This is a genomic window from Exiguobacterium sp. RM11, assembly GCF_059821525.1.
The window spans coordinates 2,624,744-2,817,675 of the sequence record NZ_CM187558.1; the positions used below are offsets into that span (position 1 = coordinate 2,624,744).

Annotated in this window: 192 protein-coding genes and 2 pseudogenes (1 of these 194 cut by a window edge); 66 read left to right on the top strand and 128 right to left on the bottom strand. The window is 47.0% G+C overall.

Annotated elements, in window-relative coordinates:
• Positions 1-938: the 5' portion of a helix-turn-helix domain-containing protein gene (locus AC5LIL_RS13735; RefSeq protein ID WP_499824394.1), read on the bottom strand. Its footprint begins 253 nt before the window's first position; the window shows 938 of its 1,191 coding nt (coding positions 1-938); the start codon lies at positions 936-938; its stop codon lies off the left edge, out of view.
• Positions 939-1,048: 110 nt separating this feature from the next.
• Between AC5LIL_RS13735 and AC5LIL_RS13740 the strand changes: the two genes are divergently transcribed.
• A complete protein-coding gene (locus AC5LIL_RS13740) occupies positions 1,049-2,302 on the top strand; it encodes an MFS transporter (protein ID WP_499824395.1) in 1,254 nt (417 codons plus the stop codon).
• Between the two features lie 19 nt (positions 2,303-2,321).
• On the opposite strand, the gene AC5LIL_RS13745 is transcribed toward AC5LIL_RS13740, so the two are convergent.
• The 4 genes from AC5LIL_RS13745 to AC5LIL_RS13760 all read right to left on the bottom strand — a co-directional run bounded on the left by AC5LIL_RS13745 (position 2,322) and on the right by AC5LIL_RS13760 (position 4,115).
• Positions 2,322-2,618, bottom strand: a complete 297-nt coding sequence (locus tag AC5LIL_RS13745; RefSeq protein ID WP_159563308.1) for a DUF3817 domain-containing protein — start codon at positions 2,616-2,618, stop codon at positions 2,322-2,324.
• 80 nt (positions 2,619-2,698) lie between these two features.
• Positions 2,699-3,205, bottom strand: a complete 507-nt coding sequence (locus AC5LIL_RS13750) for a DoxX family membrane protein (protein WP_074034146.1) — start codon at positions 3,203-3,205, stop codon at positions 2,699-2,701.
• Between the two features lie 178 nt (positions 3,206-3,383).
• Positions 3,384-3,797, bottom strand: coding sequence for a pyridoxamine 5'-phosphate oxidase family protein (locus AC5LIL_RS13755; protein ID WP_214695810.1), 414 nt, complete (start codon positions 3,795-3,797; stop codon positions 3,384-3,386).
• 117 nt (positions 3,798-3,914) lie between these two features.
• Entirely contained in the window at positions 3,915-4,115 is a 201-nt protein-coding gene (locus AC5LIL_RS13760) for a cold-shock protein (RefSeq protein WP_015880427.1), read from the bottom strand.
• A 261-nt stretch (positions 4,116-4,376) separates the two neighbouring features.
• On the opposite strand from AC5LIL_RS13760, the gene AC5LIL_RS13765 reads away from it, so the two are divergent.
• Positions 4,377-5,975, top strand: a complete 1,599-nt coding sequence (locus AC5LIL_RS13765) for a glycoside hydrolase family 55 protein (RefSeq protein WP_499824397.1) — start codon at positions 4,377-4,379, stop codon at positions 5,973-5,975.
• Here the strand turns inward: AC5LIL_RS13765 and AC5LIL_RS13770 are convergent.
• Together AC5LIL_RS13770 and AC5LIL_RS13775 are read right to left on the bottom strand one after the other, a co-directional pair.
• On the bottom strand, positions 5,939-6,445 hold the full coding sequence (locus AC5LIL_RS13770) for a flavodoxin domain-containing protein (RefSeq protein WP_214785564.1): 507 nt from the start codon (positions 6,443-6,445) through the stop codon (positions 5,939-5,941). The two genes, AC5LIL_RS13765 and AC5LIL_RS13770, sit on opposite strands and share 37 nt — an antisense overlap.
• 103 nt (positions 6,446-6,548) lie before the next feature.
• On the bottom strand, positions 6,549-8,198 hold the full coding sequence (locus AC5LIL_RS13775) for a glycoside hydrolase family 13 protein (protein WP_499824398.1): 1,650 nt from the start codon (positions 8,196-8,198) through the stop codon (positions 6,549-6,551).
• 123 nt (positions 8,199-8,321) lie between these two features.
• Between AC5LIL_RS13775 and AC5LIL_RS13780 the strand changes: the two genes are divergently transcribed.
• The 3 genes from AC5LIL_RS13780 (at position 8,322) to AC5LIL_RS13790 (ending at position 11,449) form a co-directional block, all read left to right on the top strand.
• Positions 8,322-9,101 (top strand): helix-turn-helix domain-containing protein, encoded by a 780-nt coding sequence (locus AC5LIL_RS13780; protein ID WP_498390971.1) that lies wholly within the window; start codon positions 8,322-8,324, stop codon positions 9,099-9,101.
• Between the two features lie 88 nt (positions 9,102-9,189).
• A complete protein-coding gene (locus AC5LIL_RS13785; protein WP_499824399.1) occupies positions 9,190-10,530 on the top strand; it encodes a copper amine oxidase in 1,341 nt (446 codons plus the stop codon).
• A gap of 19 nt (positions 10,531-10,549) precedes the next feature.
• Positions 10,550-11,449 (top strand): class F sortase, encoded by a 900-nt coding sequence (locus tag AC5LIL_RS13790; protein WP_499824400.1) that lies wholly within the window; start codon positions 10,550-10,552, stop codon positions 11,447-11,449.
• Between the two features lie 49 nt (positions 11,450-11,498).
• Here AC5LIL_RS13790 and AC5LIL_RS13795 read toward each other — a convergent pair whose 3' ends face one another.
• The 3 genes from AC5LIL_RS13795 to AC5LIL_RS13805 form a co-directional block, all read right to left on the bottom strand.
• Positions 11,499-12,206 (bottom strand): ABC transporter ATP-binding protein, encoded by a 708-nt coding sequence (locus tag AC5LIL_RS13795; protein WP_214785559.1) that lies wholly within the window; start codon positions 12,204-12,206, stop codon positions 11,499-11,501.
• On the bottom strand, positions 12,206-13,843 hold the full coding sequence (locus AC5LIL_RS13800) for an ABC transporter permease (protein WP_499824401.1): 1,638 nt from the start codon (positions 13,841-13,843) through the stop codon (positions 12,206-12,208). Before AC5LIL_RS13800 ends, AC5LIL_RS13795 begins: the two co-directional genes overlap by 1 nt.
• Before the next feature lie 133 nt (positions 13,844-13,976).
• On the bottom strand, positions 13,977-15,038 hold the full coding sequence (locus AC5LIL_RS13805) for a Fe(3+) ABC transporter substrate-binding protein (RefSeq protein ID WP_499824402.1): 1,062 nt from the start codon (positions 15,036-15,038) through the stop codon (positions 13,977-13,979).
• 226 nt (positions 15,039-15,264) lie between these two features.
• On the opposite strand from AC5LIL_RS13805, the gene AC5LIL_RS13810 reads away from it, so the two are divergent.
• Both AC5LIL_RS13810 and AC5LIL_RS13815 read left to right on the top strand, forming a co-directional pair.
• Positions 15,265-15,831 carry a TetR/AcrR family transcriptional regulator gene (locus AC5LIL_RS13810; RefSeq protein WP_499824403.1) on the top strand — a complete coding sequence of 189 codons (567 nt, stop codon included), beginning with the start codon at positions 15,265-15,267 and terminating at the stop codon, positions 15,829-15,831.
• Between the two features lie 30 nt (positions 15,832-15,861).
• Entirely contained in the window at positions 15,862-19,014 is a 3,153-nt protein-coding gene (locus AC5LIL_RS13815) for an efflux RND transporter permease subunit (protein WP_499824404.1), read from the top strand.
• Positions 19,015-19,074: 60 nt separating this feature from the next.
• Here AC5LIL_RS13815 and AC5LIL_RS13820 read toward each other — a convergent pair whose 3' ends face one another.
• The 3 genes from AC5LIL_RS13820 to AC5LIL_RS13830 form a co-directional block, all read right to left on the bottom strand.
• Positions 19,075-19,971, bottom strand: a complete 897-nt coding sequence (locus tag AC5LIL_RS13820) for an IS3 family transposase (RefSeq protein WP_499825348.1) — start codon at positions 19,969-19,971, stop codon at positions 19,075-19,077.
• A complete protein-coding gene (locus tag AC5LIL_RS13825) occupies positions 19,914-20,423 on the bottom strand; it encodes a helix-turn-helix domain-containing protein (RefSeq protein ID WP_483299210.1) in 510 nt (169 codons plus the stop codon). Before AC5LIL_RS13825 ends, AC5LIL_RS13820 begins: the two co-directional genes overlap by 58 nt.
• Positions 20,424-20,505: 82 nt before the next feature.
• On the bottom strand, positions 20,506-21,243 hold the full coding sequence (locus AC5LIL_RS13830; protein WP_214785555.1) for a YwqG family protein: 738 nt from the start codon (positions 21,241-21,243) through the stop codon (positions 20,506-20,508).
• A gap of 149 nt (positions 21,244-21,392) precedes the next feature.
• On the opposite strand from AC5LIL_RS13830, the gene AC5LIL_RS13835 reads away from it, so the two are divergent.
• The 4 genes from AC5LIL_RS13835 to AC5LIL_RS13850 all read left to right on the top strand — a co-directional run bounded on the left by AC5LIL_RS13835 (position 21,393) and on the right by AC5LIL_RS13850 (position 24,260).
• Positions 21,393-21,746, top strand: a complete 354-nt coding sequence (locus AC5LIL_RS13835; protein ID WP_214695766.1) for a CidA/LrgA family protein — start codon at positions 21,393-21,395, stop codon at positions 21,744-21,746.
• The gene (locus tag AC5LIL_RS13840) at positions 21,743-22,417 is read left to right on the top strand and encodes an LrgB family protein (RefSeq protein WP_499824406.1); all 675 of its coding nucleotides are present in this window, start codon (positions 21,743-21,745) and stop codon (positions 22,415-22,417) included. The genes AC5LIL_RS13835 and AC5LIL_RS13840 overlap by 4 nt, the downstream gene beginning before the upstream one ends.
• A 102-nt stretch (positions 22,418-22,519) precedes the next feature.
• Complete coding sequence (pepT, locus tag AC5LIL_RS13845) at positions 22,520-23,758, top strand: peptidase T (RefSeq protein ID WP_214785552.1); 1,239 nt, start codon at positions 22,520-22,522, stop codon at positions 23,756-23,758.
• 52 nt (positions 23,759-23,810) lie between these two features.
• On the top strand, positions 23,811-24,260 hold the full coding sequence (locus AC5LIL_RS13850; RefSeq protein WP_412093988.1) for an SACOL1771 family peroxiredoxin: 450 nt from the start codon (positions 23,811-23,813) through the stop codon (positions 24,258-24,260).
• A gap of 38 nt (positions 24,261-24,298) precedes the next feature.
• Here the strand turns inward: AC5LIL_RS13850 and AC5LIL_RS13855 are convergent, their stop codons facing one another.
• Positions 24,299-24,940 carry a hypothetical protein gene (locus AC5LIL_RS13855; RefSeq protein WP_499824407.1) on the bottom strand — a complete coding sequence of 214 codons (642 nt, stop codon included), beginning with the start codon at positions 24,938-24,940 and terminating at the stop codon, positions 24,299-24,301.
• A gap of 189 nt (positions 24,941-25,129) precedes the next feature.
• On the opposite strand from AC5LIL_RS13855, the gene AC5LIL_RS13860 reads away from it, so the two are divergent.
• Positions 25,130-26,755 carry an ABC-F family ATP-binding cassette domain-containing protein gene (locus AC5LIL_RS13860; protein ID WP_214695756.1) on the top strand — a complete coding sequence of 542 codons (1,626 nt, stop codon included), beginning with the start codon at positions 25,130-25,132 and terminating at the stop codon, positions 26,753-26,755.
• Positions 26,756-26,813: 58 nt separating this feature from the next.
• On the opposite strand, the gene AC5LIL_RS13865 is transcribed toward AC5LIL_RS13860, so the two are convergent.
• The 3 genes from AC5LIL_RS13865 to AC5LIL_RS13875 form a co-directional block, all read right to left on the bottom strand.
• A complete protein-coding gene (locus AC5LIL_RS13865) occupies positions 26,814-27,710 on the bottom strand; it encodes an IS3 family transposase (RefSeq protein ID WP_499825348.1) in 897 nt (298 codons plus the stop codon).
• On the bottom strand, positions 27,653-28,162 hold the full coding sequence (locus AC5LIL_RS13870; protein ID WP_483299210.1) for a helix-turn-helix domain-containing protein: 510 nt from the start codon (positions 28,160-28,162) through the stop codon (positions 27,653-27,655). Before AC5LIL_RS13870 ends, AC5LIL_RS13865 begins: the two co-directional genes overlap by 58 nt.
• A 72-nt stretch (positions 28,163-28,234) precedes the next feature.
• Positions 28,235-28,984: a FixH family protein gene (locus AC5LIL_RS13875; protein WP_499824408.1), complete on the bottom strand. Its 750-nt coding sequence runs from the start codon at positions 28,982-28,984 to the stop codon at positions 28,235-28,237.
• Positions 28,985-29,249: 265 nt separating this feature from the next.
• Here AC5LIL_RS13875 and AC5LIL_RS13880 point away from each other — a divergent pair, with 265 nt between their 5' ends.
• Complete coding sequence (locus tag AC5LIL_RS13880) at positions 29,250-30,446, top strand: LysM peptidoglycan-binding domain-containing protein (RefSeq protein ID WP_214785548.1); 1,197 nt, start codon at positions 29,250-29,252, stop codon at positions 30,444-30,446.
• Between the two features lie 65 nt (positions 30,447-30,511).
• Entirely contained in the window at positions 30,512-30,775 is a 264-nt protein-coding gene (locus tag AC5LIL_RS13885) for an LlsX family protein (RefSeq protein ID WP_214785547.1), read from the top strand.
• A gap of 32 nt (positions 30,776-30,807) precedes the next feature.
• Here the strand turns inward: AC5LIL_RS13885 and aceA are convergent, their stop codons facing one another.
• From aceA to AC5LIL_RS13900, 3 genes are all read right to left on the bottom strand, one after another.
• Complete coding sequence (aceA, locus tag AC5LIL_RS13890; RefSeq protein ID WP_214746768.1) at positions 30,808-32,076, bottom strand: isocitrate lyase; 1,269 nt, start codon at positions 32,074-32,076, stop codon at positions 30,808-30,810.
• Positions 32,077-32,151: 75 nt separating this feature from the next.
• Positions 32,152-32,448 carry a hypothetical protein gene (locus tag AC5LIL_RS13895; protein ID WP_015880380.1) on the bottom strand — a complete coding sequence of 99 codons (297 nt, stop codon included), beginning with the start codon at positions 32,446-32,448 and terminating at the stop codon, positions 32,152-32,154.
• Positions 32,445-34,628, bottom strand: coding sequence for a malate synthase G (locus tag AC5LIL_RS13900; RefSeq protein ID WP_499824409.1), 2,184 nt, complete (start codon positions 34,626-34,628; stop codon positions 32,445-32,447). The genes AC5LIL_RS13895 and AC5LIL_RS13900 overlap by 4 nt, the downstream gene beginning before the upstream one ends.
• A 181-nt stretch (positions 34,629-34,809) precedes the next feature.
• Here AC5LIL_RS13900 and AC5LIL_RS13905 point away from each other — a divergent pair, with 181 nt between their 5' ends.
• A complete protein-coding gene (locus AC5LIL_RS13905; RefSeq protein WP_078146066.1) occupies positions 34,810-35,256 on the top strand; it encodes a MarR family winged helix-turn-helix transcriptional regulator in 447 nt (148 codons plus the stop codon).
• A complete protein-coding gene (locus AC5LIL_RS13910) occupies positions 35,253-35,888 on the top strand; it encodes a nitroreductase family protein (RefSeq protein ID WP_074036693.1) in 636 nt (211 codons plus the stop codon). The genes AC5LIL_RS13905 and AC5LIL_RS13910 overlap by 4 nt, the downstream gene beginning before the upstream one ends.
• Before the next feature lie 39 nt (positions 35,889-35,927).
• Here the strand turns inward: AC5LIL_RS13910 and AC5LIL_RS13915 are convergent, their stop codons facing one another.
• The 4 genes from AC5LIL_RS13915 to AC5LIL_RS13930 are packed head-to-tail and all read right to left on the bottom strand — an operon-like array spanning position 35,928 to position 38,893.
• Positions 35,928-36,590 carry an NAD(P)H-dependent oxidoreductase gene (locus AC5LIL_RS13915; protein ID WP_499824410.1) on the bottom strand — a complete coding sequence of 221 codons (663 nt, stop codon included), beginning with the start codon at positions 36,588-36,590 and terminating at the stop codon, positions 35,928-35,930.
• A 16-nt stretch (positions 36,591-36,606) separates the two neighbouring features.
• Positions 36,607-37,218, bottom strand: a complete 612-nt coding sequence (locus AC5LIL_RS13920; RefSeq protein WP_499824411.1) for a class I SAM-dependent methyltransferase — start codon at positions 37,216-37,218, stop codon at positions 36,607-36,609.
• Complete coding sequence (locus AC5LIL_RS13925) at positions 37,215-38,222, bottom strand: ABC transporter permease (protein ID WP_499824412.1); 1,008 nt, start codon at positions 38,220-38,222, stop codon at positions 37,215-37,217. The genes AC5LIL_RS13920 and AC5LIL_RS13925 overlap by 4 nt, the downstream gene beginning before the upstream one ends.
• Positions 38,219-38,893 carry an ABC transporter ATP-binding protein gene (locus AC5LIL_RS13930; protein ID WP_499824413.1) on the bottom strand — a complete coding sequence of 225 codons (675 nt, stop codon included), beginning with the start codon at positions 38,891-38,893 and terminating at the stop codon, positions 38,219-38,221. Before AC5LIL_RS13930 ends, AC5LIL_RS13925 begins: the two co-directional genes overlap by 4 nt.
• Before the next feature lie 220 nt (positions 38,894-39,113).
• Here AC5LIL_RS13930 and AC5LIL_RS13935 point away from each other — a divergent pair, with 220 nt between their 5' ends.
• Positions 39,114-39,551, top strand: a complete 438-nt coding sequence (locus AC5LIL_RS13935; protein WP_499824414.1) for a hypothetical protein — start codon at positions 39,114-39,116, stop codon at positions 39,549-39,551.
• A 112-nt stretch (positions 39,552-39,663) separates the two neighbouring features.
• Here AC5LIL_RS13935 and AC5LIL_RS13940 read toward each other — a convergent pair whose 3' ends face one another.
• Genes AC5LIL_RS13940 through AC5LIL_RS13950 form a run of 3 tightly spaced genes read right to left on the bottom strand, consistent with a single transcriptional unit; the run spans position 39,664 to position 42,310 of the window.
• A complete protein-coding gene (locus tag AC5LIL_RS13940; protein ID WP_499825368.1) occupies positions 39,664-40,404 on the bottom strand; it encodes an AAA family ATPase in 741 nt (246 codons plus the stop codon).
• Positions 40,395-41,663, bottom strand: a complete 1,269-nt coding sequence (locus AC5LIL_RS13945) for a HAMP domain-containing sensor histidine kinase (RefSeq protein ID WP_499824415.1) — start codon at positions 41,661-41,663, stop codon at positions 40,395-40,397. Before AC5LIL_RS13945 ends, AC5LIL_RS13940 begins: the two co-directional genes overlap by 10 nt.
• Complete coding sequence (locus AC5LIL_RS13950) at positions 41,660-42,310, bottom strand: response regulator transcription factor (protein WP_499824416.1); 651 nt, start codon at positions 42,308-42,310, stop codon at positions 41,660-41,662. The genes AC5LIL_RS13945 and AC5LIL_RS13950 overlap by 4 nt, the downstream gene beginning before the upstream one ends.
• Positions 42,311-42,453: 143 nt before the next feature.
• Here AC5LIL_RS13950 and AC5LIL_RS13955 point away from each other — a divergent pair, with 143 nt between their 5' ends.
• Positions 42,454-43,020, top strand: coding sequence for a hypothetical protein (locus AC5LIL_RS13955; protein ID WP_214785531.1), 567 nt, complete (start codon positions 42,454-42,456; stop codon positions 43,018-43,020).
• Positions 43,021-43,053: 33 nt separating this feature from the next.
• Here AC5LIL_RS13955 and AC5LIL_RS13960 read toward each other — a convergent pair whose 3' ends face one another.
• Positions 43,054-43,761: a hypothetical protein gene (locus AC5LIL_RS13960; RefSeq protein WP_214785530.1), complete on the bottom strand. Its 708-nt coding sequence runs from the start codon at positions 43,759-43,761 to the stop codon at positions 43,054-43,056.
• Positions 43,762-43,824: 63 nt separating this feature from the next.
• A complete protein-coding gene (locus AC5LIL_RS13965; protein ID WP_499824417.1) occupies positions 43,825-45,741 on the bottom strand; it encodes an endonuclease MutS2 in 1,917 nt (638 codons plus the stop codon).
• Positions 45,742-46,199: 458 nt separating this feature from the next.
• Between AC5LIL_RS13965 and AC5LIL_RS13970 the strand changes: the two genes are divergently transcribed.
• The 3 genes from AC5LIL_RS13970 to nagE are packed head-to-tail and all read left to right on the top strand — an operon-like array spanning position 46,200 to position 49,044.
• Positions 46,200-46,688: a PTS sugar transporter subunit IIA gene (locus AC5LIL_RS13970; RefSeq protein WP_214785528.1), complete on the top strand. Its 489-nt coding sequence runs from the start codon at positions 46,200-46,202 to the stop codon at positions 46,686-46,688.
• 20 nt (positions 46,689-46,708) lie between these two features.
• Positions 46,709-47,557, top strand: coding sequence for a PRD domain-containing protein (locus AC5LIL_RS13975; protein ID WP_251125684.1), 849 nt, complete (start codon positions 46,709-46,711; stop codon positions 47,555-47,557).
• Positions 47,554-49,044, top strand: a complete 1,491-nt coding sequence (nagE, locus tag AC5LIL_RS13980) for an N-acetylglucosamine-specific PTS transporter subunit IIBC (RefSeq protein ID WP_499824419.1) — start codon at positions 47,554-47,556, stop codon at positions 49,042-49,044. The genes AC5LIL_RS13975 and nagE overlap by 4 nt, the downstream gene beginning before the upstream one ends.
• Before the next feature lie 15 nt (positions 49,045-49,059).
• Here the strand turns inward: nagE and AC5LIL_RS13985 are convergent, their stop codons facing one another.
• The 3 genes from AC5LIL_RS13985 to AC5LIL_RS13995 form a co-directional block, all read right to left on the bottom strand.
• Complete coding sequence (locus AC5LIL_RS13985) at positions 49,060-49,263, bottom strand: hypothetical protein (RefSeq protein WP_074036726.1); 204 nt, start codon at positions 49,261-49,263, stop codon at positions 49,060-49,062.
• A gap of 69 nt (positions 49,264-49,332) precedes the next feature.
• Positions 49,333-50,220 carry a zinc metalloprotease HtpX gene (gene htpX, locus AC5LIL_RS13990; RefSeq protein ID WP_214785526.1) on the bottom strand — a complete coding sequence of 296 codons (888 nt, stop codon included), beginning with the start codon at positions 50,218-50,220 and terminating at the stop codon, positions 49,333-49,335.
• 18 nt (positions 50,221-50,238) lie between these two features.
• Positions 50,239-50,787 carry a LemA family protein gene (locus tag AC5LIL_RS13995; protein ID WP_015880351.1) on the bottom strand — a complete coding sequence of 183 codons (549 nt, stop codon included), beginning with the start codon at positions 50,785-50,787 and terminating at the stop codon, positions 50,239-50,241.
• 128 nt (positions 50,788-50,915) lie between these two features.
• Here AC5LIL_RS13995 and AC5LIL_RS14000 point away from each other — a divergent pair, with 128 nt between their 5' ends.
• Entirely contained in the window at positions 50,916-52,100 is a 1,185-nt protein-coding gene (locus tag AC5LIL_RS14000; protein WP_499824420.1) for an amidohydrolase, read from the top strand.
• Positions 52,101-52,110: 10 nt separating this feature from the next.
• Here the strand turns inward: AC5LIL_RS14000 and AC5LIL_RS14005 are convergent, their stop codons facing one another.
• The 5 genes from AC5LIL_RS14005 to AC5LIL_RS14025 form a co-directional block, all read right to left on the bottom strand.
• The gene (locus AC5LIL_RS14005) at positions 52,111-53,439 is read right to left on the bottom strand and encodes a hemolysin family protein (RefSeq protein WP_214695701.1); all 1,329 of its coding nucleotides are present in this window, start codon (positions 53,437-53,439) and stop codon (positions 52,111-52,113) included.
• Positions 53,440-53,530: 91 nt separating this feature from the next.
• Complete coding sequence (locus AC5LIL_RS14010) at positions 53,531-54,004, bottom strand: DMT family transporter (protein WP_214785524.1); 474 nt, start codon at positions 54,002-54,004, stop codon at positions 53,531-53,533.
• Positions 54,005-54,015: 11 nt separating this feature from the next.
• Positions 54,016-54,690 (bottom strand): Crp/Fnr family transcriptional regulator, encoded by a 675-nt coding sequence (locus AC5LIL_RS14015; protein WP_214695695.1) that lies wholly within the window; start codon positions 54,688-54,690, stop codon positions 54,016-54,018.
• 14 nt (positions 54,691-54,704) lie between these two features.
• Complete coding sequence (locus AC5LIL_RS14020; protein ID WP_499824421.1) at positions 54,705-55,130, bottom strand: DMT family transporter; 426 nt, start codon at positions 55,128-55,130, stop codon at positions 54,705-54,707.
• A 109-nt stretch (positions 55,131-55,239) separates the two neighbouring features.
• Positions 55,240-55,899, bottom strand: coding sequence for a type 1 glutamine amidotransferase domain-containing protein (locus tag AC5LIL_RS14025; RefSeq protein ID WP_031424259.1), 660 nt, complete (start codon positions 55,897-55,899; stop codon positions 55,240-55,242).
• Positions 55,900-56,271: 372 nt separating this feature from the next.
• Here AC5LIL_RS14025 and AC5LIL_RS14030 point away from each other — a divergent pair, with 372 nt between their 5' ends.
• On the top strand, positions 56,272-57,375 hold the full coding sequence (locus AC5LIL_RS14030) for a glycerol dehydrogenase (RefSeq protein ID WP_214746693.1): 1,104 nt from the start codon (positions 56,272-56,274) through the stop codon (positions 57,373-57,375).
• A 17-nt stretch (positions 57,376-57,392) separates the two neighbouring features.
• Here the strand turns inward: AC5LIL_RS14030 and AC5LIL_RS14035 are convergent, their stop codons facing one another.
• On the bottom strand, positions 57,393-57,860 hold the full coding sequence (locus tag AC5LIL_RS14035) for a hypothetical protein (RefSeq protein ID WP_339962613.1): 468 nt from the start codon (positions 57,858-57,860) through the stop codon (positions 57,393-57,395).
• Between the two features lie 55 nt (positions 57,861-57,915).
• Complete coding sequence (locus tag AC5LIL_RS14040) at positions 57,916-58,134, bottom strand: hypothetical protein (protein ID WP_074036747.1); 219 nt, start codon at positions 58,132-58,134, stop codon at positions 57,916-57,918.
• Between the two features lie 174 nt (positions 58,135-58,308).
• Between AC5LIL_RS14040 and AC5LIL_RS14045 the strand changes: the two genes are divergently transcribed.
• On the top strand, positions 58,309-59,148 hold the full coding sequence (locus tag AC5LIL_RS14045) for a M15 family metallopeptidase (RefSeq protein WP_499824424.1): 840 nt from the start codon (positions 58,309-58,311) through the stop codon (positions 59,146-59,148).
• 76 nt (positions 59,149-59,224) lie between these two features.
• The gene (locus AC5LIL_RS14050; RefSeq protein ID WP_499824426.1) at positions 59,225-59,560 is read left to right on the top strand and encodes an antibiotic biosynthesis monooxygenase; all 336 of its coding nucleotides are present in this window, start codon (positions 59,225-59,227) and stop codon (positions 59,558-59,560) included.
• On the opposite strand, the gene AC5LIL_RS14055 is transcribed toward AC5LIL_RS14050, so the two are convergent.
• The gene (locus AC5LIL_RS14055) at positions 59,543-60,244 is read right to left on the bottom strand and encodes a CBS domain-containing protein (protein WP_214785518.1); all 702 of its coding nucleotides are present in this window, start codon (positions 60,242-60,244) and stop codon (positions 59,543-59,545) included. The two genes, AC5LIL_RS14050 and AC5LIL_RS14055, sit on opposite strands and share 18 nt — an antisense overlap.
• A gap of 114 nt (positions 60,245-60,358) precedes the next feature.
• Here AC5LIL_RS14055 and AC5LIL_RS14060 point away from each other — a divergent pair, with 114 nt between their 5' ends.
• A complete protein-coding gene (locus AC5LIL_RS14060) occupies positions 60,359-61,090 on the top strand; it encodes an AzlC family ABC transporter permease (RefSeq protein ID WP_214785517.1) in 732 nt (243 codons plus the stop codon).
• Positions 61,087-61,389, top strand: a complete 303-nt coding sequence (locus tag AC5LIL_RS14065) for an AzlD domain-containing protein (RefSeq protein ID WP_499824428.1) — start codon at positions 61,087-61,089, stop codon at positions 61,387-61,389. Before AC5LIL_RS14060 ends, AC5LIL_RS14065 begins: the two co-directional genes overlap by 4 nt.
• A 30-nt stretch (positions 61,390-61,419) precedes the next feature.
• Here AC5LIL_RS14065 and AC5LIL_RS14070 read toward each other — a convergent pair whose 3' ends face one another.
• Together AC5LIL_RS14070 and AC5LIL_RS14075 are read right to left on the bottom strand one after the other, a co-directional pair.
• Complete coding sequence (locus AC5LIL_RS14070) at positions 61,420-62,898, bottom strand: HD-GYP domain-containing protein (protein ID WP_499824429.1); 1,479 nt, start codon at positions 62,896-62,898, stop codon at positions 61,420-61,422.
• Between the two features lie 103 nt (positions 62,899-63,001).
• Entirely contained in the window at positions 63,002-64,753 is a 1,752-nt protein-coding gene (locus AC5LIL_RS14075; protein ID WP_214785514.1) for a mechanosensitive ion channel, read from the bottom strand.
• Between the two features lie 221 nt (positions 64,754-64,974).
• On the opposite strand from AC5LIL_RS14075, the gene AC5LIL_RS14080 reads away from it, so the two are divergent.
• The 4 genes from AC5LIL_RS14080 to AC5LIL_RS14095 all read left to right on the top strand — a co-directional run bounded on the left by AC5LIL_RS14080 (position 64,975) and on the right by AC5LIL_RS14095 (position 67,539).
• Complete coding sequence (locus tag AC5LIL_RS14080) at positions 64,975-65,388, top strand: methylglyoxal synthase (protein WP_026824646.1); 414 nt, start codon at positions 64,975-64,977, stop codon at positions 65,386-65,388.
• Between the two features lie 44 nt (positions 65,389-65,432).
• Positions 65,433-66,293: a hypothetical protein gene (locus tag AC5LIL_RS14085; RefSeq protein WP_499824430.1), complete on the top strand. Its 861-nt coding sequence runs from the start codon at positions 65,433-65,435 to the stop codon at positions 66,291-66,293.
• Positions 66,294-66,405: 112 nt separating this feature from the next.
• On the top strand, positions 66,406-66,921 hold the full coding sequence (locus AC5LIL_RS14090) for a YflT domain-containing protein (protein ID WP_214785512.1): 516 nt from the start codon (positions 66,406-66,408) through the stop codon (positions 66,919-66,921).
• A gap of 12 nt (positions 66,922-66,933) precedes the next feature.
• Positions 66,934-67,539, top strand: a complete 606-nt coding sequence (locus AC5LIL_RS14095; RefSeq protein ID WP_499824431.1) for a YflT domain-containing protein — start codon at positions 66,934-66,936, stop codon at positions 67,537-67,539.
• Between the two features lie 37 nt (positions 67,540-67,576).
• Here AC5LIL_RS14095 and AC5LIL_RS14100 read toward each other — a convergent pair whose 3' ends face one another.
• From AC5LIL_RS14100 to AC5LIL_RS14110, 3 genes are read right to left on the bottom strand one after another with little or no spacing between them, the layout of a single operon-like run.
• Positions 67,577-68,539 (bottom strand): 2-hydroxyacid dehydrogenase, encoded by a 963-nt coding sequence (locus AC5LIL_RS14100; protein ID WP_499824432.1) that lies wholly within the window; start codon positions 68,537-68,539, stop codon positions 67,577-67,579.
• Positions 68,540-68,587: 48 nt separating this feature from the next.
• Complete coding sequence (locus AC5LIL_RS14105; RefSeq protein ID WP_499824433.1) at positions 68,588-69,730, bottom strand: YcjF family protein; 1,143 nt, start codon at positions 69,728-69,730, stop codon at positions 68,588-68,590.
• Between the two features lie 14 nt (positions 69,731-69,744).
• Positions 69,745-70,863: a GTPase gene (locus AC5LIL_RS14110; RefSeq protein WP_499824434.1), complete on the bottom strand. Its 1,119-nt coding sequence runs from the start codon at positions 70,861-70,863 to the stop codon at positions 69,745-69,747.
• 80 nt (positions 70,864-70,943) lie between these two features.
• On the opposite strand from AC5LIL_RS14110, the gene AC5LIL_RS14115 reads away from it, so the two are divergent.
• Together AC5LIL_RS14115 and AC5LIL_RS14120 are read left to right on the top strand one after the other, a co-directional pair.
• Entirely contained in the window at positions 70,944-71,333 is a 390-nt protein-coding gene (locus AC5LIL_RS14115; protein WP_499824435.1) for a VOC family protein, read from the top strand.
• A 93-nt stretch (positions 71,334-71,426) separates the two neighbouring features.
• On the top strand, positions 71,427-72,227 hold the full coding sequence (locus AC5LIL_RS14120) for a formate/nitrite transporter family protein (protein ID WP_499824436.1): 801 nt from the start codon (positions 71,427-71,429) through the stop codon (positions 72,225-72,227).
• A gap of 50 nt (positions 72,228-72,277) precedes the next feature.
• Here AC5LIL_RS14120 and AC5LIL_RS14125 read toward each other — a convergent pair whose 3' ends face one another.
• Positions 72,278-73,750: an alanine/glycine:cation symporter family protein gene (locus AC5LIL_RS14125; protein WP_074036779.1), complete on the bottom strand. Its 1,473-nt coding sequence runs from the start codon at positions 73,748-73,750 to the stop codon at positions 72,278-72,280.
• 390 nt (positions 73,751-74,140) lie between these two features.
• Here AC5LIL_RS14125 and AC5LIL_RS14130 point away from each other — a divergent pair, with 390 nt between their 5' ends.
• Positions 74,141-75,127, top strand: coding sequence for a hypothetical protein (locus tag AC5LIL_RS14130; protein ID WP_499824437.1), 987 nt, complete (start codon positions 74,141-74,143; stop codon positions 75,125-75,127).
• A gap of 39 nt (positions 75,128-75,166) precedes the next feature.
• On the opposite strand, the gene AC5LIL_RS14135 is transcribed toward AC5LIL_RS14130, so the two are convergent.
• The 5 genes from AC5LIL_RS14135 to AC5LIL_RS14155 form a co-directional block, all read right to left on the bottom strand.
• Entirely contained in the window at positions 75,167-75,334 is a 168-nt protein-coding gene (locus tag AC5LIL_RS14135; RefSeq protein WP_015880321.1) for a hypothetical protein, read from the bottom strand.
• Position 75,335: 1 nt separating this feature from the next.
• Positions 75,336-75,539, bottom strand: a complete 204-nt coding sequence (locus AC5LIL_RS14140; protein WP_015880320.1) for a YwbE family protein — start codon at positions 75,537-75,539, stop codon at positions 75,336-75,338.
• A 57-nt stretch (positions 75,540-75,596) separates the two neighbouring features.
• Positions 75,597-75,935, bottom strand: coding sequence for a hypothetical protein (locus AC5LIL_RS14145; RefSeq protein ID WP_499824438.1), 339 nt, complete (start codon positions 75,933-75,935; stop codon positions 75,597-75,599).
• A 60-nt stretch (positions 75,936-75,995) separates the two neighbouring features.
• A complete protein-coding gene (locus tag AC5LIL_RS14150) occupies positions 75,996-77,651 on the bottom strand; it encodes a glycoside hydrolase family 13 protein (RefSeq protein ID WP_499825369.1) in 1,656 nt (551 codons plus the stop codon).
• Between the two features lie 129 nt (positions 77,652-77,780).
• Positions 77,781-78,542: an alpha/beta hydrolase gene (locus tag AC5LIL_RS14155; RefSeq protein WP_337874292.1), complete on the bottom strand. Its 762-nt coding sequence runs from the start codon at positions 78,540-78,542 to the stop codon at positions 77,781-77,783.
• A gap of 376 nt (positions 78,543-78,918) precedes the next feature.
• Here AC5LIL_RS14155 and AC5LIL_RS14160 point away from each other — a divergent pair, with 376 nt between their 5' ends.
• From AC5LIL_RS14160 to guaC, 7 genes are all read left to right on the top strand, one after another.
• Positions 78,919-82,425, top strand: coding sequence for a DUF8508 domain-containing protein (locus AC5LIL_RS14160; RefSeq protein ID WP_499824440.1), 3,507 nt, complete (start codon positions 78,919-78,921; stop codon positions 82,423-82,425).
• A gap of 98 nt (positions 82,426-82,523) precedes the next feature.
• Positions 82,524-83,726: an NAD(P)/FAD-dependent oxidoreductase gene (locus tag AC5LIL_RS14165; protein WP_499824441.1), complete on the top strand. Its 1,203-nt coding sequence runs from the start codon at positions 82,524-82,526 to the stop codon at positions 83,724-83,726.
• Positions 83,727-83,770: 44 nt separating this feature from the next.
• The gene (locus tag AC5LIL_RS14170; RefSeq protein WP_499824443.1) at positions 83,771-84,424 is read left to right on the top strand and encodes a hypothetical protein; all 654 of its coding nucleotides are present in this window, start codon (positions 83,771-83,773) and stop codon (positions 84,422-84,424) included.
• 133 nt (positions 84,425-84,557) lie between these two features.
• Entirely contained in the window at positions 84,558-86,567 is a 2,010-nt protein-coding gene (locus AC5LIL_RS14175; RefSeq protein WP_499824444.1) for a catalase, read from the top strand.
• A gap of 155 nt (positions 86,568-86,722) precedes the next feature.
• Entirely contained in the window at positions 86,723-87,907 is a 1,185-nt protein-coding gene (locus AC5LIL_RS14180) for an MFS transporter (RefSeq protein WP_499824445.1), read from the top strand.
• 111 nt (positions 87,908-88,018) lie between these two features.
• Positions 88,019-90,076: a PAS domain S-box protein gene (locus AC5LIL_RS14185; protein WP_499824447.1), complete on the top strand. Its 2,058-nt coding sequence runs from the start codon at positions 88,019-88,021 to the stop codon at positions 90,074-90,076.
• A 203-nt stretch (positions 90,077-90,279) separates the two neighbouring features.
• On the top strand, positions 90,280-91,263 hold the full coding sequence (guaC, locus tag AC5LIL_RS14190) for a GMP reductase (protein ID WP_074036799.1): 984 nt from the start codon (positions 90,280-90,282) through the stop codon (positions 91,261-91,263).
• Positions 91,264-91,287: 24 nt separating this feature from the next.
• Here guaC and AC5LIL_RS14195 read toward each other — a convergent pair whose 3' ends face one another.
• The 5 genes from AC5LIL_RS14195 to AC5LIL_RS14215 all read right to left on the bottom strand — a co-directional run bounded on the left by AC5LIL_RS14195 (position 91,288) and on the right by AC5LIL_RS14215 (position 97,622).
• A complete protein-coding gene (locus AC5LIL_RS14195; protein WP_499824448.1) occupies positions 91,288-91,719 on the bottom strand; it encodes a GNAT family N-acetyltransferase in 432 nt (143 codons plus the stop codon).
• On the bottom strand, positions 91,719-92,576 hold the full coding sequence (locus AC5LIL_RS14200) for an MBL fold metallo-hydrolase (protein ID WP_499824449.1): 858 nt from the start codon (positions 92,574-92,576) through the stop codon (positions 91,719-91,721). The genes AC5LIL_RS14195 and AC5LIL_RS14200 overlap by 1 nt, the downstream gene beginning before the upstream one ends.
• Positions 92,564-93,319, bottom strand: coding sequence for a P-loop NTPase family protein (locus AC5LIL_RS14205; protein WP_214696685.1), 756 nt, complete (start codon positions 93,317-93,319; stop codon positions 92,564-92,566). The genes AC5LIL_RS14200 and AC5LIL_RS14205 overlap by 13 nt, the downstream gene beginning before the upstream one ends.
• Before the next feature lie 2 nt (positions 93,320-93,321).
• Positions 93,322-96,492: an EAL domain-containing protein gene (locus tag AC5LIL_RS14210; protein ID WP_499824450.1), complete on the bottom strand. Its 3,171-nt coding sequence runs from the start codon at positions 96,490-96,492 to the stop codon at positions 93,322-93,324.
• A gap of 137 nt (positions 96,493-96,629) precedes the next feature.
• The gene (locus AC5LIL_RS14215) at positions 96,630-97,622 is read right to left on the bottom strand and encodes an LLM class flavin-dependent oxidoreductase (protein ID WP_499824451.1); all 993 of its coding nucleotides are present in this window, start codon (positions 97,620-97,622) and stop codon (positions 96,630-96,632) included.
• A gap of 260 nt (positions 97,623-97,882) precedes the next feature.
• Here AC5LIL_RS14215 and AC5LIL_RS14220 point away from each other — a divergent pair, with 260 nt between their 5' ends.
• Together AC5LIL_RS14220 and AC5LIL_RS14225 are read left to right on the top strand one after the other, a co-directional pair.
• On the top strand, positions 97,883-99,256 hold the full coding sequence (locus AC5LIL_RS14220; protein WP_214785491.1) for a YjiH family protein: 1,374 nt from the start codon (positions 97,883-97,885) through the stop codon (positions 99,254-99,256).
• 74 nt (positions 99,257-99,330) lie between these two features.
• Positions 99,331-99,981 (top strand): C39 family peptidase, encoded by a 651-nt coding sequence (locus AC5LIL_RS14225; RefSeq protein WP_214785490.1) that lies wholly within the window; start codon positions 99,331-99,333, stop codon positions 99,979-99,981.
• On the opposite strand, the gene AC5LIL_RS14230 is transcribed toward AC5LIL_RS14225, so the two are convergent.
• Positions 99,947-100,771: a hypothetical protein gene (locus AC5LIL_RS14230; RefSeq protein ID WP_499824452.1), complete on the bottom strand. Its 825-nt coding sequence runs from the start codon at positions 100,769-100,771 to the stop codon at positions 99,947-99,949. The two genes, AC5LIL_RS14225 and AC5LIL_RS14230, sit on opposite strands and share 35 nt — an antisense overlap.
• Before the next feature lie 92 nt (positions 100,772-100,863).
• Between AC5LIL_RS14230 and rluF the strand changes: the two genes are divergently transcribed.
• Positions 100,864-101,574 (top strand): 23S rRNA pseudouridine(2604) synthase RluF, encoded by a 711-nt coding sequence (gene rluF / locus AC5LIL_RS14235; protein ID WP_015880301.1) that lies wholly within the window; start codon positions 100,864-100,866, stop codon positions 101,572-101,574.
• A gap of 32 nt (positions 101,575-101,606) precedes the next feature.
• On the opposite strand, the gene AC5LIL_RS14240 is transcribed toward rluF, so the two are convergent.
• Both AC5LIL_RS14240 and AC5LIL_RS14245 read right to left on the bottom strand, forming a co-directional pair.
• Complete coding sequence (locus tag AC5LIL_RS14240) at positions 101,607-102,044, bottom strand: hypothetical protein (RefSeq protein WP_499824453.1); 438 nt, start codon at positions 102,042-102,044, stop codon at positions 101,607-101,609.
• Positions 102,045-102,104: 60 nt separating this feature from the next.
• Positions 102,105-102,854 (bottom strand): SDR family NAD(P)-dependent oxidoreductase, encoded by a 750-nt coding sequence (locus tag AC5LIL_RS14245; RefSeq protein WP_499824454.1) that lies wholly within the window; start codon positions 102,852-102,854, stop codon positions 102,105-102,107.
• 120 nt (positions 102,855-102,974) lie between these two features.
• On the opposite strand from AC5LIL_RS14245, the gene AC5LIL_RS14250 reads away from it, so the two are divergent.
• Entirely contained in the window at positions 102,975-103,607 is a 633-nt protein-coding gene (locus tag AC5LIL_RS14250) for a TetR/AcrR family transcriptional regulator (protein WP_499825370.1), read from the top strand.
• Positions 103,608-103,632: 25 nt separating this feature from the next.
• Here AC5LIL_RS14250 and gloA2 read toward each other — a convergent pair whose 3' ends face one another.
• Positions 103,633-104,013 (bottom strand): SMU1112c/YaeR family gloxylase I-like metalloprotein, encoded by a 381-nt coding sequence (gloA2, locus tag AC5LIL_RS14255; RefSeq protein ID WP_214785483.1) that lies wholly within the window; start codon positions 104,011-104,013, stop codon positions 103,633-103,635.
• 278 nt (positions 104,014-104,291) lie between these two features.
• Between gloA2 and htpG the strand changes: the two genes are divergently transcribed.
• A complete protein-coding gene (gene htpG, locus AC5LIL_RS14260) occupies positions 104,292-106,160 on the top strand; it encodes a molecular chaperone HtpG (RefSeq protein ID WP_499824455.1) in 1,869 nt (622 codons plus the stop codon).
• 55 nt (positions 106,161-106,215) lie between these two features.
• Here htpG and AC5LIL_RS14265 read toward each other — a convergent pair whose 3' ends face one another.
• The 6 genes from AC5LIL_RS14265 to dcm form a co-directional block, all read right to left on the bottom strand.
• Positions 106,216-107,235, bottom strand: a complete 1,020-nt coding sequence (locus AC5LIL_RS14265) for an HNH endonuclease (protein WP_499824456.1) — start codon at positions 107,233-107,235, stop codon at positions 106,216-106,218.
• A gap of 71 nt (positions 107,236-107,306) precedes the next feature.
• Complete coding sequence (locus tag AC5LIL_RS14270; RefSeq protein ID WP_499824457.1) at positions 107,307-107,813, bottom strand: HIRAN domain-containing protein; 507 nt, start codon at positions 107,811-107,813, stop codon at positions 107,307-107,309.
• Positions 107,814-107,857: 44 nt separating this feature from the next.
• A complete protein-coding gene (locus AC5LIL_RS14275; RefSeq protein WP_499824458.1) occupies positions 107,858-109,282 on the bottom strand; it encodes a 3'-5' exonuclease in 1,425 nt (474 codons plus the stop codon).
• A 195-nt stretch (positions 109,283-109,477) separates the two neighbouring features.
• The gene (locus AC5LIL_RS14280) at positions 109,478-112,096 is read right to left on the bottom strand and encodes a PD-(D/E)XK nuclease family protein (protein WP_499824459.1); all 2,619 of its coding nucleotides are present in this window, start codon (positions 112,094-112,096) and stop codon (positions 109,478-109,480) included.
• A complete protein-coding gene (locus AC5LIL_RS14285) occupies positions 112,089-115,094 on the bottom strand; it encodes a UvrD-helicase domain-containing protein (RefSeq protein WP_499824460.1) in 3,006 nt (1,001 codons plus the stop codon). Before AC5LIL_RS14285 ends, AC5LIL_RS14280 begins: the two co-directional genes overlap by 8 nt.
• Before the next feature lie 277 nt (positions 115,095-115,371).
• The gene (dcm, locus tag AC5LIL_RS14290; protein ID WP_499824461.1) at positions 115,372-116,706 is read right to left on the bottom strand and encodes a DNA (cytosine-5-)-methyltransferase; all 1,335 of its coding nucleotides are present in this window, start codon (positions 116,704-116,706) and stop codon (positions 115,372-115,374) included.
• Between the two features lie 180 nt (positions 116,707-116,886).
• Here dcm and AC5LIL_RS14295 point away from each other — a divergent pair, with 180 nt between their 5' ends.
• Both AC5LIL_RS14295 and AC5LIL_RS14300 read left to right on the top strand, forming a co-directional pair.
• Positions 116,887-118,224, top strand: a complete 1,338-nt coding sequence (locus AC5LIL_RS14295; protein WP_499824462.1) for a MutH/Sau3AI family endonuclease — start codon at positions 116,887-116,889, stop codon at positions 118,222-118,224.
• Positions 118,225-118,293: 69 nt separating this feature from the next.
• Complete coding sequence (locus tag AC5LIL_RS14300; protein ID WP_214746560.1) at positions 118,294-118,740, top strand: very short patch repair endonuclease; 447 nt, start codon at positions 118,294-118,296, stop codon at positions 118,738-118,740.
• 13 nt (positions 118,741-118,753) lie between these two features.
• Here AC5LIL_RS14300 and AC5LIL_RS14305 read toward each other — a convergent pair whose 3' ends face one another.
• The gene (locus AC5LIL_RS14305) at positions 118,754-119,440 is read right to left on the bottom strand and encodes a BglII/BstYI family type II restriction endonuclease (RefSeq protein ID WP_499824463.1); all 687 of its coding nucleotides are present in this window, start codon (positions 119,438-119,440) and stop codon (positions 118,754-118,756) included.
• A gap of 318 nt (positions 119,441-119,758) precedes the next feature.
• Here AC5LIL_RS14305 and ahpC point away from each other — a divergent pair, with 318 nt between their 5' ends.
• A complete protein-coding gene (gene ahpC, locus AC5LIL_RS14310; protein ID WP_015880295.1) occupies positions 119,759-120,322 on the top strand; it encodes an alkyl hydroperoxide reductase subunit C in 564 nt (187 codons plus the stop codon).
• Positions 120,323-120,333: 11 nt separating this feature from the next.
• A complete protein-coding gene (gene ahpF / locus AC5LIL_RS14315) occupies positions 120,334-121,857 on the top strand; it encodes an alkyl hydroperoxide reductase subunit F (RefSeq protein WP_499824464.1) in 1,524 nt (507 codons plus the stop codon).
• A gap of 39 nt (positions 121,858-121,896) precedes the next feature.
• On the opposite strand, the gene AC5LIL_RS14320 is transcribed toward ahpF, so the two are convergent.
• On the bottom strand, positions 121,897-122,298 hold the full coding sequence (locus tag AC5LIL_RS14320) for a hypothetical protein (protein ID WP_499824465.1): 402 nt from the start codon (positions 122,296-122,298) through the stop codon (positions 121,897-121,899).
• 138 nt (positions 122,299-122,436) lie between these two features.
• Between AC5LIL_RS14320 and AC5LIL_RS14325 the strand changes: the two genes are divergently transcribed.
• From AC5LIL_RS14325 to AC5LIL_RS14335, 3 genes are all read left to right on the top strand, one after another.
• On the top strand, positions 122,437-122,784 hold the full coding sequence (locus AC5LIL_RS14325; RefSeq protein WP_499824466.1) for a PadR family transcriptional regulator: 348 nt from the start codon (positions 122,437-122,439) through the stop codon (positions 122,782-122,784).
• Complete coding sequence (locus tag AC5LIL_RS14330) at positions 122,771-123,733, top strand: HAAS signaling domain-containing protein (protein WP_499824467.1); 963 nt, start codon at positions 122,771-122,773, stop codon at positions 123,731-123,733. The genes AC5LIL_RS14325 and AC5LIL_RS14330 overlap by 14 nt, the downstream gene beginning before the upstream one ends.
• Before the next feature lie 79 nt (positions 123,734-123,812).
• On the top strand, positions 123,813-124,649 hold the full coding sequence (locus AC5LIL_RS14335; protein WP_499824468.1) for an aldo/keto reductase: 837 nt from the start codon (positions 123,813-123,815) through the stop codon (positions 124,647-124,649).
• A gap of 30 nt (positions 124,650-124,679) precedes the next feature.
• On the opposite strand, the gene AC5LIL_RS14340 is transcribed toward AC5LIL_RS14335, so the two are convergent.
• The 4 genes from AC5LIL_RS14340 to AC5LIL_RS14355 form a co-directional block, all read right to left on the bottom strand.
• Positions 124,680-125,495, bottom strand: coding sequence for a MetQ/NlpA family ABC transporter substrate-binding protein (locus AC5LIL_RS14340; protein WP_499824469.1), 816 nt, complete (start codon positions 125,493-125,495; stop codon positions 124,680-124,682).
• Positions 125,496-125,515: 20 nt separating this feature from the next.
• Positions 125,516-126,178 (bottom strand): methionine ABC transporter permease, encoded by a 663-nt coding sequence (locus AC5LIL_RS14345; RefSeq protein ID WP_499824470.1) that lies wholly within the window; start codon positions 126,176-126,178, stop codon positions 125,516-125,518.
• Positions 126,171-126,917 (bottom strand): methionine ABC transporter ATP-binding protein, encoded by a 747-nt coding sequence (locus AC5LIL_RS14350; RefSeq protein WP_499824471.1) that lies wholly within the window; start codon positions 126,915-126,917, stop codon positions 126,171-126,173. Before AC5LIL_RS14350 ends, AC5LIL_RS14345 begins: the two co-directional genes overlap by 8 nt.
• A 109-nt stretch (positions 126,918-127,026) precedes the next feature.
• Complete coding sequence (locus AC5LIL_RS14355) at positions 127,027-127,767, bottom strand: uracil-DNA glycosylase family protein (RefSeq protein WP_499824472.1); 741 nt, start codon at positions 127,765-127,767, stop codon at positions 127,027-127,029.
• A gap of 196 nt (positions 127,768-127,963) precedes the next feature.
• Here AC5LIL_RS14355 and AC5LIL_RS14360 point away from each other — a divergent pair.
• The 3 genes and pseudogenes from AC5LIL_RS14360 to AC5LIL_RS14370 form a co-directional block, all read left to right on the top strand.
• Positions 127,964-128,209: pseudogene (locus AC5LIL_RS14360) on the top strand (alcohol dehydrogenase catalytic domain-containing protein); the annotation flags it as partial.
• Positions 128,210-128,500: 291 nt separating this feature from the next.
• Entirely contained in the window at positions 128,501-128,926 is a 426-nt protein-coding gene (locus AC5LIL_RS14365; RefSeq protein WP_499824473.1) for a MarR family winged helix-turn-helix transcriptional regulator, read from the top strand.
• A gap of 107 nt (positions 128,927-129,033) precedes the next feature.
• On the top strand, positions 129,034-129,561 hold the full coding sequence (locus tag AC5LIL_RS14370) for a CarD family transcriptional regulator (protein WP_271305830.1): 528 nt from the start codon (positions 129,034-129,036) through the stop codon (positions 129,559-129,561).
• Between the two features lie 116 nt (positions 129,562-129,677).
• On the opposite strand, the gene AC5LIL_RS14375 is transcribed toward AC5LIL_RS14370, so the two are convergent.
• Positions 129,678-131,177, bottom strand: coding sequence for a malate:quinone oxidoreductase (locus AC5LIL_RS14375; protein WP_214749625.1), 1,500 nt, complete (start codon positions 131,175-131,177; stop codon positions 129,678-129,680).
• A gap of 191 nt (positions 131,178-131,368) precedes the next feature.
• Between AC5LIL_RS14375 and AC5LIL_RS14380 the strand changes: the two genes are divergently transcribed.
• Positions 131,369-131,827 (top strand): DUF2691 family protein, encoded by a 459-nt coding sequence (locus AC5LIL_RS14380; RefSeq protein ID WP_499824474.1) that lies wholly within the window; start codon positions 131,369-131,371, stop codon positions 131,825-131,827.
• A gap of 27 nt (positions 131,828-131,854) precedes the next feature.
• Entirely contained in the window at positions 131,855-132,397 is a 543-nt protein-coding gene (locus AC5LIL_RS14385) for a histidine phosphatase family protein (RefSeq protein WP_499824475.1), read from the top strand.
• Between the two features lie 26 nt (positions 132,398-132,423).
• On the opposite strand, the gene AC5LIL_RS14390 is transcribed toward AC5LIL_RS14385, so the two are convergent.
• From AC5LIL_RS14390 to AC5LIL_RS14405, 4 genes are all read right to left on the bottom strand, one after another.
• On the bottom strand, positions 132,424-133,287 hold the full coding sequence (locus AC5LIL_RS14390; protein ID WP_499824476.1) for a DegV family protein: 864 nt from the start codon (positions 133,285-133,287) through the stop codon (positions 132,424-132,426).
• Positions 133,288-133,403: 116 nt separating this feature from the next.
• Positions 133,404-133,886 (bottom strand): methylated-DNA--[protein]-cysteine S-methyltransferase, encoded by a 483-nt coding sequence (locus AC5LIL_RS14395; RefSeq protein ID WP_499824477.1) that lies wholly within the window; start codon positions 133,884-133,886, stop codon positions 133,404-133,406.
• Positions 133,873-134,766, bottom strand: coding sequence for a DNA-3-methyladenine glycosylase family protein (locus tag AC5LIL_RS14400; protein ID WP_499824478.1), 894 nt, complete (start codon positions 134,764-134,766; stop codon positions 133,873-133,875). The genes AC5LIL_RS14395 and AC5LIL_RS14400 overlap by 14 nt, the downstream gene beginning before the upstream one ends.
• A complete protein-coding gene (locus AC5LIL_RS14405; RefSeq protein ID WP_499824479.1) occupies positions 134,763-135,311 on the bottom strand; it encodes a bifunctional transcriptional activator/DNA repair enzyme AdaA in 549 nt (182 codons plus the stop codon). Before AC5LIL_RS14405 ends, AC5LIL_RS14400 begins: the two co-directional genes overlap by 4 nt.
• Before the next feature lie 172 nt (positions 135,312-135,483).
• On the opposite strand from AC5LIL_RS14405, the gene mprF reads away from it, so the two are divergent.
• The gene (mprF, locus tag AC5LIL_RS14410) at positions 135,484-137,976 is read left to right on the top strand and encodes a bifunctional lysylphosphatidylglycerol flippase/synthetase MprF (protein ID WP_499824480.1); all 2,493 of its coding nucleotides are present in this window, start codon (positions 135,484-135,486) and stop codon (positions 137,974-137,976) included.
• 47 nt (positions 137,977-138,023) lie between these two features.
• Here the strand turns inward: mprF and AC5LIL_RS14415 are convergent, their stop codons facing one another.
• From AC5LIL_RS14415 to AC5LIL_RS14450, 8 genes are all read right to left on the bottom strand, one after another.
• Positions 138,024-140,414 (bottom strand): carbohydrate binding domain-containing protein, encoded by a 2,391-nt coding sequence (locus AC5LIL_RS14415; RefSeq protein ID WP_499824481.1) that lies wholly within the window; start codon positions 140,412-140,414, stop codon positions 138,024-138,026.
• 180 nt (positions 140,415-140,594) lie between these two features.
• Positions 140,595-141,137 (bottom strand): NUDIX hydrolase, encoded by a 543-nt coding sequence (locus AC5LIL_RS14420; protein WP_499824482.1) that lies wholly within the window; start codon positions 141,135-141,137, stop codon positions 140,595-140,597.
• Positions 141,138-141,150: 13 nt separating this feature from the next.
• The gene (locus tag AC5LIL_RS14425) at positions 141,151-141,645 is read right to left on the bottom strand and encodes an LURP-one-related/scramblase family protein (RefSeq protein ID WP_499824483.1); all 495 of its coding nucleotides are present in this window, start codon (positions 141,643-141,645) and stop codon (positions 141,151-141,153) included.
• 111 nt (positions 141,646-141,756) lie between these two features.
• A complete protein-coding gene (locus AC5LIL_RS14430; protein WP_499824484.1) occupies positions 141,757-143,127 on the bottom strand; it encodes an alkaline phosphatase in 1,371 nt (456 codons plus the stop codon).
• A 130-nt stretch (positions 143,128-143,257) separates the two neighbouring features.
• Positions 143,258-143,908: a FusB/FusC family EF-G-binding protein gene (locus AC5LIL_RS14435; protein ID WP_499824485.1), complete on the bottom strand. Its 651-nt coding sequence runs from the start codon at positions 143,906-143,908 to the stop codon at positions 143,258-143,260.
• Between the two features lie 122 nt (positions 143,909-144,030).
• Positions 144,031-144,297 carry a CD3324 family protein gene (locus AC5LIL_RS14440; RefSeq protein WP_499824486.1) on the bottom strand — a complete coding sequence of 89 codons (267 nt, stop codon included), beginning with the start codon at positions 144,295-144,297 and terminating at the stop codon, positions 144,031-144,033.
• A gap of 245 nt (positions 144,298-144,542) precedes the next feature.
• Positions 144,543-147,314 carry a glycoside hydrolase family 3 protein gene (locus tag AC5LIL_RS14445; RefSeq protein WP_499824487.1) on the bottom strand — a complete coding sequence of 924 codons (2,772 nt, stop codon included), beginning with the start codon at positions 147,312-147,314 and terminating at the stop codon, positions 144,543-144,545.
• Positions 147,311-148,387 carry an alpha/beta hydrolase gene (locus AC5LIL_RS14450; protein WP_499824488.1) on the bottom strand — a complete coding sequence of 359 codons (1,077 nt, stop codon included), beginning with the start codon at positions 148,385-148,387 and terminating at the stop codon, positions 147,311-147,313. Before AC5LIL_RS14450 ends, AC5LIL_RS14445 begins: the two co-directional genes overlap by 4 nt.
• Before the next feature lie 120 nt (positions 148,388-148,507).
• Here AC5LIL_RS14450 and AC5LIL_RS14455 point away from each other — a divergent pair, with 120 nt between their 5' ends.
• Both AC5LIL_RS14455 and AC5LIL_RS14460 read left to right on the top strand, forming a co-directional pair.
• Positions 148,508-148,879, top strand: a complete 372-nt coding sequence (locus AC5LIL_RS14455; protein WP_499824490.1) for a hypothetical protein — start codon at positions 148,508-148,510, stop codon at positions 148,877-148,879.
• A 109-nt stretch (positions 148,880-148,988) separates the two neighbouring features.
• Entirely contained in the window at positions 148,989-150,434 is a 1,446-nt protein-coding gene (locus AC5LIL_RS14460; protein WP_214696591.1) for a DEAD/DEAH box helicase, read from the top strand.
• A gap of 195 nt (positions 150,435-150,629) precedes the next feature.
• Here AC5LIL_RS14460 and AC5LIL_RS14465 read toward each other — a convergent pair whose 3' ends face one another.
• Both AC5LIL_RS14465 and AC5LIL_RS14470 read right to left on the bottom strand, forming a co-directional pair.
• Positions 150,630-151,058 (bottom strand): hypothetical protein, encoded by a 429-nt coding sequence (locus AC5LIL_RS14465; protein WP_214785452.1) that lies wholly within the window; start codon positions 151,056-151,058, stop codon positions 150,630-150,632.
• 14 nt (positions 151,059-151,072) lie between these two features.
• Positions 151,073-152,266 (bottom strand): DUF4317 domain-containing protein, encoded by a 1,194-nt coding sequence (locus tag AC5LIL_RS14470; RefSeq protein WP_499824492.1) that lies wholly within the window; start codon positions 152,264-152,266, stop codon positions 151,073-151,075.
• 281 nt (positions 152,267-152,547) lie between these two features.
• Between AC5LIL_RS14470 and AC5LIL_RS14475 the strand changes: the two genes are divergently transcribed.
• Together AC5LIL_RS14475 and AC5LIL_RS14480 are read left to right on the top strand one after the other, a co-directional pair.
• Positions 152,548-153,180, top strand: coding sequence for an HNH endonuclease family protein (locus AC5LIL_RS14475; protein ID WP_214875893.1), 633 nt, complete (start codon positions 152,548-152,550; stop codon positions 153,178-153,180).
• 19 nt (positions 153,181-153,199) lie between these two features.
• Positions 153,200-153,442 (top strand): hypothetical protein, encoded by a 243-nt coding sequence (locus AC5LIL_RS14480; protein WP_499824493.1) that lies wholly within the window; start codon positions 153,200-153,202, stop codon positions 153,440-153,442.
• Positions 153,443-153,507: 65 nt separating this feature from the next.
• Here AC5LIL_RS14480 and AC5LIL_RS14485 read toward each other — a convergent pair whose 3' ends face one another.
• From AC5LIL_RS14485 to AC5LIL_RS14495, 3 genes are all read right to left on the bottom strand, one after another.
• On the bottom strand, positions 153,508-154,179 hold the full coding sequence (locus AC5LIL_RS14485; RefSeq protein ID WP_499824494.1) for a DUF3600 domain-containing protein: 672 nt from the start codon (positions 154,177-154,179) through the stop codon (positions 153,508-153,510).
• Positions 154,169-154,690 carry a sigma-70 family RNA polymerase sigma factor gene (locus tag AC5LIL_RS14490; protein ID WP_499824495.1) on the bottom strand — a complete coding sequence of 174 codons (522 nt, stop codon included), beginning with the start codon at positions 154,688-154,690 and terminating at the stop codon, positions 154,169-154,171. Before AC5LIL_RS14490 ends, AC5LIL_RS14485 begins: the two co-directional genes overlap by 11 nt.
• A 117-nt stretch (positions 154,691-154,807) precedes the next feature.
• Entirely contained in the window at positions 154,808-155,284 is a 477-nt protein-coding gene (locus AC5LIL_RS14495; protein WP_499825371.1) for a peptide-methionine (S)-S-oxide reductase, read from the bottom strand.
• Between the two features lie 72 nt (positions 155,285-155,356).
• Here AC5LIL_RS14495 and AC5LIL_RS14500 point away from each other — a divergent pair, with 72 nt between their 5' ends.
• On the top strand, positions 155,357-155,614 hold the full coding sequence (locus tag AC5LIL_RS14500) for a hypothetical protein (protein ID WP_499824496.1): 258 nt from the start codon (positions 155,357-155,359) through the stop codon (positions 155,612-155,614).
• Positions 155,615-155,648: 34 nt separating this feature from the next.
• Here AC5LIL_RS14500 and AC5LIL_RS14505 read toward each other — a convergent pair whose 3' ends face one another.
• From AC5LIL_RS14505 to AC5LIL_RS14645, 29 genes and pseudogenes are all read right to left on the bottom strand, one after another.
• On the bottom strand, positions 155,649-156,386 hold the full coding sequence (locus AC5LIL_RS14505) for an alpha/beta fold hydrolase (protein ID WP_499824497.1): 738 nt from the start codon (positions 156,384-156,386) through the stop codon (positions 155,649-155,651).
• 72 nt (positions 156,387-156,458) lie between these two features.
• The gene (locus tag AC5LIL_RS14510) at positions 156,459-157,364 is read right to left on the bottom strand and encodes a hypothetical protein (RefSeq protein ID WP_499824498.1); all 906 of its coding nucleotides are present in this window, start codon (positions 157,362-157,364) and stop codon (positions 156,459-156,461) included.
• Between the two features lie 21 nt (positions 157,365-157,385).
• A complete protein-coding gene (locus AC5LIL_RS14515; protein WP_499824499.1) occupies positions 157,386-158,837 on the bottom strand; it encodes an MBOAT family O-acyltransferase in 1,452 nt (483 codons plus the stop codon).
• A 49-nt stretch (positions 158,838-158,886) separates the two neighbouring features.
• A complete protein-coding gene (locus AC5LIL_RS14520) occupies positions 158,887-160,293 on the bottom strand; it encodes an AMP-binding protein (RefSeq protein ID WP_499824500.1) in 1,407 nt (468 codons plus the stop codon).
• The gene (locus AC5LIL_RS14525) at positions 160,290-160,535 is read right to left on the bottom strand and encodes an acyl carrier protein (protein WP_224863169.1); all 246 of its coding nucleotides are present in this window, start codon (positions 160,533-160,535) and stop codon (positions 160,290-160,292) included. Before AC5LIL_RS14525 ends, AC5LIL_RS14520 begins: the two co-directional genes overlap by 4 nt.
• A gap of 172 nt (positions 160,536-160,707) precedes the next feature.
• Positions 160,708-161,262: a GNAT family N-acetyltransferase gene (locus tag AC5LIL_RS14530; protein WP_499824501.1), complete on the bottom strand. Its 555-nt coding sequence runs from the start codon at positions 161,260-161,262 to the stop codon at positions 160,708-160,710.
• Between the two features lie 35 nt (positions 161,263-161,297).
• Positions 161,298-161,900 carry a DUF4230 domain-containing protein gene (locus tag AC5LIL_RS14535; protein WP_499824502.1) on the bottom strand — a complete coding sequence of 201 codons (603 nt, stop codon included), beginning with the start codon at positions 161,898-161,900 and terminating at the stop codon, positions 161,298-161,300.
• Positions 161,901-162,077: 177 nt separating this feature from the next.
• Positions 162,078-162,608, bottom strand: a complete 531-nt coding sequence (locus AC5LIL_RS14540; RefSeq protein ID WP_499825372.1) for a hypothetical protein — start codon at positions 162,606-162,608, stop codon at positions 162,078-162,080.
• Between the two features lie 57 nt (positions 162,609-162,665).
• Positions 162,666-163,139, bottom strand: a pseudogene (locus tag AC5LIL_RS14545) (PD-(D/E)XK nuclease family protein); the annotation flags it as partial.
• A gap of 106 nt (positions 163,140-163,245) precedes the next feature.
• Positions 163,246-164,454, bottom strand: coding sequence for a HEPN-associated N-terminal domain-containing protein (locus tag AC5LIL_RS14550; RefSeq protein WP_499824504.1), 1,209 nt, complete (start codon positions 164,452-164,454; stop codon positions 163,246-163,248).
• A 534-nt stretch (positions 164,455-164,988) separates the two neighbouring features.
• Complete coding sequence (locus tag AC5LIL_RS14555; RefSeq protein ID WP_499824506.1) at positions 164,989-165,531, bottom strand: hypothetical protein; 543 nt, start codon at positions 165,529-165,531, stop codon at positions 164,989-164,991.
• Positions 165,532-165,645: 114 nt separating this feature from the next.
• Positions 165,646-166,125, bottom strand: a complete 480-nt coding sequence (gene rlmH, locus AC5LIL_RS14560; RefSeq protein ID WP_074034007.1) for a 23S rRNA (pseudouridine(1915)-N(3))-methyltransferase RlmH — start codon at positions 166,123-166,125, stop codon at positions 165,646-165,648.
• Positions 166,126-166,208: 83 nt separating this feature from the next.
• Positions 166,209-166,370 (bottom strand): CxxH/CxxC protein, encoded by a 162-nt coding sequence (locus AC5LIL_RS14565; protein ID WP_499824508.1) that lies wholly within the window; start codon positions 166,368-166,370, stop codon positions 166,209-166,211.
• Positions 166,371-166,407: 37 nt separating this feature from the next.
• Entirely contained in the window at positions 166,408-167,667 is a 1,260-nt protein-coding gene (locus AC5LIL_RS14570; protein ID WP_499824510.1) for a S1C family serine protease, read from the bottom strand.
• Positions 167,668-167,718: 51 nt separating this feature from the next.
• A complete protein-coding gene (locus AC5LIL_RS14575; protein ID WP_214785440.1) occupies positions 167,719-168,510 on the bottom strand; it encodes an MBL fold metallo-hydrolase in 792 nt (263 codons plus the stop codon).
• A gap of 13 nt (positions 168,511-168,523) precedes the next feature.
• Positions 168,524-169,348 carry a two-component system regulatory protein YycI gene (locus AC5LIL_RS14580; protein WP_499824511.1) on the bottom strand — a complete coding sequence of 275 codons (825 nt, stop codon included), beginning with the start codon at positions 169,346-169,348 and terminating at the stop codon, positions 168,524-168,526.
• Entirely contained in the window at positions 169,335-170,717 is a 1,383-nt protein-coding gene (gene yycH, locus AC5LIL_RS14585) for a two-component system activity regulator YycH (protein ID WP_499824512.1), read from the bottom strand. Before yycH ends, AC5LIL_RS14580 begins: the two co-directional genes overlap by 14 nt.
• Positions 170,717-172,558: a cell wall metabolism sensor histidine kinase WalK gene (gene walK / locus AC5LIL_RS14590; RefSeq protein WP_074034022.1), complete on the bottom strand. Its 1,842-nt coding sequence runs from the start codon at positions 172,556-172,558 to the stop codon at positions 170,717-170,719. The genes yycH and walK overlap by 1 nt, the downstream gene beginning before the upstream one ends.
• A 3-nt stretch (positions 172,559-172,561) precedes the next feature.
• The gene (yycF, locus tag AC5LIL_RS14595) at positions 172,562-173,272 is read right to left on the bottom strand and encodes a response regulator YycF (protein ID WP_015880237.1); all 711 of its coding nucleotides are present in this window, start codon (positions 173,270-173,272) and stop codon (positions 172,562-172,564) included.
• A 121-nt stretch (positions 173,273-173,393) separates the two neighbouring features.
• Entirely contained in the window at positions 173,394-174,683 is a 1,290-nt protein-coding gene (locus AC5LIL_RS14600) for an adenylosuccinate synthase (protein WP_074034026.1), read from the bottom strand.
• Between the two features lie 158 nt (positions 174,684-174,841).
• Positions 174,842-176,194, bottom strand: a complete 1,353-nt coding sequence (dnaB, locus tag AC5LIL_RS14605) for a replicative DNA helicase (RefSeq protein WP_015880235.1) — start codon at positions 176,192-176,194, stop codon at positions 174,842-174,844.
• A gap of 17 nt (positions 176,195-176,211) precedes the next feature.
• Complete coding sequence (gene rplI, locus AC5LIL_RS14610) at positions 176,212-176,655, bottom strand: 50S ribosomal protein L9 (RefSeq protein WP_214696532.1); 444 nt, start codon at positions 176,653-176,655, stop codon at positions 176,212-176,214.
• Positions 176,652-178,643 (bottom strand): DHH family phosphoesterase, encoded by a 1,992-nt coding sequence (locus tag AC5LIL_RS14615; RefSeq protein WP_214785437.1) that lies wholly within the window; start codon positions 178,641-178,643, stop codon positions 176,652-176,654. The genes rplI and AC5LIL_RS14615 overlap by 4 nt, the downstream gene beginning before the upstream one ends.
• Positions 178,644-178,794: 151 nt before the next feature.
• Positions 178,795-179,025 (bottom strand): 30S ribosomal protein S18, encoded by a 231-nt coding sequence (gene rpsR, locus AC5LIL_RS14620; protein WP_015880232.1) that lies wholly within the window; start codon positions 179,023-179,025, stop codon positions 178,795-178,797.
• Positions 179,026-179,068: 43 nt separating this feature from the next.
• The gene (gene ssb / locus AC5LIL_RS14625; RefSeq protein WP_015880231.1) at positions 179,069-179,578 is read right to left on the bottom strand and encodes a single-stranded DNA-binding protein; all 510 of its coding nucleotides are present in this window, start codon (positions 179,576-179,578) and stop codon (positions 179,069-179,071) included.
• Positions 179,579-179,615: 37 nt separating this feature from the next.
• Positions 179,616-179,903, bottom strand: a complete 288-nt coding sequence (rpsF, locus tag AC5LIL_RS14630) for a 30S ribosomal protein S6 (protein ID WP_074034039.1) — start codon at positions 179,901-179,903, stop codon at positions 179,616-179,618.
• A gap of 131 nt (positions 179,904-180,034) precedes the next feature.
• Positions 180,035-181,135, bottom strand: coding sequence for a redox-regulated ATPase YchF (gene ychF / locus AC5LIL_RS14635; protein WP_214696529.1), 1,101 nt, complete (start codon positions 181,133-181,135; stop codon positions 180,035-180,037).
• Positions 181,136-181,288: 153 nt separating this feature from the next.
• The gene (locus AC5LIL_RS14640) at positions 181,289-181,492 is read right to left on the bottom strand and encodes a DUF951 domain-containing protein (protein ID WP_015880228.1); all 204 of its coding nucleotides are present in this window, start codon (positions 181,490-181,492) and stop codon (positions 181,289-181,291) included.
• Positions 181,482-182,423: a mechanosensitive ion channel family protein gene (locus AC5LIL_RS14645; RefSeq protein WP_271305794.1), complete on the bottom strand. Its 942-nt coding sequence runs from the start codon at positions 182,421-182,423 to the stop codon at positions 181,482-181,484. The genes AC5LIL_RS14640 and AC5LIL_RS14645 overlap by 11 nt, the downstream gene beginning before the upstream one ends.
• A 171-nt stretch (positions 182,424-182,594) precedes the next feature.
• Here AC5LIL_RS14645 and yyaC point away from each other — a divergent pair, with 171 nt between their 5' ends.
• Entirely contained in the window at positions 182,595-183,221 is a 627-nt protein-coding gene (yyaC, locus tag AC5LIL_RS14650) for a spore protease YyaC (protein WP_214696519.1), read from the top strand.
• On the opposite strand, the gene AC5LIL_RS14655 is transcribed toward yyaC, so the two are convergent.
• The 5 genes from AC5LIL_RS14655 to mnmE form a co-directional block, all read right to left on the bottom strand.
• Positions 183,194-183,976 carry a ParB/RepB/Spo0J family partition protein gene (locus AC5LIL_RS14655; protein ID WP_074034048.1) on the bottom strand — a complete coding sequence of 261 codons (783 nt, stop codon included), beginning with the start codon at positions 183,974-183,976 and terminating at the stop codon, positions 183,194-183,196. The two genes, yyaC and AC5LIL_RS14655, sit on opposite strands and share 28 nt — an antisense overlap.
• A gap of 36 nt (positions 183,977-184,012) precedes the next feature.
• Positions 184,013-184,897, bottom strand: coding sequence for a nucleoid occlusion protein (gene noc, locus AC5LIL_RS14660; RefSeq protein ID WP_074034050.1), 885 nt, complete (start codon positions 184,895-184,897; stop codon positions 184,013-184,015).
• Between the two features lie 80 nt (positions 184,898-184,977).
• On the bottom strand, positions 184,978-185,694 hold the full coding sequence (gene rsmG / locus AC5LIL_RS14665; protein ID WP_214696505.1) for a 16S rRNA (guanine(527)-N(7))-methyltransferase RsmG: 717 nt from the start codon (positions 185,692-185,694) through the stop codon (positions 184,978-184,980).
• Positions 185,695-185,698: 4 nt separating this feature from the next.
• Complete coding sequence (gene mnmG, locus AC5LIL_RS14670) at positions 185,699-187,585, bottom strand: tRNA uridine-5-carboxymethylaminomethyl(34) synthesis enzyme MnmG (RefSeq protein ID WP_214785436.1); 1,887 nt, start codon at positions 187,583-187,585, stop codon at positions 185,699-185,701.
• Positions 187,586-187,600: 15 nt separating this feature from the next.
• Positions 187,601-188,980, bottom strand: a complete 1,380-nt coding sequence (gene mnmE, locus AC5LIL_RS14675; protein ID WP_499824515.1) for a tRNA uridine-5-carboxymethylaminomethyl(34) synthesis GTPase MnmE — start codon at positions 188,978-188,980, stop codon at positions 187,601-187,603.
• Positions 188,981-189,150: 170 nt separating this feature from the next.
• Between mnmE and AC5LIL_RS14680 the strand changes: the two genes are divergently transcribed.
• On the top strand, positions 189,151-189,903 hold the full coding sequence (locus tag AC5LIL_RS14680; protein WP_499824516.1) for a nucleotidyltransferase domain-containing protein: 753 nt from the start codon (positions 189,151-189,153) through the stop codon (positions 189,901-189,903).
• Positions 189,904-189,921: 18 nt separating this feature from the next.
• On the opposite strand, the gene AC5LIL_RS14685 is transcribed toward AC5LIL_RS14680, so the two are convergent.
• The 4 genes from AC5LIL_RS14685 to rpmH form a co-directional block, all read right to left on the bottom strand.
• Positions 189,922-190,467, bottom strand: coding sequence for an HdeD family acid-resistance protein (locus tag AC5LIL_RS14685; protein ID WP_214761215.1), 546 nt, complete (start codon positions 190,465-190,467; stop codon positions 189,922-189,924).
• A gap of 101 nt (positions 190,468-190,568) precedes the next feature.
• Positions 190,569-191,429: a membrane protein insertase YidC gene (yidC, locus tag AC5LIL_RS14690; RefSeq protein WP_499824517.1), complete on the bottom strand. Its 861-nt coding sequence runs from the start codon at positions 191,427-191,429 to the stop codon at positions 190,569-190,571.
• A gap of 105 nt (positions 191,430-191,534) precedes the next feature.
• Positions 191,535-191,879, bottom strand: coding sequence for a ribonuclease P protein component (rnpA, locus tag AC5LIL_RS14695; protein ID WP_147537828.1), 345 nt, complete (start codon positions 191,877-191,879; stop codon positions 191,535-191,537).
• Positions 191,880-192,033: 154 nt separating this feature from the next.
• Positions 192,034-192,168, bottom strand: a complete 135-nt coding sequence (rpmH, locus tag AC5LIL_RS14700; protein ID WP_015880216.1) for a 50S ribosomal protein L34 — start codon at positions 192,166-192,168, stop codon at positions 192,034-192,036.
• Positions 192,169-192,932: the final 764 nt, after the last annotated feature.

Here is a 192,932-nt window from a genome sequence, read left to right on the forward strand (position 1 = left end):
TTCGCCATCGAAATCGCCGCAATGAACGGCTCAACCTCTGTCGTGAGTGATTCCATCAACTTGACGTTTTCCCCTAACAGATCAATATGTCGATATTCCATCGCATAGAGCGCTTCGGAAAGTGCCACTTTGATTTCTGCCAAGCGGTCTTCCGTGAATTGAATGTATTGCTTCGCCTTTTGTAAAGACTCACGAACTTGCATTTCATCGTTCAAATAGAGCGCACAAATCGAAATGGTGCGATACACGTCGTCCGCACGGTAGTAGATTCTTGTTCGTTTCATATACTCGAGCACGTCTTCAAGCTGTCGAATCGAATCTTCCAAATCCTCATCACAAAGAAGGTTTTTAAATACAATCAACATGACGTACTCAGTTCTCGTTTTCGTTTTCATGTATTTCGCATCAAGAAGTTCGATCGCGTCAATCCGTTCAAGCGATTCTTCAAATCGGTTCCACATCAATAAATAATAAGCCTGGCTGATTCGTCCCATTGCCAATTCCTCAGACTCACCTAGCTTCTCAAAAATTTCAATGGCACGATCGTAGTAGGTCAATACCTTCTCATTTTCTCCTTCTTGAAAGTACGTATCCCCATACAACATGTATGCTTTACCTTGCCACACGGAGTTCATTTCTTCTTTTAAGTATGGGGAAAGCATCTGTCGTATTTCTTGATCTGGCCGCGAAACGAGTGTCATTTCTTCATATTCTAACTGCTCGACCATCGTCTGTAGTTCAGCTTCTTTCGGGTCAGTCAATAACTGCTGCATCGACACATCTAACCGACTTGCGAGTTCTCGTAAGCTACGCATCGATGCCTCCGCTTTCCCATTTTCAATCATACTGAGCATCGATTTCGTGACGATCCCTTCCGCCAACTGCGTTTGGGTCATTTTCTTCTGTTTTCGTAACGTTTTAATTCGTTCACCAATCATATGCCACCTCTATAAGTTAAATTATATTGAACTTTATGTTTACATTTCACTCGCTTGCCTTTATGCTAATGTTAAATCACATTTAACTAATTTGCAAAGGAGTGTTCTCTATGAAATTCTTTTCTTCCAATTTATCGATATTATTACTCGGTAAATTCATGTCACTGTTCGCATCCAACTTATTTACGTTCGTAGCAGGATTAACGGTGTTGACGACGACTGGATCTGGATTACAATTCGCATTTGTTTTACTGGCAGGCACATTGCCACGCGTTCTTTTGTCGCCATTTGCAGGCGCTTATGCGGACAAACTTGACCGAAAACGAGTCATCATCAAAATGGAGTCTCTGAATGGAGGATTATTTTTACTCGCAGGGATCGCAAGTTTGCTTTGGACGTTCGAAGCACCTGCCTTTTATGTCATCACATTCTTCTTATCTATCGTTTCCACCTTCTTATCGGTCACGCTATCGAGTTCGATCCCCCTTCTATTCGAAGAGGAAGAGCTTCAACGTGCCAACTCTCTCATTCAGAGCATCATCTCCATCTCAAGTATCGGCACTCCGCTTCTTGCCGGAGCACTGTTTAAACTTATACCGATTCCAGCTTTTTTATTCAGCTCAGCCCTATTCTTCATGATTGCCGCCTTGCTTGCTTCTCGACTCACATTTCATCAGAAAGAGGTTGCTCCAATCGAACAATCCACCTGGGAAGATGTACGGTCTGGTCTCTCTTATTTGAAGCAGCAACGCGTTTTATGGACAGTCGCCGTTCTAGCTGCCTTCTTGAATTTCTTTTTCGTCGCGACAGAAGTGTTGTTCCCGATAGCCGCGCTACAAGAGGTCGGTGTGTCCCCGTTTCAATTCGGACTCCTTGAAAGCATGGTCGCCATTGGTTTTTTAGTCGCTTCCTTACTTCATGCCTTACCGTTATTCAAAATCAAACATCGCTTAGCAACGATGCGATCCGCGTTGACCATTCTTAGCGTTCTGTTCGTCGGACCCGCCATTCCATTATATTTTAACTTCAACGTCCTCACGTCAATTTTCTTTTTCGCGGTCTTCGCTTTATTGAGTGGTTTCTTGATCGTACGTGTCAACATCCCGATTCAATTGTTCCTCCAAACGAATACGGATCCGAACTATTTAGGGCGCGTCATCGGTGTGCTCGAATCACTCGCGATGGGGATTACGCCGATTGGATTTATCCTATTTGGGGTATTGAGTGATCTCGTCTCTGTTGCCCATCTCTACACCGCTTGTATGGTGGGTCTACTCATCTGCACGTTCGTCCTCACGTACCGAATACGTCAAGACATTCGAGCAGAACGAGATTCAGCTCAGTCAATGGATCGCGTATCATAGAAAAAAGACATCGAACGAATCAGTTCGATGTCTTCTCTGTTGACGGGAGTACCCGCTTTTCTAATAAAAATGGTCCGAATGGGATGACGGATGCCATGACGGCAAGCGTCAGCACTTTGAATCCCCAGCGCAAGCGCCACGCCATGTACATGGCCGCAAGTACGTAGGCCACAAACAAGAAACCGTGCGCTGCGCCGACAATACTGACCGCGAGTGGAATACCCGCCATATACTTCAATGGCATCGCGATAAACAGTAACAACAAGAAGGACACACCTTCTGTGTAGCCAAGCCATTTAAAATGAGTCGTAGTCATATGCGTTCTCCTTTATCTCTGTAGGCTATATCTATCGTAGCCGAAACATGAGAGGTTTGTCACAGGAGAGTGCATAAAAGTTACGAAGCTATTTGACGATTTGGTGAACGATGCAATACTTTCGTTTCGACGAAGTTGCGAAGGAACAAACCATCGACTCCGATTTTCCCTGCGTTATGTCCAGCAACCAAAATCAATACAGATACGATCAACATCGTTGGGTTCGTACTGACCGTTCCAGAGAGCAAGAAAGCCATGTTCATGACAAGACCGAAGAACGCCGCGCTACGTGTGAGTGCTCCGAGCAATAACCCCAACCCGACCAAAAATTCACCATAAGGAATCAGGACATCGAATAATCCAGCGTTCGGAATCGCAACGTTTTCTAAGAATGCAGCCCACCATCCTGCGACGGCTGGATGTTCTCCAGTCGCGAGTGTCACCGCGTTGTTTAAGAATCCTTCCGTTCCAAAGCCACCTGTGATTTTACCCCAACCTGCTGTTAACCAATGATACCCGAGCCATACACGTAACACCGTCAAGATTGCCGTAGCGATGTTATGATTTTGCCAAAATTTCGTGAACATGATGATTCCTCCCTTTCAAGAAGTTGAATAAATGAATAATGTGATTACATTCACAATATACCACCTATGTTCACTATTTCACATATGTATTTTGCTTTGTTCATGATTCGTCCATATGTACGTCACACTCTATTCACATCCAGCAAAAAGACGCCTACTCGAGGCGTCTTTGAGAAGTTTACAACGTTACTTCTTGAGGTGGCTGCCCTTTCTTGTTCATCACACGCATCGATTCTGGTTCGATTTTGAGAATGACCAATTTCGGATCGTCCGGACCATCAAACCAGCCTTCGAGTTTGTCGTTCCACACTTTTTCTTTCATCGATTCATCGTCTGACACAGTCGCTTTCCCTAAGATTTCTAAGTAGGTGTCCCCCACTCCATCTCCGTCATAACCAATCAAAATATGCGTATATGGATTCTTCTCTAATTCCTCCACCTTATCTGTATCGTTCGAGGTTGCTGTGTAGAGTGTAAAATCATCATGGAAAAATGTCATGTAACGACTATGTGGCTTCACTTTATACACGGTCGCCATCGTCCCTACATCACTTGAATCTAAGATCTTTAAAGCTGTTTCTTTTGCACTCATTCCGAATTCCTCCTTCATGATTTGTCGCTCGTATACTGTTCCCTCAAACTACACGATTAAACACAAAAAAACCTGCTCGCCGATGCGAGCAGGTATCATATTCCTTAGAAAGAAAGATTAGATTTTTTCAACGTTAGAAGCTTGTGGTCCACGAGCTCCGTCTGTGATTTCGAAAGTTACTTCTTGGCCTTCTTCAAGTGTTTTGAAGCCGTCGCCTTGGATTGCTGAGAAGTGTACGAATACGTCGTCTCCGCCTTCCATTTCGATGAAGCCGTAACCTTTTTCTGAGTTAAACCATTTTACTTTACCTGTGTTCATGAATGAACCCTCCTGAAATAAACGCTATGCGTTATAGTAGTGCCTTACTAGAAAAAACTTGACCAAAAAAAATACAAGCCTCTGGATTATCTAATGAAAAATAATCCCAAGCACTTGTGAATTATGATTCCAGCTATTCTTAATTAAGCACATATTGAATATAACACGACTAGATGCTTCTGTCTAGTAAATACTTCTGATTGCTAAAAAACGAGGTGAAACGGGTACATGCTAAAGAAGATGATGCTAGGAGGATTTATTATGAAAAATGCAAAGGACCCACAATCAATCGCATCGATGATTACCTCATATTCTGATTGGTCGGAAGAAAACCTCATCCAACGAACACTCGAATGGCATCGTGTCACTCGCGAGACATCTTACTCAGAGCAGCAACATTCCATCCCTTGCCGAATTCCAATGACTGAGCGCATTACGCCTGTTCAAATGTCACTCCCGCTCGAACAAATGGACGGAATGGTTCGTCCTGTTTGGATGCGCCGCCTCGATGCGGAATATTTGAATCTGATGCAGGTCACAAAACAACGTGTTGATGTGACAGACTATGGCGCCGTCGGGGACGGACAAACGGATTGCACGCTCGCTTTTCGTCTCGCCCTCCGCTCCAACCGCCGCGTCTTTGTCCCGGCAGGTGTGTATATCGTTCGGGGCATTCGCCTTCCTTCGAACTGCGTGTTAGAAGGTGCCGGACAGGACGTCACCATTCTAAAACTATCCGATCGTGCCCCAAAGCATCGAAGACTGTTACGAAACGCCACCCCATTTGCGGGAAACCATCATATCGAGGTATGTCACCTGACACTCGATTGGAACGTCGCACGATTAGGCGATGTGAAACGAACGACGAGCGGTGACACGACATCGAGTGCCTTGACGTTTGCGCATGTGACGTATGGTTGGGTGCATCATGTGACGGCTAAAAATGCCGGTCTTCATGCGTTCGACATCACGTCTCCACACTATCATTACTTAGGGGACGGCCTCCGTGCCGCAAACGGCAGTCGGTATATTCATCTTAATCATCTCGAGGCGACGAACTATGGGGATGACGGAATCACGACACACCATAGCGATGCCATTTATATCACTAACTGTTATTGTCATCACCCTCATGGTCGAACGCATGCCCTCGGATTCTCAAATTCGAACGGCATTGAGATTGACGATGGATCGCGGCACGTCACACTCGTGAACAATAAAAGTGAAGGATGTTTTGGCGGAATCGAAGTAAAGGCACATGGAACCTCGTCAGCGGCTCATGACGTTCATATTTTTGGACACCTTTCACTTCATGACAATCGCTCATTTAACTTCCGTCACATTGGTCATCATTTAGCAGACGATCCCGATTCGGCGACAGCACGCTTTCTGTCTGGTACGAATTTAGTATCCGTCGAACCGGTTAGAAGCTCGCTATACGCGAAATCCTCTCCACGAAGCCTGGTCGTATCGGCCTATCAAGACGTCTTGATCCATGGATTGACCGCGATTGGTGATCCGACTTACGATTATGAAAAACATCCGGCACTGGCGGTTCAATACAAGTCTCGACGCGTTCAATTACATCGCATCTCCGTTCGTGGATTTACAACCTCGAGAGCTGATCTCGAACTGTTTGGAGGGGATAATCGGACCGATGAAGTGACCATCGAAAACTTACGATGCCATGAATCTGCGCCAATCGCGTTAAGAATAGGACGTCAACTGGAGAAGATTGCACTTCATCACATCGAAGGACAGAAAAAAAGCGGAGATGTACTCATCTCCACGAAAAGTCCGATCGATGTGAAAGACATATTTGCTTACGGATTCTCAGCCCGAGTGCGTTCGGACGTTTGAGCCGCCTCGACAAGCCGATTCAATTTGTCCTCATCGAGTTCAAGCGAGCTTTCTTTCTGTTTGGCCATCATCCGGACGATCGCTTTGTCTAAAAAGCCCATTCGTTCAAAGTCATACCCACTTCCGACGACTTCGACGAAATAAGCATGTTCGCGCAACTTGTCACGATAAGCTTCTTCTAGCTCACGAATCCGCTCCGACTCTGTCGGTGTCCCGGCACACAAATATAGAGCGAGAGGATGCTCCAGCAAGTGTGCCTCATGAAGCGACAACCATTCCTTCATCTCGTCCTGGATGGTACCCATTCGAATCGAACTGCCGACGATGACGTGATCCACCGTCTCCCACATGACGTTCGGCTCTTCTACGATATTTTGGACATGAACGTCTCCCGATAACCGTTCAGCGAGTAAAGACGCCACTTTTTCACTCGTCCCATATCTGGAAGAGTACGCGATTAAAGTACCCATGCCGTTCCCTCTTTTCATGTCAGACGTTACTTACACTATTCCCGAATCATCGAGAGAAGATACGCGACCATTCAAAAAAGCTCGCCGTCTGGCGAGCTTTTCGTCACAGTTTATACACTTGTGCTTCGTAAGGACGAAGGGTGAACGGTTCAATCGGTTCCATGTTTCCGATGACGCGTTCTTTTACGTCATATGGTAAGTCACGTTGTTGTGTGTCACCTGAGAAGTTACAGAGCACGAGCCATGTCTCTCCTTCGAACGAACGTGTGAACGCATAGATTGCCTCATCTTCCGGTAACAACAGCTCATACTTTCCATAGACAACGAGCGGATTGGCTTTACGGAGCGCAATCAATTGACGGTAGTAATGGAAGAGCGAATTCGGGTCTTTCCGTGCCGCTTCCGCATTGATGTCGACATAGTTCGGGTTGACCCCAATCCATGGTGTTCCTGTCGTGAAGCCACCATGTGCTTCGTCCGACCACTGTACCGGCGTTCGTGAATTGTCACGTCCTCGCTCATGAATTCCACGGAAAATCTCATCGTGCGTCAACAACCCTTTTGATGTGTAGTCACGGTAGGCGTTTAACGTTTCGATATCTCGGTACTGATCAATCGAATCAAACGCGACGTTTGTCATCCCGAACTCTTCCCCTTGATAAATGTAAGGTGTCCCTTTCAATAGATGAAGAAGTGTCGCAAGCATCTTCCCGGAACGGACACGATACTCAGGTGAATCGTTTCCGAAGCGCGAGATGGCTCGTGGCTGGTCGTGGTTACTCCAGTACAGGCTGTTCCACCCTTCCTCTTCCAGTCCTTCTTGCCAACGCGAGAAGATTGTCTTTAACTCGGTCAATTTCCAGTCCGTCGGATTCCATTTCCCGAAGCTGCCGTTCCCGACATCTACATGCTCAAAATGAAAGACCATGTTCAGTTCGTTACGGTCTTCCCCTGTATACAATTTCGCTTCTTCCACACTGACTCCTGGCATCTCACCGACCGTGATCGTGTCGTATTTAGATAAGACTTCTTGATTCATCTCTTGCATGAATTCATGGATACGTGGTCCGTTAAAGAAGAATGGCGTGCCGTCACCGTACCCTGTTCCTTGTGTTTGACCATCTGGATAGCTCGGGTCTTTTGAGATCATATTGATCACGTCCATTCGGAACCCGTCGACCCCTTTATCGAGCCAATACGTCATGAGATCGTACACTTCACGACGAAGCGTTTCGCTTTCCCAGTTCAGATCTGGTTGTTTCTTACTGAAGAGATGGAGGTAGTACTCATCACTCGCCTCATCATACTGCCAAGCGCTGCCGCCGAAGAAAGCCCCCCAGTTCGTTGGAGGTTGACCATCTTTCCCTTTTTTCCAAATATAATAGTCACGATATGGACTATCTTTTGAAGAACGTGACTCCATGAACCATTGGTGTTCGTCGGAAGAGTGATTGACGACCAGGTCCATCATGATTTTAATCCCGTGACGATGTGCTTCTTCAAGCATCGCATCAAAGTCGTCCATCGTACCGAACTCGTTCATGATGGCACGGTAATCACGAATATCGTATCCATTGTCGTCGTTCGGTGAATCATATACCGGCGAGAGCCAGATGACGTCGATCCCGAGCTCTGCCAAATAAGACATCTTCTCCGTGATTCCTTGGATGTCACCAATCCCATCACCATTCGAATCGTTGAAGCTACGTGGATAAATTTGATACACGACTGCTTCTTTCCACCATTGTTTCATGTTACGTCCTCCTTGAAGTTCATTTCCGTTTCAACGCTTTCATCGTACTGTCTTCAAGGATTCATGACCATCCATGATATGATTAGGATATGTACAATTTTGCTATAAAATGAGGAGACTATTATGGAAATCGGCTTTTGTGGCTATTCGTATCATACAACGACCTACACTTTTCCATTCGCTAACTTACTCGATACGTATCTGATTCGCTTACAGACAGAGGGGACGGCTCGGATCGTCGTCAATGGGGAAATGATGATCACACGACCTGGTGACGTATTGATTGTCCGCCCGGGTGACTTCTATGAAATGCATGTCGATACACCTGCGAGCGGAGACTATCATATCTTCTGTACCGGACATTCGATCGATACATGGTGGCATGCGACGCCACGGGAGCGAAAGTATGCCATCACCATCGATTCCCGCCTACTTTCGCTATGGCAACACATTACAGAGGAAGTGCGCCGTCCACCATCTGAACAAAGTGCCGTACTAATTGAAACTCTCGTCAAAGCGCTTTTACTCATGCTTGATCGTTCGATTCAAGATGTGCATTCCCAGGCGCGACCGCCAGTCGTCTCTCGCATGATGCGCTTTATCGAATCGCACGTCACCAATGACTTTAAAGTGGCAGACGTTGCTATAGAGGTCGGACTCAGCGTTTCACGGACCGTTCATCTCTTTAAAGAAGAGACCGGGATGACAATCATCGAATATGCACAATCGATTCGCTTACAGCTTGCCGAAGAGCAAATGCGCTATACAAAACATTCGTTAGAAACGATTGCGGAACTGTCTGGATTTCGAAGTTATCCATATTTCCACAGAATTTTTAAACGGAAATATGGCGTAGCACCAGGGGTTTATCGCACTCTTCAACAAAAAAACGAAAAAAAATAAAAAAAGAGTGATCCATTTTTTGAACCGCTCCGTTAGATGGGTGTAAATAACGACAACAACACTCACTTACGAAAAGGAGCGATTACACATGAAGAAGAAGACGTTAAACAAAATCGTAGCACCGGCACTAGCCTTAGGACTACTCGTACCGGTCAACGCACAGGCAGCGGATCACACACCGACAGCAAGTACACCAGCAGGTGACCTTCGCGCCACACTCGATCAACTCTTATCTGAGCACTACGTATTAGCCGTCACATCGATGATGAAAGGATACGACGAGGCAGCAGATGCTGAAGTTTCGATGAAAGCACTCGATCAAAACGCGCTCGACATGACACCAGCTATCGCTTCAATCTACGGTGAAGAAGGCGCTGCACAATTTGAAGACATCTTCCGTGGTCATAACGACTACTCAGATGATTTCGTAGAAGCTGCAAAATCAGACAACCAAGAACTACGCATGGAAGCTGAAGCTGAAGTTGATGAGTTCGTAGAAGAATTCTCAACATTCCTCGATGCAGCGACAGAAGGTAACTTACCGAAAGAAGCTGCAGCAGATGCACTTGAACTTCATGAAGACCAAGTCCTCTCTGTATTCGATAACTATGTCGAAGGAGATTATGAAGAAGCTTACATGACGTTCCGTGAAGGCTACAAGCACATGTTCAACATCAGTAAAGCCCTCTCAGGTGCAATCGTCACACAAATGCCTGACAAATTCACGACTGGAGCAGACACACCAGCGGTAGAACTCCGCTCAACATTGAACAGTCTTGCAGGTGAGCACTTCGCCCTCGCTGCAATCGGTATGCAAAAAGGATATGACCAGGCAGAGGACTATGACTACGTAACATGGGCAGAAGACCAGAATACACTCGACTTCAAAGCGGCCATCGCATCTGTATATGGTGACGAAGGTGCTGCACAGTTCGAAAAAGTCTGGAACTCAGATCACATCACAGCACAAGGTGATATCGTAGCTGCTACACTTGAAGGGGACGAAGCGAAAATCGAAGAAGCACGTATGCGTCTCGACCAATTCGCTGTCGACTTCAGCACATTCCTCGATGCAGCAACAGAAGGTAACTTACCACAAGCTGCTGGTGAAGAAGCCATCAAACAGCATGAGACACTCGTACTCGACACATTCGATCAATACGTCGCAGGCGATGCAGAAGCTGCTTGGATGTCATTCCGTGAAGGATATGCGTTCATGTTCGGTGTTGGTGAAACACTCGGTAACGCAATCGTGACACAAATGCCTGACAAGTTCGCAGAAACAACGATGCCTGAAGAGATGCCTGAAACAGGTCTCGGTGGTGCACAAGAACAATCAATGAACACTCTCTACGCTGGATTAGCTGTACTTGGCGGAATCTTACTCGCCTTCGTAACGCTTCGCAAACGTAAAGTGTCTGAACAATAATCAATAAGGAGGGAGCCCCATGAACAAGCGCCATTTGTTTCTGGCGCTCTCTCTCTTTTGTTTTAGCTTCTGGACGTGGACGAGCGCCCAAGAATCGTCGTCACCACCTGTAGAAGAAAAACAAATAGAGGAGAGCCCGGATTTAACGGCTGAATTCTCACTTCTACAGGAAGAGGTGAAGAAGTTACGATTAGCAGAGGAAGAAGAAAACGCTAAGGCCGTCACCCCCGTTCAAATCCAAATTCCGAAAATCGATGTCGATACCGCCATCGAACAAGTCGGGGTACTGGAAAACGGACAGATGGGTGTACCAGAAGATGAAAATCAGGTCGGGTGGTTCGAACCCGGTGTCACACCGGGAAGTAAAGGGAATGCCGTGATCGCCGGTCACGTCGACAGCAAGACCGGTCCGGCCGTCTTTTATCAACTCGATCAACTTAAAGAAGGCGATGACGTTCTGATTCGAGACGAAGTTGGAAACACACTTCGGTTCCGCGTCACAAAAACAGAACGCTATGATACGAAAACCGCGCCAATCGAAGAGATTTTCGGTGCCACATCAAATCGCAATTTAAATTTGATCACCTGTTCGGGGACGTTCGGGGACGGGGGCTACGATGAACGATTCGTCGTGTATACAGAGCTAGTGGATACCGAACTGAACGAAACTGTCGATCTCGAGATCCCGACGGCAGTCGCGCGACAAGGAAACTTGTTAACCTGGCACGCCGTGCGTCAAGAGAGCGTGATTGGATATCGCATCTATGAAGTCGTCGACGGAAAAGCGACTCATATCAAAAGCGTCCCATCCCATGCGAGAAAGAGTATCGAAGTCGCAAGTGAGACAGGTGTTTCTTATTACGTGACTGCGATCGACCAACTTGGAAATGAGTCGAAACCTTCCGAGATGACCAAATGACAAAAGACCCCTTACTCACTTTTAATGTGTGAATAAGGGGTCTTCTTTATTATACAAAGCAAGGAATCTGCGGGTTGAACGTCTTGTTGTTCTCCGTCATGACTTGCTTTTTAATTTTGCCTTCTCCGAGGTAGACGATGCGGTCAGCAAGCGCCTCTGCATCTTCCTCGTCGTGTGTCACGAAGATTGTCGTCGTACCTGTCTGCTTCAAGAGACGGCGCAAATCGTCACGAATCCGATGTTGAAGTGACGTGTCGAGATTACTGAATGGTTCGTCTAGAATCAACAGTGCTGGTTTCGGTGCGAGCGCACGCGCGAGCGCGACACGCTGTTGCTGTCCCCCACTGAGTTCGTACGGGTAACGGTGACGGAACTCCGCCAAGTTGACGAGCGCGAGCATCTCTTCGACACGCGCATTCCGTTCCTTCCGGCTTAGTTTATGAAGACCAAACCGAATGTTCTTTTCAACGGTCATGTGTGGGAAGAGTGCGTAATCTTGGAAGACCATCCCGACGCCACGATCTTCTGGTGGCATGAACTGACAATCGTCGCAACAGACGCAGTCGTTCACGACGACGACGCCCTGATTCGGCATCTCGAGCCCTGCGATCAATCGGAGAATCGTACTTTTCCCAGAACCGCTGTCCCCAAGAAGCGAGACGATTTCGCCTTTTGTGATCGAAATCGAGAACCCTTTGATGGTCTCTTCATGTGCACCTTTATAGCTAAAATGTAAATCGTTGATTTGAACGAACATTAGTCGGCCTCCTTATCAAGCACCTTATGGGAAACGAATATCAACAGTCCACTCATGAGGACGATGACGATGGAAGCGAGTGCCGCTTCGTGAATCTTCTCATCACTCACGTATTTGAACGCCTGTGTCGCAAGCGTTGAAAAGTTAAATGGTTGTAAAAAGAGCGTCAACGGCAACTCTTTCATAATATCAATAAAGACGAGGATAAATGCGCTCATGATGGCACCTTTGATCATCGGGATATCCACGCGGAAGAACGTTTGGACCGTGTTCCATCCGAGCATGCGGGATGCTTCCGTGAACGATTTCCCGACCTTCTCGAACCCACTCTCAATCGAGTTGTATCCGATGGCGAGGAAACGGATGACATAGGCGAAGATGAGCATGATGAGCGTCGTCCGAAACACGAACGTCTGACTCAAGTCGAGCGCCTTAGCCATGTCAAGCACTTTGCCATCGAGCCATAAGAAGAGCGTGATGACCGCAATCGCGATCGCTGCCCCTGGAATCGAATATCCAAGCGTCGTCACTTTTGAAATGACGCGTGTCATGTTCGACGGGAAGAGCCGCGTGTAGTTCGCGATGATGAGTGCGAACAACAGGATGATCACTGTTGCGATAAAGGCGACACGCACCGTATTCCAAACAAGTTGCCAAAATTCTTCCGTGAAGACCGTATCGAACGTCAGGAACGTCCAGGCCGTCAACTGCGTGAACGGAATGACGAATGCGATGGCAAAGACGATCGAGACATAAGCGAATACCGCGTAGCGATGCCAGCCTTGAAGCGGTCTCGGTTTGAGCGGTTTCACTTTCGTCGAAGCGTAACTGAATTGCTTCCGTCCTCGCACGAGTCGCTCCATCGTCAAGATGGCGATGACGAGAATCATGAGGGTACCTGCCAGCTTCAGCGCCGACGACGTATCCTTCATCCCGAACCATGTGCTAAAAATAGCGGTACTGAACGTCTGGATCCCGAAATATTTCACGACGCCATAGTCGTTGAGTACTTCCATCAAGACGAGACTGACACCGCCAATGATGGCGACTCGGGAAATCGGAATGACGACGGTGAAGAAAATATCCCATGACCCACGACCGAGGATCCGTGCGTTCTCAATCATCGAGGACGATTGGTTATGCAGGAACGCTCGTGTGATCGTATAAATGTATGGATAGAGGAACAAGGTGAAAATAAACACGATTCCTTGAATCGACATGATATTGAAGTACGACTGATCGACAGTGATCCCGAACTGATTCCGTAGTGTCGTTTGGATCACTCCGGTGTAATTTAAAATGCCGTGATACGTATACGCCCCGATATAAGGCGGAATCGCCAGTGGCAAGATGAGTGCCCATTTAAAGAAGCGACGGAACGGAAAATCATAGACGGTCACGAACCAGGCGAGGCTCGTTCCGATCACAGTCGTCAGGAGTCCAGTAGCCACCATGATGAACAACGTGTTCCGCACATAACGGGGCAACAAATACTCTTGAATATGCTGCCAGTTGTCATTGACCGGTGCGAATAATTCCACGAGCACGACAATCCCCGGCAAGACGATCAATAAAATCGCAAGAAAGCTTAGGATCGCCCATCCATTCAGTTGTCGTTTTACCGCGTGCCAGTTCATGTCGTACCGCTCCCGTTCTGTAAACAATCAATTCCTGTCCCATCATATCAGTTTCTACGTGTCCCGTGTAGCGCTTAGGGTGTATGAAACGCAAAAACCTCCGGCCTGAACTCGCGTTCAAGCCGAAGTCATCTTACTTCCAACCTACTTCGTTAAAGATGCGGATTGCTTCTTGTTGGTTTTCTCCAAGTGCAGAGAGGTTGATGTCTTGCTCTTTGAACTCGCCCCATGATTGAAGAAGCTCATTCGGTTCAACCGACTCGTTGACAGGGTATTCGTAGTTCACACTCGCAAATTTCTCTTGAGCTGACGGCTCTGACATGAACTCCATCAATTTCTGAGCATTTTCTGTGTTTTTCGATGCTTTCGTCATCGCGATACCAGAAATGTTCACGTGTGTGCCAGTTGTATCTTGGTTCGGGAAGAAGACACCGAGTTGCTCAGCGACTTTCTTCTCTTCTTCGTCTTCAGAATTCAACATGAGACCCATATAGTACGTGTTCATGATGGCGACGTCCCCTTCACCGGCGACGACTGCTTTTGCTTGGTCACGGTCGTTCCCTTGTGGATCACGTGCCATGTTATTCACTAAGCCTTTCGCCCACTCTTTCGCCTCATCGACACCGTTTACTTCGATGAATGAAGCGAGAAGTGAGATGTTATACATGTTTTCAGATGGACGCACGAGCACTTTGCCGTTCCACTGTTCTTCTGTCAACGCTTCATACGTCGACAAATCTTCTGGTTTCACGCGATCTTTCGAATAAACGATGACACGTGCACGTTTCGTCAAACCGAACCATTCGTTGTCCGTGTCACGATATTTCGCAGGGATGTTTGACTCAAGCTCATCGCTATCGACCGCTTGGAGATGTCCCGCTTCTTTCGCTTGGTACAAGTTTCCGGCATCTGCCGTAATGAAGAGGTCAGCCTCTGTGCTCTCTCCTTCCGTGTTTAAACGCTCGAGAAGTTCGTCACTCTTACCTTCCACGACGTTTACCTTGATGCCCGTCTCTTCTTCAAACTGTTTATATAATTGTTGATCGACATCGTAGTGGCGACTCGAGTAAACATTGACGACGTTCGAATCGTCCGAGCCTTCATTTGAAGATGTCTCATCTGTGCTTGCGCAAGCGGCAAGGAGCGATGTCGTTAACGCTGCTGAAATTCCTAAAGCTGCATATTTTTTGTTCATCTGTCATTCCCCCACGTTCAATGATTTCTCTCTGGTAATGATAATTACTCTCAGTACCTATCATCACTGATAATCATTCTCACGTCAAGGGTTTTCTGCAATCGCTATCAGTAAGAATGCTTAATTTGTGACAGTTTTGAGGTCATCATTTCTTGACTTCAAAAGAATGCGAAAGATATAGTGAAATCAAACAAACCGTCCGGTCGGTACAGAAAGGAGTGGAGATATGACAAACCGATCGAATATCACTAAACAAAAGCTATTGGATGCGGCAACGGACATCATCATGAACCAAGGGGTGCATCAACTTACATTAGACGAAGTCGCCAAAACAGCAGGTGTTTCAAAAGGTGGACTTCTCTATCATTACGCTTCAAAAGAGGCATTGATGACAGCAATCGTCGAACGGTTACAGCAAGAGCAAAACGAGTTGTATGCCTCACTGCAACAGGAAGGTCACGGTCCAGTCGAAGCATTCGTTCGTCTGTTCGATGAAACGAATTTGCATCCCGAACGTGCTGCCATTCATATCGACGTCGAGAAAATGATCGCATTTCTCACGCTGTTTGCCGTCGACCAAGAGTATGCCGATCGATGGAAGCAAGATTTAGATACGTTCTTTGAACAGTTCCAAAAAACGTCCGACCCGGTTGAAACGATGATCATTCGTTATGCACTCGAAGGCATGATGATGTCAGAACATTTTGGGGTCGGTGTTCCCCCTGCCGAACTCAAACAAGCAATCATTACCCGCTTGATTGAACGGGCACACGCCATCGACAGCCAATCATAAAAAACAACATATAGAGGAGATTAAAAACCCATGCAGAAAATCACGTCCTTCTCCGTCAACAACAAGTTTGCGGTTTGGCTGATGACAATCATCTTGACGGCCGCCGGTCTTTTCGCCGGTCTGACGATGAAGCTCGAGACGTTACCGGACATCACGACACCGACCGTCTCGGTCACAACCATTTATCCAGGCGCATCCCCTGAGCAAGTGCTTGAAGAAGTCAGTACCGTTCTTGAAGAACGCCTGCAAAGTCTAAATGGTGTGGAACAAGTTCGTTCTTCATCGTTCCAAAACGCTTCGAACATCCAAATCGACTACGACTTCAGTACCGACATGGATGAAGCGGAACAGCAAGTCAAAGACGCGTTAAGTAACGTCGAACTACCTGAATCAGCACAAGAACCTCAAGTGTCGCGCCTCAGCTTCGACGCTTTCCCGGTCATCGGAGCTGCCATCTCGGATGAAAGCCTGGACTTGGCTGAATTGACGAAACTCGTCGAGGAAGAAGTCCAACCCGCTCTTGAAGGCGTGGAAGGCGCACAAACCGTCCAAATTGCCGGACAAGAGATTCGTCGCGTCGAACTTCAATTCGATCAAGAGGCGCTCGCTGAATACAATTTGACAGAAGACACGGTCAAACAATTGATTCAAGCGAACGATGCCCGTATCGCACTCGGACTATATGAATTGGGTGACACGGAGCAAGCGGTCGTCATCGATGGAAAATCTGAGACGCTCGAAGCGTTCCGCGACATCCAAATCCCTTACTCACCAGCACAATCAACGCCGACGACACCGTCTGCTCCGACTGAATTGCCACCTGGTCAAACACCAGACGTGCCGACAGAGGTCCCGACCGAAACACCATCGGCATTACCACCAAACGTTCCAACGACGGTGCCTACTGTCGCGTTGAGCGAGCTTGCGACAATCGAGGATAAAGGAATTGAAGAATCGATTTCTCGCTCGAACGGTGAACGCTCAATCGGCGTACAAGTGACAAAGGCACAAGATGCGAACACGGTCGATGTCGTCAATGCCGTCAAAGAAGTATTGAGCGACTTCGAAGCAGAGTATGATACGGCAAATGTATCGATCACACTCGACCAAGGACAACCGATTGAAGAGTCGGTCGAGACAATGTTATCGAAAGCATTGCTCGGTGGCTTATTCGCCATCCTCATCATCTTAGTGTTCTTACGTAACTTCCGATCGACGATCATCGCTGTCATCTCGATCCCGTTATCGCTTCTCATGGCACTTATCGTGTTGAAGCAATTGGATATCACGTTGAACATCATGACACTCGGTGCGATGACCGTTGCGATTGGACGCGTCGTCGATGACTCCATCGTCGTCATCGAGAACATTTACCGTCGACTTACACGGTCGAACGAACCACTTCGCGGTAAAGAATTGATCATCGCGGCGACAAAAGAAGTATTTATCCCGATCGCCTCGTCGACAATCGTCACGATTGCGGTATTCTTACCGCTCGGATTTGTCACAGGATTTGTCGGTGAATTGTTCTTGCCGTTCGCATTGACTGTCGTCTTCGCCCTACTCGCTTCGTTACTCGTCGCGATCACGGTCGTACCAATGATGGCCGACTCGTTCTTTAAGAACCGCGATAAGTTGAAGCCGGAAGAAGGTCCAGGCAAGCTCGCGGAATGGTATCGCGGCGTCTTGAACTGGTCACTGAACCATAAACTCGTCGTCTTCGGACTTGCGACCGCTCTATTACTCGGTAGCTTCGCGTTAGTCCCAGCAATCGGGGTCAACTTCTTGAACCAAGATTCGGAGAAAACGTTGTTCGTCACGTTCGACCCAGAACCTGGTCAAACGCTTGAAGATTCGATTGCCGCAGCAGAAGTGGCTGAAGAATACTTCATGGAAGAACAACCGAACGCAACGGATGTTCAGTTCACGGTCGGTGGAGAGAACCCGCTGAACCCAGGAAACAATAAACAAGGAATCTTTATCGTCCAGTATGACCCGGATACAGAAGATTTCGCAGATGTGAAGTTGGCTGATATTGAGAAGTTGAACGAACTCGCTTCAAACGGTGAGTGGAAAGAACAAGACTTCTCAGGTGGCGGCGCAACGAGCGGTGTGACATATAACGTCTATGCCAACTCGCTTGAAGATTTAGAAGCCATCGTGCCGACTTTCATCGAAACGATTGAAAAAGAAACCGATTACGTCCGTCAGGCAACGTCAGACTTACGTGAATCGTATGTACAATATACGTTCAACGTCGACCAACGAGCCGCAGCGGAAGCTGGTGTATCTGCAGGTCAAATCGCACAAGTCATCAGCCAATTCCAGGCACCAGAAAGCCCACTTGCGAGCGTGACAGTGGATGACAAACAGTTAGACGTCGTCATCCCGAACGAGCAAGTGACGTATGATAGTGTCGATGACCTGCAAGCACAAGAAATCACGACACCGTTCGGACCACGCCCGATTTCAGACTTCATTGAAATCGAAGAAGGCACAACGCCGGACACACTCGTCGAGCGCGACGGAAAGCTGCTCGCACAAGTAAGTGTCGAACTCAGCACGGATAAAGCGACGGAAGCGTCGGCTGCGATCGAAGAACGCGTATCAGAAATCGAGCTCCCGTCTGGCGTATCGTATGATGTCGGCGGTGTAACGGAACAGATTCAAGAATCGTTCACACAGCTCGGTCTTGCGATGCTCGCTGCAATCGCTATCGTATACTTGGTTCTCGTGATCACATTCGGAGGGGCACTCACACCATTCGTCGTGTTGTTCTCACTCCCGTATGCGATTATCGGGGGACTTGTCGCCCTCCTCATCACTGGTGAAACGATTTCGGTTTCTGCCTTGATCGGGGCACTCATGTTAATCGGGATTGTCGTCACGAACGCCATCGTCTTGATTGACCGCGTCATTCATAAAGAAGAAGCTGGTTTATCAACACGTGAAGCGTTACTTGAGGCAGCAGGCACACGCCTTCGCCCAATCTTGATGACCGCACTCGCGACAATCGGTGCACTCGCACCGCTCGCACTCGGTCTCGAGGGCGGGGCACTCATCTCGAAAGGTCTCGGAGTCACCGTGATTGGCGGACTTACAAGTTCGACGCTTCTCACGTTGCTCATCGTACCGATTGTCTATGAGTTCTTTGCACGATTCCGTAAGAAAAAACAAGCGTAAACAAAAGAGAGTTGACTTTGACTGAACTGAACCGAAAAAGTTAGACACTAAATAGTTTCTTTAGGCGACCTTTAGAACCTGCGTCCGATATTCCACCGGGCTCAGGTTTTTTAGTCGTTTCTTGATGCGACGATGATTATAGTACTCGATGTATCGCTCGAGCTCCTGTTTGAAATGGGTCATATCTTCGAACTTCCTGAGATAAAGGAGCTCGGACTTGAGCACGGCGAAGAAGCTCTCGATGGCCGCGTTGTCGAGACAGTTGCCCTTTCGGGACATACTCTGGGTGATGCCGTGTTCGCGCAGCTTCGCCGTGAATGCTCGGAACTGGTATTGCCAGCCCTGGTCAGAATGGAGGATTGGTCTCCCATCACCGTCGAGTCTTGCGATGGCTTGGTCCAACATCTCGCCGACGAACGGATATCTAGGACTGTCTGACATCGAATAGGCAATGATTTCCCGGTTGGCCAGGTCCATCATCGGTGAGAGATAGAGTTTCTCCCCGAAAAGATGGAACTCGGTGACATCGGTCACCCACTTCTGGTTTAGGCCTGTGGCCTGGAAATCCCGTTCGAGGAGGTTCGGTGCGATCGTTCCGACCTCTCCTTTGTAGGACCGATATTTCTTCATGCGGACGAGGCACTTGAGACCAAGCTCGTCCATGAGACGCAATACGGTCTTCGGGTCGTGCCTGAACCCTCGGCGCTCGAGAAGCGCATGGATGCGACGATAACCACAACGTCCTTCGTGTTCGTGGAAGAGGGTCTGAATCGCTTCCTTCACGTCCGCGTACTTGTCAACAGCCGTCAGGCGTGTCCGCCAATAGTAGTAGACGCTTCGAGCCATATCGAGCACTTGGAGGAGACCCGGTACAGGATAGGTGGCTCGCAGCTCGTCGATTACTTGGGCCTTGATCCGGTTCGTCGCGCTTCCTCTTCTTGAACCAAGGCTTTCAATTTTTTTAACGCGGCGTTCTCCATCTCGAGGTACTCGACCCGTTCCTTGAGCTTCTCGACCTCTGTCATCTCGTCAGGATTCTTTTTCTTGCGTTTCGCCATTGGGGCACGTCCTTTCGCTTTGGCTACCAGCCCCTCCACTCCTTTCCGTTCGTACGCGGACCGCCACTTGGAGATCATTCCAGGGGAGGAGATGCGGTACTTCAGGGCCGCATCCAAGCAGGACAGTCCATTGGTAGCCATATCGTTTAGTACCTCCAGTTTAAACGCCTGCGAGTGGACTGTATAGGAAGGATCGAAGATTTCCTCCCCCCAACGCTTGTAGAGATGCGCCCAGGTACGCACCTGGTTATACGAGATTCCGAACTCCTGTGACAAAACCTCAAATCCGTCCCTTCCCGTGAAGTAGCGCTGGGCGATTTGGACTTTCAATGCCTTTGAATATTTGGTCATAAAAAACACCCCATAAAAGTTGGATTTTCATGTCCAACTTTTATGGGGCAGTTCATGACAAGTCGACTCTCTTTTTTTGCACTCAATAACACTGCATGATGATTTCGGTTTCTTCAAACCGTTTGGCGCGGAGGGCATCTTCTGGAATAAGAAAATAAAGAATGCCAACATCCCCAAATATGACATCTAATTCTTCAGTAGAATCCATTTGAAAGAGCAGGAAAGGACGATCGAATCGTTCCCCATATGTTTCTTCTACTTCTTCAAACACATCATTCTGCACTTCATTCGGATGTCCACCGATTGCGTGGAGTTCTTCTTGTTCGAATTGTTCGACAAGCGTTTCGTACAGGTCGTCACCGAGCAAATCGTACAAATCATATCCATTCTCCGCATAGCTCTCTTTGAAAGAAACGGCACGCTCATTCAATGCTTCTCCAACCCGCACTCGCTCAAGTTGCGTTTCTTCCGTATACAAGACACGCCAAAGATGACGCTCGTCCTCATCTCCCCAAGGTTGTTCTTCCAAGTCATAGAAGAAAGACAACAAACCTTCTTTCGGGAGTGCATCCACGGATTCAAACTCAGCTAAATCACTTAAACGGAACTGAGCTAAAAACGTCATATTCTCCCCAGGGTGCAAGTCAGCATGTGGCAAATCAGGATGCCCACCGAATTTTGAATGGCCGATTTGAACTTCTTCTCGTGTGGTTCGTGGTACAAGCGTCAAATTGACTCGCTTCGTGAACGCACGTAAAATGTCTTCCCCGTTTTGTAATCCATGCTCTTCAATAAATTGCTCAATCGTTTTTAGTTCCATCTCGACACCCCGCTTGTTTATGATAGATGTAGTATAGCATGCCGAACGTATGTACCCATTATCTTTTTTGTTATACCCTTTTCTTGACCGATGAGGATGAATTTGAGAAGATGCATACGTTTTGAATGATGCGAAAGGAAGTCTTATAGATGAAATTATTGAAATGGATGATTGGGCTCTCACTCTTGTTTGGATTGAGCACGCTCGGCAACTGGATGGTTGAGACGTTCTCGTGGAAAGTACCAGGCAGCGTCATCGGCATGGTGCTGTTGCTCGTCCTCTTAGTAACAAAAGTCATCCGCGTGGAATGGATTGAAGACAGCGCTGGATTTTTGACGAAGCACCTCGCATTCTTCTTCATCCCGATTGCTGTCGGTCTCATGGCGTACGGTACGTTGTTAAAAGCCGCCGGCATCCCTCTTCTCGTGACGTTACTCATCAGCATGGCGGTCGGAATGGTCGTGACAGCGTTTGTTTCCGGGAAAGAAGGTGAGGCGTCATGACATACGTTTGGATCGGATTGACGATTCTCGTATATACGTTTAGTCGTCAACTTTCGAAAAAGTGGGCATCCCCGTTCACTAATGTCGTCTTCTTAAGTACAGCGATTCTGATTCTTCTGTTACTTGTGACAGGACAGTCCTATGATGCGTATAAACCGGCTACCGATCTCATCACCATCTTACTCGGTCCGGCGACTGTCGCCCTCGGGTTACCGCTCTATCGCAACTTACCCGTGTTACTCGCCCGGGCAAAACGGGCCCTGAGTGCCATCGTACTTGGGTCACTTTCCACGATTTTTGTTGCTGTCCTTTTCGGCAAATTGTTTTCGTTCACCGAAAACGTATTGATTGCGCTATCGGTCAAATCGGCCACGTCCCCGATTGCCCTTGAATTGGCTCGACAACTAGAAGGGGATGCAACGCTTGCGGCTTCGATTGCCGTCGCCTGCGGTATTTTAGGGGCGATGCTCGGTCCGGTACTATTGACATGGATTCGTATAGACGACCCGTTCACGCGTGGACTCACACTCGGCACCATCAGTCACGGGATTGGGACCGCTCAAGCAGCGACGGAACATCCGTTGTCTGGTGCAACAGGTGGAGCCGCGATGGGATTGACCGCCATCTTCACATCGTTCATCCTGCCCATTTTATACCCGTTTCTCTTTTGAACAGGTCACGCTCATTTCATCGATGGGCGTGACTTTTTTGTTTCGACTTCGAGCGCGCGTGATAAACTAATGAAGATGAAACTTTTTAGAGGAGGGCAATCCATGCAAGAGAAATTAATTGAACGCTTAATGACATACGCGAAGATCGATACACAGTCTGACTTCACGAGTACGACAACACCATCGACGGCCAAACAATGGGATTTGATTCGTCATTTGGAGAAAGAACTGAAAGAACTTGGACTGACAGACGTCGAGACGGACGAATACGGCTATCTATTCGCCACACTTCCAAGTAACGTCGATCATGATGTCCCGACGATCGGATTCCTCGCTCACGTGGATACGGCAACCGATTTCACGGGTACGAACGTTTCCCCTCAACTCGTTGAGCATTATGAAGGCGGCGACATCGTCTTGAACGAATCCTTAAATATCGTCTTATCACCAAAAGACTTCCCAGAACTTGACGGGTATGTGGGACATACGCTCATGACAACGGATGGAACGACACTCCTTGGTGCGGATGATAAAGCAGGAATCGCCGAAATCGTCACAGCCGTCGAATACTTATTGGCTCACCCTGAGATTCCGCACGGACCGGTCCGCATTGCTTTCACACCGGATGAAGAAATCGGACGTGGACCACATAAATTCGATGTCGCCCGTTTTAACGCGGACTTCGCTTACACGATGGATGGTGGCCCGCTTGGAGAGTTACAGTATGAAAGTTTCAACGCAGCCGGTGCGACCATCACCTTCCACGGGACGAACGTTCACCCGGGTAGCGCCAAGAACAAGATGGTCAACTCGATGAAGCTCGCGATGGCGTTCCAAAACCGTTTACCGGCTGATGAGGCACCGGAACGTACGAGCAACTACGAAGGATTCTTCCATTTGAACGGCTTTAATGGGGATGTGGAAAAGACGACACTTCAATACATCATCCGCGATCACGACAAACAGAAGTTCGAAGCGCGTAAAGCGTTGATGGAGAAACTTGTCCTCGAATGGAAGCAAAAATACGGGGAAGAGCGGATTGAGCTCAAAATGGAAGACCAGTATTACAACATGGCCGAGAAAATCGAACCGGTGAAACACATCGTCGATACCGTCGCTGACGTCATGCGCGGCCTTGGCATCGAACCGAAGATTGAACCGATTCGTGGTGGGACAGACGGATCGCAACTTTCTTACATGGGCCTTCCGACACCGAACATTTTCACGGGTGGCGAGAACTATCACGGGAAGTTCGAATATATTTCTGTGAACAACATGGAAAAAGCAACAACCGTCATCATCGAAACACTTCGCACATTCGCGAAGCGTGCACAAGCATAACACATGCGCCTCCAATCGTTCTCTTTTACACTAGAGACATTGGAGGCGATTTTTGATGAAACATACATTTAGCATGAACCTCGGCTGGGATGGCGGACGAAATGACGTCGGTACCCTCGAGGCTGAGCGATTAAAGACACAGATTTCGATTCCACCCGAAATGGACGGTCCCGGAGTCGGCACGAATCCGGATGAAATGTTACTCGGAGCAGCGGCCACGTGTTATATCATCACACTCGCAGCCGTACTCGGGCGAAGCGACCTGACTCACCGTGGCATCACGATTGACGCAGAAGGAATCGTCGATGTGACGAACGGCATCTTCACCTACGAGACGATTCGCTATACGACAACGATTCAAGTACCTGCAGAGATGACCGACCGAGAGATTACGCTAGTCGAGCGCATTGCGAAAAAAGCGAAAGATCAATGTATGATTTCACGCGCGCTCGCAGGAAATGTAGCGTTCGAATTGAATACGACCGTTGTACGAGTCGATTAAAGCCATCATGACGATGGCTTTTTCTGTGCATCGAAGTATCAGCTACCTTGTTGATCGACAATCTCACCGTTCACAGAAATTCCTCGTACAACCGCGTCTTCTCCAATTTGAAAATAATATCGGTACGGGCCTTTTTGAATCATCGTTGCCTCGGTGAACGTATTTTCGTGATGGGATTTCGTTTCAATCGTATCGATTTCTGGATTGTTCACTTCTCCAAATCCCACATTGAAAGAATGTTCGACGTTTCCGGCGTCATCGTATTCTCGTAAAAATGTGCTATATGAGGTGAAATTGTCGTTTTCATAGTGCGTCCACCCTCTTGGTCCAAGAAGCTCCCATCCTTCTTCATCATTCCCCTCAAAGAACTGGACGACCAATGCCTCCATCTCATTTTGAAACTCCATATCATCTTGAAACTCCATGACATCTTGAAATTCTGTAGGATCCGGAATCGTCGTGTACATGACGATGGTCACCCCATCGTGTCGTGTTATATAAATCAACTTATTCATGTCATAAGTGAGACCTTTAGCCAACGCCTCGTCAAAATCATCATATTTCCCAAACTCAAACTTCCCTACCTCAAACGTTTGAAGTTCATTCTTCAATAGCGAATTCATGATACTTAAACTGACCGCAATAAATAGGATGATCAGCCAGAGTCTAATTTGTTTCATAGTACCCCCCATTTGATTCACGTGCATTTCTGTTCTACATAATATTTCCATCTTACGTTGTATAATCCTCTATCCTGATGCACAAGTTTTTCTTTAACGTTTGTGAATCATGACGTGACACTGCGCGTTTTTCAAAAACGTGATACAATACACGTCGTAAACTAATCAGAAAAACGAGGGATACCATACATGATTACAGTAAATAACGTCAGCCTACAATTTGGCGGCCGTAAGTTGTTCGAAGACGTGAACATCAAGTTCACACCAGGCAACTGTTACGGATTGATCGGTGCGAACGGTGCCGGTAAATCGACATTCTTAAAGATTTTATCAGGTGAGCAAGATACGACGACGGGTGATGTCAGCATCACACCGGGTGAGCGTCTCGCGGTCCTCAAACAGGACCACTATGCGTATGAGGACAGTGCTGTTCTCGAGACCGTCATCATGGGTCACGAGCGTCTTTATAGCGTCATGAAAGAAAAAGACGCCATCTATATGAAAGAAGATTTCTCAGACGAAGATGGAATGCGCGCAGCTGAACTCGAAGGTGAATTCGCCGAGTTGAACGGTTGGGAAGCAGAGTCGGAAGCGTCGATGGTTCTTCAAGGTCTCGGGATCACAGAAGCGCTTCACCAGAAACAAATGAGCGAACTCACAGGTGGCGAGAAAGTCAAAGTCCTTCTTGCCCAAGCACTCTTCGGTAAGCCAGACATCTTGCTTTTGGACGAGCCGACCAACGGACTTGACCTCAAAGCAATTCAATGGCTGGAAGAGTTCTTAATCAACTTTGAAAACACAGTCATCGTCGTTTCCCACGACCGTCACTTCTTGAACAAAGTCTGTACACACATGGCAGACCTCGACTTCGGAAAAATCCAATTGTATGTCGGGAACTACGACTTCTGGTATGAGTCAAGTCAACTTGCTACACGTATGGCGGCAGATCAGAACAAGAAGAAAGAAGAGAAGATCAAAGAGCTTCAAAACTTCATCGCACGTTTCAGCTCGAACGCATCGAAAGCGCGTCAAGCGACGTCACGTAAGAAGTTGCTCGATAAGATCACACTCGACGACATTCGTCCGTCATCACGTCGTTATCCATTCGTCGGATTCACGATGGAACGCGAAATCGGGAACGATGTTCTCTATGTCGACAACGTTTCGAAAACGATTGATGGCGTAAAAGTGCTCGACAACGTCACGTTCTCACTTAACAAGACGGACAAAGTCGCATTCGTTGGTCGTTCTGACGTTGCGATCACGACACTCTTCAAAATTCTCATGGGTGAGATGGAACCAGATACAGGTTCGGTCAAATGGGGCGTGACGACGACTCAGTCGTACTTCCCGAAAGACAACTCGGAATACTTCGAGGGCTCGGAAAAGAGCATCCTCGACTGGTTGCGTCAGTTCTCACCAGCCGATGAGTCAGATACGTTCCTTCGTGGATTCCTTGGCCGCATGCTCTTCTCAGGTGAAGAAGTCATGAAGAAGGCGTCTGTCCTCTCAGGGGGAGAAAAAGTACGCTGCATGCTCTCGAAGATGATGCTCTCAAACTCGAACGTGCTCGTCCTCGACGATCCGACGAACCACTTGGACCTCGAATCAATCACAGCACTCAACAACGGTCTCGAGTCATTCAAAGGCGTACTCCTCTTTAGCTCACATGACCATCAGCTCATCTCGACGATTGCGACACGCATCATCGAAGTGACACCGAATGGCATCGTGGATAAAGAAGCAACGTACGATGAGTACTTGGAGAACGAAGCGCTTCAACAACAAGTTGAATCTCTCTATCAAAATGCATAATAAAAATGATCGGCTCGCGTTGAACTGAACCGAAAAAGTTAGACACTAAATAGTTTCTTTAGGCGACCTTTAGAACCTGCGTCCGATATTCCACCGGGCTCAGGTTTTTTAGTCGTTTCTTGATGCGACGATGATTATAGTACTCGATGTATCGCTCGAGCTCCTGTTTGAAATGGGTCATATCTTCGAACTTCCTGAGATAAAGGAGCTCGGACTTGAGCACGGCGAAGAAGCTCTCGATGGCCGCGTTGTCGAGACAGTTGCCCTTTCGGGACATACTCTGGGTGATGCCGTGTTCGCGCAGCTTCGCCGTGAATGCTCGGAACTGGTATTGCCAGCCCTGGTCAGAATGGAGGATTGGTCTCCCATCACCGTCGAGTCTTGCGATGGCTTGGTCCAACATCTCGCCGACGAACGGATATCTAGGACTGTCTGACATCGAATAGGCAATGATTTCCCGGTTGGCCAGGTCCATCATCGGTGAGAGATAGAGTTTCTCCCCGAAAAGATGGAACTCGGTGACATCGGTCACCCACTTCTGGTTTAGGCCTGTGGCCTGGAAATCCCGTTCGAGGAGGTTCGGTGCGATCGTTCCGACCTCTCCTTTGTAGGACCGATATTTCTTCATGCGGACGAGGCACTTGAGACCAAGCTCGTCCATGAGACGCAATACGGTCTTCGGGTCGTGCCTGAACCCTCGGCGCTCGAGAAGCGCATGGATGCGACGATAACCACAACGTCCTTCGTGTTCGTGGAAGAGGGTCTGAATCGCTTCCTTCACGTCCGCGTACTTGTCAACAGCCGTCAGGCGTGTCCGCCAATAGTAGTAGACGCTTCGAGCCATATCGAGCACTTGGAGGAGACCCGGTACAGGATAGGTGGCTCGCAGCTCGTCGATTACTTGGGCCTTGATCCGGTTCGTCGCGCTTCCTCTTCTTGAACCAAGGCTTTCAATTTTTTTAACGCGGCGTTCTCCATCTCGAGGTACTCGACCCGTTCCTTGAGCTTCTCGACCTCTGTCATCTCGTCAGGATTCTTTTTCTTGCGTTTCGCCATTGGGGCACGTCCTTTCGCTTTGGCTACCAGCCCCTCCACTCCTTTCCGTTCGTACGCGGACCGCCACTTGGAGATCATTCCAGGGGAGGAGATGCGGTACTTCAGGGCCGCATCCAAGCAGGACAGTCCATTGGTAGCCATATCGTTTAGTACCTCCAGTTTAAACGCCTGCGAGTGGACTGTATAGGAAGGATCGAAGATTTCCTCCCCCCAACGCTTGTAGAGATGCGCCCAGGTACGCACCTGGTTATACGAGATTCCGAACTCCTGTGACAAAACCTCAAATCCGTCCCTTCCCGTGAAGTAGCGCTGGGCGATTTGGACTTTCAATGCCTTTGAATATTTGGTCATAAAAAACACCCCATAAAAGTTGGATTTTCATGTCCAACTTTTATGGGGCAGTTCAGCGTGAGCCGATCATTTTTATTTGACGTCTACCATTTCCATCACGTGCTCATGAAGATCATGACCTTTCGTGACGTGAACTTGAACGTTGTATGCACCAGATTCAGTAAAGGTGTACATTCCTTTGTACATCCCAGCATCTGCTTCCTCTAACTTCACCCACTCATGTTTCTCCGCTCCGTCTTGGAAGATTTCGAGTTGCACGTCTGCCCCCGCTAACATCTCCTCTTCAATCATAACGTGAACCATGAACGGTTGTTCCTCACCTGCTGTCGCCTCTTTCGGGTCAAGCGTGATATCCGCTCCAGCGTGGTGGTGATGCTCACTCTCTTCTTCCGCTTCAGCAGCCGTTTCTGGATGTCCAACCGTCACATTCGTCGTCGGCATCGTGTGCATCGAACGCGCTGTCACGTGAACTTGGACCGTATAGACCGCTTCTTCCGCAAACGTCATCTCTGCTTCATAGACACCATCTTTCGTGAGTGACGCCTTGATCATGTCACTTTCTTCTTTCGCACCGTTCTTCCATACTTCGAACTTGATCTCATCCGCATCGTCTACAGGTTGACCATTTTGCGTGACTGTTACAGATAACGGTACCGCTTCTCCTTTTTCTGCCGTCGCAGCAACCGTCAACTCTGCCTCTACTGGTTCCATCGATTGTGGAACAGCTGCGCTCTCCGCTTCCTTCTCCGTACCACACGCACCGAGTACGAACAACCCGATGAGCCCCAACACGACCCCAAACCGTGTCATCACCTTTTTCATCATAAGTCCTCCTTATAAATCGCTTACATCTTTCACACATTGTTCATGATACCATCTCTTTCCAAAAAGAGTGTGAGCATTCTGTGAGATATCCCACGATACATTCTCACAAATTTCACACATATAGTTGAATCAAAATTTATTGAGTACATTTCCGAATTTTAGTCCATCATTTCTAAAAAGGGGTATATAAAATATATCAAGGTCAATCATTTGGAAAGTCTTAACATCAAGAGAGTTACATCATGAATGGAGGCGAATTCAGATGAAACGTAAGGTCATTCGTGGGGCGATGGCACTGTTCATCTTATTGGCGATGGTGATCACACAATCGATTTCCGTCAGTGCCGCCGCTTCAAAATTTGTCACGAGCGTGAACACGACGAGCAAGGTCGTCGCATTGACGTTCGATGACGGGGCAGACGGGGCGAACACGAACAAGATTTTAGACATTTTAGCAAAAAACAATGTCAAAGCCACTTTCTTTTTAACGGGGTCGGGCGCAAATAACCATCCACAGTACATTAAAAACATCGCCGCAAAAGGGCATCAGCTCGGAAATCACTCGTACACACATCCAGACTTCACCAAACTGACTGCTACACAAATGAAATCCGAGCTCGATCGCACGGAAGCTTTGATTAAATCGTTGACCGGAAAAACGACAAAACCGATTTTCAGAGCCCCGTTTGGTGCAGTGAATAGTACCGTATTGAGCGGTGTCGGGGCTGCAGGATACGGATACACGATTCAATGGAACATTGATACGATTGACTGGAAAGGGTTGACCGCGAGCCAAATCAACACGAAAGTTCAGACTAACATCAAACCGGGTTCAATCGTCTTGATGCATACAGGTGCGGGTGCACCGGGGACCCCACTCGCATTACCGACGATGATTTCGCAACTCAAAGCAAAAGGGTACCAATTCGTCACGGTCTCGCAATTACTCGCCTATCAAAACACGTCCACGAACAAAACGTATACCGTGAAGTCCGGTGACACATTGTACAGCATCGCACGGACGTATGGCGTCACCGTATCCGCTTTAGCGGCAGCTAACAATATCACCAACTATAGCTTAATCTATGTCGGACAAGTGCTCATCATTCCAGGAACAACCGTCACTCCACCACCTACAACGACCGTGAAATACACCGTGAAATCGGGCGACACGCTTTACAAGATTGCGACGATGTACAATACCACCGTCGCGAAAATTGCAGCCGCTAACAATATCACCAACGTCAACTCCATCACTGTCGGTCAGGTGCTCATCATTCCAGGAACAACCGTCACACCTCCACCTACAACAACTGTGAAATACACCGTAAAGTCGGGCGACACACTGTATAAGATTGCGACGATGTACAATACCACCGTCGCGAAAATTGCAGCCGCCAATAACATCACGAACGTTAACCTCATCAGTGTCGGGCAAGTGTTGACCATTCCGAAATGAGTGAACCGTGAATCTTTTCCTCTACTTGTGACGTATCGTATGCAAACAGGAAAAGAGGAATCGCTATGACTCGAATCGCAATCCGCGTTAGTATCGCTGCACTCATCGGACTTGGTGTCTCCATTACCACATTCTCGATTTTGATTTGGCTCGGTTATGAACAAGCACTCACATCCGGTGAGCCAATCCAATTCTTCACTCGTGACATTTATCAATTCGAAAACGAGGTCGGAGTCGCCAATCAGAATCAGATGGCCATACTTGGTGCAGGTTTTATGGGAATCGCTATTCTCGTCGGAGAAATTGGGGCACGCCTCAAACAAAAATAACCGCTGCGCGTGCAGCGGTTATTTTACATTCATTAATTTGTGAATTGCTCTGCTTCTGTCGAACCGGCGAGTGCTGTCGTTGATGATTGCCCACCTGAAATAACGAGTGAGACTTCATCGAAGTAACCCGTCCCGACTTCACGCTGATGACGTGTCGCCGTGTATCCATGTACTTCAGCCGCAAATTCTGCTTGTTGTAACTCCGAGTACGCTGCCATGCCGCGATCTTTGTACCCGCGTGCGAGCTCGAACATGCCGAAGTTGAGCGCGTGGAATCCAGCGAGTGTGACGAACTGGAACTTGTAGCCCATTGCGCCGATTTCTTGTTGGAATGTCGCAATCTCTTCGTCTGATAGCTTCTTCTTCCAGTTAAATGATGGCGAGCAGTTGTAAGCGAGTAGCTTCCCTGGATACTTCGCATGGATCGCTTCGGCAAATTGACGTGCCTCTGCCAAATCTGGTTCAGACGTCTCACACCAGACGAGGTCTGCATATGGTGCATAAGCGAGACCACGAGCGATGGCTTGCTCGATACCAGCCTCCGTACGATAGAAGCCTTCTGGTGTACGCTCTCCAATGATGAACGGGTGATCGATTGGATCGATGTCGCTCGTGATCAAGTTCGCCGCGTGCGCATCTGTCCGCGCTACGATGATTGTCGGAACGCCCATGACGTCTGCCGCGAGTCGAGCCGAAATCAAGTTTTTCACAGCCGTCTGGGTTGGGAGTAACACCTTCCCACCGAGGTGACCACATTTCTTCTCAGACGAGAGTTGGTCTTCGAGGTGAACACCGGCAGCACCTGCTTCGATCATTGCCTTCGTCAATTCGAATACGTTGAGGACACCACCGAACCCCGCTTCCATATCCGCGACAATCGGTGCGAACCAATGCGTATCGCCTTTTCCTTCTGCCGTTTGAATTTGATCGGCACGTTGAAGCGCCTGGTTGATTCGTTTGACGACACTCGGAACCGAGTTGGCCGGATATAGACTTTGGTCTGGGTACATATGACCCGATAGGTTCGCATCCGCCGCTACTTGCCAGCCGCTCAAGTAAATCGCTTCGAGTCCTGCCTTCACTTGCTGAATGGCCTGGTTCCCTGTCAACGCGCCGAGTGCATGAACATAATCACGCTCGTGCATCAATTGCCACAGGCGTTCCGCTCCTTTTGTCGCAAGCGTTTGTTCAATCACGATGGACCCTCGTAATTTCATGACGTCTTCTACAGAGTATGGACGTTCTACCCCTTCAAATCGTTCTGACTTCCAACTGTTCACCAATTCTTCGCGTTGTTTCATCAATAAACCCTCCTGTATTATATTAATTTCATTAAATGATATTTGTTATATAACAGATAGCCCAAATTAAACAATTTAGTCGAGGTAAGCACAGCACTCCAATGCCGCTTTGAACGTCGAGTGCTCCATCCCGCAGCAACGACATACGTTCTCTTCGTCCCGATCTTCCGGTTTGCGGAAGACGACGACTTCATCAATCGGCTCTTTCATGATTTGGAGCGAACCGTCGGCGCGATCCAAGACGAGGCGCATCAAGTCATTGCCGTATACGAATGCTGTATTCGCTAAAGATGCTGTCGATTCTCCAGATACGATGCGGCGGACGACCCAACGTTCAATCAACTGTTCGCTTTCCATTTTTTTCGTTGTCATGATGAGGTTCCTCCTTTTAAATTGAACTCCACAGTTTGTCGTTTCATAAATTCACGGCGGCGGCGATGCAAGATTGGTTCCGTGTACCCGTTCGGCTGTTTCAACCCATGAAACACGAGTTCGTGGGCGGCTTGATAGGCGATCGATTGATCGACGTTCGGTGTCATCGGTCGGTAATTCGGATCTGACTCGTTTTGCTCATCGACGACTTGCGCCATCCGATAAAGTGTGACCTCCACTTGATCTGCTGAACAGATGCCGTGATGCAGCCAGTTGGCCACGTGTTGGCTCGAAATCCGGAGTGTCGCTCGGTCTTCCATCAGTCCGATATGGTGAATATCCGGTACTTTCGAACAACCTACACCTTGTTCGACCCAACGAACGACGTATCCGAGCAATCCTTGTAAGTTGTTCTCGAGCTCTTCTTTGATTTCGTCTTGTGAATAGATACGCGTCGCGAGCGGAATGTCGAGGAGCTGTTGTCGCTCATGTTTCGAATGAGGCTGCTTGATCAACTCTCGCTGTACATCAAAAGCATCGAGTTGATGATAGTGCATCGCATGGAGCGTCGCCGCTGTCGGCGAAGGCACCCATGCCGTCGTTGCCCCGGAGCGTACGTGTGCCATTTTTTCACGCATCATGTCCCGCATCCGATCAGGCATCGCCCACATCCCTTTTCCGATTTGTGCTTGATGATGGAACCCGCTCTCGAGACCAGTTGATACATTCAACCGTTCATATGCAGAGAGCCAAGGTGACGTCTTCATTTCTCCCTTTCGACGCATCGGTCCGAGTGTCATCGAGGAATGAATCTCGTCCCCCGTCCGGTCGAGGAATCCCGTGTTGATGAAAACGACCCGCTCTTTTACTTGAGCGATACAATTTTTCAAGTTGAGCGACGTTCGTCTCTCTTCATCCATCACGCCGACTTTTAACGTATGGCGCGGAAGTTCTAACAGATCTTCTACAGCGTCAAACAAGTCATTGGTGAATGCTACTTCTTCAGACCCGTGCATTTTTGGTTTGACGATATAGATCGATCCTTCTCGAGAGTTGAGCCGACGATGTAGATGGCGACTCGCGATCAATGAAGTGAAGATAGCATCAACGATCCCCTCTGGTACCTCACGACCTTCTGCATCAAGGATCAAATCCGTCGTCATCAAGTGTCCGACGTTCCGAATGAATAAGAGCGCGCGTCCTGGGAGGACGACTTCCGTTCCACCTTTTCCAATCAAACGCTTGTCTTCGTTTAAACGCCGAGAGAGTCGCTTCCCATTCTTTTGGAACGAGGCTTCAAGCGTCCCATCCATAAGACCGAGCCAATTACGATACAGATGAACTTTGTCTTCCGCACAAACGGCTGCGACCGAATCCTCACAATCCACGATTGCGGATAGGGCTGATTCGAGCTCGATGTCCATCAGTCCAGCAGGATCGACCTTTCCGACCGGATGCTCGCGGTCAAATTGCAGTTCAACGTGTAAGGCATGGTGTCTGAGCATCAACGTCTTCAACTCGTTCGGTTCCCCGGTGTAACCGACGAAGGAATCATCTGCGAACGATTGCTCGACGTCCCCGATTACCGCATAGGCGATATCGTCACGAACGACGTATCGTGTCACTTCCTTGTGCGACCCTGATGGTAGCGGGAACGTGTCATCCAGAAACTGTTTCGCCAACCGAATGACCTCATTACCGCGAACGGGATTATATGCTCGCCCCTTTTCCATACCGTCTGTCTCGTCAATCATGTCCGTCCCATAAATGGCGTCGTAGAGACTTCCCCATCTGGCGTTGGCGGCATTGAGTGCATATCTCGCATTGTCTAACGGGACGACGAGTTGCGGTCCAGCTTGATGCGCGATTTCGCGATCGACATTCGACACGTCGATGTTAAAATCTTCGACGACCGGTTCGATATAGCCGATTGACGTTAAAAATGTCTCATATTCGATTGCATCGACTTCGTCTTGCCGACTGTACCACTCCTGTAACAATCGCTCATATGTCATGCGCTGCTCCAGAAGTGTCTGATTCACTGGAATGAAACGCTCTAGAAGCGATTCAACGCCTTCCCAAAAAACGTTGATTTCTTGGGGTTCAAGTACTTTTTCATTCATAAATTCAACCAGTTTCTCATGAACATGATACGTATTTAGTCGTTCATAGTGTTCCAAGCGTTAACATCCTCCTTTAATCATTGTTATATATCAGTTGATTAAAATATAGACTATTATATAACAGTTTGACAACCCATTTTTTAAAACTTTTTATTTGAAATCTCATCAGGATGGGTTTACTATACATTGTGTGACCCATCAATGATTGAGTCATCAACGATTCGAGGAGGCGATGTGCATGCGAGATTCTTGCTCGCTCCGTGATCAAATTCTCTATCACATCATCACCGTACAAAAAGAATTGGGGCAATTATTCGACTCTGAAATGGACGGGCTCAGCTTGAGTCGCTACGACATTTTAAGCAACCTGTATCACGTCGGTCCATTGCGACAACGTGAATTGCAACAGCGCGTCGATGTCGACCATGCCGCCATCACCCGACATCTGAAACAATTGGAGACACAAGGACTGATTACGCGGAGACGCTGTGAACAAGACAACCGTGTCATCTATGTCGAGTTGACAGACGATGGTCGTGAGCAAATTGCACATTGGACTGAGCAAAAAGAGTGCTTAACGGACCGACTTTTTGTCAACATGAAGGTAGAGGATCAACAACAGTTATTAGCATCCCTAACGATGTTACAAGATACAATTGACCATGAAAGGAAGACAACAATATGAACACTGCTACACAAAAAGACTTTATGGAGATTGTCAAAGGACGCCGCTCGATTCGTGTGTACGATGAGAACGTCAAAATCTCAAAAGAAGAAATGACCCAAATCCTTGAAGAAGCGACAACAGCTCCTTCATCACTTAACTTACAGCCATGGCGCTTCGTCGTCATCGATAGCGCAGAAGGAAAAGAAACGCTCCTTCCACTCGCAAGCTTCAACAAACGCCAAGTGGAAACATCTTCAGCTGTCATCGCACTCTTCGCTGACTATCAAATGGCAGATTACACAGAAGAGATTTTTGATACAGCAGTAGAGCGCGGTATGATGCCGGCTGAGGTCCGCGACCGTCAAGTCGACATGATCAAAGGCATCTTCAAAGACGCACCGAAAGAAATGGTCAAAGACAGCATCATGCTCGATTCAGGTCTTGTTGCGATGCAACTCATGCTCGTCGCACGTGCGCACGGATATGATACAAACCCGATCGGCGGATACGACAAAGCGAATATTGCTGAAGCGTTCGGTCTCGACAAAGAACGTTACCTTCCAGTCATGCTTCTCTCAATCGGGAAAGCAGCAGAAGAAGGATACCCATCAGTCCGCTTCCCGGTCGACCGCATCACAGACTGGAAATAATTCAAAAGGTTCAATCGCTGAGGCGATTGAACCTTTTTTTCATCCGATATATTTGACGACTTCGTTGAAGTCCCGGCGTGTTTTCGGTGCGAAATCACGCGCCCGATACCCAAATGCAACCATGACCGAAAGTGACCATTCGTCTCGTTCCATCACACCTTCTGAGATGAGCAACTCATCGATTTCTTCTTGATTGAACCCTTCAATCGGGCATGAATCGATTTCGATTTGTGCGGCAGCCGTCATCATATTTCCGAGCGGAATATATGTCTGACGCTTGATCCATTCCTGGAAGACACGCTCATCATCCAAGAGACGATAGTCGTTTTCCTGGAACTCCTGTACCCGTTTCACGCGTTGCGCGTATTCTTCTTCCGTCCGGCCCTGTACACCCTTCACGATATGACGAATGTAGTCCGCATCGTAACGCATGGCTTTCGGTGTTCTTGCGAGAATCAACACGAAGTGGCTCGCGGTCAAAGCCTGACCTTGCGCTCCCCATGCATGATCTTTAATTTTTTGGAGCAAATCTTCCCGACGCACCACGACAAACTGCCACGGTTCAAACCCGAATGAACTCGGTGAAAGACGTCCCGTCTCTAAAATGAACTCCATGTCCTCTTCTTTGATTTTACGATCCGCATCGAACGCTTTCGTCGCTTGACGCCAACGATACGCTTCTAAAATGTCTTTCTTTTTCATCGTGCTCACTCCTCTATTACCAAGATGACTCCATCATATCAAACCGATAAATCAAAAATCGCTCATGAAGATTCTTCAGCGGCAATCGCACCGTTTGTACGTACTGAAAAGGCGTCTCGTCGTTCAAATAATGGAGGTACTCATCCGCCGGATAATATAAAATCACATCGACCGGGCGAGGATTTATTTCAACAGATTCGATGATGTTGGCAATCACTTGGCGGAAGACGTTCACGGAGAACGGATTAAAGAAGTAGAATCGATTCGCATCCGATGGAATCGTAAATTCCTCCGCGAGTCCCTGTTCCAATTGAACACTTCCCCGATTACGATGTTTCTTCGTATAGCACACCCAATTCTGGAGTGCCTCCTCGTGAAATCCACCGTCCATCTCGACACCGATTGCCCGCACGCGAAACGTATACGCCAAATAAAACGGCAAACGTCCTTTGCCCGAACCGAAATCAACAATCGTATCTGTGGACTCTAACGGATAAGCGTCCCGAAGCAAATCGAGTGCCTCGTAAGGAGTCGGTTCATAACGGTGATATTCCGCCGAAAATGGAAATCCTTGCTGTAGTTTGGCCGTCTCGATCTGTAGAAGTTGTTCATATTGCTGTTCGTTCATGATGAACCTCTTTCTTGAATAGATTGGAAGAATGGATGCCGCTCCATCTCTCTCGTAAATGACGTCTGTTCCTGATAGGCGACATACATGACATAAATCGGAACCAACACTTTAAACCAGCTTGGAAGTAAAATGAAGCTTGTCACGCCAAGTGGAATGAGTCGAAACCACAAATTTCGGTGGCTCGGCGTCCTGAAATAGATTAGGATTGCCATCGTCCGTCTGACGGTGCCAAAGCGATTCGGTTTCGGTCGATATAGTGGACGTGTCCGTTCACTCGTCTTCTCGATGGCACCTGACGTCGTCAGCAGGACTCGGTCGAACGAGGCACGCTCACGTTCCCCGATTTCAATCTCGCGACCGATATTCGGATGTTTCGACACCCATCCTTCCCCTACGTATAACGCAAATGTGACCATCATGCTTCCGATCAACACACCGAGTAACACCGACTCAATCAATAGCGCATACACGCCTACAAAAGCAATCAACACGATCAATAATCGTTTCATGAGATGGACGTGTCGGAGGCGAAGTTGATACTGAATCCATGCATGGCACCAGGAGAGTAAGAAAAGCGCGGCTCCGAATGCGAGGATCTCGACAGTGGTTCTTCCCTTCACACGTAGAATCGGTGCGATCAATAGAAGATAGAATCCGTATTGAATCAGGTGTTGAGTCATCTGATATACGACGGAGTACCATTTCAACTGTCGAATGAGATGACGATCTGCCACGAGGATGAGGTCGGCGCGCTCTATCCATACAAACATGCGGTCCTGCCACATCACCCATCCGAACAGGATTGCCCATAACAGGTAAGGCACATCACGCAACCAATCGATATTCCCTTCCCATACGAGCCAGTAGGAATAGCCTGCCCATATGAGAAGAGGAATGACGCCGTATAAGAAAATCGTCCAGTCGACAATCAATCTGACCGTCTTCCACTGTTGTTTCATATAACGGGAGACACGCATCCAAAACAATCGTTTCGCAATCATCGGAGCGCCACATCTTCCATCATGTCAAATAAGGTCATCCCCTCTGTATCGAGTGCTTCACGAATCTCTACTTTCGTCCCACTCGCCAAGAGTTCCCCGTCATCAATCCATACGAACCGGTCACACAACCGCTCGGCCGTATCAAGAACGTGTGTGACTAGTAAAACAGCGGCTCCCCTCGTGCACTCCGCTTCTAACAATCGAAGTAATTGGATGGTGGTCGTTGCATCTAATCCGATAAACGGTTCATCGACAATCAATACATGCGCTTCTTGAATGAGCGCCAATAAAATCATCGCTTTTTGTTTCATCCCTTTTGAAAAAGAGGAGAGATACCGGTCTGTCACATGATCAAGTCGGAAAAGCTGCAACAACTCCTTCGTCTTTTCCTTCGACTCGACACCCGTCAATTCTTGTACGAGCGCAATATGTTCCGATAATGTCAAATAATCGTAGTAAACCGGTTGCTCCGGGATGTACGCATAGCGTTCTATCTCGACGGTTCCTTTCATCCATGGAATCGTTCCTGTCAGACAGGCGATTGTAGTCGTTTTTCCCGCACCGTTCGATCCAATCACCCCTAAAATCTCGCCTGACCGCACATCAAACGAAATGTCTTGAATGACGGGCTCGTTTACCTCATATCCTGCTTTGTCGATTGATACGATCATCTCATGTCCCCCTATCCCAAACGAAATCGAGCGTATTCTCCTTGATTATATTCCAGTATAACCCAAACAATCTGGACAATTGGGAAATGCTCCGGTTGAAGCGGTTTCGTGATGGAACACCCATCATTATTTTTTTCTGAAGATTGAGTTAGATTCGTTTACTTTAGCGTGGTAACGTGAAATGATAATAATAACAACTCTTTTAAAGTGAGGTGACGGTGTGTCTACCACGGAGTACGAACAAGCGACATCTATTTTGCATCACCTCTTTACCGCCTCTTCCTTTGTCGGAATTGATTTTGGTTCTGGCCCAAATCACCATCTCCTTTATTTCAGTCGCCAGGGACTAGAATCCTGGATCTCGATTGAGGGACCGTGGCATGTCCACGCTACACAAAACACGTTTGACGAAGGTGAACAACTTGAACAACTTATGCGGCTTCGTCGTGAACGCATCCATCACGTACGACTCGGTGACGAACATCCCCATCTCGAACTTGAATTTGAATCAGGTTCTCTCCTATTCATAAATGGATTTCAAGAACAATTTGAATGTTGGCAAGCAGGTGACGCACGACCGCTCGGCGGAGACGCCTATCTGTTGGTCGCGATGCCGCAAGGTGAACTTGCTATCTTTGCAGATGGAGACGATGAATGAGTACATGGACGGAGATTGTTTTGTATATGTTGATTGCCGGGGGCGTTAGCCTCGCAATCATCTTATTGCGAAAGATTACGAAAGCATGAAAAAAGCGGCCGAGGCCGCTTTTTTAGTCGAACAAGACCCGCTGCATCCGCTCTGGCGCATCCAAATAGTCGCGCATGACCTTTACATGTTCCAGATCATCAAACGCTGTCGGAGTAAGCCCCGTCTCCACTTGCAAAATCATCGCACCTGGATACGACATCAAAATGGGTGAGTGACTCGCAATGATGAATTGACTGCCGGATTGTACGAGTTCATGCATGCGCGCGAGCATCGTCAGTTGGCGCATCGGTGACAATGCTGCCTCTGGCTCATCCAAAATGTAGAGACCGTCTCCACGAAAACGATGTAGCATGAGGGAGAGAAACGCTTCACCGTGTGACTGTTCATGAAGAGAACGTCCGCCGTATGATTCATAAAACCGTTCAGGATCTCGCCCTGATTTCGCCATCTCGTCCACATAACTTGATAGCTGATATGCCGTCTCGGCACGTAAGAAAAAGCCATCTTTCGGACGATACGGGCCTCGAATCGGACGAAGCGCTTCAAACAAGGAACTATGCGTCGACTCTGTTTCAAATTGGAAGGAAGGTGCTCCGCCTTCTGGATTGAATCCGGCCGCCACGGCCATCCCCTCAATCAATGTCGACTTCCCACTCCCATTCTCTCCGACAAGAAACGTGACAGGATGATGAAACGATAGTTCATCGAGTGTCTGAAAAATCGGTAACGTATACGGATAGCCTGTCGAACGGATTCGTTTCCTCTCTAACCGTACCCCACGCAAAAACAAAGTCATGTCCATTCGATCCAAAATGTCGCTCCCTTCTCTGAATCAACCCCGTAAGAAAGCCCTTGTGCTTCAAGAAGTAATTTCGTGATGGCGAGACCTAGGCCATGTCCGTTCGAGCGGTCTCCTTTCACATACATATCCCAAATGGAATGCTGGATGGTAGGGTCAATTCCCTTCCCTTCATCTGTCACTTCTAATCGATTTGGCGTCAGTCTGATGGTGATGCATCCCCGAGGAGGACTCGCTTCATACGCATTTCTCAAGAAGTTCGAGAGAACCCGTTCCATCGCTAGTCGGTCAGCTTGAATCATTACAGACTCCAATTGTAAATCGAGCGTCACGTCTTTTTGTCGGAACCACTCGGACATGCGTGAAGTCAGTCGACGAATCAAGTCATCTAGTTGAAGCGACTCTATTTCAAGCGGAATCGTACCGGACGACAACTTTGAATATTCGAGCATCTGGTTGACGAGTCGGTCAATCCGGTCCACTTCCTCGGTAATACTTTTCCCGGTCATCGAAATATCCGATGTCTCCACAACACCTAGCTCCAGCATCTCCGCCTCGTTCCGAACGATGGCGAGTGGTGTACGCACATCATGCGTCACCCCGGATATAAATGATTTTTGAAGCACCTCTTTTTCTTGAAGCGATTCATTCATACGACCGACCGTGACGGTCAAATCCCCAATCTCGTCATTCGTCACATTCGGTAGAGTGATGTCGTGTCGTCCCTCCATGATCGATGCGGTCGCTTGCTTCAACTCCACGAGCGGCTGCGTGAGCCGACGACTCATCCAAAATGTGACGCCGATGGCAACCAACAGTGCCAGGATAAACCCACCTGCTAGGATAAGATAGATTTGCTGAAACTGTGGATTCGAGAACGGTACGGGGCTGTACGTCACGATTTGAATATCCCCTTCTTCTTGTAAATACGTCAAGAAGCGGGTGCCGTTCACACTCACTTCGTCCTGAACCGCTAAGTCATTCGGGTCAAGGCTGATCGGCATCATGCGATGCATCCGTCCACCACGTTCGAGTTCGACCCGTTGTCCGTCCTGAAATAGGAGCACGTCTAGTTGACCTGGAATCCCACGTCCCTCTTGAACGGCTTCATACACAATCGCCGCCTCGCGCTCCAATTGTGCATATGTTTCGTCTTCTGCGAAACGTCCGATCAATAATGACGTGAGTCCGAAAGTTAAGAGTGCCATCACAGCAAGTGGTAGAACAGCCGTCCACAGTAATTTCTTCATCAACCGATTCATGACAGTCCCTCTAAGCGATACCCGACCCGGTGAACGGTCTTCAACTGTTCTTTCAGTGTGGGTGATTTATCACGTAATTGTTTAATATGAGTGTCGACCGTACGCGTATCTCCGACGAACGCGTAGTCCCATACGTCGTCGAGCAGGCGATTCCGGTCCAACGCCTCTCCAACGTGCTTCCATAGATATAAAAGTAGTTCATACTCCTTATTTGTCAGTCGAAGCGGATGACCGTTCTCCTGTACCATTCTCGATTTGATGTCGATGGTGAGCGCTCCGAATTGAATCACATCGGTCTGTTTGACGAGACGTTTCAGACGAATCTCTAGCTCTTTCAAGACAATCGGTTTGACCAAGTAGTCGTCTGCCCCGAGCTCCAATCCGAATACGCGATCATCTGCCTCGCCTCGCGCCGTCGTCAAGATGATGGCAGGTGCGGGCTGTTTCGCTTTCAATGTCGGTATCAAGGTCCACCCTTCTCCGTCCGGTAAACGAACATCCAATAAGACTGCATCAAATCGTTGATGCAGCTGTTGTTTCGCCTCACTCAAGGTCATCGCCACAGTCACCTCAAACCCGGCATACGTTAAAAAACGGGACATGCCGTCCGCCAGTTTTTGTTCATCTTCCACAACGAGTACGTTCATCTCCTATCGCCTCCACATCCATTATATCGCACACATCGAACGTCTCACCGTTTCCCAAAGACAATTTGCAGAAATCTTGCAACTCCCTCACAACTTCCGAAGCCTTCAGTTCTACACTTGAAGTAACAAAGGAGGAGATACACATGAAATCAACAAAACTTGCAATCGCCTTGGCGGGTCTTTTAGCCGTCTCGGGCACAGGCGTATATGCCGCGACGAATGACACGACGACAGATGAATCGACAACGACAGCATCCACACAATGCGAACGCGGTGAACGGGGTCCCGGTATGTTCGGTGACCGAGAAGCGGGACATGCAGCTCTCATTGAAGCGCTCGGTTTAACCGAAGAAGAAGTGGATGCTGCTCGCGAAAACGGACAATCACTTCCTGAGCTTGCAGAAGAAAAAGGGATCTCAATTGAAGCGTTCATCGATGCCATCATGACATCGCATGAAGAAAAACTCGCAACCGCTGTAGAAGAAGGAAACTTGACGCAAGAAGAAGCCGATCAAATCCTTGCGGACCACGAAGAACGTTTTGCCGATGTGACGAGTTACGATGATTTAGAAGATGCTCGCGGCATGCGTGGCGGACGTGAAGGGGATCGCCATGGGCATGGTCACGGTCCACATCACGGCGATTCATCCTCTTCAGATGACGATGCTTCAACAGAGAGCGACGTAGAAAATCAAAGCAACAGCTTATAAGTCAAAAGGCAGCCACCGCAAGTGGCTGCCTTTTCATATGACGAGTAATAACAAAGCATAACCCAACAATCCGATTAAAAACGCACCAAAACTACTTTCACGTTCAGCAGGCAACTCTTCTTTCATGACGTTCAAAATCACCCCTCCTGCCAAAAAAGCGACAACGATGGACAAGCCGAGTTCATTTACTTCTGCAAATGTACCGACTCCCCATCCTATAAGCACGGCAAGCGCTAAGAAGATGCGCCCTTGTCGATCGTAAAGTTGCTGATGATGCTGACTCAATCCTTGATCGACCGTGACAAAGTGTATGCCGAGCGCCACAAAGTAAAGGAACATCGTGCCATTCGATTGAAACTCACTTTCTGCGAGTACATAACCGATGCTAAACGTATAAAGAGTGAACGAACCGATGTGAATCCAAAATACATACGGTTTTTGTTTGCGTTTATTCGCCGTCGCGAAACGTTCGAGTCCATAGAAGACAGCCAGCCCTAACATACTGATAATCAAGATATGGTTCTCAAGGGAAGCGAAGACGTTATTTCCAATCTCTCCTTCAAGTTCGCGTTGATATTCATTTAACTCTGGTAAGAGATGAAGAAATACATAAGCAACGGCAATCCCGCCAGCCACTGACAAAAAACGGCTCCTCGGCACTTCACGCACGTGAATGAGCTTTCCTGAAAAAAAGTGAATCACGGCAAAACCGAGTGCAAACCAAAAGCTTAACTCGAACACATGAGCCCCTCCCACATTAAGACTTCTCTCTATGTGCTCTTACCCTTTCACCATATGCTACATTCATTTCCGATTAGATTGCTCTTGTTTCTTTCTTTCTCGAATCTCTTTCTCCACTCGTCGTAACGCTTTTTTCGATCCTCGTGCAAAGTCGTGGGCTTCCTTTCGTTCTTGATACGTCGTAAACAACGTATCCAAATCATAGTCAGCCGGATAAAGTTCCGTTGCCCGTGCTTCTAATCGGACACGACGACTCGGCAACTCTATATACTCTGCTTCCACGAACACTCGTACATGCCGACGCGATGCATCAAACGAATAAACAAGACCGACTTGATTCGTCTCGAGTAGACGAACACGGTCACCTTTTTCAAAACGCTCTGCTTCTTCAAGTGGTACCACTTCCACTTCTCGCGTTATTTTAGATTCATCGACTTTCGTTGTGTCATACGTTTTCTCGTTCATGTAACGAGATGCCTGTTTGAGAATCGCTTCCGGCAACTTCATCTTGCGAGCGATAAACAAGGCGTTGCTGTCGCCAGACTGCCCCATGAGCAGCCGGTATTTCGGTTCGAGCGTTTCCGGGTCAAACTGCATCGCAGCGTTCATGAAATCTGGATGCGCTTCAGAATACGATTTGATTTCTCCATAATGCGTCGACGCGACGACAATCGCGCCCCGTTTATATGCCGCTTCTAAAATGGCAATCGCAAGAGCAGCCCCCTCGTTCGGTTCCGTCCCACTTCCGATTTCGTCGAATAACAAGAGTGACCGCTTTCCAGCGGTTTGCATGATTTTCGCGACATTGTGCATATGCGCCGAGAACGTACTGAGCGCCGACTCCAAATCCTGATTGTCTCCGATATCGACGAACACCTCATCGAATGTCGAGATGACCGTATCGGGATGGGCCGGTATATGCAGACCCGTCATCGTCATGAGACTGAGGAGTCCAATCGTTTTCAATACGACCGTCTTCCCGCCGGCGTTCGGTCCCGTGATAATCAAGCCGCGATAGTCTGTACCGATGGCAAAATCGAGTGGCACAGCGCTTTCTAAGAGCGGATGGCGTACTCGCTTCAATTGGATGCGACCGGTCGCATTCACATGCGGTGTCACGCCATCAATCGACTGACTGTACTTCCCTTTGGCGAAGACCATATCGTACTGGGCAATGACATCGAGCGTCGCCTCGATGTCAGGAAGAACTTCTGCCACGGCTCCCGTCAACGTCGCTAGTACTTGATACACTTCTACCGCTTCTTCTGTACGTTTGACGACGAGTTCGGCGTTCAACTTCGAAATGGCTTCCGGTTCAATAAAGACCGTCGTGCCGCGATTCGATGTGTCCACAATCGTACCCGCCACTTTATGCTTATATGAAGCTTTGATTGGTATGGTGAAGCGGTCCTGTTTTTTCGTGACGAATCCGTCTTGAATCATCTCACGATTGGCGGCGCTCTTCAAAAATTTGGCCAACCGTTCCTCAATCCGTCCTTCGAGAATGTCGACTTGTTTTCGAATCCGCTTCAACTCTTTTGATGCCTCATCGACGACCTGACCGGCTCGAATCGCTTGCGTGATGTCTTCTTCGAGTGTTCGCCATTCGCCCATTCCGGCAGCATACGCGGACAAGAGTGGTGCGAAAAATTCATGTTCAAGCATGAATCGCTTCAGCTTGCGCGCGCCACGTAAAAACTCCGCGACTGCTTCGAGCTCGTTTGCTTCGAGTTGAATCCCGCGTTGTAGTTTGCCGATGATCGTCTCCATATCAGACACGCCGATGAATGGCACGTGTGAAGTCGCATCTAAAATCGCGCGTGCTTCAGACGTTTCTTGCAGGCGCTTCTTCACCGTCGCAATATGGCTCGTCGGACGTTGCTGTCTGAGTAGTCGTCTTCCGAATCCGCTGATGCAGAAACGCTCTACTTTTGTCATCAATTCATTGTATTGTAATTTTTCAAATGTTTGTTCGTTCATGTGTCTCTCTCCTCAAATTGTAGAATCGAGATACCGCGCAAACAAAAAAGCGTCGGTCGATGACGACCAACGCAAAAAGACAGACCGGTGTCTGGCAGTTTTTGATGGGCGGTATCTGTAACGGAACATGACGGCATGACAAAAAGACGTGTCATCCGACATTTTTCAGTTCGTTAGGCAGATACAACCTCACTCATTAACATGCAACACCTTTCTTCAATAGATTCGCCCTTACTATACAACAGATTCGTCACCTTGTAAAATTTTAGAGAACGCTTTCAAAAAAAGACTTGTGTCTCAAATCCACACATGTTATGTTGAACGTGAAGAAACGAATAGCGATCACATGTGACTGATTCGATCAGGCATGGGGTAAGACGTACGGTGCATGCCACCCGTCTATACTCCATGCCTGTTTTGTTTTTCCTCGTTTTGCGTTAAGAAAGGATGTAGAAGATATGCTATGGAATAAGTTAATGAATCGACACAAACCGACACTGCACTCGCCAATGGAAGGAGACGTTATTCCACTCGATCAAGTAGCTGACCCGGTCTTCAGTGAAAAGATGATGGGAGATGGCATTGCCATCACACCAACAGACGGAGCAGTCGTCTCACCAGCTGACGGAGAGATCGTACAAATCGCTCCGACCAAGCACGCCATCGGTATTCGGACCGAGGATGGTGCTGAGATTTTGATTCACGTCGGACTCGACACCGTCGAACTCGAAGGTCGACCGTTCGATCTCCGTGTAGATGTAGGTGACCACGTGAAAACAGGACAGCTGTTAATGACAGCCGACTTGGTCCAAATCCATCAAGCTGGTAAAGACACGGTCACGCCAATGGTCGTGACGAATGGTGGCGCGCTTGCCCATCATTACGCCTTCACATTCACGAAGGAAGCCGTCCCAGGTAAGACGATTGTCGCCCGAGTGGAAGCGTGACTCCGGAACAAGGAGGACACATGATTAAGATCAAAAAGATTCTAAACAACAATGCGGTCATCGTCTCAGACGATGGGGAAGAAAAGATTGCGATTGGACCTGGCGTCGCCTTTAAAAAAGCGAAAAATGACATCGTGAATCCCCATAAAATTGAAAAATTGTTCATCATGCCGGAAAACGACAAGTTTCAACAGTTGTTGAGTCGAATCCCCGTTGAACACTTTACCGTTTCCGAGGACATTATTTCGTACGCAGAAAAACGGCTCGAGACATCATTTAATGAACATATTCACATCGTCTTGACCGACCATATCTCATTTGCCATTGAGCGTGAGATGGAAGGCATCTCACTTCGGAACAAACTGTTGAACGAGATTAAAATCCTTTATCGGAATGAGTACGAGATTGGACTATGGGCGATTGAACATATCGCAGAAAAATTGAACGTCCAAATGCCGAAAGACGAAGCCGCGTTCATCGCGCTTCATATCCATACGATGAAAGTGAAAGGAGGTGATTTACGCAAGACGGTCAAACAGACAACGATTGTCCGCGACATGATTCAATCGATTTCACGACGACTCGATGTATCCATTGAAGAAGATGACTTATCCTATCAACGATTATTAACACATTTACGGTTCGTCATGGATCGGGTCAACCATTACGATCATCACACGATTGATGAAGATATGCTCCGCATGATTCAGACGAAATTCACGTCTGCTTATGCGTGCGCATCTGATGTCGCAACAGAAATGGAAGAGACATATGGCATCGTCTTGCCCGAGTCAGAACTTGGCTATATTACGCTCCACATTCAACGTCTACAAGATCAACACCACCAAAAAGGAGGAAATCAAAAATGATGAACTTTTTCCAACGTCTCGGACGTTCCCTCATGTTGCCGGTTGCCGTACTTCCTGCTGCCGCGATTCTCATGGGGATTGGTTATTGGATTGACCCAGTCGGCTGGGGATCTGAAAACATTGCAGCTGCATTCTTAATTAAAGCGGGTGCAGCGATTATCGATAACATTCCAATTCTTTTCGCAGTCGGGGTCGCTCTCGGAATGGCTAAAAACCGAGATGGCTCTGCAGCACTCAGTGGACTCGTGGCCTTCTTGACCGTCACAACACTACTATCTGCTGGTACAGTCGCCTTATTCCAAGGTGTTGATGTCGAAGCCGTCAACCCAGCATTCGGGAAGATTGCCAACGCGTTCGTAGGGATTCTTTCTGGTCTCGTCGCTGCTTCGATGTACAACCGCTTTAGTCACGTCAAATTACCGGATGCCCTCGCGTTCTTTAGTGGGAAGCGTCTCGTTCCAATCATGACGGCATTCTCGATGATTCTCGTATCGGTCGCGCTCTACTTCATCTGGCCGGTCGTTTACACAGGCCTCGTTGGATTCGGGGAATCGATTTCTAAACTTGGCGCATTTGGTGCCGGACTTTACGGGTTCTTCAACCGTCTCTTGATCCCTACTGGACTTCACCACGCCCTCAACTCGGTCTTCTGGTTCGACGTCGCAGGGATCAACGACATCGGAAACTTCTGGTCGGGTGAAGGTGAGAAAGGTGTAACGGGAATGTACCAAGCAGGTTACTTCCCAATCATGATGTTCGGTCTTCCTGCCGCAGCACTTGCGATGTACCATACAGCGAAGACAAAACGTAAGAAACAAGCGGCTTCACTTCTTCTTGCAGCTGCATTCGCTTCATTCTTTACAGGGGTAACTGAACCACTCGAGTTCTCATTCATGTTCCTCGCACCAGTTCTTTACCTTGTACACGCAGTCCTTACAGGAATCTCGCTCTTTATCGCAGCAACGTTCCAATGGACAGCCGGGTTCGGATTCAGTGCAGGACTCGTTGACTTCGTGTTGAGCTCGCGCTTGCCGCTCGCAAACCAACCGTATATGCTACTCGTTCAAGGTCTCGTGTTTGCAGTCATCTACTACGCAATCTTCCGCTTCATGATTGTGAAGCTCAACTTGGCGACACCAGGTCGTGAACCAGATGAAGTCGTGGATGCAGTCGCAAGTGAAACGACAGACGGCGAAACGAAAGTGGCGCCGGTCGCATCTGCTTCAGGTAACGAATTCTCAGCGATGGCGAACATGATTTATGACGGTCTCGGCGGTGACAGCAACGTCACAGGAATCGAGTCTTGCATCACACGCTTGCGCGTCGACGTGAAGGACATGGATACCGTCAACCAAGATCATATCAAGAAAGCCGGCATCCCTGGCGTTAAAGTCGTCAGCCCGAATCACATTCAAGTCATCGTCGGCACAAACGTTCAGTTCGTCCTCGATGAGATTGAAAAAATCCGTAGCCACCGCGCCGGATAAACGTCGAAAGCCACCTCATTCAGGTGGCTTTTCTTGTTTTTGTGCATAGTGTTTGTAGAATTGAATGAAATAGTAGAGGAAAATCCACGGCAAGATGTATTGCGTAAGCCACATAATGACACGCATCAATTGCCAAATCGGATTATTCAATACAAAACCTGATAAGAAAATGACGACACAAAATCCAAGGACGAACCCTATGTACTTCTTTTTACCCAACTCATCCACCCCCTTATTTTCCCAGTTCAGTGTAACACAAAGAGCCTGCCGCAACCGGACAGGCTCTGCTCACATTTGACGAAGTCGGGAAATCCGCTCGACTGGATCGGGGTGTGTCGAGAACAGTCCGCTCACTTTCTTCTTAAGTGGATCGGAGAAGTACAGTGGGGCCGAGGCACTCGAGGCTTGCTCGACCGGTGTCTCTACGTTGGCAATCTTCTCAAGCGCCGAAGCGAGGGCATCCGGGTTTCGGGTCAGTTCCGCTCCACTCGCATCTGCTAGAAACTCGCGATTACGTGAGATCGCCATATTGATCAGCATCGCGATGAGCGGGGCTAACACTAATAAAACGAGTCCGATGATGAGGAAGATGGGATTCTGATTTTGATCACGTCGTCCCCCACTGATGCTTCGGAAAAATAACATCCGTGAACCGATATCACTCATGATGGCGATGACCGACACGAGTGCGAGGGTGACCGTCGAGAGTCGCACGTCATAGTTTTTAATGTGCGCGACCTCATGTGCGATGACACCTTCCACTTCCTCACGAGACAATCGCTCTAGTAGCCCCGTCGTGACGGCGACGGCCGCCTTTTCCGGTTTCAATCCCGTCGCGAAGGCGTTCGGCGACGGGTCGTTGATGATAAAGATGCGGGGTATCGGTACTCGCGCGACCATCGCCATGTTTTCGACCGTATGCCATAAAAAGCGGTGTTCTTCCACCGATGTCACCTCTTGTGCCCGATTCATCTTCATGACGATATTCGTGCTCGACATGATGACGATGCCGACATAAAACAAGGAGAACACTGGTGTGAAAATCAAACCTGGGATCGCGTCTCCATAGTTCACATAGGAAATGGCTGCCCCAACGAGAAGGACGAATAAGACAAACCCTGTGACGATGAAGACCGTCTTCACTTTATTCTTTCGAATCTGTTCATAGAGGAGCATACTTGCCACCTCGATTCATCAAAACGAGACGCGAACGTTCTCGCGCTCTTCGGCACGCGCCTCGAGCATATCGCGCTTTTCAAAATGGTGCACAGAGGCAATGATGTTCGTCGGTACCGATTCGATTTTTGTGTTGTACTTCATGACCGTGTTGTTATAGAGCTGACGCGAGTATGCGACCTTGTTTTCCGTCTGCGTCAATTCTTCCTGCAACATCTTGAAGTTCTCGTTCGCCTTCAAATCCGGATACGCTTCACGAAGCGCGAATAGATTTTTCAGCGCCCCGCTCAGTTGATCGTTCACCGCCATCTGATCTTGGCGATTCGACTTCTCACCAAGCTGATTTCTCAGTTCGACGACCTTCGCGAGCGTCTCCTGCTCGTGTTTCGCATAGCCTTTCACCGTCTCGACCAAGTTTGGAATCAAGTCATAGCGCCGCTTCAACTGAACATCGATTTGAGCCCATGCCTCATCGACCCAGTTTCGATATTTGACGAGCCCGTTGTACATCGAAAAATAGATGAGTACGAGCACGACAACCGCTACAATCGCAATAATCCACCCCATGTTGGCACCTCATTTCTTCATTTTCTCCTGTATTAATTCCCTTTACTCGTATAAGATAAGCTTAACTTTCATAAAAATTAGCAAATGGTTGCAATTCTTAATGCGTTGATCACAAAGGAGTGTACGCAATGGTTGTCACGAATGCCGAAGTACGTTTGACCGAGTTGTTCGAAGAGATGGTGTCACTAAGACGCCATTTTCACCAATATCCAGAGCTATCTTTTCAAGAAGTCGAAACGCCGAAGATGATCGCCTCTTATCTCCGCGAACTTGGGATTGAAGTACGTGAACACGTTGGCGGTAATGGGGTCGTCGGTCGAATCAAAGGCGGTGATGGTCCGACCATCGCGTTACGGGCCGATTTTGACGCGCTTCCCATCCAAGATGTGAAAGACGTCCCGTATCGTTCAAAAGTAAATGGGGTCATGCATGCTTGCGGGCACGATGCCCATACAGCGACACTTCTCGTCCTAGCGAAAGTATTGACCGAGATGGACCTTCCGGGAGATGTCGTGTTTATTCACCAGTTCGCCGAAGAATTGGCTCCCGGTGGCGCTAAACCGATGATTGAGGACGGCTGTCTCGACAATGTGGATTATATTTATGGTGCGCACATCTGGACACCCCTCCCATTCGGAACAGTCGGCGTCAAAACAGGTCCCGTCATGGCGGCAGCCGATCGCTTTGAATTGACCATCACAGGAAAAGGTGGTCATGGTGCGATTCCGCAACATACGGTCGATGCCCTCATGGTCGCCGTGAATGTGGCGAACCATCTCCAACAAGTGGTCAGTCGACGCATCGACCCGCTGGAACCTGCCGTTTTGACCATCGGGACTCTCCATTCCGGACAAGCGTTCAATGTGATTGCCGAAGAGGCCAAGTTGTCTGGAACCGTGCGTACGTTCACTTCAGAGACGCAAGAAAAAATCATCACGGATATGGAACGTATGATTCGTTCTGTCTGCGCTGCGAGCGATGCCGAGTACGCGCTTGACTATATAAAAGGTTATCCAGCCGTCGTCAATCATGTAAGAGAAACAGAATTCGTCCGCCAAAGTGCGAAAGAAACCGTCGGCGAAGACGGTGTCATCGAGATGGCACCACTCATGGTCGGAGAAGACTTCGCTTACTATTTAGAACAAGTACCAGGCAGCTTCTTTTTCACAGGCGCTGGAAACCCTGAACTCTCAGCGATTTTCCCTCACCACCATCCTCGTTTCGATGTGGATGAACGAGCGATGTTACACACGGCTCACATTTTGCTAGGCGCTTTACAGCGTACTTGGATGACACATGAAAAAGAGGATTGATGCAATTGCATCAATCCTCTTCTTTGACTGGTTCTGTTAATTCAGACACGAGCACTTGGTCAACTCGTTTGCCGTCCATATCCACGACTTCGAAACGAAGACCGTACGCTTCGACCACGTCCCCCCGCTTCGGAAAATCACCTAATGCATAAATAACGAGTCCGGCGAGCGTATGATACGAGTTGCGTCCCTCATCGAAGCGATCGTCCCGAATCTCGAACGTTCGTTTCAAGTCCTCGATTCCGAGTAACCCGTCCGCTAAATACGATCCATCCTCACGACGAACCACTTCCGGTGTATCTTCTTCAATCATGACTTCTCCGACGATTTCTTCTAAAATGTCGAACAATGTGACCATCCCGAGGAATCCACCGTATTCATCTAAGACGAATGCGATCTCGACACCATTTTTCTGCATCATCTGAAGCACTTGACTCGCTTCACGTTGTTTCGGCACGATAAGCGGTTGCTTGATGCGCTTTAAAATTTGTGACGGTTCACGCAATGTCGGTAACGTCAAAATGTCACGCACATCGATATATCCGACAAAGTCGTCGAGTGAGTCGCGACCGACTGGTAACTTGTTATGCTTACTCTCGTAAATCGATTTTTTCATGTCATCCATGTCATCCTCTAAGTCGACCCATTCAAGCGTCGTCCGAGGTTGCATGAGCTCATAAATCAATTGATCGTGGAACGCAAAGACGCGTTCGACTTGTTGCACTTCTTCATGGGCGAACTGACCTTGCTGAGCTCCTTCAAAGAGAAGCTGTTTAATCTCAAGCTCAGTCTCTCCACTCGTTTGTTCTGCCTTTAATCCAAGGAGTTTGAATAAGAAGAGCGTCGATTTCGATAAAATCCAAATGAATGGGCGCATCAACTTACTGAATAGATCGAGCGACGGAATGATTGCCATCGTTACTTTTTCAGGCGAGACGAGCGCAATCCGTTTCGGGACCAATTCACCAATGATGAGCGACAGATACGTAATAATCGTAACGACGGCCACATAAGCAACGGTTCCGGCATACTGCGTACTCATTCCGGCTTGTTCAAATGCCGATGCGAGCGGTGCCGAGAAGCGTGCGCCCCCGTATGCCCCGTTAATAATCCCAATCAATGTGATTCCGACTTGAACGGTCGACAACAAATCTGTCGGGTCTTTCGAATAATGAAGCGCAATCTTGGCACTTCGTTTCCCTCGATTTGCTTCAACCTCAAGTTTTGCAGGCTTCGATGAGATGAGCGCAATTTCTGTCATCGCAAAAATCCCGTTCAACACAATCAAAAACAAAACAATCAACAAATCAATCACTATGGAAGAATCCACTTTTTTCATCACCTCAGCTATTTTTAAAACCATACTGCTTCATTTTAACAAAAAATCGTTACCAACCTGTACCCGTTTTGCTCGAAAAAATAGCCACTCCTTATGAAGTGGCTTCGTTGACAGCTTGTTTGGCGATAGCCGCCGTCTGAGACTGTTTAAAGAGAATAACCCCGACGAGCAGGACCGTAAGCCCAACGACTTGTCCAGCCGATAACGTAATTTGAGGCATCCCGAAAGCGCCATACAAATCGACGATTAACGCCCAAATGAGTTGTGACACGAGGATGAGTGACACGGACAAAGTCGGTCCAAGCAGCTGGATGCTCCGCATGACACAATACACGACACCGACGCCAAGCAATCCACCGAGCCAATAGATTGGCGACACATCACGCAATCCGGAAAGATTGCCTCCGAATAACAGTAACGGGATGATGGAACCGACCAATCCGACGATGAAGACCAACACTGTCGTCGCCCATGCTCCTAAATTTGTATTCATTTTTGCATTGACCGCTGCCTGTACACTAATGAATGCTCCGGCCACTGCTGAACAGATGATCCCAAAAATCATATAATCTCTCCTTACTCATAGAACATACCGTTCGCACGTTCCTTCAATCGTTCACTATTTAATATGACAACTTCTTTTCTCGTTCGCGTGACCAATCCTTCATCGACGAACGCCTGCAACGTCCGATTCAAATGACGATAACTCGTCCCAAGCCATTCGGCGACTTCTTTACGCTTCAGTTGACTCATCTCAGCTTGAAACAGCTCGTTACCCGATTCACTAAGGGAAATCAAATAGCCCGCCAACCGTTCTTCAAGTGTCGACATGAGATGATTGGATGAGGCGTTCGCCTCGATGAACAGTTTTTCGGACACCCCACGCAATAGGTGTTCCGTGAATTCGACCGTACGATTATGACGACGAAGTGCCTCAAACGGAATCCGTAAGCAGGTTACCGAACCAACCGCCTCGACAGTATGCAATACGTTACGACCACTCGCATATTCGATGTCTCCAATGAGCGTCGGCGCAGCTTTCAAACGAAGCAAGCGTAACTTCCCTTCTTCACTGAGTGTATAGATTTTGACGCGTCCTTCGAGCACGACGAACAAGGATTCAATGTGTTGATTGTTCGAACAAAGCATTGTACCAGATTCATAAGTGACTAAAGAAGAAGCTTCAAGCGTTTCGTTAGAAAAAAGGTGATTCCACTGCAATCGTGTCAGTGCATCCATCATATTCATCATGAGAATTGATCTCCTTACGCGAATGTATAAATTCCGATCCCGACGACCATTAAGACGAGTCCCATGACCTGTCCCGTATTCATCGGCTTCCGTTTGACACCAAACCAACCGTTCAAATCGATGATAAAGGCTCCTAGCAATTGTGCCACAAGCAGGACGCAGATTGCCCATGTTACACCAAGTTGTTGAATCGCTGTCAGTTCGCCGAAGACGACGAATACACCGAATAGTCCACCCAGACTATAATACCAAGGCACACGTTTGAAGGCCGTCATGTCTGCATCTCGTTTGAAAAAGTAAATGATGAGCGCCAACAAAAGTCCGACAAAATGGACGATTGTGACGGACATCCATGCCCCTACCGCATCTCCTAGTTTGGCGTTAAAAATTCCTTGCAAAGCAATAAACGTGCCAGATAGTATGGCAAATAGAATTCCCATGTCATTCCCCTCTCTCTTCGTCTGACTGTACAAAAAGAATGACCGCTTGAATAGGACATATGTCCAAAAAGAAAAAGCAACTTCGAATGACCGAAGTTGCTTCATCTATTTATCCTAGCAATTTGACAAGTTCTTTGCCGACCGCTTCAGAAGACTGAGGGTTTTGACCTGTGACGAGTCGCTCGTCGACTGCCACATTCACCGCCCAGTTGTCAGCTCCTTTGAACTGTCCACCTTGATTGCGTAGTCCCGTCTCAAGTAAGAACGGTACAGCTGAATCGAGTTGCATTTCTTTTTCTTCTGCATCCGTGAACCCTGTCACTTGTTTATCCTTAACGAGCGGCTCATCGTTGCTCAGTTTCACGTTGACCAATCCAATCGGTCCGTGGCACACCGCACCGACAATATTTCCACTCTCATAGACGTTACGAATAACGCGTTGTAGCGTTTCATTTCCTGGGAAATCGACGACTGTCCCATGGCCACCTGGCAAGAAGATAGCGTCATATGACTCGTCTGCGACTTGATCGAGACGCGCTGTGTCTTTGAGCAACTCGCGCGTATTTAGAATGTCTTCTGACAAACCATCTTCTAAACTATTCGCATCGATTGGCACGTCCCCACCTTCGATACTCGCGACCGTCACTTTGTATCCTTCTTTTTCAAACAACAAGTAAGGAACGGCAAACTCTTCAAGCCAAAGTCCCGTTGCGTGGCCATTTGATAATTGATTCGCTGACGTCGTGACAATCAGTACATGTTTCGACATACTCAATTCCTCCTTCAATAATCAACATACGACACTATTGTTCCCGATTCATCATCCGTTAAACCTGATGAACTGCCTCGACGTCATAAGGTATGTCTATTTTTGACCTGGTGATTTATTCGTCCTGCCTTTTTTCCACATCCTTTTATACTGTAGATGAGTCGACACTTAGACCTATGAAGGGGATATCTCGTATGACGAAACGAATGAATGACTGGGGGTTTCTCATTGTTGTCGCCATCATCATCTTGTTGCTTTTGCTCGGTCAGTTGCCAATCTTCATGTAATCTTCACGGCATTCCTTCACAGACTGTAGTATGATGTCGTTGTAAGCACTTACACTAAACCCGATATGAAAGGATGAAGTTCACTATGTCAGAACGTATTTTCATCAGTCCGGCTAAGTATGTGCAAGGGAAACAAACGATTGATCGCATCGGAGAGTATGTCGCTCACTTCGGTTCAAACGCTTTACTCATCGCGGATGACGTCGTCTGGGAATTGGTCGGTTCGCGTGTGACACATTCACTGCAGGCGAGCAATATTGAAGCGACGAAAGCAGATTTTGTCGGAGAAGCATCAAAGCATGAGATCACTCGAATCGCCACAGATGCCAAAGAAAGTGGCACAGCGTTCGTGATTGGTCTCGGTGGCGGTAAGACGCTTGATACAGCAAAAGCGGTCGCAGATGAATTGGATGCGCGCATCGTCATTGTACCGACGATCGCCTCGACAGATGCACCGACGAGCGCACTTTCAGTCATTTACACAGATGAAGGCAATTTCGAAAGTTATCGTTTTTATAAAAAGAATCCAGATCTCGTTCTGGTGGACACCGAGTTGATTGCACAGGCACCGCCACGCTTCCTTGCATCAGGCATTGCCGACGCTTTGGCGACGTGGGTTGAAGTCCGAAGTGTCCTTTCATTTGGAGGAAAGACGATGGCCGGTGGTGTCCCGACGCTTGCGGCGGAAGCAATCGCCGAACGTTGTGAAGAAGTATTATTCACGTATGGTATTCAAGCGTATGAAGCCGTCAAAGCAAAAGTCGTCACACCTGCGCTCGAAGCCATCGTTGAAGCCAACACCCTATTGAGCGGTCTCGGCTTTGAAAGTGGTGGTTTGGCTGCAGCCCATGCCATTCACAATGGATTTACCGCGTTAGAAGGGGACATCCACCATTTGACGCACGGTGAAAAAGTTGCATTTGGAACACTTGTGCAACTCGCACTCGAAGGACGTCCTCAAGAAGAATTCGAGCAGTACGTTGCCTTTTATATGGCACTCGACTTGCCGGTCACACTCGAAGATATCAAATTGAAAGATGCATCTCGAGAAGATATCTTGAAAGTCGGAAAAGCCGCCACGGCAGAAGGCGAAACGATTCATAGCGGTTTTGATGTCACGCCAGAAGAAGTTGCAGACGCCATCATCGCAGCCGATCGATATGCCCGTCTTTATCAAGAACGGTTATAAAAATAGCGAGAGGAAGCTCACACGGCTTCTTCTCGCTGTTTTTTGGTCGGGATGAACGAAAGGACAATCCCAACCCCCATACAACTGACTGTCAGGAAAAAGAAAGTCAGCTGGTTCATATAAATGATATTCGTGAACTGGTTCCACCCTTCGGCGAAAGACTCATTCGTAGATAAACGAATCCCTTCCCGAAGAGACGTCGCTTGCGATTGATTGGTCACCCAGGCAATCCCGGCCATGATGAGACTACCCAAACCTAACACGATTCTCCCCATCGGTCGCACGGATGCCGTGACTCGACGTGTCATACGAACCGTAATCCAAATGAACAATAACAGAAACGGCCATCCAATCAAGAGCACAATCCAGTATATATTCCCTTCACTCGGTGTTTCCGAATACGGGGTTGTCATTACTTCACCAAGCTTAAAGATTACAAACGCGATCAACGTCACGATAAACCATGCTTTTATTAACTTCTCCATCTCAACACCTCGTCCTTAGTATAGCAAAAACACCGTATGCGTCTGCATACAGTGTTTAGTCTTTCGGGCGGACGACGTAGTAAATCAAAATGACGAGCCACGTCCACACTCCTGTAAAAATTCCGATAATCCCGACGATGAAGAATCCGAGCGGAATCATCGATTTCGTTCGATTGTAGTCCTTCCACATATTCGATAGCCCTTTAATATTAAAGTATAAAAAGGCAAAGAACAGGACGAGCAACAACAGTGGTAATCCAAATAAGACTTCCATTCGCTCACTCCTTTCTACGATCTCATTCGTTATGTTTATTGTATCGGATTTGACTCCTCGCTTTATCGGACCCAAGCTGTATCCTCATCCGACCTAAGGATGGATAAAAGATGCTCAGTCCATCAAGAAAACGGGAAAAGGAACATCATCTAACCCACGAGGAGGCGTTTTGCCATGAAGTCCCTGCGTATCTTGATTATTTGTCTGCTCCTGTTGCAAGCTTCGCCGGTGACAGCGGCATCATCGTCCCCACAACCAGGTTATACCATCAAAACAACCTACCTATACGGTCGTGCAATGCAATCTTCACCTGTGTTGAAGGCGTTACGAACGAATGTCCCTATCCGTTACACCACGTATAACCGAAGTTGGTCCAATGTCTATATCGGGAGTACAAAGTACTTCACTCCGACCACTAACCTAAAAGCCGGCATCCCTAAAATGCCAACGGCCGACCGGTTACGACTCGTCAATAAAACAAATGGGCTCCCGTCCACTTATCGTTCCCCACAACTTGTGACCTTAACCGTCCCAACTGTTTATCAAAAAGGTAGTGAACGTACACTGATGACAGCGGAAGCCGCTTATGCGCTAGCGAAATTGTATTACGCAGGTCGAAAGCAAGGTCATACGTTATACGCACTCAGCGCCTATCGCTCCTATTCAACTCAAAAATCGCTATATACCTACTGGGTCAATACGCGCGGAGTCGCATACGCTTCAAAATATGTCGCCCGTCCCGGATACAGTGAACATCAAACCGGTCTAGCGGTGGATATGACGAGTCAACGTATGCGTCTAGGGTTATACGCCTCCTTTGACCAATCGCCTGAAGGAAAGTGGATGATTCAAAACGCCCATCGTTACGGCTTTATCGTCCGTTATCCGAAAGGAAAAGAAAAAATCACCGGATATAATTATGAACCATGGCACTTGCGCTATGTCGGGGTAACCGAAGCGACGATGATGAAGCAGAAGAACTGGGCGTTTGAAGAATGGTGGGGCAAACGTTGAGTGAGCATCCTTTTTTAGACATTTCCCTGTTCACGGTATAATGGAATCATCTTATTCGTATAGGGGGACATGCGGGATGTGGATTGTTATGAATAAACTAGACGTTGAAAAAGGAAAAGTCGATGCGGTCAAATCGCGTTTCGAGACGACAAAAGGAATCGAAGCGATGGATGGCTTTGTCCGGATGCAAGTGTTGACAGATACGTCCGATGCAGCAATGGACCATGTGGTCATCATGACCACATGGCGGGATGCGGCAAGCTTTGAAAATTGGCGCGACAGCAATGCCTACAAGCACGCCCATAAGAAACGAGATGACGGGACGTCGGAAGTAAAACCAATCGTCCTCGGCAACACCGTGACCCAATATGAGGTCGCGATTGAACACATTGCCTCAACGGAGCGCGTTTAATAAATCTTGAGGACGGATGATTCCAAGTAGCGTTTCATCTGGACTACCAGTCTCCGTAATCAGGAGGGCGTCGTATCGTGCGCCCTCTTTCATTTGCGTGAAGCAGTGTTGTGCCTCAATCACTGTCGCATCTTTTCGAATAAATCGATACCGATGCATATGCGGATCATGATGGAGAACATGCTTCACGCGAACTCCTTTGAGTGATAAGTTGGTTCCGTCGATCGTCTCGGCCAACCAACTGGTCACTCCTTTTTTCGTCAGAAGACCACGCCAAGAACCGTTGTCGTGATATACGGGAAACTGTGAGTAATTTTTATCGCGAATCTCTCGGAGCACCTCCGTCAAAAAATCTTCGGACTGAAACGTCACCACTGATTTCGCAAACAACGGGATGACGAGACGTGGATGAAGCAGTTCCCGTTCCACCTCTAAAATCAATTCGACGAGCGACTCGTGAGGCTCCGCGATAATAAAATCGGGTTCACGCCGCTCATGGACGATTGCATTTCGCAGTTGACTCATTTGATGTAAATCTTCTTTATACCGATCGATGATTGGATTTTGTTTCGCTAACCGATTCACCATATTGCTAAAACTGAAATGCTGGCCATCTCCCATCTCTCGACTCAAGTAGTCCTCGATTCGATGGTAGGATGCCAAAAATTCTTCAGCACGACTCATGTGACCACCCTCCTTAACGATACATGTATACCCTCTTTTTCATCGTTTCAGCAGGAAACCGTCCATTCATCCCGAATGACATAGAAATCATCTTGATCATCAAGGAGGGCTGTCATGGCGACTTCAGTTCAATCCACATCCCCATCTTCACAACAGTCGACATTTCGCGCGGGACTGCGAGCAGGTATTCCCGTCGCCATTGGATATATCCCGATTGCCATCGCCTTCGGTCTTTTGGCAAAATCGTTTGATCTGCCAAACGTGATCACGTTGTCCATGTCGTTTTTTATCTTTGCAGGAGCGAGTCAGTTTATCACCGTGCAATTGCTGATGACCGGTTCGATGTATTGGGAAATCATTCTGACGACGTTCATTCTAAACTCTCGTCATTTTTTAATGTCCGCCTCGTTGTCGCAACGAATCGATACAACGTCTCGCAAGCTTTTAGCAGCCATTGCGTTCGGTGTCACCGATGAAACATTCAGTATCGCATCCACCCGAAAAGAGGCACGTTCTGGTCTGTTCGTTCTCGGATTGAATACGATTGCCTTTCTCGCTTGGAACATCGGTACTTGGATTGGTGTCTTTCTCGCTTTCGGTCTTCCCGGCACGTTACAAGCGAGCATGGGCATTGCGCTATATGCGATGTTCATCGGGTTACTCGTCCCGTCCTTGACGAATCGCCCTGTCTTCGTTGTTGCGAGTTTCGCCATCGTCATGCAAGCGGTGCTTCATTGGATGATCACGCCGTTCTTTCCGATTTCAGATGGAATTCGGATCATCATCGCGACTGTCGTCGCAGCCGGAATCGGTGCTTTTCTATTTAAGGAGGGTGAGGTCTCATGATGTCCTTATTTTTGCTCGTCCTAGGGTTGGCGCTTGTCACGTACCTCCCTCGCCTCGTCCCGCTACTCTGGTTAAAGGAATTGGCGTTACCGGCATATATGAAACGATTTCTTTCCTTCATTCCGTATGCGGTATTGGTTAGTCTAATCTTTCCGGGAGTCTTGTCTTCGACGACCACTACGACGTCCGCCTTGTTCGGGGGAGTGGTTGCTACGACGCTTGCGCTACTCCGCGTCAATCTCGTCGTTGTCGTTATCGGAGCCGTATTCGGTGTGTACGCATTCCAAACTCTATTCTAAAAGGAGCCGCACACGAGGTGCCGCTCCTTTTTATGCAGTTATCGCTTGTCGACGAAGTCTTACGAATACGTCTACAAATTCACTGTCCCATTGCGTGCCACGACCGCTCTCTAAAATAGAGAGTGCCTTTTCCATCGGCATCCCAGAGCGATAAGGTCGATCAGACGTCATGGCGTCATAAGCATCGGCAATCGCCATGATTCTTCCGAACAACGGAATGTCGACCTCACTTAAGCGGTCCGGATACCCTTTTCCGTCGATTCGTTCATGGTGCGACCGAACCCCAGCCAAAATCGGTTGAAGGGATGCCGGTAAATGAATTTGACTCAATATATGAATGCCAATCGTCGGATGTTCCTGAATTTTTGAGAACTCTTCGTCTGTCAATTTTCCTTCCTTCAGCAAGACATCATCACGAATCCCGATTTTCCCGATGTCGTGAAGAAGTGCAGACTTATTGAGTAAATCGATTTGTTCCTTTGGCAAATGAAGCGCACGGGCAAGCTCTACCGAGTACATCGCCACACGTTCTGAATGACCGGCCGTATAAGGGTCACGTGCATCGAGGGTTGCCGCGAATAAAATGAAGAGACTGTCCAACAGTTGCGCATTCTCTTGTTCACGAGCGTTCACCGTCTCGACCATTTGGTTGAACCCACCAATCAATTGGGCGAACTCATCTAAATAGGGGTTTTCGATTTTTTGGAGTCGTCCTGATTCCATCTGCTCGATTCCCGACGTCAAGAGTCCAATCGGGCGTTTGATATTGTCATAGAGTAAGAAACTACATAACACTGCAATCCCAACGATAATGACAAGAATCACGAACGCCCAATTCCAATATGTATCCGTCCGAGTCGAGGTCGACAATTGAACGCTCGAGGCCAACATAAACAACATGATTGGAAAGACACCCGTAATGAGCATGCTAATCAATAATTTAGTTCGGACACTGAATGACCGATATGTTGCATGGATAGGCTGATGATAAAGTTCGAAGTGCCTTTCTTTCATATACACGAGTAGCGGTTCCACCGACCGTACCGTCAAAAAGTACTCAATCAACGCGTGCAACACGGCAATCATGACGGCACCGATGGCAGCTAGACCAATCAAACGATACGGTAAATCAATCCAGCCATTGTAAATACATATGGTCGTCAAAGCGATTGACGGAATGGATAATCCAAATAAATGAGGACCCAAAATTCGCTCGACCGTTAAAATTGGGAAGCGGCTCGCTTGTTCGAACGCCGACGCCAATTCTTGTATCGTCGGAGACTCAGTTGCAAAAAACCGTCGGATCGGTCGAATATGTTTACGATACAAAAGAAGTTCTGACGTAATCATGACAATTCCCGAACCGAACATAATGGCCAGAAGTAGTCCGATTTCACGAACTGACAAATCAAGCGTCTGAAAAATGAAAACGCCCCCCACACCAAAAACCGCTAATCCTGAGCCAATCACATAGTTCACAACGAGTGTTCGTTGAAATCGTTCAAACATCCCTCTCACCTCTGTCACTCTTTTCTTTATCTATCGACCAGATTCCTTTCAAAGTTGAACACAAAAAACAGACCTCCACATGGGAGATCCGTGAAAGAATCAATTAAGGGCGTAACGGACCATCGTTGTCGTCAAGTGAACGATTGTCTTGATCTGGAGTGATATTGTCGTGGAACGGATTTGGTTCCGGTCCGTTTACGTGATCTTCCGTTGAATCATGAACGTCTCGCTTCACTTCGTTCTTCGATTGTTCCGCTTCCTGCTTCGACTGCTCAACACCTTGTTTGGCTTGCTGTTTCGCAGCTTCCGCTTCGCGACTCATCTGTTCTTTTTCTTTTTCGAGTCCTTCTTTTGAAACTTCCGTCTCATCAATACGGTGCTCCGCTTTTTTCAAGTAGCGTGCTGCCGTCTCGCGACCGCCAAGCCCGAAAGCAAGACCGAAGGCGAGGGCAACGGCTCCAAGAATAAGAAGGAAAGCCGTATTGACAATCATCGGCGCGATGCCGAGCTGGCTGATGGCCATGAAGAAGACGAGTCCGAGAATCGCATATTTCGCTACGTAACGAAGCGCACTCGGTTGTCCTGCGCCATCGACAAGAACACTTCCGACCAAACGTTCTGCCATGTTAGCTAACCAGAAGCCGACCGCCAAGATGATGAGTGCCGCAATCACCATTGGCAAGTAAGCGAAGATTGCAGTGGCGAGAGACGCCATGAACTCGAGATTCGCAACCTGAAGTGCTTCAGATACGAAGAGTAAGATGACGATCACTTGTACAATGACACCGACCACTTGGGCGATCGACATCGAAGATGCTCGTTCCCCGAAGCCCATTTTATGAGCCAATGAATTGACGCCAAGGTTCTCAAGGAGTGATACAACGACACCCTTCAACCATCTTGCCACGAATACACCGACGAGGACGAGGACGATTGCGACAAGGATGTCTGGAATCATGACAAGAACATCATTGAGCATCGCAATCGCTGGTTCCGAGATTCCTCGAATATCAAGCGCTTCAAGTGCCGAAATCGTGACCGGAATCATGATGAAGATGAACACGATTGTACCGATTGCTTTCGCAAGACTCGATCCCTTCACATAGTCAGAAAGATGGAATCGCTCTGCCAATCGATCTAATCCTGCTGCTTCAAGGAACTTCGTCAAAATGTCACGTACAATCTTCGCGACAATATAACCGATTGCGAAGATGAGCGCTGCTGCGACAAGCTTCGGAATGAATCCAAGGAAACTGTTCAACAAGTCTTCGAATGGTCCGCTGACCCCACGAAGTCCCAATGCGTCAAGTACAGCCGGTAATGCCAATAAGAGAACGAGATAGAAGACGATGTTCGCGACCGTATCGACCCATTTCGTTTGGTTGACACTTGTCGATTCTTGTCCCGTTTTTTCCATCAACTTGCTTAAATTCAAGCGGTGCCCCGCCATTTGAATCCCTTTTTTCAAAAGGGTAGCGATGACCCACGCAACGAGTAAAATCAAACCTGCTTTAATGACACCGATAATCAACCCAGAGAATCCTTCATAAATCTGACTGAACGGCTCCGTAATTGCAGGGACATTCATGAATTCAAAGATGATCAGGAATGCGAGAAGTAACACCCCAAAGAACACCACTTTTGCAATAATGCGTTCAGGTGTCCATTTATCTCCTTTTTCCCCCTCTTTTTTGATACCTGCCCGCTCATCGAGTCGTGCCTTCTTCAATGCTTTTCGTGTCACGTTTTCCAATACTTTCGCCAAGATATAACCGACTACGAGAATAACAATTGCTAGTAAAAGTTCTGGTAGCCATGACATGAACGAATTGAAGTTATACGTTGTATTGTTCACCGAATCTTCCTCCTTTTTTTATGAAATGATTGCTTTTCCTTAACAGTGCTATTTCTTAAATACCTATATTTCAAAATTATCAAACATCATGCATATGACAACTCGTTTACATCACTATTACGATTCAGTGGAAATGGGTAGGTAAGTTAAGAGAGAAATCGTGTCAAATCACGTGAGATATGATACGAATAACATGAGAAGTCATTTTAGGAGGAATTAAAATGAACATCGCTTTAGTGGCTCACGACAAAAAGAAAGACGATTTGATTGTTCTCATTAAAACGTATGCACACATTCTAGAAAAGCATCAATTGTTCGCAACAGGTACAACCGGTAAGCGAATTGCGGAAGCGACCGGGTTACCCGTGCATTGTTTCCGCTCAGGACCGCTTGGAGGAGACCAAGAAATTGGAGCTGCCGTCGCACGTGGTGAGATGGATATGATTATCTTCTTCCGGGATCCACTGACTGCCCAACCTCACGAACCAGACGTGAGCGCATTGATGCGTCTTTGTGACGTGTATTCCATCCCCCTTTCGACAAATATGGGAGGAAGCGAGATTTTGATTCGAAGCATCGAACAAGGTGATTTCGAGTCGCTTAAACTTTCTCATAATGACGAACCACCTGCGTGACCATGACAAACCAAGAAAGGAGAGGAATCTCCCTGGAACCGAATATGATTCATGACCCGAACGTCCAACAGTTCTTTAACGAAGTACGTCATCGCCTGATCGAACTGCTTGGAAATGAGGCGGAGGCGGACCGTCTCTTACTGGCACTCGCCGGCTATATCCGTCATGCAGAAAAAACAGGACAGTCGTTAGACGGTCTCTTAAATCAAGACCCCCACGAATACGCCCGTTTCCTCATCGAACAACCCGAGACGAATGAAGAATATCGTCGTCGTTACCACGTCTTGATTGAGGCCTCAGATGAATTAAAACCTCATGAAAAAGTCCAAGCGAATCGAGATTTTGACTGGGCCATCAATCAGCTTGATGAAGCAAAACTGTCATTAAAAGAAATTGAGGTCCGAGATCTTGCTTTCCTCGCCTATACAAAAATCGAGGCACTCAAATCATCACGTACAATTTGGAACCGATTCGGATGGTTGCTTGGTATGATTTTGGCATTCTCCTATGCGAACTTACTGCTCGTCATCGATGATGTATTCAGTGGACGCTTATTCACCGCCCCGATGTCGACATATCCGGTAGACTATCTCGCATTCCTGTTACCTGTTCTCGTGACCGGTGCCACCTTCGGTATATTGACCCGTTTTCGGCACCATGTCCACACGCTCGGGAGAAGGATTGCGTTCGCCTTACTCATTGTCATCGTCTACATCACATCAATCTTTTTGATTCAACCGATTTTAATGACGCTCGGTTGGTCGTTTATCATTCAATTGACTCCACTGTATGCGCTGATTTTATTGGCAATTAGTGGCTTCATGGCCATTTGGACATTAATTGAATTCGTCTGGAAGAGCACACGTTGTTCGCTCGGGGACGACACACTCATGCTTTATTACTAACCACGCCACTCCTTTCAGAGGATGGCGTTTTTTGTTTCAATTTTGGATAGAACGGAAATTACTCCTATTGTGACGCTATTTGAAGATTGACCAAAATATAAGGAGGTATTCGATGTCAGAACGTAAAATGATTGGTCTGTTTCAGACGGAACAGGAAGTCATGCATAAAGTAGACGAGTTGAAGGCTGCAGGGGAAGCTGAGAAAAATATGCATGTCGTTGCCAAACGAGATGGGGAAATCTCCGCATTACGTGACCATACGGATGTAAACGCCGAGGCTGGGGTTCGAGATGTAAATTTACTCGATCGCGTCAAAGCATTTCTGCATGGGAGTGATCGCATACGTGACGAACTCCGAAACATGGGACTCAGCGATGCAGAGGCAGAAGAGTATTATGATGCCATCGATGAAGGACAACTTTTACTTTATATCGATCGTCATTCATATGACCGCTATCCGAACATGTACAAAAAAGATAGCGAACTCGATCACGACAAAGGAGAAAAGGCGGATGGCATCGCGTTTGATGCGAAACCATTCAACGACCATGACGAAGAACCAAAAGGTACAAAGGATGACCCGATTGTACGTGGCCATTCCGGCTTAGAAGACCATCGACGACTATAAGGAGGAACTATTATGAACGAGAAACGATTCATCAGTATGCACGAGACACAAGATGCAGCGCTTGGAAAAATCGAAGAGTTGCGGGCAAAAGGTTACGAGGATTCACACATTTACGTCGTCACGAAGCATGAAGACAACGTATCGATTTTGAGACGGGACACAGATGTTCATACAGAAGCTGCACACCATGCAAGTTGGTTCGATAAAGTTCGGGCTTTCTTAAGCGGTCATGAAGATGTTCATGCTGGCTTACGAAACATGGGACTCAGCGAAGATGAAGTGAAACGTCATTATGACGATGTTGAAGCCGGTAAGATTCTTGTCTATGTGGATGAGGACTTCGAGCGTCGTCATCAAGACGGGGTGACGGTCGATGCGAAACCGTATCAAGACGCATCATCTACCCATCTCGGTAGTCACACGGACGATGGTTTGGAAATTGACTCGAAACCATATCGCGAGGCCCAACCTGTTGACCCAAGTCACCCGGTGGACCCGGAGCAAGACAAGCTTGATAAAGAAACAAAGAATCCTGACCGAGAAGAAAAACTACGCGGTCTCGATGATCGTGCTTATCGAAACGATGTCGAAGACCCAGACAATATCCGACGTTTTTAATTATAAGAAGAGCCTGACGCGCGCGTCAGGCTCTTTGTCATGTCAAACGATTCTTCGGTTCTTTTCCTTCCAGTACGTTCGCGATAGCGTCCCGGTTCAACGCCATCATCGCGAGACGCGTTCGAATCGAGGCACTCCCGATATGCGGTAGTGTCGTCACGTTCGGAAGGGTCAATAGTGGATGATCCAAGTCGACCGGTTCTTTCGTGAACACGTCGAGGCCAGCCCCCCAAATTTTTTTCGCCTTGAGCGCCTCATACAACGCCTGTTCGTCGATGATTTCTCCACGAGCCACGTTGATGAAAATCGCTGTTTCTTTCATCTTGGCAAACTCATCTGCCCCAAGCATTCCACGCGTCTCGTCCGTGAGTGGTGCGAGAACGACGACGAAATCAGATTGCGTTAACAGTTCATCGAGCTCCGCATAGGTGAAGCCATACATCGACTCCGACTCGTGACGACGCGTCCGATTATGATACAAGACGTCCATGTCAAATCCTCGCGCCCGTCGTGCGACCGCTTCACCGATTCGCCCCATGCCGATGATTCCAAGTTTCGCTTGATAGAGGTCCATCCCGACATACCCCATCGGAAGCCACGATTTCCACTCACCGGCACGTAAATCACGCTCGGCTTCACCGAGACGTCGCGCCGTCATCATCATGAGTCCAAACGTCAAGTCCGCTGTCGTTTCCGTCAAGACGTCCGGTGTATTGGTTACGATGACGCCCTTCTCTTTCGCTGCGTTCAAGTCAATGTTGTTATAGCCGACGGCCAAGTTAGAGACGACCTCTAATTTCGTTGCACGCTCAAACACTTCGCGGTCAATCGTGTCACTAAGCATTGTCCACAGTGCATGTGCAGATGAGACTTCTTTAAGAAGCACCTCACGAGGAACACTCTGCCCCTCATGTTCCCACATATGCACGTCATAGTGTTCACGAAGCGGCGCGACCGCTTCTTCTGGTAAGCGTCGTGTAATATAGATTCGTTTTTTCATCTTTCTCCCCCTCTCTACGATTACTTGTAGTCTAACAAAAGGGAGTCGTTAGGATGGTTGATTCGACTTCGGTTTTTGTTTCAAGAACTGTTCAAACAACGAACCAAATTCTTGATTCAACAACTGTTCAATCGTTTTTGAGGAGTCCATTGCATTTCGATAGGCAATTTCATTGACGGCGAGTCCGATTGCCCACGTAATCCCTGAGGCGACTGTCGCATTGATGACACCGGCAGCCGCATTCGCTCCCGGGAAGAATTTCATGACATTCAATAGAATCGTTTTCGATAACGTACGCCCAATCTGTGGGATAATCGTGCTTCCGATGAGCGTCTTTAATAAATCATCACTCGCTTTCACGCCCCAATAGCGAAACAGATGGACGCTCATCGTCACTTGAATAGGTGTCAATGCTACAGCATCTGCAAACGGAAGCGGGACCGCAGCGGCCGTCCCTGCGCTCGCCACATAACCTGAAATGATTCGATTTGCTTTCTTTCGTTTCAACTTGAGCATCGTCTCACTCTCTGCATGAATCTCCATCAAGAGCCCTTCCTGCAAAGAAGCGTCTAGCTGTTCAACCGACCAGACAATCAATCGTTCCCAATCGACGTACTGTCGTAACATGTCATCGTTCAATATTTCCGGCGCAATACTAACCTGAAAAACAGATTCTTCCGATACAATCTCCTTTAACTCATTTCGTAACGCCGTCAATTCATCTAAATCGACTTGATCGATTTGCGTAAATAAGACGGCGACTGCGGTCGATTCACGTAGGCGACGAATGAGCGTCTTATCGAGTGGTGTGACGCGCTTCGTCGCGGCATTGATTGTGTACCAAACGAGATGGACTCGCTCGGATGCTTCTTGTTGCTTTGCGTTCTCCACAAACCCGATGACTTCTTCCTCATAATGTTGTTGGCGTGCACTCCCAATCTCGTACCCTTCGCTATCAAACAACGTGACCGCAATATCGTCACTCTTATATTGATGAATTCCCCGAGTGACAGGCTCCCCGGCAGCCACCTTTGTCAAATCTCGACCAAACACATGGTTCACAACCGAACTTTTTCCCGCGCCCGTTGCCCCTGCGATGAGGATGTTTGGTTTCTTCACATTTCCACGAAGTCGCTCAAGCTCTGCTTTTAAATCATAGTCTTTAAAATCAAACCGTTTTGTCGATTCCATTCTCGTTTCTCCCTTCATGAGTTGAGCGTCTGTCCAAGCTGACGCATCTCGCGCTCAAAGCCACGTCGAACCTCTTCTTCAATCGTTTGCTTCACAGATGTGTATTGCTGATCGATGGCCTTTTTGATGCCTCGTTCTGCCGTTCGGCGCTTGAATGCCCAGTAAATGAAATGCACTCCAGGAATCATTCCGAGAACCATCTTTCGGACCGTTTTCCCGAATGAATAGTCAAATTCGAGTTCGACTCGTCTCGTTTTAAACAAGTGGTCTGCTTGTTCACCGACCAATGGGTACCGTTGCATGAGTTGGATATAGTGACGTACCCCTTCAGCCATCGCATCTTCTGTCGTCACGGCCGCATGCTCTAGTGTTTTCTCTAAATCCTTTTCAATGTGACGAGCTTTCCAACTAATCATCGCCTGTGGGGTGAGCATACGGATTTTTTCTGCCGAGTCGATACTTCGAATCCGCCAATCTTCCAACTCTTCTAAAAGATGATTCGTCAGATTGATGGGAAGTTTTCGTTCAATGTCTTTCCAAAGGTTTGTTCGATTCCGTTTCCATACGTCCTCGTAGCCTCTTACCGGGACACGTTTCCCGGTCAGTAACTTCTTCTCGACACTGTTGACACGAATGATGTCCCCTTCATCGATTGGCAGTTCACGTAACAATACCCGTTCCATCGCTTCTGCCTTCTGCACACTCATCGGGTCTTCTTCATTAAAGTTGGTCAGAATGAGGGTGACATTGCTCCCCCGTTCATATAACGGCTTTAAAATCGCCTCAAGCTCGTATGCCTCAACACGTCCTGACTGCACGGACAACAAGTAATAGATGGTGTGAAACCATTCTGCGATATCGAGCGCCCCTTCGCGCTGATGAACGATGGATAGGATGGCTTGATGCCACTCTTCGGAACGGTCTGCCTCGAGCCCCCACGTATCAAAGAACCGAAACAAGATCCCCCGTTCTAAATCGTAATACTCGTACTCATGAAGCCCTTCTGCAGTGACCGGACTTCCGGCACGAGATTCGGCGACGTCATGTCCATATATATAATTGATGAACGCACTCTTTCCGACGCCAGTTTTCCCGGCAATCAAAATATTTGAGACGAGCCCTGTCCGATCCATACGCTTCCTCCCCCATTCGTTGTATAGTTCAATTATACCGAATGGAGCAAGTTCAAACGTCCATCGAAAGGATGATTCTCATGCTTCACCATGTCGAACTGTACGTATCCAACCTTGATGACAGTGTGCGTGCCTGGGAATGGCTCCTCTGTGACCAACTGGCGTACACACTTTACCAATCGTGGCCAAAAGGTCGGAGCTATCGTTACGGAGATACATATCTCGTGTTCGTCCAGACAGAGGAAGATCACCTGACTCCGCCCTATCATCGAAAAAAGACCGGTCTGAATCATTTGGCGTTTCATGCCTCATCACTCGAGCAATTAGAAGAAGTCCGACAACAGCTCACATCACACGGGTTTCGTGAATTGTATGCGGACCGTTTCCCTCACGCAGGTGGTCCGAACTATACCGCACTGTTTTTTGAAGACCCAGACCGCATCAAAGTTGAACTCGTGGCAACGATGTGAACGGTTTCTTGAGAACTTCTCGAAAGTTTGTGAAAACAATTGCAAACTTTTTACCAACCTCCTAGACTGAAAATGTCTAAAGGAGGTCTTCTTATGGAAAAGCAAGTCATCGACTATATGGAAGAAGCCGCATTTAAAAAATCGTCATTGCTTCAGCAATCATTTTCGCAATACATGTTACGTTCGATTATCGCTGGTTTTTTGATTGGGATCGGGGTCGTCTTCTCGTTCACGGTCGGAAACATGTTCATCGACGTGCCAGGCACGATGCTCATCGCCGGTGCGAGCTTCTCGGTCGCGCTCGTCTTCATCGTCTGGATGGGTGGAGAACTGTTTACGAGTAACACGATGTATCTCTATACCGGGGCGAAACGAGGTCGTGTCGCTTGGTTAGACTTAGCAAAAATATGGGGACTCAGTTGGTTCGGTAACTTGATTGGCGCTGTCATCCTGTCCTTACTCGTCATCGGTGCCCATAGCATGGGAGAAGTGACGGGTGACCATTTACTAGCCGTCGTCGCAGCGAAAAAAATCGGTGGAGATGCCCTCGCGATTTTCCTGAAAGGCATCTTATGTAACGTGCTCGTCTGTTTGGCCATCTTCATGCCGCTCAAAACAAACAACGATGTTGCGAAGATCATGCTGACAATGATTCCCGTCGTCGTATTCTTTGCTGCCGGGTTCGAACACTCGATTGCGAACATGGGCGTCTTCGCGCTCGCGCTCCACTATGTACCGTCGGACTTTATTAACTTCAGCGGTGCCCTTTACAATCTATTCTTCGCTACACTCGGTAATATTGTCGGTGGTGCATTGTTTGTTGCCGGAAGTTACTTATATTTGAATAAATCGGTGATGGAGCAAGCCATCAAACCGATTCGTCAACGCGCATAAAAAGACAGGGACCCCGATCAGCAGGGTCCCTGTTTGTTGCATTTCACGAATTATGATTTTAAAGAGTCAGCAGCGGCTGCCTGAACAGAACCTTGTGCCACTTCGTCTTCTTCCACGTCCCAGCACTCTGTGTTCTCGATGCCGAGTTTACGAGCAGAGAAGCGTGGGTTGAGACCTTGAGCACGTTGCTCTTCGTAGTCTTTAAGAACTTTCAAGGCAACACCACCGAGCAATGTGATTGCGGCGATGTTGATCAATGTCATTCCTGCCATGAAGAGGTCAGCGAGGCTCCATACGAATCCGAGGCTAGCGACCGCTCCGATGAAGACGAATGCCATTGTTGCGAGACGGAATCCGAATACTGCACCTTTGCTCTTCTTGATGAATTCGATGTTCGTTTCACCGTAGTAGTAGCTTCCTGCGATTGAGCTGAACGCGAACAAGAAGACGCTGATGGCGATGAATGCTGGAGCAAGTGCCCCGATTTGTTCAGTCAAAGCGTTTTGAAGAAGGACGATCCCTTCACCGTTCCCTGAAGCATAGCTGTCTGAGAGAAGGATGATTGCTGCAGTAGCCGTACAAACGATCAATGTATCCAAGAATACACCGAGAGCTTGAAGGAAACCTTGTTTCGCTGGGTGCGATACTTCAGCAGCTGCTGCTGCGTTTGGTGCAGAACCCATACCAGCTTCGTTCGAGAAGAGTCCACGACGGACACCCATTGAGATTGCAGCACCGATTGAACCACCGACCGCTTCGTCTAAACCGAATGCGCTTTGGAAGATCATCGCGAACACAGCTGGAAGTTCAGCGAAGTTTACAACAACAACGTAGAGTGCGATTGCAAGGTAGAGAACTGCCATGACAGGTACGACGATTGCCGAGAAGTTCGCGACACGTTGTACACCACCAAAGATGACGAGACCAGTAAGGACGACTAAGACTGCTCCACCGATGACTGCATCGACACCGAACGCGTTATCGAATGCTGCAGCGATCGTGTTCGATTGAACAGAGTTGAAGATCAAACCAAATGTGACGGCGATGAGAACTGCGAATACGATTCCGAGTGCACGATTGTTCAATCCTTTTTCGATGTAGTAAGCCGGACCACCACGGTACGCAACATCGTCTTTCACTTTGTATACTTGAGCGAGTGTGCTTTCAATCATAGCTGTTGCTCCACCGAGAAGGGCAACAATCCACATCCAGAAGACCGCTCCCGGTCCACCGAGTGTGACGGCTACCGTAACCCCGGCAAGGTTACCTGTACCGATACGAGTCGCAGCACCGATGAAGAATGATTTCATTGGTGTGATACTCTTTCCATCTTTTGCTGGCGTCACGTCCGATTTATCTGTAATCGTCCGGAACATTTCTTTTAAGTAACGGAACTGCATAAATCGTGTTCTGACCGTGAAGTAGATCCCGGCTCCGACGAGCACGGCGATCAATACGTACGACCATAAGATGTTGTTCAAAAAGTCGACGCTTCCCTGTAACAAGCCTTGAATCGCTTCCATGAATAAGTTCCTCCCTGTTGTGTGAATCTGAAGTTGAGAATTTTTTATGATGTCTTAGTTCTGAATTATACAAAGATTCTGACAATTAGCAATAATTTTTTTATAGGTGATTTCACTCTTTTTTCACATCAACTAAACAAGATTCCTTATTTATAAACATTTGAAGCGCTTACATAAAAATGTTTAGAAATATTAAATCATGATTAATTAGACACATTTCAAAATTAAATTTCATTATTTTTGAGGATTAAATCAATCACTTCTACCCTTTTATCAACCTGTTTTTCCGCATTTAATCTATAAATCTTTTGATTACCGGGTATTAATTATCTATAGCTGTCACCTTCTGTTCACCATGAAAAGTCATCTAGAGGAAAGAAGGAATCCATCATGAAAAGGCATCGGAAGTGGTTGTCCTGGTTCGTTGTATTGGTCTTCGTTTTGTCATTGTTGCCTATGAAAGGAAACGTAGCAGAAGCGACCGTAGGAACGGAGACACAATGGTGTGTATCCACAACCTCTGATTCAACCATCTATGCAGGACAGAACATCCCAATCGGAGTCGTCGATTTTGAGTTTGTCGCAGACGGCCTAAAAATTGTCATCGATTTAAATGACGGTGTGACATTAGCCGATGTACCTGAAAACATCAAAATTGATTTTCGATCGACTAGTGAATCACTTGAACGCGGAAGTCCTGGTGCATACGAATTTAAAACATCATCGCTCGTTGATCCAACACATCTATTAATACCTTATGCTTCATTAGCAAGTTATCTCGGCGTAGATGAAAGCATTCTGAAGTCAGACGGTTTCCAATTTAACGTCTTTCTCCATTTAGACACGATTGTTAACGGAGATACCGAAACTGCTTACCCTGGTGACCCAGGTACAGGAAACCCATGGGTACGCTATGTGACATTAACCGTTGAAGAATGTACGCCACCACCGCCAGAGTTCGATTATGGAGTCTATACAATCGGCTTCTGGAAAAACATCTTCAATTACGAGAAAGTAACGTTCGAATATGGCTCAATCGTCTATATTCAAGGAGTAGCCTATGATGTCAGCACGCTTGAAGGACAACAAGCGTTGTCTGCATTGATGACAGGTTCTCCAAAATCAATGACTGAAGAAAAACGATTGATCATGCAATTAACAGCAGCGAAAATCAACGTGTTATTAAATGACCCATCTCTTCTTGGCCTCGATCTTGTTTACAAAGACAGCGGAATATCCACTGGTTTGACAGTTGGCGAATTACTTTCCGGCGCAGAAACAGCTTTAGTTAATAAGAACGTAGACCAAATGAAGTATTATCAACAACTTCTCGATCAATTTAACAACGGTTATTTCGAAAATACGTTACACGATTAATGAATCAAAAAAGCAGTCGCTTCTTCAAGCGACTGCTTTTTAAATACCAGTACGTTTCTTCTGGTTATTTGGTTTTTTCGTCAATTGGCTCGTCAACGGTTTTTGTTTTGTACCATGTAAACCCGTCGGAACCTTTGTCTGGTTCTGTTTCTTTTCTGCCAGCTTTTGTTTCATCGCTTCTTGAAAAGATAGTTTTTTCTCACTCATCTTACTCACCTCCAGCTTCGATCACTTTCACACGACCGACCTGTCCATCGCTCAAACGCACTTTGATTCCGTGCGGATGACGTGGCGAGTTCGTCAATATATCTTGAACGACGCCTTTCGTCAGCTTCCCGCTTCGTTGATCTTGTTTCAAAACGATTTGGACATGGAGCCCTGGGCGAATGTCAGCACGTTTCGTTCCATCCATACCCGACACCCCTTTCCATTTAGTCAATCTCTATCATATGCTCTTTTCCCTTATTTGTCACAGCCTATTCCAGATCCCGATTTGTCGCATCGGTTCCGTCATGTAACTTTGATCGGTCTGTAGCGTCTTCTCCGGAAGAGGATCATGAAACGCAATACGGACTCCCCGATGTGAGAAGAAGATAGCAACGACCTCGTTTCCGTCTATATCGCGAAGTGTCGCTGTTCCTTGAAGAGCATGAAAAGCTTCCGCGAACGCTTCCGCAAAGCTGAGATACGCTGTCACGGATGTCGCCATACGGCTTTGATCAATCTTCAAGATTAATCGTTCACGATTGGCACTTTCGATTACGATCTGTACAGTATCATTCCCATCCGAAAATTCAATCGTATGCATCCTCACTCCACCTCTCATTCAAAAGAGGTACCCTCCTCAGAAGGTACCCCTCCCCCTCTATCATAAACGATATAACCGCGCTGCGAATGGTCGAAGCATGAATGTCTCGGTATCAATCGTCTCCGGATCGATTTCATTCGTCATGACAAGCGTCGCACCCGCGACCTCCGGGATGGTCACTTCTGCCGGATTCGCAGTCAAGTTGACGACCACGAAGAATCGATTGTTCTCAAATGTACGTTCGTAGACGAAAGCCTGCTTATGCTCTGGCAAGACATCACGATAACGACCGTACGTAAACGTATCTTCGGCTCGACGAAGACGAATCATTTCCTTGTAGAACGAGAGAATCGAGTGCTGATCGTTTTGCTGTGCCTCGACGTTGAGTGTCTCATACTCTTCGTGAATCGGCATCCATGGGGCTGTCGTTGAGAAACCAGCATACGGTGATGCATCCCATTGAATCGGCGTTCGCACGTTATCACGGGATGTGCCCCATACTTGCTGCATCGAGTCGACTTCACTCATCCCGTTCGCAATCCGTTCGAAGTATTCATTCTTCGTCGCGACGTCATCGTAATCATGGATGGATGGAAGCGGTACGTTCTTCATCCCAATCTCTTGTCCTTGGTAAATAAACGGTGTCCCGTGCATAAAGAAGTACATCATCGCGAGCGCGGTCGCACTCTCCCGCCAATAATGATGCTCATCCCCAACGAGCGAGACCGCCCGCACCATGTCATGGTTTTCAATATATAGCGCGTTCCAACCCGTCTCACGTAAACCTTGTTGCCACTTATCGAAGATTCGTTTCAACTCGACGACATCGAGTGGGGCCAGACGTGACCGCCGCATAATGTCGACATGGTCAAAATGAAACGCCATATTCATTGCGCCGTTTTCTGGACCCATCCAAAGATCTGCTGCTTCCGGCTCAATCCCGTTCGTTTCACCGACCGTCATAATATCGTATTTCGAGAACGTTTCCCGCTTCATCTCTTGAAGATAGTCATGAATGCCGTCGATATTCGAATACATCGAGAACGCCGTGACGACCGGTTTGCCGTCCGGCGATGGGAGCATCGTTCCCGTTGGCATCTTTTTAATGTGACTGATCGCATCGACACGGAATCCGTCCACCCCTTTTTCGAGCCACCAGTTGATCATGTCATAGATAGCCGTCCGAACTTCACGGTTCTCCCAGTTCAAATCTGGTTGCTTCTTCGAGAAGACGTGTAAGTAGTATTGATCGGTCTGTTGATCGTATTCCCAAGCTGAGCCACCAAAGATACTTGCCCAGTTGCTCGGTGGCGCACCGTCTTTTCCATCTCGCCAAATGTACCAATCCCGTTTCGGACTATCTTTAGAGCTTTTCGATTCAAGGAACCACGGATGCTCATCCGATGTATGATTGACGACGAGGTCGAGCAACAGTTTCATGCCACGTGCATGTACGGCCTCTAATAGCGCATCGAAATCTTCCATTGTTCCGAACTCTTCCATAATGTCTTGATAGTCACTAATATCATATCCGTTGTCATCGTTTGGCGACTTATACATCGGACAAATCCAAATCACGTCAATGCCAAGGTCTTCTAAGTAATCGAGCTTTTCGATAATCCCACGTAAATCCCCGATTCCATCCCCATTCGAATCTTTGAAACTTCGTGGATAGATTTGATAGGCAATCGCCTCTTTCCACCATACGCGACTCACTTCTGTTTGTTTTGTTTGGCTGAACAACGTCTCCATACGGCACGTGCCTCCTACAATAAGGTATGATTCACATCTACCATAGCACTAGTGCAAGCGTTTGCAAAGAATCAGCTCACAAAAAAATGCAGTTTACACTGCATTTGAATGAAGCGCCCCAACTTGTTCACAAAAAGTGGCGATGAGCTTCGATAAGTGTTTCCAATCATGGTCCATCGTCGCGACGTGATACGAGTTCGGGAGCACCGCATATTCTTTTGTACCTTGCAATTGATCGAACAACCAAATCGAATCGGTCGGTGGCACGACGTTGTCGACAGCCGAATGGATGACGTATGTCGGTACTTTTACCGAACCGACTTGTGGTCTCACCTCATCAATCAATGAAAGCAATTCCCGAATCGCCTTTGTTGGCACGCGATCGTAGACAATCTCGTATACATCCTCTGCTAGAATGTCGGGCGCGTCTTCATCAATGAATCGACACTCGGTATCGGACGCATGACACGCATACCCAGGTACGGATAAGGCTGCATTGATTGTGACGATGGCATCTGCCTTTTCTTCAAGCGCAGCTTTGAGCGCTAGCGTCCCGCCCATTGATTGACCGACGACGATGACCGTCCGACACGATTCACGTAATCGGTCGATACCTTCAACCACACTCTTATACCAACATCGATGCGTTGAACATCGAAAATCTTCTGGATCTGTCCCGTGTCCTTTTAAACGCGGAGCATACACCGTAAAGCCTTGTTTCATCAGTTCGATTCCGACGTCTTGCACACTCTGAGGCGTTCCATTGAATCCGTGACAAAGCAAAATACCAATTTCGTTTCCTTCATAATAAAATGCGCCTGCTCCAGGAATGACTGGATAGTTGATCGCTCTCATTACTGCCTCCTTTTTTAATTCCCACTTAACCGATACAATTAATTCGTATTAGAAGAGTGTAAAAGTAATCCGAGTAATCGTCAAGTTCTTCAATGATCATTTACTTTGTCATCAAACTGTAATCATAACTTCGTATTTAGTGGATTGAGTTCTGACGTCTGCTTGGTTATGTTTAACATGTAGTTAAAAACTTGGGAAATGTGTTTGCCATTTTTGACAATACACGAATAATTTTTCAAGTGATTCGTTAAAAGGAAAGTAATGTAAGCGTTATCACGTTGTTTTTTGATAAAAAGGAGGGGTATTTATACTCAATTTATGATGGTGCACAATGGGGAAATCGAATCACACAATTACATCCAAGGGAGACTTACACATGGGGAAACCAACACAATCGTTTAAGGCAGTCACTGGCCTCGCTTTATCGGCAGGACTCATCGTCAGTAGCATGACGCCGATCGCGGCAAATGTACATGCTGAGACGTTGAATGCTTCAGACCTCTTCATCTCAGAGTATGTAGAAGGGTCAAGCAACAATAAAGCCATCGAGTTGTTTAACGGAACGAACGCGACAATCGACCTTTCTGCCTACAAGATTGAACTCTATTCAAACGGTGGCACGACTGCCGGAAACACATTGAATTTGACGGGAACACTCGCACCAGGAGCTACATATGTCATCGTGAATGGTAGTGCGTCGGACGCATTGAAAGCGAAATCTGATACGACGAGCGCTGTGACGAACTTCAACGGAGATGACACGATTGTCTTGAAAAAAGGAGACACTGTTCTCGACGTCTTCGGTCAACTCGGTGTCGACCCAGGTACGAAATGGGGAACGACCGTCGCGACTGCCGACCAGTCACTCATCCGAAAAGATACGGTCACGCGTGGCGACAGTGACGGAAGCGATGCTTTCGATCCTGCTGTCGAATGGACATCGACACCACAAGACTCATTCGATAACCTCGGGGCGCATACGTTCCAAGGCGTCGAGTACGGCGATGGCGGTACGACAGAACCACCTGCACCGGTCACACCGATTTCAATCGCAGACGCACGGACAAAAGCAGAAAATGAGACGGTCACTGTAAAAGGAGTCGTCACTGGAAAACTCGCGAACACGATCTCGATTCAAGATGCGACAGGCGGTCTTTCTATCCGCCCGACGTCACTTGCGGTCAACGTTGGAGATGAAGTCGTCGTCACAGGCGTCGTCGGTTCGTATCGTGAACTCTTGCAATTGAACAGCGCGGTCGTCGTCTCGAAACAAGCAGCGACGCTTCCTACTGCACAAGTAGTGACGGGAGAACAAATCAATGAAGACGTCGAATCAGAACTCGTAACCGTCAACAATGTCACGCTCACAGGGAGCGGTCAAAACTTGACGGCAACGGACGGAACGAAAGAGTTCATCGTTCGTGACGAACGGGGCATCCTCGATTTACAGACGGATGTGAACTATTCATCCATCACAGGAATCGTTCAGCAGTTTGACGATTCTTATCAAATCATCCCGCGTGACCCAGCGGACACGGTCATCGATACGTCGGTCCTTCGCCCGGCCGTCGCAAAACCAGGTGCCGGCACGTTTGTCGGACCGCAAGACGTCACGCTCTCAACGACGACGGCAGACGCCGAAATTTTCTATACACTCGACGGTTCAGATCCGAAAGAGAACGGGACTCGTTACGAAGGTTCGATTCGCATCGAAAATTCGACGACGCTGAAGACGGTCGTGAAAACAGGCGACACGTTCAGCGCGGTCTCGACATTCTCATACAAGATCACAGATAAGATTCGCATTCACGACATCCAAGGAGCGAACCATACGGCTCCAATGAACGGACAGACGGTTGAGGGCGTCGAAGGAATCGTCACGTCTACTTTCATCTCGAGCGGGACGACATATTACTTCATCCAGACACCGGATGCTGAAGCCGATAACGATGCACGCACATCTGAAGGGATTGTCCTTTACGGTGGACGTTCAATCGCTGGTATTCAAGTCGGTGACCTCGTCAAGGTGAACGGGAAAGTGAGCGAATACGCGATTGAAGGATATAGCGATCGCCAACAGACGGACATGAAGATGACCCAAATCGATACACGCAACGGAAAAGTCGAAGTCGTCGCGAGCGGTGTGACACTCCCGACTCCGATTACAATCGATGCTTCAAACCTACCGACAGAGTTTATCGATAGTGATAACCTCGCCGTCTTCAACCCGGAGAAGGACGCGATTGACTTCTGGGAAAGCCTCGAAGGTATGCGCGTTCAAACGAACAACTTGAAATCAGTCGGACCACAAGAATACGGTGACCTCGTGACCGTGCTCGAAGATACGCCAACGGAGACTTACAATGGTGGTGTCTTATTGAAAAAGAACGACGCAAACCCGGAGCGCATTCAATTCCGTCTCGAACCGAACGCAGAAGCGCGTGACTTCGATGTGGCGACTGGCGACCGTTTCAATGGACCAATTGTTGGTGTCGTCGGCTACTCATTCGGAAACTATAAGATTCAAGCGTCGCTCGAAGATATGAAAGCTGCTTTCGTCAAAGGGGATGCGCAGCGTGAGAAGACGTTCATCGAAGCAGAAGAAGATCAATTGACGATTGCGTCTTACAACTTAGAAAACTTCTCAAACAACATTAAAGAAACATCAGATGAGAAGGCGCTTAAATTGGCAAAAGCATTCGTCAATGAATTGAACAGCCCTGACATCATCGGCGTGACAGAAGTACAGGACAACGATGGACAAGACAAAGGTGCGGGTTCTGCCGCTGACCAAAGCTATCAACGCTTGATCGACAACATCGTCGCTGTCGGCGGGAAAACGTATAAGTACGTCAACATCGACCCTGAGAACAACCAGGATGGTGGCGCACCGGATGCCAACATTCGTGTCGGTTTCTTGTATGACCCTGCGCGTGTATCGTTGACGGATGGAATGCCTGCTGGTGACGCGACGACGGCAGTCGGATATGTTGACGGGAAGTTGACGCACAACCCGGGACGTATCGACCCGACGAACGAAGCGTTCAATCGCTCACGTAAACCGTTGGCAGCTCAATTTGATTTCCAAGGTGAGAACGTGATTGTCATCGCGAACCACTGGAACTCAAAAGGCGGCGATACTGGATTCTTCGGTTCACAACAGCCGGTCGTACTCGGAAGTGAAGTACAACGTAAGAAGATTGCACAAGTCGTCCACAACTTCGTGGCGGACGTGAAGACGAAAAACCCTGAAGCGAACGTTGTCGCACTCGGAGACTTTAACGATTTCGAATTCTCGGATGCGCTTCAGATCTTTAAAGGTGACTTGATGACGAACATGGTCGAGAAAGTCCCTGCTGTTGACCGCTACTCATATGTCTATCAAGGAAACTCACAAGTACTCGACCACATCCTTGTGTCGAACCGCTTGGCCGCTTCTACGAAGATTGACATGATTCACGTCAATGCGGACTTCACCGAGATGTCAGGTCGCGCGAGTGACCATGATCCGGTTCTCGCACAAATCGACTTCACTCCAGAACCTGAAGTGGAATTGACGCGTTACACGGTAGAAAATCATCCAGCCGCTCGTCTCGTCCTTCAAGAGGACTTTATCGGTGTGACGATTGGAAAAGGAACAAACTTTAAAAACGGAATCTTTGTCCGTGGCGCTTACACGGAATTGACGGGTGATGCGTTGAAAAATGTCGTCGTTCAAGTGAAACCGAAAGAAGCCGGTGCCATCATCGACTTCAAAGGCGCAACAGTGAAAGAAGTGATCGTTGACGGAAAAAACCTTGCCGAGATTCGCGGGGCGAAAAATGTCCAGCGCATCACGTATGCGAAAGGTGCTTCTCCATCATCCATCATCATCAAGAAATAACATGTTGAAACGCAGACACATCGTCTGCGTTTTTTTGGTTTCAGCTCCTTTGAAGCGGGGATAAAAAGGAAGATGCTGAATCATGGAGGATGAAACTGATGGAATTGTATAACGGAGATTTATATTGGCCAACGACCGAATCAGATGACGTGGTGTTGCAACAACCTGAGAAAAAAGAGCAGTATGACGTGCTCGTCATCGGAGCCGGAATGTCTGGAACGCTGACAGCTTATACGTTGCAACAGGATGGTGTGGATTTTGCGGTGCTCGACGGACGAAAAGTTGGAACAGGCAGCACGTCGGCCAACACCGGTCTTATTCAATATTCAAATGACATTATGTTACATGAACTCGCCGAAAAAATCGGAGAAGACGCGGCGGTACGCTTCTATCGTCTCTGTCTCGATGCCGTCGAATCACTTGATCAAGTAGCGGAAGATGTCGGGGCAGCCGATATTTATATTCGCCGGGATAGCCTTTGTTTTGCGAGTGAGGAGGCCGATGTTGCCAAATTGAAACTTGAATATGAGATGCTTTCGAAGCATGGTTTTGAAGTGGAATGGCTCGACCGCGATGCATTGCGTGAACGTTTCCCGTTCGACAAACCGGCCGCCTTAATTACAAAAGGTGATGCCGAAGTCAATCCGCTCACGCTCAGCCGTCAAATCATTCGTCACTTATCGAAACAAAACGTCCCGATTTTTGAAGAGACGTCGGTGGATGAAGTCGTTTCAGACGGCGAAGGATGGATTGTCCTCACTTCAAACGGTACATTCAAAGCGAACAAAGTCATTTTTGCGACAGGTTACGGTCCTGCTCCCCTACTTGATTCTCATCGAATCGATTTGAACCGTTCATACGCCATCGCAACGAATCCGATTGCAGAGTTCAGCGAATGGGAAGGACGCGCACTCATTTGGGAGACGAAACGACCATACCTATATTTACGTACGACTCCGGACGGTCGGATTATCGCTGGTGGTCTCGACGAAGACAAGGCAGAGACGCCTCACGATGAGGCACTCATGAACGACCGGGCTGAACGGGTGAAGGAGAAAATTGCAGAACTCTTCCCGATGTATGACCTCGAAGTCGATTATGCCTGGGTCGCCTTGTTTGGAGAATCGGTGGACCAACTCCCGTTCATCGGAGAGCACCCGAATCGACCGAATTTGTTTTATTTGCTCGGATATGGGGGAAATGGGACGGTGTACAGCATGCTCGGCTCTCGCATCCTGAGCGCCCTCGTTCGTGGTCAGCATCATCCAGACGCTGATCTCGTTCGGCTAGATCGAACGTAACCCCTATTCTTGGGGGTTGTTACATATTGAAGGAGTGTTTTGGATTGAAGAAAAAAAGAAAAGCAAGGTGGGTGTACACGTTTCGCCGACTGATCGTGTTTATCGTCCCTCTTGGCTGCGCCATCTGGTTTTGGCCAAACGAGTCGACACCCACCACGCAATTAAAGTCTGAACAAGTCTCTATTTCCGAGGAAATATACACGATCGAAAAGCGTTCACCCGTTGTAGAAGATGATGTGACTCGATATGAATATGATGTTGTGGTGCATGGTGAACCAAGTACGGATGAACTTCAATCCATTAGCCATGACGTCATCGAGAACGTCCAACAGTCCGACCAATTCCAGGCCGCCTTGTTACGATTTTATGATGACGCCGCCTATATCGGGACAGAACCCCCACTCGGTGAGGCCGTATTCGCTCCTGAAGGCGACTATGCGCTTGCCGACTGGGTCGAACCTGGTCAAACAGACGAGATGATGTTCGGCTGGCAGCTTCGTGAGAAAGAGTGGTCGACGAAACTGACTGGAAAAGAGATTCAAATCTGGGCGTTGTGGCAGGAACAATATACGAAACAGGATCCAGACGACCCGGACGTGAAATCAAAAGTGACGCGAATCGTCTCTAGTGAATATGATCTTGACCCGAAAATCGTGCAACAAATCGTTTTGAAGCAACACGTATGGGCCGCGCTATAAGTGAGTTACCCATTTGTGTGAAATCTCTCTTTTTTGAAAAAAGAGGGATTTTTTTATTTGGGTTAGGGAACACCGATACAGTAGGTCAAAACGTGACTTACAACGGTCAGTCATACTTAAGGGAGGCAATCACATGGGGAACAAGAAAGAAGAGCAGTTAAAACAACATACGATTGATAACGAACAACAAGCAGGCTTGACGACGAACCAAGGATTGAAGATGGCGGAAGATGAATTTTCACTGAAGGCAGGGCGTCGCGGTCCGACCTTGATTGAAGATTTTCATTTCCGGGAGAAGATGACCCACTTTGACCACGAACGGATTCCAGAACGGATTGTCCACGCTCGCGGCGTTGGGGCACACGGAGAGTTTCACGTATATGAACCGCTCGCCGAAATCACAAAAGCTGATTTCTTGAACGATCCTTCGAAGACAACGCCGGTATTTGTCCGTTTCTCGACCGTCCAAGGCTCGCGTGGGTCTGCGGATACAGTCCGTGACGTACGCGGTTTTGCGACGAAGTTTTATACAGACGAAGGGAACTACGACCTAGTCGGAAACAACATCCCTGTCTTCTTTATTCAGGATGCCATCAAATTCCCAGACCTTGTCCATGCTGTAAAACCTGAACCGCATACGGAAGTGCCGCAAGGGGGAAGCGCGCACGATACGTTCTGGGACTTCGTCGGACAAAACCACGAGACCGCTCATATGGTCATGTGGGCGATGAGTGACCGGGGAATTCCACGTAGTCTACGCATGATGGAAGGTTTCGGGGTCCATACGTTCCGTCTCGTGAATGCAGAAGGAAAGGCACATTTCGTCAAATTCCATTGGAAACCGAAGCTCGGCGTCCATTCACAAGTATGGGACGAAGCTCAAAAAGCAGTCGGGAAAAATGCGGACTTCCACCGTGTCGATTTGTATGAAGCCATCAACAAAGGCGATTATCCGGAATGGGAGCTCGGACTCCAACTCATCCCTGAAGAAGATGAGTTCAACTATGACTTCGACATTTTAGACCCGACTAAACTGTGGCCTGAGGAAGAAATCCCTGTGAAACTTGTCGGGAAGATGACACTTAACCGAAACGTCGATAACTTCTTCGCTGAAACCGAGCAAGTCGCCTTCCATCCGGGACACCTCGTTCCAGGAATCGATTTCTCGAACGACCCGCTCTTACAAGGGCGCTTATTCTCTTATACAGATACGCAACTCTCGCGTCTCGGTGGACCAAACTTCCACCAGATTCCGATCAACAAGCCCGTTTGTCCGTTCCACAACAATCAGCGTGACGGCATGCATCAAATGGCCGTCCACAAAGGACAGACGAGTTATCATAAAAATGCGCTCAATAACAATCAGCCTGAACCCGTACCAGCTGACCAAGGCGGATTTGAGCATTATCAAGAGAAAGTCGATGGACATAAGATTCGAGGACGCAGCGACAGCTTCCTAGACTTCTATTCACAGGCGAAACTCTTCTATAACAGCATGACCGATGTCGAAAAGCAGCACATTCAAGACGCCTGCAGTTTCGAACTCGGGAAATGTGAGTCGGATATGGTGAAAGAGAACGCTGTCGATTTATTAAATCGGATTGATCGCCATCTCGCCGAGGTTGTTGCCGACAATTTAGGCGTGCAAGTACCTGAAGAAAACAATGAAGTCCAGTCAGACAAGACGTCCCCTGCCCTCTCGATGGCGAACACGATCAAAAAACCGGACACGAAGAGCGTCGCCCTTCTCCTCGCCGGTGACGTGGATGCGCATCAAGTGAAGCAATGGGTGAAGCAACTCGCCGACCACAACGTCAACTATAGTCTCGTCGGCAAGAAAGCCCATATGCTCGGTGACCTGAAAGTAAAAGAGACGTACGACACGGTCGACTCGAGCCTCTTCGACGCCGCCTTCTTAGTGAGTGCCGCAACCTCGGTCGAAGATGATGTCCTCGAGTTCATCGAGAACACGTATAAGCACTATAAACCGCTCGCCCTGCACGTGCATCATCAAGAAGCACTCGCAACATGTCGTGTGAAGACAGACCAGCCTGGTGTCTTCACATTTGATACGCATAACCTCGATGGATTCGATACGTTCATCGACGGAATCGCGACTGCCCGTTTCTGGGATCGCGCATAACGATATCACTCGACTCGATTCACGAGTCGAGTTTTTTATTTGCTCCATGAACTCATGGAATGCATCATCTCAGACAATCCTGTGTGGATTTGGTATACTTTTTTAGTTATGTTTATTAACTATTCGAATTTGAAGAAAAGGAGGCGTCGTGTTCGATGCAACAACCTATTCAAAAATTGTGGACGAGAGACTTTTTGATTATCTCGCTCATCAACTTCTTCCTGACGCTCATCTTTTTCTTATTGATGGTCACCATCGGAGTACATGCCGTTGAGTCGTACGGGGCGACGACGAGTCAAGCAGGGCTCGTCACCGGCATCTTTATCATCGGAACGTTGACCGGGCGATTGTTCATCGGTCGACTCATCGATTCAATCGGTCGGAAAAAGACACTTTATATCGGACTCGTCTTTTTCACCGCAACGATCTTGTTGTACTTCGTCCATTGGGGCGTCGGGTTCTTATTGCTCACTCGTTTCGTACACGGTCTCGGGATGGGATTATCGAGTACCGCAACCGGAACAATCGTGGCGCAAGTCATTCCTGCGACTCGAAAAGGCGAAGGGATTGGCTACTACAGTATGAGCTCTACCTTGGCGACAGCCATCGGGCCATTCGTCGGGTTGCTCCTTAGCCAATATACGAGCTTCACCGTCATTTTCGGACTTTGTTTCGTAATCGGACTAATCAGTCTGGCGAGTACGTTTTTCGTGAACGTACCAGAAGTAGACGCACCTGAAGTCGTTCGTGGTTTCTCATTGAAATCATTCGTTGAACCGAAGGCGTTACCGATCGCACTCATCATCGGGATGGCCGCGCTCAGCTACTCGAGCGTTTTGTCCTATATTAACTTTTACGCGAGTGAACTTGACTTGATTGAAGCGGCGAGTATCTTTTTCCTCGTCTACTCCGTCGCCGTCCTGTTGTCTCGTCCGATTACCGGGAAGTTGATGGACGCGCGTGGGGCGAATGTCGTCATGTATCCAGCAATCGCGATTTTCGCCGTCGGTCTTCTCGTGCTCAGTCAAGCGAATAGCGGCTGGATGCTATTACTCGCAGGCGCTCTAATCGGACTCGGATTCGGGAATATCCAGTCAGGTACACAAGCGATTGCTGTAAAGGCTTCGGCACCTCATCGGATGGGTATGGCCACTTCAACGTTCTTCATTGCACTCGATGCAGGTCTCGGATTTGGTCCTTATTTCATTGGTCTACTCATTCCGTTGACTGGATTTTCGACATTATACTTGATGCTTTCCGGTGTCGTTCTCTTTACCATCTTCTTGTATTACTTCATGAACGGTCGAAGCGAGCAGAAACAACTGAAAGAAGCTGCCTGACAGGATGTGATTGCATCCTGTCTTTTTTTGAAAGTTCACACATTTTACCGAAGGATGCGTTAAGATAAAAATGACGTGTAAAAATAGATTGAACGAAATGAGGGAGACGAGATGAAGGCTGACCAAACACTTCAATACAACGCATCGATTTTATTAAGGACGTTCGATAAAATTTCAGACTATGTGTTCTTTATGGAAGTCGATGGTTCAGCTTATCGATACGTCTTCGTGAATGAACCCGCAAAACGCGCAATCAACTGGTCAGACGCCGATATCGGAAAGCAGATTGACGAACTCGTCCCCGCCGAAACGGCCGCGCTCATCACAACCTATTACGATGAAGCGATTCGAACAAAAAAAAGTGTCGTCTATGAAGACTATCGTCTTGCTGACTCGTTCTACACCGATACGGTAGAAGCAAATGATGTATTGACGCTTCCCCTTCATTACTTCGAGTCAGAAGTGACTCCTATTTTTAATGACGAGGGACAATGTACACATATCGTCTCGGTCGTCCGCGAAGTGACGGAGCGAAAGCGTCGCGAACTGGAATTGTCCATTTTGAAAGATCATCATGAGTCATTAAGACGTTACACGCCCCATGGCATTTTTGTACTTGATCATCATCTGAATATCAAATCGGTCAACCCGGCCGTCATGAGCATCACTGGATATGCCGAGCAGAAGATGCTCCATCAACCGTTTCTTCACTGGCTTCCCGAGGACGAACGTTCTCGTGTACGGAAAGGGTTGCAGTTCACGTTATCCGGCATTCCGCACAAGTATTCGGTTTACGCCACTCATGAGTCTGGGGAGCGGCTTGATTTGTCCGTATTGAACATCCCGATCGAAGTCGGTGGCAACATCACCGGATTGTTTGCCATCATCATCGATTTAACGCCTGAGAAGAACGCTGAACGGGCCACAATCGAAAGTGAACGTCGCTATCGCCAACTGATCGAGACGATTCCAGAAGGCATCATCGTTCACCAAGATGGGAAGATTTTATATGCGAACGCAATGGCGCTCGAAACGATTGGAGAGAATTATCTCGAGAGTGGATCCATCTTTTCTTTCATTGCAGAAGAATATCATCAATCCACTCAGACACGTCTCGCTACCCTTGAACTAGGTGGCTCTGTTCAAGATACCGAGATGGTCGTTTTAACGCAGAGCGGGGACCGACTTCATATGGACATCAGCAGTCTCCTCATCGACTATGAAGGACAGCTGGCCGTATTGATGATTTTGCGCGATGTCACGGAAAAACGAGAAATGGAACAGGCCTTGAGACAAAGTGAGTTACAATACAGACTGATTACGGAAAACATGAGTGATCTCGTTTGCATATTAGAACGCGACGGGACGGTTCGTTACGCCTCCCCTTCTCATCGTACGGTTCTCGGCTTTGCGGCCGATTACTATGAAGGGAAGAATACGCTCGACTATATTCATCCAGATGACATTCAAATCGTCCGTTCACAATTGAAGGACTTGAAAGAGCAAGACGTCTCGCTGACTCTTGAATTCCGACACTTTCACGCGGACCAACGCTGGATCTGGCTCGAGACAAAAATTCAAGCTATCTATGACGAATCAGGGTATCTTCTGCACTACTTGACGGTCAGCCGAGAAATCATGCAACGAAAAGCGCTTGAGAAGCGCTTAAAGCACTTGGCATATCACGACACGCTGACTGATTTGCCGAACCGACGCTACTTCCTCGCCCATCTTGAAGAAGCCATCGAAGAGACGAGATATGAGAAAGAGCAATTAGGCGTTCTCGCGCTCGATGTCGACCGTTTCAAACAAATCAATGACACGTTCGGTCATGATGTCGGGGACGAGCTTTTGCGTCAATTGGCGTGCCGATTGACGTCGGTACTCCGAAAACAAGATATGGTGGCAAGACTCGGAGGCGATGAATTCGCCGTCCTCATCCGATTTACCGATCCTTCTTCTCTCCATCGTGTCGCCGAAAAGATTATCCAAGCGTTACAACGACCTTGGGAAATCGATCACCATACGTTCATCACGACTTCGAGCGTCGGTGGTGCTCGTTATATAAAAGGCTTGTCGACTAAACAGCTGTTGAAACGCGCCGACCTCGCTTTATATGAGGCGAAAGCAGACGGTCGAAACCAATATGTACTCGCAAAGGACCTGTGAATCAAGGTCCTTTTTTTCACATGAAACATATGTAGAACACCTAAATACGAACATTAAATACTAAAAAATCTAAATACATTCATTTTTAGATCATTTTTACGAAGTTTCCCTTTGACTTTGAGAGCTGTTCACGATATATTACCGAATGGGCGAAGTTTTTTTATAGTTCAAGATGTTAATGTTCGTGAATAGGGGTGCAACTTATGGATAAAGTGTTTGATTATGAAGATATTCAATTAATTCCTGCAAAATGTATTGTCGATAGTCGTTCGGAATGTGACCCGACCGTCGAGCTCGGGGGCTTCACGTTCCGTTTACCGGTCGTCCCGGCTAACATGCAAACGATTATTGATGAGAAAGTGGCGCTCATGTTGGCCGAGAACGGTTACTTTTACATTATGCATCGCTTCAATCCTGAGACGCGTCTCGCGTTTATCCAGGACATGCACGAGAAAGGTCTCTATGCCTCCATCAGCGTCGGGGTGAAAGAAGAGGAGTATGCATTTATCGAGATGCTTCAGTCGACTGGTCATACACCAGAATTTATTACGATCGATATCGCACATGGACACTCGAACGCGGTCATCCGAATGATTCAACATATCAAGCACCATCTTCCTGGTTCATTTGTCATCGCGGGGAACGTCGGGACGCCAGAGGCCGTTCGTGAATTGGAACATGCCGGAGCTGATGCGACGAAAGTCGGAATCGGACCAGGGAAAGTATGCATCACGAAAATCAAAACGGGATTCGGCACGGGCGGCTGGCAATTGGCGGCGCTCCGCTGGTGTGCCAAGGCAGCGACGAAGCCGATCATCGCGGATGGGGGAATCCGTACACATGGGGACATCGCCAAGTCGATTCGTTTTGGCGCTTCGATGGTCATGATTGGTTCATTGTTCGCTGGCCATGACGAATCTCCAGGGGAAACATTCGAGCAAGACGGCAAGCAACTAAAAGAGTATTTCGGCTCTGCTTCCGAGTTCCAAAAAGGTGAGCGAAAAAACGTCGAGGGGAAAAAGATGTTTGTCGAACACAAAGGGGCATTACAAGACACATTGACCGAGATGGAGCAAGACCTCCAGTCGGCGATTTCTTACGCGGGTGGCGACAGTCTCGAAGCATTGCGCACGGTAGACTATGTCATGGTGAAAAACTCAATCTTCAATGGGGATAAAGTATACTAAAAAAAGGCGACCTCATGTCGCCTTTTATAGTTCCTTCATCATCATGTAATAGTCAGATCCAGGTGGGTAGTCCGGTAGCACACCGGCGACCGTATAGCCAAAGCGCTCATAAAATGATTTCGCCTGAAACGAAAACGTCGTCAACTTCACACGCGTCGCACCGAGCGACTTCGCAATCGTCTCCCCTTCTTCAAGCAACCGACTCCCGAGCCGCTGTCCCTGAACGTTCGAATCTACCCATAAACGGTCTAAATCGAACCATCCCCAATACACACTCCCGTACAAGCCAGCAATGATCCGGCCTTCTTGCTCGATTTTCAATTGAATGGCCGGTACAATCGCCTCGCGAATCTCGCGATGATGCGCAGAGTGAACATTATTATAATCACGTAGATTCCTAGTCAAAAACTGTTGAAATGACTCGTCTTCTTCATGGATTCGTACAATTGTATGCATTAATTCTCCACCGTCCCATTCACAAAAAACGTAATCAATTCCTGCTCTTCTTCGTTCAATTCGCGATTGACAAGTGCAGCGTATGATTGGGTGATTTTTTCAATATTTCCCGGGAAATCGCTTGAAATCGTGGCGATTCTTTTCAAAGTAAGGCAATCTGCTGCGAACGCTTCACGACTTATCATCTCACCGTGTGACCAGACGATCTGTTGTGCATCAAATGTCTCTAGTACATGTAACAATCGAAGTGTCTCCTCTGGTGTCATTCGCCATGTCGGAGCATACAAATTTGCATACAATGCGTCTCCTAAAAATAAGACGCGTTCTTCCACGACATAGATAACGACCGAATCTTTCGCATGGTCGCCACCGACATGCCTCAATATGACATGGATACCACCAAGATCGAGCGTCAACGACTCCTGAAACGTCAGTGTCGGCAGAACGATTTGAATGTCTCGCGAATCACCATACTCTTCGCGGATCGCCTGAGCACAAAACTCGATTTCAATTCCTTCAGCAACTCGTTGATTCAATGATGCATCATCCCAAGCGTAAGGGACGAGCTTCTCCATCTCGTGCTTTGTCGCCTCGCTTGCGATTGAGACCACTCCTTCTAAGGCAGGTAGCCCGAAGATGTGATCCCAGTGCCAATGTGTCAATGCGACCATCGAAGGCGCACGGAGGCCACGCTCGTTTAACTGCTGCATAAAGAATGATGCGTGCGCCACGGAGTTGCCCGCGTCAATGAGTAATGTATGTGTGTCACCAATAACGGCACCAAGAATCGGACGGTCCGTATGCGCAACCGGCGTCATATACCAAAAACGTTCCGAATGTTTGATCAAGGTTTGCATGAACGGCTCGACTCCTCTTCTATCAATTTGGTTAGTTCTTCAAATGAAGAACGCTCATCATTTTGGATTCGGACATGACGAAACGGAATCCGATCAAGCAATGTAAGCTCAAGTCGCTGTCTGTCCGCCAATACCGCAATCGTCCCCGATACACCGACAAGGTTACGTTTCGATGCATAGGAACCTGTCGTGTAATACTCGACAAACCCCTGTTGCCATTCAATCGGTCGCTCGTCGTAGACGAATGGAAATATCCGAGCGACATCGTTTAACTCCAAATAGACGATGATTGGTTCGATTGGTTTAAGAATCGATGAAATTTCTTGAACGTATGTTTCAATCGCCTCTAACGAAACGTCTTGGGCGACCATCCCAATCGTGAACGGGTTTTGAAGCAACGCACATTCAAAGATGACGTCACGTTCTTCCTGCTCAAATTTCGTTACATAACGCCGCCATCGTTCGCACATGATTCGTGTGTGAAGTGCAAAGGGCAACTCATAGACATCTGTTCCTACGCGCTCTTCCCCTTCATCGTAACGAACGAGCCATCCGTCTTCAATTTCATCAAGAATCGTACCATGTGAAGGTGGTTCCGTTACCCAGTAGATTTCATGCAGATCGACGGGGTGAGCAGCGTCCACTTCCGAATAGAAGACACCTTCTTTCAACGCACATATCTTTTCAGCAAATGTGGATTTCCCACTTCCCGGCAACCCCTCAATCAACCACAATTTCCCCATACTTAAAACCCCTCACCATCTGAATATCCATCGTATTGAAACCATTGGTTGCCACCATTGTTCTTCGCAATATACATAGCCGCATCCGCTTGCTGAAGAATCGAATCAATTGTTGAGGTAGATTGGATTGTGGCGACCCCGATACTTACTGTAAGACGGATGGTTTCACCGTTTGAAGCGTTTATTCCCTGGGAAATAACGTCGTTTATCTCATTTAAGCCAACAGGTCCATCCTCTTGAACCACAACGAATTCATCAGCTGAAAATCGATATACCTGACCTCCAAACGTTTCCACGAACCCGCTCAATCGTTGTGCGATTTCAATCAACAATTCATCTCCGATTAGGTAACCATATTGATCATTAATCCGTTTGAAGTCGTCTATATCGATCAACAACAATGTGACTGTTCGTGAACGCTGAATCTGTCTATATAGATCAGTCATGAGTGTATATCGATTACAGAGTTTTGTTAGTTGATCCTGTGTCGCAATCCGAATCATTTCGCGTTGTTTCCGCTCTTTCCGAATTCCGTTCTCTAACCATCTTGCAAGCAATCGAATCGTGTCTGCCAACTCTTGAAGCAATTCTTCGTCAAGTTGATCGTTTAAATTCCCTTGTTCCGCCAATAAGACAATCCATCCGAACACTTGATGTTTATGTGTCAAAGGAAAGCTGACAATCGTTGTGAACTCGATTCCATCTACAATCAGTTCTCCTTCTTGAAGAGTTTGTGAACCGACCGTCGTTAGTTGATGGAGGGTGCGCAGTTCTTCTTCCTCCCACATCAGACGAGACACCCCGTTCTCGACCAAGAGACGATGTGAGGATTCACTTGAGAAAATCACCGCATGCGAGTAACCGACCCATTCCAATAAGATTTCTTGAACTCGTGCCAACTGGTCTTGAAACGGCATACGAAGTGCCGTCGCTTCATACAATGCCTCTACGACTTGTTGGCGTTTGATTTGTCGCCGTGACATTTCTGTATGTTCAATCTCTGCCATGACCCAGTGTGTGAACGACTCGAGCGCATGTAGATTCTCTTCAGTGAATGTTCTCGCCTGAGCATCTACCACACAAAGAGTGCCGATGACGTGACCTTGTTTCGTCCGGAGCGGCACCCCGGCATAGAACCCGACTTGATCGAGCCACGGACTGTCACTCTCAAATGCTTCAGCTGCCACATCTTCAATCACAATCGGACGTTCCGACGTGACGACTCGCGTACATAGCGTCCACTCCCGCTTAAGATGAGAAGATTCAAGTTCGATCCCGACACACGATTTGAACCATTGCTGGTCCGTCGTCATGATGGAGATGAAGGCAATCGGCATCTGAAACGTTTGTGCGACCAAACGAGAAATCCGATCAAACCGTTCTTCTTGTGGCGTGTTTAAAATCTCCAATCGTAAGATGGCCTTTATTCGCTTTATCTCGCGTTCATCAAGTGAAGGATGAAGTAACTGCGACGGCTGTTCAATTTTCGATAAGACTGCCTGGTGAGAATGCAAGATTTCGAGTGCCTCATCTAGGTTTTCGAGCGCCATCGGGCGGCTAAAGAAATAACCTTGAATTTCATCACAGCCGAGCTGACGTAAAATACGATACTGTTCTTCCGTTTCAACGCCCTCTGCTGTCACTTCGAGTTCTAACTTTTTAGCGAGTGACACAATCAGTTTGACGATTTCGTATTCTTTCATCCCATTCTCTTGATCGAGTTGTGCAACGAATGATCGGTCAATCTTGATGCCATCGATTTCAAATAGCTTCAAGTAATTTAAAGAAGAATAACTCACCCCAAAATCATCAATCACCAATCGGAATCCTTGCTGCTTCAACGATTCAACCGTTTTGATGGCAGCGACCGGTTCATGCATGAGTGTGTGCTCCGTCACTTCGAATTCAAACTGCTCCGGCTTCAGGTCATATGACGAAATGATGGTCACCAATTCATTCATGTGATGCTCATGAAACAAATTTGGTGACACATTCACGGCGACACGACGACCTTCGAATTGCTCTGCATGTGCAGATACGTCCTGACAGACTCGATTCATGACGAACTGTGTCACGTCTTCAATAAGCAGTGACTGTTCCGCCACACGAATGAACGTTTCAGGAGAGACGAACCCAAGCACCGGACTATTCCAACGAATGAGCGCCTCGAAATGAATCGACCCATTCATCGACACTTTCGGTTGATACACCATATATAGTTCATCTTGTTTGATTGCTTTCACAAGCTCCGTCTCAATCATAATCTCATCAATATAACGCTGAACATACTCATCATGTTCATATAGATGAATCGTTTGGTTACCGTTCTGACGTGCCTCTAATAAAGCCGTTGAGGCGTTCATGATGACGCGATCGGCGTCAGCAACTCCCGAACTGATGCCGATACAACTTGATAAAGGAAATTCTGCATCGGCCACTTTGTAAGAATGACTCGCGATGACATCAAGTAAATGTTCCGCATACATATAGGCCGTCTTCATCGGGACGTGGGGCAAGACCGCGATAAAATCTTCCCCATCGACCCGACCGATAATGGAACCTTGCGGGAGTGTATTCGCCAATTGACGCGTGATGTCTTTAATCAATTCATTCGAGCGCTCCACCCCTTGGAGCGACATCATCATCTTGAAACGATTAATATGTAGGCGCATCACACTTGTTTCTTCCGTGCCCTGTTGTTCAAACAGTTGATCGAGATCCAATTTGACTTTCATCAAATTCGGCATCCCCGTCAAATAGTCCATATGTTCGATACTACGTAACAACTTGATTTCCGCTTCTTCTGACAAATCCGTCGTCAAACTGAGCACATAGCGCACGACACCCGATTCATCTTCGATTGGCACAAGCATAGAGGAAGCGAATCGGGCCGTATTGGATTCGACATTCATTTTTGACATGAAATAGACCGGTTCCCCCGTCTCGACGACCGCATCATAATGTCCAATCAATTCATTCGCCACTTCTGAGCGATACATCTCATGTAAATACTGACCTTCCACATCATTCGGAAGCGAGGAAGCGACTTTCCCCTGATCGCTCACATGAACATAACGATAGCCTTCATCCGTCACTGCCATTAGAAATACCATTCGATACAAGCGTGTGAACAGCTCGAATAGATAATATGGGTCGCCTTTCATCCGTTGCATCGTATACCTCCACCTGTTCCTTTTTCTTATAGTGTAGTTGGTTTCGCTCCGACTAGGGAGAAAACCTTTGAAAAAATGGGAAAACGTTTTTCATTCATACAAAAACACCTCCTCAATCTGAGAAGGTGTTCGTCGAATCAAAGCAACTCGTTCGCTAACAGGCGATAGACGTTCAAGCGATCTTCTTGCTTATGCTGAATGCTACAAATCATCGCTTCGTCAAAACCATAGCGCTCCGACTCGTCTCGCAGTTGTTCTGCGATTTGTTTCGGTGTTCCCACGAGGTGAATCGCTCGGTTGTTAGCAATATGGATTTTATCGACCTCCGTGAGCGGATAGTCGTGGGCCGCTTTCGGACTCAACAGCTGTCTCAACTGTCCGCGCATCAAGAAGAGACGTGACAAATCAGACGGTCGAGCCAAATATTCCGCTTCTTCTTCCGTCTCTGCCGTCGTGACCAAATACGTGACGCTGATGTCCGGTTTCTCCATAAAGTCAGACGGGGTGAAGTGGTGGCGATACGTATCAAGCGTGTCGGCACTCAATTGACCATTGAAAAACTGTGCGAAGGAATAGCCGAGTCCCATCCGACCGGCTTGCACGGCACTGTTCCCGCTCGACCCAAGTAACCACACTTCCGGAAGCGTGACGCCCGTCGGTGCTGCCGGCGTATTTTTATACCATCGCTCTTCCGGTGCTTCATCTTTGATTAATTGAAGCGTCGTATCGAGCTTTTCGTATAGACCGTCCATCATCGGCTTCTGCCCTTGTGACATCGCATAAATGGCGTTCGCGTCTCCGCCTGGTGCGCGTCCGACACCGAAGTCGATGCGTCCTGGTGCTAGGGCGCTGAGCGTCTTGAACACTTCCGCCATCTTCAATGGCGAATAGTGCATCATCATGATGCCGCCGGACCCGAGACGAATCTTGTTCGTCTTAGCTGCCAGATAGGCCGTGATGACTTCCGGAGCCGAGCTCGCGAACGACATGCCGCCATGGTGCTCCGCCATCCACATCCGGTAATATCCCAACTCCTCTGCGACTTGTGCGAGCTCGACCGCGCTGTTCAGCGCATGCTCGCCTGTATGACCCGACGTGACCGGCGCCTGGTCTAACACACTCAATCTCATGATGCATTCTCCTATCTCTATAATGAAGTTTCTAAATATCTTGAATTTGTTGGACTCGCCGTCATCATACTAAATGCTTCAAGGGAATACGAATGTTTTGCCTAGTGTCTGCTTTATATTTTTCAGAAAATTTACGCATTCGGTTGATAGCACCTGGTCATATTTTTTATACTAAGAAAGAAATACGTTTTAAGAATAGCTGGATGTGTAATGGGGATACATAGACAGTACAAACACTTCGGGGAAATGGGGAATACATCATGAATGGTTCATCAACACCAGACGGAAAGAAACCTTCTTTTTCGAGTCGAGACTTTTTTAAGTTCTTGATTCCATCGCTCATCGGCATCATGTTTTTCATCGTACCAATCTCATCAGAAGAAGGCTTTACGATTCCGGTCGCTTTCTTATCCAATCTATTGATTGAGTGGATTGGCGAATTCGTCCCGACACTCGCTGTCATCATGATGGGGATTTCGATTGTCGGATCTTTATTGTTGTTTACGGCACGTCCTGCTTTTATGGTGGAACGACCGTCCATCAACGCACTCTTTAGCGTGACACCGTTTTGGTTCGTCATGCGCATCATCGGTTTTGTCGCCGGTGTGATGACGCTACTCACACTCGGACCAGAAATGATCACGTCAGAATTCACAGGAGGTTTGCTCCTCTTTGATTTGATTCCAATCTTGTTTGCGACATTCTTTTTTGCAGGTATGTTGTTACCGCTCCTCTTGAACTTTGGGCTTCTCGAGTTCGTCGGGACGTTCTTGATGAAAATCATGCGCCCACTCTTCCGATTGCCAGGGCGCGCCTCGCTCGACTCGCTCGCTTCATGGGTCGGGGATGCGACGATTGGGATTCTACTGACGACCAAACAGTATGAGGAAGGTTATTACACGAAACGGGAAGCATCGATCATTGCGACGACCTTCTCCGTCGTCTCGATCACGTTCACTATTGTCGTCTTACAATATGTCGAACTCGATCAATATTTCTTGCCATACTACGGAGCGATCGTCTTATCTGGCTTGGTCGCAGCGCTCATCATGCCACGGATTTATCCACTATCTAAAAAAGCAGATACGGCTTATGAGAAGACCGAGCTTAAACCGGAAGAAGAGGTGCCGTCAGACGTTTCACTCGGGAAGTGGGCGTTGATACAAGCGCTACAAAAGTCACGTTCGAGTAAAAGTTTTCTAGAGACACTCAAAGACGGCTTCAAAAACGTCCTCGATATGTGGATCGGTGTTCTCCCTGTCGTCATGGCGGTCGGGACAATCGCGGTCGTCATCGCAGAATATACGCCGTTCTTTACCATTATCGGAAAGCCGTTCGAACCAATCCTGATGCTCCTGCAAGTACCTGAGGCATCGGAGGCCGCTCAGACGATGGTCGTCGGTTTTGCCGATATGTTCTTACCGGCCGTCCTCGGAAGCGGCATCGAGAGCGAGTTGACGCGTTTCGTCATCGCCACACTGTCTGTCACTCAGCTTATCTATATGTCTGAAGTCGGGGGCTTACTGCTCGGTTCAAAACTACCGATCTCATTCCTCGACCTTGTCTTAATCTTCTTGTTACGGACGTTCATCACGCTTCCGATCATCGTCGGAATCGCACATCTTGTCTTTTAACGAAAACGACGCCCTTTCTCTTTTATGAGATGGGGCGTCCTTTGTATACTAAAAGAAAAAGGAGTGAGACCTAGATGGAGCACCCATTTGCAGGACAACTCGAGGTCGCGAACAACGGCTATGCCGGAATCATCGACCCGGAGCTTTATGTGAACGATCGGTATCACGGACGCTGGACATTAAAGCGCTCCGTGCAGATAGAAGGCGTGCCCGTCTTGCTCCAACGCCAGTTTGAGAACGGAAAGAACAATTGTACGCTGACGTCCATTACCGCCATTTTCCGCTTTTATCGAGACCATGGGTATACGAATATCCCTGATGATGTGACACAAATTCAAGAAGATGTGCGCGAGATTGCCTTCATGCACCATTTTAAAGACGAGAAAGGGACACCTCCGACTCAAATCGCCACCATCATTACGAAGCTATGGAAGCGATACGGTTATGACGGTCGAGGTAGTTCCCGCTATCTATGGAAATGGTCGACGTTTGAGCGTGAGCTGAAAGCGGGTCGCCCGTTTGTGTTGAATATGGCGAACGGCTTTTATAAAAATCATTCCGTCACGGGAATCGGTTATTTACAGTTTGAAAAACGAGGTTTTCCGGACGTCATCTTGTTGGCCGTGCTCGACAACCGTTCAAAAGACGTGCGCTATATCGACTTCAATGAATTCAATTTCTGGGGAAGTATCACACGCGTCCATCCACCAGCCACTCGTCCATAATCGTTTCAAGCGCTTGTCCGATTCGTAACAGATGCTCGCGTTTGGCATATGACCCGTAGTGTAGCCCGTTTGAATCCCGACCATTCCCGAGCCCGACGAACACTTCAGACGGCTTCATATGAAGTCCAATCATCGGGATGCCCGATTCATGGCGTCCGATTTCATAGGTGATGGCAGGATAGGCTGATAGCCTCCCCGTAGTCGAGAAACCTGTGAAAGCACGACAATTCTCTCGCCCGAGCACAATCAACCGTGTCGGTTTGATATATGTAATTGTGCGCTCTAATAACTCGATCGAGATCGGATGCTCCATCCAGTCGCGCCCGGCCTTCATCTTCCCCATTTGTTCATACGTCGCAAGTTTAAAAAAATCGACGTGGATGACAGAGGCCGGATTGTCATAAAACGTTCGCCCCATCCCGTTCAACAGCGCCTCAAGTTTGGCGCCACCCGGTTTCCCGAACCAACTCGTCGTCGCGCGACCCGATTCGAAATAGGACGATGCTCGTTCTATCGTTTCTTGCAGCGCCTCTTCATTTCCGAGGTAATCTTCAAACGAGAGCGCGTTCTGCCAATAGAACTTTTGGGCTTTCCCCGTTCTCGGTGTCCCGTCTCGATGTAAAAACTCGCCGCGTGACGGGTTCGTCCCAATAGTCAGCCATTGATTCGCATGAGGACGACCGTACCAAAGGACAGGTGATGCCTCTGGAATCAGTTCTTGACCAAACGATGTCTCACATAACACTGCTTGAAATCGAATCGCGTCTTGTAACAGTCGCAGTGCCTCCATGTCATCCCTCCTCTCCCGTTCGTTTCCCGCTTTCGAGAGTTTATAAAATGCGTTATAGTGAGAGGACGAAGCCAAACAAAGGACGTGTACACATGCGCATCAATAAATTTATCAGTGAATCAGGCAAGGCGTCCCGCCGCCAAGCCGACCGTCTCGTCGAAGAGGGACGCGTCACCATCAACGGGAAAAAAGCAAAAATCGGCGACCAAGTAAAACCGGGGGATGAAGTCCTCGTCAACGGTTCGGTCGCACGTGTCGCACGAAATAACGTGTATATCGCCGTCCATAAACCGGTCGGGATCACGAGTACAACAGAGAAAAAAGTAAAAGGGAATTTGGTCGACATGGTCAACCACCCGCTCCGCATCTTCAACATTGGTCGTCTCGATAAGGACTCAGAAGGTCTCATCCTCATGACGAACGATGGCGATATCGTCAACGAAATCCTTCGCGCAGAAGGCGAGCACGAGAAAGAATACATCGTCTCAGTCGATAAGCCAATCACACCCGAATTCGTCGAACAGATGGAAGCCGGCGTCAAAATCCTCGGACAGAAGACACTACCGTGTAAAGTCCGTCCGCTCTCGAAATTCGACTTCAACATCACCCTCACGCAAGGACTCAACCGTCAGATCCGTCGGATGTGTGAGGCGCTCGGCTACGAAGTATTCCGCCTCCAACGCGTGCGTGTCATGAACATCACGCTCGGGAAACTCCCGCCTGGACAATGGCGCGACCTTTCGAAAAAAGAGCGTGAGCAGTTGTTCCGCGAATTGAATTACGAACCGAAAGAATGGTATTAAAACAAGCCTAGACGCGCGTCTAGGCTTGTTTTTCATTCTGGTCGTAATGATGCGACATGATCGGTCTCACGGCGAATGAAACGTTTGAGTTGAGCGCTCAAGTCATCGAGCTGGCCCATTATCGTCCTTATTCTACATTTCATATGAATGTGGTCAAATGAGTCAAACTGCCATTCATCATGAATGAAAATATCGACTTGGATGGTCCCGATGCGGTCAATCAACGTGAAGGTTAGATTGACTTGCAAATCATCCGAATCCTCTTCTTCATCGAGCAGTCTCCGTGTGATTGGTTCTTTGCCCCACGCTTGATTGAATTGATCGATCTTTTGATGAAGATCCTCAAGACTCGCATCATCTAAATAAATCAACTGATTACTGGTGCAGGCAGAAGACCGAAGTTGAAGCTGAACTTGATAAAACAGCTCCGTTTCATCCATCCATACTCGTTCCATCTCAAACTGAATCATGACTTCATCTCTTTTTCTTAATATAACACGAGGTGTCATCACATCAGGATGCTCTCTCGATTATTTCGCCGTCACGCCACCGTCTACCGGAAGTTCGATCCCGCTAATATGACTCGCTTCGTCTGACGCGAGGAAGAGGACGGCTGCCGCCACCTCATCCGCTTGTCCGAGATTCGGCAAAGCGATTTGATTCAAGAAGTGCTGCTTATAGTCCGGATGTTCCATATGCGGCGCACTCATCGGTGTCACAATATACCCCGGATGCACCGAGTTGACCCGAATATTTTGCTTCCCGTAATCGACGGCCGCTGCTTTTGTGAGAGAACGGACAGCACCTTTTGAGGCCGTGTATGCCCCGGCACCTGCCATACCTGTCAGTGCTGAGATGGAGGAGATGTTGACGATTGATCCTCCACCATTCTCTGTCATGAGCGGAATCGCATACTGCGTCCCTAACATGACCCCATCGATGTTGATGCGATACGTGCGCGCCCAGTCCTCTTCTGTCTGTTCCAAGAACGGTTTCGCGAGTGCGATTCCGGCATTATTGATGAGGATATCCAATTTTCCACACGTCGCTTCCACTTCTGCAAACACGTCTTCCCAGCTTGAACGTGAGGTCACGTCATGCTTCACCGCGATGGCTTCCCCACCTTGTGCACGAATCGACTCGACTACGCTTTGTACCCCTTGTTCATTGATATCGGTTGCGACGACCGTCGCTCCTTCTTTGGCGAATAGACGTGCCGTCGACTCTCCCATACCGCTTCCTGCCCCTGTGATGACCGCTACTTTCCCCTCTAAACGCATTGTCCCAGCTCCATTCTGTAAATTATGATAGTCTAACTATCATAATAATAATAATTGGATGTGACATTAATCTCAACGAAACTGCTCGAAGACGATATACTTATGACAGACAATGAGGTGATGGAATTGAGTAAACGACAACAAAACAAAGAAGAACGAATCCAGCTGATTATCCAAGAGGCCGAACGCTTATTTTTAGAGAATGGCTTTGAGAAAGTTCAAATGCAGGACATTGCGGATGCGGCAAGGATTGGGGTAGCGACACTGTTTCGCTATTTTCCGAAGAAAGACCAATTGATCGTCGCAGCGGCCGTCAAAAATCTACAGCCGACACTCGAGCGATTTGAACAGTTTGTGAATGAGGAAGGCAACGCCTATGAACGGCTCGAGATCATCTTGAACCACTTTTTCGAGATGCAGTTGGAGCGGACGGACCACGCCCGTTTTCGTGAGGCGTTCGAGAGCTATGCATCGTTCGTCGCCACACCCCTTCCTGGCATCGAGACATACATTGACGTACAACGACGAATCATGCAGACGCTTGAACCGTTGATCGAAGACGGAAAGCGTGATGGCTCGTTCAGACCAGATATCGATGTGAAAGTGACAATTGTTACGATCATCAATGCATTCGGGACGTTCGGCAACAATATCATGTTGAAGTCGCACATCAGTTATTTAGAGGACGATATCGAACCGGCTGTGCAAATCAACGCGTTGAAAGAGAGGTTGCTCGCATCCATTCGGGCATAAGAAAACCCCTTCCTTGTGAAGGGGTTTATTCGTGCAGTTCTAACGGTAGTCCATCGGGGTCGAAGAAGAAAGTCATCTTCTCTCCTGTAAAATCATCACGACGAATCGGTTCTGTCGCAATCCCACGTTCATTCAATTCGGCAACGACGGACTCGATGTCGTGGACTTTAAACGCCAAGTGTCGAAGACCGCGCGCCTCTGGGAAATTTGGACGCTCGGGACTATTCGGTTTGATGAACAGCTCGAGCTCATATGTACCAAGACGTAAGTCGATTTTGTGATCCTGTTTCTCCGGGCGGTGGTGTTCTCGAATCACTTCGAATCCGAGTGCCTCGACATAAAACTGCTTGGCTTTATCGTAATCCGACGCAATGATTGCGACGTGGTGAATCGTATGTAAGTTCATCATTCTACCCCCGTATACAAAAAATGAGCACCTCTCACTAGAGGTGCTCTCGAAAGTCTACCGCGACGGACCACGCTCCACAACGTGCTCCTCAAGGAAATGTCCGCCGTCTTACATAGACCAGCTCATCGCATGTACTCAACTATATTCGAAACCTACGTCCTCGTCAATCTTTTCTTCGAATCCGGTTGACATCTTCCTAATTTTTAGGATAATCAATAGTGTTAGCACTCTTTATACGAGAGTGCCAAAATACAGACGAAAAAGGGAGAACGATCATGACAAAGAAACAGTTTCAAACGGAATCGAAACGAATTTTAGAGTTGATGGTCCACTCAATTTATACACATAAGGACATCTTCTTGCGCGAGCTCATCTCGAACGCAAGTGACGCGATCGATAAGATGTATTATCGCGCCCTCTCCGACGAGAGCATCGAGTTCAACAAAGACGATTACTTCGTCAAAATCGAACTCGATAAAGAGGCACGGACGATTACGATTCGCGACACGGGCATCGGGATGACAGAAGAAGAACTTGAAACGAATCTCGGAATTATTGCAAAGAGCGGTTCACTCGCCATGAAACAGGCAACGAAGATGGAAGAAGACCATAGCCTCATTGGTCAATTTGGGGTCGGATTCTATTCCGCGTTCATGGTCGCTGACCGTGTGACGGTACGGACTCGCTCGATTGACAGTGATCAAGGATACGTATGGGAGTCAGAGGGCACAGACGGCTATTCAATCGAACCGACAGACAAGGCGGACATCGGTACAGAAATCACGCTCCACTTGAAAGCAGACACAGAAGATGACGCGTACTCGTCATTCCTTGAAGAATACGAGATCCGCTCGCTCATCAAGAAACATTCGGACTTTATCCGTTACCCAATCAAACTCGATGTGACGAAACATCGTCAAAAAGAGGACTCAGAAGAGTATGAGGATTACAAGGAAGAAGAGACCGTCAACAGCATGGTGCCGATTTGGCGGAAGCGTAAGAGCGAGTTGACAGACGAAGATTACAAAGCATTCTATCACGAGAAGCGCTACGGTTTTGATGAGCCGCTCAAGCATCTTCACTTGAACGTCGACGGGACGATTCGTTATCAATCGATCCTCTACATCCCGTCAACGGTTCCGTTCGACTATTACACGAAAGAATTTGAGAAAGGGCTCGAGCTCTACTCGAACGGCGTGTTGATCATGGAGAAGTCACCAGACCTCTTGCCGGACTATTTCGGTTTCGTCAAAGGGATGGTCGACTCTGAAGACCTCTCCCTCAACATTTCCCGTGAAATGTTGCAGCAAGACCGTCAGCTTCGCGTAATCGCGAAGAACGTGAAGTCCAAAATCAAAGGGATGCTCGAGAAGATGCTCCAAAACGAGCGCGAGGACTACGAGAAGTTCTATGAGTCGTTCGGTCGCCAATTGAAGTTCGGCGTGTACGACCAGTTCGGCGCAGCCAAAGACGAATTAAAAGACTTGATTCTGTTCCATTCTTCTCATGAGAAGAAACTCATCTCGCTCAAAGAGTACGTCGAGCGGATGAAAGAAGATCAGAAGTATATCTACTATGCGACAGGCGAATCGATTCATCGCATCGACCTCTTGCCACAAGCAGAGCGCTTGAAAGAGGAAGGATATGAAATCCTCTACTTCACAGAAGAAATCGACGAGTTCGCCATCAAGATGCTCCAGTCGTATGACGATAAAGAGTTCAAATCGATTGCGAGCGGCGATCTTGGTCTCGATGACGCGGAAGCGAAATCACTAAACGAAGACAACCAAGACTTATTCGCCTTCATGAAAGAAGAGCTCGGAGACCGCGTCAAAGAAGTGCGTGCCTCAACACGACTAAAATCACATCCAGTCTGCTTGACGGTCGCGGGTGACGTCTCAATCGAGATGGAGAAGATTTTGAACGCGATGCCAAACGGCGGCGGCATGAAAGCAGAGAAAGTGCTCGAAGTGAACGCCGACCACGCCATCTTCCAGACGCTCCAACGTGTGTATAAGGAAGATGAAGCAAAAGCGAAACAATATACAGACCTCTTGTATCAACAAGCCCTCCTCATTGAAGGGTTACCGATTGAAGATCCGGTAGCGTATTCGAATGCAGTGTGTGCGTTGATGGCGGAGTGACGGCGAAGGCAGAGGGAATTTAAACACCCTCTGCCTTTCAATCACTTTTTTATCATTAAGCATCTGGGGAGAAATCAATTCTGTCCCAATGCCCTTTTATGCATTCCATAGCGGGTAACTCTCGACACTTTTTTATCTTTTTGTATTCGTAGGGAAGGAGATTTGTAAATACCCAATGATTCCCACCCTCTGCCTCGAAATATTTTCTATTCAACCGAATTCTATATTGTTGATCTAGAGTAAAAACCCCTACTTCAAAATCCGCATCATGTAGTTTACACAGCGATAGACCGTTTCTAACATCTTTTCTTGTTTGAACATTATCACTCCAACGTACAATATGTGCTCCTACTAGGTGTCTCTCCTCATTGAATCGACAATCAGGGAAACAACACTCAAAATTAAAATTCTCTTTTACCTGTCGCGAAAATTTTTGCTGTCCAACCCTTGCCTTTATTTCTCGAATCGATTCACTATTTGATTCATTGTTTTCAGACTCAACTTCTGAATCATATGTGAAATTTGACTCTTTTATTTGTGAAAGCTTATTATTTTCAAACAAAATATTAAATAATTCATTATCTACTTTTGAAAAATAAGCACCTTGTACAGTTCTAAGATCATTTTGGTTCTGACAGTAGAAGATAGCTTTTTTATCTCCTTTGTCTTTATGATTATTATTTTCGTAATAAGTAATTAGTGAATCTTCATTTATCTCAAAAATTTTTTTCAAAGATATTTTACTATTAAATTCTTGATAATTTTCCAAAGGTACTGTGTAAAATGTATCGCAGTAATCGTATTTAGGGTGAGGAGCAGGTGTGTTTACAACATTACATTTACTCACAGCCACAGAATGACCTATGAATTTCATTTTATTTTTATTTTTCGAAATACCTTTAACGAGATGGAGTATTACATCACCCTTCTCTACTTCAAGCAAAGATTCCCAATATGCTGATTTTGTTGTTGCTACACTATTTTTATACGCTGGACTCCATAGCTTTTTTGAAAATTTGAAACCCTCTCTTATACGTTGTTCTTTACTGAGATCTCTCATTTCAATCCACACCATATAAGTCACCTCAAATTTAAGATTAAATTGCAAAACCTAAGTTGAATTATCATATTTTAGAAATATCGAGTTCACAGAGAATAGACACGAATCTCTAGACCTCTCGGATAACTTTCTCCGGTTTTTTTTATAATTTCAGCTTTAAGATTTATCCGCTTGTCCATTATAGGTGCTAACTCGCTTGCAATTTCTCTTGGAATCCATCCCAAACTTCGATTTTTACTATCATATACATTGATTGCATTTTTATCGTAAGGATTACGAGGCTCTCTTTTCAATCTTATATTTTCATTTATCTTTGTTTCAGCTATTAATTTCTGTCTACCTTCAAAAGTAACACCAGCTAACCTTATGATTCTATTAACTCTTTTCTTATGAACTTTCAAAGTTGTCGTTTGAGGCTCCTTTTTATCATGAAGAACGGGAAATATATTAGTGTACTTTTCATCTTGGTTAGTCCGCGTCATATTATCGCTCAAACTCTTTGTTTTTACTGTCTTTGCTTGATTCAACCTTTTTTTCTCTTTTCTATTTACAATAAAGAGTAATAACAGGACTGTAATTACAATAAACTCCAACATTTTTCCCACCTCATTGGAAAATGTGTTTTCCACAAGTATCGTTAATATGAAACGTGGTTGTAAGTTCCGATTTCAAATTCATCTATAAAACGACTCATCTTGTTACCATATCCAGTAATGAACAATCTAGTCTTCGCTCGCGTCATCGATACGTATAAAAGTCTTCTTTCCACCTGGATAGCGTCCTCAATTTCCTCTTCCACTTCTGCTCTTTTAAGACTTGGTAAATTTTTATCTGTGAAACGTGGAATAATTACTACATCAAACTCAAGTCCTTTTGCGGAATGCATCGTTACGAACTTCACTCCAGGTGTTAAGCAACTTCCATTTTCTTTTTCAATATGCTCATGAGGAATATTATAAGGCATCATTCCCTTAAGTTTCTTGAGGTGCATTTTATGTCGGCATAAAACACCGATAGTGATATCTTTATCTGATGACTTATTCCACAGCTCTCGAACTAGCCTCAGAATACCCTCATATTCTTCTTCGTGCTTGCTATACTGATGAATTTCCGGTAAAAACCCACTACTCTTTTTAGGTACGATCAGTTCTTCACGGGTCTCTTCACTGTTTTTTGAAGAGTTACTATTCAAATCTTTGTTGTAAAGCGGGCGTGCCATTGTGACGATTTCCTGGCATGATCGATGCATCTCTTCTAAATGTTTTGTCCGTCCACCGACAATGTTAATTCCGACACTTTTCCAAGTGAAATCTGTCTTATAAATGCGTTGACCAATATCCGCAGAAACGATTAGACTCTTCGGATTCAACTCTCTCAAGACAATAAGCTGAACTTGTGTTAAGTCTTGCGCTTCATCAATCATCACGTACTCATAGGATTCTTTTGTTTTAACGATATTAAGATTTTGATGAATTTGAATGCCATACTCATCGAAAGGAATAATAGATGCCATTGCTAAATTTTTATCGAACTGTTCCATAAAAGTGTATACTTCTTTTCGGTCGGATTGCTGAAGGCTAACCAACCTTCCGCTCCGTCGTATGTTCAAATACTCTTCCTCAGATACGATACCTTTCCCTTTAATCCATTCAATCTCGTCTTTTAAGAATGATTTGAATTTGTCATCACTGTAAAAACGATGACTTTTCGTTTTCTGATTCTCATAACAATTATCAAAAATCTTATCCACTTGATAAGAAGAGGAAGAATATTTCCCTTTAATCTGTCTCAAGTATTTGGAGGCCCAAGAATGAAAGGTTCGCACTTCTAAATTACCTTGATTATATCCTCTGTCGGCTAAATATTTCTGGGCAAAGGCTGCCAACGTCTTGTTATATGTAATCAACAAAATTTTAGCATTTGGATTTGATTGTAAAATTTTTTCAATCTTCATTAAGAGAACAGTTGTCTTCCCACTACCTGGTGCTCCCTTGATTAACACGTGCTCTGCTTGAAAATTGATTGCATCGTTTTGCTGCTTTGTAACGGTGATTTTAACCATGTGATCACTCCATTTTAAAAAAAGTCGTCTTCAAAAAAAGTCTTTCGTCTTTGTTCCTCTAGTTCTTGTTCTTGCTTTTTCAAAACACTTAAATCGGTAATTTCCTGCCGAATTCCTTGCGGCTCCCTTTTCACGAGAGGTGTCATCCATGCTACTATGAACTCTTGGCTCAAGGTTTCGAACTTTTCTCGACTCCTATTTTTCATCATCAATCGCGTAATGCCCCTCTCGACATATCTCTAGAAACTCACAAAAGCGACAATGGTTTCCAGGATTGGCCAGACTAACGATAGATTGCTCTGGCTTATTGTAAAACAACCTAAAATCTTTTAAAGAACCGTTATAACTTACATTGCCTATTTCATAACGAGGATTTTGATATCGATTTGATTTCTGCTTAACTTCTTCCAAAATCAATTTCCGGTATGCTCCGCTTAGCTGTGGGAACAAATGCGAAAGGTACATCTCAGTTTTACCCCAATCTTTAAAAACGTGGTAAATACTTTTAAGCATTTTTTTATATAATAGCTGCTGATGAAATCGGGACGAATAAGTTCCAAAATCATTCAGGATATAAGCAAATGTAGCGCGTTGCGGACATTGGTTATTCTCATCTTGTAACAGTCGATGTTCAAAATCTGGAACGACGATATCGTCAGTACACGTCGATAGATTAAATTCTTCATCTGTTAGTTTTGGGAGTTCTTTGCGGAACCCAGCAACTTTGAAATAGTGAGCCATCTCTAGTTCGTAGCCCGTTTCTAAGTTCCTCACGTACGAAACCCTTACGTCATCTGCGCCAATCAACAACGTATATAACAAATATCTGGTTACGGCGCCGGATAGATTCTTCAACTCTTTGAAAAGGTGTAGCTCTGACCTTGAGAAGCTTAATGTATCAATTGTTTTACTTGAAAGTGGCCAAATTTTATATTTGGTGCTCATCGGTAATGCATCCGCATCAATGAAACCGAGGTGAATATTTCGCTTTTGCTTGAACGCCATTCCATCTGCTACAAAGAGCGCCCCAACCCTGTCTATCATCTCGTCCTCATCATCATAGCTTTGGAGTCCCGACTGCAAGTAAAAGCGTAGACCATCCATGATATCTAATAATGAGAATTTTAAAGTCTCGTCTTTCAATTCCTCAAGCTTCATCATTAAGTCTTTTAACAGAATCACTTCTTCTTGCTGACGCTTCTCTTCAGCCGAGATGCTGACATAGGTTTTGAGTTTTTCAAGATGTTCTCCAATTTTCAAATCAGTTTCTACTTCGAAGAGTTCATGAACCATTCGACCAATCATGAGTAGACCCTGTTGTATAACCTTCATATCTTCAATGCTTACTTTGAAATAAGAAAGTTGCTCAAGAGGCCTGCCATGGAGACGATGGACTCGTCCTGCTGGTAATGGCCGGAGTGATTCCCATCTCATCTTCTCTTCTATTAAGAAATTTATCTTTTCAAGCCACTCTTCTATCGTCAAAAATCGAGCATCTCGTCCATCAAGAAATCCTTCGCCAAGATAAAAATAAGGGAGGAGTTGATCTAACTGTTTTGTGTACTTAGACATGTTAATTTTAGAACCATCTATTCCATCGACATAAAGATGCCCACTATTAAATAATCTCTGTAATACATCTGGTCTTAATATTTTTTCGATAACTGAAGAATTACGATGCGGTGTCTTCTGTTCTGTGTACAAGTTGTGCAGTTCGAATAGGAAACGACCAATTGGATAATCGATTAAGGAGGGCGATTTTTTATCAATTAACCCCGCATAATACAACTGTTCTCTTACTTCCCCGCTTCGACAAGAAATGAAGTGTTCATACTTGTGATCCTTTTCACGCTCTCGAATATCTCGTTCCTTTGAGAGGAACTCTAACATATTTGAATATACGGTCACTTTTCCTAATTCATTTTTTGTGAACGAATGAAAACGACGACCCTCGATTCCCGCTAACAGCTGGACTGAGTACGGATGTTGTACAGCTGGTTCGTTGAACGAGGCCGACCACGGCACCTTGCCTTTCCATAAGAATCGTTCTACCGTTTCGTAAGTGTGAGGAAGAAGTTCATCATAATAATTCACAAATATCAATTCAAATTGTTGCTCTAAGTGCTTGAAGAAATACTCCTGTAGTGGGGTAATGAAGTAAAAACCATGTAAGACTATCTTTCCTTTACTCAATGACGCCTCAACCCTGTTGTTAATCTGATTTTCTTCACCAATATTAAATTGATGAAGATTATTCTTGGTTTTCGCATTCTGTCGCAAGAACTCTTTTATGAGCTGAGAGAAATACTCTGAATTTGATTGTAGTTGTTCTTCCCATGCAATCGGTCGAATATCATCATGCATTTCACTCATAATGTCATGCAGCAATGACTCTTCACCATTTTTATCGACGAGAGTTGAAAACAGATTGTCTAACCGCAACTCTTTTAATAATCGGATAGTATAAATCAGTTCTTTTCTATTTTTTTCGAATGACAGAATATGTTTCCTCATTCGAACGTCAGCTTGCGACGAAGACTCCCATCTATTTCTAAGAATTTGTGAAATCTCTAAGTATTGACGCATTTGATTCTTTTGACTACTCCACGCCTTGCCTTGCACCTCTTCTAACAATGGATTGATTGTTAGAAGAGGTGCTTTTAACCATTGATATATTTTTAGATTTTCATTAATTGATTCGTGAAGCGTAGGTGTCGCCGTGATATGGAGAACATCGTTATAATGTTTTTGAAACTTCGAGTCCTTCCATGTCAAGTCACTCGGCACCCGGTAAGTCAGTACCTGTCTATTCATTTGACGTTTCCTTTCGTACAGCCATTCGTATCAATTTTCCCCACGTATCTTTATCCCATGTTCCTTTAGGTGTGTGAGGCCGAGCCGCATTGATCCATAGTCGTTGCTCGGCTCGTGTCATCGCAACATAGAGTAATCTTGTTTCTTCGTTTAACGTCTCGGTGATATCCTCAGCTTTTATCGTTTGGAAAGATGATGTGGTCACAACTTCATCATTTTCCTTAAAGTGAAAAGCCAACACTTTTTCTTGACCACTCAATCCTTTTGAAGTGAGAAGGACTTTATGTCGATAGCCCTGTATTAAACTTGAATTGGTAAACGGAATGAACACAGAGTGAAATTCCAGTCCTTTTGCTTTGTGGACGGTCATCACTCGAACAACCCTATCTCCTTTGATATCTTTTGCGTCGATATCGGCCTCATCTTCATCTCGATTGGTCGCTAATTGAATTTTCAACCAGTCATATAAAGCAACCGGATCATTGACCTCGCTCTTCAAACGTTTGATTGCAATATCTAACACTTTATACAAATTTCTTTCGTACTGGATGAGTTCGTGTGGCTGGTACCCTTGTGATCCCATGATTCGTTTATATGGGAGCTCCATCACGATGTTTTGAAGCACTTTGTAAAAAGGTTTGATCCGCACATCCTCTCTCGCCTTCCGCATCCACTTCCATCTTTCGCCATCTAGAATCCGATCCATCTCTACAGTCAGTCGTGCAACATCCCCTTCATGCTGAATCAGGTGATTAACATTTAAAGTGTCTTCAACGAAAGATGATTGATTAAGAGCAAAAAAGCTCTCCGGACATCCCTCATTTTTTAAAACGCGAATCAAGAGAAGGAGGTCTTTTGCCGCCGACGATTTGAATAATCCGCCGCCTACAGTAACCTCGTATGTTAAATCATCTCGACCGTTCTTCCTTATATTTTTTAACAACTCCTTTATATCTTGGGCCTCTTTATTCTTTCTTACTAAAATACCGAGTACCGATTGTTTTTTATCGCCTGATGGCAACGTGTCGTACATATCGAGAATGATGTCTTCGAGTTTAGGGTTTTTAGTTGTCGAGATTTTTAAAACCTCTTCTGTATTGACTTCCGAAGATAGATAAGAAATCAGTCTACCCGTATCAATACCATTCTTCATTTCATTAGGTAAACGATTGTTCTGCTTCCATACCTTAAACAGCCCTTCCATTTCTTCTAATAACGATTTCGAACTCCGATAGTTAATCGTCAAATCATAAGAGAGAAAGTCATTCTTTAGTCGTTTTAAACTCTCAAAGGCTGTATGGCTCGCCCCACGAAAACGATAAATTGCTTGCTTTATATCTCCTACTACGAACAACCTAGCTTGCAGTAAATTTGACAAAGCCACGAGTAATTCGATTTGAGGGTCATCCGTATCCTGAAACTCGTCAACAAAGATGTAATCGATTGCAGGCTCTATCGTCAGTTGTCGGTTAGCTTTGACGACGGTCAACAAATCACGTTTTATATCCGACAACATGAGTGAATTGTCTCTCAATTTTTCTTCCTTGATTCGACTCGCCATGCGCTCAATCACGTACTGAGTCGCTTGCTGATACTTCTTGTCTCTCGGGCTGTCTTCTGCGGGATCCCAGTTAAGAGAATCGCTGTCCCCACTCAGACCTTTTTTATCTAACTCACTCTGTACATGCATGAAAAATTTAATCATTTTATACTCTTCAACATCTGAAAAATAAGAAACCTCTTCCTCTTCAATCTCTTCTGTAAGGTACCTTGCAAATTCTTCTCGAATGATTGTTTCTGTTCGATATTTGTACGATGCGACACCGACAGTATTTCCCCATCCCTCGACTGCGCCTAATTGTTCAAACAAATACTTGGAGAAAGCGTCTATCGTCATGATTCTCATCTCATTGACTTGCTCCATCCAATCTAGATATTTAGTCAGGTTTGTATTCTGATAATAGAATTCGAGACGTTCCTTAATTTTTTTTCGCATATGCGCCGCAGACTCTCGGGTGAACGTAATCATCACGATAGAATCTAGTCTGACGTCACTTGTATGGATCAAATACATGATTCGCGAAATCATAGTTGTCGTCTTCCCACTACCGGCGCCAGCATTCACTAAAATATCAGAAGTTGAGGGTGCATGTTCAACGCGATACTGTCCCCAGTTGAATCGGGGACTCAATTGATTGTTTTCTATGTAACGTTCATGTTTCGAAGATATTCGGCCATTTTTAATCAAAAGTGTCTCATCAATTTCCTCAAAAAGCTCGTGCACTGTAACATTTTTTTGGCTTTCTATAATACTTACATTTTTTGTGATAATATCAACCTTAGTACCTTGTAGTGCCCATTTCTTTAACTCGTCCATTCGACTCCTCGAGAGCTCATTTTCAATCAATAAGATTGAATAAGGAATCTTTTGATTAGTGCTGAAAGCCTCTTCTACTGGATGAGGTGGCAATGATATAAATTGTTTTGGAACTGCGGAAGAATCGATTTTATCCGGAGAGTCTTCCATAAAAACCTCAACGATATGTTCGACATCGGCACGACTATAAAGTTCATATGTTGTATTTCTATTTTTAGTTTTTCTCAATTGTGGTCTAGCAAATTTTCCGCTCAATGGAAAGTAATATTCTTTTATACCCGATTGAATAGATCTCGTTTTGAGGGCATTCGCCATTTTTGATGCTTTTTCATCTTCAGTTCCAGCAAACAACTGAATCCCCATAAAAACATTGCCTTTTTTTATTATGACATCGAGCTTCATCTGAAGATCTGCCTCTTCGTGGCTAATCACTTCATCAAAGTACCCGGATTCCTTCAGTAGAAGGGCGAAATGAAAATCTCGAACCAATCCTAGGTATGCTGTGTGCGCTTCACTTCGAACATGATGCTTAATCAGCTCCAACTGATTGACATTAGATAAGACAGATTCAGCAAAATACTCTGTATATTCTTCCACAGAAGGTAATCGGTCTAATAACAAAACTTGTTTTCTTAATTTTGACAAAAAGCTAGGAAGTCCAAATTTTGTAGCGGGATGTGTTCCTACTGGAATAGTGTCCGGTTTGTAATGATTTTTGGAATAGGTATTATCTAAGCATTCCTCTATATACTTCGAGGATTTTAGAATGGTAAGTACTGAACGCTCTATCTTAAACTACCACCTTCACATATTTTTCTTAATTACATAATAACAAACATGGAGATAGTTTCTAAATAGCAAACAAAAAACTCCCATTTTTTATAATGGGAGTTTTTTGTCATTTGAAGTTATTGTACGTCCCCAACAGCTGCATCTGTTTCACTTCATGCAACAAGCTCTTTTCGTCTTCTTGCTCATGAATCTCCGCAATTCGATGACCCATCCGCTCAATCAACCCGACGACTAGAGCATTCCCCATCGTGAAGTATCGCTTGCGGTCTGTCATAGTCGCGGTCCATCCGTATGGGAAGCCATTCAACCCTTCACATTCTTCCGGACGCAAATAGCGTAATTTCTTCGTATGCGGGTCTTCGATGACATGGCTCGAACGGTTGCACGTTCCTTCGCTCGTCAACATCGTTCTACCTGGAAGGTCCAACGAATCTGGATATGACATACCTCCTTCGGCATAGACATAGACGTGACCGCTCGCAGAAGTACGTTCGATTTTTTTCGGCCCTTTCATATAGGCCAATTCCTCTTTTTCCGTACGCCCAGATTTTTTAACTTTTTCCGTATCTAGATAGTAATGTTCTGGGGCAGGACCAAACTGTTCATACACCTCTTGGACAATCTCTCCGAGCGTCTTAGGCGTTTCTCGAACCGGGAGCGTCTCAAGCGTCGTCACTTGATTCCCCGTCATCACACCTGCATTTCGATAAGTTGCGGAAAACGTGTCCGAGATTTCAACGATGTCTTCCGGCAACTCGAACGTCGAACCTGGATGCTTCTCGCTTGTCATCTCCATGACCGGGAAAGTCGGTGCAAAGAACCCGTCTTTCAACAACCACTGCTCAGGATTTGCCTTCCCCGCTCGGGTTGAATGCTTCAAATCTGCTCGAGTCGCAAAGATGAAGATACGACGGCGGCGTTGAGCAAAACCGTAATCGGCAGCATTGATGACTCGCCACTCGACCGTATATCCCTGATCGGCAAACGCACGAAGCATGACACTGAAGTCACGCCCTCTTTGTTTCGCAGGTGACTTCATTAGGCGGTCGACGTTCTCGAGTAAGACGTAAGGCGGCTTTTCCTGCTCAACGATATTCATGATTTCCCAGAACAAGACACCCTTCTTCCCTTGAATCCCTTGCTCATTCTTCAAGCTACGTGACACGCTGTAGTCTTGGCACGGGAAGCCCCCCACAAGTAAATGGTGTGGTCCTGCTTCCATCCACGACAGCGCGATATCCTCATTCACGTGTTGGCCACGTCCTTTAAAACGTTCAGCATAGCAATCAAAGGCCGGTTGTACCTTCGTCGCCGGCTCCCACTGATTGCCCCAAACCACATCGAATTTGTCGGATGTAGGTTCGGCATTCACATCTTCAATTCCTTCAAGCGCGATGCGGAAACCTCCTACACCGGCAAATAACTCAACTACTTTAATCAATGGGAACACCCTTTCGTATTTTCTATCTTTAATTTACTTCATTTACACATTTCTCTCAATGAAAACAGTTTATCACCTATATCAAAAAGGATCAAGCCTATCCTATTTTATCTTTTCTACAAAATATAATCATAATCTATAGTAATATGTTAATAATAACCATTATTGGAGGTCTATATATTGTTGAAATTTGATTCAATCGAGTCACTTTTAAGTAAGACGAGTGAAATTGTTGGTAAAACTTTTGGTGAAATCGACACAGAAAATTATTTTGAACGACTTTCGAATGACAAGGGAATCCTCGGAAAAATAGTTGAAACAGGATTTTATGGATATCCTAACAACAACAAAGCCGAAGCGGACTTTGACAATTTAGGGGTTGAACTAAAAGTCTCCGGGTTCACAGTGACTAAGAAGGGGCTATGGTCTGCCAAAGAACGGATATCACTCTCTCAAATCAACTTTTCAAAAATCGTTGAGCAAGAGTTTCAATATAGTTCTTTAATTTCAAAAAACCGAAGAATTTTATTTATTTGGTATGAATTTGTCAAAGGAGGCGACCCTAGAGATTTTGTTATTCGTGACTATCAATTGTACGATATGACGGCCATCGAACCAGTAATCGAAAAAGATTACTTGGTGATTCAAGACTTTGTAAAGAAAGGGCTCGCACACGAACTATCTGAGGGAAACAGCGTCGTTTTAGGAGCCGCCACCAAAGGCGCGTCTGGGCAAACACAAGTTCAGCCTTATTCTCCCATCAAAGCTAAAACAAGAGCCTTCTCGATTAAAAACTCTTTCATAAAAGGTGTCTTGAAAGAGCATCGCGCAAGCTATGATGTGCATCTACCGAAAGAACTTACACCGGAAGAGTGGTTGTGGAATCGATTGAGAAAATTCAAAGGGATGACCCAGATCGAAATCCTGAAGACTGTAGACCCCAATTCTGTTAAAGATAAAATTCCGAAAGGCATAGGTGGAATGATTAAGAAACGTGTCATTGGCACCGAAGAGGATTTGGAGAAGGTCGAGATTTTCAATAAATTGACGTATGACATCAGGAGTATCCCCATAAAAACAAACTACTATCCCCTTGAAAAAGCAACCTTCCGAACTCTCCACAGAGAAGATTTTCAAGATGAATGGGAGATTTCTGATTGGAAGCTATTTTTTGAAGAGAGTACTTTCTTCTATGTCGGTTATCTCGGCGAAAAGAACTCCTCTAAAAATGGACACAGAAAGTTAGAGTGTTTGTTCAAAGTCGCATTTACCCCTGACGAAATTGAGGACTTCGCAAAGACGTATAAACAGATTCAGAGGGCGCTTGTCACAAACAAAATCTCGGATCTCCCAACAGCGACCAAATGTCCAGATTCTCCTCTAGTCATTTCTACTAAAGGCGGAAAAGACGACTCTTGTTATGAAGCTTTTTTCAAAGGTGGACGAAAAACATGCTTCATGTTTAACAAAGATTTTTTACACAAAAAGTTTCAGCAATCCATGATGATTAAATCTTGAACATATTCTGTTGATAATCTGCTGACTGTATAGGGAATACCTTCTCTAAGAACTCAAGGAGGAGAGGGTATGGCCAGAAACGTACCGAAAGCATCGAGTCCAGCCGTGTTCAAGACGATGAGCGGAAACCGTGGGAAAGATACGAAGATGGAAGTCAAAGTCAGAAAAGCGCTGTGGGCGGCCGGATATCGGTACCGCAAAAACAATCGCAAACTTTACGGGACGCCCGACATCTCGTTTCCTGGATTACGCGTCGTCGTATTTCTGGACTCTTGCTATTGGCACGGCTGTCCCCTCCACTTCAAACTACCGAAGACGAATGCCGATTTTTGGCGTCAAAAGATTGGACGAAACATCGAACGTGATGCCGACGTCACACAACATTATGTAGAGGAAGGTTGGATCATCCTTCGATTTTGGGAACACCAGGTCAATGATGATTTTGATCATGTCATCTATACCATCACTCATTTCGTTGATATGGCCAAGCAAAACCGACACATACGAAGCGGCTGAGATTAAAAGTACATCAGTCTAAATCTTCATCGAACATCGGTTCATCATAGGTCTCGGTCGTTTCATCGACAAGCAGGTTCGCGTAGAGTTCCTCTACGCGGCCTCTTTTTTCGCCTTTCTCGTTTAAATATTCAACGATTTTGAACGTATCAGGTGCTTCAAGTCCGATAATGACAATCGGTACGGTGAGTTGCGTGTTCAGCGGCTTCAAATGGTGGACATATTTCTCATACGTCCCAATGGCGCCATCAAAATTACCAGCACGCTGTAATCGTTGAGTCGCACAAATGATTACTCCGATTCTTGTTTGAATCGCCTTTTCGACGTGGTTCAGTTCGCTTGCGATGACTGGTTTCAATAAGTTCCAAGCGATGGTACCCGCATGGTTGAATCCGACCTCGAGCGAGATATTATCTTTGGCGAAATCAAGACGCCACACATTCTCTGAATAGTCACGGTCCTGAAAAATCGGACTCTCGCTCATCCATCCTCTTCTCAAAAATTCCAGTCTGAATAGTTCGTTCAAAGCCTTTGATAGACTCTTGTTCTTTTTAGCGTATTTTCCATTAAATAATTTGATGATGTCATCGTCGCTAATTGACTGAATGATGTCATGAATCTCTGACCAGATTTCCTTGAACTCTTCATCATTCTTCAATATCGTCTCACCGAATCGGTGGGAATGAACTCGATAATTCATAATAAATCTCCCGTCTGTAAATGATAATCACGAACAGAAAGACGAGAATAACGATACACTTTCCATCTTTCAATCGAGTTTGTGACTCATTTAATATTTTGTAAAGATACTACTTAAAGAAAGAAAATACATCATTATTGTAATCGTTTTCTTCATTGATATTAAGCTAATCATAAATAATTATGAGTTATTTCAACACATTTCAAAGCATGCAAACGCCTTGACAATTCCAGCTCGTTATATGAAGTTAGTATTACATTATAATTATTCTAGTCGAGATAGAAACGCTAGAGTAAAAAAACAAGGAGGACATAACCCATGTCATTAATCGGCAAAGAAGTACTACCATTCAAAGCACAAGCATTCCAAACAGGTGAATTCCTCGAAGTTACAGAGAACGACCTCAAAGGCAAATGGAGCGTTGTCTGCTTCTACCCAGCTGACTTCACATTCGTCTGCCCAACTGAACTCGAAGACCTTCAAAACGAGTACGCTACACTTAAAAACCTCGGTGTAGAAGTATACTCTGTCTCAACAGACACACACTTCACACATAAAGCTTGGCACGAAACATCTGAGAAAATCGGAAAAATCGAGTACATCATGATTGGTGACCCATCACACGTCATCTCACGCAACTTCGATGTCTTGAACGAAGAAGACGGCCTCGCAGACCGTGGTACGTTCATCATCGACCCAGACGGCGTCATCCAAACTGTCGAGATCAACGCTGGCGGCATCGGCCGTGACGCGAGCACGCTCGTCAACAAAGTCAAAGCAGCACAATACGTACGCAATAACCCAGGCGAAGTCTGCCCAGCGAAATGGGAAGAGGGTTCTGAAACACTCCGCCCAAGCCTTGACCTCGTCGGTAAATTGTAAGGAGCGATTGCATGTTAGAAGCAGCGATTAAACAACAGCTCGACCAATATCTCCAGCTCATGGAGGGCGATGTCGTCCTCCGTGTGAGTGCTGGGGAAGACAAAATCTCAAACGAGATGCTCGAGCTCGTCAACGAACTCGCCAGCATGTCATCACGCATCTCGATCGAACGCGCGACACTCGAGCGTACACCGAGCTTCAGCGTGAATCGTCCGTCTGAAGAGACAGGAATCGTCTTCGCGGGGATTCCACTCGGACACGAGTTCACATCACTCGTCCTCGCCCTCCTCCAAGTGAGCGGGCGCGCACCGAAAGTCGATGCGGACACGATCAAACAGATCCAAAACATCGAAGGCACGTATCACTTCGAGTCATACATCAGCCTCAGCTGCCACAACTGCCCTGACGTCGTGCAAGCGCTAAACGTCATGAGCGTCCTCAACCCGAACATCACCCACACGATGATTGACGGAGCCGCGTTCAAGGATGAAGTGGAAGCGAAAGAGATCATGGCTGTCCCAACGGTCTTCTTGAACGGAGAATCGTTCGGTAACGGTCGGATGTCACTCGAAGAGATCTTGGCGAAACTCGGTACAGGTCCTGATGCGTCTGCGTTCTCGGACAAAGACCCGTACGACGTCCTCGTCGTCGGTGGCGGTCCAGCTGGTGCGAGTGCTGCCGTATACGCCGCTCGTAAAGGAATCCGTACAGGAATCATCGCGGAGCGCTTCGGTGGCCAAGTGATGGACACGATGGGGATCGAGAACTTCATCGGTACCGCTTATACAGAAGGTCCAAAGCTTGTCGCAAGTCTAGAAGAGCACGTCAAAGAGTACGGAATCGACGTCATGAACCTCCAACGCGCGAAGCGTCTTGAGAAAAAGGACCTCGTCGAGATCGAACTCGAGAACGGCGCTGTCTTGAAGAGTAAGAGCGTGATCCTCTCAACTGGTGCACGCTGGCGTAATGTCAACGTCCCAGGTGAGGCGGAGTTCAAAAACAAAGGGGTCGCTTACTGCCCGCACTGTGACGGTCCTCTCTTCGAAGGGAAGCGTGTCGCGGTCATCGGTGGCGGTAACTCTGGGATCGAAGCGGCCATCGACCTCGCAGGGATCGTCAAGCATGTAACGGTTCTCGAGTTCGCTCCTGAACTCAAGGCCGACCAAGTGCTTCAAGACCGTCTCCACAGCCTCCCGAACGTGACTGTCATCACGAACGCTCAGACGACAGAAATCACGGGTACGGACAAAGTGAACGGCATCTCGTATGTGTCTCGTGAGACGAACGAGTCACACCATGTCGAATTGGAAGGCGTCTTCGTCCAAATCGGCCTCGTCCCGAACACGGACTGGCTCGACTCGGTCGAACGCAACAACTTCGGGGAAATCGTTGTCGACCGTCATGGCGCAACGAACGTCCCAGGCGTGTTTGCCGCAGGAGACTGCACGAACAGTGCCTACAAACAAATCATCATCTCGATGGGTTCTGGTGCGACAGCCGCACTCGGCGCCTTCGACTACATGATTCGCAACTAATAAGAAGACTCGCCCTCTATCATGAGAGCGAGTCTTTTTTTACAGTTCAAATGTTTTCCCGGAGTCCGGGATGAACAAGACCGATTCTCCGCTCCCCGTCTCAAATCGGTAGCCCACTCGAGGCGTGAATGGATTCCATTCTCCCCCGGTCGTCGGTACGCTTTCCATGTACGTCACGTCATTGTACGTTTTATTCAGCGTCTCTTGTGCTTCCGCTACCGAATAAGTCGGTACGGATAACACGATTCCGATACTTACGCTAATCACCCCAAACGCCACAGTCCATCGAGTCGATATGGGCTTTCGAAAATGGGCCAGAACCAATATCGTAATCATCCATCCAATCGGCACCCCGAACGTTGCGGCTCCACCATATATCCGAACGTTCACTTCCATCAACATGACAATTACGATACCGCCAACCATCCACCACCACTTCATGAACATCACCTCCCCTTCATTATCCCAGAATCAGGAAAAGACTCAATTTCTTTTTTATATGATTAACTACATTGATGTATGAAGACTTATAGTGTATGATATACAGTATAAAGATGAACGAATGAAGGAGGCGAAAAAATGTCCGATGTCAAAGCCTCGTTGGTGACGGAATTGCGGCGCGGCACGTTGACGATTGCGGTGCTCAGTCAGTTGAAGACACCTCAATACGGCTATTCTCTCGTTCAAGCGCTACTTGATGCCGACATCAACATTGACCAGAGTACGCTCTACCCGCTCCTGCGTCGACTTGAAAAACAAGGACTCGTCACGAGTTCCTGGGATACGACAGAGAGTCGACCTCGTAAATACTATGTACTCAGCCCAGACGGAATGGATATTTTGAATGAGTTGTACGTGGAGTGGGTGAACATGTCGAAAACATTGACCCGTCTAATCGAAGGAGGAAACGATCATGAATCTTCGTGATGTGTATATCAATGAAGTCACCTCTCGAATCCCAGAGTCGATGCGGCAAGACGTCGCACTCGAATTGGAATCGACCATTGATGACATGACTGGAAATGACCCATCTGAAGCGGATTTATTTGAAGCATTGCGCCAACTCGGCGACCCTCATATCCTCGCCGCTCGCTATGCGAACCGACCACTCTATCTCATCGGTCCTGCCCTCTTCATACAGTACGTGAACATCATCAAAATCGTCTTACCGATTGCCGTCACGGTCATCACAGTTCTCTCCATCATCGGTTATTTGACCAACCCGATAGACGACACGTCTTGGAGTCAATTCTTGATTCAAGCATTCCTTCAAACCGGGGCTGCCATCTTCAATGTTGTCGTTCAAACGCTATTCTGGATTACCCTCACGTTCTTCATCATCGAACGGGCTGTACCTGAGGGCGAAGTCCCCTTCTCGAGTTGGAAACCTGAACAACTCAAGAAAGTAAAACCTCGTTCGACCTCAATCTCTCTTGGTTCAATCTTGTTTGATGTTGTCGTCACCGTTTTGATGGTCGTATTGTACGTCAACGCCGAACAGTTGATTCGCGTCGTCACGGATGGCGAATCCTATCCACTACTCAATTCGTCCGTCTTGAATCAATTCTTCCCATTTGTCATTGCCTTGGCCGCCTTTGGCATCGCGATCGCCATTTACAAATGGATCGTTCGACACTGGACGAAGCCGCTCGCCTTATGGAATACCCTCTTCAATGTGGTATGGATTGCCGTCACGGCACTCATTTTACTGCAACCTGATCTAATTTCGACCGAAGCGCTCTCTTTGATTGCTGAACAAACGAATATCGACATCGAAACAATCAGTCGCTGGGGTGTCTGGAGTATTTTACTCACCATTATTATCGTATGTATCCTCGACTTTACCGAAGGGTTGATCAAAGCGTTTAGTCGTTGAACCTCACATTCAAACGTTTCATTTCCGAGGAAAGTGGAATACCGGAGAAGAGAACGGATTTTGAATGGGGAGGCATTTGATGGGTATTCCAACAATGAAGTTACATGATGGTTATGAGATCCCGGCCATTGGACTCGGGACAGTTTATTTAAAAGGTGAAGCAGGGGTCGACGCCATCACGTGCGCCATCCGAAACGGATATCGACTGATCGATTCGGCGATTCGTTATGATAATGAAGGTGCGGTCGGTGAGGCGGTTCGCCAATCTGGCATCCCGCGCGAACAACTTTTCTTAACATCAAAATTGCGCGCGCAATATTATGACTACGACCAGGCACTCGAGATGATTCGGGAGTCCCTATATCGGGCGAACCTCGACTATTGGGATTTGTTCCTCTTGCATTGGCCAAACTCGAAACAAGACAAGTACGTCGAGGCGTGGCGTGCCTTGATTCAGGCGAAGAAAAACGGATGGATCCGCTCCATCGGGGTATCGAACTTCATGCCGGAACATCTTGACCGTTTGATTGAAGAAACGGGAGAAACACCGGTCATCAACCAAATCGAGTTACACCCGTACTTCTCGCAAGTCGAGCAGCGTCAAGCCGATAAAGAACGCGGCATCATCACAGAGGCATGGAGCCCGCTCAGTCGCGCCCGTACGGTCATCCATGACGAGAAGATCACCGAGCTTGCCAAACAAAAAGGCAAGAGTGTCTCTCAAGTTATCTTGCGCTGGCATATCCAGCTCGGTGTGATTCCGCTCGCCCGTTCATCTAGCGAGTTACACCAAAAAGAGAACCTCGATGTCTTCAACTTTGAATTGACCGACGAAGAAATGGAGACGCTCAATGCGTTGACGAAGCCGGATGGTCGCATCGATGACCAAGATCCAAGAGAATACGAAGAGTACTAAAAAAGATTGAGCCAAGAGGCTCAATCTTTTTTATTCAAACGCCGGAATCGCCGTTTCTGCATAATTTTCTTCTAAGAACGCACGGACTTCATCGCTCGTGAGGGCCTCACCGAGTTTTTGGATTGTTTCGTCGTCCTGGTTGTCTTCACGTGCGACAAGCGTGATTGCGAAGTCGTTCTCGACACCTTCTGTGAGGAGTGCGTCACTCTTCGGTGTCAAACCGAGCGGTGCTGCGTAAGCCGGTGTCATCAAGACCGCATCGACATCATCGTATGCACGAGCGAGCATCAACAAGTCGACTTCTTCAAACTTGAAGTTTTTCGGATTCGATGTGATATCAGCTTGTGTATAGTACGTGCCTTCTTTCTCTCCGAGTTCAATTACATCATGTTGTGCGAGAAGGGAGAGTGAACGGTCGATGTTCGATACGTCGTTGGCGATGGCGATGGTCGCGCCTTCCGGAATGTCTTCCATGTTGTCATAGTTTTTCGCGTATACGCCGTAGTTTGCGAAATAGATCGGTTCGATGGGAACGAGATTCGCATCATTGCTGCGGTTGAACTCTTCCATGTACGGGACGTGTTGGAAGAAGTTCGCATCGACTTCTTTCGCCGCGAGTGCCGAGTTCGGTTGGACGTTGTCTCCGAGGACGACGATTTCGAGTTCGATGTTCTCTTCTGCGAGCTGTTCTTTCGCGATTTCAAGCATATCTGTCATCGGTGGGATGAGTGACGCGACTTTCAACGTCTGTGGTTCGTTCGATTGTTCTGTTTGTGTTTCAGTGTCGTTCCCACATGCGGCGAGGACGAGTGTGAGCGAGGCAAGAAGTGCCATCAATTTTTTCATATTCATTTCCTACTTTCTGTTTAGCGTTTGTCGATGATTCGTGCCACGGTCGTGCCCGTGAACTGGATCAGCTGCACGAAAACGAGCATGATGAGAATCATATAGAGCATGAGTTCTGTCTGAAATTGCTGATATCCATAACGGATGGCAAAGTCACCGATGCCACCGCCCCCGACGACCCCCATGATTGTCGAGTATGAGATAAAGCTGATGATGGATGTCGTCAATCCGAGCACGAGACCGGATCTGGCTTCGACGTAAAGAAACTTGAAGATGATATCTTTCACCGACGCCCCCATCGAAAGCGCCGCTTCGACGACCCCGCGCGGAACATCAATCAATGACTGCTCGACGAGGCGCGCATAATGCGCGATGGCGATGATGGAAAGTGGCACCGTCGCTGCCGCTGTTCCGATGGCCGTCCCGATAATGAATCGTGTAAATGGAATCAAAAACACGACGAGTAACAAGAACGGGAAAGACCGAACGATGTTCACGACCAGGTTGAGGACGGAGAAGACGACTTGGTTCTCTAACAGTTGCCCTTTACGCGAAAGATAAAGCCACGTACCTAATGGAAGTCCAACTAGGATCGCAGCAAGAATCGATACCCCGACCATGATGAACGTCTCGGCGATGGACTGCCAAATCTCCGATTGATAGCGCAACAAGATGTCAGGCATTCGGTTCAGCCTCCTTCCGTAACTGTTCGACGAACCAACTTGGGTTCTGATCGATGGCGACCACCCCTGTCGGCTCCCGTTCAATCGTCTCATGAACGGTACCGTCTGCCATGACGGTGACACGATGACAGATTTGACGAATGACATCCATCTCATGTGTGACGAGGACGACGGTGACGCCTAGTTGTTCATTGACTGACTGAAGGACACGCAGTACTTCCGCCGTCGTGTTCGGGTCGAGGGAAGAGGTCGGTTCATCGCACAGGAGCACGCTCGGTTCGCTTGCGAGTGCCCGAGCGATGGCGACCCGTTGCTTCTGTCCCCCACTCAACTGGGAAGGATATTTATCGCGGTACGCTTCGAGTCCAACGAACCGGAGACATTCCATCACGCGCGTCTCCCATGAGGATTTCGGCCGCTTGGCAAGCTTCAGTGAATCGAGGACGTTATCAAAGACGGTCTTATTCGCAACAAGATTAAATTGTTGAAAAATCATTCCAATCCGATGTCGCTTCTTGCGGAGTTCCCGATTAGAGAGTTCGGTCAACTGGTCGCCATCGACCGTGACGTTCCCGGTATCCGGTTTCTCCAACAAATTCATCAATCGAAGAAGCGTCGACTTCCCGGCACCGCTTGCGCCGATAATGCCGTAAATCTCACCTTTTCGAATATGAAGCGATACATCGCGAACGGCCATCTCTTGTCCATAACGCTTATGGACGGACGACAATGTGATCATGGCAGACATCCTTTCTACATCTCGTGAGTGAGTCAACCGTTTATCATTTTAGCGAAGTAAAAAGTCGATGTCAGTTCATGTGCTCACATGAAAAGAACCGCACTGCGGTTCAGAGTGGATGTCGTTTGAAATGTTCAGCAATGTGTCGTTTCATGGCGTCTCGATTTTCAGCGAAGATGCGATGGCGATGCCCATTGCCACCAGATGGATGCGGAAAACCGCTTACTACGCGTTCCTGGTCCAAAAGACCTCGCTCAACCAATAACTCCACGGCTCGCCTCACGTTCACGCCCATCGGTAAGATGAGTGCACCTTGAAGATGGGCCATCTCTTCTGCGAAGATTCCTTCTACGTATGGTCGAAACAGCTCTGTTCGAATCATATCCGGGCTCGATCCGTTATAGTTCTTGCCTTTATAGAAGACGGGATAAGGAAGAACCGCCGTGTTTTGAACGAGATGGTTCGCTGGTCCAAACAAATCGAGGGAGGAATCGATTCCTAAATGATGATGTAACTCCAAATCGTCCAGCATCGTCACTAAGTTCTTTCGGATCGGACCGGAAAAACTGCCACGTTGTTTGACGGCTCGAAGCGCCTCTTCGTCTGTGGCATCTTCTAAGTCACGGATCGCCTCGAACGACTGACGCATTTGATACAAGCCTGGTGTGATCCCTGCGATGACGACTTTCGCATCCGGGTTGATGTATTCAAATGGTGCGTAATAGATATCGAGTTGTTTCTTTTCATCACGGTCTAACAAAAAATCTTCACTTTTTAACGTCTCTTCCCCTAAGTCCGATAACTGCAAAATTTTCGATTTGTATGTGTGAAATAACTCTGTCCGCGTCATGTAACTGACACTCCTTTCGTTTGCTTCCTTCATCTCTATTTCCCTAAATCTTCATGTGACAAAAGTTCATGTTTCAGACAAATGCTATCCAAAAATAAAAGCACTTTCATTCCATTTTTTTGTAATATTCTTACGGTGTGATTCAGAGTGTTGTTTAGGCAGATTCGCTAATTTCTCACAAGGAGTGTGTTCAAACATGAAAGCAGTCGTTGTCAATTCAGCAAGCAAAGCCAACATTGAAGTCGTGGAAAAGGAAATTCGTCCATTACAATCCGGGGAATCGCTCGTCGATGTCGAGTACTGTGGCGTGTGTCACACGGACCTTCACGTCGCGGCCGGTGACTTCGGGGATGTCCAAGGACGTGTGCTCGGTCATGAAGGGATTGGGATTGTATCGCAAATCGCGGACGATGTTACGAGTCTCAAAATCGGCGACCGTGTCAGGAAATTGGAACACGTAAAGACTTAGAGGAGGCTTTCCAGTTCGGGGCTGAAGGACTCGTCATGCCAGTCGTTCATAAGCGTTGCCTTCACGAAGTACAAGACGTGTTCGAAGAGATGGAACAAGGGAAAATTCAGGGACGGATGGTCATCGATTTCAAAAATAAAGACTGCCAGTAAAAAACGAGGCCTTGTGCCTCGTTTTGTTCTAGATTGACGTTGACGGGGTATAGTTGCTTTTGTATAGTTAGGAACGTCTTAAAACCTGGAAACGAAAGAGGAGTGACTTGATTTGACTCCATCAACGTCAACCCGTCTACTTGATTTACTGACTGAACGAAACGATCAAGTGCGACGCATAAGTGAACAATCCTGGAATGAGCAGAGTGACATCCACATCTCAAACTCCGAATGGTATATTCTCGCTACACTTTATCAAGCTAAAACGACCATTGCCGAGGTCACGCGAAACGTCCACATCTCGCGGCAAGCGATTCATAAACTGATTAAGAATCTAGAAGGTAAGGCGCTCGTCCTCGTGACGGACCATCCGCAAAATCGAAAGGACAAATGTATCGAGCTGACCTCTCTCGGTCACACTTGTTATGAACAGAATGAGGCGCTCAAAGCGCAACTCGAGCAACGGATTCAAGAAAGCATTGGACAAGAGGCGTTCGATCAACTGAACACCATTCTACGAATGGACTGGAAACTGTAATCGTGTCGTGTTCACTCGTCACGATTTTTATATGCACACCTTGCATCAAACGTCAACCGAGTTGACATTTCACCTTCTGAATGACTATGCTTATAGATAAGGAAGAGGTGATCGACTTGTTTAAAGCTGGAGACTTAATCATCTACTCGACCCATGGCGTATGTCGGATCGACGACATTTCGGACAAAACGGTCGCAGGAGAAACGAAATCGTACTATACGCTTCACCCCATCAACAACTCACAGAAGTTGCAGATTAGCATCCCGGTCGATAATGACAATGTGATGATGTTGACGTTGCTCGAAGCAGACGAAGCATTAGAGATTTTAGAGTCGTTCCGCTCGCCTGGCGTTGAATGGAATCCGCATTCGAACAATCGCAATCGTGAATTTTTAAATGTTGTCCATTCAGGGAACCGTCACGAGATCGCTCAAGTCGTGAATACGTTGAGCCGTCGTCAAATCGAGGCGCTACAGGCAAACAAAAAGCTGTACGAACAAGATCGTAAAATTTTAGAGAACGCCAAAACCATTTTGGTGAAAGAACTCTCGCTCGCTCTTGAACGTTCAGAAAGCGACATCGAACGTCAAATCGGTGAATACTTACATGAAAGCATGGCGACACTCACACCTTGACCCTTCCACGTGGAAGAGGTCTTTTTTTGTTCTGACAAAACAATCTACTTCTTTATAACTTAATAAGTGTTCATACAAAAAAGCGAGCATACGATTGTATACTCGCCTCATTCTCTTCAGTTATGGACCATGTCCTTTTCTTCTAAACCGAGCGTGACCGCTGTCGATTCGTGAATCGTCTTGAACAGGTCCGGATGTTCCGAAAGTTTCAATCCATATGACGGAACCATCTCTTTGATTTTCTCTTCCCACTCCGGTAACTGTTGCGGGAAGCACTGTTCGAGCACTTTCAACATGACATGAACAGCTGTCGATGCGCCTGGAGAAGCACCAAGAAGTGCCGCAACGGAACCATCTTCCGCGCTGACGACTTCTGTTCCGAACTGGAGTGTCCCTTTTCCTTGCGGTGTATCTTTGATGACCTGAACCCGTTGCCCGGCCACAACGATTTCCCAATCTTCGTTCTTGGCGTTCGGGATGAATTCACGAAGTTCATCCATGCGCTTGTCGTGTGACAAGAGCACCTGTTCGATCAAGTATTTCGTGAGCGGCATCTCTTTTGCCCCTGCTGCAAGCATCGTGATGACGTTGTTTGGTTTGACCGAACGAATCAAATCCAAGTTCGATCCTGTTTTCAAGAACTTCGGCGTGAAGCCGGCGAACGGTCCGAATAACAACTCTTTTCGTCCATCGATAAAGCGTGTGTCGAGGTGCGGTACCGACATTGGTGGTGCCCCGACTTTCGCCTTTCCGTAGACCTTCGCGTGATGTTGCTCGATGACCTCACGATTTTTACAAACGAGGAAGAGCCCGCTGACCGGGAACCCACCGATTTGTTTCGACTCTGGAATCCCTGTCTTTTGTAAGAGTGGTAAACTTCCACCACCACCTCCAATGAAGAGGAACGGTGCCGTGTGCGTTTCAATCTTGTTCGCAGACAAGTCTTTCACTTTCACTTCCCATAGGCCGTTGTCGAGACGTTTCACATCCTCGACGCTATGACCGTAGTTCACCTCGACTCCATTTGACGTGAGATGGTCAAACAACATCCGTGTCAACGCACCAAAGTTCACGTCCGTCCCTGAATCGATTTTCGTCGCGGCAATCGGTTCGTCCGATGTCCGTCCGTCCATGATGAGCGGGAACCATTCCCGTAGCTGATTCGGATCGTCCGATAAGACCATGCCTTCAAATAACGGATTCGTTGTGAGCGCTTCCAAACGGCGTTTCAAGAAATCGACATTCTTTTCCCCTTGGACCATGCTCATATGTGGAATTGAACGAATGAAGGCACCTGGATTTTCAATCAATCCTTGCTTCACGAGATGTGCCCAAAATTGGCGTGAGATTTGGAATTGCTCGTTGACGTTGACCGCTTTGGAAATATCAATCGTCCCATCCGCGTTCTCCGTTGTATAGTTTAATTCGCAAAGTGCGGCATGTCCCGTACCTGCGTTATTCCATTCGTTTGAACTTTCTTCCCCTGCTGCATCGAGCTTTTCGAACACTTTGATGTTCCACTCCGGTACGAGCTCTTTAAAGAGTGAACCGAGCGTTGCGCTCATAATGCCTGCCCCAATCAAAATGACGTCTGTTCTCGTTTGCGTACTGCTCATGAAAACCCCATCCTTATCCCCTGAATTTTTTGTCATACAACCGAAGAATCCCCATTCCTCAATCATATATTTTATAATCGTTATACCGATTATAACTCTTTTGTGATGAATGATAAGGGTTATGTATGATTTTTTGTGCTGAAACTTTTTATGAAATTGTCATGATTCCTTGAAACGAAGGAGGTGTTCTTTTGAGACGTGGTCTAAGTTATACAATCCCCAATCAATATGGTCATTTTTTAAAAGATATATTGACTCCTATCCCTCTGAATCAATATCAATGGAAGGTAATTGATGAGGAGTCCAATATCGTGAAAGATGAACAACTTGACTGTCTGTTGTTTCCGAAGTCGACTATCATCAATGGTCGTCAACTCAACGAACGGGTTACTCAACAACACTATTTAATTTTCGTTGATATCAAAGCGTTCCAACCCAATATGTCCTCGGAAATCATAACGTACGAAGACTTTTTACATAGCAAGTGCGAGTTTGTGCTACTTGTGATAGACAGTCAATACGTGACGATATACTGTAAAGACCAAGAGATGCTCAACTCCCTCTACGAAAATGCTTCTTTGCATGGTTTCGGGGATATCGCATACATCACAAGTCATAATGACTCGATGACACGCTTATCTTGCTGGTAATTGAGCATTTCAAAAAGGAGAATCCACATGCCCACACTCTATCTGATTCGCCACTGCTCGGCCTCCGGTCAAGAACCTAATGCACCACTCACGGAAGCGGGTCACGAACAAGCGCACCTGCTCCGTGATTTCTTTCGTGAAATCCCGATTGACCGGATCATCTCAAGCGACTACACCCGAGCGATTGCTTCAATCACGCCACTCGCAGATTTGCATCAACTTTCAATCGAACGTGAACCATTATTACGAGAGCGGATTCTGGCTCATGGACCGCTCGAAGACTGGCTGACACCGCTACGTCAGTCGTTCATCGACCCGACGTTCAAGCTGCCTGGTGCTGAATCTGGTGAGGAAGCGACTCATCGAGTCATGCAAGTAATCGAGCGTGCCCAATCTCAACATGGCTCGACATTACTCGTGACACACGGTAATCTGCTTGCGCTCCTGTTACAACGGCTTGATCCTAAATATGACTTTGATACATGGCGTACGATGCGTAACCCAGACGTCTATCGCCTCGATTTCAACGACAGTACACCCGTCATCGAGTATATTTGGCCACATAAATAAGCCGTCTCGACATGAGACGGCTTTTGTTATTTCTCCACGAAGAACATCGAAATGGCTCCGAGACCAACGTGTGTACCGACCGAGACCCCCATCTGCATGAGGTAAATCTCGCCTGTGAAATCTGTTTCGGTTTCAAGCTTCGCTTTTAAGTTCTCGGCAATCCGCTGATCGGATGTGTACCCGATGATTACGAAATTCGTGATGTCCGGATTCACGCGCTTCACGAACTCGTCCGTATAATGCTTCAACACTTTACGTGTGCCTCGCTCTTTGGCAACAATCGCACCTTTCCCGTTCTTCATGCTCATAATCGGTTTCACCATGAGTAATTTTCCGATGATGGCACTTGCGTTCGAGATGCGTCCACTCTTAATCAAATGGTCCAAGTCATCCACGGACAAGAAGTGCTTCACTTTCGTCTTATACGTCTCGTTAAAATCGACGAGCTGTTCGAACGTCGCACCGGCTTCACGCATTTGCGCGCTCTTTAGCAACAACCAGCCGCTGCCGTGACTCATCGATCGGGAATCGACGACATGGATTTTCACTGTTGATTCGGGATGAGCCTCTTCGAAGTATTCTTTCCCAATGACGGCTGACTGGTAAGACCCGCTCGTTCCACTCGACATACAGATGCATAAGATCTCTTCGTGACCGGCAGCTACCGCATCTTCCATCAACTTTAAAAATGTCGCCGGACTCGGCATCGCCGTGGTCGGGAATTCCGGGAGCGCTTCCAACATTCCGTAAAAATCATCCGGCTGGATATCCACCCGGTCCTGGTAAGACATATTGTTCATCGTAATGATCAACGGCGCGACCCCGATGTTGTACTGTTCAAGCACTGCATCTGATAAGTCACACGTTGAATCTGCTAGTAATTTAATCATACATTCCTCCAAAAACCTTCTCCATAAGTGACGGGAATCATCCTACAACTTCGTCGATTCAGACGTCACGATAGGACCTCCTTTAGTGTAGCAGATTTGGAGGGGGAAATGTTTTTTTACTGGGTTTGATGTGCGACTTGTTTCTCGTGGTGTAAGAGCCATTCTTTTCGCCATAATCCACCGGCATACCCTGTCAATTTCCCGTTCGATCCGATGACACGATGACAAGGCACGACGATACTCAGTTTGTTGCGTCCGTTCGTCGCACCGACTGCCCGAACAGCCGCAGGTCGCTTCACTCGTTCAGAGAGTTCACGATATGATGTCGTCTCCGCAAAAGGAATTGTCTGTAATGCATCCCAAACTTCCCGCTGAAACGGCGTGCCCACTTGTTCAATAGGAAAGGTGAACGTCATCCTCTCCCCTCGAAAATAAGCATCGAGTTCTTCCTTACACTGTCGCAACACATCAGGTACATTCCCTTCAGGTAATTGCGCCACTTCGCGTTCGACGAATAAGATCGATTGAATGACTTTCTCGGTTCCAATGATTTCGATCACGCCGACCGGCGTCTCCATGTCTAATTTATACGTCTCCATATAATGACCTCCATAAATAGAATGTCGCGTATCCTTCCCAACCTTTCCAGCGCTCCCCGTATCGTTTCACTTCTTCAATCGTCGGCTTTTTAGGCATACCTAATTGATGCTGAATCGCTTGATGCAATCCGACATCCGCGACCGGAAAGGCTGATGCATCCTGAAAACACTTCATCAATACATAGTCCGCCGTCCATGCCCCGACACCTCGTATGGAAAGCAAGCGTTGACGAATATCAGATGAAGATTGCGACTGTAGCGCCGATTTTGATAATGTCCCACCTGTTATTTCTCGTGCAATATCAATGACATACTCCGCTTTCTTTCGACTAAACTGAAGCTCACGTAACGCTTCCGGCTCGAGCAGGGCGACTCGTTCCGCACGTGGGAACGTCCAGTACGTTCTTCCCTCGACGACTCGCTGTTCGCCATATCGTTCGACGAACCGCCGCTTGATCGTATAGGCGAAGGAGAGCGTGATTTGTTGCCCGATGATGGCCCATGTGAGTGCCTCGAACAAATTTGGGAAGCCAATCATCCGTAACCCACGATGCGCTTCAATCAAAGGAGCCAGTAATTCATCTTTTGCACCCATCGCCTCAAACGGTATGAGGTCACGATCAAGGTCTAACCAGTCACGCACTTCACGTTCAATGCTTTCTGTTTCCGTATCCGAGACGTCATCGACCGGGAACAGGATACGAATGTTGTCTTGCTCTCCTTGAAGTTCGACGAGGATCAGGCGTTCCCCGATTCGCATCAGTTTTTGAACCACTCTGTCCGTCGTGACATGGAGTACTTCTTGTTCGGACCGACTTAAAAAGACGAGACATTCATGAAAATCAAACGGTTGTGGAACGTCTAGTAGCAGATTGTTCATATGCCTCCTCCTTTTCGATACATATTCGGTGTGCACCCTTTCACTTGACGGAAGACACGGTAAAAATTCGATGGCGTTTGAAACCCGACCTCATAGCAGACTGTCAGGTTGCTCATCGTGGTCGTTCGTAATAAATAAGCTGCCTTGTCGATACGAAGTCGTTCCAATAGTTGCCTTGGCGTCTCTCCTGTCGCTTGGGTAAACGTCCGCTCCAAATGGAACGGGCTCAATTGGACATGTTCGGCAATCTGTTCGAGGCGAATCGGCTGTTTATAATGGTCCATCAAATACACGGTCACTTGTTGTACGAGCGCTCGGTGTGGGGCATGCTCGACTTCCGGCTGGCATCGCTTGCACGGTCGGAAGCCGTTCGTTTCTGCCTCTTGTCTTGTGATGTAAAAATCAACATTCTCTTTTTTTGGTTTGCGGGAACGGCACGATGGTCGGCAATAAATTCCTGTCGTCTTCACGGCCGTATAAAATACCCCATCATACGTTGCGTCACAAGCGAGCACTTTCGCCCACTTTTCTTCAAATGTCAGCATGTCCACACCCCTCTCTTACTCTCACTGTAGCAAAGATAAAAACAATATTTCGTCCTTTTTCTTGCGCTTACAATCCCCTCATTTGAAACGTTTTACAGATTTCAATCGTATCCTATAGTACGATTTAGTTAGAAGACGCTGTCAGTCATATGACAGATAAGGAGAAAAGCTCATGCGCACTCGTTTTTCATGGAAACAATTAAAATGGCTCGTCCCTATAGCGTTAATCGGTTTGATTTTGATTCAGAGCGGACAGGAGTTAAAAGACCTCTCGCTCGCGACCGCCTTCACAACATTGAAACAACTGACCGGGTGGGAACAGTTCACGCTCATTCTACTCGGTGGATTCGCCGTCCTGACGATGACGGGATACGATTACTTCCTGCTTCGTTCTTTACACATTGAGTTGCCGAAGCGAAAAGTCGTGCAAACGGCATGGATCACGAACTCGATGAACGGGATGCTCGGATTCGGCGGGGTGATTGGGATTGCCCTTCGTACTTCCCTGTACCGTCCTTACACAGATACGAAACGCCTACTCCGTGCAATCGGCTGGATGACACCGACACTCATCAGCGGTCTTTCGATCCTCTCCATCGGTGTGCTTCTCGGAATTTTTCCGGCGGGTTCACTCGTCGGGACGAAACCTTGGATTTGGCCAGTGTTGCTCGCTGTGAGTGCAATGCTCCCGTTATACTTGTTCGTCACCTCACGCCGCTCAAACGTCGGTTGGTCCACGTTGATCGGATACACGCTGACTTCACTTGCCGAATGGGTCACCGCAGGACTTGTCGCCATCTACGCGTTATCGTTACTCGACGGGTCAGCTTCGTTCACCCAACTCTTTGGAGTATTTATCGTCGCCACGGTCGTCGGTGTCGTCTCCCTCGTCCCTGGGGGTGCCGGAACGTTCGATTTACTATATCTTGTCGGAATGACACAATTGGGGATTCATCAAGACATCGTCCTCTCATCTTTGATCATCTACCGATTCGTCTATTTCGTCGTTCCTTTTTTGATTGGACTGTTTCTCGCGGCCATCGCGTTCGGGGACCAGGTCGTCAAACAAATCGAATATCGACCGATCATCGGATCTTCTTATGAGATTGGGACCGTCGTATGGCGCATCGTTTCCCGGACACTCGCGAAGATTGGGCGCTTGACCGGGAGTCTTATTGCCTTGATGAGCAGTCTATTGATTTGGTTCCAGACACTTCTCCCGAGTGTGACACCACTTTATGAAGTGAATCGTTGGTTCGAGTGGATTGGAACGCTCTTCTTATTGAGTGCCGGACTTCTCATGTTCCTGTCCGTATATGGTATGTATGTGCGGACAAAGCGAACGCTCTGGTTACTCAATACGGCGTTCATCTGGGCGACCATCGGGGTCATCGCTCGAGGCTTGAACTTATTCGAAACATTCGTCGTCATCGGTTTCGCAGCTTTCGTCTGGTTGACGCGAAAACGTCACGTTCGATACCGCTCGATTTTAACGACCGGTCGTCTCATTCGAAACCTGTTCTACGTTTTGCTCTATGTGGGCTCTCACGCCCTCTTGCTGCAATCTTTCGCAGGTACCGACGACCTGTTCTTCACATCGCATCAATCCGGTTGGTTGACGGTGTTCCTTCTCCTCTTCACGTCACTCGTAGCAAGTACACTGCTACTCTTGTTCGACCGTTGGAAACGTCCGGTTCTTGGAGAAGCATACGATGAAGATCGAATCAGACAGTTTCAAGCAACACAGCACACATCGAGTGGCTTTGACTTGGCCCATATGGCAGATAAACGCTTCTATATGAACGAGACTGAAAACGCGTGTCTCTTATTTGCAACAGCGCGGAACCATGCGATTGTCCTTGGAGATATCCAAGGTGAACGACAGGCCGCAACTGAACTTTTAACGCGTTTCATTGAAGATGCGGATCGGATTGGGTATATTCCTTTATTTTATCAAATTACACCGAATTGGATGCCACGCCTTCATGATGCCGGCTTCACGTTCTTCAAACTTGGGGAAGAGGCGACGATTGACGTTTCGACCTTCTCATTATCTGGGAAGAAACGTGCAAATATGCGCTCCCTCTACAATCAATTTGAGAAAAAGGGAATCACGTTCGAGACTGTCTGTGAGCCGAGTCTCTTACTGTTACAGGAGTTAAAAGACATCTCAGACGAGTGGATTGGGAATCGAAATGAGAAAGGGTTCTCTCTCGGGTTCTTCGACTACGAAACATTGAGACGTTATCCAATCGCTCTGTTACGAGACGCGGACGGTATCGTTCTCGCCTTCATTTCGTTACTCCGAGGAAATGGGACCCTCTCAATCGATTTGATGCGTTCGAAAAATGAAGCACCTTCTGGAGCAATCGAAGTGTTAATCCTTCACATCATCGAATGGGCGCGTGCGCAAGGTTATGAACACGTCGGACTCGGCGTGGCACCACTTGCCGCCGTTGGTGAGCAGACGTTCTCCCATTGGCCAGAGCGCGTTGCCGCCGATATTTTTGAAAACATCAGCTACATCTATCCGTTCAGCGGATTACGACAGTTTAAGCAAAAGTTCAAACCGTCATGGGAAGGGCGTTATCTCGCATTCCGACAACGTCGTAAACTTCTGCCATCAATCTTACGAACAGCACGACTGATTAGTCGCAAACGTTAAAAAACAGGAATTTCTCACAAGGAGAAATTCCTGTTTTACGTATGATCTTATTTCAACGTCACACTTACGTTATCAATCGTGATGTCATGGGCACCAAGTGGTGATCCTTCTGTGCGTCCCATCAAGAACTTCAATCCTGTCATATCCGTCACCGGCATCGTCACTTCAAACGTATACGTGTTCGTTTCCGGTGTGACCGAAACGACCTCGCTCAAATAGCGATAGTAGCCGGCATTCTCTAATGTCACTTCGAATGAACGAGCGACTGTAGAAGATGCATCGAATTGAACGACGTACGTTTGGTCTTGTTGTAACTCAAGACCGCCTTGCTCCATGAGGACACTCCACGCCTCGTTCCCTTCTTGAGTAATCGAGATACGAGCTGCATCATTCACCGCTTCGACAGCAGCCTGTGCGTCAAAGTGTACATAGGAACCCCAGTTTGTGAAGCCTTCAGTGAATGCTCCGTTTTTAAGTGGAGACGGATCGATATAAACTGGTGTGACGTCGCGCAATTCGACGTCATCGATTTCAATCACACCTTTTTCAGAACCGAGAATGAACTGAAGCTGACTCATAAGGTCAGTTCCGGCTTCCATCGTGAACGGTATTTCATACGTATCGAATGCTTCAGATAGAGCGACACGCTGGAGCGGGAGATAGGCATCTCCATTCGCTCCGTTCAATCCTACTTGAAGACCATCTACACGTTCTGCCCGTGCTTTGAAGCGGAGAATGTATTCATGTCCTTCTTGTAATTGAATGCCTTGCTGCACCAATGTGGCCGGTGCTCCTTTTTTCTTGTTCGTTTCGAAACGGAAGAGACGCTCTACCGGGTCGACCGTTCCCGTCCCTTTCGTGACACCTGGGTCGAACGTCCAATACGTCATACGGTCCATCGCCCCTTGGTCGAACGTACCGTTATACACATGGTTCCCGTCTCCAAGCTTCGGTTTTGTCGCATTCGGATCGAACGCCTCACGAGGCGTCTGCTCGACACGGACGTTCCCGATTTGGACACCAGATGTACTGAGTCCAACGTTGAATTCAAGACGTGCCGCAAGGTCAGTCTCTTCTGTCATATCGAATGTCATCGAGTACGTTTGGACGTCTGTCGTCAAATCAAATGACCCTTCATCTGAATATTTCGCATAGCCTCGGTCTGAACCACCACCGACTTTAACGGCGATCGAACGCGCCGCGTCTGCCTTAGCGTCAAACGTCACTTTATAGTGCCCGCCTTGTCCGAGCGATACGTTTTGAATCAATTGATGCGAGTATGGCTGACTTCCCGCCTGATCAATCGAAATATCGGCAAAACGTGATCCTGCCAAATCGATTACATCGACTGAACCGACACCACCAAAGTCAGGAAGCGCCACATAGTTCCAATATGTCGGGTTGAGTGCCTGCGCACCGTTCGTTACCGTCGTAATCGGTTCTGTATAGTCTTCATCATAGACGAGGTTCCCGTCTTCTAAAGGTTGCTTCGCCCCTTCTGGCAACACGACTTCTTCATCCGAGTACGTCGGCTCGACAGCATCGCGATACTTCCCGTTCTTCAAGTCAAAGACACGGACGTAATCGACTTCCATCTCCGCCGGGAATGGTGTCGTCTCATCGACGTCCCCATCAAACCATCCACCGACTGCCAAGTTCATAATCAAATAAAAATCTTGGTCAAATGGCGCAGGATAGCTATATTTCGATGCTTTGTTCGCTTCTTTCGCATACCAGTCATTTTGTGTCTGATAGAGTTGACCATCTACATACCAACGAATCTCACCAGGCTCCCACTCGACCGCATATGTATGCCAATTGTCGATTCCGTCACCTTCTGCGAAGTGATAGTCTTTCCCCGTGTACTTGTTGTTCGGCCATGTTTCCCCGTAGTGAATGGTTCCAGCGACTTTATCCGGCTGACTGCCCCACGACTCCATGATGTCGATCTCACCAGATGCTGCCCAACCGCCGTAACGGTCCTCTTCTGGTAGCATCCAAAATGCTGGCCAGAGCCCTTTCCCTGTCGGAAGTTTCGCTCGCATCTCATAACGACCGTACGTTTTACTGAACGTACCCTTCGTCGTCAACTTCGCCGATGTATAATCATATGTGCCGAATTGATCCGATGCTTGCTCTTTTTTTGCACGGATGACGAGTTTCCCGTCTTTTACGAAAGCGTTTTCGTTTTTGTCCGTATAAAATTGCTTCTCGTTGTTTCCCCATCCAGCAGCGACCGGATTTCCGTCTTTGTCGACAATCCAGTTCCCCGTTTCAAAGTTCCATTTCGAATGATCGATTTCCGCCTGACTAAACTCATCTGACCAGACAAGTTTCCACTTGGCGTCATCGGCTTTTGAGCTCTTTTCAGCAGGTACTTCTTGTGGCAATGACAAGACGAGACCTGTTCCAAGTGCGAGTGCAACCCATTTCTTCATCATGTGTCCTCCTTCAGAATAAGTGATGGCAATATGTCAGTCCGTTCTTTTGAAAGCGATTTCCGAAAGCGCTTTCGTTATCACCATTATAAAATTTTATCCATCCCAACTTCAACCACTTTTCAGAAGTGAAATCAAAATGACATAAAAAAGCACCGACTCATGTCGATGCTTACACATTTACGAATCTACTTTCACTGCAGCTTTATGATTGATTCCTCCCCATTGCCCTCGCATGGCAAAAAGTAACGGTATCATCGGCGTGTGATACGGTATAAATTCATGCTGTTGAATCATTTGCAGAATCGTCGCTTCATCCGCCCACTTCACAGCCTGCACTTCAGATTCCTGAAGTGTCAGCTCATTCAAATCCACTTCCGCTTCGACGAGGTAAATGTCATCAAATCCTTCGTCGAAGTTGATGGTCAAGTGCGGTCGTGTTTGAGATAAATCGAGTTTCAACCCGATTTCTTCTTCGAGCTCACGCATGGCAGCTTGTTGGCTTGTATCTCCTACAGTCGCACTTCCTCCAACCGTGATGTCCCACATATTGGCCCAACCATCCTTGAACGGTTGACGCTGTTGAATCAACATCTCACCTTTTTTGTTAAAGATACATACATGAATGACGAGATGGTATTCGCCTTCTGGCAAACGACTTCCCCGTTGCCATGTATGACCGGTCTTTTCTCGGTCGACCGTATAGACGTCCCAAAATTCCATTAGATACTCCCCTTTATGTTGCGGCGCTAGATGCCGCTGCTTGATCGGCTTTCGCGCAATCGATGGCCACGACGATGGAGATGAGCAAATGTTCCATCTCCGGTTCTTCGACACGAATCTCGTAACTATCTCCCCACGAGAACCATTTCTTCTGCACACTTCCGATGGATTGTCCGTTCTTCGTCACGTCAAAATCCATGTCCCACCAATCTCCTTGAACATCAATTCCAGCCGCATCGATGGAATATTTCGGTTTGAAGAATGAAAACTCTTTCGAGATGGTCATCATATCTGTGCCGTCCACTTCCACAAAAAACTTCGGCAAGAAACTGAACGTCTTTTTCGTGATTGTTGTGACCGTCTGACCGTTCGTATCTTTGATTTCAAACGACTTCGGAAACTTCATAAAGCTACCTTCGATGAAATATTTGTCATGTCCGTCCGCATCCTTGATGGTGAAGCGCCCGCGTAGACTGAACACTTTTTGTTTCATATAGAGCGTGTGCATAATGATCCCTCCGATTCATATCATACTCTTCTATACGACTATTCCCCGGGAAAGTTTCAACGGAACAAAAATACCGTGCACCTTAAACAAGTGCACGGTTCCATTTCTTGATTATTTAATTTTCCCTTTGTTCTTCAACAAGTTGAAGATCCGTTTCGCCTGATCCGTGTTGTCGCTCATACCAACGAATTTCTCTTGTTGTGGTCCGAACGCATATACTGGTACGTCGTCACCTGTGTGACCGTCCGTCGTCCAGCCCGTTCCCGAACGCTGATCAAAGATTTTCTCGATGGCGTTGTCGATTTTCGTGACGTCATTCGTCTCAGCCGCTTTCTTCACAGAAGCAATCTCTTCAGACGTCAATTCCAAATCGATATTCTCACGTAAGACGGCTTCCACGTCCGCTCCACCTTCGATTTCTTTCGCCATGAAGTCCGGTGTACGTTTCGCTGCTTGAATCGGTGTAGGATCCCAGTTGTAATTTCCGTCCGCTCCGATTGAAATACCACCTGTCGAGTGATCCGCTGTTACAACGACTAACGTTTCACCGTTCTCTTTGGCGAAGTCACGAACGACCTCAAATGCTTGCTCAAAGTCTTTCATCTCACTCATCGCACCGACGACATCATTATCATGTCCGGCCCAGTCGATTTGACTTCCTTCTACCATGAGGAAGAACCCATCATCGTTCCCTTTTAGGCGATCAAGAGCCGAAGTCGTCATGTCCGCAAGACTCGGTTGTTCCTCGTCACGGTCAATCATTTTATCCATGCCCACTTCTGCGAAAAGACCGAGCACTTGCTCGTTGTTGTCTTGCTTCATTTCCTCAGCAGACGTGACATAGCTGTAGCCGTCTTCTTGGAACTGCTTTGCAATATTTCGATCCGAGCGTTCGAAGAATTTCGTTCCGCCTCCGAGCATGACGTCGACTTTATGTTCACCATTAATCAAATCATCGTAGTAATCGTTGGCGATGGCATTCTCACTCTTACGTTGCTCCTCGTGCGCGCCGTAAGAAGCCGGTGTCGCATGCGTGATCTCTGACGTCGCGACAAGTCCTGTCGACATGCCGTTCTCTTTTGCTTGTTCAAGTACCGTTTTCACGTCTGTTTTGTCGTTATCCACAGCGATCGCATTGTTGTATGTCTTTACGCCAGAACTCATCGCTGTCGCCGCTGCGGCCGAGTCTGTTACGTTTTCTTCTTCGTCCTCAGGGTATGTCGATTGCATGCCCACCAAATGTGAATCGAACGCAGTCGGTTCCATTTCTACCGTCTCTTCATTATCGTTCATGTAACGAAGTGCTGTCGTATAAGTCACGCCCATCCCGTCCCCGATCATAAAGATGACGTTTTTCGCTTTATGATTCTTTGAATCCTTTGCTGCTTCTGCTTCGTTTTGTTGCTGAACGCCAACGATGCCCCCGAGTGCAAGCGTCGAAACGACTGCGAGTGGAACGAACTTTTTCATTGTCTTTTTCATCTGTAAACCCTCCCGAATGTTTGCTACTTCTGTAGCGTAACGGACGTTTGTAAAGATACATTTTCAGAATGAATACAGGTATGTATGGTTTTTGTAAAAGAGAATACATAAAAAAGACCCGACTCGATCGTCAGGTCTGTAACGCTGTATGAATAAAAGTATGCAAAGCCTCTTGGCTCGTAATGTGTTCGTTGCACGTTTTACTATCGACACACATATATGTTCCAATCGCTTTATAATAGTCCGGATTTTTTGCTTGTTTCGCTTTCGTAATTGTGACGCAGTACGTCACGTCCGTGAACTGATTACAGAAAGCACATATATTTTTCTTAGTGCTCGTGCTCGGTTTACATACGATACCAATCATCTGACCCTCATATTGGCAAATCATCAACTTTTGATTGGAACGTCCATCATTCCAACTCAAATATGTGAGTCGCCCAAAATCAACATCAGATAACTCCGGTAAGCGAAGCTTCTTCTGTTTCGGGAATAACCCCTTCAGCTGTTCGCCCGTAATGACAGGGAATGGTTGAATCCATTCTCGTAATTGTTGAATATACTCGTCGAACGCTTCGTTCGTCTGTAACGTTGAAAACTGTAACAACTCTACTTGTTCAGCCGTCGCCTGAGGGAATGCATAAATCACTTTCGACTGTGCCAAATCAATGACTGCCCGCAAAACAGAAGGCGGCAGGCTTTGCATTCGACTCTCTTTGACGAGCATCACTTGTTCTTTGATGAGATTATATTGTTCGTTTTGAATAAATGGATGTGACATTTTGTCGCCCCCCTTCCTCAATCCTCAGTTTACAGGAAACGGATTTTCTTTACTGTGTACTCTTTGATTGAGAAGCATAGTCTACCTAAAAAGGTACGACTAGCGAACTAGTCGTACCTCCTTCATGTCGATCGATATACAATCTTTCGAATCGTATGCGTTGCCAAATGATAAGACATCGCTAGACTTTCGATTCGCTCTCCGTTCCGAAACGCTGCGCGTATGGCTTCATTTCGTTCTTCAAGCAATTGCTTGCCTCCGTTGACCGTTCCCCATTTCCGTTTCGTATGGGTCGGGGTTGGTACATATAACGTTTCGCCTTGTACATACTGCTGCACTTCTCGCAGCAAACGTTCTGGCAGGATGTGTTGCGCATTGACGTACTTCATCGTACCTCGCTCCTTATTGAATGAATCCAATCCGATAAGGGAGCAAAGCCAAGTGGTTTATGTTAAATCAAGCGATCAAGGTATTCATTTCGCCCCATGCAAGTGATCGCCTTTCGTCCAAATGGCTTTGCATGAGTGCGTGAAGACCTAGAAAATCGAAGCCGATTTTCCACGGGTATGCGCCTCCTTTGCGATGTGTCGTTCTTTCGATTATAACGGATGCGATGTACCTATCAAAGTAAGGTTCACCCGTTCTTCATACTAAATTCATCCGCAATTGTGAAAGACACGTCCTTCACTTCTAGACCACTCAATGCGAAATAGAGTTGGAGATAGTTATGCTGGTTCAGGAAGAAGACCTGCTTCGTCTGTGCCACCCATTCTCCGTCCGTCCCGTTAAACGTGAACGTCGCACCCGGGATATTGTTCGCAAACAACGTCACCGGCATCTGCGCCAACTCCCCAGCGTTCGAACGGGCCGTCAACGTGATGTCATACGTCCCGGTCTGGTCGACCGAGATGGCGAAGACGTGCGTGTTCCCTGTCGAGGTGTCGATTCCTGACAAATCGACGTGTTCCCCGTTTTCGAGATGCTGATAGTCCAACTCGAATGCGTCCTGTTGATTCGTCTCATCTTCAAAGCCTAGGACCTCGACCGAACCATCATGAATTCCGAGAAGACGCTCCATCGCTGGTGATTTCAATATGAATGAACAAATGTTGCGTGCGCTCCGCAACAATTCACCCCGTGTGACCACCCCATCTTCAAGCGATGCCATCGTATTGTCCTCGAATGAGTTGAGGTCCGGACGGTCGACAACCATATATAAATCGTTTTGCGAGCGGACCATCGCCGCTGTGTTTTGACGGTTGGCCGACTCGTCTTCACGGAAGTTCACCTTTGCCCACCAATCCGTCATGACGATTCCTTCAAAGCCCCACTCGTCACGTAAGATACGTGTGTTTTGATCGTATAATCCGGCCGTCCAAATCCCGTTGACCGCACCATATGTCGTCATAATCGATGAAGCCCGTCCTTCTTTCACGGCCATCTCGAACCCTTTCAAATAAATCTCGCGTAACGCCCGCTCCGAGACGACCGAATCGATATCGTGACGATGCGCCTCCTGGTTGTTGGCGCTGAAGTGTTTGAGCGTTCCTGTCACACCGACACGGTGCATCCCGTTCAATTGAGCAACTGCCATCTTCCCGGTCAAATGCGGGTCTTCCGAGAAGTATTCAAAGTTCCGACCGTTCAACGGGTTGCGATGAATGTTCATACCTGGTCCGAGCAACGTATCGACGCGGTTTTTCCGCATCTCGAGCCCTGTCATCTCGAACAAGTCTTCAACGAGATCAACGTTGAACGTAGAAGCCAAGAGTGTGCCGTTCGGAAGCGCGAACGCCTTCGTCCCGATATCCATGCGAATGCCTGATGGACCGTCGGCACAACACGCCGCTGGAATCTCAAGCTCGTTCAATCGGTCGGACACGCCACCAAACGCCGCTGCCGTCCCCGGTGTGACACGCGGTGAGTTCATCCCTTGTCCGCGAACGATTGTCGCCAAATCCTCATCCGTCAATTGATCTAAGAATGTGTCGAGTGACGCCTTTCCATGATACACATCGCTCAATTTGATCCTTTGGTCACCCGTGAACACTCTAGTCTCAGGGCGTTCTTCCAAATAACGTGTCTCGACGTCAACGGCGCGAAGCGGCGTTGACTCGTAGCCCACTTCAAATCCCTGTTCACCTTGAATCGGTTTCATCCGCTCGAACGGGAGGACAGGCGCCATATTTTCGCTTAACGTCTCGAGGACGCGTTGCTCCTGCTGCTCGACTTCGAAAGCGAGTGAAGCCGAACGCACATCCGTTCCGACATATAAGCGATATGTTCCTGATTCGAGAACGAAGCTCGATTCCTGACCCGTCACGCCAGAGTCGTCGTAGCTCGCAAAATCAGTCATGTGGACGTTAAACGAAAGGGTTTGTCGCTCACCCGGTTCAAGAAGCAATGTTTTCTCGAACGCTACTAAGGACCGGAGCGGATTTCCGAGTTTTCCTTGCGGTTTCTCGACGTAGAGTTGGACGACTTCTTTCCCGTCACACTCACCCGTGTTCGTCACTGCCACCTCAACCGTTAAAACGCCATCGACTTCTGCCGTACGCTTCACTTCAGTATTAAATTTCGTATAAGACAGTCCGAATCCGAACGGGTACAAGACGTCGTCTTTCGCGAACGTTTCAAAGTAGCGGTAACCGACATAGATATCTTCCTGATAAATACCTTTATCCGCGTGACCAAAGTTCTTTGTCGACGGGTAATCCTCGATGGATTTGGCAATCGTATCCGTCAGTTTCCCGGAAGGACTCACGTCTCCGACAAGCACGTCGACGAGTCCTTTTCCTCCTTCCATCCCTCCTTGCCATGCATAGAGGATGGCACTCGGCTCATTCGCCCACTTCATGTCGATGATGTTCCCAACGTTTAACACGACGACCGTCTTGTTGAAGCGCTTCGTCACGCGCTCGATCATCGCGTGTTCGATATCCGTCAATAAGTAACTGCCCGGGTCAGCCGTGTTGTCACGGTCTTCCCCTGCCGTACGTCCTATCATGATGAGGGCAACATCTGACTCCTGCGCAGCTTGGTCGACGAGTTCATCCGATACGTCCATCTCCTGTTGCGACCACGGTTCACCTGCCCAACCGACACCTTGGTCGAACGGGTTCTCTTGCACCCACTCTTCATACGTCGCATAAAGCGATTCATTGATGTGAATGTCTGTACGTTCACGTAGTTCCTCGAGCGGTGTCGTGACATGTCCGACGTTCACCATCCCGCCTGAACCGGTACCGCTCTTATAGTAATGGAACTGGCTACGTCCAAATACGGCGAGCTTCGTCCCTGACTGTAATGGGAGGGTCTGTTCGTTTTTGACCAATACGACCCCTTCTGCGACCGCTTGACGCGCCAATTCCTCATAACGTTTCCAATCCAATGTATACTGTTTCATTTCGTCAGCTCCTTAAGTCCTTTTGCGATTTCATTCATACAATCTTCTGCCTGTGGGTAGTCTCCTAATTTGTCCATAAAGGCATGATCCATACCCCGATATTGAATCAGTCGAGTCGGAATACCAGCTTCTGAAAGTTTTCGGGCATATGCCTCCCCTTCAAGTCGTAAGTAATCGTACTCGGCTGTCACAATCAAGGCTGGCGGTAAAGTCGTGACGTCCTCTGCCAAAAGTGGTGAGACGAGTGGATGCGTGACATCCGTCTTCCCTTGAAGGTAGAGGTCATTTAGTAGCGAATCTGGATCTGCAAGAGCGAATACGACACCTCGAATCAGGTCGTGATGGTGTGAGATATCGTACGCATCGAGTGTCCATTCAAAATCATCTGTCGGAATCGATCCCAGATTGACGACGGGATAGACGAGTGCTTGATAACAAATGCGCCCCTCCCCTCGTTCTTTCTCCATCAGACAACAAGCGGTCGCCAAATTCCCTCCGGCACTGTCTCCGGCGACGGCGATTTGGTCACGGATGACGTTCAACTCCGTCGCGTTGGCGTATACCCATTCAAAGGCGCCGTAGCAGTCATTCAATCCGGCCGGGAACGGATGCTCCGGGGCGAGACGATAATCGACGGAGATGACGACCGCGTTCGCCTGTTCCGCCAGCAATTTACAAGGATTCTCGACCGTATCGAGCGTTCCTCCGAAGAACCCGCCACCATGGAAGAAGAGAATCGCCGGGATTGCTTCGGTATGATGCGGGCGATACAAACGGACCGGAATATCCCCGTCCTCACTAGGAATCATGAGATGCTTGGTTTTGATATCAGTCGTCGTCCGATCCTGATTCAGCCAACCCATACTGGCACGTGCCGCCTCGAGGTCAAATGCTGTATCCGGTTCATCGTGTGAAGAATGATTTGCGGTCAGCTTTTCGAACACGCGTGGGTCGAGATCACCGGTGCGGTCTGAATCCGGTATGGGTTTGATGATGGTTTCGAGATGGTTCGCGTGCGTTCGATATTGGCTTTGTTGAAGGTGTTGGACGAGATATTTATAATCGGATTCCATTATGTAAGCCCCTTTCTTTCAACATTTCTGAACCCGATAAAATATTGTTAATGGATAAAGTTGTACATCGGCTCATCGCATGATACGTTGTTGGAACAGATCACTAAAGGAGTGTTATTGATGTATAACTGCGTCAGCTGCAATAAATCATTGAACGAACATGAGGTCATCCATACAGATGAACTCGGTCATTTCGGTGATCCAATCAAGCATTATTGCGATGCTTGCTTCATTGAGGGAGCAAAAATCGGTTTTCACAAGATGGAGATTGGTTGCTGCACAGCATGCCAACAACCGTTCGTTTTACAATTTGATCAGGAAGAAACCGCTAGCCTAGCTCGTGAAGATGGAACGGTTCATTACATATGCCCTCAATTGCTAGAAGCATATCAACAACAAAATGAAGAGCTGATCGAACAGTTAGAAGATGTTCATGACCAGTTTATTTTTTATGTGATTCAACCCGACCCGACGTTGCCTGACTTCGGATAATGGATTCTCATTCGCTTTCCTACCGTCTTTCGGTCTATAATGGACTGTATTGCAAATAGACATTGAAATTTTCTGAAGCAGAAGTTTTCACGAAAGAATGAGGTTACCCATGAACAAACAGCAATTTACGGATTATCGCCTGAGCGACGAGATTACTCGTGCGTTAGGCATTATGAAATACGAATCACCGACCGAAGTACAACAGCAGGTCATCCCCCGTGCTCTCGAGCGCGAAGACTTGATCGTCAAAGCACAGACGGGAAGCGGAAAGACAGCTGCTTTCGGGATTCCGGTCATCGAGCTCATCGATTGGGCCGAAAACAAACCCCAAGTCCTCGTCTTGACACCGACACGCGAACTCGCCGTTCAAGTACGGGAAGACATGACGAACATCGGACGTTTCAAACGAATCAAAGCGACTGCCGTCTACGGGAAAGAACCGTTCTCGAAACAGCGTGAAGAGTTGAAGCAAAAGACACATATCGTTGTCGGTACACCTGGTCGCGTCATGGACCACATCGAGCGCGAAACCCTCTCACTCGACCGCATCGAATACTTGATCATCGATGAAGCGGACGAGATGCTCAATCGCGGATTCCTCGCCGACGTTGAGAAGATTCTTCAACAGTTACCGAAAGATCGCGTCACAATGGTCTTCTCAGCGACATTCCCACAAGATATCGAACGTCTCTGCCAGAAGCATATGAATGCTCCGGCACGTGTCGCAATCGAGTCGACAGGTATGACGGCTTCGACAATCGAACACCGTTTACTTCCCGTTCATCGGAACGAGAAACTTGCTGTCCTTCAAGACATCACGGTCGTCGAAAACCCGGATAGCTGTATGATTTTCTGCCGTACGAAAGAGAACGTCGATACGGTGTACGCTGAGCTCGACAAAGCCGGTTACTCGGCTGAACGTCTTCACGGCGGACTTGAGCAAGAGGACCGTTTCGCCGTCATGAACGGCTTCAAGATGGGTAACTTCCGCTACCTCGTGGCGACAGACGTCGCAGCACGTGGAATCGATGTCGACAACGTCGAACTCGTCATCAATTATGACGTTCCTGTCGAAAAGGAGAGTTACGTGCACCGGACGGGGCGTACCGGACGTGCCGGCAAACAAGGAACAGCTATCACGCTCATGACCCGACAGGAAGAACGTCTCATCGGAGCCATTGAATCATACGTTCAATTCGAGATTCCGATGATCGATGCTCCGACGGAAGCGGAAGTAGCGGCTAACCAAGATGCCTTTGAGCAAAAGTTGAGCGGACGACGCGTCGTTCGCAACAACAAGACAGCTCGCATCAACCAGGACATCATGAAGCTCCACTTCAGTGGCGGGAAGAAGAAAAAACTTCGCGCTGTCGACTTCGTTGGAACGATTGCCAAAATTCCTGGCGTATCTGCTGACGACATCGGGATCATCACGATCAATGACCAAATGACATACGTCGATATCCTTAACGGAAAAGGCTCGATTGTCCTTCAAGCGATGGAAACGACTCCTGTCAAAGGGAAGAAACTTAAAGTGAGCAAAGCACGTAAATAATGCAGATTCAGCCTCAAAGATGATATTCGTCTTTGAGGTTTTTTATTACTTCGTAATAACCGAAAGCGCTTTCGATAAATATTAAAAAAATATGGGCTTCGGAAAACGTTTTCACCTGCATCATACCTGTATCAAATCTCAAATTCAACCTTCCTCACTCGATTGTCAAAAAAGAGCCCAATCTGTCGTTTGGGCTCAGTCTTCCAAGTGAAGAAAATCAAATTTTGAGTCGATGGTTGAACTGTGGCTCGTTTGATGAATCGATTCGTCACGACTCACGAGATATGTGTACTCAGCATCCGGTTCTGTCGAAAATTTCACGAACAATGTATGAGGATTCATACTCTCAAATCCGTCCTCCCCATAAGGAATAGAGCGGACGGTGATGGTTTCGGTTGGATATCGATCCTTGAGATACGCTTCGAGCACTATTTTTTCTTCCTGCACCTGTTGATTCACCCAATAAGGACGAACTGCATAGAATATTCCGTACGCTAATACACAACACACCGTCGCGACCCGTATACGCCTGCGCCATTTCCCATGAAATTGAAACGACAGCAAAACCAATACAACTACGATGGCGAACACAATCAACAGATCAATCAACTCGAGCGGATGCATCGATTTTCCCCCAGTCAGTCTAGCGACTCTTCAGAGATGAGCTTGAATCCTTCAATCTCTGTCTCTTCCTCCACTTCGATCAACAAGCATGGTTTTCCTTTATAGTTCACTTGCTTCACGTATTTCAGATCTTGTGGACTGACGGAAATGTTGGCGACTTTCGTATTGATTTTAATCGATTTTGACGTATATTTTGGAACGACGCTCGTCGCTTTCATCTCATATTTCGTGTCATCGACGACTTGTTTGAACGCCTGCTCGACTTTTTCTGTCGTCACATCTTCCACACCGCTCGCCCGAAGGACGACCTCGACCGCACGAGAGTCGAGCATTGCGACCCTCTCTTCTTCCTGTTCGTTCTCTTCTTCGGCGACAATGATTTGATTGATCTCATCATAAACGGTCGCGAGCGTACGGGAATTGACTTCTTCTCCGATGACCGCTTTCACGACTTCTTCAAAGACCGCCTTCTCTTCCACTGCCGTAACGATTTCCGAACCGTTCAGCACGTTCTCAATGAACGTCATATCCGGTTGGTGCGCTTTATTTGCCGAGTAGAGGACATGGTTCACATCGGCCGCATTATCGGTGAAACACGGGAATAAGAATCCACCGATTGGCGCCTCGAGTTTGATGATTGGATTTACAATCAAGCTGGCTTTGAATTCACGCTCGACGAAGTCAAAGACGAGTGACTTTTTCGGAAGTTCTGTCGGGCTGATACTGCCGAGGATGAACTTCGTCGTATACACTTCATCGTTCGCGTGAATCTCAGACTCTTCCGAATACCGGTTCGTCGGCTTATTGTAATTACCCCGGATGAACGTCACGACCATGTCTTTTTCAAATGGCGTGTCTTTCACCATCTTCAAGGCGATACGCTGCATATAGTCCGTCCATACGTCTGTCTCTTCCGTACGAAGTCCTTCATACAGCAATCCTTGCGTATGGTCGACTTGACCTTCCTCCGGATATTGGAACTTCACTTCGAATAACTTTTCATCGAGTTTCCCACCGAGCACTTTTTTGAAGTTCGTCAAAAACAGTTCCTGCTGTTCTTCTTCTAAGAACGGGAACGGACGCAACTCTTCGTAGTAAATCTCATTCGTTTCCTGTCGGATGTAAATCGTATATAAGTCAGCAATCTTCAGCTTCGTCGCATTCACTTTAAACTGTCGGCTAATCGCCGCAATCTCTTTCTTGTTCATTCCATCCACCTCTTCTTTTCTCTAAATCCATGTCATTCATTATACCAGTCCTGATCGCTCACTAGTTCCAAAGAAATAACACCAGGTCGTTCATTAATGCTAGAGAAGGATTTGCGATAGTCTTTCTAATCATTTTGCAGATTTTCACACTTTTTCAAAATCGTCCTGTGTATGATCAAGTTGAATTTATTGCGTGATGTTTGTCTCACTTTTTGGTTGATGAAAGGTTGCCCACTTGCTTCGACAAGTGTTCATTCCAAATACATAGTAGGAGGCTTTTTATGTTGAAGAAACTCATGTCTGTCGCACTCGTCACATTGCTTGTTTGGATTTCCGCGTCATTTGACGCGACACCGGTCTCTGCTTTCCCGCCTAATATCCCTTCGAAAGCGGATGCGCTCACGAAACTGAATGCGCTCACGGTCAAAAATGAAGGGTCGATGACAGGATACAGTCGGGACCTCTTCCCGCACTGGTCGAGTCAAGGAAGTGGTTGTAACACGCGTCACATCGTCTTGAAACGGGACGCTGATTCGGTCGTCGACCAATGTCCCGTAACGACGGGCTCATGGTACAGTTACTATGACGGTTTGACGTTCACGTCGGCATCTGACATCGATATCGACCACGTTGTCCCGCTCGCTGAAGCATGGCGCTCTGGCGCAAGCAGCTGGACGACAACCAAACGTCAAAGCTTTGCGAACGACTTGAACGGTCCTCAGTTGATCGCGGTGTCCGCTTCATCGAACCGCTCAAAAGGAGACCAAGACCCGTCGACATGGCAACCACCTCGCACCGGCGCGCGTTGTGCATATGCGAAGATGTGGGTCGAGACGAAAAGCCGTTGGGGCTTGAGCCTTCAATCGTCAGAGAAGTCCGCACTCACGACAGCCATCAACGCTTGTATTTATTGAGACAGAAAAGGAGTCATTCATGAACAAACTTACTTCTACATTCAAGGCAACCCACGGTGTCATGACGGAAGAAGTCGGTGTCATCAGTGGCGAATTGGAATTGACGACGGCGTGTCAGGAAGATGGTTCCTTGACCCTTCACATCACATACGTCGGGGCAAAAGACCTGTACACGCTCCCCGGGAGTCCATATCAGCTGCATGATCCGAACGACCATGACGTCATTCATCAAATGCTCGTGAACATTCTCGAGCGGACATAAAAATGAAGGAGTCCATCACTCGATTTTAAGGATGGACCCCTTCTTTTCATGTTCCTGAAATCTATTTAGTTCTGTTGCTGCTTTGCATCTACTTCTCGAATAATCGCGAGTGCCTCTTCATAAGACTGTCGCAACTCATCCGGCATGTCTTGAACATACTCTCCAGCACGTACCCGAATCGACTCTTCTCGCATGAGCGCTTCGATGTATGCGTCATATTCGTCAGTAGTCAACACATCACGTGCACTTAGCTGGTTGTTCAATTGATCGAAGTATGGCTGAATGTCGGCAAGTGCCTGCTTCACTTCCGCTCGTTCCGTTTTCGGAATTGCTTCATAATCAACGTTTCCATTCGCATTTCCATAGGCGATTCGCGTATCCGTGAAGACACTCAGACCTTGCTTGAACTCCTCATACTCTGCCTCACCGAGTACCCCTTTCGCTTGATTCAATTTAGCATCCAATAACAAATATTTCTCTAAAGTAGCGCTGACGATATGTACCTTCATCTCATCAAACGAACCGTATAACTCATCTGCAAGCAGGGATTGATAGGCGAATGCACCAGTCGGGATGAGTAGTGCCGCCGCGATTCCGACCGTCATCAACCGCCGACGGATAAATCCTGGTTCCCGGCGCATTTCTTGTTTCGCTCGCTTCACACCTTGGCGACTCCGCTCACGCAGTTCACTTGGGATTTCGATGTCCGCCAACATTCGTTTCATCTCATGATTCATAGCAATCGGCCTCCTTCCATTCACGTCTCAATTTAGCTACAGCTCGATATAAAGTTGTCTTCACCGTACCGATCGGCCATTCCAATAAATCTGAGATTTGTTGAAACGTATAGTCTTGGTAATACTTCAGTACGATCACACTGCGTTCGTCCTCATGAAGGGACTTCATCATGTCAGCTAGTGTCATCGTCATCGCAAGATCTGTTTGTTCACTCCCGAAAGCCTCTTCCACATCTGCATTCAAGTGAATCACGTTCTGTCTTTTTTTCATCACATCGAGTGCACAGTTGATGGTGATTTTCATCAGCCACGTCTTCAAAAATTGCGGTTCCCGTAACGTCCCGATTTTTTTAAAAGCTTGGTAAGCGACTTCTTGCACAACGTCTAGCGCATCGTCCGGATTCTTGACGTACACGTAGGCCATCCGATATAGGTCTTCCTCGTAATGCTGAAAGATCTTTAAGAATGCTTGGTCATTGCCTCGCTGCGCTTTCTGAATGAGACGTTTCATCGAACGTCCCCCCTTTTCGTTTTTTCCCTTACACTTATTAGACATGAAACTCATGCATTTAGCTTTATTCATTTGGGAAAAAATGAAAAAGGCATCTCGAAGAGACACCTTTGTTAATTAAACGGTCTGATATTTTGTTAATAAGTCTTTCGGTATGTGACAATAATCGTCCGGACAACGCGTCAAGCGGTCCTGATGCTCGTCCGCACTTCGCACATAGTTCGTGAGCGGTTTGACTTCAACAGCGATTCGTTCTGCATCCGCGCGCCGATCAATAAACGCTTGCGCCTCCATCAAGTGCCGTGACTCCTCACTGTAGACGCCCGTTCGATACTTCTCCCCGACATCGATTCCTTGTTTGTTAACGCTATATGGATCAATGATTTCGAACAAGTAATGCATCAAATCTTCGACCGTCACTACGTCCGGATCGAACGTAGTTTTGACACACTCTGCGTAACCGTCATACTCTCCATCTAACGTACCGGTCGTCCCGTTCGCGCGTCCTGCTTCAGTTGAAAGGACACCAGGTAACGTCTTCACAAACTCCTGGACACCCCATAGACATCCGCCTGCTAAATAGATCGTTTCGATGTGAATCACTCCCCGTCTATTTGAATCTTTTCTAAAGCATACACGTAATGATGAGAGAAGGGAGGGATTTGATTGAATAAACAACGTTTTCTCACCACATTGACCAGCTCCATTATCCTCTTTGTTGCCATGATCTTTATTTTTCGTAACGACTATTCTCTATTCGCTGAAATGGCAATCATCTTTCTAGCGGTCGTCATCGGCCAAACAATCCTCGAACGACTATTTCGACGCTTTGCGGAGCAACGGGTATCTAATAAAACCGTATTCGTCTCATTCCTGTCGATGCTAGTGATATTATGGACGTTCGCAGGCATTCTTTTTGATTGAATATATAGCTTCAATCGCAATAAATTCTCATCGTTTATGTATGATTTAAAAACGTTTTAATCAACTTTCGGATTGCTTCTACAATTAAATGTGGCTCATCTCTTTGAATATAATGTGCGCTCTGCTCTGCAATTACAAACGTGGCATTTGAAGATATTCCCGTCATTTCTTTTTGTAAGACATTCCACAGCCTCTGATTTTCTGCGGAATAAAAGTCTTTCTTTCCTGCTGATATGATTGTTGTCGGGATTGAAAGATCAAGATTTGCTTGTTTCACTTGGTGCAAACTTTCCATAAATTCATCATAGTTCCCTTCCCGCACAAATTGCTTGGAGTATACGTTTTGAAACTCTCGTGACATGGTCGGAAGAAATCGTTCTCGATAGTCGCTCGGCGTCGTGTCTACTAGCACTAGACCCACTACCTCATCTCGATATTCAGATGCGAACAATTGCATATTGACGCCTCCAAATGAATGACCGACCAAAATGAACGGAGATGCTATATCCAACTGTTTAATTAGTTGGTGCAATTCTCGAACCATCTCCTTACTGGTTCTTCGATTCGTACTGGTCCCGCTTTTGCCTAGACCTGCCCTGTCATAAAGAAGGACATTGGCATATGTCGACACTTCATCCGCCACCTGTCTCCAAGTCGTAGAGTCATCGCCATATCCTGCATCCATGATGATTGTCACTGACTTTGAATGTTGTTGAATATACTCAACATATAACTCACAGTCATGGATTTTTACCATTTGCTGATTGTTCATGGTTTCCCCCTTCACTTCGTCCCTTTCGCTATCATATAGCATAAAAAAATTGATGGACAGCCGCCCATCAATTTATAAATATCCCAACCGCTTCAAATCTTCATAAACGAGTGAAGACAACAGCGTCCGCCCATCACCGTTCAAATGGTCCGGGTTATGGAAGAAGGATTGCTCATGAATGAATCGTTCATTCCCCATGTAGTTGAGAAACGGGACATCGACATCAAGTTTTTCTACATGCTGAAACACGAGACGTTCCATGACCTCTTCATCAAAATATGCATGATACGACGCGTGGACCGGCTCCATCGCCAAGACGACACGATACTCTTGTTGCATACAGTAGTCGATGATGTCTTGTAAATGCGCCATGTTCTCTTCGATCTCATGATTGTTCACGGCGTTTTCATATTGAGCGGCCACTTCCTCATACTTACGCTCTGAGTAGTTCAGACCACCATTCTCCCATGGCTTATGCGCATCAAAGCGAAAATCTCGGATTTCCCGGGAAATGGCGGCATAAGCACTTCCACTGTTCAATGCCGGGAACTGTTCATGCGTATAATATTGAAACAGGCTGACCGGCTCAATGTCTTCACGATCCAAGACGCGATAATAATTCGCCTTCCGGCCGACATCCGAATTACTGAACGTAATTTGAGATAACGACACGATCACGACCCCACCTGGCTTCAGATGCTCATCGTATTCTTTCAACATCTTCAAATCATATTCAATCGGTTGACTCGGTAACGCCAAATCCAGATGCGACAATCCAAGCGACTTGAATGAATACCCGTACATCGCATGGGACGTTCCGAGATTGATGATGTCGACAGGATGAGGGTCTTCCTTGAAGGCAAGGACAGCTCGGTTATTATTATATTCCCACGACTCTTTGACGAACTCGTTGACGGGAATGAAGATGGCGATCATGACCAGTAATACAACGACGATTTTGATTCCTAAACGCTTCATGCTAATTCCTTTCCATCCATCTTAAAACCCACCGTATACAAATCCTTGGCTCGACACACCAAACAAGAAGGCCGAGACAATCAAGAACAAGTTGATGGCAACGCTCGTCACGGCAGGCTGACGCGCCATCCAGTCCCAAGCCGAACCTTTCGTCCGTTCAATATGCTGAAACAGATGAACAACGACAAAGACAACGAGGAAGATGATCAAATCGAGCAATGAGAAGATTTGAATCGCCTGCATCATGCCTGACGGTGCCCATGAAGAGGGTGTCACGTACAGTTTGGCATGCGAGAACGCCTCTGCCATCGAATGCGATTGAAAGAAGACGCGCGAGAAACAGACGAGCTGAAAAGTGATGGCGATTTTCCACCAACGATGCAGTGTCGGCACGCGGTCAAACCCGACCCATGACGCCATTTTTTCACGCTGCTGTTTCGTATGATCTCCGAACACGCGATAGATTCCATGAATGAGTCCCCATAAGACGAAGTTCCATGCGGCTCCGTGCCAAATCCCACTCACTAAAAACGTCGCAAGGATGGCACCATAAATCTGCTCGCGCTTCTTCTTCCCTTTGGCAAGCGGCATGAAAATATAATCACGTAACCACATCGAGAGTGTGATGTGCCAGCGGTTCCAGAAGTCGGCAATCGATACGGCAAAGTGTGGCTGTTTGAAGTTCTCCGATAATCGAATTCCGAGCAATCGTGCACAACCGATGGCGATATCACTACACGCCGAGAAATCGGCGAACAGTTGAATCGAGAACAACATCGTCGCGAGCACAATCTCTGAACCAGTCGGATCTGGACTATTGAATACACTTGCGACAATCGGAGCCAATCGGTCAGCGATCAACGTCTTCTTGAAGAATCCCCAAATGATGCGCTGAATCCCATAGCTGATATTGTCGTAGTCGAGATGTTGCTCCGTCTTCAGCTGGGGAAGCAGCTTTTTCGCCCGCTCAATCGGTCCCGCAACAAGTTGCGGGAAGAAGGCGAAATAGACCGAGAAATAGCCGTAATGACGCTCTGCTTTTTGCTTCCCTCGCGAAACGTCCACGACATAACTGATGGCTTGGAACGTATAGAACGAGATGGCCAACGGCAACACGATCTCTTTATACGGCACATCATAATCAAATCCGCTCCATGCGGCGAACGAACGAAGCGAATCATTGACGAAATTAAAATATTTGAACCATCCGAGGAAGAAGACGAGAACGGAGACACCGACCCACATGAGCCGTTTCTTCTGTTCTTTCTTTTCCTGCTTCTCAATCAAAATCCCAATCACATAGGTGAAGGCGGTACTGATCAACAATAGCGGGATGAATTGGACGCTCAACGTGGCGTAGAAGACATAGCTCGCTAAGAGGAGGAGCACCCATCGGAATCGATGTGGGACCACGTAATAGGTTCCAACGATGATTGTTAAAAATAAGAGAAATTCAATCGAAATAAAAGTCATATTTACCACCTGATGTTATGAAACTTGACGATGTACCGATTCCTGACGATCAGGTGGTCACAAGTTCTCGCTTCGGCAATGCGGCATAACGAATCTTTCCGAACGAATTACGTGGAATCTCGTCAATCTGCATCACCCGAACACCTTTCACCTTGATTTGTTCTTTGATGATTTTTTGAATGCGTGCGACGTCATCTTGCAACGTATACACATATAGTTGGTCGTCTTCCCCGGCACAGACACAGTCATGTCCGTGCTCTCGAAGGAGGGCCTCGACTTCGTCCAGGCTGATTCGACTTCCATATAGTTTAATCATGCGCTTCATGCGGCCGACGATGAAGAAATACCCATCCTCGTCACGATACGCCATGTCACCTGTACGTAAGACACCGTGATTGTCGTCACCCTTCGCAAGGTCAGCTAATGAGGTCGCATACCCGAACGACACGTTATCACCTTGATAAACTAATTCGCCCGTCACGTTTGCATCTTTGATGTCGTTTCCGGCTTCATCTCGTAGTGAGAGTGTTCCACTTGGGATGGCGATACCGATACTCCCTGCTTTTTCCGCATGCATCCGATCGGGTAAGTACGACATTCGGGCCGTCGCCTCCGTTTGGCCGTACATGATGAAAAATTGAATCCCTTTTTCTTCACACACCGTCGCGAAGTGATGGGCGAGCGTCGGGTCCAACTTTCCACCCGCTTGCGTCAACTTCTTCAAACTTGACAAATCATACGTCTCAAACTTCAAACGTTTTAACATCTCGTAATGAAACGGTACGCCACCAAACGTCGTCGCCTGCTCAGCACGACACAACTCCCAAAACTCTTTTTGAACGATCGAGCGATCTGTTAGGATGATGGTCGCCCCTTTCAATAGATGACTGTTGATAATCGAGAGTCCATACGAATAGTTCATCGGAAGGGTCGTGATTGGTTTATCCGTTTGATCGATGTCGAGATAGTCGATAATCGACGTGGCGTTTGCTGATAGGTTGTTATACGTGAGACGGACCAATTTCGGACTTCCGGTACTCCCTGAAGTCGTCAACAGAAGGGCCAACTCTTTATGAAGTTCATGGTGAACTGTTGCTCCTGTTTCAAACAAGACGTAGCCGCCGTAACCATAGTAAGCATCCAACGAGTTCGCCAAATCGTCTCTTGATTCCGGTGCCCATACGTGCGTCGGTTCATACCGTTCCATCAACTTCTGTAATTGCTCGGCTGGGATATCCGCGTCTAACAAGACGGGTACGACGCGTCCCCGAATAAAACCGACATAGCCGAAGAGCGACTCGACCCGGTTGGCACATAGACAGAAGACGAGTGCTCGTTCGCCGACTTCCTGACAAATCGAGTCGCCAACCTCCAACATCTCGCCGTATGTGTAAGAACGGTCCGCATAGACCGCCTCACGATCCGTGTATTGCTCGAGTGTTTGAAAAAGCGTCATGACCGGATGTCCACACCGAGGCGCTGCAGCAACGCGATGCCAGACTGATACGAATGGAATTCCGTCATTTCATCCGAGTCGATATAGACGTCAAACGCATCCTCGATTTCTGCGATGAGGGTCATGTGTCCAATCGAATCCCATTCCGTCGATTCTCCAAGCTTCATCTCTTCAAGAACCACATCGTCCTCTAATTCCAATCCGTTTTTAAATGCCATGTTGTATGCTTCAAGCGTGCTCATTGTATTCATCCTTTCACGTTCACTCCAACGGTTCAATTTCATCTATTCTTATTGACTGATAATGATAATCATTTGCCTTGTGATTCTATCACAATTTTTCGAAATCGGTCAATTCTTCATAGGAGAAAAAGCTTGGAGTAGAGCGATTTTGTGCATGAAAAAAACCACATCGTTACGATGCGGTCTCAGGAGACGATAAAACATATTCGAGTTGCAAATCGAGTGGTTCTTCCTCATACACTTCCGGTACAAACTCCTCGGCCAGCATGCATCCCATCGCTTCATAGAAATGATATGTATCGACGGCCGGGTTCGCTCCGATGTATAGCTTTTTCGCGCCTCGTTCGATTGCTGCCTGACAGACACGTTCAAATAACACTTTACCAATCCCCTGTCCACGATTAGGACGACTCACATGAATGAAGCCCAGATTTAAATACTGGCCTTCCGTTCCGAGCAGGTGTCCATCCAGTCCGGCAAAGCCAAGTAACGTTTCACTTTTTTGGATTGCCACAACAACGCCGCCACGGTCGATGTAGTAGTTAAGAATCTCAATGACCTGTTGTTTTTTCGCGTCATCCCATTCATCGATGTAATGCTCGTCTTTTTGATAAAGCTCACCATTTGAATCCACGGCATAGATGCGATGCGTTTCCTGAAAGCGATCGAAGGTTGTTAAAAAATCGGGAGCGATTCGTGTTGTTAGGATGTGGATTGTATCGTTCATCTTGATCCCCTTGTTACATAAAATTTCATAAATGATTATTCAAACTCGATTGCCACAGTTTCATAACCGCTATTCTTTAAAAACTCTGTTAAGAACTCTTCAATGCGTTTATCCGCCTCTGTCAGCAAGCCTTGCTCAATCTTAACCTTTTCCATTTTTTCCTTCTCTTTATTGATTTCATCAAAAATCAATTGCGAGGGATAATCAGAAAACAGTGTCCCTTTTACGTCTGTCACCTTTGCATCATCTGTATTCGCTACATTGTCCAAAATGGTCGAATGAGGTACAGTAACGTTTAATTGCTCAGTCGTGTCATTGTAAGAAACCTCCATGTTAGAGAGATCTGTGCCCGCCTTCAGGTATCCTGAGTATTCAATCAACTTGATTGCTTCCGCTAGTTTGACATCTTTTAATCCGATTAACGAAACGGATGTCGTGTTTCGACTAACAATGACGTTGCTGTATTCATATTTTAACGTTGTCAACTCCGTCAATTCGACGAGTCTATCTTTTACAAGCGATACATCAGCCTGATGATTGGTTGAAAATATACTTGGCTTGATCACTACGATTGTAATGACACCAATCAAAATAAGTATGAGTAAAACAAATGAAACTTTTCCAATCATTCTTTTCATAATAAATCTCCTTTTTATGTATTCAAGCACTTTCTAAAACTATGTAATGACTCCTCCATATACAGATTATACCTAATTTAATTCCATAAATTTAATTTTTATTCAATTAAATTAGTTTTTTTCAAATAAAAGAGTAGATGGTTTTAGACCCATCTACTCACTCAGCATCATCAAGTTTTACTCGACTACAATCCAATTCAGTTGCGACAAACTTTGCTTCAGTTCATTCAATTCTTCTAACCTTTGAATGAAAAATGTCTCAATCGCATCGATGTGGTCTGGAGCACTTAAGAAATGCGTCAACGATTGATCAACGTACAACATAAACCAGTCGTTTTGATCCTCTGGCGCTTCATAGATCCATCGTTCATTCATTTCTGCGAATTGTTTGAACGCGTCCATCAGAATCGATTTATGTTTACTGTTTGGGTGAACCTCTATGTAAACAGATACTTCTGGATAATCTGCTTGTTCAAAGCTGAATCCACAGCCGATAAATTTCCAATCACTTTGATCATTTTGAATGACGTATCGATTATAATCACGGAGTTCAATCGCACGATTCCCCCATGGTTTTGGCTTTCCAAATAAATTCGTAAACGTATGCGTCGTCTTTTCATTCAGACATTGATCTAACATCGAAATGGTTCTTCCTAAGTTTTGAATCGCATACACGTCTTGAGGTAGGAATGTTCTTGATTTATTCAATTCAATATCCTCCATATATTTGAGTACTTGTTGGTAGTACAAATCCTGTTTGTTATATTCCTGCAGCATTATGTAGAGTTGAAACCACTGCAATTGAAAGAATTTAGTTGAGGATGTAGCAATTTGTTTGGGGTCAAAATATCGAGTGATATAAAACAGGTATGTCGTAAACCCATCTTCCTCACATTGCTCAAGATGTTCTCGATAGCGCTGCAATTGATGATGTCCTTCGCCGCTACCTAACTTATTCTCGATAAAGACAATGTGTGGAGTTTCCCTTTCGCTAAACGTGATAACGAGATCGGGTCGACTGTCGGTATCATGTGTATGTAGTTTGTTATACGTTTTTTGTGTGTATGCCTTCACACGACTTATTTCAGAGAGATTCACATTCGCAAACCGTTTAAAGAAATGCGTTAATAAATCTGATTGTTCGAAAATCGGAGCGATGATTTCGGTTAAGTAATCTTCATAGGGATTAGAGTCGGATTGACGTAACAGGTTATAGATTTTCGAATACGACGACGACATCTTCTTGGCTCCCTTCGTCGGAGTGTAAAAGCAATGAGTGCTTGAGGTTTAATTCAAGCACTCATTTTAAAATTAAATCATTTATGGTACGGTTCTCCGTAATATATCAAAGTGAGGTGTTAAGTCTTCCCCTAAAATGCGAAACGCTTTTCAAGGTTAATCCACTCGTGCTCCGATCGTCATTACAGTCTTCATTTTCAAAAAACAACACATAAGCTTTCTTATTGTTGAGAGAACTTGGATAAACGATGCCGTCAATTCCGGTGTTTCTATATTTAAAAACATACTTAAAATATTCTGTGACAATTTGCGTAGGTACATAATCCACGTGTTCTCTACCATCTTTTTCAATCGGTTTTGTAAAGTCATTTAAAAAACTGTGAAAGAACTTTACAACCCAACGTTTTTCACGTTCTTTGTGATTAAAAATACTAGGTAACTTTGGTAAAAAAGTTAAATTTAATAGCGTTAATTTTTCATTATTAATAAATTCACCAATACTTGCTACCACATTCTTACCTGATTTATATTTCACTTCCATTAAAGCGGTCTCTACACTCTCAGCTCCATAGAACATTGGAATCCCAGCTGGACTCATTCTGTTCGAACTCTCTGCATACTCTTTTGCTGGTGTTCCAATTTCTTTTGCTTTATAAAATAATTCGCCTTTAGATGAAACACGAGCTCTAAAAAATTTGCTTGATGTTACTACTTGAATCAACTTCAATTCCTCAACAAATCCAGCTATGTTATCTAAAATCTCATGCGGTACCACTCGTTGTTTTTGATTACTTGAGTCATAGGAACTGTTTAAAAACAGATAACGCATACTATGTTTTACTTGTTCAGAAAAATCATTCCATGTGTAAAATAACTCTTCGTCTCGTGTTAAACCATACGGGTCAATCTTACACCATCTTGTATCTATCAACGCTTCTCTGATGTCTTCAAACAGACGGACAGAATTTATACCAACTTCACTATCCAAGATACTTTCAGTAAAATCCCAGCCATCATATATTTCAACACCTTGATATCCACCTTCTCTTGAATCATAACTTACACCTTCATCGTCGGGATTTCCCCATTCATATTTAATACCTGTCATAATAAATTTCATTATCAAATTAACGTCAGCAGCTAGGGTATCTTCGTTTTCAGCACCACAATAGTCACAACTAGCAACAGTTGCATTTTCTTCTATGTAAGTCTGAATATATATGTCCGAAACACATTCGGAACATACATGTTTATCTCCAAGAGTACTAAAACCTAGTTCATTTTGTCTGATAAGCAAGTCTTTATGATAACCCATTATTTAGCACCATCCTTTTAACATATTATAATCGTTCTTACTGGGCTTTATTTTCGTAGCTTTATTGTTCTCTTCATTTATTATCATGTTTCAGAGCATAGCACTTATTGCTCACTTATTGCTTATATATAATCTCATAAGTAAAACAAGCAACCATTCCAATGACAGTTCTTAAAATAAATAAGGTACATTATCTCCTACTTCCTTCAAAATGAATTAAATCCTTTTTCTTTCTTTAGATATTTTGAACCCTACACCAGCTTTGAATAAATCTATCGTCTTCTAAGGATAGATGTAAAACCTTCTAGAGTGAATATCCTTGATGATTAGTCATCTAGCTCTACTTTATCGGTTAATTAGAATAGAAAAAGATCGAGAGAGTTTACCCATAGTGGATGAACTCTCTCAATCTTTTTAGGTGAAGTCTTTTACTACTTCTTTGTTGAATCGTATTTGGATAGTATTAATTTTGCGGTCTGCGTCAATCCTTATCTTTTGCGTAAGAAAAGTTATTATGCTTTTACTTTACATAATCTATTCTATATTAACAGTGTAAGTGTGCAATAGTGCTCCGTTCCGGTAATATTCTAGCTCCACTTCCATGCGAGAAATATTGATTTCATAATAAACACCAAGGACGTACCTACAAATATGCTCAGGCAATTCAGTCCCATTTTTAGTCCAAATATTATCAAAAGATTGTCTGGTTAATGCTTTTAAACGTTCTCTATCCTTATCTTTCTGTTGCTTTTTCCCAGTAGACTTCTTCATTTCTAAGGCAATTAGATTGTCTTGCTCTAAGTTTTCCCCTCTGCTATGAAGAATCAAATCACAATTTATTGTAATAATTTCTTCTTCTTCATTTTTTATTGTCTTAATTCTACCACCGTAATTTCTGTTATATTCTACGTCTACATAATAAGATGAATAGTCAGAATCATTTTTAAAATTATTTATATACAACATTAACTGTCCACATAATGTACGTTCTGACACATTACTTTCTATGAGTTCTTTTTGTTCCCTTAAAAAACTCAAATTAGATGCCTCAAATAACTCTATCATCTCCTCATACATATCCCTTTTCTCAACCCCTTTAATTTTTTAATAAAATATGATTTAATCATGGTTTTTTAATTTTGTTTAAAAATTTAACACAAAATTCTTTCCTAACATTTTAAAAAACCTCATTTATTTATGATACGGCTCATTCCGATTGATCCGATACGCCCGATAAATCTGTTCACACAATACGAGCTTCATGAGTTGATGGGGGAACGTCATCTTCGAGAACGAAATCGTATCGTCCGCTCGTTTCATCACATCGTCCGACAGACCAAGCGACCCTCCGATGACGAAGGCAATTTTACTCTTTCCATATGTTGCGAGTTGATCGAGTTCACGGGCGAACTCTTCACTCGTCCGCTGCTTCCCTTGAATCGCTAAAGCGATGACGTGCGTGTCTGGGGATATCTTCGCTAAAATCCGCTCGCCTTCCTTTTGTTTTACTAATAACATATCTGCCTCACTCAAATGCTCGGGTGCTTTTTCGTCTGAAACCTCGATTTCCTGCACTTTTGCGTAGGCAGAGAGCCGTTTTGTATACTCGGCAATTCCTTGCTTTAAATATTTTTCTTTCAGTTTGCCGACCGTGATAATTGAAATATTCATCCAATTCTTCCTTTTTCCACAGTTTTTTTGGAGTTATCCATAGGGTTATCCACAGAGTTATCCACAAATCCACATGTTGATAATTAGTTTTTGCTTGACACAACATATGTTGCATCGGCTTCACAGAACTCACATGTCACTTGTTCACTTGTGGATAATTCCTCTAACAACGGGTACTCTCCTGTTTCATCCACAATGATGTCTAAAGTGATTTCAACATGTTCCTTGCATACTTTTTTTTCCACAGTTTTTCCTCCTTAAAAAAGAAGCGTCGCCGCTTCTTTATGTTGCTTCAGTTAACGTCGCCTCGGTTTCTCTCGTTTCACCGCGACGTAAATACTCAATCGTAATCGTATCACCGACCGTTGCGTCTCGATAGAGCGCATCGCGTAAATCGACGTATCGTTTAATCTCGCGATCTCCGATTTGCGTAATGATATCACCGACGCGCAGTCCCGCTTCTTCAGCCGGACTACCTGGTGTCACTTCTTCAACGAAGACACCGTCTTCTTGATCGAATGAAATGCCGTATTCTTCCCGAACGTTACCAGGTACCGCAATGACTTCTTGAATCGTGACCCCGAGCTGTGCTCGTGTCACTTTCCCATCACGTTCTAACATGTCAATGACCGGCAGCGCCACGTTCACCGGAATCGAGAAGCCGACCCCTTCTACGCTCGCTTCGGCGATTTTCATCGAATTGATTCCGACGAGTTCTCCACGAATATTGATGAGGGCACCGCCCGAATTCCCTGGGTTGATCGCTGCGTCGGTCTGGATGACTTCTGCGTTGTAATCCATCAAGCCGTCGCTATTCGTATCGACCGGCACCGTCCGCTCGACACCACTGACGATACCACGGGTGACCGAGTTTGAGAAGACACCTAGCGGATTTCCGATGGCCAGGACAGTCTCACCGGCTTGTAGCACGGTCGAATCACCAAGCACGATCGGTTTCGCATCGATGTTATCTGGCAACTCCACTTCTGCGACCGCCAAATCATTGAGCGGGTCTTCGCCTAAAATGGTCGCCGACGCAATCTGACCGTCGGAAAAAGCGATGTTGATTTCGTCTGCCTCTTCGATGACATGGAAGTTCGTGACGATGTATGCCGTGTTGCCTTCCACTTTATAAATAACGCCAGAACCAGCGCCAGCCTCCCATTGCGAGTCCGAAGTGAAGGCCCGCTGAATGTTCGTAATACTGACAACGGACGTCTTCGCTCCGAGAACTGCCGATGTGACGTCGGATTCGGTGACCGTCACGGCTTGCTCGGTCCGCGTCAGTTCGTTCGTCACAAAACGAGAGGTCGGCGAATCCCAGAGCATCACTGTGACAAAAAACAAAGCCGCTCCTAAGAATCCGCCAACCCCTCCGAGTAACAACGGTTTTATATTCGGTCTCGGCTTGTGGCGTACGTGCTCCTCTTGCTTCGGACGCCATTCGCTCCGAGACGGATACGTCGATTTCTCTTCTGTTGCTTCGTGTACTTCAGGTTCGACGTCTTGAGGTTCATACTCATGGTGTCTCTCTTCGTTCACGACGCGTCCCCCCTTCAAGACAGTGTGATAACTGTCTTTTCCCAAGTTTCCTTATAAAGAAACGAGCGAAGTGGGGATTGTCGGGTCCGTATCGCACAATTTGATCCGACCTAAGTCGACGTCTCGCATGCCGAGTGTTTGCGAGACGCTCATTTGAGCGAGCTCTTTCATGTTGTTGTCCTTGCTTAAATGCGCCAAATAGATCCGTTTCGTCCGGTCGCCGATGACCTCGCTCATCGCAATCGCCGCATCCTCATTCGAGACGTGTCCGTAGTCCCCAAGGATGCGTCGTTTGACGCTCCACGGGTAACGTCCCATCTGCAGCATCGAGACGTCATGGTTTGACTCAAAGATAAAGTCGTCAGCTCCGCGGATAATCCCTTTCATCCGGTCTGAGACGTAGCCGGTATCCGTGATATGGGCCAAGCGTTTCCCGTCGTGGGCAAACTGATAAAACATCGGGTCCGCCGCATCATGACTGACATTGAATGTCTCGATTTCAATATCACCGAACTGCTTGATGTCCCCGACCTCGATGTGAAACTTCAACGCCGGGTCAATCTTTCCGATGAGTGATTCCATCGCCGCCCACGTCTTCGCATTCGCATAAATCGGTAAGTTATACTTTCGCGCTAATATCCCTACTCCTTTAATATGGTCGGAGTGCTCATGGGTGACGAGCAGTGCATCGATCCCATCAAACGACCGACCGATCGCTTCGATGCGTTGTTGCATCGCTTTCCCGGTCAATCCGGCATCGACGAGCAGCTTTGTCCGTTCCGTCTCGATATAGAGGGCGTTCCCGGTCGACCCGCTCGCTAACACACTATACTGTAAACTCACACCATCACTCCTTTCATTCTTTCGTTTCAAACTCGACGCGCTCTACTGTTCCGTCGATGGCGTTGACGAAATATACATGATCGTCGATTGCGACCGACCAGAGCGGTGGCATGATAATCAAACCGCCAGAGCTGTCGAGGGGTAAGCTATAAAAACCGGTGTTGATGGCCCGCATCTCCTGATTCGGTTGGAAATACTTCCGTGACGCGAGTTGAGAGATGGCTTCACTGGCCGTTAACACGAGATCGTCTTGTGGTTTCGATGAAATGTCTTTCAAATGACGTTGCTTATAATCCGTCACTTCATATTCCTCGTTCAATTGAATCAAGATGAGGGATGGTCCGATATACATCTCCGAATCTCCCTCGACTTCAGGTGCCGAGAAAATCTTATTGTCTTCAAACGTTTGGACGAAGGCGATCTGTCTCGTCTTTTCATCATATCGCCAGTAGGCATATTCTTCTCCGAACGGGACATACTCCGCAACAAACGTCGAAGCCGTCGTTCGCAAATCTTTGGCATCGAGCGGTACCGGCTGTTTCAGCTCGACTTCGAGTTGCATATTGTCCAGCGTCGTTGCCAGTTGTGCCTCCCGATTTTTCGTAATCATCGCGGCCGACATCTCTTCAGACGACCCTGTCAAATAGCCGATATCCCGACCCATTCTTGGCAGTTTTGCCGGGTCGACGTTTCGTTGGTCTAAAATTTGTGCAATCGACGTGTTGTCGTTCGTCACGACTTCGGTCGCCCATGTCTCAGTCACTAATTGGAATAACAGATAGATGTTCAAGGCGAGGAAGGCGAAGATTAAAATGGTTTTCGCTTTACTCCAATCCACGATACATCATCCTTTCTGTCCAATTTTCTGACTGGTTGTATGGGACCCAACGTCCCGCTTCACGTACGAACCAATTCGGTGAGAACGTCACATATCGGCTCGTATCCTCGTTATACTCAATTTCATAACCGATTCGAATCTCCGTCACGTTCTCAAACCGTCCAGAGTTGATGAGTGTCCCAAGTACTTCGTCTGCGTCAGCCAGCTGCGTCGTGCCGACTGTGATCAACCGGTCAATCTCTAAGTGATGTCGTGTGATGGACCGGACTTGCGCCCCGTCGTTTTCCACACGCAATGTGGATAAGTCGATGGCGTCATTGTTGATAAACGCCTCACGTTGGCTAAAGACCGGGAATCCTTTCACATGAAAACGGAATACGGTCGTTTCAAAGCCTTTGTTCGCCGGTGTAATGGCATCGAAACGAAGCGAGAGTCCTTGATTCTCCGAAGACTCGTCGACCCATCCACCATGGAAATTCACGAATTCGACAATCGAATCCAATCCGAGTGCCGTTTCCCGCTCAGTGCTGTTTCGCGATAAGTTCCGATAGCGACTCGCGTTCAGCTTCGCGTCATATTCCGCCACACTGACACCGTTCGTCAATGCACCGACCGAACTCGCCGGGTCGACTTCCTGGACGTTCGGGTCGCCTGGGAAGAACGTGTCCCGCATCCAGTCGAGGCGCGCATCGATTTGAATCGACGATACGTCATATGCGAACAACTCATTCATCTCCGGTCCGACGACCGGGATATAGTTCACACGCTCATCCGTATACGTCACTCGCTTCATCGTCCGACTCGAGTTTTTTAGGAATAGACTGTTCACGTCGCCGTTTCCGACCTTCGTCAACTTCCCTTCCCAAATCGATTGGTCACTCATGATCGTTCGGATTGTAAACGCATTGTCTTCCATGTAGATGAGCACACGTTGCGGAATCTTTCCAGACAGACTATACGTGCCCGGCAGCATATAGCTGAGCGTATCCGCATAATAGGCTTCCGGTAAAATCAATTCGAGTCCTTCGTTGATATCCGTGTAAAAGCTCGGGATATTCTTTGCGGCGAGTGGTTTGAATTCACTCGCTTCAAACGTATCCCGAATGACCCGCATCAACTGCTTTGGGGTGTTCTTCGAAGCGAAGACGGCGTTGTTGTCATGAACGACCGCTTGAACCGGGATGACGACCTGATTCGCCCGGCGTTGGAGTGACTTATCCACCGTCGTCAATTGCGTCTCCGATTGGACTGACTGATAGGTGGGATGATAATCCCACAAAATGATGGTTTGAACAATCGACGTGACGATTAACGTGAGCAAAAGCAACGACTTCCACAGTTCTGGCTTTGCAATCGTAAACCGTTTCATCAATCATTCACCTCCACAATCGTATCGAACGGAATCGTGAAGTAAATCGTCGTGCCGCGGCCAAATTCACTCTCTGCCCAGATGTCTCCACCGTGAGCGGATACGACTTCTTTGGCAATCGATAGACCGAGTCCGGTTCCACCGATATTACGCGCCCGCGCCTTATCGACACGATAGAAGCGTTCGAAAATTTTCTTCAAGTTCGACTTCGGAATCCCGACTCCTTCATCCTTGATGCCGATGACGAGTCGTTTCGCCCGAAGCATCGTCCGGAACGTGATCGTACCGCCTTCTGGTGAGAACTTGATGGCGTTCGTGATGATGTTATCGATCACTTGGGTCATCTTATCCTGGTCGGCATGAACGTACACACGACGTTTCATCAGCTTCCGACGGAATTGAATCGCGTCTCCTTTCGTCATCTCGTGACGGTCGATGATGTCGTTAAAGAACTGCACAAAGTCGAACTTCACTTTCTGCATCTTATATTCTTTACTGTCCATCTTCGAGAGTTGCAACAAGTCATTGACGAGGCGAATCATTCGCTCCGTCTCGTTTTGCGTCGTCTCTAAGAAACGCGGTGCCAACTCATCATCCTGATAGGCCCCTTCCGCAAGGACTTCTAAATAACTACGCATCGTCGTGAGCGGCGTGCGCAACTCGTGACTGACGTTTGCGACGAATTCACGGCGATCTTGTTCGACTTGCTCTTGTTCGGTGACGTCATGCAAGACGACGATGAGACCTGTGATCGGTCCACTATGTTTTTGAATCGGTGAGAAATAGGCTCGAACGAGGAATAGTTCCTCATCCGTACTGAGGTCAATCAGTTTCGCCGGCATCGTCCCATCCTCAGGAATGACGATTTCCTCTTCGAACGCAAGAAGGCTCTGCAAGTTCATGCCCATCGCCTCTTCTTCATCGACCCCGATCATGTCACGTGCCTGGTCGTTCATTAAAATGACCCGTAACGAACGGTCGGTCGCAACCACACCGTCAGACATGTTTTCGAGGACACTCGTCAACCGACGACGCTCTGCCTCTGTCGTGGCATTCGCTTCCATCAACTCGTCCGTCAATTCGTTAAACGCGTAGGCGAGTTGACCGACCTCATCATCCGAATACACTTTAACTTTCCGCGAGAAGTTCCCTTTTCGCATCTCGACGGCTTGCCGACGCATATCGGCAATCGGTCGTGTGATCGTTCGAGATAACAAGATACCGAGGAAGGATGTGATGATCAAGGCAATGACCGTCCCGGTTGCGAGGATTCGGATGACTTGTTCCATCTGGTTATAGATGGACTGCATCGATGCCTCGATATAGATCATGCCGATTGTGGTCCCGTCTACTTCTGACTTGACGGGAACGGCGACGACGCGCATCCGGTCATTCGAATCTTCATAGACGAGCGTTTCTTGGGCGCCGCCTGTCGCAAATGACTTTTGGATAAACGTACTTGCCGTCCGTTGTCCGACGAGACTTTGATTGTTCTGGTTCGAGGTCGCCCGTACGACACTGTTCGTATCGATGATTTGGACTTCTCGAATGTCGTCAGCTAGCGTCGTGCTCTCGGTAAAGTCAGACAGCAGCTGATCCAGTAACTGGTTCAACTGCTGGTCCGTGGTCGAGTCACTCTCGTTCGCGGCAATCCCCTCACTGACGTTATAGCTCAGTAGGTTCGCCCGGTCGACGAGTGACTGCGAGAAGTTGTTGATGTATTGCCGTTCCAAAGAACGCACAAAGTACACGCCGATGACTTGCATCGCAACGAGAATGAGCAGCGCATAGATGACGACGAGCTTCCACTGGATTGATTTAAAGAAGTTCGTCCGTTTCATCGTTTAATCTTCTTCTCCTGCCTTCAAATAATACCCGACCCCGCGACGCGTAATAATATACGTTGGTGTCGATGGGTTGTCCTCTACTTTTTCACGAAGGCGACGTACGGTGACATCCACAGTACGAACGTCCCCGAAGTAATCATAGCCCCAAACCGTTTGGAGTAAATGCTCACGCGTCATCACTTGTCCGATGTTTTGCGCGAGGTAATGAATCAATTCGAACTCACGATGCGTCAGCTCGATCTTCTCGTCCCGTTTCGTCACCATGTACGAATCCGGGTGAATCGTCAAGTCGCCGATCACGATATCGTTCGCGTTCGCCCCTTTTGCTTCAGGCGCCGGCGCCGTTGCATGACGTCGCATGTTCGCTTTGACACGAGCCAACAACTCACGCGAGCTAAACGGTTTCGTGACGTAATCGTCCGCACCGAGCTCTAATCCGAGCACTTTATCAATCTCTGAGTCTTTCGCCGTCAACATGATAATCGGCATGTCATACTTCTTCCGTACCTCGCGGCATACTTCCATGCCGTCTTTGAGTGGAAGCATGATGTCGAGTAAGATGAGATCCGGTTGAATCTCTTCTACTTTCACGAGCGCTTCTTCGCCGTCATAGGCGACATGCACTTGGTAACCTTCTTTTTCAAGTTTAAACTTCAATATATCTGCGATTGGTTGTTCGTCATCTACCACTAAAATCGTACGATCCATTCAGTGAGTCCTCCTCTTATCATTAAACGTACATGCCTACATTGTAACTCTTTTTATACAGCTTAGAAAGCGTGGTCCATTTCCGTGGAAATGAAAAAGAGAGCCGCAACGGCTCCCTTTCTTATGCTTCGTAAATGTCACGCAAGATGACCGTCTGCTCACGAGCCGGTCCGACCGAGAAGGTCAATAACTCAATACCCGTCAATTCTTCGATGCGACGCACGTAACGTTTCGCGTTTTCTGGAAGGTCGTCGAAGTTACGAACGCCCGTAATGTCTTCAGTCCAACCAGGAAGTTCTTCGTATACCGGTACACACTTCTCAAGGACGCGGAAGTTCGGAGGATATTCATCAAGATGCTTTCCTTCGTACTCATACGATGTACAAATCTTGAGTGTCTCAAGACCTGTCAATACATCGATTGAGTTGAGGCAAAGATCTGTGATCCCGCTGACACGACGTGAGTGACGAACGACGACCGAGTCGAACCAGCCGACACGACGTGGACGACCTGTTGTCGTTCCGTATTCTTTCCCGACTTCACGAATCGTATGACCGATCTCGTCATCGAGTTGTGTTGGGAAAGGACCGTCACCGACGCGTGACGTATATGCTTTACAGACACCGACAACGTGATGGATTTTTGATGGACCGATTCCGGCACCACTTGATACGCCACCTGACGCCGCATTCGACGATGTGACGAACGGGTACGTTCCGTGGTCGATATCGAGAAGGACACCTTGTGCTCCTTCAAAGAGAACCTTCTTCTCTTCGTCGAGTGAATCGTTCAAGACGACAGATGTATCACACACGTATTTCGCAAACTGTTGGCCATACGCGTAGTACTCTTCGAAAATATCATCAAATTCGACTGGATCGACCTCGTACATTTTCACGAACATGCGGTTTTTCAACTCGAGAACGGTCTTTAATTTCTCTGCGAACACTTCTTTGTCGAGAAGATCTGCGATACGAATCCCGATACGCGCCGCTTTGTCCATGTATGCTGGACCAATCCCTTTAAGTGTTGTCCCGACTTTCGCATCACCTTTCGCATCTTCTTCTAAACGATCTTGAAGCTGATGATACGGTAAGATGATGTGCGCCCGGTTCGAGATACGAAGGTTATCCGTGCTCACACCGCGCTCATGTAAGTAAGCGAGTTCTGTCACGAGTGATTTCGGGTTGACGACCATTCCGTTCCCGATGACACACGTCTTATCCGAATAGAAGATACCCGACGGAATGAGGTGAAGTTTATATTTCGTATCATTGAAGACGATCGTATGACCAGCGTTGTCTCCCCCTTGATAACGCGCGACGACTTCGGCTTGTTTCGATAAGAAATCGGTGATTTTCCCTTTCCCTTCATCGCCCCACTGCGTTCCCACTACGACTACTGATGACATAATGAATCCTCCTTATTGATCAACATTCTGTTCAAACCATCCGTAAGTGTACACTTGAAAAGCGAGAAAGTCAATCCAATACCGAACGTTTTATATAACATGTAACTATTCGTTCGTTATTTTACAAATCACCTATATAAAAAAAGACACCACCGACGTTACATCGGTGGTGCGAAGGCTTGTGTCTCCATATTGACGAACTTGTTGTACTCTTTCCGGAAGGAGAGCTTGACCGTACCGGTCGGACCGTTACGTTGTTTCGCAATGATGATTTCAATCGTATTGGCGTCTTCACTCTCTTTATCGTAATAGTCATCACGGTAGAGGAAGGCAACGATATCGGCATCCTGCTCAATCGCTCCCGATTCACGGATATCCGACATCATCGGTCGCTTGTCTTGACGGCTCTCTACCCCACGAGAGAGCTGTGACAAGGCAATCACAGGTACTTGAAGTTCACGCGCAATCGCTTTGAGCGTACGCGAGATTTCCGATACTTCCTGTTGTCGGTTCTCGCCCGGTTTGCCGTTCCCGACGATGAGCTGCAAGTAGTCAATCATAATCATCCCGAGACCATGTTCTTGCTTCAAGCGACGACACTTCGCCCGAATCTCGTTGACACGAAGACCCGGCGTATCGTCGATGTAGATGCCCGCTTGTGAGAGCGACGACATCGCAAGTGATAAGCGACCCCAGTCTTCCGCTTCAAGGCGTCCGGTCCGGAGGCGCTGGGCATCGATATTTCCTTCCGCACACAACATACGCATGACGAGCTGTTCCGCCCCCATCTCTAAACTGAAGATGGCGACGTTCTCGCCCGTACGGACGGCAACGTTTTGCGAGATGTTCAAGGCGAACGCAGTCTTCCCGACAGATGGACGAGCGGCCACGATAATCAAATCGTTTCGTTGGAAACCGGCCGTCATCTTATCTAAATCCGTGAACCCTGTCGCAATCCCAGTGATCTCACCGCTCGACTGATGCAATTTTTCAATCGTCGAATAGGCATCCGATAGCACGGAACCAATCGGGTGGAAACTGGACTGCCCTTTCCGTTGCGATACTTTTAGAATGTTCCGCTCCGCGTCCGAGAGGACAGAATCGACCTCGTCCTGACGCTCATAACCATCTGAAACGATGTTCGTTGCCGTTCGAATCAGACGACGAAGCGCCGCTTTTTGATCGACGACATTCAAGTAATAGCCGATGTTCCCGATGGCCGGGACGGATTCAGCGACCTCCGCCAAATAGTTGAGACCGCCGATTTCGTCTAAAATGCCTTGCGCCTGGAGCTCTGAACTGAGCGTGACCAAGTCGACAAGTTCGCCCCGGTCATTGATTTTTAACATCGCTTCAAAGATGCGCTGGTGGCTGACGCGATAAAAGTCGTCCGGGTCGACCCGCTCTGAGGCCGTGATCAACCGGTCCGAATCGAGGATGATCGCCCCTAAGACGGCTTGCTCCGCTTCCACGCTATGTGGTGGTGTATTGACTTGAATCGCATCACTCATCCGTCTCTACCTCACCTTCAAGCTTCTTGTACATGTACGTTCAACGTCGCAACGACGTCATGGTGCAACTTCACTGGCACTTTCGTGAAACCGAGCGCCTTGATTGGGTGCTCGAGTTCAATTTTACGCTTATCAATCTTGTAGCCCATTGATTTGAGGGCATCCGCGATTTGTTTGCTCGTGACCGATCCGAACACGCGACCACCTTCACCGGCTTTTGTCGTGACGGCGATCGTCTCTTTTTCAAGTTTTGCCTTAAGTTGCTGCGCTTCTTTCAACTCTTCTTCTGCAGCCTCTTCAGCACGACGTTCTTTCGCCGCGAACGCTTTTAAGTTTCCAGGTGTCGCTTCAACCGCCAAGTTTTTCTTGAACAAGACGTTTTTTGCGTAAGCGTCTGCCACGTTCTTCACTTCTCCAGCTTTTCCTTGCCCTTTTACATCTACTTTCAAAATGACTTTCATTCTAATTCCTCTCCTTCAGTATCATCTGTCAAATAATGATCAATTGCTTCTTTTAACAAGACGTTTGCTTGTTCACGACTCATTTCGAGTTGTGTCGCTGCATTCGTCAAATGTCCGCCGCCATCGAGCATTTCCATGATGACTTGAACATTGACGTCACCGAGAGACCTCGCGCTGATCCCGGTTCGTCCATCCGGTAAAATCGCGATGACGAACGAGGCTTTGACACCCTCCATGTTCAGCAACTGGTCTGCAGACTGGGCAATCAATACCTGGTGATGGGCCTCATCGTCAGAAGCGACCGCGATCGCCATGCCATCTGCGTAAATCTCGGTGTTTTTTAAAATCTGTGACTGTTCGATATAGGCATCGAGGTCTTGACGCATAAAGTGTTGCACGAGTACCGTGTCAGCCCCTTGAATACGTAAGAAGGACGCCGCATCAAACGTACGTGAACCTGTACGGAGCGTAAAGCCTTTCGTGTCGACCATGATTCCTGCAAGAAGTGACGTCGCCTCTAAAATCGAGAGCTTGCGACTTCCCGCCTGATACTCAATCAACTCCGTGACGAGCTCACACGTCGACGATGCATAAGGTTCCATGTACACAAGAACCGGATCCTCGATAAATTCTTCACCACGTCGGTGATGGTCAATCACGACAACACGCTCCGCTCGATACAGGATGTCTTTTGAAATGACAAGTGAAGGACGATGCGTGTCGACGACGACGAGAAGCGTCTGTTCATCGATGAGCGGTTGTGCTTCATATTCGGTTAAGAACTGGCTGTATAACGAGTCATCGTTTTCTACCTCTTGAACGAGACGTTGAATGCCGATGCTCGTCTCACCTGACGGCACAACCACGTACGCCTCACGTCCGACAAACTCAGCTAATTTCATAATCCCGATCGAAGCCCCGAGCGAGTCCATATCTGGGTTTTTATGTCCCATGACGAGGACACGGCTCGATTCGCGAATCAAATCACGCATCGAGTTCGAGATGACACGTGCACGGACGCGCGTCCGTTTTTCCGTCGGGTTTGTCTTCCCTCCAAAGAAACGAACTTTTCCGTTATGGCGCTTGACGACTGCCTGGTCACCACCACGACCAAGCCCTAAATCCAGACTCGACTGAGATAGATTGCCAAGCTCGGTCAATGTCGTCTCACCACATCCGACCCCAATCGATAACGTCAATGGAATCCTTTGTTCCTTCGTCGCATCACGCACTTCATCCAAAATAGAAAAGCGATTGTTCTCCAGTTCAGATAACGTTCGCTCGTTCATCACGAGGAAAAAGCGGTCTGCTGCCGTACGACGCATGTAGATGTGATGCCGTTGCGCCCATTGGTTGAGAAGCACCGTCACACGACGGTTTACTTCGCTTCGCACTTGCTCATCCACTGCAGTCGACATTTCATCGTAGTTGTCTAGATACAAGATGCCAATGACCGTTTGCGTTTGAACATATTTTTGTTCCATCTCTGCTTCCTCGGTCATATCAAACAAATAAAGCGTTTGATGTGTTTGATTGTAAAAAACACGATATACGCGGTCACCCACTTCAATCGTGGCTTCATCCTCTTCCTCTTCAATCAACTCATCGAATGCGGAATGGAGCGCATCAAGCGGTACACCAATCGCCATATCGAGTTCAAAGATCAATCGTGATTGCTCGTTATACCAACTGATTCGTCGGTCTTGATCGAAGACTAAAATTCCGATCGGCATCGTCGTCAACGCTTCTTTTCCGACCTCTTCGATTTGATGAGAGAGTGAAAGGACATACTGTTCCCAATTTTTACGTTCCCGTCGCATCGTCACTTGCTGATAGATGAAAAAGATCAGCGTGCCCATAAACAGGGTGATTGCCGCCACAATGCTGTAGAACGCCAATCCTAACGAGACAAGAAATCCAATCACATATGGAATCATGTGCCGCGCGTATTGGTTCTTCACGGATGTTATTGCTTCACCACTGTGCATGTATGCCTCCTAAAATGAGTAATGTTCACCCATGGAATCGTAAAGGTTTCTGCTCTATCATACCATATTCGTCGGTTTCACTTACACACTTACAAACGAGATGAAATACAAAAAAACGACTTATCCAAAAGGATAAGCCGTTCGTCAAACATTACTCTGCAACGTATGGAAGCAAAGCCATTTGACGTGAGCGCTTGATAGCGACAGTAAGTGGACGTTGGTATTTCGCTGAAGTACCAGTCACACGACGTGGAAGAATTTTACCACGCTCCGAAACGAAGCGTTTGAGCAATTCTACGTCTTTATAATCGATATGAGTGATGTTGTTCGACGTAAAGAAACATACTTTACGACGACGACGACCTCCTGGACGACGTGCCATGTGAAGACCTCCTTTATAAGTTAGTTTTTATTGTCAACAATGATTAGAATGGCAAATCATCATCTGACAAGTCGATTTTGCCGCCACCCGAGAACGGATCTGCGTCAAAACCTTTATTCGAATTCGAGGACTGAGATGAAGTCGAAGCAGCTCCTGCGCCCCATCCTGATCCACTTGATTCACCACCACCGAAGACATCTCCAGATGGTGCTTGCTCACGTTGCCCTGAGGCCCCGCGTGGTTCAAGGAAGCGTACGCTGTCGGCGACTACTTCTGCCCGGTAACGACGTTGGCCATCTTGTCCTTCGTAACTACTGATTTGAAGGCGACCGTCAACGCCGGCCATGCTGCCCTTTTTCAAGTATTGTGCTACGTTCTCTGCTTGTTTGCGCCAAACGACACAATCAATAAAGTCCGTCTCGCGCTTCCCATCTTGTCCAGCGAATGGACGATCGCAAGCGAGAGTAAGGCGTGTTACGGCGATTCCGCTCTGCGTGTAACGCATTTCCGGATCGCGAGTCAATCGACCAACTAACACAACTCGGTTAATCATCTCCAAGCTCCCCTTTCACGATACGAGACGTTAAGGATTAACGCTCGTCTTTTGTTGTCATTTGACGGACAACGTCGTCAGAGATCTTCATGAGACGCTCTGTTTCTTGGATCGCTTTAGGTTCAGCAACGATGTTAAGAAGAACGTAGTGTCCTTCGCGCATCTTGTTGATTTCATAAGCGAAACGACGTTTACCCATGTCTGTTGTTTTTTCAACAGTACCACCGTTTTCAGTGATGACGTTGTTGAAGCGCTCGATCAAAGCTTTCTTCGCTTCCTCATCAACTGATGGACGGATAATGTAAAGAAGTTCGTATTTACGCATTATCTTTCACCTCCTCTTGGACTAACGGCTCCTACCGGTTTGTAGGAGCAAGGAGCAAACAATTGTTTTACTCACGTCATAATATACTATCAAACTTCCTTGACTTTTACAACACGTTTCAGCAAATCAACTTATACGTTGAAGCGGAATGTGACAACATCGCCGTCTTGGAAGACATATTCTTTACCTTCCGAGCGAAGTTTCCCTTGTTCTTTCACTGTCGTCATGTTGCCAGCTGCCGAAAGATCTTCATACGCGACAACTTCAGCACGAATAAATCCACGTTCGAAATCAGAGTGAATGACACCGGCACATTGTGGGGCCTTCATCCCTTGTTTGAACGTCCAAGCGCGAACTTCTTTTTCACCTGCCGTGAAGTATGTCGCAAGACCAAGTGTCGAATACGCAGCGCGGATCAATTGATCGAGTCCTGACTCTTCGATGCCGAGATCTTGTAGGAATTCAAGGCGCTCTTCTGGTTCGAGCTCTGAAATTTCTTCTTCGATACGTGCACAGATGACGATCACTTTCGCCCCTTCTGTTGCCGCATGGTCACGGACCGCTTGAACGTACTCGTTTGAGTCCGCGTCCGCCACTTCATCCTCACTCACGTTCGCCACATAAAGCATCGGCTTCATCGTCAACAACTGGAAGTGTTTCACGATGGCGAGTTGGTCGTCCGTTAATTCAGCGACACGTGCCGGGCGCTCCGACTCAAGAACGTCACGTACGATCTCAAGTGCTTCAAGCTCCTGTACCGCTCCTTTATCTTTTGCTTTTACCATTTTTTGAACGCGTGCGATTCGTTTATCGACTTGTTCAAGGTCAGCTAAGATCAATTCAAGGTTGATGGTCGTGATGTCGTCAATCGGTGAGACGCGTCCCGCGACGTGCGTGATGTTCTCGTCCTCGAAGCAACGAACGACTTGGCAAATTGCATCGACTTCGCGGATGTTCGCCAAGAACTTGTTTCCGAGTCCTTCACCTTTTGATGCACCTTTGACGATTCCAGCGATATCTGTAAATTCAAACGCTGTTGGCACCGTCTTTTTCGGTTTGACGAGTTCCGTCAATCGATCAAGACGCGCATCTGGTACTTCAACGACTCCGACGTTCGGGTCGATTGTCGCGAACGGATAGTTGGCCGCTTCGACTCCTGCTTGTGTAATCGCATTAAACAAAGTCGATTTCCCGACGTTTGGTAATCCGACAATTCCTGCTGTTAATCCCACTAGTAGTTCCTCCTCATCCGGTGTTTCCCGGGAAATGTTAAGCCGTCTGTGGAGTGGGTACCTTCAGTACACCACACCGTCACATCCTTCACAATTATAGATAGTCCACGATTAAACCGCAACTCACGTTCATAACCTAAAGAAAAACGCCGCTTATTCTGCGGCGTTCCCTTGCTCAAGCACTTTCTTGAATCGCTTATCAAAGTCACGGCGTTGCATGAGTACACTTGCTCCGCAACCTTGACATTTGATGCGAATGTCCATCCCTACACGTGTGATTTGCCAGCGGTTCGTCTTGCAGGCATGTGGTTTTTTCATTTCCACAACATCGTTCAACGCATAAGTTTTACTTTGCATGTTCTGTTTCTCCTCCTTTAGGAGTCGAGTTCGGTGGCATCATGACCGTACGTGGATATGGAATTTCAATACCGCGTTCGTCAAGTCCAGCCTTCAACTCTTTATGCAAAATTCGCCCGGCAGCAAAGTGCTGGGTCGGCGGGACTTCCGCCATTAATCGATAGACGACCTCCGAAGGTCCAAGCGATTGGACTCCAGCCAAGTTGATTGGTTCGATGAACAAGTCGTGATAGCGTTCTTCGACCAACTTTGCGATCTCTTTGAGCGCCTTTTCTACTTTTGACATATCTTCCTCATATGCAACCCCAATATCGACAACAGCGACACTGTTTTCAAGGGAGTAGTTCGTCACTTGCAAGATTTGTCCGTTCGGAATAATCGTTACTTGCCCATTTAATCCCTTTAACTTCGTCGTACGAATGCCGACCTCAATGACTGTTCCATCGACTTGCTGGTTCAAATTGACGTAATCCCCGTTTTTATATTGATTTTCAAAGATGATGAATGCGCCTGTGATGACGTCCTTCACTAAGCTTTGCGCACCGAACGAGATGGCAAGACCTGCTACCCCGGCTGATGCGATTAAACCGGCGATATTGACGCCGAACTGTCCGAGCACCGTCAGGACCATAATTAACCCGATCACATAACGAATTGTATTTTGTGCGAGTTTCAATAGCGTCTCGTTTTGACGCTGAGCGACAATGTCGTGTTCTTTTATTTTCCGAAGCGTAAACACACGTTCGACCATCGTCGTCAAAATTCTTGTCGCGATATATAGGCCAAGGATGATGAGTGCGACACCGGCGAGCTTGATTCCCAAGCCAATCCACATGTCTGTATCTTTAAAGTACTCCACGAAGCGGTTTACACTGTCAATCGTTTCGTCTGCTACCGTATTTAAATCTTTTTCTGTATTTTGCGAAGCCATCTTTTCACCTCAAAAGTCGTAGATTCTAAATCATCAAAACATATTTCGCGACTTTTCTCAAACGCCGCATTCGGAAGTTTAGAAGTTTTCCACTTTTGGGAATGGGTTAATACGAGATCAATCCCCTAACTGCAACTAGGAATAGGCAGCTCAGAAGAGAGGATGAGATTCATGCCGTTTCGCCTAAAACCTCATAAACCATACTCTTTCTTCATTGAACACACTGAGCGGAGTGGATCCAGATTACTTGCGGACCAGCTTCATGAACAGTTGGTCAATGAAACACATCGCCCCATCGTCCTTGTTTGCATCGGTTCGGATCGTTCGACCGGTGATTCTCTTGGTCCACTCGTCGGAACGTTTTTAGAAGAACGTCGCATCCGCAACCTACACGTATACGGTACGTTAACGAAACCCGTACACGCGCTCAATTTAGTGGAGACGTTACATGAGATCCAAACCCGCTTCCATCAACCGCTCATCATTGCCATCGATGCTTGTCTCGGACGTTTGTCGAGCGTCGGCTACGTCTTCTTTTCAGAAGGACCACTCGCCCCAGGTGCAGGCGTCCAAAAAGAACTCCCTGCCGTCGGCGCTTATAATATCAAAGCCGTCGTAAACGTCAGTGGCTTTATGGAAATGATGATTCTTCAAAATACACGACTCCATCTCGTCTATGAACTCGCACGCTTCATCACGGAAGGGTTCGTCGATTTCGATTCACGTATCGGACGCCTTCATCACGAAGAAGCCGCAATCACGAGACTTCGTCAATCACGAGACGAATCAAAGTCTTGAGGCGACAACAACGTAAGGAGTTGTTCTAAATCGTCTTGAGAGAAGTATTTTAGTTCTAACACGCCTCCTTTTCGACGAGGACGAATCGACACATCCATTTGAAGACGCTCTGCAAGCACTGCTTCGACCGCTTCGATATCTGCGTTCGATTGCTTCAGCGTCTTTTTTGCTGTGCGCTCTTTTTGTAAGTAACGCTCGAGCCGTCTTACCGTCCAGTGTTCGGCAATCACTCGTTTTGCAATCTGTTCCATCGCTTGTTCTGATTTCATGCCTGTAATCGCCCGTGCATGACCCATCGTCAAATCGCCGACCATGACCGCGTGCTGAACCGCGCTCGGTAGACGAAGCAGACGCAAACTGTTCGTCACATGACTTCTGCTTTTCCCGACCCGGTCTGCCAATTGTTGTTGAGTCAGGCCGAGTGTCTGCATCAATTGTTCATAGGCGACGGCTTCTTCGATGGCGTTCAAGTCGGCACGCTGAATGTTTTCAATCAAGGCCAACTCCATGACGCGATCCGAGTCTGCCGTGACGACTAGAGCGGGAATGTCTTCTTTCCCGGCAAGTTTTGCCGCTTGGAATCGTCTTTCCCCAGCGATGATTTCATAATAGCCGGTCGCTTTTCGTACGACAATCGGCTGCAGAACGCCATACCGTTCAATCGACTGGCGCAACTCTTCTAGTTTCTCCACCTCAAATTGTTTCCGGGGTTGGTTCGGGTTTGGGCGAATGAATTTTAATGCTAATCGTTCCATCTACAAACCTCCTTCATCGTATGAAAAAGCACGGACTCATTTTTGAGGCCGCGCTTTCGGGATGCGAATTCGAATTTCAACAAATTCCTCTTCGTCTACTTCTTCAGTTTGGACATCAATCCCTGTTTTCCCAATCAAATCGATTGAGTCACGAATCGTATTGATGGCGATTCGCGTATCGCGCGCAAAACTTTTCGTCCGGCGACGTTGTTTTTTTGGTTTACGCTTTTCTTCTTCGATTGGCGTTGTCAAAAAGGCGACTCGTTCTTCCGTCTCTTTAACATTGTAATCCTGTTCCAACACTTCCACGAGCACTTGGAGCTGTAGTCCCTCTTCTTTTAACGGTAACAGCGCACGAGCGTGTCGTTCATTGATGCGACGATCGCGAAGTGACTGTTTCACGTCTTCAGGCAACTTCAACAGTCGTAACTTATTCGCAATCGTAGACTGACTTTTCCCTAAACTCTTCGCTAACGCATCCTGCGTCAAGCCGTTCAAGGCGAGTAAACGGTCGTATGCTTCCGCCTCTTCAATCGGACTCAACTGTTCCCGTTGCAAGTTTTCAATCAAGGCGAGCGCAGCCGTCGTGTCGTCGTCCATGTCTCGAACGATTGCCGGAATCGCTGACCAGCCGAGCGATTTCACGGCACGGAAACGACGCTCCCCGGCGATGATTTCATAGCAGTCCCCATCTGCCTTACGAACCACGATCGGTTGAAGCAGTCCGTGTTCCGAAATCGTCGTTGCCAACTCTTCAATTTTAGCCGGTTCGAATACTTTACGCGGTTGATATCGGTTCGGACGCAATCGTGACAACGAGAGCTCCTGTACCGTGTCATCCGCTCGAACTTCTGCAATCTGCGTCACGGCAACTTCGTCTTTTCGATTCACACCGAACAATTTCGCAAATCTATTCTTCAACGTCGGGCACCCCTTTTATGTAAAAAAATAAGCAGACTCCACCACTGGAATCTGCTTTTGTTTCACGTGAAACGACATCATCAGATAAGTGGCTCTTTCGCCGGTGTCCCCGCCTTACGCGGATATTTCCCGGGCGTTTTTCGTAGTTTATCTACAACTACGATATTACGCTCACTCATCTCTCCTGGCAATAGGAACTGGTGTGTCGCTTTTTCTTTCCCGCCAAGGACAGCCAACGCATTTTGGGCGTCTTTCATCTCATCAGATACTTTCGCCGCTTTCAGCGCGACAAAGTTTCCGCCTACTTTTGCGAGCGGTAGGCAGTACTCAGCCAGCACTGTCATGCGAGCTACCGCACGTGCTGTGACGACATCAAACTGTTCGCGGAATTTTTTGTTTTTCCCGAACTCTTCGGCACGTCCATGATGGAACGCGACACCTTCAAGTCCAAGGGCGAGCGCCAACTCATTCAAGAACGTGATGCGTTTGTTCAATGAATCGATGATCGTGACATGTAAGTGCGGGAATAAAATCTTGAGAGGGAGACTTGGGAATCCGGCACCCGCTCCGACATCACATACCGTTTCGACTTTCGTGAAATCGAAATGGAACGCTGCGCTGAGCGAATCGTAAAAGTGCTTCAAATACACTTCCTCTTTGTCCGTGATGGCCGTCAAGTTCATTTTTTCGTTCCATTCAACGAGCATCTCGAAATAGCGCTTGAACTGAGCGAGTTGTGTCTCGTTCAGTTCAAACCCTTTCGCCCGTAACGCTTCAATAAATTGAGATTCGTTCATCGTTTCACTCCACCGTCGCATATTGTCCTTGTTCGATATAGACGAGCAAGATTGACACGTCTGCAGGGTTTACACCTGAGATTCGTGATGCTTGTCCGATCGAAAGTGGACGAACTTGTTTTAATTTTTGTTTCGCTTCTGTCGCAAGACCGCCGATTGCATCGTAATCCAAGTTTTCTGGGATTCGTTTTGCTTCCATGCGACGCATCTTCTCGACTTGTTCGAGTTGTTTTGAGATATAACCTTCATACTTCACTTGAATCTCGACTTGTTCTTTCACTTCGAACGATAACTCGTCCGCAGATGGCACGGCCGTCATGAGCGCCTCATACGTCACTTCTGGACGCTTCAACAAAATGTTCGCATGTGTCGCTTCTTTCAGCGGTTGTGCACCGACCGATTCAAGCATCGCGTTCACTTCAGGCGTCGGTTTGACGACAAGTGATGCGAGTCGCTTCACTTCTTTTTCAATCGCTTCACGCTTCTCATTGAGATGTGCATGGCGTTCTTCTGAAAGTAAGCCGATCTCATGCCCGATGTCGCTGAGACGTAAATCTGCATTGTCATGACGCAACAAGAGGCGATACTCAGCACGCGATGTGAGGAGACGATAGGGTTCGTTCGTTCCTTTCGTCACCAAGTCATCGATTAAGACACCGATATATGCTTGAGAGCGATCAAGGATGACCGGGTCTTTACCGAGCACTTTGCATGCGGCGTTGATTCCCGCCATGATTCCTTGTCCGGCTGCTTCTTCGTAGCCGCTCGTCCCGTTGATTTGTCCCGCTGTAAAGAGTCCTGGAACTGCCTTTGTTTCAAGCGTCGGCCAAAGTTGCGTCGGTACGACCGCATCGTACTCAATCGCATAACCTGGACGCATCATTTCTGACTTTTCAAGACCTGGAATCGTCCGAAGCATCTGATGTTGAACGTCTTCTGGCATACTCGTCGAGAAACCTTGAACGTATACTTCTTCCGTGTCGCGACCTTCTGGTTCTAAGAAGATCTGGTGACGCGGCTTGTCATTGAAACGGACGACTTTATCTTCAATCGATGGACAGTAACGTGGTCCTGTTCCTTTGATTGCACCCGAATACATTGGTGAACGGTGTAAGTTCTCATCAATCAATTGATGCGTACGTTCACTCGTATACGTGAGCCAGCAAGGGATTTGTTCAATTGGATTCAAGTCAGTCGACGTGTACGAGAAGAATGATGGATTCTCGTCTCCAGGCTGAATCTCAGTCTTCGAGTAATCGATCGTTTTCCCATCGATTCGTGGCGGTGTCCCTGTTTTGAATCGTACTAAATCGAGGCCGAGTTCTTCTAAATGTTTTGAAAGCTCGACTGATGGCATTTGGTTGTTTGGACCACTTTCGTATGCCAATTCACCGATGATGATTTGACCACGCATGAACGTTCCCGTCGTGACGATGACTGCTTTCGCGCGATATTCTGAACCCGTGTTCGTTACCACGCCACGCACTTCCCCGTCTTCGATGAGCAATCGTTCAACAAGTGCCTGACGAAGCAATAGATTCGGCTCGTCTTCTAGCACTTTCTTCATGTGATTTTGATATTGGAATTTGTCCGCCTGTGCACGTAGCGCACGTACCGCTGGACCTTTCGACGTGTTGAGCATCTTCATTTGGATGTATGTCGCATCAATCGCACGACCCATTTCTCCACCGAGTGCATCGATTTCACGTACGACGATCCCTTTCGCCGGTCCGCCGATCGACGGGTTGCAATACATGAACCCGACCATATCAGGGTTCATCGTCAGCATCGCTGTTTTGGCACCCATCCGAGCCGATGCGAGTGCCGCTTCAATCCCTGCGTGTCCGGCCCCGATGACGATTACGTCATATTCGCCTGCCGTATAAGCCATATTTGTTCCTCCTTATTATTTCCCAAGACAAAACTGTGAAAAGAGCTGATCAATCAAGCTCTCTTGAACGGTATCTCCATTGATTTCACCGAGCGTATCCCACGCCCGACGTAAATCGATTTGGACCATATCGATTGGCATATTCATGACAGCACTACCGAGCGCCTCATCAATTTGACCAATCGTTCGTTTGATTAACTGAATGTGTCGAGCGTTTGAGATATATGTCATATCTTGCGATTCGACGCCTTTTGCAAAGAAGAGGTTCGCAATCGCCGCTTCAAGTGCATCGATCCCCTCATCTAGTAAGAGCGACGTCGCCACGATTGGACAGCCTGCCGCTAGTTTCTCTAGCTTAGAAGAATCCATGTTTTGTGGCAAGTCTGTCTTGTTGATGATGATGATGGCATTCATCCCTTTGACGGCCTCAAACAACGCCTCATCTTCGACAGTCAGCCCCTCATGTCCGTTTAAGACGAGAAGGACCAAGTCCGCCGCTTCTAACGCCTTCCTCGATTTTTCCACGCCGATGCGTTCAACGATATCCTCTGTCTCGCGAATACCGGCAGTGTCCACCAACTTGAGCGGAACACCTTTCACGTTGACATATTCCTCGATCGTGTCACGTGTCGTCCCCGCAATCTCAGTGACAATCGCTTTCGTCTCCTGCACGAGCGTATTCATGAGTGAGGATTTTCCGACGTTCGGTCGCCCGATGATCGCCGTCGCCAAACCTTCGCGTAAGATTTTCCCTTGTCGCGCCGTCTCGAGCAATTGCTCCAAGATTCGTTTGACTTCGCCGGCCTTCTCTTCGACGATCGCTTGTGTCATCTCTTCGGCGTCATACTCCGGATAGTCAATATTGACCTCGACTGCCGCAATCGTCTCAAGCAGTTGTTGACGCAATTCGCGAACGAGTCGCGACAAACGTCCTTCCATTTGAGACATGGCCACGTTCATCGCCCGATCCGTTTTCGCACGAATCAAGTCCATGACCGCTTCGGCCTGTGATAAATCGATGCGGCCATTTAAAAAGGCGCGTTTCGTGAACTCGCCCGGTTCTGCTAAGCGGATGTCGGGTTGGTCGAGAATGAGTTCTAGCACACGATTGACCGCCACGACACCTCCGTGACAATTGATTTCGACGACGTCTTCTCGTGTAAACGTCTTTGGTGCTCGCATGATACTGACCATGACTTCATCTACGACTTCGCCCGTATCAGGACGTTTTAATGTTCCATAATGAATGGTATGTGAATCGACCGTTGTTAAGTCTTTTCCAGAAAACACATTGTTCACCGTTTCGACCGCCAAATCGCCTGATAATCGGACGATTCCAATGGCACCTTCACCCATCGGCGTCGAAATCGCTGTAATCGTGTCAAACTCTAGCATCTTTCTCCCTCCAAACCTAAACCATCTTCTTCTATCATATGCATAACGAACCTACTATACACGATATTCGACTTGAACGAAAGAGTTCACCCGCCGATGAAGTCATTGCAGTTCCTATCATTATTTTCGTACAATAAAGGAATATATTGACAGAGAGGAGAGGGATGAACATGAAGCAACAGGAAGCGATTCAACTTATTACGGAACGATTAAAACAGGATGAGGCAGTTCAAGCAATTTTTTTGAAAGGCTCTTTCGGCAGGGGAGAAGCCGATGAGTATTCAGATATCGACCTCTATGTCATGGTGCACCCCGATCAAGAAGAATCGTTTCTATCAAGACGACTCGATCACCTTCGTGCGTATCGACCTGTTCTGTTGAAAGACGACATCTTCATTGTCGCCCCACAACTCATCGTCGTATTCGACGATTTTCTTCACATAGACTTATTCACCGTCACTAAAGACACCTTGAACCATCAGGACTCAATGCAGATTCTCTACGATCCGCATCATCTCCTGATAGCGCATGAAAGCTCGTTACAGATTGAGGAAAAGACGACAAGTGACCATGCCTTCGACACCGTTTGGTTCTTTTTCCAATATACGAAATCAAGAAATCGCGGTAACGACATTTGGGCAGCCGAAATGCTTCGTCAAGGAATGGTCCATTTTGCATATGTGTTAGCCGCTCACCATACACCGGATCGGGCTTCCCTCGGTTTAAAGGATATGACGCAGCGACAAGAAATCGACCTACATCCAATTTATAATCAATTGACTCCAACGCATCATGAAAAAGCCGCCCGACTCTATATCGAGCGACTTAAAGAAGAACACCCTTTCTTCCAATCCTTATCCGGCTACAATGTGTTCGGATCGTTTATGGAACAGTTGCTTCAACGAGAAACAAACCGTCCTTGAAAGAGGACGGTTTGTTTTTTAGTAACGTGCTTGTCGTTTCGTCGAACGAATCGTGAAATAGAGGAACAATTCTAGAATTGCAATGGCGATGAGGATTCCACCGAAAAGCTGGAATAGGACAAGTAGGCTACTGAACGGATTCGTCAGCATGAGAATCCCGACACCAATCCACAGTAGACTGCCAATCAAAAACCAGAGCCATCGCCCTGCCATCGATTGACGGTAACCGAGCGCCTGAATGAGGCGAATGATTCCTCCAAATAAAAACAGCGCCCCGATTAAAATCGGGAGTAGACTAGCCAGCGTCTCGGCGAAGAAAAAGACGACCGCTGCCAAAATCAAATAGATGAGACCCATAAAGAAAGCCGGCGGTAATCCGCCTTGTCGTCTGCGAACTCCCTGAAAGATCATCCATATGCCCATGATCGCCAAGTATCCGGCAATCACGTACACCATGACATCAAAGAAAAATCGAGGGTACAGTAGAATAAGAACACCGAGCACAAAGTAAAGGATGGCTTGCCATAACGTCGAACGTTCTACACGATGAATAAATGCCTCCATGTTTCCACACCTCCATTTACCCGTTTCTTTCATTATTCCCGTCTTCTCAACATACAATCCCACAAAAAAAGCTGAGTGTCAGAAGACACCCAGCCTAACGATTATTTACGTTTTTTCTTTTTGTTTTTCTTCTCTTCTTCAGCAAGCGCTGCACGCTCTGCTTCTTTCGCAGCGATTTTCGCTTCTGCTGCAACCTTCATCTTCTCACGCATCGGAAGCATGATGGCCATCGTGACGATGATTGAGATGATATAACCGACTACCCAGTACAATGAGAGCGCGGCTGGAAGGTTGATCGACATGATGAAAATCATGACCGGGAAGATATAAAGCATCATCTTCAATTGTGGGTTCTGTTCTTGACCCGCCATTGAGATTTTTTGTTGGACGAACGTCAAGATCGCCGCTAAAATCGGCAAGATGAACGTTGGGTCTGGAGCACCGAGGTCGAACCATAAGAAGTTCGCTTCGAAAATCTCAGGTGTGCGACGAATCGCATCATAGAACGCGAAGAGAATCGGCATTTGAATCAAGATTGGCAAACACCCTGCGAGCGGGTTGATTTGATACTCCTGATAAAGCTTCATCATCTCTTCTTGAAGTTTACGTTGCGTTTCTTGGTCTTTCGAGCTGTACTTCTCACGAAGCTTCAACATTTCTGGTTGCAAGACTTGCATCGCACCCATACTCTTCGTCTGCTTGATCATGAGCGGGAGAATCAACAAACGAACAATGATTGTCGCGATGATGATTGAAATCCCGTATTGCCACGATCCACCGACTAAGTAAGCAACTTCCTTCAAGAGCCATGCGAGCGGCCATACAAAGTACTTCGCCCAGAAACCTTCTGTGTCAGCCGTCACTGGTTCGGCTTGGATGGTAGACGGATCCACACAGCCTGCCATTAGCATAATGACCGCAGTCATGGCAGCGAGTAATCCTAATTTTAGCTTTTTGCTCATAGTTCCTCCTACGCTTTCTTTATCAATTCTTTTTTAACGCACACGTCAATCGGGCAATCTTATAAGACTCTGATTATATGAGAGAACAAATTCAGATTGTCATGGTCACCGGCTTTGTTTTTGCCAAACCTTCGCTCGTTTGAATACGTGTTTCAAACTCTCGGTCACTTCCGACTGCGTCAATGCGGTCGCAGGCTTCCGGGCGATGATCACATAATCATTCGGTGCAACGTTCGGTTCAAGCAAGCGAAGCGACTCACGCATCAATCGTTTCATGCGGTTTCGTTCTACAGCATTTCCAAGCTTTTTGCTGACAGAAAGACCCACTCTGAAATGCGTTTGATCCGCTTTGAGCGTGTAGACGACAAACTGACGATTGGCCACGGAGCGTCCTTCGCGAAACACCGCTTGGAACTCTTCATTCTTTTGCAGGCGGTATTCTTTTTTCAAAATTCTCACTCCATCCTTCGCTTCAAAAATCGTCAACTAACATCATATCATATCCGCATCATTTGAACGAGGGAGAATCCATGAAATGCTACGTTTCTGTGACAAACTAAAAAATTGCCCGAGGAAAGGATCCCCGGGCAATCTTCATTCGAAATTATACAGTCAAGGCTTTACGGCCTTTACGACGACGAGCAGCAAGAATGTTGCGACCGTTTTTAGTCGCCATGCGTGCACGGAATCCGTGAACTTTCTTACGCTTACGGTTGTTAGGGTTGAAAGTTGGTTTCATGGTTACAGCACCTCCTCAAGATTAACGCTCTATTAGCAAGTTATAGTTTCATTTAAGGCAGTCTTTAAGATTATATAAATCGAATCAACAATTGTCAATGTATTTTCGAACGGTTTTCGAATCGGGGAGATTACGTGATCGAGAGGTGTCATTGGAGATTGTTTAACTTTGTCTAGAACGACTTATATGGGTCCAGATTGACACGAAACCTTAACGTATTTCTTAAACGGTCTTTATAAATAGCGATGTTGAGCCATTTTATCCACATATTCACGAAGTTATCCACATTTATATGTGAATAACTCTTCTTTTTTCATGTCTAAATTCTTTATTTTTTCATTTTCTTCTTTTACAAAAACTTTCTCTCAATTCACTTCCTCCTCTTTTGTGCATAACTTTTTCAGTGACCTTTCTATCCAAACACCTTTATCCACAACATATCCACAGTTTATCCACAAAACACACAGCATGTGGATAAGTGGGTGTGGATACTTTTCTTTGTCTGTGGATAAATACCGAAAAGCATTGCCACGTCTATTTTATTTTGCTAAACTGAATGTGCACAAACTTGTGGATGAACAATTCGTGATTCCGAGATATACACAGGCTGTGGATAAGTGTTATCCCCATAATGAACACCATGTGGATAACTTTATCCACAGTTTTTGTTCTCTGGGGATAACCCTAGTTTCTACTATAGAATAGTGTATGTGTATATCGTGTGAATAAGTTTTACCAAACATGTGAGTAAAGGAGGTCTTTCA

Coding starts and splice junctions, on each gene's coding strand:
- AC5LIL_RS13740 (WP_499824395.1), top strand. CDS start 1,049: ATGAAATTCTTTTCTTCCAATTTATCGATATTATTACTCGGTAAATTC.
- AC5LIL_RS13745 (WP_159563308.1), bottom strand. CDS start 2,618: ATGACTACGACTCATTTTAAATGGCTTGGCTACACAGAAGGTGTGTCC.
- AC5LIL_RS13750 (WP_074034146.1), bottom strand. CDS start 3,205: ATGTTCACGAAATTTTGGCAAAATCATAACATCGCTACGGCAATCTTG.
- AC5LIL_RS13755 (WP_214695810.1), bottom strand. CDS start 3,797: ATGAGTGCAAAAGAAACAGCTTTAAAGATCTTAGATTCAAGTGATGTA.
- AC5LIL_RS13760 (WP_015880427.1), bottom strand. CDS start 4,115: ATGAACACAGGTAAAGTAAAATGGTTTAACTCAGAAAAAGGTTACGGC.
- AC5LIL_RS13765 (WP_499824397.1), top strand. CDS start 4,377: ATGAAAAATGCAAAGGACCCACAATCAATCGCATCGATGATTACCTCA.
- AC5LIL_RS13770 (WP_214785564.1), bottom strand. CDS start 6,445: ATGGGTACTTTAATCGCGTACTCTTCCAGATATGGGACGAGTGAAAAA.
- AC5LIL_RS13775 (WP_499824398.1), bottom strand. CDS start 8,198: ATGAAACAATGGTGGAAAGAAGCAGTCGTGTATCAAATTTATCCACGT.
- AC5LIL_RS13780 (WP_498390971.1), top strand. CDS start 8,322: ATGGAAATCGGCTTTTGTGGCTATTCGTATCATACAACGACCTACACT.
- AC5LIL_RS13785 (WP_499824399.1), top strand. CDS start 9,190: ATGAAGAAGAAGACGTTAAACAAAATCGTAGCACCGGCACTAGCCTTA.
- AC5LIL_RS13790 (WP_499824400.1), top strand. CDS start 10,550: ATGAACAAGCGCCATTTGTTTCTGGCGCTCTCTCTCTTTTGTTTTAGC.
- AC5LIL_RS13795 (WP_214785559.1), bottom strand. CDS start 12,206: ATGTTCGTTCAAATCAACGATTTACATTTTAGCTATAAAGGTGCACAT.
- AC5LIL_RS13800 (WP_499824401.1), bottom strand. CDS start 13,843: ATGAACTGGCACGCGGTAAAACGACAACTGAATGGATGGGCGATCCTA.
- AC5LIL_RS13805 (WP_499824402.1), bottom strand. CDS start 15,038: ATGAACAAAAAATATGCAGCTTTAGGAATTTCAGCAGCGTTAACGACA.
- AC5LIL_RS13810 (WP_499824403.1), top strand. CDS start 15,265: ATGACAAACCGATCGAATATCACTAAACAAAAGCTATTGGATGCGGCA.
- AC5LIL_RS13815 (WP_499824404.1), top strand. CDS start 15,862: ATGCAGAAAATCACGTCCTTCTCCGTCAACAACAAGTTTGCGGTTTGG.
- AC5LIL_RS13825 (WP_483299210.1), bottom strand. CDS start 20,423: ATGACCAAATATTCAAAGGCATTGAAAGTCCAAATCGCCCAGCGCTAC.
- AC5LIL_RS13830 (WP_214785555.1), bottom strand. CDS start 21,243: ATGGAACTAAAAACGATTGAGCAATTTATTGAAGAGCATGGATTACAA.
- AC5LIL_RS13835 (WP_214695766.1), top strand. CDS start 21,393: ATGAAATTATTGAAATGGATGATTGGGCTCTCACTCTTGTTTGGATTG.
- AC5LIL_RS13840 (WP_499824406.1), top strand. CDS start 21,743: ATGACATACGTTTGGATCGGATTGACGATTCTCGTATATACGTTTAGT.
- pepT (WP_214785552.1), top strand. CDS start 22,520: ATGCAAGAGAAATTAATTGAACGCTTAATGACATACGCGAAGATCGAT.
- AC5LIL_RS13855 (WP_499824407.1), bottom strand. CDS start 24,940: ATGAAACAAATTAGACTCTGGCTGATCATCCTATTTATTGCGGTCAGT.
- AC5LIL_RS13860 (WP_214695756.1), top strand. CDS start 25,130: ATGATTACAGTAAATAACGTCAGCCTACAATTTGGCGGCCGTAAGTTG.
- AC5LIL_RS13870 (WP_483299210.1), bottom strand. CDS start 28,162: ATGACCAAATATTCAAAGGCATTGAAAGTCCAAATCGCCCAGCGCTAC.
- AC5LIL_RS13875 (WP_499824408.1), bottom strand. CDS start 28,984: ATGAAAAAGGTGATGACACGGTTTGGGGTCGTGTTGGGGCTCATCGGG.
- AC5LIL_RS13880 (WP_214785548.1), top strand. CDS start 29,250: ATGAAACGTAAGGTCATTCGTGGGGCGATGGCACTGTTCATCTTATTG.
- AC5LIL_RS13885 (WP_214785547.1), top strand. CDS start 30,512: ATGACTCGAATCGCAATCCGCGTTAGTATCGCTGCACTCATCGGACTT.
- aceA (WP_214746768.1), bottom strand. CDS start 32,076: ATGAAACAACGCGAAGAATTGGTGAACAGTTGGAAGTCAGAACGATTT.
- AC5LIL_RS13895 (WP_015880380.1), bottom strand. CDS start 32,448: ATGACAACGAAAAAAATGGAAAGCGAACAGTTGATTGAACGTTGGGTC.
- AC5LIL_RS13905 (WP_078146066.1), top strand. CDS start 34,810: ATGCGAGATTCTTGCTCGCTCCGTGATCAAATTCTCTATCACATCATC.
- AC5LIL_RS13910 (WP_074036693.1), top strand. CDS start 35,253: ATGAACACTGCTACACAAAAAGACTTTATGGAGATTGTCAAAGGACGC.
- AC5LIL_RS13915 (WP_499824410.1), bottom strand. CDS start 36,590: ATGAAAAAGAAAGACATTTTAGAAGCGTATCGTTGGCGTCAAGCGACG.
- AC5LIL_RS13920 (WP_499824411.1), bottom strand. CDS start 37,218: ATGAACGAACAGCAATATGAACAACTTCTACAGATCGAGACGGCCAAA.
- AC5LIL_RS13925 (WP_499824412.1), bottom strand. CDS start 38,222: ATGATTGCGAAACGATTGTTTTGGATGCGTGTCTCCCGTTATATGAAA.
- AC5LIL_RS13930 (WP_499824413.1), bottom strand. CDS start 38,893: ATGATCGTATCAATCGACAAAGCAGGATATGAGGTAAACGAGCCCGTC.
- AC5LIL_RS13940 (WP_499825368.1), bottom strand. CDS start 40,404: ATGGACATGACTTTGTTTTTGCGTGGGGTACGGTTAGAGAGGAAACGA.
- AC5LIL_RS13945 (WP_499824415.1), bottom strand. CDS start 41,663: ATGAATCGGTTGATGAAGAAATTACTGTGGACGGCTGTTCTACCACTT.
- AC5LIL_RS13950 (WP_499824416.1), bottom strand. CDS start 42,310: ATGAACGTACTCGTTGTGGAAGATGAACAAAAACTGGCGGACGGCATG.
- AC5LIL_RS13955 (WP_214785531.1), top strand. CDS start 42,454: ATGAAATCAACAAAACTTGCAATCGCCTTGGCGGGTCTTTTAGCCGTC.
- AC5LIL_RS13965 (WP_499824417.1), bottom strand. CDS start 45,741: ATGAACGAACAAACATTTGAAAAATTACAATACAATGAATTGATGACA.
- AC5LIL_RS13970 (WP_214785528.1), top strand. CDS start 46,200: ATGCTATGGAATAAGTTAATGAATCGACACAAACCGACACTGCACTCG.
- AC5LIL_RS13975 (WP_251125684.1), top strand. CDS start 46,709: ATGATTAAGATCAAAAAGATTCTAAACAACAATGCGGTCATCGTCTCA.
- nagE (WP_499824419.1), top strand. CDS start 47,554: ATGATGAACTTTTTCCAACGTCTCGGACGTTCCCTCATGTTGCCGGTT.
- htpX (WP_214785526.1), bottom strand. CDS start 50,220: ATGCTCCTCTATGAACAGATTCGAAAGAATAAAGTGAAGACGGTCTTC.
- AC5LIL_RS13995 (WP_015880351.1), bottom strand. CDS start 50,787: ATGGGGTGGATTATTGCGATTGTAGCGGTTGTCGTGCTCGTACTCATC.
- AC5LIL_RS14000 (WP_499824420.1), top strand. CDS start 50,916: ATGGTTGTCACGAATGCCGAAGTACGTTTGACCGAGTTGTTCGAAGAG.
- AC5LIL_RS14005 (WP_214695701.1), bottom strand. CDS start 53,439: ATGAAAAAAGTGGATTCTTCCATAGTGATTGATTTGTTGATTGTTTTG.
- AC5LIL_RS14010 (WP_214785524.1), bottom strand. CDS start 54,004: ATGATTTTTGGGATCATCTGTTCAGCAGTGGCCGGAGCATTCATTAGT.
- AC5LIL_RS14015 (WP_214695695.1), bottom strand. CDS start 54,690: ATGATGAATATGATGGATGCACTGACACGATTGCAGTGGAATCACCTT.
- AC5LIL_RS14020 (WP_499824421.1), bottom strand. CDS start 55,130: ATGGGAATTCTATTTGCCATACTATCTGGCACGTTTATTGCTTTGCAA.
- AC5LIL_RS14025 (WP_031424259.1), bottom strand. CDS start 55,899: ATGTCGAAACATGTACTGATTGTCACGACGTCAGCGAATCAATTATCA.
- AC5LIL_RS14030 (WP_214746693.1), top strand. CDS start 56,272: ATGTCAGAACGTATTTTCATCAGTCCGGCTAAGTATGTGCAAGGGAAA.
- AC5LIL_RS14035 (WP_339962613.1), bottom strand. CDS start 57,860: ATGGAGAAGTTAATAAAAGCATGGTTTATCGTGACGTTGATCGCGTTT.
- AC5LIL_RS14040 (WP_074036747.1), bottom strand. CDS start 58,134: ATGGAAGTCTTATTTGGATTACCACTGTTGTTGCTCGTCCTGTTCTTT.
- AC5LIL_RS14045 (WP_499824424.1), top strand. CDS start 58,309: ATGAAGTCCCTGCGTATCTTGATTATTTGTCTGCTCCTGTTGCAAGCT.
- AC5LIL_RS14050 (WP_499824426.1), top strand. CDS start 59,225: ATGTGGATTGTTATGAATAAACTAGACGTTGAAAAAGGAAAAGTCGAT.
- AC5LIL_RS14055 (WP_214785518.1), bottom strand. CDS start 60,244: ATGAGTCGTGCTGAAGAATTTTTGGCATCCTACCATCGAATCGAGGAC.
- AC5LIL_RS14060 (WP_214785517.1), top strand. CDS start 60,359: ATGGCGACTTCAGTTCAATCCACATCCCCATCTTCACAACAGTCGACA.
- AC5LIL_RS14065 (WP_499824428.1), top strand. CDS start 61,087: ATGATGTCCTTATTTTTGCTCGTCCTAGGGTTGGCGCTTGTCACGTAC.
- AC5LIL_RS14070 (WP_499824429.1), bottom strand. CDS start 62,898: ATGTTTGAACGATTTCAACGAACACTCGTTGTGAACTATGTGATTGGC.
- AC5LIL_RS14080 (WP_026824646.1), top strand. CDS start 64,975: ATGAACATCGCTTTAGTGGCTCACGACAAAAAGAAAGACGATTTGATT.
- AC5LIL_RS14085 (WP_499824430.1), top strand. CDS start 65,433: ATGATTCATGACCCGAACGTCCAACAGTTCTTTAACGAAGTACGTCAT.
- AC5LIL_RS14090 (WP_214785512.1), top strand. CDS start 66,406: ATGTCAGAACGTAAAATGATTGGTCTGTTTCAGACGGAACAGGAAGTC.
- AC5LIL_RS14095 (WP_499824431.1), top strand. CDS start 66,934: ATGAACGAGAAACGATTCATCAGTATGCACGAGACACAAGATGCAGCG.
- AC5LIL_RS14100 (WP_499824432.1), bottom strand. CDS start 68,539: ATGAAAAAACGAATCTATATTACACGACGCTTACCAGAAGAAGCGGTC.
- AC5LIL_RS14105 (WP_499824433.1), bottom strand. CDS start 69,730: ATGGAATCGACAAAACGGTTTGATTTTAAAGACTATGATTTAAAAGCA.
- AC5LIL_RS14110 (WP_499824434.1), bottom strand. CDS start 70,863: ATGGATCGGACAGGGCTCGTCTCAAATATTTTGATTGCCGGGAAAACT.
- AC5LIL_RS14115 (WP_499824435.1), top strand. CDS start 70,944: ATGCTTCACCATGTCGAACTGTACGTATCCAACCTTGATGACAGTGTG.
- AC5LIL_RS14120 (WP_499824436.1), top strand. CDS start 71,427: ATGGAAAAGCAAGTCATCGACTATATGGAAGAAGCCGCATTTAAAAAA.
- AC5LIL_RS14125 (WP_074036779.1), bottom strand. CDS start 73,750: ATGGAAGCGATTCAAGGCTTGTTACAGGGAAGCGTCGACTTTTTGAAC.
- AC5LIL_RS14130 (WP_499824437.1), top strand. CDS start 74,141: ATGAAAAGGCATCGGAAGTGGTTGTCCTGGTTCGTTGTATTGGTCTTC.
- AC5LIL_RS14135 (WP_015880321.1), bottom strand. CDS start 75,334: ATGAGTGAGAAAAAACTATCTTTTCAAGAAGCGATGAAACAAAAGCTG.
- AC5LIL_RS14140 (WP_015880320.1), bottom strand. CDS start 75,539: ATGGATGGAACGAAACGTGCTGACATTCGCCCAGGGCTCCATGTCCAA.
- AC5LIL_RS14145 (WP_499824438.1), bottom strand. CDS start 75,935: ATGCATACGATTGAATTTTCGGATGGGAATGATACTGTACAGATCGTA.
- AC5LIL_RS14155 (WP_337874292.1), bottom strand. CDS start 78,542: ATGAGAGCGATCAACTATCCAGTCATTCCTGGAGCAGGCGCATTTTAT.
- AC5LIL_RS14160 (WP_499824440.1), top strand. CDS start 78,919: ATGGGGAAACCAACACAATCGTTTAAGGCAGTCACTGGCCTCGCTTTA.
- AC5LIL_RS14165 (WP_499824441.1), top strand. CDS start 82,524: ATGGAATTGTATAACGGAGATTTATATTGGCCAACGACCGAATCAGAT.
- AC5LIL_RS14175 (WP_499824444.1), top strand. CDS start 84,558: ATGGGGAACAAGAAAGAAGAGCAGTTAAAACAACATACGATTGATAAC.
- AC5LIL_RS14180 (WP_499824445.1), top strand. CDS start 86,723: ATGCAACAACCTATTCAAAAATTGTGGACGAGAGACTTTTTGATTATC.
- AC5LIL_RS14185 (WP_499824447.1), top strand. CDS start 88,019: ATGAAGGCTGACCAAACACTTCAATACAACGCATCGATTTTATTAAGG.
- guaC (WP_074036799.1), top strand. CDS start 90,280: ATGGATAAAGTGTTTGATTATGAAGATATTCAATTAATTCCTGCAAAA.
- AC5LIL_RS14195 (WP_499824448.1), bottom strand. CDS start 91,719: ATGCATACAATTGTACGAATCCATGAAGAAGACGAGTCATTTCAACAG.
- AC5LIL_RS14200 (WP_499824449.1), bottom strand. CDS start 92,576: ATGCAAACCTTGATCAAACATTCGGAACGTTTTTGGTATATGACGCCG.
- AC5LIL_RS14205 (WP_214696685.1), bottom strand. CDS start 93,319: ATGGGGAAATTGTGGTTGATTGAGGGGTTGCCGGGAAGTGGGAAATCC.
- AC5LIL_RS14210 (WP_499824450.1), bottom strand. CDS start 96,492: ATGCAACGGATGAAAGGCGACCCATATTATCTATTCGAGCTGTTCACA.
- AC5LIL_RS14215 (WP_499824451.1), bottom strand. CDS start 97,622: ATGAGATTGAGTGTGTTAGACCAGGCGCCGGTCACGTCGGGTCATACA.
- AC5LIL_RS14220 (WP_214785491.1), top strand. CDS start 97,883: ATGAATGGTTCATCAACACCAGACGGAAAGAAACCTTCTTTTTCGAGT.
- AC5LIL_RS14225 (WP_214785490.1), top strand. CDS start 99,331: ATGGAGCACCCATTTGCAGGACAACTCGAGGTCGCGAACAACGGCTAT.
- AC5LIL_RS14230 (WP_499824452.1), bottom strand. CDS start 100,771: ATGGAGGCACTGCGACTGTTACAAGACGCGATTCGATTTCAAGCAGTG.
- rluF (WP_015880301.1), top strand. CDS start 100,864: ATGCGCATCAATAAATTTATCAGTGAATCAGGCAAGGCGTCCCGCCGC.
- AC5LIL_RS14240 (WP_499824453.1), bottom strand. CDS start 102,044: ATGATTCAGTTTGAGATGGAACGAGTATGGATGGATGAAACGGAGCTG.
- AC5LIL_RS14245 (WP_499824454.1), bottom strand. CDS start 102,854: ATGCGTTTAGAGGGGAAAGTAGCGGTCATCACAGGGGCAGGAAGCGGT.
- AC5LIL_RS14250 (WP_499825370.1), top strand. CDS start 102,975: ATGGAATTGAGTAAACGACAACAAAACAAAGAAGAACGAATCCAGCTG.
- gloA2 (WP_214785483.1), bottom strand. CDS start 104,013: ATGAACTTACATACGATTCACCACGTCGCAATCATTGCGTCGGATTAC.
- htpG (WP_499824455.1), top strand. CDS start 104,292: ATGACAAAGAAACAGTTTCAAACGGAATCGAAACGAATTTTAGAGTTG.
- AC5LIL_RS14265 (WP_499824456.1), bottom strand. CDS start 107,235: ATGGTGTGGATTGAAATGAGAGATCTCAGTAAAGAACAACGTATAAGA.
- AC5LIL_RS14275 (WP_499824458.1), bottom strand. CDS start 109,282: ATGGTTAAAATCACCGTTACAAAGCAGCAAAACGATGCAATCAATTTT.
- AC5LIL_RS14280 (WP_499824459.1), bottom strand. CDS start 112,096: ATGAATAGACAGGTACTGACTTACCGGGTGCCGAGTGACTTGACATGG.
- AC5LIL_RS14300 (WP_214746560.1), top strand. CDS start 118,294: ATGGCCAGAAACGTACCGAAAGCATCGAGTCCAGCCGTGTTCAAGACG.
- AC5LIL_RS14305 (WP_499824463.1), bottom strand. CDS start 119,440: ATGAATTATCGAGTTCATTCCCACCGATTCGGTGAGACGATATTGAAG.
- ahpC (WP_015880295.1), top strand. CDS start 119,759: ATGTCATTAATCGGCAAAGAAGTACTACCATTCAAAGCACAAGCATTC.
- ahpF (WP_499824464.1), top strand. CDS start 120,334: ATGTTAGAAGCAGCGATTAAACAACAGCTCGACCAATATCTCCAGCTC.
- AC5LIL_RS14320 (WP_499824465.1), bottom strand. CDS start 122,298: ATGAAGTGGTGGTGGATGGTTGGCGGTATCGTAATTGTCATGTTGATG.
- AC5LIL_RS14325 (WP_499824466.1), top strand. CDS start 122,437: ATGTCCGATGTCAAAGCCTCGTTGGTGACGGAATTGCGGCGCGGCACG.
- AC5LIL_RS14330 (WP_499824467.1), top strand. CDS start 122,771: ATGAATCTTCGTGATGTGTATATCAATGAAGTCACCTCTCGAATCCCA.
- AC5LIL_RS14335 (WP_499824468.1), top strand. CDS start 123,813: ATGGGTATTCCAACAATGAAGTTACATGATGGTTATGAGATCCCGGCC.
- AC5LIL_RS14340 (WP_499824469.1), bottom strand. CDS start 125,495: ATGAAAAAATTGATGGCACTTCTTGCCTCGCTCACACTCGTCCTCGCC.
- AC5LIL_RS14345 (WP_499824470.1), bottom strand. CDS start 126,178: ATGCCTGACATCTTGTTGCGCTATCAATCGGAGATTTGGCAGTCCATC.
- AC5LIL_RS14350 (WP_499824471.1), bottom strand. CDS start 126,917: ATGATCACATTGTCGTCCGTCCATAAGCGTTATGGACAAGAGATGGCC.
- AC5LIL_RS14355 (WP_499824472.1), bottom strand. CDS start 127,767: ATGACGCGGACAGAGTTATTTCACACATACAAATCGAAAATTTTGCAG.
- AC5LIL_RS14375 (WP_214749625.1), bottom strand. CDS start 131,177: ATGAGCAGTACGCAAACGAGAACAGACGTCATTTTGATTGGGGCAGGC.
- AC5LIL_RS14385 (WP_499824475.1), top strand. CDS start 131,855: ATGCCCACACTCTATCTGATTCGCCACTGCTCGGCCTCCGGTCAAGAA.
- AC5LIL_RS14390 (WP_499824476.1), bottom strand. CDS start 133,287: ATGATTAAATTACTAGCAGATTCAACGTGTGACTTATCAGATGCAGTG.
- AC5LIL_RS14395 (WP_499824477.1), bottom strand. CDS start 133,886: ATGGAGACGTATAAATTAGACATGGAGACGCCGGTCGGCGTGATCGAA.
- AC5LIL_RS14400 (WP_499824478.1), bottom strand. CDS start 134,766: ATGAACAATCTGCTACTAGACGTTCCACAACCGTTTGATTTTCATGAA.
- AC5LIL_RS14405 (WP_499824479.1), bottom strand. CDS start 135,311: ATGCTGACATTTGAAGAAAAGTGGGCGAAAGTGCTCGCTTGTGACGCA.
- mprF (WP_499824480.1), top strand. CDS start 135,484: ATGCGCACTCGTTTTTCATGGAAACAATTAAAATGGCTCGTCCCTATA.
- AC5LIL_RS14415 (WP_499824481.1), bottom strand. CDS start 140,414: ATGAAGAAATGGGTTGCACTCGCACTTGGAACAGGTCTCGTCTTGTCA.
- AC5LIL_RS14420 (WP_499824482.1), bottom strand. CDS start 141,137: ATGGAATTTTGGGACGTCTATACGGTCGACCGAGAAAAGACCGGTCAT.
- AC5LIL_RS14425 (WP_499824483.1), bottom strand. CDS start 141,645: ATGCACACGCTCTATATGAAACAAAAAGTGTTCAGTCTACGCGGGCGC.
- AC5LIL_RS14430 (WP_499824484.1), bottom strand. CDS start 143,127: ATGAAAAAGACAATGAAAAAGTTCGTTCCACTCGCAGTCGTTTCGACG.
- AC5LIL_RS14435 (WP_499824485.1), bottom strand. CDS start 143,908: ATGTCACATCCATTTATTCAAAACGAACAATATAATCTCATCAAAGAA.
- AC5LIL_RS14440 (WP_499824486.1), bottom strand. CDS start 144,297: ATGAAGTACGTCAATGCGCAACACATCCTGCCAGAACGTTTGCTGCGA.
- AC5LIL_RS14445 (WP_499824487.1), bottom strand. CDS start 147,314: ATGAAACAGTATACATTGGATTGGAAACGTTATGAGGAATTGGCGCGT.
- AC5LIL_RS14450 (WP_499824488.1), bottom strand. CDS start 148,387: ATGGAATCCGATTATAAATATCTCGTCCAACACCTTCAACAAAGCCAA.
- AC5LIL_RS14455 (WP_499824490.1), top strand. CDS start 148,508: ATGTATAACTGCGTCAGCTGCAATAAATCATTGAACGAACATGAGGTC.
- AC5LIL_RS14460 (WP_214696591.1), top strand. CDS start 148,989: ATGAACAAACAGCAATTTACGGATTATCGCCTGAGCGACGAGATTACT.
- AC5LIL_RS14465 (WP_214785452.1), bottom strand. CDS start 151,058: ATGCATCCGCTCGAGTTGATTGATCTGTTGATTGTGTTCGCCATCGTA.
- AC5LIL_RS14470 (WP_499824492.1), bottom strand. CDS start 152,266: ATGAACAAGAAAGAGATTGCGGCGATTAGCCGACAGTTTAAAGTGAAT.
- AC5LIL_RS14475 (WP_214875893.1), top strand. CDS start 152,548: ATGTTGAAGAAACTCATGTCTGTCGCACTCGTCACATTGCTTGTTTGG.
- AC5LIL_RS14480 (WP_499824493.1), top strand. CDS start 153,200: ATGAACAAACTTACTTCTACATTCAAGGCAACCCACGGTGTCATGACG.
- AC5LIL_RS14485 (WP_499824494.1), bottom strand. CDS start 154,179: ATGAATCATGAGATGAAACGAATGTTGGCGGACATCGAAATCCCAAGT.
- AC5LIL_RS14490 (WP_499824495.1), bottom strand. CDS start 154,690: ATGAAACGTCTCATTCAGAAAGCGCAGCGAGGCAATGACCAAGCATTC.
- AC5LIL_RS14505 (WP_499824497.1), bottom strand. CDS start 156,386: ATGAACAATCAGCAAATGGTAAAAATCCATGACTGTGAGTTATATGTT.
- AC5LIL_RS14510 (WP_499824498.1), bottom strand. CDS start 157,364: ATGAAGCGTTTAGGAATCAAAATCGTCGTTGTATTACTGGTCATGATC.
- AC5LIL_RS14515 (WP_499824499.1), bottom strand. CDS start 158,837: ATGACTTTTATTTCGATTGAATTTCTCTTATTTTTAACAATCATCGTT.
- AC5LIL_RS14520 (WP_499824500.1), bottom strand. CDS start 160,293: ATGACGCTTTTTCAAACACTCGAGCAATACACGGATCGTGAGGCGGTC.
- AC5LIL_RS14525 (WP_224863169.1), bottom strand. CDS start 160,535: ATGAGCACGCTTGAAGCATACAACATGGCATTTAAAAACGGATTGGAA.
- AC5LIL_RS14530 (WP_499824501.1), bottom strand. CDS start 161,262: ATGAACGATACAATCCACATCCTAACAACACGAATCGCTCCCGATTTT.
- AC5LIL_RS14535 (WP_499824502.1), bottom strand. CDS start 161,900: ATGAAAAGAATGATTGGAAAAGTTTCATTTGTTTTACTCATACTTATT.
- AC5LIL_RS14550 (WP_499824504.1), bottom strand. CDS start 164,454: ATGGGTTATCATAAAGACTTGCTTATCAGACAAAATGAACTAGGTTTT.
- AC5LIL_RS14555 (WP_499824506.1), bottom strand. CDS start 165,531: ATGTATGAGGAGATGATAGAGTTATTTGAGGCATCTAATTTGAGTTTT.
- rlmH (WP_074034007.1), bottom strand. CDS start 166,125: ATGAATATTTCAATTATCACGGTCGGCAAACTGAAAGAAAAATATTTA.
- yycH (WP_499824512.1), bottom strand. CDS start 170,717: ATGAAACGGTTTACGATTGCAAAGCCAGAACTGTGGAAGTCGTTGCTT.
- walK (WP_074034022.1), bottom strand. CDS start 172,558: ATGAAACGGACGAACTTCTTTAAATCAATCCAGTGGAAGCTCGTCGTC.
- yycF (WP_015880237.1), bottom strand. CDS start 173,272: ATGGATCGTACGATTTTAGTGGTAGATGACGAACAACCAATCGCAGAT.
- AC5LIL_RS14600 (WP_074034026.1), bottom strand. CDS start 174,683: ATGTCATCAGTAGTCGTAGTGGGAACGCAGTGGGGCGATGAAGGGAAA.
- dnaB (WP_015880235.1), bottom strand. CDS start 176,194: ATGAGTGATGCGATTCAAGTCAATACACCACCACATAGCGTGGAAGCG.
- rplI (WP_214696532.1), bottom strand. CDS start 176,655: ATGAAAGTCATTTTGAAAGTAGATGTAAAAGGGCAAGGAAAAGCTGGA.
- AC5LIL_RS14615 (WP_214785437.1), bottom strand. CDS start 178,643: ATGCACAGTGGTGAAGCAATAACATCCGTGAAGAACCAATACGCGCGG.
- rpsR (WP_015880232.1), bottom strand. CDS start 179,025: ATGGCACGTCGTCCAGGAGGTCGTCGTCGTCGTAAAGTATGTTTCTTT.
- ssb (WP_015880231.1), bottom strand. CDS start 179,578: ATGATTAACCGAGTTGTGTTAGTTGGTCGATTGACTCGCGATCCGGAA.
- rpsF (WP_074034039.1), bottom strand. CDS start 179,903: ATGCGTAAATACGAACTTCTTTACATTATCCGTCCATCAGTTGATGAG.
- AC5LIL_RS14640 (WP_015880228.1), bottom strand. CDS start 181,492: ATGCAAAGTAAAACTTATGCGTTGAACGATGTTGTGGAAATGAAAAAA.
- AC5LIL_RS14645 (WP_271305794.1), bottom strand. CDS start 182,423: ATGGCTTCGCAAAATACAGAAAAAGATTTAAATACGGTAGCAGACGAA.
- yyaC (WP_214696519.1), top strand. CDS start 182,595: ATGCCGTTTCGCCTAAAACCTCATAAACCATACTCTTTCTTCATTGAA.
- AC5LIL_RS14655 (WP_074034048.1), bottom strand. CDS start 183,976: ATGGAACGATTAGCATTAAAATTCATTCGCCCAAACCCGAACCAACCC.
- rsmG (WP_214696505.1), bottom strand. CDS start 185,694: ATGAACGAATCTCAATTTATTGAAGCGTTACGGGCGAAAGGGTTTGAA.
- mnmG (WP_214785436.1), bottom strand. CDS start 187,585: ATGGCTTATACGGCAGGCGAATATGACGTAATCGTCATCGGGGCCGGA.
- mnmE (WP_499824515.1), bottom strand. CDS start 188,980: ATGCTAGAGTTTGACACGATTACAGCGATTTCGACGCCGATGGGTGAA.
- AC5LIL_RS14680 (WP_499824516.1), top strand. CDS start 189,151: ATGAAGCAACAGGAAGCGATTCAACTTATTACGGAACGATTAAAACAG.
- AC5LIL_RS14685 (WP_214761215.1), bottom strand. CDS start 190,467: ATGGAGGCATTTATTCATCGTGTAGAACGTTCGACGTTATGGCAAGCC.
- yidC (WP_499824517.1), bottom strand. CDS start 191,429: ATGAGCAAAAAGCTAAAATTAGGATTACTCGCTGCCATGACTGCGGTC.
- rpmH (WP_015880216.1), bottom strand. CDS start 192,168: ATGAAACCAACTTTCAACCCTAACAACCGTAAGCGTAAGAAAGTTCAC.